The sequence below is a fragment of the Rodentibacter sp. JRC1 genome (assembly GCF_020521555.1).
GTDB lineage: Bacteria > Pseudomonadota > Gammaproteobacteria > Enterobacterales > Pasteurellaceae > Rodentibacter > Rodentibacter abscessus.
The window spans coordinates 115344-346029 of record NZ_BPWA01000001.1; the positions used below are offsets into that span (position 1 = coordinate 115344).

Annotated in this window: 185 protein-coding genes, 1 other RNA gene, 3 pseudogenes and 1 riboswitch (2 of these 190 only partly in view); of the genes and pseudogenes, 107 read left to right on the forward strand and 82 right to left on the reverse strand. The window is 39.6% G+C overall.

The annotated features are described in order from the left end of the window. Positions 1 to 475, reverse strand: the beginning of a protein-coding gene (gene thrS, locus HEMROJRC1_RS00570) for a threonine--tRNA ligase (protein WP_226691142.1). The gene continues 1457 nt to the left of window position 1, outside the view; 475 of the gene's 1932 nt are visible here — the first part of the coding sequence; the start codon lies at positions 473 to 475; its stop codon lies beyond the left edge, outside the window. Positions 476 to 746: 271 nt separating this feature from the next. On the opposite strand from thrS, the gene HEMROJRC1_RS00575 reads away from it, so the two are divergent. From HEMROJRC1_RS00575 to HEMROJRC1_RS00635, 13 genes and pseudogenes are all read left to right on the forward strand, one after another. Further along, a complete protein-coding gene (locus HEMROJRC1_RS00575) occupies positions 747 to 1331 on the forward strand; it encodes an FMN-dependent NADH-azoreductase (protein WP_226691143.1) in 585 nt (194 codons plus the stop codon). Positions 1332 to 1478: 147 nt separating this feature from the next. Further along, complete coding sequence (locus HEMROJRC1_RS00580; protein WP_226691144.1) at positions 1479 to 1781, forward strand: helix-turn-helix domain-containing protein; 303 nt, start codon at positions 1479 to 1481, stop codon at positions 1779 to 1781. Next, complete coding sequence (locus HEMROJRC1_RS00585) at positions 1781 to 3061, forward strand: type II toxin-antitoxin system HipA family toxin (protein ID WP_226691145.1); 1281 nt, start codon at positions 1781 to 1783, stop codon at positions 3059 to 3061. The genes HEMROJRC1_RS00580 and HEMROJRC1_RS00585 overlap by 1 nt, the downstream gene beginning before the upstream one ends. Before the next feature lie 79 nt (positions 3062 to 3140). Further along, entirely contained in the window at positions 3141 to 4688 is a 1548-nt protein-coding gene (trpE, locus tag HEMROJRC1_RS00590; protein ID WP_226691146.1) for an anthranilate synthase component I, read from the forward strand. A 10-nt stretch (positions 4689 to 4698) separates the two neighbouring features. Then, positions 4699 to 5280: an aminodeoxychorismate/anthranilate synthase component II gene (locus HEMROJRC1_RS00595; protein ID WP_226691147.1), complete on the forward strand. Its 582-nt coding sequence runs from the start codon at positions 4699 to 4701 to the stop codon at positions 5278 to 5280. A gap of 58 nt (positions 5281 to 5338) precedes the next feature. After that, the gene (locus HEMROJRC1_RS00600) at positions 5339 to 5725 is read left to right on the forward strand and encodes a tautomerase family protein (RefSeq protein WP_226691148.1); all 387 of its coding nucleotides are present in this window, start codon (positions 5339 to 5341) and stop codon (positions 5723 to 5725) included. A 43-nt stretch (positions 5726 to 5768) separates the two neighbouring features. Then, a complete protein-coding gene (gene trpD / locus HEMROJRC1_RS00605) occupies positions 5769 to 6770 on the forward strand; it encodes an anthranilate phosphoribosyltransferase (protein WP_226691149.1) in 1002 nt (333 codons plus the stop codon). A 57-nt stretch (positions 6771 to 6827) separates the two neighbouring features. Then, positions 6828 to 8258, forward strand: a complete 1431-nt coding sequence (gene trpCF, locus HEMROJRC1_RS00610; protein WP_226691150.1) for a bifunctional indole-3-glycerol-phosphate synthase TrpC/phosphoribosylanthranilate isomerase TrpF — start codon at positions 6828 to 6830, stop codon at positions 8256 to 8258. Between the two features lie 87 nt (positions 8259 to 8345). Further along, entirely contained in the window at positions 8346 to 9104 is a 759-nt protein-coding gene (locus HEMROJRC1_RS00615) for an SDR family oxidoreductase (protein WP_226691151.1), read from the forward strand. An 18-nt stretch (positions 9105 to 9122) separates the two neighbouring features. Then, entirely contained in the window at positions 9123 to 10319 is a 1197-nt protein-coding gene (trpB, locus tag HEMROJRC1_RS00620; RefSeq protein WP_226691152.1) for a tryptophan synthase subunit beta, read from the forward strand. Then, positions 10319 to 11125, forward strand: coding sequence for a tryptophan synthase subunit alpha (gene trpA, locus HEMROJRC1_RS00625; protein ID WP_226692890.1), 807 nt, complete (start codon positions 10319 to 10321; stop codon positions 11123 to 11125). Before trpB ends, trpA begins: the two co-directional genes overlap by 1 nt. A 579-nt stretch (positions 11126 to 11704) precedes the next feature. Then, positions 11705 to 12296, forward strand: a pseudogene (locus HEMROJRC1_RS00630) (PCRF domain-containing protein); the annotation flags it as partial. A 57-nt stretch (positions 12297 to 12353) separates the two neighbouring features. Further along, positions 12354 to 13232 carry a LysR family transcriptional regulator ArgP gene (locus tag HEMROJRC1_RS00635; protein WP_226692891.1) on the forward strand — a complete coding sequence of 293 codons (879 nt, stop codon included), beginning with the start codon at positions 12354 to 12356 and terminating at the stop codon, positions 13230 to 13232. 50 nt (positions 13233 to 13282) lie between these two features. Here HEMROJRC1_RS00635 and HEMROJRC1_RS00640 read toward each other — a convergent pair whose 3' ends face one another. Further along, positions 13283 to 15421, reverse strand: a complete 2139-nt coding sequence (locus HEMROJRC1_RS00640) for a lysine decarboxylase LdcC (protein WP_226691153.1) — start codon at positions 15419 to 15421, stop codon at positions 13283 to 13285. Positions 15422 to 15431: 10 nt separating this feature from the next. Continuing rightward, positions 15432 to 16748, reverse strand: coding sequence for a cadaverine/lysine antiporter (gene cadB, locus HEMROJRC1_RS00645; protein WP_226691154.1), 1317 nt, complete (start codon positions 16746 to 16748; stop codon positions 15432 to 15434). 323 nt (positions 16749 to 17071) lie between these two features. Between cadB and lysS the strand changes: the two genes are divergently transcribed. Both lysS and HEMROJRC1_RS00655 read left to right on the forward strand, forming a co-directional pair. Continuing rightward, a complete protein-coding gene (gene lysS / locus HEMROJRC1_RS00650) occupies positions 17072 to 18580 on the forward strand; it encodes a lysine--tRNA ligase (RefSeq protein WP_226691155.1) in 1509 nt (502 codons plus the stop codon). 580 nt (positions 18581 to 19160) lie between these two features. After that, positions 19161 to 20606: a catalase gene (locus tag HEMROJRC1_RS00655; protein ID WP_226691156.1), complete on the forward strand. Its 1446-nt coding sequence runs from the start codon at positions 19161 to 19163 to the stop codon at positions 20604 to 20606. Positions 20607 to 20702: 96 nt separating this feature from the next. Here the strand turns inward: HEMROJRC1_RS00655 and HEMROJRC1_RS00660 are convergent, their stop codons facing one another. Both HEMROJRC1_RS00660 and iolB read right to left on the reverse strand, forming a co-directional pair. Further along, positions 20703 to 21536 (reverse strand): MurR/RpiR family transcriptional regulator, encoded by an 834-nt coding sequence (locus HEMROJRC1_RS00660; RefSeq protein WP_226691157.1) that lies wholly within the window; start codon positions 21534 to 21536, stop codon positions 20703 to 20705. Positions 21537 to 21875: 339 nt separating this feature from the next. Further along, positions 21876 to 22709 carry a 5-deoxy-glucuronate isomerase gene (gene iolB / locus HEMROJRC1_RS00665; RefSeq protein WP_226691158.1) on the reverse strand — a complete coding sequence of 278 codons (834 nt, stop codon included), beginning with the start codon at positions 22707 to 22709 and terminating at the stop codon, positions 21876 to 21878. A gap of 203 nt (positions 22710 to 22912) precedes the next feature. Between iolB and HEMROJRC1_RS00670 the strand changes: the two genes are divergently transcribed. The 5 genes and pseudogenes from HEMROJRC1_RS00670 (at position 22913) to HEMROJRC1_RS00690 (ending at position 29532) form a co-directional block, all read left to right on the forward strand. Then, on the forward strand, positions 22913 to 24421 hold the full coding sequence (locus tag HEMROJRC1_RS00670) for a CoA-acylating methylmalonate-semialdehyde dehydrogenase (protein WP_226692892.1): 1509 nt from the start codon (positions 22913 to 22915) through the stop codon (positions 24419 to 24421). Between the two features lie 136 nt (positions 24422 to 24557). Continuing rightward, positions 24558 to 25693 (forward strand): annotated as a pseudogene (locus tag HEMROJRC1_RS00675) (Gfo/Idh/MocA family protein). A 282-nt stretch (positions 25694 to 25975) separates the two neighbouring features. After that, the gene (locus HEMROJRC1_RS00680) at positions 25976 to 26914 is read left to right on the forward strand and encodes a substrate-binding domain-containing protein (protein ID WP_226691159.1); all 939 of its coding nucleotides are present in this window, start codon (positions 25976 to 25978) and stop codon (positions 26912 to 26914) included. A 102-nt stretch (positions 26915 to 27016) separates the two neighbouring features. Further along, positions 27017 to 28519 (forward strand): sugar ABC transporter ATP-binding protein, encoded by a 1503-nt coding sequence (locus HEMROJRC1_RS00685; protein WP_226691160.1) that lies wholly within the window; start codon positions 27017 to 27019, stop codon positions 28517 to 28519. A gap of 59 nt (positions 28520 to 28578) precedes the next feature. Then, on the forward strand, positions 28579 to 29532 hold the full coding sequence (locus HEMROJRC1_RS00690; RefSeq protein WP_226691161.1) for an ABC transporter permease: 954 nt from the start codon (positions 28579 to 28581) through the stop codon (positions 29530 to 29532). Between the two features lie 511 nt (positions 29533 to 30043). On the opposite strand, the gene iolC is transcribed toward HEMROJRC1_RS00690, so the two are convergent. After that, positions 30044 to 31957: a 5-dehydro-2-deoxygluconokinase gene (gene iolC / locus HEMROJRC1_RS00695; protein ID WP_226691162.1), complete on the reverse strand. Its 1914-nt coding sequence runs from the start codon at positions 31955 to 31957 to the stop codon at positions 30044 to 30046. 333 nt (positions 31958 to 32290) lie between these two features. On the opposite strand from iolC, the gene iolD reads away from it, so the two are divergent. The 6 genes from iolD (at position 32291) to HEMROJRC1_RS00725 (ending at position 39425) form a co-directional block, all read left to right on the forward strand. Beyond that, on the forward strand, positions 32291 to 34231 hold the full coding sequence (gene iolD, locus HEMROJRC1_RS00700) for a 3D-(3,5/4)-trihydroxycyclohexane-1,2-dione acylhydrolase (decyclizing) (protein ID WP_226691163.1): 1941 nt from the start codon (positions 32291 to 32293) through the stop codon (positions 34229 to 34231). A 32-nt stretch (positions 34232 to 34263) separates the two neighbouring features. Beyond that, a complete protein-coding gene (gene iolE, locus HEMROJRC1_RS00705; protein ID WP_226692893.1) occupies positions 34264 to 35160 on the forward strand; it encodes a myo-inosose-2 dehydratase in 897 nt (298 codons plus the stop codon). A 2-nt stretch (positions 35161 to 35162) separates the two neighbouring features. Next, entirely contained in the window at positions 35163 to 36173 is a 1011-nt protein-coding gene (iolG, locus tag HEMROJRC1_RS00710) for an inositol 2-dehydrogenase (RefSeq protein WP_226691164.1), read from the forward strand. 269 nt (positions 36174 to 36442) lie between these two features. Next, positions 36443 to 36514, forward strand: a complete 72-nt coding sequence (gene tnaC / locus HEMROJRC1_RS10905; protein ID WP_226692894.1) for a tryptophanase leader peptide — start codon at positions 36443 to 36445, stop codon at positions 36512 to 36514. A 174-nt stretch (positions 36515 to 36688) separates the two neighbouring features. Continuing rightward, complete coding sequence (gene tnaA, locus HEMROJRC1_RS00720; RefSeq protein ID WP_226691165.1) at positions 36689 to 38104, forward strand: tryptophanase; 1416 nt, start codon at positions 36689 to 36691, stop codon at positions 38102 to 38104. Between the two features lie 88 nt (positions 38105 to 38192). After that, a complete protein-coding gene (locus HEMROJRC1_RS00725) occupies positions 38193 to 39425 on the forward strand; it encodes an aromatic amino acid transporter (RefSeq protein WP_226691166.1) in 1233 nt (410 codons plus the stop codon). 118 nt (positions 39426 to 39543) lie between these two features. Here the strand turns inward: HEMROJRC1_RS00725 and HEMROJRC1_RS00730 are convergent, their stop codons facing one another. From HEMROJRC1_RS00730 to rplM, 4 genes are all read right to left on the reverse strand, one after another. After that, a complete protein-coding gene (locus tag HEMROJRC1_RS00730; protein ID WP_226691167.1) occupies positions 39544 to 39996 on the reverse strand; it encodes a ClpXP protease specificity-enhancing factor in 453 nt (150 codons plus the stop codon). Then, positions 39996 to 40634 carry a stringent starvation protein SspA gene (sspA, locus tag HEMROJRC1_RS00735; RefSeq protein ID WP_226691168.1) on the reverse strand — a complete coding sequence of 213 codons (639 nt, stop codon included), beginning with the start codon at positions 40632 to 40634 and terminating at the stop codon, positions 39996 to 39998. The genes HEMROJRC1_RS00730 and sspA overlap by 1 nt, the downstream gene beginning before the upstream one ends. 190 nt (positions 40635 to 40824) lie before the next feature. Beyond that, positions 40825 to 41217 (reverse strand): 30S ribosomal protein S9, encoded by a 393-nt coding sequence (rpsI, locus tag HEMROJRC1_RS00740; protein WP_194812087.1) that lies wholly within the window; start codon positions 41215 to 41217, stop codon positions 40825 to 40827. 16 nt (positions 41218 to 41233) lie between these two features. Continuing rightward, positions 41234 to 41662, reverse strand: coding sequence for a 50S ribosomal protein L13 (rplM, locus tag HEMROJRC1_RS00745; RefSeq protein ID WP_194812086.1), 429 nt, complete (start codon positions 41660 to 41662; stop codon positions 41234 to 41236). 301 nt (positions 41663 to 41963) lie between these two features. Between rplM and metF the strand changes: the two genes are divergently transcribed. After that, positions 41964 to 42848, forward strand: coding sequence for a methylenetetrahydrofolate reductase (gene metF, locus HEMROJRC1_RS00750; RefSeq protein WP_226691169.1), 885 nt, complete (start codon positions 41964 to 41966; stop codon positions 42846 to 42848). Positions 42849 to 42990: 142 nt separating this feature from the next. On the opposite strand, the gene HEMROJRC1_RS00755 is transcribed toward metF, so the two are convergent. The 4 genes from HEMROJRC1_RS00755 to pheS are packed head-to-tail and all read right to left on the reverse strand — an operon-like array spanning position 42991 to position 47279. Further along, positions 42991 to 43482 carry a C40 family peptidase gene (locus HEMROJRC1_RS00755; RefSeq protein ID WP_226692895.1) on the reverse strand — a complete coding sequence of 164 codons (492 nt, stop codon included), beginning with the start codon at positions 43480 to 43482 and terminating at the stop codon, positions 42991 to 42993. A 58-nt stretch (positions 43483 to 43540) separates the two neighbouring features. Further along, a complete protein-coding gene (locus HEMROJRC1_RS00760; RefSeq protein ID WP_226691170.1) occupies positions 43541 to 43837 on the reverse strand; it encodes an integration host factor subunit alpha in 297 nt (98 codons plus the stop codon). A gap of 4 nt (positions 43838 to 43841) precedes the next feature. Beyond that, positions 43842 to 46229 carry a phenylalanine--tRNA ligase subunit beta gene (gene pheT, locus HEMROJRC1_RS00765; RefSeq protein ID WP_226691171.1) on the reverse strand — a complete coding sequence of 796 codons (2388 nt, stop codon included), beginning with the start codon at positions 46227 to 46229 and terminating at the stop codon, positions 43842 to 43844. Between the two features lie 60 nt (positions 46230 to 46289). Then, complete coding sequence (gene pheS, locus HEMROJRC1_RS00770; RefSeq protein ID WP_226691172.1) at positions 46290 to 47279, reverse strand: phenylalanine--tRNA ligase subunit alpha; 990 nt, start codon at positions 47277 to 47279, stop codon at positions 46290 to 46292. Positions 47280 to 47485: 206 nt separating this feature from the next. On the opposite strand from pheS, the gene HEMROJRC1_RS00775 reads away from it, so the two are divergent. Then, positions 47486 to 48349, forward strand: a complete 864-nt coding sequence (locus HEMROJRC1_RS00775) for a fructosamine kinase family protein (RefSeq protein WP_226691173.1) — start codon at positions 47486 to 47488, stop codon at positions 48347 to 48349. A gap of 65 nt (positions 48350 to 48414) precedes the next feature. Here HEMROJRC1_RS00775 and HEMROJRC1_RS00780 read toward each other — a convergent pair whose 3' ends face one another. Further along, on the reverse strand, positions 48415 to 49272 hold the full coding sequence (locus HEMROJRC1_RS00780; protein ID WP_226691174.1) for an OmpA family protein: 858 nt from the start codon (positions 49270 to 49272) through the stop codon (positions 48415 to 48417). 203 nt (positions 49273 to 49475) lie between these two features. Beyond that, positions 49476 to 50537: a protease SohB gene (gene sohB, locus HEMROJRC1_RS00785; RefSeq protein ID WP_226691175.1), complete on the reverse strand. Its 1062-nt coding sequence runs from the start codon at positions 50535 to 50537 to the stop codon at positions 49476 to 49478. A gap of 139 nt (positions 50538 to 50676) precedes the next feature. On the opposite strand from sohB, the gene asnS reads away from it, so the two are divergent. Together asnS and can are read left to right on the forward strand one after the other, a co-directional pair. Beyond that, complete coding sequence (gene asnS, locus HEMROJRC1_RS00790; RefSeq protein WP_226691176.1) at positions 50677 to 52080, forward strand: asparagine--tRNA ligase; 1404 nt, start codon at positions 50677 to 50679, stop codon at positions 52078 to 52080. 136 nt (positions 52081 to 52216) lie between these two features. Continuing rightward, positions 52217 to 52903, forward strand: a complete 687-nt coding sequence (gene can, locus HEMROJRC1_RS00795; protein WP_226691177.1) for a carbonate dehydratase — start codon at positions 52217 to 52219, stop codon at positions 52901 to 52903. Between the two features lie 30 nt (positions 52904 to 52933). On the opposite strand, the gene bioD is transcribed toward can, so the two are convergent. The 8 genes from bioD to rlmE all read right to left on the reverse strand — a co-directional run bounded on the left by bioD (position 52934) and on the right by rlmE (position 60438). Further along, positions 52934 to 53659, reverse strand: coding sequence for a dethiobiotin synthase (bioD, locus tag HEMROJRC1_RS00800; RefSeq protein ID WP_226691178.1), 726 nt, complete (start codon positions 53657 to 53659; stop codon positions 52934 to 52936). A gap of 133 nt (positions 53660 to 53792) precedes the next feature. Continuing rightward, positions 53793 to 54059, reverse strand: coding sequence for a YcgL domain-containing protein (locus tag HEMROJRC1_RS00805; RefSeq protein WP_226691179.1), 267 nt, complete (start codon positions 54057 to 54059; stop codon positions 53793 to 53795). Between the two features lie 69 nt (positions 54060 to 54128). Further along, positions 54129 to 54683, reverse strand: coding sequence for a histone (locus HEMROJRC1_RS00810; protein WP_226691180.1), 555 nt, complete (start codon positions 54681 to 54683; stop codon positions 54129 to 54131). 253 nt (positions 54684 to 54936) lie between these two features. Next, on the reverse strand, positions 54937 to 55410 hold the full coding sequence (gene sixA / locus HEMROJRC1_RS00815) for a phosphohistidine phosphatase SixA (protein WP_226691181.1): 474 nt from the start codon (positions 55408 to 55410) through the stop codon (positions 54937 to 54939). A 60-nt stretch (positions 55411 to 55470) separates the two neighbouring features. Then, entirely contained in the window at positions 55471 to 56805 is a 1335-nt protein-coding gene (gene glmM, locus HEMROJRC1_RS00820; RefSeq protein WP_226691182.1) for a phosphoglucosamine mutase, read from the reverse strand. 28 nt (positions 56806 to 56833) lie between these two features. Beyond that, positions 56834 to 57661 carry a dihydropteroate synthase gene (folP, locus tag HEMROJRC1_RS00825; protein WP_226691183.1) on the reverse strand — a complete coding sequence of 276 codons (828 nt, stop codon included), beginning with the start codon at positions 57659 to 57661 and terminating at the stop codon, positions 56834 to 56836. Positions 57662 to 57830: 169 nt separating this feature from the next. Continuing rightward, positions 57831 to 59717: an ATP-dependent zinc metalloprotease FtsH gene (gene ftsH, locus HEMROJRC1_RS00830; protein ID WP_226692896.1), complete on the reverse strand. Its 1887-nt coding sequence runs from the start codon at positions 59715 to 59717 to the stop codon at positions 57831 to 57833. Between the two features lie 91 nt (positions 59718 to 59808). Beyond that, positions 59809 to 60438, reverse strand: coding sequence for a 23S rRNA (uridine(2552)-2'-O)-methyltransferase RlmE (rlmE, locus tag HEMROJRC1_RS00835; protein WP_226691184.1), 630 nt, complete (start codon positions 60436 to 60438; stop codon positions 59809 to 59811). A gap of 154 nt (positions 60439 to 60592) precedes the next feature. Here rlmE and yhbY point away from each other — a divergent pair, with 154 nt between their 5' ends. Further along, positions 60593 to 60892: a ribosome assembly RNA-binding protein YhbY gene (gene yhbY / locus HEMROJRC1_RS00840; RefSeq protein WP_226691185.1), complete on the forward strand. Its 300-nt coding sequence runs from the start codon at positions 60593 to 60595 to the stop codon at positions 60890 to 60892. 59 nt (positions 60893 to 60951) lie between these two features. Here the strand turns inward: yhbY and greA are convergent, their stop codons facing one another. After that, positions 60952 to 61428, reverse strand: coding sequence for a transcription elongation factor GreA (gene greA / locus HEMROJRC1_RS00845; RefSeq protein WP_226691186.1), 477 nt, complete (start codon positions 61426 to 61428; stop codon positions 60952 to 60954). 164 nt (positions 61429 to 61592) lie between these two features. Between greA and dacB the strand changes: the two genes are divergently transcribed. After that, positions 61593 to 63032, forward strand: coding sequence for a serine-type D-Ala-D-Ala carboxypeptidase (gene dacB / locus HEMROJRC1_RS00850; RefSeq protein ID WP_226691187.1), 1440 nt, complete (start codon positions 61593 to 61595; stop codon positions 63030 to 63032). Positions 63033 to 63329: 297 nt separating this feature from the next. Then, positions 63330 to 64298 carry a transposase gene (locus HEMROJRC1_RS00855; RefSeq protein WP_226692897.1) on the forward strand — a complete coding sequence of 323 codons (969 nt, stop codon included), beginning with the start codon at positions 63330 to 63332 and terminating at the stop codon, positions 64296 to 64298. A 112-nt stretch (positions 64299 to 64410) separates the two neighbouring features. Here the strand turns inward: HEMROJRC1_RS00855 and rnpB are convergent. Next, positions 64411 to 64787, reverse strand: an RNA gene (gene rnpB, locus HEMROJRC1_RS00860) — RNase P RNA component class A. A 105-nt stretch (positions 64788 to 64892) separates the two neighbouring features. Between rnpB and HEMROJRC1_RS00865 the strand changes: the two genes are divergently transcribed. The 3 genes from HEMROJRC1_RS00865 to HEMROJRC1_RS10910 are packed head-to-tail and all read left to right on the forward strand — an operon-like array spanning position 64893 to position 66803. Beyond that, positions 64893 to 65828 carry a KpsF/GutQ family sugar isomerase gene (locus HEMROJRC1_RS00865; protein ID WP_226692898.1) on the forward strand — a complete coding sequence of 312 codons (936 nt, stop codon included), beginning with the start codon at positions 64893 to 64895 and terminating at the stop codon, positions 65826 to 65828. A 10-nt stretch (positions 65829 to 65838) separates the two neighbouring features. Further along, positions 65839 to 66381 carry an HAD family hydrolase gene (locus HEMROJRC1_RS00870; RefSeq protein ID WP_226691188.1) on the forward strand — a complete coding sequence of 181 codons (543 nt, stop codon included), beginning with the start codon at positions 65839 to 65841 and terminating at the stop codon, positions 66379 to 66381. Positions 66382 to 66392: 11 nt separating this feature from the next. Beyond that, the gene (locus HEMROJRC1_RS10910; protein WP_226691189.1) at positions 66393 to 66803 is read left to right on the forward strand and encodes a GtrA family protein; all 411 of its coding nucleotides are present in this window, start codon (positions 66393 to 66395) and stop codon (positions 66801 to 66803) included. Here HEMROJRC1_RS10910 and apbC read toward each other — a convergent pair. Then, a complete protein-coding gene (apbC, locus tag HEMROJRC1_RS00880) occupies positions 66717 to 67829 on the reverse strand; it encodes an iron-sulfur cluster carrier protein ApbC (protein ID WP_226691190.1) in 1113 nt (370 codons plus the stop codon). The two genes, HEMROJRC1_RS10910 and apbC, sit on opposite strands and share 87 nt — an antisense overlap. 148 nt (positions 67830 to 67977) lie before the next feature. Here apbC and metG point away from each other — a divergent pair, with 148 nt between their 5' ends. Further along, positions 67978 to 70026: a methionine--tRNA ligase gene (gene metG / locus HEMROJRC1_RS00885; protein ID WP_226691191.1), complete on the forward strand. Its 2049-nt coding sequence runs from the start codon at positions 67978 to 67980 to the stop codon at positions 70024 to 70026. A gap of 117 nt (positions 70027 to 70143) precedes the next feature. Next, the gene (gene tehB, locus HEMROJRC1_RS00890; protein WP_226691192.1) at positions 70144 to 71004 is read left to right on the forward strand and encodes an SAM-dependent methyltransferase TehB; all 861 of its coding nucleotides are present in this window, start codon (positions 70144 to 70146) and stop codon (positions 71002 to 71004) included. Between the two features lie 131 nt (positions 71005 to 71135). Here the strand turns inward: tehB and dapD are convergent, their stop codons facing one another. Next, positions 71136 to 71963 carry a 2,3,4,5-tetrahydropyridine-2,6-dicarboxylate N-succinyltransferase gene (gene dapD, locus HEMROJRC1_RS00895; RefSeq protein ID WP_226691193.1) on the reverse strand — a complete coding sequence of 276 codons (828 nt, stop codon included), beginning with the start codon at positions 71961 to 71963 and terminating at the stop codon, positions 71136 to 71138. Between the two features lie 369 nt (positions 71964 to 72332). Here dapD and purR point away from each other — a divergent pair, with 369 nt between their 5' ends. Both purR and ppc read left to right on the forward strand, forming a co-directional pair. After that, positions 72333 to 73349 (forward strand): HTH-type transcriptional repressor PurR, encoded by a 1017-nt coding sequence (gene purR, locus HEMROJRC1_RS00900; RefSeq protein ID WP_226691194.1) that lies wholly within the window; start codon positions 72333 to 72335, stop codon positions 73347 to 73349. A gap of 177 nt (positions 73350 to 73526) precedes the next feature. Beyond that, positions 73527 to 76166, forward strand: coding sequence for a phosphoenolpyruvate carboxylase (gene ppc, locus HEMROJRC1_RS00905; RefSeq protein ID WP_226691195.1), 2640 nt, complete (start codon positions 73527 to 73529; stop codon positions 76164 to 76166). A 286-nt stretch (positions 76167 to 76452) separates the two neighbouring features. Here the strand turns inward: ppc and rplY are convergent, their stop codons facing one another. Then, complete coding sequence (gene rplY / locus HEMROJRC1_RS00910; protein ID WP_226691196.1) at positions 76453 to 76740, reverse strand: 50S ribosomal protein L25; 288 nt, start codon at positions 76738 to 76740, stop codon at positions 76453 to 76455. A 212-nt stretch (positions 76741 to 76952) separates the two neighbouring features. On the opposite strand from rplY, the gene HEMROJRC1_RS00915 reads away from it, so the two are divergent. Next, complete coding sequence (locus tag HEMROJRC1_RS00915; RefSeq protein ID WP_226691197.1) at positions 76953 to 77564, forward strand: DedA family protein; 612 nt, start codon at positions 76953 to 76955, stop codon at positions 77562 to 77564. A 172-nt stretch (positions 77565 to 77736) separates the two neighbouring features. On the opposite strand, the gene HEMROJRC1_RS00920 is transcribed toward HEMROJRC1_RS00915, so the two are convergent. Further along, complete coding sequence (locus HEMROJRC1_RS00920; RefSeq protein WP_226691198.1) at positions 77737 to 77907, reverse strand: zf-HC2 domain-containing protein; 171 nt, start codon at positions 77905 to 77907, stop codon at positions 77737 to 77739. Positions 77908 to 77915: 8 nt separating this feature from the next. Then, positions 77916 to 78476, reverse strand: coding sequence for a sigma-70 family RNA polymerase sigma factor (locus HEMROJRC1_RS00925; protein WP_226691199.1), 561 nt, complete (start codon positions 78474 to 78476; stop codon positions 77916 to 77918). A gap of 112 nt (positions 78477 to 78588) precedes the next feature. Between HEMROJRC1_RS00925 and HEMROJRC1_RS00930 the strand changes: the two genes are divergently transcribed. Genes HEMROJRC1_RS00930 through HEMROJRC1_RS00940 form a run of 3 tightly spaced genes read left to right on the forward strand, consistent with a single transcriptional unit; the run spans position 78589 to position 80516 of the window. Beyond that, positions 78589 to 78930, forward strand: a complete 342-nt coding sequence (locus tag HEMROJRC1_RS00930; RefSeq protein ID WP_226691200.1) for a DUF4175 domain-containing protein — start codon at positions 78589 to 78591, stop codon at positions 78928 to 78930. Between the two features lie 36 nt (positions 78931 to 78966). Beyond that, positions 78967 to 79920, forward strand: a complete 954-nt coding sequence (gene msrP / locus HEMROJRC1_RS00935; RefSeq protein WP_226691201.1) for a protein-methionine-sulfoxide reductase catalytic subunit MsrP — start codon at positions 78967 to 78969, stop codon at positions 79918 to 79920. Then, positions 79920 to 80516, forward strand: coding sequence for a ferric reductase-like transmembrane domain-containing protein (locus HEMROJRC1_RS00940; protein ID WP_226691202.1), 597 nt, complete (start codon positions 79920 to 79922; stop codon positions 80514 to 80516). The genes msrP and HEMROJRC1_RS00940 overlap by 1 nt, the downstream gene beginning before the upstream one ends. Before the next feature lie 221 nt (positions 80517 to 80737). On the opposite strand, the gene HEMROJRC1_RS00945 is transcribed toward HEMROJRC1_RS00940, so the two are convergent. Beyond that, positions 80738 to 81349, reverse strand: a complete 612-nt coding sequence (locus tag HEMROJRC1_RS00945; protein WP_226691203.1) for a riboflavin synthase subunit alpha — start codon at positions 81347 to 81349, stop codon at positions 80738 to 80740. A gap of 44 nt (positions 81350 to 81393) precedes the next feature. Between HEMROJRC1_RS00945 and HEMROJRC1_RS00950 the strand changes: the two genes are divergently transcribed. The 3 genes from HEMROJRC1_RS00950 to HEMROJRC1_RS00960 all read left to right on the forward strand — a co-directional run bounded on the left by HEMROJRC1_RS00950 (position 81394) and on the right by HEMROJRC1_RS00960 (position 86957). Beyond that, a complete protein-coding gene (locus tag HEMROJRC1_RS00950; protein WP_226691204.1) occupies positions 81394 to 82788 on the forward strand; it encodes an MATE family efflux transporter in 1395 nt (464 codons plus the stop codon). Between the two features lie 189 nt (positions 82789 to 82977). Further along, positions 82978 to 85140, forward strand: a complete 2163-nt coding sequence (locus HEMROJRC1_RS00955; RefSeq protein WP_226691205.1) for a TonB-dependent siderophore receptor — start codon at positions 82978 to 82980, stop codon at positions 85138 to 85140. 56 nt (positions 85141 to 85196) lie between these two features. Next, positions 85197 to 86957, forward strand: coding sequence for an ABC transporter ATP-binding protein/permease (locus HEMROJRC1_RS00960; protein WP_226691206.1), 1761 nt, complete (start codon positions 85197 to 85199; stop codon positions 86955 to 86957). A gap of 241 nt (positions 86958 to 87198) precedes the next feature. Here the strand turns inward: HEMROJRC1_RS00960 and HEMROJRC1_RS00965 are convergent, their stop codons facing one another. Continuing rightward, entirely contained in the window at positions 87199 to 88374 is a 1176-nt protein-coding gene (locus HEMROJRC1_RS00965; RefSeq protein ID WP_226692899.1) for a multidrug effflux MFS transporter, read from the reverse strand. Between the two features lie 177 nt (positions 88375 to 88551). On the opposite strand from HEMROJRC1_RS00965, the gene HEMROJRC1_RS00970 reads away from it, so the two are divergent. Next, positions 88552 to 88992: an ester cyclase gene (locus HEMROJRC1_RS00970; RefSeq protein WP_226691207.1), complete on the forward strand. Its 441-nt coding sequence runs from the start codon at positions 88552 to 88554 to the stop codon at positions 88990 to 88992. Positions 88993 to 89222: 230 nt separating this feature from the next. Here the strand turns inward: HEMROJRC1_RS00970 and HEMROJRC1_RS00975 are convergent, their stop codons facing one another. The 6 genes from HEMROJRC1_RS00975 to HEMROJRC1_RS01000 form a co-directional block, all read right to left on the reverse strand. Then, complete coding sequence (locus tag HEMROJRC1_RS00975) at positions 89223 to 90563, reverse strand: replication-associated recombination protein A (RefSeq protein WP_226691208.1); 1341 nt, start codon at positions 90561 to 90563, stop codon at positions 89223 to 89225. Between the two features lie 61 nt (positions 90564 to 90624). Then, complete coding sequence (lolA, locus tag HEMROJRC1_RS00980; protein WP_226691209.1) at positions 90625 to 91242, reverse strand: outer membrane lipoprotein chaperone LolA; 618 nt, start codon at positions 91240 to 91242, stop codon at positions 90625 to 90627. 24 nt (positions 91243 to 91266) lie between these two features. Next, positions 91267 to 94047 (reverse strand): DNA translocase FtsK, encoded by a 2781-nt coding sequence (locus HEMROJRC1_RS00985; RefSeq protein WP_226691210.1) that lies wholly within the window; start codon positions 94045 to 94047, stop codon positions 91267 to 91269. Beyond that, a complete protein-coding gene (gene lrp, locus HEMROJRC1_RS00990; protein WP_226691211.1) occupies positions 94044 to 94526 on the reverse strand; it encodes a leucine-responsive transcriptional regulator Lrp in 483 nt (160 codons plus the stop codon). Before lrp ends, HEMROJRC1_RS00985 begins: the two co-directional genes overlap by 4 nt. 70 nt (positions 94527 to 94596) lie before the next feature. After that, on the reverse strand, positions 94597 to 95973 hold the full coding sequence (radA, locus tag HEMROJRC1_RS00995) for a DNA repair protein RadA (RefSeq protein WP_226691212.1): 1377 nt from the start codon (positions 95971 to 95973) through the stop codon (positions 94597 to 94599). A 75-nt stretch (positions 95974 to 96048) separates the two neighbouring features. Next, positions 96049 to 97122, reverse strand: a complete 1074-nt coding sequence (locus HEMROJRC1_RS01000; protein WP_226691213.1) for an inorganic triphosphatase — start codon at positions 97120 to 97122, stop codon at positions 96049 to 96051. A 136-nt stretch (positions 97123 to 97258) separates the two neighbouring features. Between HEMROJRC1_RS01000 and HEMROJRC1_RS01005 the strand changes: the two genes are divergently transcribed. The 16 genes from HEMROJRC1_RS01005 (at position 97259) to HEMROJRC1_RS01080 (ending at position 112961) form a co-directional block, all read left to right on the forward strand. Next, the gene (locus HEMROJRC1_RS01005; protein ID WP_226691214.1) at positions 97259 to 97939 is read left to right on the forward strand and encodes a TIGR00153 family protein; all 681 of its coding nucleotides are present in this window, start codon (positions 97259 to 97261) and stop codon (positions 97937 to 97939) included. Positions 97940 to 97966: 27 nt separating this feature from the next. Continuing rightward, positions 97967 to 99229: an inorganic phosphate transporter gene (locus tag HEMROJRC1_RS01010; protein WP_226691215.1), complete on the forward strand. Its 1263-nt coding sequence runs from the start codon at positions 97967 to 97969 to the stop codon at positions 99227 to 99229. 128 nt (positions 99230 to 99357) lie between these two features. Then, positions 99358 to 99969: a TIGR04211 family SH3 domain-containing protein gene (locus HEMROJRC1_RS01015; RefSeq protein WP_226691216.1), complete on the forward strand. Its 612-nt coding sequence runs from the start codon at positions 99358 to 99360 to the stop codon at positions 99967 to 99969. 135 nt (positions 99970 to 100104) lie between these two features. Next, complete coding sequence (locus HEMROJRC1_RS01020) at positions 100105 to 101355, forward strand: multifunctional CCA addition/repair protein (protein ID WP_226691217.1); 1251 nt, start codon at positions 100105 to 100107, stop codon at positions 101353 to 101355. A 67-nt stretch (positions 101356 to 101422) separates the two neighbouring features. Further along, positions 101423 to 102040: a lipoprotein insertase outer membrane protein LolB gene (lolB, locus tag HEMROJRC1_RS01025; protein ID WP_226691218.1), complete on the forward strand. Its 618-nt coding sequence runs from the start codon at positions 101423 to 101425 to the stop codon at positions 102038 to 102040. Continuing rightward, positions 102040 to 102951, forward strand: a complete 912-nt coding sequence (ispE, locus tag HEMROJRC1_RS01030; RefSeq protein WP_226691219.1) for a 4-(cytidine 5'-diphospho)-2-C-methyl-D-erythritol kinase — start codon at positions 102040 to 102042, stop codon at positions 102949 to 102951. Before lolB ends, ispE begins: the two co-directional genes overlap by 1 nt. Before the next feature lie 16 nt (positions 102952 to 102967). Continuing rightward, positions 102968 to 103915: a ribose-phosphate pyrophosphokinase gene (locus HEMROJRC1_RS01035; protein ID WP_226691220.1), complete on the forward strand. Its 948-nt coding sequence runs from the start codon at positions 102968 to 102970 to the stop codon at positions 103913 to 103915. Positions 103916 to 104310: 395 nt separating this feature from the next. Beyond that, entirely contained in the window at positions 104311 to 106203 is a 1893-nt protein-coding gene (locus HEMROJRC1_RS01040; RefSeq protein WP_226691221.1) for an FTR1 family protein, read from the forward strand. A gap of 24 nt (positions 106204 to 106227) precedes the next feature. Beyond that, positions 106228 to 106746, forward strand: a complete 519-nt coding sequence (locus HEMROJRC1_RS01045) for an iron transporter (protein ID WP_226691222.1) — start codon at positions 106228 to 106230, stop codon at positions 106744 to 106746. 170 nt (positions 106747 to 106916) lie between these two features. After that, complete coding sequence (locus tag HEMROJRC1_RS01050) at positions 106917 to 108320, forward strand: Fe-S-containing protein (protein ID WP_226691223.1); 1404 nt, start codon at positions 106917 to 106919, stop codon at positions 108318 to 108320. Between the two features lie 2 nt (positions 108321 to 108322). Further along, on the forward strand, positions 108323 to 109654 hold the full coding sequence (locus tag HEMROJRC1_RS01055; protein WP_226691224.1) for an ABC transporter permease: 1332 nt from the start codon (positions 108323 to 108325) through the stop codon (positions 109652 to 109654). After that, positions 109641 to 110774 (forward strand): ABC transporter permease, encoded by a 1134-nt coding sequence (locus HEMROJRC1_RS01060; RefSeq protein WP_226691225.1) that lies wholly within the window; start codon positions 109641 to 109643, stop codon positions 110772 to 110774. The genes HEMROJRC1_RS01055 and HEMROJRC1_RS01060 overlap by 14 nt, the downstream gene beginning before the upstream one ends. A gap of 21 nt (positions 110775 to 110795) precedes the next feature. Next, positions 110796 to 111467, forward strand: a complete 672-nt coding sequence (locus HEMROJRC1_RS01065; protein ID WP_226691226.1) for an ABC transporter ATP-binding protein — start codon at positions 110796 to 110798, stop codon at positions 111465 to 111467. Further along, complete coding sequence (locus HEMROJRC1_RS01070; protein WP_226691227.1) at positions 111457 to 111939, forward strand: TlpA disulfide reductase family protein; 483 nt, start codon at positions 111457 to 111459, stop codon at positions 111937 to 111939. Before HEMROJRC1_RS01065 ends, HEMROJRC1_RS01070 begins: the two co-directional genes overlap by 11 nt. A gap of 18 nt (positions 111940 to 111957) precedes the next feature. Further along, entirely contained in the window at positions 111958 to 112275 is a 318-nt protein-coding gene (locus HEMROJRC1_RS01075) for a c-type cytochrome (protein WP_226691228.1), read from the forward strand. Between the two features lie 104 nt (positions 112276 to 112379). Then, complete coding sequence (locus HEMROJRC1_RS01080) at positions 112380 to 112961, forward strand: lipoprotein HlpB (protein WP_226691229.1); 582 nt, start codon at positions 112380 to 112382, stop codon at positions 112959 to 112961. A gap of 45 nt (positions 112962 to 113006) precedes the next feature. Here the strand turns inward: HEMROJRC1_RS01080 and HEMROJRC1_RS01085 are convergent, their stop codons facing one another. The 5 genes from HEMROJRC1_RS01085 to HEMROJRC1_RS01105 are packed head-to-tail and all read right to left on the reverse strand — an operon-like array spanning position 113007 to position 117861. Next, entirely contained in the window at positions 113007 to 114113 is a 1107-nt protein-coding gene (locus HEMROJRC1_RS01085; RefSeq protein ID WP_226691230.1) for a lytic transglycosylase domain-containing protein, read from the reverse strand. 60 nt (positions 114114 to 114173) lie between these two features. Continuing rightward, the gene (locus tag HEMROJRC1_RS01090; protein WP_226691231.1) at positions 114174 to 114977 is read right to left on the reverse strand and encodes a glycosyltransferase; all 804 of its coding nucleotides are present in this window, start codon (positions 114975 to 114977) and stop codon (positions 114174 to 114176) included. A gap of 39 nt (positions 114978 to 115016) precedes the next feature. Continuing rightward, entirely contained in the window at positions 115017 to 115898 is an 882-nt protein-coding gene (locus HEMROJRC1_RS01095) for a glycosyltransferase family 2 protein (protein WP_226691232.1), read from the reverse strand. Further along, complete coding sequence (locus HEMROJRC1_RS01100; RefSeq protein ID WP_226691233.1) at positions 115891 to 117090, reverse strand: hypothetical protein; 1200 nt, start codon at positions 117088 to 117090, stop codon at positions 115891 to 115893. Before HEMROJRC1_RS01100 ends, HEMROJRC1_RS01095 begins: the two co-directional genes overlap by 8 nt. Beyond that, the gene (locus tag HEMROJRC1_RS01105; protein ID WP_304621900.1) at positions 117091 to 117861 is read right to left on the reverse strand and encodes a glycosyltransferase family 25 protein; all 771 of its coding nucleotides are present in this window, start codon (positions 117859 to 117861) and stop codon (positions 117091 to 117093) included. Between the two features lie 282 nt (positions 117862 to 118143). Between HEMROJRC1_RS01105 and HEMROJRC1_RS01110 the strand changes: the two genes are divergently transcribed. The 3 genes from HEMROJRC1_RS01110 to HEMROJRC1_RS01120 are packed head-to-tail and all read left to right on the forward strand — an operon-like array spanning position 118144 to position 121363. Beyond that, positions 118144 to 119667: a polysaccharide biosynthesis protein gene (locus tag HEMROJRC1_RS01110; protein ID WP_226691234.1), complete on the forward strand. Its 1524-nt coding sequence runs from the start codon at positions 118144 to 118146 to the stop codon at positions 119665 to 119667. Then, positions 119664 to 120623 (forward strand): polysaccharide pyruvyl transferase family protein, encoded by a 960-nt coding sequence (locus tag HEMROJRC1_RS01115; RefSeq protein WP_226691235.1) that lies wholly within the window; start codon positions 119664 to 119666, stop codon positions 120621 to 120623. Before HEMROJRC1_RS01110 ends, HEMROJRC1_RS01115 begins: the two co-directional genes overlap by 4 nt. Beyond that, complete coding sequence (locus HEMROJRC1_RS01120; protein WP_226691236.1) at positions 120620 to 121363, forward strand: YdcF family protein; 744 nt, start codon at positions 120620 to 120622, stop codon at positions 121361 to 121363. Before HEMROJRC1_RS01115 ends, HEMROJRC1_RS01120 begins: the two co-directional genes overlap by 4 nt. 83 nt (positions 121364 to 121446) lie before the next feature. Here HEMROJRC1_RS01120 and malG read toward each other — a convergent pair whose 3' ends face one another. From malG to malE, 3 genes are all read right to left on the reverse strand, one after another. Beyond that, positions 121447 to 122337, reverse strand: a complete 891-nt coding sequence (gene malG / locus HEMROJRC1_RS01125; protein WP_226691237.1) for a maltose ABC transporter permease MalG — start codon at positions 122335 to 122337, stop codon at positions 121447 to 121449. 10 nt (positions 122338 to 122347) lie between these two features. Beyond that, positions 122348 to 123898, reverse strand: coding sequence for a maltose ABC transporter permease MalF (gene malF, locus HEMROJRC1_RS01130; protein WP_226691238.1), 1551 nt, complete (start codon positions 123896 to 123898; stop codon positions 122348 to 122350). Between the two features lie 153 nt (positions 123899 to 124051). After that, a complete protein-coding gene (gene malE / locus HEMROJRC1_RS01135) occupies positions 124052 to 125236 on the reverse strand; it encodes a maltose/maltodextrin ABC transporter substrate-binding protein MalE (protein WP_226691239.1) in 1185 nt (394 codons plus the stop codon). Positions 125237 to 125629: 393 nt separating this feature from the next. Between malE and malK the strand changes: the two genes are divergently transcribed. The 3 genes from malK to malM all read left to right on the forward strand — a co-directional run bounded on the left by malK (position 125630) and on the right by malM (position 129066). Next, positions 125630 to 126772 (forward strand): maltose/maltodextrin ABC transporter ATP-binding protein MalK, encoded by a 1143-nt coding sequence (malK, locus tag HEMROJRC1_RS01140; RefSeq protein ID WP_226691240.1) that lies wholly within the window; start codon positions 125630 to 125632, stop codon positions 126770 to 126772. 79 nt (positions 126773 to 126851) lie between these two features. Next, complete coding sequence (locus tag HEMROJRC1_RS01145) at positions 126852 to 128123, forward strand: maltoporin (protein WP_226691241.1); 1272 nt, start codon at positions 126852 to 126854, stop codon at positions 128121 to 128123. A gap of 64 nt (positions 128124 to 128187) precedes the next feature. Beyond that, entirely contained in the window at positions 128188 to 129066 is an 879-nt protein-coding gene (malM, locus tag HEMROJRC1_RS01150) for a maltose operon protein MalM (protein WP_226691242.1), read from the forward strand. A gap of 184 nt (positions 129067 to 129250) precedes the next feature. Here malM and malT read toward each other — a convergent pair whose 3' ends face one another. From malT to pepT, 5 genes and pseudogenes are all read right to left on the reverse strand, one after another. Then, positions 129251 to 131947 (reverse strand): HTH-type transcriptional regulator MalT, encoded by a 2697-nt coding sequence (gene malT / locus HEMROJRC1_RS01155; RefSeq protein WP_226691243.1) that lies wholly within the window; start codon positions 131945 to 131947, stop codon positions 129251 to 129253. A gap of 421 nt (positions 131948 to 132368) precedes the next feature. Beyond that, positions 132369 to 134018, reverse strand: coding sequence for a glucose-6-phosphate isomerase (pgi, locus tag HEMROJRC1_RS01160; protein WP_226691244.1), 1650 nt, complete (start codon positions 134016 to 134018; stop codon positions 132369 to 132371). A gap of 29 nt (positions 134019 to 134047) precedes the next feature. Beyond that, entirely contained in the window at positions 134048 to 135130 is a 1083-nt protein-coding gene (alr, locus tag HEMROJRC1_RS01165; RefSeq protein ID WP_226691245.1) for an alanine racemase, read from the reverse strand. Between the two features lie 9 nt (positions 135131 to 135139). Then, positions 135140 to 136546, reverse strand: a complete 1407-nt coding sequence (locus tag HEMROJRC1_RS01170) for a replicative DNA helicase (protein ID WP_226691246.1) — start codon at positions 136544 to 136546, stop codon at positions 135140 to 135142. A 240-nt stretch (positions 136547 to 136786) separates the two neighbouring features. After that, positions 136787 to 138018 (reverse strand): annotated as a pseudogene (pepT, locus tag HEMROJRC1_RS01175) (peptidase T). A 300-nt stretch (positions 138019 to 138318) separates the two neighbouring features. Between pepT and potA the strand changes: the two are divergent. From potA to HEMROJRC1_RS01195, 4 genes are all read left to right on the forward strand, one after another. Further along, positions 138319 to 139437, forward strand: coding sequence for a spermidine/putrescine ABC transporter ATP-binding protein PotA (gene potA, locus HEMROJRC1_RS01180; protein WP_226691247.1), 1119 nt, complete (start codon positions 138319 to 138321; stop codon positions 139435 to 139437). Then, on the forward strand, positions 139421 to 140281 hold the full coding sequence (gene potB / locus HEMROJRC1_RS01185) for a spermidine/putrescine ABC transporter permease PotB (RefSeq protein ID WP_226691248.1): 861 nt from the start codon (positions 139421 to 139423) through the stop codon (positions 140279 to 140281). Before potA ends, potB begins: the two co-directional genes overlap by 17 nt. Further along, positions 140281 to 141051 carry a spermidine/putrescine ABC transporter permease PotC gene (gene potC / locus HEMROJRC1_RS01190; protein ID WP_226691249.1) on the forward strand — a complete coding sequence of 257 codons (771 nt, stop codon included), beginning with the start codon at positions 140281 to 140283 and terminating at the stop codon, positions 141049 to 141051. The genes potB and potC overlap by 1 nt, the downstream gene beginning before the upstream one ends. A 130-nt stretch (positions 141052 to 141181) precedes the next feature. Beyond that, complete coding sequence (locus HEMROJRC1_RS01195) at positions 141182 to 142264, forward strand: extracellular solute-binding protein (protein WP_226691250.1); 1083 nt, start codon at positions 141182 to 141184, stop codon at positions 142262 to 142264. Between the two features lie 102 nt (positions 142265 to 142366). Here HEMROJRC1_RS01195 and tldD read toward each other — a convergent pair whose 3' ends face one another. Both tldD and rsmI read right to left on the reverse strand, forming a co-directional pair. After that, complete coding sequence (tldD, locus tag HEMROJRC1_RS01200) at positions 142367 to 143815, reverse strand: metalloprotease TldD (protein ID WP_226691251.1); 1449 nt, start codon at positions 143813 to 143815, stop codon at positions 142367 to 142369. A gap of 238 nt (positions 143816 to 144053) precedes the next feature. Next, a complete protein-coding gene (gene rsmI, locus HEMROJRC1_RS01205; RefSeq protein ID WP_226691252.1) occupies positions 144054 to 144902 on the reverse strand; it encodes a 16S rRNA (cytidine(1402)-2'-O)-methyltransferase in 849 nt (282 codons plus the stop codon). 77 nt (positions 144903 to 144979) lie between these two features. Here rsmI and HEMROJRC1_RS01210 point away from each other — a divergent pair, with 77 nt between their 5' ends. The 6 genes from HEMROJRC1_RS01210 to nrdB all read left to right on the forward strand — a co-directional run bounded on the left by HEMROJRC1_RS01210 (position 144980) and on the right by nrdB (position 152278). Next, positions 144980 to 146701 carry a penicillin-binding protein activator gene (locus HEMROJRC1_RS01210; protein WP_226691253.1) on the forward strand — a complete coding sequence of 574 codons (1722 nt, stop codon included), beginning with the start codon at positions 144980 to 144982 and terminating at the stop codon, positions 146699 to 146701. A gap of 1 nt (position 146702) precedes the next feature. Continuing rightward, complete coding sequence (locus HEMROJRC1_RS01215; RefSeq protein ID WP_226691254.1) at positions 146703 to 147062, forward strand: YraN family protein; 360 nt, start codon at positions 146703 to 146705, stop codon at positions 147060 to 147062. A 14-nt stretch (positions 147063 to 147076) separates the two neighbouring features. After that, entirely contained in the window at positions 147077 to 147661 is a 585-nt protein-coding gene (locus HEMROJRC1_RS01220) for an SIS domain-containing protein (protein WP_226691255.1), read from the forward strand. A 79-nt stretch (positions 147662 to 147740) separates the two neighbouring features. After that, complete coding sequence (gene dolP / locus HEMROJRC1_RS01225; protein ID WP_226691256.1) at positions 147741 to 148322, forward strand: division/outer membrane stress-associated lipid-binding lipoprotein; 582 nt, start codon at positions 147741 to 147743, stop codon at positions 148320 to 148322. 456 nt (positions 148323 to 148778) lie between these two features. Beyond that, complete coding sequence (nrdA, locus tag HEMROJRC1_RS01230) at positions 148779 to 151049, forward strand: class 1a ribonucleoside-diphosphate reductase subunit alpha (RefSeq protein WP_226691257.1); 2271 nt, start codon at positions 148779 to 148781, stop codon at positions 151047 to 151049. Positions 151050 to 151147: 98 nt separating this feature from the next. Next, positions 151148 to 152278 (forward strand): class Ia ribonucleoside-diphosphate reductase subunit beta, encoded by a 1131-nt coding sequence (gene nrdB, locus HEMROJRC1_RS01235; RefSeq protein WP_194812322.1) that lies wholly within the window; start codon positions 151148 to 151150, stop codon positions 152276 to 152278. A 158-nt stretch (positions 152279 to 152436) separates the two neighbouring features. Here the strand turns inward: nrdB and HEMROJRC1_RS01240 are convergent, their stop codons facing one another. From HEMROJRC1_RS01240 to HEMROJRC1_RS01255, 4 genes are all read right to left on the reverse strand, one after another. Further along, positions 152437 to 152706 (reverse strand): hypothetical protein, encoded by a 270-nt coding sequence (locus HEMROJRC1_RS01240; protein WP_255618235.1) that lies wholly within the window; start codon positions 152704 to 152706, stop codon positions 152437 to 152439. Between the two features lie 427 nt (positions 152707 to 153133). Next, complete coding sequence (locus HEMROJRC1_RS01245) at positions 153134 to 167335, reverse strand: YadA-like family protein (RefSeq protein ID WP_226691259.1); 14202 nt, start codon at positions 167333 to 167335, stop codon at positions 153134 to 153136. 219 nt (positions 167336 to 167554) lie between these two features. After that, the gene (locus HEMROJRC1_RS01250) at positions 167555 to 167719 is read right to left on the reverse strand and encodes a hypothetical protein (RefSeq protein ID WP_226691260.1); all 165 of its coding nucleotides are present in this window, start codon (positions 167717 to 167719) and stop codon (positions 167555 to 167557) included. Between the two features lie 389 nt (positions 167720 to 168108). Beyond that, positions 168109 to 169629, reverse strand: a complete 1521-nt coding sequence (locus HEMROJRC1_RS01255; protein ID WP_226691261.1) for a Na+/H+ antiporter NhaC family protein — start codon at positions 169627 to 169629, stop codon at positions 168109 to 168111. Between the two features lie 55 nt (positions 169630 to 169684). Further along, positions 169685 to 169854, reverse strand: a riboswitch (Lysine riboswitch). Positions 169855 to 170079: 225 nt separating this feature from the next. On the opposite strand from HEMROJRC1_RS01255, the gene HEMROJRC1_RS01260 reads away from it, so the two are divergent. The 3 genes from HEMROJRC1_RS01260 to aroA all read left to right on the forward strand — a co-directional run bounded on the left by HEMROJRC1_RS01260 (position 170080) and on the right by aroA (position 172702). Next, positions 170080 to 170487, forward strand: coding sequence for an H-NS family nucleoid-associated regulatory protein (locus HEMROJRC1_RS01260; protein WP_226691262.1), 408 nt, complete (start codon positions 170080 to 170082; stop codon positions 170485 to 170487). 80 nt (positions 170488 to 170567) lie between these two features. Continuing rightward, complete coding sequence (purU, locus tag HEMROJRC1_RS01265; protein ID WP_226691263.1) at positions 170568 to 171404, forward strand: formyltetrahydrofolate deformylase; 837 nt, start codon at positions 170568 to 170570, stop codon at positions 171402 to 171404. Beyond that, entirely contained in the window at positions 171404 to 172702 is a 1299-nt protein-coding gene (gene aroA, locus HEMROJRC1_RS01270; protein WP_226691264.1) for a 3-phosphoshikimate 1-carboxyvinyltransferase, read from the forward strand. The genes purU and aroA overlap by 1 nt, the downstream gene beginning before the upstream one ends. Before the next feature lie 190 nt (positions 172703 to 172892). On the opposite strand, the gene HEMROJRC1_RS01275 is transcribed toward aroA, so the two are convergent. From HEMROJRC1_RS01275 to HEMROJRC1_RS01285, 3 genes are read right to left on the reverse strand one after another with little or no spacing between them, the layout of a single operon-like run. Beyond that, positions 172893 to 173357: a glycine zipper 2TM domain-containing protein gene (locus HEMROJRC1_RS01275; RefSeq protein ID WP_226691265.1), complete on the reverse strand. Its 465-nt coding sequence runs from the start codon at positions 173355 to 173357 to the stop codon at positions 172893 to 172895. 22 nt (positions 173358 to 173379) lie between these two features. Next, the gene (locus HEMROJRC1_RS01280; RefSeq protein ID WP_226691266.1) at positions 173380 to 173679 is read right to left on the reverse strand and encodes a hypothetical protein; all 300 of its coding nucleotides are present in this window, start codon (positions 173677 to 173679) and stop codon (positions 173380 to 173382) included. Between the two features lie 4 nt (positions 173680 to 173683). Beyond that, positions 173684 to 174253 (reverse strand): VOC family protein, encoded by a 570-nt coding sequence (locus HEMROJRC1_RS01285; RefSeq protein ID WP_226691267.1) that lies wholly within the window; start codon positions 174251 to 174253, stop codon positions 173684 to 173686. 78 nt (positions 174254 to 174331) lie between these two features. Between HEMROJRC1_RS01285 and argS the strand changes: the two genes are divergently transcribed. Beyond that, positions 174332 to 176065, forward strand: a complete 1734-nt coding sequence (gene argS / locus HEMROJRC1_RS01290) for an arginine--tRNA ligase (protein WP_226691268.1) — start codon at positions 174332 to 174334, stop codon at positions 176063 to 176065. Positions 176066 to 176330: 265 nt separating this feature from the next. On the opposite strand, the gene HEMROJRC1_RS01295 is transcribed toward argS, so the two are convergent. Beyond that, a complete protein-coding gene (locus tag HEMROJRC1_RS01295) occupies positions 176331 to 176684 on the reverse strand; it encodes a DUF496 family protein (RefSeq protein ID WP_226691269.1) in 354 nt (117 codons plus the stop codon). A gap of 188 nt (positions 176685 to 176872) precedes the next feature. Here HEMROJRC1_RS01295 and serC point away from each other — a divergent pair, with 188 nt between their 5' ends. From serC to tpx, 3 genes are all read left to right on the forward strand, one after another. Next, positions 176873 to 177958 (forward strand): 3-phosphoserine/phosphohydroxythreonine transaminase, encoded by a 1086-nt coding sequence (serC, locus tag HEMROJRC1_RS01300; protein WP_226691270.1) that lies wholly within the window; start codon positions 176873 to 176875, stop codon positions 177956 to 177958. Positions 177959 to 178054: 96 nt separating this feature from the next. Beyond that, a complete protein-coding gene (gene hisC / locus HEMROJRC1_RS01305) occupies positions 178055 to 179155 on the forward strand; it encodes a histidinol-phosphate transaminase (RefSeq protein ID WP_226691271.1) in 1101 nt (366 codons plus the stop codon). 17 nt (positions 179156 to 179172) lie between these two features. Further along, the gene (tpx, locus tag HEMROJRC1_RS01310; protein WP_226691272.1) at positions 179173 to 179670 is read left to right on the forward strand and encodes a thiol peroxidase; all 498 of its coding nucleotides are present in this window, start codon (positions 179173 to 179175) and stop codon (positions 179668 to 179670) included. Between the two features lie 55 nt (positions 179671 to 179725). Here tpx and serS read toward each other — a convergent pair whose 3' ends face one another. After that, positions 179726 to 181015 carry a serine--tRNA ligase gene (gene serS, locus HEMROJRC1_RS01315; protein WP_226691273.1) on the reverse strand — a complete coding sequence of 430 codons (1290 nt, stop codon included), beginning with the start codon at positions 181013 to 181015 and terminating at the stop codon, positions 179726 to 179728. Positions 181016 to 181255: 240 nt separating this feature from the next. Between serS and HEMROJRC1_RS01320 the strand changes: the two genes are divergently transcribed. Continuing rightward, the gene (locus tag HEMROJRC1_RS01320) at positions 181256 to 181474 is read left to right on the forward strand and encodes a YdcH family protein (protein ID WP_226691274.1); all 219 of its coding nucleotides are present in this window, start codon (positions 181256 to 181258) and stop codon (positions 181472 to 181474) included. A 197-nt stretch (positions 181475 to 181671) separates the two neighbouring features. Here the strand turns inward: HEMROJRC1_RS01320 and HEMROJRC1_RS01325 are convergent, their stop codons facing one another. The 5 genes from HEMROJRC1_RS01325 to proQ all read right to left on the reverse strand — a co-directional run bounded on the left by HEMROJRC1_RS01325 (position 181672) and on the right by proQ (position 187230). Beyond that, entirely contained in the window at positions 181672 to 182298 is a 627-nt protein-coding gene (locus tag HEMROJRC1_RS01325) for an MBL fold metallo-hydrolase (RefSeq protein ID WP_226691275.1), read from the reverse strand. A 57-nt stretch (positions 182299 to 182355) separates the two neighbouring features. Beyond that, positions 182356 to 182916: a YcbK family protein gene (locus HEMROJRC1_RS01330; protein ID WP_226691276.1), complete on the reverse strand. Its 561-nt coding sequence runs from the start codon at positions 182914 to 182916 to the stop codon at positions 182356 to 182358. A 62-nt stretch (positions 182917 to 182978) separates the two neighbouring features. Next, positions 182979 to 184442 (reverse strand): L,D-transpeptidase family protein, encoded by a 1464-nt coding sequence (locus tag HEMROJRC1_RS01335; RefSeq protein ID WP_226691277.1) that lies wholly within the window; start codon positions 184440 to 184442, stop codon positions 182979 to 182981. 62 nt (positions 184443 to 184504) lie between these two features. Continuing rightward, positions 184505 to 186565: a carboxy terminal-processing peptidase gene (prc, locus tag HEMROJRC1_RS01340; protein WP_226691278.1), complete on the reverse strand. Its 2061-nt coding sequence runs from the start codon at positions 186563 to 186565 to the stop codon at positions 184505 to 184507. 26 nt (positions 186566 to 186591) lie between these two features. Next, complete coding sequence (gene proQ / locus HEMROJRC1_RS01345; RefSeq protein ID WP_226691279.1) at positions 186592 to 187230, reverse strand: RNA chaperone ProQ; 639 nt, start codon at positions 187228 to 187230, stop codon at positions 186592 to 186594. 210 nt (positions 187231 to 187440) lie between these two features. On the opposite strand from proQ, the gene HEMROJRC1_RS01350 reads away from it, so the two are divergent. The 3 genes from HEMROJRC1_RS01350 to HEMROJRC1_RS01360 all read left to right on the forward strand — a co-directional run bounded on the left by HEMROJRC1_RS01350 (position 187441) and on the right by HEMROJRC1_RS01360 (position 192089). Beyond that, on the forward strand, positions 187441 to 188703 hold the full coding sequence (locus HEMROJRC1_RS01350) for a paraquat-inducible protein A (protein WP_226691280.1): 1263 nt from the start codon (positions 187441 to 187443) through the stop codon (positions 188701 to 188703). Next, the gene (locus HEMROJRC1_RS01355; RefSeq protein WP_226691281.1) at positions 188678 to 191356 is read left to right on the forward strand and encodes a PqiB family protein; all 2679 of its coding nucleotides are present in this window, start codon (positions 188678 to 188680) and stop codon (positions 191354 to 191356) included. The genes HEMROJRC1_RS01350 and HEMROJRC1_RS01355 overlap by 26 nt, the downstream gene beginning before the upstream one ends. A gap of 388 nt (positions 191357 to 191744) precedes the next feature. Further along, the gene (locus HEMROJRC1_RS01360) at positions 191745 to 192089 is read left to right on the forward strand and encodes a hypothetical protein (protein ID WP_226691282.1); all 345 of its coding nucleotides are present in this window, start codon (positions 191745 to 191747) and stop codon (positions 192087 to 192089) included. A 64-nt stretch (positions 192090 to 192153) separates the two neighbouring features. Here HEMROJRC1_RS01360 and HEMROJRC1_RS01365 read toward each other — a convergent pair whose 3' ends face one another. Further along, on the reverse strand, positions 192154 to 193005 hold the full coding sequence (locus HEMROJRC1_RS01365) for an endonuclease/exonuclease/phosphatase family protein (protein ID WP_226691283.1): 852 nt from the start codon (positions 193003 to 193005) through the stop codon (positions 192154 to 192156). Positions 193006 to 193107: 102 nt separating this feature from the next. On the opposite strand from HEMROJRC1_RS01365, the gene HEMROJRC1_RS01370 reads away from it, so the two are divergent. Beyond that, positions 193108 to 194433, forward strand: coding sequence for a sodium:proton antiporter (locus HEMROJRC1_RS01370; RefSeq protein ID WP_226691284.1), 1326 nt, complete (start codon positions 193108 to 193110; stop codon positions 194431 to 194433). A 73-nt stretch (positions 194434 to 194506) separates the two neighbouring features. On the opposite strand, the gene HEMROJRC1_RS01375 is transcribed toward HEMROJRC1_RS01370, so the two are convergent. Both HEMROJRC1_RS01375 and HEMROJRC1_RS01380 read right to left on the reverse strand, forming a co-directional pair. Continuing rightward, positions 194507 to 195322 (reverse strand): OmpA family protein, encoded by an 816-nt coding sequence (locus tag HEMROJRC1_RS01375; RefSeq protein WP_226692901.1) that lies wholly within the window; start codon positions 195320 to 195322, stop codon positions 194507 to 194509. A gap of 16 nt (positions 195323 to 195338) precedes the next feature. Continuing rightward, positions 195339 to 197678 carry a YadA-like family protein gene (locus HEMROJRC1_RS01380; protein WP_226691285.1) on the reverse strand — a complete coding sequence of 780 codons (2340 nt, stop codon included), beginning with the start codon at positions 197676 to 197678 and terminating at the stop codon, positions 195339 to 195341. A 505-nt stretch (positions 197679 to 198183) separates the two neighbouring features. Here HEMROJRC1_RS01380 and HEMROJRC1_RS01385 point away from each other — a divergent pair. Next, entirely contained in the window at positions 198184 to 198636 is a 453-nt protein-coding gene (locus tag HEMROJRC1_RS01385; RefSeq protein WP_226691286.1) for a DNA-binding protein, read from the forward strand. Positions 198637 to 198760: 124 nt separating this feature from the next. On the opposite strand, the gene HEMROJRC1_RS01390 is transcribed toward HEMROJRC1_RS01385, so the two are convergent. From HEMROJRC1_RS01390 to HEMROJRC1_RS01400, 3 genes are read right to left on the reverse strand one after another with little or no spacing between them, the layout of a single operon-like run. Next, the gene (locus HEMROJRC1_RS01390) at positions 198761 to 200692 is read right to left on the reverse strand and encodes an LTA synthase family protein (RefSeq protein WP_226691287.1); all 1932 of its coding nucleotides are present in this window, start codon (positions 200690 to 200692) and stop codon (positions 198761 to 198763) included. A gap of 53 nt (positions 200693 to 200745) precedes the next feature. After that, positions 200746 to 201408 carry a tetratricopeptide repeat protein gene (locus tag HEMROJRC1_RS01395; protein ID WP_226691288.1) on the reverse strand — a complete coding sequence of 221 codons (663 nt, stop codon included), beginning with the start codon at positions 201406 to 201408 and terminating at the stop codon, positions 200746 to 200748. Positions 201409 to 201418: 10 nt separating this feature from the next. Further along, positions 201419 to 202135 carry a YwiC-like family protein gene (locus HEMROJRC1_RS01400; RefSeq protein WP_226692902.1) on the reverse strand — a complete coding sequence of 239 codons (717 nt, stop codon included), beginning with the start codon at positions 202133 to 202135 and terminating at the stop codon, positions 201419 to 201421. Positions 202136 to 202418: 283 nt separating this feature from the next. On the opposite strand from HEMROJRC1_RS01400, the gene HEMROJRC1_RS01405 reads away from it, so the two are divergent. From HEMROJRC1_RS01405 to gyrA, 4 genes are all read left to right on the forward strand, one after another. After that, on the forward strand, positions 202419 to 202769 hold the full coding sequence (locus tag HEMROJRC1_RS01405; RefSeq protein ID WP_226691289.1) for a RidA family protein: 351 nt from the start codon (positions 202419 to 202421) through the stop codon (positions 202767 to 202769). Positions 202770 to 202856: 87 nt separating this feature from the next. Further along, positions 202857 to 203258 (forward strand): YhcB family protein, encoded by a 402-nt coding sequence (locus tag HEMROJRC1_RS01410; protein ID WP_226691290.1) that lies wholly within the window; start codon positions 202857 to 202859, stop codon positions 203256 to 203258. Between the two features lie 154 nt (positions 203259 to 203412). Then, the gene (locus HEMROJRC1_RS01415; protein ID WP_226691291.1) at positions 203413 to 204804 is read left to right on the forward strand and encodes a DegQ family serine endoprotease; all 1392 of its coding nucleotides are present in this window, start codon (positions 203413 to 203415) and stop codon (positions 204802 to 204804) included. A 269-nt stretch (positions 204805 to 205073) separates the two neighbouring features. Then, positions 205074 to 207707 (forward strand): DNA topoisomerase (ATP-hydrolyzing) subunit A, encoded by a 2634-nt coding sequence (gyrA, locus tag HEMROJRC1_RS01420; RefSeq protein ID WP_226691292.1) that lies wholly within the window; start codon positions 205074 to 205076, stop codon positions 207705 to 207707. 112 nt (positions 207708 to 207819) lie between these two features. Here gyrA and HEMROJRC1_RS01425 read toward each other — a convergent pair whose 3' ends face one another. From HEMROJRC1_RS01425 to HEMROJRC1_RS01445, 5 genes are all read right to left on the reverse strand, one after another. Further along, complete coding sequence (locus HEMROJRC1_RS01425; protein WP_226691293.1) at positions 207820 to 208722, reverse strand: DMT family transporter; 903 nt, start codon at positions 208720 to 208722, stop codon at positions 207820 to 207822. Positions 208723 to 208914: 192 nt separating this feature from the next. Further along, entirely contained in the window at positions 208915 to 212052 is a 3138-nt protein-coding gene (locus HEMROJRC1_RS01430; RefSeq protein WP_226691294.1) for a type I restriction endonuclease subunit R, read from the reverse strand. A gap of 116 nt (positions 212053 to 212168) precedes the next feature. Next, positions 212169 to 213038 carry an FRG domain-containing protein gene (locus HEMROJRC1_RS01435; RefSeq protein ID WP_226691295.1) on the reverse strand — a complete coding sequence of 290 codons (870 nt, stop codon included), beginning with the start codon at positions 213036 to 213038 and terminating at the stop codon, positions 212169 to 212171. Next, positions 213035 to 214423, reverse strand: coding sequence for a restriction endonuclease subunit S (locus tag HEMROJRC1_RS01440; protein ID WP_226691296.1), 1389 nt, complete (start codon positions 214421 to 214423; stop codon positions 213035 to 213037). The genes HEMROJRC1_RS01435 and HEMROJRC1_RS01440 overlap by 4 nt, the downstream gene beginning before the upstream one ends. Then, complete coding sequence (locus HEMROJRC1_RS01445) at positions 214413 to 216095, reverse strand: type I restriction-modification system subunit M (RefSeq protein WP_374707298.1); 1683 nt, start codon at positions 216093 to 216095, stop codon at positions 214413 to 214415. Before HEMROJRC1_RS01445 ends, HEMROJRC1_RS01440 begins: the two co-directional genes overlap by 11 nt. 309 nt (positions 216096 to 216404) lie before the next feature. Here HEMROJRC1_RS01445 and HEMROJRC1_RS01450 point away from each other — a divergent pair, with 309 nt between their 5' ends. From HEMROJRC1_RS01450 to HEMROJRC1_RS01475, 6 genes are all read left to right on the forward strand, one after another. Next, complete coding sequence (locus HEMROJRC1_RS01450; RefSeq protein ID WP_226691297.1) at positions 216405 to 218768, forward strand: TonB-dependent siderophore receptor; 2364 nt, start codon at positions 216405 to 216407, stop codon at positions 218766 to 218768. 274 nt (positions 218769 to 219042) lie between these two features. Further along, the gene (locus HEMROJRC1_RS01455; RefSeq protein WP_226691298.1) at positions 219043 to 221814 is read left to right on the forward strand and encodes a pitrilysin family protein; all 2772 of its coding nucleotides are present in this window, start codon (positions 219043 to 219045) and stop codon (positions 221812 to 221814) included. Between the two features lie 272 nt (positions 221815 to 222086). Then, a complete protein-coding gene (locus tag HEMROJRC1_RS01460) occupies positions 222087 to 222968 on the forward strand; it encodes a metal ABC transporter substrate-binding protein (RefSeq protein ID WP_226691299.1) in 882 nt (293 codons plus the stop codon). Then, entirely contained in the window at positions 222968 to 223891 is a 924-nt protein-coding gene (locus HEMROJRC1_RS01465) for an ATP-binding cassette domain-containing protein (RefSeq protein ID WP_226691300.1), read from the forward strand. Before HEMROJRC1_RS01460 ends, HEMROJRC1_RS01465 begins: the two co-directional genes overlap by 1 nt. Further along, positions 223888 to 224745: a metal ABC transporter permease gene (locus HEMROJRC1_RS01470; RefSeq protein WP_226691301.1), complete on the forward strand. Its 858-nt coding sequence runs from the start codon at positions 223888 to 223890 to the stop codon at positions 224743 to 224745. The genes HEMROJRC1_RS01465 and HEMROJRC1_RS01470 overlap by 4 nt, the downstream gene beginning before the upstream one ends. Beyond that, positions 224738 to 225589 (forward strand): metal ABC transporter permease, encoded by an 852-nt coding sequence (locus HEMROJRC1_RS01475; protein ID WP_226691302.1) that lies wholly within the window; start codon positions 224738 to 224740, stop codon positions 225587 to 225589. Before HEMROJRC1_RS01470 ends, HEMROJRC1_RS01475 begins: the two co-directional genes overlap by 8 nt. A 15-nt stretch (positions 225590 to 225604) precedes the next feature. On the opposite strand, the gene HEMROJRC1_RS01480 is transcribed toward HEMROJRC1_RS01475, so the two are convergent. The 3 genes from HEMROJRC1_RS01480 to pmbA form a co-directional block, all read right to left on the reverse strand. Further along, a complete protein-coding gene (locus HEMROJRC1_RS01480) occupies positions 225605 to 226258 on the reverse strand; it encodes a thiamine diphosphokinase (protein WP_226691303.1) in 654 nt (217 codons plus the stop codon). Positions 226259 to 226382: 124 nt separating this feature from the next. Next, positions 226383 to 226922 (reverse strand): hypoxanthine phosphoribosyltransferase, encoded by a 540-nt coding sequence (hpt, locus tag HEMROJRC1_RS01485; protein WP_226691304.1) that lies wholly within the window; start codon positions 226920 to 226922, stop codon positions 226383 to 226385. A gap of 203 nt (positions 226923 to 227125) precedes the next feature. Continuing rightward, positions 227126 to 228481 (reverse strand): metalloprotease PmbA, encoded by a 1356-nt coding sequence (pmbA, locus tag HEMROJRC1_RS01490; protein WP_226691305.1) that lies wholly within the window; start codon positions 228479 to 228481, stop codon positions 227126 to 227128. Between the two features lie 150 nt (positions 228482 to 228631). Here pmbA and yjgA point away from each other — a divergent pair, with 150 nt between their 5' ends. The 4 genes in view from yjgA to lptB are tightly spaced (at most 59 nt apart) and all read left to right on the forward strand, a layout consistent with a single transcriptional unit that may run on beyond the window. Continuing rightward, positions 228632 to 229165, forward strand: coding sequence for a ribosome biogenesis factor YjgA (yjgA, locus tag HEMROJRC1_RS01495; RefSeq protein ID WP_226691306.1), 534 nt, complete (start codon positions 228632 to 228634; stop codon positions 229163 to 229165). A gap of 59 nt (positions 229166 to 229224) precedes the next feature. After that, positions 229225 to 229833 (forward strand): LPS export ABC transporter periplasmic protein LptC, encoded by a 609-nt coding sequence (gene lptC, locus HEMROJRC1_RS01500; RefSeq protein WP_226691307.1) that lies wholly within the window; start codon positions 229225 to 229227, stop codon positions 229831 to 229833. Next, complete coding sequence (gene lptA / locus HEMROJRC1_RS01505; protein WP_226691308.1) at positions 229814 to 230329, forward strand: lipopolysaccharide transport periplasmic protein LptA; 516 nt, start codon at positions 229814 to 229816, stop codon at positions 230327 to 230329. The genes lptC and lptA overlap by 20 nt, the downstream gene beginning before the upstream one ends. A 3-nt stretch (positions 230330 to 230332) precedes the next feature. Then, positions 230333 to 230686: the 5' portion of an LPS export ABC transporter ATP-binding protein gene (gene lptB / locus HEMROJRC1_RS01510; RefSeq protein WP_226691309.1), read on the forward strand. It continues 372 nt past the right edge of the window; the window shows 354 of its 726 coding nt (coding positions 1–354); its start codon is at positions 230333 to 230335; its stop codon lies beyond the right edge, outside the window.

The following is a 230686-nucleotide window of genomic DNA, read 5'->3' on the forward strand; positions in this document are numbered from 1 at the left end:
TCGCCATTTTGTACGGCTCACCACGTTTTTCAAAAGTATCACGCGCTTCTTGCCAGCTGACTCGTTTTTTCACGACATCATAGTTGGTTTTTGCCAATTCCAACATACGTTTTTCTATCGCATCTAAATCTTCTTGAGTTAAGGAACGATCTAAATCAACATCATAGTAAAAGCCGTTTTCAATCGTTGGACCGATTGCCATTTTCACATTCGGGAATAACTGTTTTATTGCATGACCAAGTAAATGAGCGCAAGAATGGCGAATGATTTCTAAACCGTCCTCGTCTTTTGCGGTAATAATTTCAAGGTTTGCATCTTGATCAATGATATCGCAAGCATCGCGACGCTCACCGTTTACACGACCGGCAATAGTGGCTTTAGCAAGTCCCGCACCAATATCTTGTGCTACTTCAAGCACCGAAACAGGACGATCAAATTGACGTTGAGAACCGTCAGGTAAAGTAATAATTGGCATAATGTTTCCTTATACAGTGGTCACCCATACGAAAGGTGACATGTTCGTTTTAAAAATTCTGTAAAAAATAACCGCACTTGGTTTCATTCCTACCATTGAATGGGCAAAAGTGCGGTCGCGGATTTTATCACTTTATTAGGTGCTTGTTAAATGGAAAACAAAGTCAACCTTTTCTTAAAAGGAAATAATGTTTTTCTCTTTCTCTACTTTATCCTGTAAAAATAAACGATAGAATGCACGCACTTTTATATCGTTTTAAGAAAGGAAAATTATGAGTAATGTATTAGTTTTAAAATCAAGCATTTTGGCAGAAAATTCACAAAGTAATAAATTGGTTGATTATGTCGTTGAACAATTGCAAGGCAACAAAATCATCGTTCGTGATTTAGCTCAAAACCCACTTCCCCACTTTGATGCAACGGCTGCAGTCGCCGTTCGTGGCGAGCCCCAAACAAAAGAAGAAAAACAACTTCTTGCAATTTCCGATGAATTGGTCTCTGAATTAAAAAATGCCGATACGATTGTCATTGGCGCGCCAATGTATAACCTAAACATTCCAACCCAATTAAAAAGCTATTTTGATTTTATTGCTCGCCCTCGTGTCACTTTTCAATATATGGCAAACGGTCCTGAAGGTTTACTGAAAAACAAAAAAGCCATCGTATTATGTGCATTTGGCGGATTATATGATGAGGAAAATCTCGTCACGCAATATATGAAGGCGATTTTAGGCTTTGTAGGCATTACCGATATAAAATTTGTGTATGCGCAAGGCATTGGATTAGGTGCAGAATCTACAGAAAAAGCGTTACATTCCGCAAAAGTAAAAATTAACGATATTTTGACCGCACTTTAATTTTTCTTCTCCGAAAGCCATCTTTAAGGTGGTTTTCTTTTTATCCCATTCAAGGTATAAATATTACACTATCCCACTAAAGGGATATTTCTTGATTTATCCCTCAAGAGGTATAGAATGTAGAATATACTTCATGAGGGATAAAATATGATCATTACAAGCCCAAAAATGCTTTCTCACGTTATTCGTGAATTTCGTTATAAAGATAATATATCTCAGACAGACATTGCCAAGCAGGTCGGAATCAAGCAAGCGACAGTGTCAAACTTTGAAAACTCACCGGAAAGTACAAAAATTGAAACGTTATTCAAAATTCTGGCAGCATTAGAATTAGAATTAGTTGTTCAACCTCGTCCTACATTACTAAAACATTCCTCCCTAGGTGGTCATAATTTTATTGAAGAACCAAATGCAACTTATAACAGTGATGATGACGGAGAAATTTGGTGATGGATAATTCAATACTTAATGTTGCAATGAACGGTATTTTAGTCGGTCAGTGGCGACGTTTAAAAAATGGAGCTACTGAATTTCAATATGCCGAAAAATGGCTTTCGTCTATCCGATCCCGGCCTATTTCGCTTTCATTGCCACTTTCATCAAAAATTTATCGTGGTGATGAAGTATATAATTTTTTTGATAATTTATTACCTGATAACGAACATATTCGCTCTCGTATTCAGCAACGTTTTCAAACCAATACGAAAACACCCTTTGATTTGCTTTCCGCAATCGGGCAAGACTGTGTAGGCGCAATACAACTTTATCAGTACAACACGCATTTTGTAAAAACAGTGTATGCTGAACCATTGTCTAAATTTGATATTGAAAACACACTAAAAAATTACCGCACTTTTCCACTTGGAATGGAACTCCAAGAGGATTTCCGTATATCCATTGCCGGAGCACAAGAAAAAACAGCGTTACTTAATCGTGATGGGCAATGGATGCGTCCTTTGCACACCACTCCAACCAGTCATATCTTTAAATTACCGATAGGAATGGTGGCTCAAAATCAACTCGATCTTTCCAACAGTTGTGAAAATGAATGGCTTTGCCTAAGAATTATGCAAGTTCTCGGATTAAAAGTCCCTTTTTCCGCTATTGAGCATTTTGGGGAAATTAAAACGTTAATTGTCGAACGTTTTGATCGCCGCTGGTCTGAAGATAGAAAATGGCTTATTCGATTGCCACAAGAAGACATGTGCCAAGCATTAAATATAGCCCCAGCCAGAAAGTATGAAAGTGATGGCGGTCCCGGTATTTTACAAATTATGCGATTATTAAGTGGTTCAGCAAATCCGAATGAAGATAGAAAACAATTCTTTAAAGCACAAATTGTCTTTTGGTTGCTTTGTGCTATTGATGGACATGCAAAAAATTTCAGTATTTTTTTAGAGCCCAAAGGACATTATCGTTTGACACCATTTTATGATGTCATATCCGCTTACCCTTTGATTGAAACGAAAGGATTAGCCAAGCAAAAAGTCAAAATGGCAATGGCTTGGTATGGTGAAAATAAACATTACTTGTGGGATAAAATTCAACTTCGTCATATTTTTGCTACTGCTAAATTGGCAGGTTTGGCTAAAACTGTCGTTGAAGATATTCTTCAAGAAATTTTGACTTGTTTACCGAAAATTGATCATATTGTAATCTCTCACCTACCAAATGAGGTGAGTGAACCGATTTTATTCGGTTTAAAAAAACAAGCTCAAAAAATTCAATAAAATATTTGTAAAATCTTTTCTTGACTTATTTGCATTGTACTAGTTTAATAGTGCAAAAGTTCTTACAAAGGATTTCATTATGCAACACAATGCTTTTATTGCCGTTACTACTCAACCCGTACCTTATCACGCAGATACCACTGCTATTTTTAACACGTTATGCCGCCATTCGAATACCCTTCTGCTTGACTCCGCTGAAATCGGCAGCAAAAATAGTTTACAAAGCCTTATATTGATTAATGCGGCGGTGAAAATTACTTGTTTAAGTCACAACGTCACATTTAAAGCATTAAATGCAAATGGTAAACAAGTGCTGGAAGAAATTTATCCGATTTTAACCGCACTTGGCAAAGTAAGTGCGGTCAGTTTTGACGATGAATTTTCGGTGAATTTCGCACCACCAAATAATCAACTTGATGAAGATAGCAAATTGCAATTCCCCACCATTTTTGATGGGCTACGTGTAATTTCCAATCTTTATCGGCACAGTAATACGCCTGTTTTCCTAGGTGGCTTGTTTGCTTATGATTTAGTTGCTAATTTTATTCCGATGAATGGCATTGTGCTTAAAGATGACGAAATTCATTGCCCCGATTACAGTTTCTATCTTGCAGAACACCTTATTACGATTGATCATCAAAACCAGCAAGCCACATTGAAAAGTTTCTGTTTCTCACAAGAAGAGCAAGTAAACGTATCAAAGACGGCACTTTCTATCGCACAAAAATTAAAAAATATTGATAATGTGCTTTCGATTAAACCTGCTGATGATGAAATTAAAACAAACTTTGAAGATCCCGAATTCATCAACATTGTGAAAGCATTAAAACACCATATTAATATCGGAGATGTTTTCCAGATCGTCCCCTCTCGCCGTTTTTCGATTGCTTGTCCGAACGCCCTTGCCGGTTATGCACGACTTAAACAAAATAATCCTAGTCCGTATATGTTCTATATGAATGATGAAGACTTTATTTTGTTTGGGGCATCGCCGGAAAGTGCACTCAAATATACGCCTGAAAATCGTCAGTTAGAAATTTACCCAATTGCCGGTTCACGTCCACGCGGATTTGACGCCCACGGCAATATCGATCCGGAATTAGATGCCCGATTAGAGCTTGAACTTCGTCTTGATCATAAAGAGCAAGCAGAACATTTAATGTTGGTCGATTTGGCTCGGAATGATATCGCTCGTGTTTGCCAAAGCGGCACACGTAAAGTCGCAGAATTAATGCAAGTTGATCGTTATTCTCACATTATGCACTTGGTTTCACGTGTAACGGGTAAACTTCGCCTAGAATTAGATGCGCTACACGCTTATCAAGCCTGTATGAATATGGGAACGCTTACCGGTGCGCCTAAAATCAAAGCAATGCAACTGATTTATCAATTTGAACAAAAAAAACGCCATAGTTACGGCGGTGCGGTGGGTTATCTCACTTCTGACGGAGGTTTTGATACCTGTATCGTTATTCGTTCCGCTTTTGTTCAAAACGGCATAGCCTATGTGCAAGCCGGCTGTGGCGAAGTATTAGATTCCGATCCGCAAATGGAAGCGGATGAAACCCGTCATAAAGCCGCAGCTGTGCTTAAAGCGATTCGACAAACCAACACACAAGCAAAATAAGGAATGTATGATGGCAAATATTCTTTTTTTAGATAATTTCGATTCCTTCACTTACAATTTAGCGGATCAATTCCGAGTGTTGGGACATCAAGTCAAAATTTATCGCAATGATTGCGATTTGAAAGTAGTTGTGGAAGCCGCATTGAATACACCGGAAACGATTCTTGCGCTTTCTCCCGGCCCCGGCTCACCGGCTGAAGCAGGGATTTTATTGCCGTTAATTGAACGTTTGAAAGATCATGTGCCAATTATCGGCATTTGTTTAGGGCACCAAGCCTTAATTCAAGCCTTTGGCGGAAAAGTTGTGCATGCCGGTGAAGTGTTACACGGAAAGGTTTCCAAAATCACTCACGATGGTAAAGCAATGTTTAAAAATTTGGCAAATCCAATGCCGGTCGCACGTTATCATTCTCTAATGGGACAGGATTTACCGGAAGAATTTATCGTCAATGCAGAATATAACGGTATCATTATGGCAATTCGCCACCGCGATTTACCAATCTGTGCATACCAATTCCATCCGGAAAGTATTTTAACCGTTCAAGGTTCACAACTACTACAGCAATCCATTGAATGGTTGTTGAATAGATAAAATTGAAATTTAAACATCAACGGCGAACCGAATTCGCCCATACATTAAGGAAAACAAAATGATCACTGTATTCGGACTTAAATCTAAACTTACCTCACGTCGAGAAATGTTGGCAGAAGTTATTTATAACAGCCTTTACTTAGGTTTAGACATTCCAAAAGGCAAACACGCTATTCGCTTTTTAGGTTTAGAAAAAGAAGATTTTTACTATCCTTTTGACCGTAGCGACGATTACACCGTCATTGAAATCAACTTAATGGCAGGCCGTATGGAAGGCACCAAAAAACGTTTAATAAAAATGTTATTTAGCGAATTGGAATACAAACTGGGTATTCGTGCCCATGATGTGGAAATTACTATCAAAGAGCAACCTGCGCACTGTTGGGGATTCCGAGGAATGACCGGTGATGAAGCACGGGATCTAGACTACGATATTTATGTTTAGCAGAGAAAGCGACGTCCAAAAATAATAAAATAAGGAACGAACTATGCAACACGACCAATTATTAGAACAGCTTTATACCGGAAATCAACTTTCAACTGAAGAAAGTACCGCACTTTTTAATGCCGTCATTCAAGGAAAACTCTCGAATGAGCAAATCGCAGCGATGCTTATCGCCTTAAAAGTACGCGATGCAACCATTGATGAAATTAGCGGAGCCGTAGCAGCTTCATTACAAAATGCCAAAATATTTCCACGCCCAACCTATCCTTTTGCGGATATTGTCGGCACAGGTGGAGACGGACAAAATACCATCAATATTTCCACCGCAAGTTGTATCACTGCGGCAGCAATGGACGTAAAAGTTGCCAAACACGGCAATCGTAGCGTTTCCAGCCAATCCGGTGCAAGTGATGTGTTGAGTGCTTTAGGCGTCAATGTAAATATGTCATCGGAAACCGCCCGCCAAGCTTTAGATGAAATCGGCGTATGTTTTTTGTTTGCACAGCAATATCATTCCGGCTTTCGTCACGTTGCACCGGTTCGAACCGCATTGAAAACACGCACGATCTTTAATATCCTCGGTCCATTAATTAATCCGGCACGTCCAAATTATAGCTTATTAGGTGTTTATGCACCCGAATTGGTGAAAACCTATGCGGATACAGCCCTAGCCCTTGGTCACGAACATACTTTTGTCGTCTATGGTTCGGGATTAGATGAAGTTGCGTTGCATGGTGAGACTCAAGTGGCGGAAGTGAAAAACGGAAGAGTTGATTACTTCACCCTAACACCGGAAGATTTCGGCTTAAAAACACAATCATTAGCAAGCCTACGCGGCGGTGAGCCACAAGAAAATGCCAAAATACTGACCGCACTCTTGCAAGGTAAAGGCAAAACGGAACACGCCAATGCCGTTGCAGCCAATACTGCATTATTATTAAAACTATTCGGACAAGAAGATCTCAAACAAAATACCCAAAATGTATTGGAAACTTTGGCGAGTGGTAAAGCATTTGAGACATTGCAAAAATTAGTGCAGTATTAATCATACAGTATATGGATTTGTAAATTAAAGCATTCCCCACAATTAAAAGGCAACATAATGATTATTCAAGATTTCTCAAAACCCATAGATTCCGCCACGGTGCTACAAAAAATCGTACTCGACAAAGCCATGTGGGTAAAAACGAAAGAAGCGGAATTTCCGTTAAGTGAATTTCAGCAAAACATCTCGAAATCCGACCGCTCTTTTTATGATGCCCTTGCTAAAGGTTCATATAAAAAGCCCGCTTATATTTTGGAATGTAAAAAAGCGTCACCATCAAAAGGCTTAATTCGTTCCGAATTCAATTTAACCGAAATCGCCAACGTATATAAACACTACGCCTCTGCGGTTTCCGTCCTTACCGATGAAAAATATTTTCAGGGCAGTTTTGAATTTCTGCCACAGGTACGCAATATCGTGCAACAACCTGTGTTGTGCAAAGATTTTATGATCAGCGAATATCAGGTTTATCTTGCCCGTTATTATCAGGCAGATGCTATTCTCTTAATGCTTTCCGTCGTAAACGATAATACTTACCAAATGTTGGCAGATCTTGCGCATTCTCTAGGGATGGGCGTACTAACAGAAACTGCAAATGAAAAGGAATTTGAACGAGCACTTGCGCTTGGTGCAAAAATTATCGGTGTAAATAATCGCAATTTGCACGATCTCAGTGTAGATTTGAACTGCATAGTAAAACTCACTGAAAAATATGCGGATCGTATTCCTGCAGACATTCGTATTATTAGCGAATCGGGTATCTATAATCATCATCAGATTCGTCAATTACAAAATGTGGCACACGGTTTTTTAATCGGTAGTAGCCTAATGGGAAACAAAGATCTCAATAACGCGGTTCGCGCCATCATATTCGGCGAAAACAAAGTATGCGGTTTAACACGAACACAAGATGTTAAAAACGCCTACGAAAATGGTGCGCTTTATGGGGGATTAATCTTCGCCGAACATTCAAAACGCTGTGTGAGCTTACGTCAAGCACAGGAATTAGTTACTGCTGCTCCACTTCGTTTTGTCGGTGTTTTTCAAAATCAAGAAATGGAGTTTATTGTAAAAATAGCCCAACAACTACAACTCTATGCGGTGCAATTACATGGTGATGAAAGCGCTGAATTTATCACAGCTCTTCGTACAAAATTGCCCGAATTTACCCAAATTTGGAAAGCGGTTTCAGTGAATTCGGAAGAAAAAAGTGCGGTCAATATTGTCGATGATCCAAATGTTGCGCGTTATATTTTTGACAGTCAAACTGCAAATCAACAAGGTGGCACGGGCAAAACCTTTGATTGGTCTTTAATTCCTGAAAATTTGAAACACAAAATTCTATTGGCTGGTGGCATTTCACCGGAAAATAGTGAACAAGCAATGCAGCAAAATTGCTTAGGCTTAGATCTTAATTCCGGTGTAGAAACCTCACCGGGTATCAAAGATGAAACCAAAGTGCGGTCGGTTTTTGAGAAAATTTTATAAACCAACGGCTAGTGCTTAATCAATCCAACATGTGCGAATGAAAATCTGATGAAATTTGACCGCACTTCACATTCATAAGGAGACAATATGTCTAGAATAGCGTTAGTAACCGGTGCCACAGCCGGCTTTGGAACGGCAATTTGCCGCACATTAATAGATGCAGACTATCGTGTTATTGGCACAGGACGCCGTACGGAACGTTTAGCCCTTCTTCACACCGAACTGGGCGAACAATTTCTTCCTCTCGCCTTTGATGTTTCTGATCGTATCGCAACACAACAAGCGATCCAATCGCTACCAAAGGAATGGCAAAAAATTGATTTACTGGTGAACAATGCAGGGCTTGCGCTGGGTTTGGAAACCGCAGACCAAGCAAATCTTGATGATTGGGAGAAAATGGTTGATACGAATATTAAAGGTTTAATTAATATAACCCGCTTTGTATTGCCTCAGATGGTGGAACGTAACACGGGACATATCATTAACTTAGGTTCAATTGCAGGTACTTACCCTTATCCGGGGGGAAATGTATATGGCGGAACGAAAGCCTTTGTTAAACAATTCAGTTTAAACTTACGGGCAGATCTCGCCGGTAAAAATATTCGTGTTTCCAATATTGAACCGGGACTTTGCGGCGGTACGGAATTTTCAAATGTCCGTTTTAAAGGCGATGATGAACGGGCCGAAAAACTTTATGAAAATGTGTCATACGTTACGCCACAAGATATTGCCAATATTGTGTTATGGCTCAACCAACAACCGGAACACGTAAACATCAATCGTATTGAAGTGATGCCGACCGCACAAACTTTCAATCCATTAAAAGTAACGAAAAACTCAAATTAAAAATAACAAGGAAACACAATGTCAGAGCCCATTCTAAATCCGTATTTCGGTGAATTTGGCGGTATGTATGTGCCGGAAATTCTAATACCGGTATTACAACAACTAGAAAAAGCCTTTGTGGAGGCGCAAGCCGATCCGCAATTTCAACAGGAATTTCAGGATTTGTTAAAAAATTATGCGGGCAGACCAACCGCACTTACTCTTTGCCGTAATCTGACCAAAGGCACGAAAGCAAAAATTTATCTTAAACGTGAAGATCTATTGCACGGCGGTGCCCATAAAACCAATCAAGTGCTTGGGCAAATCTTACTGGCGAAACGTATGGGAAAAACCCGTATTATCGCAGAAACAGGCGCGGGGCAGCACGGTGTAGCAACTGCTCTTGCCTGTGCGATGCTGGATATGCCTTGCCATGTTTATATGGGGGCAAAAGATGTGGAACGTCAATCACCAAATGTATTCCGTATGCGTTTAATGGGCGCAGAAGTCATTCCGGTGCAAAAAGGTTCTTGTTCGCTGAAAGACGCTTGTTGTGAAGCAATGCGTGATTGGTCTGCTAACTATGAAACCACCCACTATTTACTCGGTACGGCAGCAGGTCCTCACCCGTTCCCAACCATTGTTCGTGAATTTCAAAAAATGATTGGTGAAGAAACCAAACGCCAGATTTTGGAATGTGAAGGCCGATTGCCGGATGCGGTGATTGCCGCTGTTGGTGGAGGTTCAAATGCAATCGGTATGTTCACCGATTTTATTGATGAATCCAGCGTACGTTTAATCGGCGTAGAGCCTGCAGGTAAAGGCATTGAAACGGGTGAGCACGGCGCACCGCTAGGTCACGCTAAAGTCGGTATCTATTTCGGAATGAAATCACCACTTATGCAAACGCCGGATGGTCAGGTGGAAGAATCTTATTCTGTTTCTGCGGGTTTGGACTTCCCTTCCGTTGGCCCTCAGCACGCTTATTTACAAAGCATTGGACGTGCCGAATATCCTTCTATCACTGATGATGAAGCCCTAAATGCGTTCCAAGAACTTGCGAAACACGAAGGAATTATTCCGGCTCTTGAAAGCGCTCATGCGCTTGCTCAGGCATTAAAAATGATTCATCAAGAACCCAATAAAGAACAAATTCTTGTTGTGAATTTATCCGGTCGCGGTGATAAAGATATTTTCACCGTAGATAAGATTTTAACTGAAAAAGGAATGAAATGATGAGCCGTTTTGAAACTAAATTTACTTCGCTCCAAGCAAAAAATGAAGGAGCATTCGTTCCTTTTGTCACATTATGTGACCCAACATTCGACCGCTCTTTTGAAATTATTTGCACTTTAGTTGAAAATGGTGCGGATGCCTTAGAACTCGGTTTTCCATTTTCTGATCCGCTTTTAGACGGGCCGGTTATTCAGGCAGCAAACAATCGTGCATTGAATGCAGGTCATAGCACGGAAGATAGCTTTAAATTGATCGAAAAAGTGCGGTCAAAATATCCGGAGATTCCGATTAGTCTTCTTCTCTGTGCTAATCTTATTTTCGCAAAAGGTCTTGATAAGTTTTATCAACGTTGTGCTGAGGTGGGCGTAGATGCCGTACTTGTGGCGGATATTCCCCTGCTAGCAAAAAAGGATTACGTTCAAGCCGCCAAAAAATATGGCATTCGGCCGGTGTTTATTTGCCCTCCGAATGCAGATGAGAAAACAGTTCAAGGTGTGGCAAAAAATAGCGAAGGTTACACATATTTAGTTTCTCGTGCAGGTGTAACAAGTGCCGAAAATCAAGCGCATTCGACAAATTTAGATACGCTTATTGAACAACTGAAAGCGCATAATGCCCCCCCTATCTTGCAAGGATTCGGCATCGCACAACCTGCACAAGTAAAAGAAGCCTTAAAACTTGGAGCAGCGGGCGCAATTTCAGGTTCTGCAACCGTAAAAATTATTGAACGAAATTTGGATAATCATACAAAATGTTTATCTGAACTGGCTGAATTTGTTCAATCAATGAAAGCGGCGACAATCTAACTATCCATAAAAAAACCGCATATAAAACGTGCGGTTTTTCGTTTGATCTATAAAGCTCATCGTATTTAAACTGAGCTTACTTATGCAACCAAATTTCCAATAACAATCGGGTCGGATTTTCTAGGTGCTCTTTAATTGCTACTAAAAATTCAATGGATAATAGTTGTGATAAATAATGTCTTCGCTGCCAATCAATGCATTGACTTCCGAATAACATTTTAAGGCTTCGACCATCGCTTTTATGGAGAAAGAAATAAAGTTCGATCACACATCCTGTTGTTTTCAAATTGTTTGCGTAAATTCATAATTGCATATCTACTTCAAGTCGGGAGCATTACGGTGCTGTTTTGGGGGGCGAGTAACCGTTCGGCAGTGCGTTTGCATAAACGGGTCATCGGTACATGTTTTTCTGCACACGGTAGATAATCGCTAGATCCTTGGTAACCCCTTTGCAGACAACAAAGATAACGAAAATAACCTCAACGCCTTGAATCTACCCAATTCCCTGAAAATAGCATATAATTCACTGCTCATAGTAAGTTTAGGCAACGATTATATTTGAAATCAATCCGATAAAATGTAGATCTGCAAGCGGGTTCAGACAGCACAGAAGCCCAAGATTGGACGGAAATGCTGTTAAACGTGTATTTACATAGAGCGGAAAGTAAAGGCTTTAAAACCTGACGGCGATGTCTCCGGTATTAAATCCGCCACAATTCGAATGTCCGATGAATATGCTTTCGGCTGGTTAAGAACCGAAAACGGCATACACCACTTAATACGGAAGGCCCGTTTGATTCCAACAACCGTCGTCATACCTCTTTTAGCGGCACTTTCGTTTATCCTAAAACTGATGAGGATATTGAGATCAACCCGGCAGATTTACGTATTGACACGTATTTAGCCTCCTTTGTCGATGCTCTGTACATCAGCAAAACCAAAAGTGCGGTCAGAATTGTCCACATTCCGAGCGGTATCATCGTGCAATGCCGAAACGACCGTTCGTAACACAAAAATAAAGAGCAATGGATGAAACAGCCGGAGCAGCAGAATCTGCTTATACGCTTAGGACGGCGGTCGTATCAAAAGCTTACGCACAGACGTTGAAAGCCACAATACACAAGCCGTACCGGACAGTGATCTTGATCGTTTTATTGAAGCAAGTTTAAAAGTTAGGACTATAAGGCGCTTAATTATTCTAATGACACATAAAAACCTAATAAACGTTATGCAACAAATAGATTATAAATCCCTTCGATTACTTGATTTGATTATTAAAGAACAAGGCTTCGAAAAAGCATCAAATAAATTAAATATTACCCAATCTGCCGTATCCCAACGGATTAAACAACTTGAAAATGATTTTGGCGAGCTATTGGTAACTCGTACAGTTCCGCCAAAACCGACCGAATTAGGGAAAAAGTTATTAAAACTGCTTTATCACGTTAATTTATTGGAACACGATATTTTTGATAACGGTGGGTTAAATATTGAGAGTATTCCGCTGTCAATTAATGCCGATTCACTTGCCACTTGGTTTCTACCGGCAATCCAAGACATCTTGACCGATCCAACTTTACGTCTGAATATTAAAATTGAAGACGAAACCAAAACCTTGGATAGTTTAATCTCCGGAGATGTTGTTGCTGCCGTCAGTACTTATTCCAAGCCTATTATCAATGGAAAATGTGATTACATCGGTTCATTAGATTATATTTTGGTTTCTTCGCCAAATTTTGCAGAAAAATATTTTCCTCATGGGGTTAATAAAGAGGCTTTACTTAAAGCTCCGATTGCAACTTTCTCTCAATCTGTTGATCAACATCATATTTTTTTACAGGAATATTTTGGCATTAGCCCGGGCAATTTAGTCAGCCATGTTGTCCCTTCATCTGAAGCTTATATTCAACTTATTTTACAAAATTCTGTTTGTTGTATGATTTCCAAACAACAAATTCGTAATGAATTAGCGAAAGGAAAAATTATCAATTTATTACCTGAATTAGTCCAGCATAAAAAGCTCTATTGGCACCGATATAATTTAGAATCGGAATCCATTAAAAAACTCAGTGTTTGTATTAAAGAAAAAGGAACATTGTTATTATAATAATAGCCCGATTGAATCAAACGTCAATCGGGCTATTCTATTATATTAAACTACATCGATAAGACTTTGACTTTATAACGTCCGTCATCTTGCCGATAAGCACCGTGAATATCCGTTTCAAAGCCCGGATAGTGAGATCCGATTTCACACAACATCATTAAGAAATCTAAAATAGATCGGCTTTCTTCAGTAATCATCTCTCCCGGCATAACTAAAGGAACTCCCGGCGGATACGGAAGAATCATATTTGCATTGACTTTACCAATCATATCCTCCAAATAGCAGTCTTCTATTTTGCCATTTAATTCTAGTTGGAAAGCATTATTTGGCGTCATTACCATTTTTGGCAACACTTCAAACGCATTAAACATCAAATTTGGTAACTGATGTTTACAGATTAATTGATGAATACCCCGTGCTAATTCTTGGATTGACATATTCGCATAAAAATGCGGATCTTGTGCATAAATTTCTGGCAAGACCTTTTTGACACATAAATTAGCATCATACATTTCTTTGAACTCATTTAAGCCTTGTAGTAACCCCATTGCTTTCGTATCGTCAATACCGAAACTGAACAATACTAATAAATTATAAGGACCGGTTTTTTCAACAATAATCCCCCTTGAATCAAGGAATTTTGACACCAATGTTGCCGGAATTCCCGTTTCTTCCAATTCGCCGTTTTGATTCAACCCCGGCGTTAAAAGTGTTACTTTTATCGGATCAAGATACATATGTTGCGGATCAATATTATTAAAGCCATGCCACATACTTTCCGGCTCTAACTCCCAACATTCGATACAATCAATATTTTGAGGTTGCCAAACATCGAAGTACCACGAATCAATCGCCTGTTTATGATTTTTAATTACTTTTCTAAATTTGACTGCTCTTTCTATTGCATCTCGCATTAAATGCTTACCGTTATTCCCTTTCATCATTGCCGCTGCAACTTCAGTTGAAGCAACAATGCCATAATGCGGAGAGGTCGAGGTATGCATCATATAGGCTTCGTTAAAGGTTTCTTCATTTATATCACCTTTAATATGAATCATTGACGCTTGTGAAAACGCTGCCAATAACTTATGAGTTGATTGCGTTTCATAAATCACTTTATCCGGCACACTTATTCCACCCATACCGGTTTTTCCATTGTAAATCGGGCTAAAATTCGTATAAGGAACCCAAGCAGAATCAAAGTGAATCGATTTCACAGCCAAATTTTGCTTGATTTTATCCGTGTTATAAAACAAACCGTCATAAGTCGAATTCGTAATCACAGCATGTACAGGCCATTTAGCCCCTTTTATTTCAGCAATTTTTCGCTCAATTGATTGAGGTTCAAACTCTGATTCCGGAATACCTCCAAGTAATCCGTAAGCATTACGGGTTGGTTTAAGATAAATCGGGATCACATCACTCATCATCAGTAAGTGAGTTAAGGATTTGTGACAATTACGATCAATAAGAACCGTTTCCCCTGAAGGAACAGAATACATACCGACAATTTTATTGGCTGTCGATGTGCCATTCGTCACAATATAACTGCGATCCGCATTAAAAATATCAGCAATATATTTTTCCGCTTCTGCATGGGGACCAGAATGATCCAGTAAAGAACCCAATTCATTTATCGATACGGAAATATCGGATTTAAAACTGTTTTCACCAAAGAAATCATAAAAAATACTGCCTATCGGTGAACGTTGAAATGCTGTACCGCCCATATGACCAGGCGTGCAGAATGTATATTTACTTTCATTTACATAATGAAACAAAGCTTTGGTGAAGGGAGGAGTGATTTGATCAATATAATGCGAAATAGATTTGTCTATTTGTTTGATGACTTCCGTATGACTATACAAATTACTATCGATATATTGCACACAATCATCAATGACATCAAAATCAATTTCTATACCACTTTCGTTTTCCTTGACTACAAAAATCGGTAAATTTTCATTAATTTCAATAATTTTTTTCACCAACTGTTGATTTACAAAATCATCGTAGAAAAAATCTACCGTAAACAGAACCGCTGAAATTCGTGCGTTATTTTTTAATAAGGAAAGTAATTCTCCCTGTCCGGTTGTTTGAATAACGGCATAATGGCTATGTTCAATATGATTGCTAAGTTCATTAAGATATTTTGTTTCTTTATTGTGCCCGATTAAAATTGTTTTCATAATATGCTCCTTAGATTGATTGCGAATTAGATTGTTGATGCCCTAGTTTTTTTGCATAAAATGCAAAAATGGCTAATGAAACCAAAATCGTTGCAGTAATTTGATAATGTTCGGCACCAGCTAAAGCGATAAAACAAAATAAAATCGCCAGAATGGAAGCCAATAAACTTAATGTGCTTTTTGTGGTTACGCCTTCAAAACGAATTAAATTTATTGCGGAATAGAAATAAGGGAACATTGTCAACATAACGGCAATACTTGTTAGCTGAGTAAATAAATCTGCGGCATTCGAGCCGCTTGCACTCATTACCGTGAGTAACAACATAAGAATCGTCATCATTGTTGAAGCGGCAATCAGTCCTTTTCTTGGCACACCGTTACGATCGGTTTCACCAAAAACTTTAGGGAAATTTCCATCATTTGCTGCTCTTAAGCCGGCTTGACCAACCAACATCATCCAAGAACCTAAAGAAGTTAGACACGCAATCGCAGTAAAGGCAGAAACAAAAGGTGATGCCCATTCCCCTATAATTTTTGAAGCACTTAAAGCAAAAGGTGCTCCTGATGAAGCCACTTCCGCATTTGGAAACATACCGGCAATCACTTGAGAAGCCATAACATACACGATACCAGCCAACCCGGTTCCCAATAACGTAGCGAGCGGAACTGTTCTTTGTGGATCTTTTACCAAACCACTACTGACTGAAGCTGATTCAACCCCGACAAACGCCCATAGACATAGTAAAACGGAATTAATCACAGCTTTGGAGGAATCCATTGATCCTTCAGCAATCCAGTTTGCTTGATAAATATCATGATCAAACCACGCCCAACCCAAAATCGCCGTACCAATAACCGGAATCAAAACTAAAATCAGACCAATTGAAGTTAATCGGCTAACCCAAGCTCCTCCCAGCAAATTCACAAATGTGAACAACCAAACTGCAACAATCGCCGCCATTGCTGCGGGGATAGGTTCATTTAATATAGGAAAGAAAACAGATGAATAAGCAACTGCCGTTATCGCAATCGCTAAATTACCAATCCAATTAGCGTGATAATACAAAATTGAAGTTTGATACCCCAACATTGGCGAAACTTCTCCAGCATAAGCAATCGGTCCGCCCTCTTGAGGATTTTTTGTACTCAGTCGCGCAAAAACATAAGCTAAAGCTAATGCTCCCAATGTTGCTATAACCCAACCGAAAATAGATATAGAACCTATTTTCGCTAAACTTGCGGGCAGCAATGCAATCCCGCTCCCCATCATATTACCTGCAACAACCGCTATACAGGTAAAGAGACCTATCTTTTTGGATGGACTCATAAGATCACCTCTTCTAAGAAAAAATTAACCCATTTAGATAATTGGAAATTCAAATTATCTAATAAGATTATTGATCTAATAAGATTAACTTATATTGATCTATATCATAAATTTTATTTATTTTTAATGAAAAATAATTAATTATTCTTATAATCAGAAGTGTAAACATCATGAAAAGGAGATAAATAAACAACGATTAAACTGATTTTCCCCCTACAGAACGCAGGAGATTGATTTATAACCACAAGGCTTCATGCTATTTAGATTGAATTTAGCCTGTGCTTATAATGGTAACCACTAACGGTATTTAAGGAGCAACATCAATGACAGAACAACAAACCCCAGAATTAGATTCTCAAGGAGAAATGGCGGTACGCCGCAAAAAACTCGCTGCATTACGAGCAAAAGGTAATCCATTTCCCAATACTTTTCGCCGCGATGCTTTAGCACAGGATTTACATCAACTCTATGATGACGTTGATGGCGAATCCCTAAAATCCCCTGAAATCAATGTCAAAGTCGCCGGGCGAATTATGACTCGTCGCATTATGGGAAAAGCCACTTTCGTGACGCTGCAAGATGTCAGCGGACGTATTCAACTTTATATCGCCCGTGATAACCTCGCCGAGGGTGAATATGCCGAAAACGTAAGCAACTGGGATTTGGGTGATATTGTCGGTGTAAGCGGTACATTATTTAAAACCCAAACCAACGAATTGAGCGTGCGTTGCAACCAAGTTGAGCTACTGACCAAAGCACTTCGTCCGTTGCCGGAGAAATTCCACGGCTTATCGGATCAGGAAACTCGTTATCGCCAACGTTATCTTGATTTAATTTCCAACGAACAATCCCGTCGTACTTTTATTATTCGTTCTAAAGTCGTTGCCGGTATTCGCGAATATTTTATCGGTAAAGGTTTCTTAGAAGTGGAGACCCCAATGTTACAAGTGATCCCCGGCGGTGCATCTGCATGTCCGTTTGTTACCCACCACAATGCCCTTGATGTGGATATGTATTTGCGTATTGCTCCGGAACTTTATCTTAAACGCCTTGTGGTCGGCGGGTTTGAGCGAGTATTTGAACTTAATCGAAATTTCCGCAATGAAGGGATTTCCATTCGCCACAATCCTGAATTTACGATGTTGGAATATTACCAAGCCTATGCGGATTACCACGATTTAATGGATAACACCGAAGAATTATTGCGTAAATTGGCATTAGATATTTTAGGCACAACCATTGTCCCTTACGGTGAATATGAATTTGACTTCGGCAAACCGTTTGAACGTATTACAATGCACGATGCCATTCTGAAATATGGTGGTGATAAAGGTATTGTCAAAGATGATTTATACGATTTCGAGCGAGCCAAAGTCATTACGGAAAAATTGGGGATTGACGTGCAAAAATCTTGGGGCTTGGGCAACTTAGTCAATGTGATTTTTGAAGAAGTGGCAGAACATCATTTAATTCAGCCGACTTTCTTAATGGCACACCCGGCGGAAATTTCTCCATTGGCACGCCGTAATGATGAAAACCCGGAAGTCACCGATCGATTTGAATTATTTATCGGCGGACGTGAAATCGGTAACGGTTTCTCCGAATTAAATGACGCTGAAGATCAAAATCAACGCTTTGATGATCAAGTTGCTGCTAAAGAAGCCGGCGATGATGAAGCGATGTTTAAAGATGACGATTTTGTTGTGGCACTTGAACATGGTTTACCGCCAACCGCCGGCGAAGGCTTGGGTATCGACCGTTTGGCAATGTTATTCGCCAATGTACCGTCCATTCGAGATGTCATTCTTTTCCCAGCAATGCGAACCAAATAAAAGCGATAAATAACAATCCTCACATAACCCGTGCGGATTGTTATTTTACTTTAAGTAAAAACAGTTTCTCTCAAACTAGAAGCAAAGAAACCTTCATCTACTTGTAATTAAAATATGTTAAAAATTGACCGCACTTTCGTAAGGTTTGGGCGCATCACTTTGATACGGTTAATGCGGTACTCGTGAGGAGATTAGGTAATGTTCTGTCAATATTTATTGTAGATACTACATATCCAGTGTCTTTTAATGATTTTATGTCTTCTAGGTATAAAGCACCAAAATTTTGTCTTTTGGCAAAATTAATAGTTTGTTGATATAAAAGGTTATTTATTTGCATAACATTTTCCCTTAAACCTTTAGTAACAAAATTGTTACATTTAGATTCTATACTAAAATATTCTTAGTTCTTCCTAAAGCTCTAAAAAAATTATAAAAAAACAGACACTCTCAATACTTCCTGCCTATCAAAATTTAATTATTGATAGTTATATATTATCCATTTGATAGATTGCTAAATTTTTAAGCCAAATTATAATCCTAAACGAAATTTACTTACTCTTAACTATTTGGAGAAATGCCTATGTCAGCAAAATGCCCATTTGATCACAAAACCTTAACCACTGCAGCGGGTAGCCCTGTTGTAGATAATGACAACACGATGTCAGCAGGTCCACGTGGTCCTTTATTATTACAAGATGTATGGTTTCAAGAGAAACTTGCCCACTTCGCACGTGAGCGTATTCCTGAGCGTGTAGTTCACGCTAAAGGTTCTGCCGCTTACGGTACTTTCACGGTTACCCAAGACATCACTAAATATACCAAAGCTGCTGTTTTCAAACCGGGTACACAAACTGAAGTATTATTACGTTTTTCAACTGTAGCGGGTGAGCGTGGGGCTGCCGATGCAGAGCGTGATGTGCGTGGTTTCTCATTAAAATTCTATACCTCACAAGGTAACTGGGACTTAGTGGGCAACAATACACCGGTATTCTTCATTCGTGATCCACTAAAATTCCCGGATTTTATTCACACTCAAAAACGTAATCCGCAAACTAACTTGCGTGATGCTAACGCTGCGTGGGATTTCTGGTCTCGCCACCCTGAATCAATGCACCAAATTATGACGTTATTCTCTGACCGTGGTATTCCACAAACATTACGTCATATGAATGGTTACGGTAGCCACACTTATAGCTTTGTCAACGAAGCGAATGAGCGTTTCTGGGTGAAATTCCATTTCAAAACCCAACAAGGCCATAAATTCTATACCAACGAAGAAGCGGCAAAAGTTGTAGGCGAGAACCGTGAGTCTAGTCAACAAGATTTGTTTGAGTCCATTGAGCGTGGTGAATTCCCACGTTGGACAGTACAAGTCCAAATTATGCCGGAAGCCGATGCTCACAAACATAACTATGCATTTGACTTAACCAAAGTATGGCCACACGCTGATTACCCAGTGATCGAAGTGGGTGTGTTAGAATTAAACCGTAATCCGCAAAACTACTTTGCAGAAGTTGAACAAGCTGCCTTTGCACCAAGCAACATCGTACCGGGAATTGGTTTCTCACCGGATCGTATGTTACAAGGACGCTTATTCTCTTACCAAGATGCACAGCGTTACCGCTTAGGTGTGAACCATCACCAAATCCCGGTGAATGCACCAAAATGCCCATACCACACTACACATCGTGATGGAGCAATGCGTGTAGATCACAACGGCGGCACAAACCCTAATTACGCACCAAACCGTTTTGAAACTTATGTGCCAACCCACGATCAAGTTCCACTCCAAATTGAACGTGAAGCGGCTCACTTTAACTTCCGTGAATATGATGAGGATTATTACTCACAGCCGGCTGCGTTATACAATATCTTCACTTGTGAAGAAAAAGACCGCCTAGCGGCTAACTTTGCGGCAGGTCTTTCAGGTGTAACCGTACCGGAAATTGTGGAAAGACAATTAGCGCATTTTGAAAAAGTAAACACAGAATTAGCGAATGCAATTCGTAGCAAATTAGCTAAATAATAAAATTAAATGCCAAGGTATGAAAACCTTGGCATTTTTTATATATCTAATCATAGCTTGTTCAAGCTAAATTCGGATAATAATTTGACCGCACTTTTACACTAGTTTTGTGGATTCTTTTTCTAATCCCAACGTAATCGCCAGTGTTTGCACTAATGTCATTGTCGAGCATTGAGAACGAAATCCCAGCACTTGTGCTTCTTTAATAATAAAAGAAATATCACTAAAAGTAAGCAAAGGGCTAATTTGGCTATCCGTAATCGCAATTTGTCTTACTCCTTTCTTGGCGGCAATGCTGGCAATATTTAAGGTTTCATCCGCATAAGGTGAAAAACTGATAACAACAATAACGTCGCCCTCTTTAACCTGACTAAGCTGTTCATCAAACATTCCCCCTAATCCATCAATCACAAAAGAACGACAATCTAAATGTAGTAGGGCATAATTGAAATAGCAAGCGACACTAAAAGAACGTTTCAATCCAATAACAAAAATATTATTGGCTTGATTTAAAATTTTTGCCGCAGCACGAAGCTGTTGGGTATCGGTATTGGCTGCGAGCTGCTGAAGTGCGAGCCCATTGGCTTGAGAAAAAATAGATAAAATATTTTCAGCCGAGTTATTATGCTGCTTATTAAGTTTGTGGGAAAGTTGTAACCGTTCCGTATAATTGGTGGTTTTTTCCATAAGATTTTCCCGAAAGATCTGTTTCATTTCATTAAAACCGGAAAAACCAAACTCTGCAGCAAAGCGAATAAGGGTTGAAGGTGGGACATTAGCCTTTTCAGAAATAACGGCTACCGTATCAAAAACAATACTATCGCCGTTATCTAAAATATATTGAGCAACCTGCTTCAAACGTTTACTTAAACTATCATAACGTAATCGAATTTTATTTTGCAGATCTTTTAATTGCGTATTTTCTTCCATATTTACCTTTATAACCGATTGAACGGAAAGGACTATCGTCAATAATAAAAAGAAGAGTGATTTTCTACTTTTTTATTCACGACTATGCCGATGTCTCTTAATAATGCCCAAACAATGAGCAACCATTTTATATCAATATATTTTTTTAATAAAATCAAATCGCTGTTTTAATATATTTTTATTCAACACAAAAGACATATCGCATTCTATTTCCGATATTATGCGGTGATTACAGAATTTGTTATTTTTTAGAAACGGACATGACTGCCTAAATCTTCTTATTAATTTAACACCAATGGAGCCTATCAACATACATTCGGCTACATTGGTGTTCTCTGACTATTTTTCAAATTTTTTGGCATATTCAGAGGTATTTATCCAACTATGATCTTTCTCCCAACTAAAACGCCATTGTCTTACGGGCCCTGCCATCACATTTAGATAGTAATTATTATATCCTGCTATTGTTGCAACAGGGTGATAGCCTTTCGAAACTTGCACAACATCACCATCATAAACCGCCATACATTCATCTAAAGATCTATCATCAGTATAAACCCGCTGCAATGCAAAACCTTGTGGCGGATCAAAACGATGATAATAAGTTTCTTCCAAATAAGTTTCCTGATCTGAATTTTTCTGATCGTGTTTATGGCTTGGAAAAGAACTCGTGCAACCTTCATCCGTAAAAACCTCAACAACTAATAACGCATCAGCCGCTTCTGCTTCGGGCAAAATGTTATGGACCAAACGTTTATTATTGCCATACCCTCTTTTTTCAACGCTTATCTGTTCCGGCGTAATTAAACGTACAGGTAAATTCCCTTGGCTTGGTGCCCGACATACGGCAATTTCTGCTTCGGTATCAGCGGTGATATGAATAATTCGGTTATGCGGTACATAAACCGCATAAGGTGGAATTTTTTCGAAAGGTGTCATCCGATTACCGATTTTATGAAATGTTTGCTCTGCAACGGTTACACTGACTTTCCCGGCAATCATCACTAAACAGACTTCGGTTTTTTCAGTATCTAAAACTAAATTTTGCAGGTTTTTTAGATGATACATTTCAAAACCGACATATTCCCATTTAGCACTTTCCGGTGTAATTTTTTGTACTTCACCATTTTCTAAAGGGGCGTTTTTTCTGGATTTTGACAATAAATAACTCATATTTTCTCCTTACTTACTGAATATTCAAAATCATACGCTTTTAAACAAATTGGTCTAGAACATTTTTCCAAAAATTAGATCCAGCTCACAAAATGAAATTTTTATTTCAAAAAATGGTTCTTGATATTGATTTATTGAAATAAATATTTTACTTTGTATAAAGTCAGTATAGCTATTTCACTAATTAAGTTAAGGAGCAAATGATGGAAACCGTGCATAATTTTATTAATGGTAAACAAGTGGAAAGCCAAGGCGAAAGTGTTTGGCCTATTTTTAACCCTGCAACCGGTGAACAAATTCGCCAAGTCCGAATGAGTACGGCAGAAGAAGTAAATGCAGCCACAGAAGCTGCCTATAACGCTTTCCCTGCTTGGGCGGCGACTTCTCCACTCAGACGGGCTAGAATTTTATTTAAATTTAAAGAATTATTACAACGAGACTGGGACACGTTGGCACGCTTAATCACTGAAGAACACGGAAAAGTTTATTCGGATTCCTGCGGAGAACTGACTCGTGGATTAGAAGTAGTAGAATTTGCTTGTGGTATTCCTCATTTATTAAAAGGTGAATTTTCAGAACAAGTCGGCAAAGGGATCGATATTCATTCAAGTATGCAACCTCTAGGAGTAACGGTTGGTATTACGCCTTTTAACTTTCCTGCTATGGTGCCAATGTGGATGTTTCCTATTGCTTTAGCTTGCGGGAATACCTTTATTTTAAAACCGGCAAAAGCCGATCCTTCTTTATCCATTCGTTTAGCGGAATTACTAAAAGAAGCCGGCTTACCTGATGGTGTATTTAATGTTGTCCATGGTGATCGTCAAGATAATGAAATTTTATTACGTGATCCGAGGGTACAAGCCGTCAGCTTTGTTGGTTCAACCACCGCAGCAGCCCATGTACATAAAATCGGTTCGGAACACGGAAAGCGGGTTCAAGCGCTGGGAGCAGCGAAAAATCACGGATTAGTGATGCCTGATGCCGACATTGATACAACGGTAAATGCCATTTTAGGTGCTGCATTTGGTGCAGCCGGTGAACGCTGTATGGCCCTACCTTTAATTGTAACAATTGATGATGAAACGGCAGATAAATTAGTTGCCGCTCTTAAGCCGAAAGTAGAAAATTTACGCTTTGGTCCGGGAATAACACCGGAAGGTGAAAAAGAAATGGATTTCGGCCCCTTAATAACCCAACAACATTTAGACAATGTTACCCGTTACATTGACATAGGGATTGAAGAGGGGGCTACTCTACTTGTTGACGGACGAGGTAAAAAACCGGAGGGATACGAAAAAGGCTATTTTATCGGCGGTACCCTATTTGACAATGTAACACCGGATATGACGATTTATAAAGAAGAAATTTTTGGTCCGGTTTTAGGAGTTGTTCGGGCAAATAGCTTTGAACACGCAATGAAGTTAATTAATGAGCATCCATTTGGCAACGGCACGGCAATCTTTACTGCCGATGGCGGAACTGCTCGCGAATTTGCTTATCATGTACAAGCCGGTATGGTCGGCGTTAATGTACCGATTCCTGTTCCAATGGCATTCCACTGTTTTGGTGGTTGGAAACATTCTGCATACGGAGCATTGAATGTATATGGAACGGACGGCGTGCGTTTTTATACGAAGATGAAAACCGTTACAACACGTTGGCCGAATAAATTCACCTTAGAAAATGCTGCTTTCAGTATGCCTACGCTATAAGTGCGGTCGAAATAAAGGAAGATTTTTAAGTCTTCCTTTTTTCTTATTTCTCGTATTTATTTTCGTAAAATTTATCACTTTAGTTTATTAAATATGATCAATTTATATTGATGATAACTTTAATAAGGAGTTAACGATGGAAACGGTTCGTATCGGTTTAATCGGTACCGGGTATATAGGACGCTGCCATGCTATTGCTTACGCTCAAGCCCCGACAGTATTCGATTTAGAAGCAAAATTAGAGCGGGAATATTTGGCAGAAATTACGCCTGCATTAGCGGCACAAAAAGCAAAGGAATTTGGCTTTAATCGCTCAACGGGAAATTGGTTTGATGTTGTGCAAGATCCGAATGTTGATGTTATTGATATTTGTACGCCTAATTTTCTACATAAAGAAATTGCACTCGCCGCAATGGCACATGGCAAACATATTTACTGTGAAAAACCCCTCGCATTAACCTCAGCTGATGCTAAACAAATGTATGAAGCGGCTGAAAAAGCAGGCGTGAAAACGTTAGTTGGATTTAATTACATTAAAAATCCGACTACACAGCTGGCGCGAGAAATTATAGCGAATGGAGAAATCGGAGAAATCGTGCATTTCTACGGCACGCATAACGAGGACTATCTCGCTAACCCAAACACACCTTTAGATTGGCATTGTCTTACTGCAAAAGCAGGATTAGGCGCATTAGGTGATTTAGGTGCACATATCGTGCAAATGTCACAATATCTATTAGGTAGCGATATTAAAGAGGTAATCGGCGATAAGCAAACCGTTATTCCACAACGCCCTAATTCAAAAAATCTTACGGAATATTTACCTGTAGAGAATGAAGACCAAGCAACGGCAATGCTCCGTTTTGCAAATGGTTGTATGGGAACAATTGAAACATCACGCATTGCCTGCGGTAGGAAAATGGGGCTTAGCTATGTGATTACCGGCACCAAAGGCACAATCAGTTACACACAAGAACGAATGGCGGAATTAAAACTTTACTTGCATGAGGCCCCCCGGCACGTCAAGGTTTTAAAACTATTTTGACCGGGCCCTTACATCCCGATTATAAAAACTTTTGTATCAGTGCGGGTCATGGAATCGGTTTTAATGATCAAAAAACCGTTGAAATTCGAGATCTCATTCTCGGTATTGCCCGCAATAAAACGATGTATCCGGATTTTTATGAGGGATTTAAAGTTTCCCGTGTATTAGATGCGATCGCACTTTCCTGCCGACAAAAACGTTGGGTTATGGTTGATGAATTGGGTTGAGTTTAATTAATTCCGGATTATCTATTCTAAAACGGTAATTCAAAAAATTGCCATTCTTTCATCTTACAACAAGAAAAAATGAAGGTTAATTCAGAAAAAATGAGATCTATTTCACATAATTATAACATCATTGTTGTGTGGTTTTATTTGCTATGCTACATTCAAAAAATGAAATAAAAAATTCATTATTTCATATTTTGAAATTTATATTCGTGAAAAGTGGTCGGTAATATAGCGGTATTTCAATCATCTTATTTTATCTTTTACATCAAGGAGTAATTTATGAAAAAGACATTATTAACGCTATTATGCGCAGGTATATTATTCTCATCACAGAATGCAATAGCCAAAAATCTCGTGATTGGTGCGCCTATGCAATCTTTTGCGGATAAATGGCAAACCTACTTACAAGATGCGATTCGTGATTTTGATGCGCAGCATGATGATGTTGAAATCAAACTTTCTGATGCAAATAGTGATCCTGCCCGTTTATTAAATGATGTCGAAACCTTTATCGATCAAAAAGTCGATGCACTTTTAGTCGTACCAACAGACCCCAACATTGTCAAAGTCATTGCCCGTAAAGCCAAAAAAGCCAATATTCCGCTTATCATCGTTAATCGTAAACCTAATGATGAAGATATGCACTTAATCACCAGTTTTGTAGGCTCTGATGAATTGGAAGGGGGACGTATCCAAGCTGATTTTATTGTTAATCAACTGAATGGAAAACCGGCTGAAAGCATTATTTTACTCGGCATTTTAGGCTTAGATGCAACGACAAAACGTACTCAAGGTAACAAAGAAGTATTTAAAAAGCATAGCAATATTAAAGTGATTGCAGAACAAGAAGGCAAATGGGAGCGCGATCGCGGATTACAAATCGCCGAAAATTTAATTGCCGCAAATAAGAACTTAAACGTGATTGTCAGCAACAATGACGAAATGGCAATCGGTGCGATATTAGCCAGCCGTAAACTCGGATTAAAAGACGATGATGTACTCATTGTCGGGCTTGATGCCACACCGGACGCACTTGAATATCTCGGTAAAGGGCTAGACGCAACGGTTTATCAGTCTGCTATCGGTCAAGGTACAACCGGTGCAGAAATCGCTTATGCAGCGGCTAAGGGTGAACAAGTGCCACATGTTAAATGGGTGCCTTTTGAATTAGTTACTCCGGATAAAAAAGCGGAATATCAAGCAAAATATAAGAAATAACACGGAATATTAAGGTGGTTACACGCCGCCTTAATAAAAAACTACTCAAAAAATTACCGCACTTTATGACAGAAATATTGATCACAAGTGAAGGAGTAACAAATGGATTCAAACCGTTCCCCTTATATCTTAGAAATGCGCCGCGTGTCTAAAACCTTCCCCGGCGTTAAAGCGCTGGATAACATTAATCTAAAAATCAAGTGTGGTACTGTACATGCTCTAATGGGTGAGAATGGTGCAGGAAAATCCACGTTAATGAAAATTCTTTATGGCATTTATATCCCGGATGCCGGCGGCGAATTAATTTTAGACGGAAAGCCCTTCAATCCACACCGACCTATTGATGCCATTCGTAACGGGTTAACCATGGTTCCGCAAGAAATCTCACCGGCTGCCAATTTAACTATTGCAGATAATTTTTATCTAGGACGTGAAATTACCACGAAAAAATTCTTTTTAAACCAAAAAGAAATGGATAAAAGAGCGGCAGAAATTTTGGCTGAGTTAGGCGTACCTATGGATGTTACTGCAAAAATGTCCGATGTTTCCGTTGCAAAAGCACAATTAGTGGCAATTGCTACCGCTGTATCTAATGACGCCAAAGTAATTATTATGGATGAGCCTACTACAGCCTTGACTGAAAATGAGGTAGAGCAACTTTATAAAATCATTGATAAGGTAAAAAGCCGTGGTATTGCCATTATTTTTATCTCTCATAAACTAGACGAAGTTTTTCGTGTGTCAGACGAAATCACCGTGATTCGTGACGGACAATATATTGATACGAAACCGATTACTGATGTAACAAAAGAGCAGCTGATTTCAATGATGGTTGGTCGGGATATGTCAGAAATGTTCCAACGCGAGGATTTACAACCATCAGATGAGGTTGTCATTGAAATTAGAGATCTTTGTCGAAAAGGACATTATCAAAATGTGAATTTTTCTGTCCATAAAGGGGAAATCTTTGGTATTGCCGGTCTTGTTGGGGCAGGACGTTCTGAAATTGTCGAAGGATTATTCGGTTATAAACCGGCAGATAGCGGTGAAATTTATATTCACGGAGAAAAAGCCAATATAAAAACCCCGCTTGATGCAATGAAACACAAAATCGGTTTTGTTACAGAAGATCGCAAATTAACCGGGCTTTTCCTAAATCTAAGCATTACCGACAATATGATTATGCCTGAAATGTCGCCGTATTTAGAACACTTCCTCCTCTCCGACCAAAAAGCACAAAAAACCGCTTACGAACAAAAAGCAAAATTAAAAATTAAAGCACCTAATGTTGATGTGATTACCAATAACTTATCCGGTGGAAATCAGCAAAAAGTCTTATTAGCACGATGGTTATTATTAGAACCGGATATTCTTATTCTCGATGAACCGACAAAAGGGATTGATGTGGGGGCAAAGGCAGAACTCTATAAATTAATGGTGGAATTAGCCAAACAAGGAAAAAGTATCATTATGATTACTTCGGATATGCTTGAATTACTGTCAATGAGTGATCGTGTAATGGTTATGCATGAAGGGAAACAAGTAGGCATTATTCCTCGAACAGAATTAACTCAAGAGCGTGTTTTAGCACTGGCTTCAGGTTGATTATTCCATTGTTAAAGATTCAATTTAATTGCTAAACATTTCAAAATAAGGACGTAATTATGTCAAATCCTACCTTAAAGAAACTGTTAAATACCTACGGAATGGTGCTAATTCTAATTCTATTATTTTTGAGTTTATCAATTTCAATAGATGGTTTTTTCTCTGCGCGTACGATATGGAGTATTATTGAGCAAGTTTCTATGTTTGGAATTATTGCTATTGGCGTAACTTTCATTATTATCACCACAGGAATTGATCTTTCATCAGGTTCTGTTGTGGCACTCACAGCAGTATTATCCGCCTCTATTGTTACGGGCGGCGATTCGGTTACTGCCGCATTAATCGCCTTTGGAGCATCAATCTTACTTGGTGCGGCACTTGGTGCAGTTAACGGAGGTTTAACTGCAATCGGCGGTATTCCGCCATTCATTGCCACATTGGGTATGATGATTATCGCTCGCGGTGCTGCTCAGCTTTATTCTGATGGCCGCCCGATTGATGCTTCATCAGAGGCGTTTACTTGGATTTCGGATGTCAGTATTTTTAGCTTACCGGGTTTGGTATTGCTATATATTATCATTGTTATAGGATCACATATTTTACTTAGTCGCTCGACCTTTGGACGTCACGTCTATGCCGTAGGAGGCAATTTAAATGCGGCGAAAATCTGTGGTATTAATACGACTAAAACGTTAATTTGGGTTTATATACTTGGAGGTGCGTTATCAGGATTAGCCGGGGCGTTATTGGCTGCACGAACTTATGCCGGTAACCCTTCATACGGGCTTTCTTGGGAACTGGACGCAATTGCCGCCGCTGTAATTGGCGGTGTATCGCTCAGTGGTGGTTTCGGTACTATTCCAATGTGTGTGATAGGTGCATTAATTATCGGAACAACGAATAAAGGGCTTAATATGCTCGGCGTAGATCCCTACTGGCAGCAAATTGTAAAAGGCGGAATTATTGTTGTGGCAGTATTATTGGATACTTTAAAACGTCGTAAAAAAAGTTAGCTACTCTATTTCCCCCTTACACTACCTCTATTAAAGCAAATATCCCGATTATTTATTACCGGGATATTTTTTTATTAGGTAACCTTGAATATTCTTACCTAGAATTTAAACTGACCTAAAAATTTATTGTATGAGTAAATTAGCCCCTCTCCCTTAAAAATTAAAAGTGCGGTAGAAAAACTGCAGAATTATGCTGCATTTGCACAAGACATCGTAGATACCATCGATCCCGTAGGGGGCAAATTTTTGCCCACCTTTCTAATTACAATATTTCAATGATGGGCAACCAGTTGCCCCACTACCCTAAGAAATATCAAAGCTCTGTGTACAATTGATACCTAATACCGGAAAAACATTGCAAATTTTGACCGCACTTTAAGATAAATGAAGAGAATCCGAGTATCAAATGATTAGCATATCATTGTAGGCTGTTTATACTCACTTAACTTGGGTTGTCTAGATAAAAAAACATCCTCTCTTTTGAGAAGATGTTCATTGTTTTTTTGAAGTATCAATTTTTACGATTTCGCCATAAATGAATTAAGCGTCGGTAGCGTTCTGAAACCGCCTTGATGAGTTGTTGATCATCAATTTTTTCCGCTAACCAATCTGCCGAAGGCTGTCCGAAAATCGTTCTGCCTACAGCAAACCCTTTCACTAACGGCGCATTTGCAGAATGTTTAAATACTTCTTCAAAATGCGACTCCGGTGCATCTAATCCGAGGATAAGAATGCCACGGCAATAAGGATCATATTTTTCAATAATATGGCTGATAGATTGCCAGGTTTCAGCTGAAACACCCGGTAGCTTCCACCAGTCAGGCTTGATGCCGATTTGATAAAAATGTTCTATCATATCAGCATAATATCGTTCGTTTTGTTCCATATCTGCGGGCAAAATGATTTCTAATAAAAGTTCATGTCCGGTTCTACAGCAGGCTTGGTAAATTTCTTTGAGTTTATCATCTTGCGCGGATTTTAAATCGGTATTATCAGCCGGGTGGTAAAACACAAGGCATTTCACGATATGTTCTAATGGCCATGAAATTAATTGGCTCCCCAAATCACCATGTTCTAATGCCAATGGGCGAGAAGAAGGCAATTCAATAGGACGGCCAATCCACCATTTTTTACCGGTAATTTCATTTAATGCGGCTTGTCCGAATGTCGTATCGGCTAAAATTCCGGATTGATTCGGTGCAAGCCCCTCCTGTTGTGCGGTTTGTTCTGCCGCTTTTAACAACAAATTTTTAAGTTTTGAAATTTGTTTCAAATTCGCACCGCACTTTTCAGCCATTTCAATTAATTGTTTGCGATGATCAAATGCAAAAATACAGAGGTTATCCCATTGGGTTTTACGGGTCGTTACGCGATGTAGATGATTAAGTTTTTCATCTAAATCCGGACGTAATACGGATTCAGCTCGGGATAAATAATCATCCAACTCAATTTTAGTCGGCATAGCCGGCGCACAACCATGACGGGAAACAACCAAGGCTCCACAAGCATTGGCATAACGACAGCATTGTTCCCAGCTTTCACCATTAATGTAACCGCGTAATAAGCCTGACATAAAGGCATCTCCGGCACCGAGCACATTAAGCACTTCAACTCGAACTCCGTAAACATTTAAACCGCCATCTAAATCATCGGAAATTTCGGATTCAAAAACAGAGCACCCCTGTGCCCCACGTTTACATACTAAGACGGCTTTACTTACTTGACGAACGTTTTTCAATGCCGTTAATGTATCGGTTGAGCCGCCGGCAATATGAAACTCTTCTTCCGTACCGACAATCACATCAAAATGATGTAACACTTCCTGTAATGATTTTGTGACAGCGGTGGAATCAATATAACGTGTTTCTCCGTCACCTAATGATGTCAAGCCCCACAGAACCGGGCGATAATCAATATCCAGCAGGCGTTTGGTATGATTACGTCCTGCATATTCCAATGCCGTAAGCACCGCTTCACGTGTATTGGGATGTGATAAATGCGTTCCTGTAATCGCAAGTGCTTTTGCCGAGGCAATATAATCTTCAGTAAAATCTTCTTTAGTAATTGCCATATCGGCACAGTTATCACGATAGAAAATTAACGGAAACGTTTCTTGATCTTTGATACCGAGAATAACTAATGCCGTTAAACGATTTTTATCGGTAATTAAATGGCTGGTATCCACACCGACACGTTGTAACTCTTCACGTAAAAAACGTCCCATATGTTCATCGCCTACACGTGCCAGCATAGAAGATTTTACACCTTGAACCGCAGTACCATAGGCAACATTGCCTGAAGAGCCTCCCAAATATTTTGAAAAAGAGCCGGCATCCTCTAATCGAGCCCCAATTTGCCGGCTATATAAATCGACAGCAACACGACCAAGACAAATTAAATCAAGTGTTTTTTTAACGGTACTCATTGTTTCGTTCCTTATAGATGACTAATTTTTTCTATCCATTATTTCATATTCTACGCAAAATGAAATATAAATTTCATAAAATAATAAAATAAAATTAATATTCGTGATCGAGATCTCAAAAATCAAGTCAATTTTTTGTTTTAGTTATACGTATGTTTGGCAACATACTAATCATATAAGCATTTTCATTAAAATAAATCATTATGGTTTAAAAAATTTGATCGCTGTCACATAAATGAAATTTTCATTCTATTTTGTATTGAATTTGGTTTTGTTGTTCGTTTAAACTCCTGTGAGGAAAAAATCTTGTTTTATTGTTTAAAGGAGGTGGAGATGAAAACCGTTCGATTAACAGTGGCTCAAGCATTAATTAAGTTTTTGGATAATCAATATATTGAGTTTGACGGTAAGGTTACAAAATTTGTGGAAGGTATTTGGGCAATTTTTGGGCACGGAAATGTATTAGGACTAGGGCAAGCCCTAGAACAAGATTGTGGTGAGTTAATTTTACGCCAAGGACGTAACGAGCAAAGCATGGCACATGCAGCCATCGGCTTTGCCAAACAAAAGCACCGTAAGCAAATTTATGCTTGTACTTCTTCAGTAGGGCCCGGTGCAGCAAATATGATTACGGCTGCTGCAACCGCAACTGCCAATCGAATCCCTCTTTTACTGTTACCCGGTGATGTTTTTGCTACCCGCCAGCCTGACCCTGTTTTACAACAGATTGAACAGTCTTATGATCTCACAATAAGTACTAATGATGCATTTCGAGCCGTCAGTAAATACTGGGATCGAATCCAACGCCCGGAGCAACTGATGACCGCTTGTATCAATGCAATGCGGGTATTAACCGATCCCGCGCAAACAGGGGCGGTAACCCTTTGTTTACCTCAAGATGTGCAGGCGGAAGCCTATGATTTCCCGGATTATTTTTTACAAAAACGGATTCATCGTATTGAGAGAATATCGCCAACGGAATCAATGTTAAAAGCCGCATTGCAACTGATTTGCTCAAAGAAAAAACCACTTATTATTTGCGGCGGAGGCGTTCGTTATTCGGAAGCGGCGGAACAACTAAAAATCTTTGCCGAAACTTTCCACATTCCTTTTGGTGAAACACAAGCGGGGAAAAGTGCGGTCGTTTCCGAACATTTTTTTAACGTGGGCGGTATTGGAGAAACAGGTTGCTTATCAGCAAACTTATTAGCCAAAGAAGCGGATTTGATTATTGGTATTGGTACCCGCTATACGGATTTTACCACCTCATCAAAATGGATTTTTCAGCATCCGAATGTATCCTTCCTGAATATCAATATCGCCCGTTTTGATGCTTATAAACTGGACGGCATACAGGTTGTCGCAGATGCCAAAGAAACGTTAGAAAAATTGACCGCACTTTTACAGCAAAAAAATTATCTAGGGCAATGGGGAGAACAAATTGTCGTTGCCAAACAACAATTTGCGCAAGAATTAAATCGACTTAATCAGATTACCTATCAAGGCGAAAATTTTATTCCTGAAATTAACGACAGCCTCAATCAAGAAAAAGTTTTCGCCGAATTTATTGAATTAACCGGCTCTTGTTTAACTCAAAGCCGAGTTCTTGCTATTCTCAACGAACATTTAAGCGAACAAGACATCATTGTCGGTGCGGCCGGCAGTTTACCGGGTGATTTACAGCGAACTTGGCAAACTAAAGGGGAAAATACCTATCATTTGGAATACGGTTACTCTTGTATGGGCTATGAAATCAATGCCGCATTAGGTGTTAAGATCGCCGAACCGCAACGGGAAGTGTTCGCGTTATTAGGAGATGGCTCTTATTTGATGTCTCACTCTGAATTAGTAACTTCTATTCAAGAAAATAAAAAGATCAACGTCATTTTATTCGACAATATGGCAAACGGCTGTATCAATAACTTACAGATCGGACAGGGGATGAAGAGTTTTGGTACGGAATTTCGTTTCCGCAATCCGCACTCTCAGCAACTGGACGGCAACCTTATACCGATAGATTTTGCAATGAATGCGGCTGCCTATGGTTGTAAAACCTATAAAGTAACAACCGAAGATGAACTGCGCACCGCCCTACTTGATGCCAAACAGCAACGGGTTTCTACGCTTATTGATATAAAAGTATTACCTAAAACAATGGTACACGGCTATGGCAGTTGGTGGCACGTTGGTGTTGCCGAAGTTTCTGAGCGTCCTGAAGTTCAACAAGCTTATGAAAATGCGTTACAACAGCGCAAAAAAGCCAGACGTTATTAATGCAAAATTCCACTAAATAATGAGGATCAATGATGAAAGCTGAAAATATCAAATTAGGGATCGCCCCTATTGGTTGGACAAATGATGATTTGCCGGAATTAGGCAGCGAAAACACATTTGAACAATGTATTAGTGAAATGGCACTTGCCGGTTATGTCGGGTGCGAAGTGGGAAATAAATATCCACGTGATATTCCGCTACTTAAGAAAAAGCTTGCCCTTCGCAATATTCAAATTTGTAATGCGTGGTTCAGCACTTTTTTTGTAGATGGTAAGAAACAGCAAACTATCGATGAATTTATTAAACATCGTGATTTTCTCGCTGAAATGGGCGCAAAAGTTATCGGTTGTTCGGAACAAAGCCGAAGTATTCAAGGGACAACTAAATCGGTATTTAAAGAAAAGCCGATTTTTACTAATGAAGACTGGAAGTTACTTGCCGAAGGCTATAACGAATTAGCCAAACTTGCCGCTGAAAAAGGAATGAAAGTTTGCCTTCATCACCATATGGGAACAGGAATTCAAACTCCTGAGGAAATTGATCGTTATATGGAAGTCGTCAATGACGATGTATATTTATTATTTGATTCCGGTCATCTTTATTATTCCGAAGGTTCACAAAAAGCGATGTTGGCGGTGCTGGAAAAATATATTCATCGCATTATTCACGTTCACCTTAAAGACGTTAGAGATGAAATCATTGCAGAAGTAAAAGCGAATGATCTCAGCTTTTTACAAGGGGTGAAAAAAGGCACATTTACCGTACCGGGTGACGGTGTAATTGATTTTAAACCGATTTTTGATGTGCTTGAAAAATACGATTATAAAGGCTGGATGGTAGTTGAAGCGGAACAAGATCCGGCTATTGCCAATCCATTTGAATATGCCTTAAAAGGTCGTCAATACATTAAACAAACAGCGGGGATTTAACCATGCTTAAAATTGGAATTATCGGAGCCGGCCGAATCGGACGAGTACACGCCGAAAGTTTAACGAAATACGTCAAAGGGGCTGAAATCAAAGCCATTTCTGATGTTAATGTCACTGATGAATTAACAACTTGGGCAAAATCAAAAGGTATCCCTCAGGTTTATACTGATTACCACGCTATTTTGCAAGATCCTGAAATTGATGCCGTACTGATTTGTTCTTCAACTAATACCCACGCCCCCATTTCCATTGAAGCCGCTCAAGCCGGTAAACATATCTTCTGTGAAAAACCGATTGATTCGGATATTGAGAAAATTAAGGAAGTATTATCCGAAGTAGAAAAAGCCAACGTGAAATTCCAAGTCGGTTTTAACCGCCGTTTCGATCATAACTTTAAGGCGATTAAAGAGCGCGTTTTGGCAGGCGATATCGGCAAACCGCATATTATTCGGGTAACCTCAAGAGATCCTGATGCCCCACCGATTGAGTATGTTAAAGTATCCGGTGGAATGTTCTTTGATATGACTATTCACGATTTTGATATGATTCGTTATTTATCCGGCAGCGAAGTGACCGAAGTTTATGCCTGTGGCGGAGTGTTGGTGAATCCTGAAATCGGTAAAGCCGGTGATATTGATACCGCAGTCATAACCCTAAAATTAGCAAATGGTGCAATTGGCGTTATTGATAACAGCCGCAAAGCAGTGTATGGCTATGATCAACGTGCGGAAGTCTTCGGTTCTAAAGGTGCGGTACAAACCCGTAATGATACGGATTCAACGGCGATTTATTCTTGTGAACAAGGTGTTATCGCAGAAAAACCGAAGTATTTCTTCTTAGAACGCTATATGCAATCTTTCGCCGATGAAATGCAATGTTTTATTGATGCAATCATTAATGATACCCCAACGCCGGTAAACGGCAATGACGGCTTACAACCTGTCTTAATCGCTATTGCGGCAAAACGTTCCTTAGATGAAGGACGCTCGGTAAAATTAAGTGAAATCGTATAGCGTTTCAAACTAAAAATGTCCCGTAAAAATCTTTCTTTTACGGGATATTAAATCTCTTTACTATTTGGGAGTGGTTTATTCTTTGTTTTTAATTATGGGAAAAATAGATTAATTAAAATTAGTTACCATAAAAATAAAATGTGACGCTCATCACAAATTTAATAAAAATAAAATGACAATACTTAATTATATTGCTACGGTACTGAGGATATATTTTTATATCATCTGGTGGTTGTATCTCTATTGACTATTACAATATAGGTAAATTTATGTTTACTTTAATTCCACTTACACGTTCTTGGTTCATTATCGATCCCAAACTCCGTTTTTATTTCCCATAAAAATTTTCCCTTTCTTATTAACATTCATAGCAAGTCTCTTTCAAAGCTAAATTAATACAAATAATTTAGTAGGATTTTTCTTGCAATGAAATTCCCTTGTATTTATTTAATGCTCACTTTTATTACATAAAAAAAGTGATATGTCTCTTTTTTAGTTAAATTAAGGATTTTATTATGCAAAATTTTAAACATTTACCGGAACCTTTTCGTATTCGTGTCATTGAACCGGTTAAAAGAACAACGACAGAATATCGTGCCCAAGCAATATTAAATGCCGGAATGAATCCATTTTTATTAGATAGCGAAGATGTATTTATTGATTTGTTAACTGATAGCGGTACCGGTGCAATAACACAAGATATGCAGGCTGCAATGCTTAGAGGTGATGAAGCTTATAGCGGTAGTCGCAGTTATTATGCTTTAGCGAATACAGTCAAAGAAATTTTTGGCTATGAATATACAATACCCACTCATCAAGGACGTGGTGCCGAACAAATTTATATCCCTGTATTAATCAAAAAACGGGAACTGGAAAAAGGTTTGGATCGAAAAAAAATGACGGTATTTTCTAACTATTTCTTTGATACAACACAAGGGCATAGCCAAATTAATGGAGCGACAGTTTGTAATACTTATACTAAAGAAGCCTTTGATACGAGCATTAATTACGATTTCAAAGGTAACTTTGATTTGGAAAAATTAGAGCAAGGTATTTTATCAGTGGGTGCTGAAAACGTGCCTTATATTGTTTGTACGATTACCTGTAACTCAGCAGGAGGTCAACCGGTTTCCATTGAAAATATGAGAGGCATGTATGAAATAGCTAAAAAATACGATATCCCGGTTATTATGGATTCAGCCCGTTTTGCCGAGAATGCCTATTTTATTCAGCAACGGGAAAAAGGATATCAAGATTGGAGTATAGAACAGATTACTTATGAATCGTATCGTTATGCTGATGCGTTAGCGATGTCTGCTAAAAAAGATGCGATGGTGCAAATGGGCGGTTTATTGTGCTTTAAAGACAACAGTATGGAAGACGTTTATAACGAATGTAGAACATTATGCGTTGTACAAGAAGGATTTCCGACTTACGGAGGCTTAGAAGGTGGTGCAATGGAACGTTTGGCTGTTGGTCTACGTGATGGTATGCGTCAAGACTGGTTGGCTTATCGCATTAGCCAAATTGAATATTTAGTAAATGGATTAGAAAAAATTGGTGTAGCTTGCCAGCAACCCGGTGGACACGCCGCCTTTGTTGATGCAGGTAAATTATTACCGCATATTCCGGCTGATCAATTTCCTGCACAAGCTCTTTCTTGTGAACTCTATAAAGTGGCAGGAATAAGGGCGGTTGAGATTGGTTCATTTTTATTAGGGCGGGATCCGAAAACAGGATTACAATTGCCTTGTCCAGCAGAATTATTACGCCTAACTGTTCCCCGAGCAACCTATACGCAAACCCATATGGATTTTATTATTGAGGCGTTTGCCAAAGTGAAGGAAAATGCGAAAAATATTAAAGGTTTAACCTTCACTTATGAACCTAAAGTGTTGCGCCATTTTACTGCTCGCTTAAAAGAAATTTAGTCAAAATCAACCGCACTTTTATAAAGTGTGGTTTTTTATTATTCGCAAATATCTAGTATCTATGTTTTAACATAGATAGGGAGTTTCTATGCCGAAAAAACCTTCTATTTTTGGTGGTGCCTGTATTATTGCCAGTGTATGTGTCGGAGCAGGAATGTTAGGACTACCAACCTCCGGAGCAGGATCTTGGACAGTTTGGTCAAGTCTGATTATCATTTTTACAATGAGTATAATGACATTATCTGGGTGGCTTCTATTGGAGGCCTATAAAGACTTTGATCTTCGTGTTTCCTTTAGTTCTGTTACACAGCAAATTTTAGGACAAAAAATTAATATCTTAAATAATCTGGCGGTATATTTTGTTGGAGGAATCCTGCTGTATGCTTATATAACCGCCTCAGGTAGAATTATTGATGAACTCATCACTCAATATATTTCTCTAGGACAATTCAGCAGCAGAATTTGGTCGGTTATTTTTGTTCTTATTTTCTCATTCTTCGTATGGCATTCTACCCGTTTAGTTGACCGTATTTCCGTTATTTTAATCATTTTTATGGGCATTACTTTCATAATCAGCTGCTATGGACTAACGTTAAATATTGATTTAGCTACGCTATTTGATCTACATTCTGAAAATAGTCAATATGCACCTTATGCTATAGCAATGCTGCCTGTTGCATTAACCTCTTTTGGCTATCATCATTCGGTTTCTACAATGCGAGCCTATTACGGTGAAGAACAAAAAGCAAAATATGCGATTCTAGGTGGAACTTTGATCGCTTTAGCTTTCTATTTACTTTGGCTTTTTAGTATTTTTGGTAATTTACCCCGTGATCGATTCGTAGAAATTATAGCGAATGACGGTAATTTGGAAATTCTCTTAAATGCTCTTGGCTCTACAATAGAATCTAACTCAGTAAAACAAGCACTCAATGCCTTCTCTATTTCAGCTATTTTATCTTCTTTTATTGGGGTTGGATTAGGTGTGTTTGATTTTCTGGCTGATTTATTTAAATTTGATAATAGCCGTTACGGTAGAACAAAATCTTGGTTGGTAACATTCCTACCTCCGCTAATATTATCCGTCATATTTCCACTAGGTTTCTTAAAAGCTATTGGCTATGCCGGTGCTATTGCTACTATTTGGGCTTGTATTATTCCTTCCTTATTAGTCTATAAAGTAAGACAAAAAGAAACAAATAATCCCTTTATTGTACGCGGAGGAACTCCTTTGCTGCTTACGATTATTTTGTTTGGAATATTGACCGCACTTTTTCATTTTTTAGTAATGTTTAACTATTTACCTATCTTTACAGGGTAAAAACAACGATCCACACATTTTATGTGCGGATCGTTATTCCTTTAGCTTTATTCAAAAACATCTCTAAAATCAACCGCACTTTTCCAATGCAGGTAACTTACATATGTTTCTTTAAAGCCTAATCAATGATTCTCAAATGTGATGCCGATTTAGTAATCGACTTCTTTTTCACCGATTTTGGTTTATCTACAACTTCTGTAAAATCATTCGGTTGATCCGTATCCGGCACACTATTTAATTCATCATAAATGGCTTCCGGTTCAAACATCACGCCATCACCGTTTTCACGAGCGTAAATGGCAAGCGCTGCTCCCATTGGAATATAAAGTTCGCGAGATACACCTTTAAAACGGGCATTAAATTGAATGAAATCATTTGTTAATTGTAAATTTCCGGTGGCATTGATGGAAAGATTTAATACAATCTGTCCGTCTTTCACATATTCACTCGGTACATTTACTCCTCGGTAGGTCGCATCTACGACGAGATAAGGTGTAAAATCATTATCAACAAGCCAATCATAGTAGGCTCTTAATAAATAAGGTCGCTTTGGAGAGGATTTATATTCCATTACTTATCGTCCATTAAATTTTTAGGTGCAGCCTCACCGACCGATTGCAAAAACGAATCACGACTAAATACACGATCCATATAACCTTTTAATGCTTTACTTCCGGCACCGGTAAATTCAACACCGAATTGTTTTAATTTCCATAATAATGGCGCTACATAACAATCGACTAAACTAAATTCTTCACTCATAAAATAAGGCATTTGTTGGAAAATAGGCGAAATGGCTAGCAATTCTTCTTTTAAATGTTTTAAGATTTCTGCTCGTTCCGTCTCACTACCCTTTTCAGCTTTTAATAATGCCGGATACCAATCTTGCTCAATACGCAACATTAAAAGACGGGTTTTACCACGCGCAATAGGATAAACAGGCATAAGCGGAGGATGAGGAAAACGTTCGTCCAGATATTCCATAATAATACGTGAATTAAACAACACTAAATCACGATCAACTAATGTAGGCAAAGTGCCATAAGGATTTAATTCCATTAAATCTTCTGATAAAGAATGCGGATCAACTTCTTCATTTTCATAAGCTACGCCCTTCTCCGCTAATACGATTTTCACTTGATGGCAGTAAATATCATCTTTATTTGAAAAAAGTGTCATGATAGAACGTTTACTTGATGCATTGGACATTGATTCCTCCGAAGATCCAAATTTAAAATAATAGATGTTGCTAAAAGGCTGATATTTTACCATAAATAGCGCTAAAAAAGCCAAGAAAATATTTTTTTCTCTTTATATTCAGTATGTTATGAATATGTTTGTTTTTTAAACATAAAAAAAGCAGAGACCTTTCTCTGCTTTTTTTGAAATAAAAATAAAATTAACGTTTTGAGTATTGCGGACGACGACGTGCTTTGTGTAAACCCACTTTTTTACGTTCAACACGACGAGCATCACGAGTAACGAAGCCAGCTGCACGAAGTGCCGGGCGTAATGTTTCATCATACTCAATTAATGCACGAGTGATACCATGACGGATTGCACCCGCTTGACCGGAAACACCACCACCTTTAACTGTGATGTACAAGTCTAATTTATCAGTTAATTCAACCAATTCTAACGGTTGACGTACTACCATGCGCGCAGTTTCGCGACCGAAGTAAACGTCTAATTCACGTTGGTTGATAGTGATTTTACCACTGCCCGGTTTGATAAATACACGAGCTGAAGAGCTTTTGCGGCGACCTGTGCCGTAGTTTTGATTCTCTGCCATATTCTGAACCTCGTGATTAAATATCTAAAACTTGTGGTTGTTGTGCAGCGTGTTGATGTTCAGCACCTGCATACACTTTTAATTTACGGAACATTGCACGGCCTAATGGACCTTTTGGCAACATACCTTTAACCGCAATTTCAATCACAGCTTCAGGACGGCGTGCGATCATTTCTTTAAAAGTCGCTTGTTTAATACCGCCTACATAGCCGGTATGCCAGTAGTAAAGTTTGTCTGTTTCTTTACGACCGGTTACTGCCACTTTATCTGCATTGATAACGATGATGTAATCACCGGTATCTACGTGTGGAGTGTACTCAGCCTTGTGTTTACCACGAAGACGACTTGCTAATTCAGTCGCTAAACGACCTAAAGTTTTACCTGTCGCATCTACTACGTACCAGTCGCGTTTAACCGTTTCCGGTTTTGCTACAAAAGTTTTCATTAATTAATTACCAAAAATTAGTTTGATACCCAGTGTTCTTTTGAACACAACCATTAATCTTAATCCCCACCCCTTCGAGTGCGATTTTCGATAAAATAATGCACGATGGGAATTCGTGCATTTACAGGGTCGGGGTATTATACATATTTTCCTAGCAAATGCTAATTTTTTATGCAAAAAAACGCATAATATATTTATGAGTGCAATTAATGTATTTAATGAATTTATTCAAATTGACTAATATATAAAGTTATTTTATTTTGGAGCAACAACATCAATCTATCTCTAATAGGAAGAAAAAATGAGCTATGCAAAAGAAATCAATAATTTGAATCAAAACATTGCAGACTTTAATAAAAAGATCAATGTTTCTTTTGAATTTTTTCCACCAAAAAATGAAAAAATGGAAAATATGCTGTGGGAATCAATTCAACGTTTAAAAGTACTGGAACCTAAATTCGTTTCTGTTACCTATGGTGCAAATTCCGGCGAACGCGATCGTACTCACAGCATTGTAAAAGCCATTAAGCAGGAAACAGGGATAGTCGCCGCCCCCCACCTGACCGGCATTGACGCAACGCCGGAAGAGTTAAAACAAATTGCTAAAGATTATTGGAACAGTGGTATCCGTCATATTGTTGCCTTACGCGGTGATGAGCCGAAGGGTTATGAAAAAAAACCTTTTTATGCTTCAGATTTGGTAGAGCTACTCCGCTCTGTGGCTGATTTTGATATTTCCGTTGCGGCTTATCCGGAAGTCCACCCTGAAGCAAAATCCGCACAGGCGGATTTAATCAACTTGAAACGAAAAATTGATGCCGGTGCAAATCATGTTATCACCCAATTTTTCTTTGATATTGATAGTTATCTACGTTTCCGTGATCGTTGCGCTTCTATTGGTATTGAGGCGGAAATTGTACCGGGTATTTTACCGGTTACAAATTTCAAACAACTTCAAAAAATGGCATCTTTCACAAATGTAAAAATCCCGGCGTGGTTAGCAAAAGCCTATGAAGGATTAGAAGATGATCCCGCCACACGTAATCTTGTTGCGGCAAGCGTAGCAATGGATATGGTTAAAATCTTGTCTAGTGAAGGGGTTACGGATTTCCATTTTTATACGCTAAATCGTAGTGAATTAACCTATGCTATTTGCCATATGTTAGGTGTTCGTCCCAAATGTTAAAATGCAAAGTGCGGTTAATTTCCATTATTATATAGCAATTGTACAAATATTGTTTTTTTAGAGTGGGCAAATTTTGCCCACCGATTCAGACTATTGTGCAATAGCTACATAATCATGTGAATTTCAACCGTACTTTTTATCTCTAAATTCGTCTTACTTGCCAAAAAGTTTTATTCCAAAACGGGGAATTCATTGAAGAATAGATGACCCCACCTTTTGTGGAAGCATGAAGAAATTTATCATCTTTCACATAAATCCCCACATGGTACCCATTTGGTCCTCGTCCCGTTTTAAAGAAGATTAAATCACCGGTCTGAATATCTTCTTTACGAACTAGCTTTCCATATTTAGCCTGATCTTTTGTGGTTCGGGGCAAGGTGATATTAAATCGATCAAAGAACGTTTTTTGAACAAACCCCGAACAATCCACGCCTTTACGGGATTTTCCTCCCAAAACATAGGGTGTTCCCGCCCATTCGTATTGCTGTTCGCTCAGCAAAGTAATTGCCATGATAGGATCATCAATCTGTCCTTTATAATTAATTGCATAATTCTCTTGTTTGAAATTTCCGGAAGAACAAGCAAATAATGTTACTAGACTTGATACAAAAAATAGTATTTTAATTCGTTTCATCTTATTAACAGGGATAAAAAGTGCGGTCAAAAACAACCGCACTTTTTCATTTCCTAACTTATTGACTTACTTTCGTCTTTTCAACACGCGCCCGTAACTTCTGACCCGGTTTAAATGCAACAACCCGGCGCGCTGAAACCGGTATGCTTTCCCCTGTTTTAGGATTACGCCCCGGACGAGAAGATTTATCTCGTAATTCAAAATTACCAAATCCTGATAATTTCACATCGTCACCGGATTCAAGAGATAATCGAATTTCTTCAAAAAAATCATCCACTAGTCTCTTCGCTTCTAATTTCTGTAACCGATATTCTTCAATTAAAAATTCGGTTATATCCATTTTGGTCAGTGTCATAAGTTTAGTCTCTTAATTCAGCATTGAAACGTTGTTTAACTTCATTTAAAACAGCTGAAATAACCCCGTTGATTTCATCATCTTCTAAGGTTTTTTCATTGTCTTGAACGGTTAAACTGATAGCAAGGCTTTTTGCACCGCTTGGCACGCCAATACCTTTATATACATCAAATAAATTCACCTGGGTGAGTTTCTCACCTCCGGCTTTCTTACAAGCTTCAAGGACATCACCTGCTGAAATGTCGTCGGCAACAACCAAGGCTAAATCGCGACGATTAGCAGGGAATTTTGAAATATCCCTAGCTTGTACGACAGTACGATTTGCAATAGGTTTCCATAAAATTTCAAATACCACCACTTTTCCATTTAATCCCAATTTTTGAGAGATTAAGGGGTGAATCGTACCGATAAAGCCAATTTCTTTACCATCTAATTCAATAGCGGCAGATTGTCCCGGGTGTAAAGCATCAAATGTTTTTGCCACAAAACGTACGTTGCCGCTAACACCGGTTAAAGAAAGCAAACTTTCTAGATCACCTTTTAAATCAAAGAAATCGACAGGTTCCGCTTTACTATTCCAACTTTCATTTTTAACTGAACCACTGATCACAGCACTGAGAACAAATTCTTGACGAACACCAAATTCTGCATTTACATCCGGAATGAAACGTAAACCGGTTTCAAATAAACGCACACGGTTTTGTTGACGGTTCTGGTTATACAATACCGCTCCAAGTAGTCCGCTTAGTAATGAGACTCTCATTGCCGACATTTCAATAGAAATCGGATTTGGTAACAGTAATGCTTCTTGATGTGGATGTAATAAAGTTTGAATTTTTGGATCAACAAAGCTATAAGTAATCGCCTCTTGATAATCCGAATCAACAAGTGCGGCTTTAATACGTGCTAAATCTAAATCTGCTTCTTTATGCTCGCGCATACGTAAATGCGCCAAAGGTGCATTGTTTGGAATACTGTTGTAGCCGTAAATACGTGCGACTTCCTCAACGAGATCTTCTTCAATTTCAATATCAAAACGCCAACTTGCAGAAGTTATCGTCCAAACATCATTCTCATACTGTGTGTTAAAACCAAGACGGTTAAAAATATCGGTTACTATTTCGGTTTCAATATGATGACCGAGTAACGCATCTAATTTTTCACGACGAAGTTGAACGTTTTTTACTTTTGGTAAAAATTCTTCATTCACCGCTTCATTAATTTCACCGGCTTCACCGCCACAAATTTCAAGTAATAACGCTGTTGCCCGTTCCATCGCATTATGTGCTAATTCAAAATCAACACCACGTTCAAAACGGTGCGAAGCATCGGTATGCAAACCATATTGTCTTGCACGACCGGCAATCGCCAATGGAGCAAAGAAAGCCGATTCTAAAATGACATCTTTCGTTTCAGCGGTAACACCGCTCGCTTGCCCTCCAAAGATCCCAGCCATTGCGAGCGGACCGTTTTGATCTGCAATCACTAATGTGTTGGCTTGCAATTTTGCCGTTGAACCGTCTAATAAGACGAGGGATTCACCTTCTTTCGCTAAACGAACTTGTACCGGTTGCACAACTTTTGTCGCATCAAAAGCATGCATAGGCTGACCCAGTTCAAGCAAAATATAATTTGTTATATCGACAATCGGATCAATAGAACGAATACCGCAACGACGTAGTTTTTCTTGCATCCAAATCGGTGATTGTGCTTTTACATTCACATTTTTGATAACACGTAATAAATAGCGCGGACAAGCCTCAGGCGCTTTAAGCTCAATTTCAACTTTATCCGAAATGCTTGCAGGAACCGCTTCAAAGTGCGGTCGATTTACCGGCAGTTTATTCACAACGCCAATTTCACGGGCAATACCGGCAATACTTAAACAATCCGCACGGTTTGGAGTTAAACTGATTTCGATAGCCTGATCATTTAAATTTAAATAATCGCGTAAATTTACACCAATCGGTGCATCAAGCGGTAATTCGATAATACCGTCCGCTTCTACATTAATGCCTAATTCGGAAAAAGAACAAAGCATTCCTTCCGAGGGTTGACCGCGTAATTTCGTTTTCTTAATTTTGAAGTTGCCCGGTAACACTGCACCTTCAACAGCGCAAGCGACTTTTAAACCTTGACGGCAATTCGGCGCACCGCATACAATATCCAGTAATTTATCACCACCGACATTCACTTTAGTGACGCGTAATTTATCTGCGTCAGGGTGCTGTGCACATTCAACAACTTCCCCAACTACGACACCGGTAAACTCTCCGGCCACATTCTCTACACCATCAACCTCTAAACCAAGCATGGTAATTTGTTCACATAATTGCTCCGTAGAAATCGCCGGATTAACCCATTCTCTTACCCATTGTTCACTAAATTTCATTATTCTTTATCCTTTAAAATTTATTGCGTTCTCTCATTTGCGAAAATATCCGAAAAATCATTATTTAAATTGTTTTAAAAAACGTAGGTCATTTTCAAAGAATGAACGTAAATCCGTAACGTTGTAGCGTAACATCGTCAAACGCTCAACCCCCATTCCCACGGCAAAACCGGAATATTCATTCGGATCAATTCCCACATTGCGTAATACATTCGGGTGAACCATACCGCAACCTAACACTTCAAGCCACTTGCCGTTTTTCCCCATTACATCCACTTCAGCAGAAGGCTCTGTAAATGGAAAATAGGACGGACGGAAACGAACTTGTAAATCTTCTTCAAAGAAGGCACGTAAGAAATCGTGTAATAACCCTTTCAATTCTGTAAAGTTTGCTTTTTTATCCACATAAAGCAGTTCAATTTGATGGAACATTGGTGTGTGGGTTTGATCGTAGTCATTACGATAAACACGTCCCGGCGCCATAATGCGAATTGGCGGTTGCATTTTTTCCATAGTCCGAATTTGTACGCCTGAAGTTTGTGTACGAAGTAATAATTCCGGGTTAAACCAAAAAGTATCGTGATCAGCGCGTGCCGGGTGATGTTTTGGAATGTTTAACGCATCAAAATTGTAGTAATCGCTTTCTATTTCCGGCCCATTTTCTACTGAAAAACCAAGTTCTGAAAAAAATTGAGTTACGCGATTTATCGTTATCGTTACCGGGTGTAATCCGCCTTTTTCCGTTTTTCTTCCCGGTAAAGTCACATCCACACGTTCTTTTTCTAATTTTGCATTAAGCTCGGCATTCTCCCACTCTGCTTTTTTAGCATTTAAAAACTCAATAGCCGCCTGTTTCGCTTCATTAATTTTAGCCCCTATTGCCGGACGTTCTTCCGCCGCAACATTACGAAGTTCTTGCATTAATTGAGTAAAATGTCCCTTTTTCCCAAAATATTCGACACGAATTTCGTCCAGTGCGGCTAAACTCTTATCTTCGATCGAATCAATCGCCGATTTTGCTTTCTCAACAAGCTCTTTCAGATGTTGCATAGTTTCCTCTGATTATTTCTATTATCTAGTCTAAAATGGGCTTAATGATAATACCAATGCGTTAAAAAATCACGTATTTATTTGTATTCTCTGCATTTTATTAGCTCTTTTCACACCAAGTAAATTTTTAAAATTTTGACCCTCGTCACAGAAATTATTAAAAATTCTTTTAAAATAAATTTAAATATTCTTTCTAGGAGGTGGCTATGTGGAAATCCGTGTCTCAAGTGTTGGCTGAGCAATTCGGTGCTTATTATTCAATTAAGAAAAAAGAATGTATTCACCGAGGAGAAATGCATAAAGCTTGGATAATTAGTGATGGTATTCAACCTGTTTTTGTTAAAGCGAATGAAAAATCCTATCGCTCAATGTTTCGTGCAGAAGCAGATCAATTAGAAATATTGCGAAAAACGACCGCACTTAATGTTCCTATGGTTTATGGGGTGGGTTGCTCGCAAAATCATAGTTTTCTTCTTTTAGAAGCCCTTGATATTCAACGACAATCTTCCCTTACGGAAGAATTTGGTTACCAACTTGCTCAGTTACATCAAATTTCCGGCACAAAATTTTACGGGCTGGATTTTGATACCTGGTTAGGCTCAGTTTATCAACCAAACAAATGGCATAGCAATTGGGCAAAATTTTTCAGTGAACAACGTATCGGTTGGCAATTACAACTATGTAAAGATAAAGGTCTTGATTTTGGTAACATTGACGAGATCGTTCAATCCATTTCTCAAAAACTGGCAAAGCATAATCCTAAGCCTTCGTTATTGCACGGTAATTTATGGATTGAGAATGTTTGCATCGCAAACAATCAAACCTTTACTTATGATCCTGCCTGTTATTGGGGGGATAGAGAATGTGATCTTGCTTTTACAGAGCTTTTCGAGCCGTTCCCCAAAAAATACTATGCGAATTATGACCGCTCTTTTCCTATTGATTGGGATGGCTATCAACAAAGAAAAAATCTTTATCAACTTTACTATTTATTGAATTTTAGTCACCGTTTTTTAGGAAATTATATTCATCTTACCCGAGAAACCTTGAATAAAATTTTAGTAAATTAATGTACAGAAACAAAAATAGCATAACAAACCGTTATGCTATTTTCTTATATTTATTCAGTTAGAAATTATTTTTTATAAAGAGGTGTCGGACCTTGTGTTCCGCCGTTGATTTCCCCGCCATCTTGCAATTTGAGTACGGAACCTGAAGAAGTAATCTCTACACGACGGTTAGGGCGTAAACAATCTTTTTCTTCTTGGCTTGCGTGACGGAAACCTTCACATGCTTTAACTTGCGGATATTTACCGTAACCAACCGCAGTAATGTGAGCCGTTATACCATCTTCAATTAAACGTGCTTTAACACGATTTGCACGGCGTTGAGAAAGATTTAGATTATAAGCATCGGAACCTAAACGGTCAGTATAACCTGCGACCTTAACATCTTTAGCACCGGTTGTTTTTAATTGAGCAGCAACGTTATCAACAACTTCTTTACCACGTGGTGTTAACACATCTTTATCGAAATCAAATAAGAAATCACCACTTAAAGTAAACGCTGCATTACCGTTACATCCATTCGGATACCAGAAGAAACTTTGTGCATTGTGATTTTTGTCAAATAAAATTTTGTACTGACAAATTTTGTGCACACCATTTTCACGATAATTAAATGCATAATCCCACTCTTCTACGCCATATAAACCTTCAGAAAAATGTGGACGACCGATCAAGTTATATAGCTGATCTTTATTCATACCGCGTTCAATCATGCGGACATTATCCCAGTTTGGCCAAGATCCGAATTGACTACCATCGTGATTGAAACCTGCTTTGTCAATTTTCGGCCATACAAGTTGTGGAACTTGAACGCCATCAACATCTTTATATTCAGGCATACCTTCTGCCGTAATTTTGCTTAAATTACCACAAGCCGCAACCGTTGTAACAGCAACAGCGGATAATAAAATACGAGATAATTTCATGTTTTTTACCTTTTGATTATTAAATGTGCCATTCCTAAAAGGAAGGAAGTATACAACTAAACTTTACAAATTCTACTTGAAAACTATAAAAGTTTCGGACGCCTATACTAATCGTAAAACCTGATTTTGTAAATATTAAACTATACCAGAGCTTTTAATTCACAATCATTCTCTATAAATAAATGAGTACAGCCCCTAAAAATTTAACGAATAAAATCCTGTGAATTTTTATTCATATATCTTTGTAAGAGCGACTCTATGCTTTCTTCCGCTTGACGACCTAATTTTTGTAATAACGGTTTCTTTACTTTATAACTGATACCAACGACAGATTTTTTCTCTTTTATTGCTTCAAGTAAAAGATCATCACTGGTCGAAATGCCGTCAACAAGGTGTAAATCAAGCGCCTGTGAACCAAACCAATGCTCACCGGTTGCGATCTTATCAATATCCAAGTGCGGTCGGTTTTGGCTTACAAATTGCTTAAATAATGAGTGCGTTTCCTCAAGTTCTTGTTGAAATTTTTGCTTTCCTTTTTCCGTATTTTCACCCAATACCGTTACCGTACGTTTAAATTCTCCGGCTGTCATCACATCCACATCAACATCATGTTTTTTCAATAAGCGATGAATATTTGGGATTTGAGCGACAACACCAATAGATCCGATGATTGCAAAAGGGGCGGAAATAATTTTATCCGCAACACAAGCCATCATATATCCTCCGCTTGCCGCAACTTTATCAACCGAAACAGTAAGTTTAATTCCTTTTTGCTTAAGACGAGCTAATTGTGAAGCCGCCAAGCCGTAACCATGAACCACTCCGCCCGGACTTTCTAAGCGTAGCAAAACTTCATCATCTGATTTTGCAACATTAATAATTGCTGAAATTTCTTCTCGAAGTGCGGTCGTTTGCGAAGCAGAAATATCGCCCTTAAAATCTAAAACATAGACACAAGGCTTCAATTCTTCAATCTTCTCACCTTTTTTCAGTTTTGCTTTCAAGGCTTTAGCTTTTTGTTTTTCCGCTTTTTTCTCAACTTTTGCTTGCTGTTTCAATTCTTCTTCAGATAAATGGAAATCACGCAAATGTTTCACCGTTTCTTCAAAATGCTCGGATAAATCCGTAATAACAAACTCCCCCTGCATACCCGATTTTTGCTGACGCGCAGAAATAATAAAAGCAACAATTGCAGCAATAATAAGTAATAGGGTTAAAATCTCTAAAATAAAAATACCGTATCCGGTTAAAATGTCTGACCACATAAAATGCTCTCCTCTGTTATAAATCGCACATTCTACTCGACTCTTACTATAAGTCCTAACTTTCTTATGGAAAATTTTGTGATTTAAGGTAAACTAAGCGCGCTTTTTTTCTACCTATTTTTTATGCTTAGAGGTTTATATGTCTAAAATTGCATCTATTGTCGATGTACTACAAGGAAAAGTCGCTATTGGCGAAACCGTTACTGTTCGCGGTTGGGTACGTACCCGCCGAGATTCAAAAGTAGGTTTATCATTTTTAGCCGTGTATGACGGTTCTTGCTTTGATCCGATTCAAGCAATTATCAATAACGATATAGCAAATTACGAAAGTGAAATATTACGCCTAACGACAGGTTGCTCTGTTATTGTAACCGGTAAAGTTGTTGAATCACCGGCGGAAGGTCAAGCCGTTGAATTACAAGCTGAAAAAGTAGAAGTGACAGGGTTTGTAGAAGATCCGGATACTTACCCAATGGCTGCTAAACGCCATTCTATAGAATACTTACGTGAAGTTGCCCACCTACGTCCACGCACAAATATTATCGGTGCGGTAGCCCGTGTTCGCCACTGCTTGGCACAAGCTATTCATCGTTTCTTTCACGAACAAGGTTTCTACTGGGTTGCAACACCGCTTATCACAGCATCCGACACAGAAGGTGCCGGTGAAATGTTCAGAGTATCCACTTTAGACCTTGAAAACCTTCCACGGGACGAAAAAGGTGCGGTCGATTTCACCCAAGATTTCTTCGGTAAAGAATCATTCTTAACCGTATCAGGCCAGTTAAACGGTGAAACTTATGCCTGCGCGCTAAGCAAAATTTATACTTTCGGCCCGACCTTCCGTGCTGAAAATTCTAATACTACCCGCCACTTAGCCGAATTTTGGATGGTAGAACCTGAAGTTGCGTTTGCAACTTTAGCTGATAACGCCAAATTAGCAGAAGATATGTTGAAGTATGTATTCCGTGCAGTGTTGACCGAACGCAAAGACGACTTAAAATTCTTTGAAAAACACGTGGATAAAGAAGTTATCAAACGTTTGGAAAACTTTGTAAATTCTGACTTTGCTCAAATAGATTACACGGATGCCATTGATGTGTTACTCAAATCAGGCAAGAAATTCGAATTCCCGGTATCTTGGGGAATTGACCTCTCTTCCGAGCACGAACGTTATTTGGCGGAAGAATACTTTAAATCACCGGTTGTCGTGAAAAACTACCCGAAAGACATCAAAGCTTTCTATATGCGCTTAAATGATGATGGCAAAACAGTAGCGGCAATGGACGTATTAGCCCCCGGAATCGGTGAAATCATCGGTGGCTCACAACGTGAAGAACGCTTAGAAGTATTAGATAAACGTATGGAAGAAATGGGGCTGAATCCGGAAGATTACTGGTGGTATCGTGATCTTCGCAAATATGGTACAGTGCCTCACTCCGGTTTTGGGCTGGGCTTTGAACGTTTAATTGTATATGTAACCGGAGTACAAAATATCCGTGATGTAATCCCGTTCCCTCGTGCGCCAAGAAATGCGAACTTCTAATTAACGTGAAATTATGATCATTTAAATGATGATTTATAAACTCACTATCACCGAAAAGCAACATTCAAAGATGTCGTTTTTATGACCGCACATAAAAGTGCGGTCAAATTTTTTATATTTTTTTGAGGAAAGTAATATGAAAAAAATTGAACAGCTTTTTGCAAACAATTTAAGCTGGGCACAGCGAATGAAAGAAGAAAACTCCACTTATTTTAAAGAGCTTGCCGATCATCAAACCCCGCATTACCTTTGGATTGGCTGTTCCGATAGCCGTGTACCGGCAGAAAAACTGACTAATTTAGAGCCCGGTGAATTATTTGTTCACCGTAATGTTGCCAATCAAGTGATTCACACCGATCTCAACTGCCTTTCGGTTGTACAGTATGCCGTTGATGTGCTCAATATCGAACATATTATTATCTGCGGACATACCAACTGTGGCGGCATAAAAGCAGCGATGGCAGATAACCAATTGGGACTAATCAATAATTGGCTTCTCCATATTCGTGACATTTGGTTTAAACACAGTCATTTACTTGGCAAACTAACGCCGGAAAAACGCGCCGACATGCTCACAAAAATCAATGTACTCGAACAGGTTTACAACCTTGGGCGTTCTTCCATTGTAAAAAGTGCTTGGGAACGAGGACAAAAACTCTCTCTCCACGGCTGGGTTTACGATGTCAATGATGGTTTCCTTGTGGATCAAGGTGTGGTAGCGACAAGCCGAGAAACCTTAGAAATAACTTATCGTAATGCAATCGCACGTTTATCAACACTGGATGAAGAGAATATTCTAAAGAAAGAACAAACAAATGAATAGCTAAAGTGCGGTTAAATTTAACCGCATTTTTTACTTTACCTGTTTCGTTTGAACATACATCAAACGATCAATATTGGTGAGGTAATGACCTAACTCCTGAGTTTCAGGTTTATGCACATAAGGAATTTTTCCGAGTAACGGCGCATTGATGTTGCTCTCTAAAAAATCAACAATTTCAGCATAATGGCTTAAGAGCGGGTTAACCCGATTCGCCACCCACCCAAGCAGAGGCACACCTAAACTGCGAATAGCCTGAACAGTTAACAAGGCGTGATTAATGCAGCCGTCTTTTATTCCTACGACGAGTACAACCGGCATATTTCTATCTTTTACCCAATCTCCGAAACTCTTTCCCTCTGCCATTGGGGTTAATAAGCCGAATGCCCCTTCCACAGCAACGGATTGATATTTTTGGTTGAGTTTTTCAAGCGTTTTGTTGATTTTATCAAGCTTTATCCTTTCTTTTGCCTCAACCAGCATTGGCAACGTATGATTAAAAGTGTAGCTATTGATCTCTTCATAAAGTACATCTTGTGCTGTTGAATTCATCAATGTGACAACATCACTATTTTCTTTATTATCATAATCAGACAAAAACTCTTGTCCTACGGGATAAGCACTTGGTTCAGCGTTACAAGCAATAGGTTTAAAACCTACAATATCGATACCGCTATCTTGTAGTGCTTGAATAATTGCACGGCAAGCTGTTGTTTTACCAACATTTGTATCAGTCCCTGCAATAAAAAAACTACTCATTCTATCTCCTTAAAATTCAATTTAATAGGCATAAAAACGACAGCACTAAAAGTGCGGTAGATTTTAAAGGAGTTTTTAAATAAAAAATTTGCGCTAACGCAAAATTTATTATTTTTAGGAGAAAATAAAACAATTATTTGATCTCACTCAAACTATTAAATAAACCATCATCTTGCTTTGGTATTTGTAAATAAAAGCCTTGTGATTCAATTTTCTCTCGAACCTCATTTTTATCGGCATTATGTAGCGGCTTATTACCTGCCAGATTAAACATCATCACAAGTTCAGGTTTACCAAAATGTGTTAATAAAGCTTCTGGTACAACTGAAAAATCATCACGTTTTTGAATATAAAGATAACTCCCCGGTTTTTTCTTGCTTCTATAAATCGTACATAACATTATTTTTATCCTTAAAAAAGAAAATCCCTACAGGATAGTACCGGTAGGGATTATCAGATTTTAATCTGATTATTTGGTCGCTTCTTTTACCGCATCCATCGCTTCTGAAGCTTTCTCAGTCGCTTTATCTTTCATTGAAGACATAGCTTCTTTTGCCGCATCTACTTTTTCTGCCGCCGCTTCTTTCATTTCGGTCGCTTTATTTGTCGCAGCCTCTTTCATATCTGCCATGGTGCCTTTCATTTCTTCTACTTTAGACACTGCAGCATCTTTTGCTTCTTCAACTTTTGCTTTCGCAGCTTCTTTCGCTTCTTCAACTTTTTCTACCGCTGCATCTTTCATTTCAGCCGCTTTTTCCATCGCTTTATTTTTAGCATCTTCAGCCGCAGATTTTGCTGAATCCATTGCATTCACAGCTGCTTCTTTCACATCTGATGCAGCTTGTTTTGCCGAATCTTTCACATCTGCCGCTGCATTTGCTGCCGCATCTTTTACATCAGCAGCCGCGTTAGTTACCGCATCTTTTGCGGCTTCAACCTTTTGAGAGGTTTCCTGTTTATCAAAACAGCCTGTTACCGCTAAGCTTGCACCTAGTACTAATGCTGCTAATACTGATTTTTTCATTTTTTATCTCCTATAAAGGGTTAAATAGATTTCCAAAGCTTATCTGCTTTGCACACAATAGTTTACGAAAAAAAATCTAAAAGAAAATACCTTACAACAAAATTTACATTTTATGAAAAAGTAAATTTCATCATTATAAAGTTAATTTATTGCCAACCCATTGAAATTACATAACTTTTAAAAAGTTCCCTATTTAAAATTTATTTTTTTGTAAAGGTGAAAAATCAAGCTAAAGATTATATCTTAACCAAAATTAAAGCATTTCCGGGGGATAATGATGACTAATAATTTCCCCTTTTCCCTCTTTCCATTCCACCTGAGCGATCGTTGCAGGGTAAAAATTAATCGGATTTCGTTTGCCATAAAGTTCGGCGACAATTTCACCCACTAAGGGCAAATGTGAAACAATCAATACGGATTCAACATCTTCACTTTCTAGTACGGAAAGATAGTCTGTAACCAGTTCGGCAGAACCATAGGGTGTAATTCCCTCCCAAATTTCAAGATTTGAATTTAACTCCCCATCAAAAGCCAAATTTACTTGCTCAAAAGTTTCCAACGCACGGGTATAAGGGCTCACCAAAATGCGCTGAAATGAGCTTGCAAATGATTTTAACCAGTTACCTTGTGCAAAAGCCTGTTTCTTACCATACGGGGTGAGATGACGGTCTTTATCTGTTTTTGCCATCACTTCCGATTCGCCGTGACGCATAATGAAAATTCTCATATTGCTTTCCTAAGTTACAATAAAAACGACCACTCTTGAAAAAGAGCGGTCAAAAGTAGGTTAATTTTTCTTTACAGCCTCAGCAATTTCTTCCGCATATTGCTGTGCAAGTTCAGCATCTTGACATTCCACCATAACCCGAATTAACGGCTCTGTGCCTGATTTGCGTAATAAAATACGCCCCTTGCCTACTAAACGTTTCTCCACTTCTGCCGCTACAGCTTTGACTCCATCACTTTCTAATGGATTTTCACCACCGGCAAAGCGTACGTTAATTAAAACTTGGGGGAATAGTTGTACCGCTCCTGCAAGTTCGTTTAAAGAAAGTTTATGCTGAACCATCGCCGCTAATACCGCTAAGGAGGCAATAATGCCATCACCAGTGGTATTTTTATCGGAAATAATAATATGACCGGAATTTTCACCGCCAAGTGTCCAACCGTGTTCAACCATTTTTTCTAGTACGTAACGGTCGCCCACATTTGCCCGCACAAAAGGAACGCCTAACATTTTTAACGAAACTTCAAGGCTCATATTGCTCATTAATGTGCCGACCACACCACCTTTTAACTGACCTGAACGTAATGCTTCACGGGCAATAATAAAGAGGATTTGGTCGCCATCAACTTTATTTCCAAGATGATCCACCATCATAATACGATCGCCATCACCATCATAGGCTAAACCGACATCGGCATTTACCTCCAACACCTTTTCTTGCAATGCACGCACATCCGTTGCGCCACATTTATCATTGATATTCAACCCATTCGGATTCGTGCCGATCTCAACCACTTCAGCACCCAATTCACGCAAGACATTCGGCGCGATATGGTAAGTTGCGCCATTTGCACAATCGACAACAATTTTATAACCTTCTAAACCAAGATGTGCCGGAAATGTGCTTTTACAAAATTCAATATAACGACCGGCTGCATCATTAATACGGCTGGCTTTCCCCAACTCAGCGGATTCAACACAATCCATCGGTTGCTCAAGCATTGATTCAATGGCTTCCTCAATCTCATCAGGCAATTTTGTGCCTTGCGCAGAGAAAAATTTAATCCCGTTATCGTAATAAGGATTATGAGAGGCGGAAATCACAATTCCCGCTTCAGCTCGGAAAGTTCGGGTTAAATAAGCAATTGCCGGGGTCGGCATCGGGCCGGTAAATGCAGCAGATAGTCCTGCTGCGGCTAAACCTGCCTCTAATGCGGATTCCAGCATATAACCGGAGATGCGCGTATCCTTGCCGATTAACACGATTTTTGAACCTTGTGAAGCTAATACCTTGCCCGCAGCCCAACCTAATTTTAATGCAAAGTCAGGTGTAATCGGGTAAGTTCCCACTTTTCCGCGCACGCCGTCCGTACCAAAATATTTACGATCTGCCATAATAAAAATTCCTTTAATTTTCGATTAATTAAGCGTTTTGCATTGCCTGCCAAATTTTAAGAACATCAGATGTTGCCGCCACATCATGTACACGCAAAATTTTTGCCCCGTTCTGAGCCGCAATTAATGCCCCGGCGGCACTGCCGACAGTTCTTTCTTCAACAGGCTTATCCAACACCGCCCCAATCATTGATTTGCGTGACATACCGACAAGCACCGGATAGCCTTCTCCACAAAAAACATTTAATTGCTGTAATAATTTGTAGTTATGTTGAACCGTTTTACCAAACCCAAACCCCATATCCCAAATTAAGTTTTCTTTTTTCACACCTTCCGTAATACATTCGTTCGTGCGTTTATGTAAAAAATCAAACACTTCTTGCACCACATTTTCGTAATAGGGATTTGTTTGCATCGTGCGAGGTTGTCCCTGCATATGCATAATACAAACAGGCAACGCTAATTCCACTGCCGTTTGTAACGCATTCGGTTCTTGCAAAGCTCGAATATCATTGATTAAATCCATTCCGACTTTTGCCGCTTCCCGCATCACAACCGCTTTTGAAGAATCCACAGAAATCCAACAATCAAAACGTTGACGCACCGCTTCCACTAAAGGAACAACACGTTGAAGTTCTTCCTGTTCCGATACTTCATCCGCCATAGGGCGTGTGGATTCACCACCGATATCAATAATTGTTGCTCCTTCATTTAGCATTTTTTCTAATTGAAACAATGCCTTATCAAGATTAAAAAATTGTCCGCTATCAGAAAAAGAATCCGGTGTAAAATTTAAAATTCCCATAATTTGGGGCGTTGATAAGTCAAGACATTTGTTATTTGCGTAAAGTTTCATAAAGTGCGGTTAATTTTTAAGATGAATTTAAGCCGACAAATTATAGCGGAATCCGCTAGAGAAAAGAATAATAAGTCAGCAAATCACTGATAATTGTTTTTAAATACTTTCTATCATCCGTTAAAAAGCCTTCCTCATCAGGAAGGCTTCCGTTTTATAAGTCAAAATCTTACGATTTTTCGACCGTACTTTCCGGCTTATTCTCCGTACTATTTGAATAAGCGGCTTGTGACATTTTCGGTTCTTCCCAACCTGAAGGCGGAGTAACCGGTTCTCGATTCATTAATTGTTTAATTTGTACTTCTTCGATCGTTTCATACTTCACTAACGCATCTTTCATTGCGTGTAAAATATCCATATTGTCGATAAGGATCTGTCTTGCACGTTCATAGTTACGTGTAACGATCTCACGAACCTCTTCATCAATGACATGTGCGGTTTCATCCGACATATGTTTTGCTTTCGCCATGGAGCGACCTAAGAACACTTCACCTTCATCTTCAGAATAGAGGATCGGACCAAGCTTATCCGAGAAGCCCCACTGTGTCACCATATTACGCGCAATATTGGTTGCCACTTTTATATCATTTGATGCACCGGTAGAGATATTTTCTTCACCGTAAATCAAATCTTCAGCCAAACGCCCTGCATAAAGGGTTGAAAGTTTACTTTCTAATTGTTTTTGGCTGATGCTAACTTGGTCACCTTCCGGCAAGAAGAAAGTAACACCTAATGCCCGACCACGAGGAATAATCGTCACTTTATGTACAGGATCATGCTCAGGAACTAAATACCCTACAATCGCGTGACCTGCCTCATGGTAAGCGGTAGATTCTTTTTGTTTCTCCGTCATAATCATCGTGCGACGTTCAGGCCCCATATTGATTTTATCTTTCGCTTTTTCAAACTCAAGCATAGAAACGGTGCGCTTATTATTGCGAGCTGCAAACAACGCCGCTTCATTGACTAAGTTTGCTAAATCCGCCCCTGAATACCCCGGTGTACCGCGCGCCAAAGTCATTGCATCGACATCATCAGCTAATGGTACTTTACGCATATGCACCCGTAAAATTTGTTCACGACCTTTAACATCCGGAAGCCCTACCACGACTTGACGGTCAAAACGCCCCGGACGTGTTAACGCCGGATCTAACACATCCGGACGGTTAGTCGCCGCAATGACAATCACGCCGTCATTGCCACCGAAACCATCCATTTCAACAAGCATTTGATTAAGAGTTTGCTCACGTTCATCATGGCCGCCGCCTAAACCAGCACCACGCTGACGACCTACCGCATCGATTTCATCGATAAAAATCAAGCAAGGTGCATTTTTCTTCGCTTGCTCAAACATATCACGAACACGAGAAGCACCTACACCGACAAACATTTCCACAAAGTCAGAACCTGAAATGGTAAAAAACGGTACTTTTGCTTCACCCGCTATCGCTTTTGCTAGCAAGGTTTTACCGGTGCCCGGCGGGCCTACCATCAAAATACCTTTAGGAATTTTACCGCCTAAGTTTTGGAATTTACTTGGATCACGCAAGAAATCAACGATTTCACCCACTTCTTCTTTGGCTTCATCGCAGCCTGCCACATCGGCAAAAGTTACCTTGATTTGATCTTGATTTAGCATTTTTGCCCGACTTTTCCCGAAGCTCATGGCTTTACCGCCACCACCTTGCATTTGACGCATAAAGAAAATCCACACGCCCACAAGGAATAACATCGGGAACCAAGAGATCAAAATTTGTGAAAGAAAGCTACGCTTTTCAAACGGCGTACCTTCTACTTTCACTTTTTTACTCAATAAATCATCAAGTAATTTCTTGTCTTCTAATGGCGGCATCACGGTCATATATTTTGAGCCGTCATTTTTTGTTACCGTAATTTCATTGGTATCAAAACGTGCCTCTTTCACTTGACCGTTACTTACATCATAAACAAAGGTAGTGTAATCGGTTGAGTTTTCCACCGAAGAAGAGTTGAAGCTCTGATAAGCTGTCATCATAACAACCGCCACTACAATCCAGAGCACCAAATTTTTGACCATATCGTTCAAAGCTTAACCTGCCTTTTTCTAAGTTAATAAAAATCGTCACAAGATACTATATATTGCTAATGATGAAAAGCTATCAAAGCAATTAGCCTTTATAGCCTGTCGCAACAATATAAACCTCACGTGAACGCCCACGTGAAGCCTCCGGTTTACGCACTTTTACAACATTAAAAAGAGAACGAATCTCTTTTAAATATTCATCAAAGCCTTCACCTTGGAATACCTTCACCACAAAACCGCCTTTCGCTGCCAACACTTGTTTGCACATATCTAAGGCGAGCTCTACCAAATACATTGCACGTGGAATATCCACCGAAGGCATTCCGCTGAAATTCGGCGCCATATCGGACATCACCACATCTACTTTATCTTCACCCACACGTGCCAAAAGTGCGTTTAGCACATTCTCATCACGAAAATCACCTTGTAAAAAATCAACGCCGACAATCGGTGCCATTTCTAAAATATCGCAAGCAATAACACGCCCCTTACCACCGATTTGGCTCACCGCATATTGTGACCAACCGCCCGGTGCTGCGCCAAGATCAACGATCGTCATACCGGGTTTGAATAATCTATCCGTTTGTTGAATTTCATCCAATTTAAAATAAGCGCGAGAACGTAATTTTTGCTTATGCGCTTTCTGTACAAACGGATCTTTAAAATGTTCGTTTAACCAACGAGAAGAACTCGCCGAACGTTTTTTCTTTCCCATAATCTCTATCTTTTATGTTATTTTTGTAGGCGTTTCGCCTATATTTGGGTACAATCTGCCGAATTCAAGACTTGTAGCGTCTAAAAAACATCAAAAACTTCGTTTTTTCTGCCGCTCTTTTTACTATTCGCATTTATTTTTTATAGGATTTCTTATGACAACCTTATCAACCAAACAAAAACAATTTTTAAAAGGTCTTGCACATCATCTAAACCCGGTGGTTATGCTTGGCGGTAACGGCTTAACCGAAGGAGTGTTAGCCGAGATCGAAAACGCCCTTGATCATCACGAACTTATTAAAGTAAAAATCGCAGGCGCCGATCGTGAAACCAAACAATTAATTATTGATGCTATTGTACGCGAAACCAACGCGGCTCAAGTTCAAACTATCGGTCATATTTTAGTGCTTTACCGCCCGAGCGAAGAAGCAAAAATCCAACTTCCCCGTAAGTAATTTGAAAAGTGCGGTTAAAATTCGGAAAGGTTTTAACCGCACTTTTTCTTAATCATTCACTAAATATAATTTACTTCAATAATTTCAAACTCAACCGTCCCACCCGGCGTTGTAATATTTACCGTATCGTCTAATTCTTTACCGATCAAACCGCGTGCAATCGGTGAATTAACGGAAATCAAACCGGATTTAATATCCGCTTCATCATCCCCTACAATCTGATAAGTGACTTCTTCTTCCGTATCGACATTCACTAAAACCACCGTCGCCCCAAAAATAACTTTTCCGTTATTCGGCATTTTGGTGACATCGATAATCTGGCAATTCGCTAATTTCCCTTCAATTTCCTGAATACGTCCTTCACAGAAACCTTGCTGCTCACGAGCGGCATGATATTCCGCATTTTCTTTTAGATCGCCATGCTCGCGTGCTTCCGCAATCGCCTTAATAATTTCCGGGCGGCGTACATTTTTTAAAAAATCTAATTCTTCTCTTAACTGTTCTGAACCGCGAACCGTCATTGGGATTTGTTTCATAGAATGTTTTCCTCAAAATTTAGTCAAAAGAAAACCACGGCAAGATCTGAGATTTTGCCGCAGTCAAATAAAATAGATTGAAATGAGAAAAATGATTTACTCTCACTTAGTCGATGGCTATTATTGTTCGTCTGAAAAAAAATAGCAACCGATAACCTGAAAATATGGCAAAATTATCTTCAATTTCAACCGCACTTCGTACTCTTTTTCTCTCTTTTAGTCTTTCAATTCCTGCTGTTGCAGAAGTGGATATTGCTTCTTTGATCCGGTTATTACCGGAAGGAGCAAGTGCCTCTGTTATTGCCAAAAACTTAAATCAAAATAACATCATTGCCGATTATCGTGGTGATATATTTATGCTTCCCGCAAGTACGCAAAAAGTGTTCACTGCCGTTGCGGCAAAATTGGTTTTGGGCGATGAATTCAAATTTGAAACCGCCCTTTTAACGAACGGCAAAATTCAGAATAATGTTTTAGACGGCAATTTGATTATACGCTTTACCGGTGATCCTAATCTCACCAGCGGTCAACTTTATGGCTTATTGGCAGAACTAAAAAAACAAGGTATTAATAAAATTAACGGCAATTTGGTATTAGATACCTCCGTTTTCTCAAGTCACGATCGCGGTTTAGGTTGGATTTGGAATGATTTAACCATGTGCTTCAATTCCCCTCCCTCCGCCGCTAATATCGACAACAACTGCTTTTATGCAGAATTGGATGCCAATCAAACACCGGGAGAAATGGTAAAAATCAATGTGCCGGCACAATTCCCGATTCAAGTGTTCGGGCAAGTTTATGTCGCAGACGCAAAAGAAGCTCCATATTGTCAATTGGATGTCGTGGTGCATGATAACAATCGCTACCAAGTAAAAGGCTGTCTTGCACGTCAAGCCAAACCTTTCGGTTTAAGTTTTGCCGTGCAAGATCCTGATGCCTATGCCGCAGCTATCGTGCAACGTCAATTAAAACGTCTAGGTATTGAATTTAACGGTAAAGTATTACAACCTCAAAAACCACAACAAGGAGAATTGCTCGCAAAGCATTTCTCCAAATCTTTACCTGATTTATTGAAAAAAATGATGAAAAAATCCGACAATCAAATTGCCGATGCTTTATTCCGTGCCATCGCCTATCATTATTACAAACGCCCGGCCTCCTTCCAGCTTGGCACATTAGCGGTAAAATCCGTATTGCAAAAACAAGGTATTAAATTCGGTAACAGCATTTTAGCCGATGGTTCAGGGCTTTCACGCCATAACTTAGTCGCCCCCAAAACAATGCTTTCCGTATTGGAATATATTGCTAAAAATGAGGATAAATTACAGTTAACGGAAACCTTTCCCATCGCCGGTGTAGACGGCACGATTAGCGGGCGTGGCGGTTTAATCAATCCCCCTTTGGTAAAAAATGTCATCGCCAAAACCGGGTCATTAAAAGGCGTTTATAACCTAGCCGGCTTTATGACCAACGCACGCGGTGAAAAAGTCGCTTTCGTCCAATTTATTAACGGCTACTCTACCGGCGATCTCGAAAGTAAAACCAAACGCGCGCCGTTAGTGCAATTTGAAAGCGGTTTGTATAATGAAATCTACAAAGATTAATGAAGAAAAATCACAATAAAAAACGACCGCACTTTAATTCATTTTCGGTATTATGTAGCAGTTGCACAAAGAGAATTCATCATTAAACCCTCTATCGGTGCGTTACGGCTTCGCCTAACGGCACCCTTGTATATTAAAACTCTGATAAACTCGCAACAAACAACACAATGTTATCCACAGCTTGGTGCACCCTAGAGTAAAAACTCGTTTCGTAGCGTAGGCGTGGATAACCATCATCAGGAAAACCGAACAGTTGACTATGTTGAACTTCAAACCCGAATACAAGGCAGGTTAATGATGAACACTATCCCTCTTTATTGCGGCATTGATGTGGCTAAAAAATCCCTTGTCATTGGACTTTCCAATCACAAGAAAACCAAAACGGAAACCAATAATCCCAAAGGCATTGCCCATTTATTGGATTATCTGAGCCGTTTTGATATTGCATTGGTGACACTTGAAGCAACCGGTGGTTTAGAAATCCCCGTGGCTAAAGCCCTCGCGCGAGCAGGCTATCGGGTATTGGTCGCCAATCCGCAAAAAGCCGCACAATATGCCCGTTCGCAAAGTGCGGCGAAAACCGATGCCAAGGATGCGATTAACCTCGCTTTTTACGGTCAAAACCTTGATATCAAAGGCGAAGCGGAGAAATTACTTTACACCCCGCTCACCGAAGCGGAAGAACGGCTTGAAGCCCTTGTGGTACGCCGCCGTCAGCTTGTCGATATGCGGGTTGCGGAATTGAATCGCTTACAGCAAAGCCACGAAACACAGCAGAAAAATATTTCACAACATATTGAAATGTTGGACAAAATGATTGCCGAACTCGACCAAGATATTGACGATAATACCCGACATTTTAAGGATAAAGCCGAGCTTATCACTGACATCAAAGGCATCGGCAAAAACTGTGTAGCCGTCTTGATGTCCCAATTGCCCGAGCTTGGTAAATTGTCCTCAAAACGCATTGCCTCGCTCGTTGGCGTGATACCCCATGTCAGAGAAAGCGGACAATGGAAAGGCAAATCCTTTTGCCAAGGAGGTCGTGCGATAGTACGCAATGCCTTATATATGGCGGCGTTATCCGCCGTACGGCACGAACCCGTATTTAAAGCTTTTTATAACCGATTGGTTGCACGAGGTAAAGCCAAAAAATTGGCTCTCACGGCTTGTATGCGTAAGTTGTTGACCATTATGAATGCGTTAGTTAAACGTCATGAAAAATGGGATGCGTCTTACCATTTGTCCACTGTTAAGGTGGATTAAACAAGGTCTAATTTTTTATGTTAGACACAGTTGCTACGGTGATTTGTGCAAGTGCTACATAATGCCGTTCATTTTTCAATACGAACTAAAGTGCGGTCATTTCTAAAAAAGTTTTGTGAGTCGGTCGATAAGCCGAGTTCTGTCTTGGACAATCATTCATCTAGGCGACGGATTACTCCGCCGCTCAAGCAACCTACCCGAACTCTGAACGGGCCATTCATTGAGTTCCTATTTGGTCTTGCTACGAGTGGAGTTTACCCTGCTGCCAATCGTTACCGATGGCACGGTGCGCTCTTACCGCACCCTTTCACCCTTACCGTTTACACGGCGGTCTGCTCTCTGTTGCACTGGTCGTAGGCTCACGCCTCCCGGACGTTATCCGGCACTCTGCCCTGTGTAGCTCGGACTTTCCTCTCGTTTACTTGTCCCACTAGGTCGTATTACTACGGTTAAGGGCTTCAATAAACCAGCGATTGTCTAACCGACTCGGCGCGTAGTATAGGGATTAATGAAAGTGCGGTCAAATTTTCATTCGTTTTTTTCTTTCCTTCCGCTAAAATAGGCACAATTTCAACCGCACTTTAGGTATAAATGATGAATTATTTACAAATCGCCCGCGATACCCTTTCTGTTGAAAGCCACGCCTTAACACAATTAAGCCAACGTTTAGATGAAGACTTCAACAAGGTGGTAGAACTTATTTTAGCTTGCCAAGGCCGTGTTGTTATCGGCGGAATCGGAAAATCGGGCTTAATCGGAAAGAAAATAGTCGCCACCTTGGCTTCTACCGGCACACCAAGTTTCTTTTTACATCCCACAGAAGCCTTCCATGGCGATCTCGGAATGCTAAAACCGATAGATATTGTAGTGTTGATTTCTTACAGTGGCGAAACCGATGATGTCAATAAACTTATCCCAAGTCTCAAAAACTTCGGTAACAAAATCATTGCCGTTACCAGCAATAAAAATTCAACCCTCGGTCGCCACGCAGACTATGTGTTAGATATTACCGTTGAACGTGAAGTTTGTCCGAATAATCTTGCCCCGACCACATCAGCTCTTGTGACCCTCGCACTTGGCGATGCACTTGCGGTTGCATTAATCACCGCTAGAGATTTCCAACCGGCAGACTTTGCCAAATTCCACCCGGGTGGTAGCCTTGGTCGTCGTTTATTGTGCAGAGTAAAAGATCAAATGCAAACCCGCTTACCTATCATTCAACCGACAACCGGCTTCACGGATTGCTTAAGTGTAATGAATGAAGGAAGAATGGGGGTCGCATTGGTGATGGAAAATCAACAACTCAAAGGCATCATCACCGATGGCGATATTCGCCGGGCTTTAACCGCCAATGGAGCAGAAACATTAAATAAAACGGCACAAGATTTTATGACCAAATCACCAAAAACCATTCATCAAAATGAATTTTTAGCGAAAGCGGAAGACTTTATGAAATCCCAAAAAATCCATTCCCTTGTAGTCGTGAATGATGAAAATCACGTCGTAGGTTTAGTGGAATTTTCAAGCTAAGGAACAAATAATGCAACAAAAACTCGAAAATATTAAATTCGTTATCACCGATGTGGACGGCGTGCTAACAGACGGCTTACTCCACTATAATGCCAATGGAGAAACGATGAAAAGTTTTCACGTTCGCGATGGGTTAGGCATAAAAATGCTCATTGATGCCGGTATTCAAGTCGCCGTGCTTTCCGGCAGAGATTCCGATATTTTACGTCGTCGAATTGCAGATCTCGGTATTAAATTGTTTTTTCTCGGGAAACTCGAAAAAGAAACCGCCTGTTTTGACTTAATAAAACAAGCCGATGTCTCACCGGAACAAACCGCTTATATTGGCGATGATAGCGTAGATCTTCCCGCATTTGCCGTATGCGGACTTTCTTTCGCCGTAGCAGATGCGCCTCTTTATGTAAAAAATGCAGCAGATTATGTCCTTTCTTTAGGCGGAGGAAAAGGCGCATTCCGTGAAATGTCCGATATGATTCTAACCGCACAAGGGAAATCCGCCGTATTTAACAGCGCACAGGGATTTTTAAAATCAGTGAAGAATATGGGGCAATAAAGCTAAGTCATATGTTTTCACGATATGTTCTCGTTGGAATCTGCAATACGCTGCTAACAACAATTATCATATTCGGACTAACTGCAAGTCAGTTTAATCTGTATATTGCCAATGCTATTGGCTATGCGGCGGGGATCTTATGTAGCTTTCTACTTAACTCGATATTTACATTCTCCCGCCCTGCAAATGCAGCAAACTTTTCCCGATTTTTAGTCGTATCATTGATTTGCTATATTCTTAATGTGAAGGTGATCTACATTGATGTAGTGAAAGTGCGGTTAAATTTCTCAACGTTTTTTCTATCAAAAAAGGCTGTAAACACAGCCTTTCTCATATCATTTCACTTCTCTAAACAAAATCTCGCTTGGAATCACAGAACCTTGCCAATAAAGTTCGGTAGAAACTTTTTCTGCAAGTTGTAAGAAAGCTTGGGCGATTTCGCTTTCCGGTGCGGCAATGGTGGTTGGATTACCGTTATCCAGATCTTCTCGAATGCGAATGTGCAATGGCAAATGCGCCAGCACTTTTACGTTATATTTTTCCGCCATTTTTTCCGCACCGCCTGTGCCGAAAATCGCTTCGTGATGACCACAGTTGCTGCAAATATGCATTGACATATTTTCTACAATGCCAAGCACAGGTACGGAAACACGTTCAAACATAGAGATGCCTTTTACTGCATCAAGCAAGGCAATATCCTGCGGTGTTGTTACCACAATAGCGCCCGTTACCGGAATTTGTTGGGATAAGGTAAGTTGAATGTCGCCTGTCCCCGGGGGCATATCAATGACCAAATAATCTAAACTATCCCACAATGTCTCGTTAAGCAATTGACTTAACGCACTGCTCGCCATTGGTCCTCGCCAAATGGTCGCATTTTCTTCATCCATTAAAAAACCGATGGAATTGGCTGATAAGCCGTGCGCTTTAATAGGGGTAATGTGTTGATTATCCGGTGATGTAGGGCGTTGGTGTGGCGCACCCAACATATGCGGAATAGAAGGGCCATAAATATCGGCATCCAAAATCCCTACTCGTGCCCCCTGAGCCTGAAGTGCCAGTGCAAGGTTTACCGAAACACTGGATTTGCCCACACCGCCTTTACCGGAAGTCACGGCGATAATATTTTTTACCCCTTTTACTGCCGGTTGATTATTCGCCCGTTTCAACGTGGCGATTTGATAATTCACCAACCATTTAATTGATTTACAATCCGCTGCTGTTAATAAGTTATCGGATAAGGTTTGTTTTAGCAGCTCAACACCGCTATTCCAAGCAAAAGGTAATTGCAATTCAATGCGCAGGGTTTCACCGCCCTTCTCCACTTTTTTTAATGTGTTGAGCGCAATCAAATCTTTTTGCAGGCTCGGATGTTGAAATTGTTGAATGATTTGTTGAATTTGATTTTGTTGTTCCGCACTAAGATTGTCGGAAAAATAAGTTGCCATAAGATCTTCCAATAAGTAGAGTAAATTTGTCGGGCATATTTAAACACGGAAAGTGCGGTCTGTTAAGCTAAAGTTTTTCAAACTAGAAAAAATCCCCTTTATCAGGTAAGATACGGGCAATTTTTTGTGTGATAAAAAGAGATTAACAATGTCGAATCAAGCCCGTAAAATTTTAGTAACTTGCGCCCTTCCTTATGCCAATGGTGCAATCCATTTAGGCCATATGTTAGAACACATTCAAGCGGATATTTGGGTGCGTTTTCAACGTATGCGCGGTAATAAAGTTTATTTTGTTTGTGCTGATGACGCACACGGCACGCCGATTATGTTAAACGCCGATAAATTAGGCATTACACCGGAAGAACTTATCGCCCGAGCAAAAGCCGATCACGTGCGCGATTTCGCCGGCTTCAATATCAGCTTTGATAACTATCATTCCACTCACAGCGAGGAAAACAAACAAATCACCGCTGAAATTTATAATAAATTAAAAACGAACGGTTTTATTAAAAGAAAAGTGATTTCTCAACTCTACGATCCGGAAAAAAATATGTTTTTACCGGATCGCTTCGTAAAGGGCACTTGCCCGAAATGTAAAGCGGAAGATCAATATGGCGATAACTGCGAAGTCTGCGCTTCCACTTATAGCCCAATGGATTTAATCAACCCTCGCTCCGCCGTTTCAGGTGCGACACCGATCGTTAAAGAATCCGAGCATTTTTTCTTCGATTTACCTGCATTTGAAAATATGTTGCAAGAATGGACGCGTTCCGGTTCGCTGCAACCAGAAATCGCAAACAAAATGCAAGAATGGTTTGAAAGCGGTTTACAACAATGGGATATTTCTCGGGATGCGCCGTATTTTGGTTTCGAAATTCCGGATGCAAAAGACAAATTTTTCTATGTATGGTTGGATGCGCCGATTGGTTATATGGCGTCATTCAAAAATCTTTGCGATCGTGAGGGTGTAGATTTTAATGAATTTTGGGCTGAAGGCAGTGAAGCGGAACTTTATCACTTTATCGGTAAAGATATTGTGTATTTCCACAGTCTATTTTGGCCTGCGATGTTGGAAGGCAGTGGCTATCGCAAACCGACCAATGTATTTGCTCACGGTTATGTAACGGTGGACGGTGCGAAAATGTCAAAATCACGCGGTACGTTCATTCAAGCAAACACTTATTTAAACCACATTGATCCGGAATGTTTGCGTTATTACTATGCGGCAAAAATCAACAATCGAATTGAAGATCTTGATTTCAATTTAGAAGATTTCATTCAACGGGTGAACACGGATATTGTGAACAAACTCGTAAACTTAGCTTCTCGCAATGCGGGTTTTATCGCAAAACGCTTTGATGGCAAATTAGCGGATAAATTGGAAGATGAAGCTTTATTTGCTGAATTTGCCTCTCAAGCGGCACAAATTGCAAATTTGTATGAAACTCGCGAATTTAGCAAAGCCATCCGCGAAATTATGGCATTAACCGATAAAGCCAATAAATATATTGATGATAAAGCACCTTGGGTGATCGCAAAAGAAGAAGGAAAAGAGGCGCAATTACAAGCAGTATGTTCAATGGGTATCGAATTATTCCGTGTGTTAATAACATACCTCAAACCGGTTCTCCCTAAACTGGCCGAACGGGCTGAAGCCTTCTTACAAACCGAATTACGTTGGGATAATATCGATCAACCTTTATTAGACCGTACTCTTTCGCCATTTAAAACTCTGTTTTCCCGTTTAGATAAAAAACAAATTGATGCCGTAGTGGACGAAACAAAAGCCTTATTCGCCAAAGCGAATGAAACGGCAGAAAAAACAGCGACAAAATCGACCGCACTTTCTAACATCGAACCCATCGCAGATACCATCACCATTGATGATTTTGCCAAACTCGATATGCGCGTAGCAAAAGTATTAAAATGCGAAGCGGTTCCTGAATCAAATAAACTTCTCCGCTTTGAATTGGATCTCGGTGATCACCGCCGCCAAGTTTTCTCCGGCATTAAGGCGGCTTACAATAAGCCTGAAGAATTAGAGGGGCGGTTTGTAATTATGGTAGCAAACCTTGCGCCACGTAAAATGAAGTTCGGCATATCGGAAGGGATGATTCTATCTGCCGGCACGGGCGGAAGTGATTTATTCTTGCTTTCCGCCGATAGCGGTGTTACAGCCGGTATGCAGGTGAAATAATCAAGCGAATTGATGTTTACAAAAAGCGACTTCGGTCGCTTTTTTGGTTTTTTAGTTGAAAGAAAGTGATTTATAACCTACCATATCACTCAACTATTTATCAATTTGGAGAAAACTATGAAAAACGAATTAATCTGCTACAAACAAATGCCGGTTTGGACAAAAGACAAACTGCCTCAAATGTTTCAAGAAAAACACAATACAAAAGTCGGCACTTGGGGCAAGTTGAGCATTCTCAAAGGGAAACTAAAATTTTACGAATTAACGGAAGAAGGGGATGTCATTGCCGAGCATATTTTCACACCGGAAAGCGAAATTCCGTTTGTCGAACCACAAGCTTGGCACCGCGTAGAAGCCTTAACGGAGGATTTAGAATGCACGCTTGGCTTTTATTGCAAAAAAGAAGATTACTTCAGTAAAAAATATAATATGACCGCAACACATTCAGAGGTAAAAGCGGCAGCTAAATCCATTAAACCTTGCAAAACACTCGATCTCGGCAGTGGGCAAGGGCGAAATTCACTCTTTTTGAGCTTATTGGGCTTTGATGTAACCTCTTGGGATCATAATGAAAACAGCCTTACTTTCTTGAATGAAACCAAAACGAAAGAAAATCTCTCAATTTCGACCGCACTTTACGACATCAACAGTGCAAACATTCAAGAAAACTACGACTTTATTCTCTCCACCGTGGTGTTTATGTTCTTAGATCCTGAACGTGTGCCTGCCATTATTAAAAATATGCAAGAACACACCAATATAGGCGGCTATAACTTAATCGTAGCGGCAATGTCCACAGATGATATTCCTTGCCCTCTTCCGTTTTCCTTCACCTTTAAAGAAAACGAATTAAAATCCTATTATCAAGGCTGGGAGTTTGTAAAATACAACGAAGAAATGGGTGAATTACATAAAACCGATGAAAACGGTAATCGTATTAAAATGAAATTTGTGACAATGCTGGCGAAAAAGAAATAGCCTACCGCGATTTTAATTCATTATAAAAAAATTGACCGCACATTGTGATACAAAGTGCGGTCAAAAAATCTTTAGATTTTGAATGTTGGCTCCGCTAACGGTGCCGCAAGGCATAGAAATCGCCTTTTTAACTATTCTTCAATCGAACGTAATAATTCGTTGATACCTACTTTGCCTAGGGTTTTCGCATCAACTTTTTTCACGATAACAGCACAGTAAAGGCTATATTTACCGCATTTTGACGGAAGACTACCGGAAACGACAACAGATCCTGCCGGTACACGGCCATAGTAAATCTCGCCGGTTTCACGATCGTAGATTTTGGTGGATTGACCGATAAATACCCCCATAGAGATCACACAACCGTCCTCAACGATTACCCCCTCAACGACTTCGGAACGTGCGCCGATAAAGCAGTTATCACCGATAATGGTCGGATTGGCTTGTAATGGTTCTAATACGCCACCAATGCCCACACCACCCGATAAGTGAACATTTTTACCAATTTGCGCACAAGACCCCACGGTCGCCCAAGTATCCACCATAGTACCTTCACCCACGTATGCACCGATATTCACATAAGACGGCATTAACACGCAGTTTTTAGAAATGTATGCGCCCTTACGAACGGTTGCGGACGGAACGACTCGGAAACCTTCTTGCCGGAAACGTTCTTCCGTGTAATCTGCAAATTTTAGTGCGACTTTGTCGTAATATTTTGTTTCTGCACCGTCAATGATTTCGTTATCATTGATACGGAATGAAAGCAACACCGCTTTTTTTAGCCATTGATGTGTTACCCATTCACCACCAATTTTTTCTGCCACACGATACTTACCGCTATCCAAACCCTCGATAACTTCTTCAATCGCAGCCCGAGTTTCCGCATCCACGTTTTTTGGCGTAATATCTGCGCGTTTTTCAAAGGCAGCTTCAATAATTGCTTGTAAGTTTGACATTGTACTTCCTATGTTAGTTAAGTGAATAAAACGATGTTAGTTTTACCATATTTTTAGTGCTCAAGCAAAAAACACCTAAAAAAATCACCGCACTTTGTTTAAAACAAAATGCGGTGATTGAACAAACTATCTTATTGATTAAAAGATAGCAAGTGCTAAACCCACAATAAAAGCCATACTAAATACCACAGCAATCATTGCATAACCGAAATCACTCATGTTCACTCCTTATTATTGATGTTAAAACGTCCTCATTCTAGCAAGAAAAATAAAAAAAACGACCTTTTTTTAAAAAATATTTATTCAATATTTAACTTATTTCAAAGCAGTCTTTATAATAGGAAAAATTTATTCTGAGAAAACCGAATTATGGCAACAATTAAAGATGTGGCAAAAATGGCGGGAGTATCCACGACCACCGTTTCCCACGTAATTAATAAAACCCGATTTGTGGCAAAAGAAACGGAAGAAGCCGTTCAATATGCAATTAAAACCTTAAAATATTCTCCAAGTGCGGTCGCCAGAAGTTTGAAAGTGAATACCACAAAATCTATCGGTATGATCGTCACTACCAGTGAAGCGCCTTATTTTGCAGAGATCATTCATGCGGTTGAAGAACACTGCTATCGCCAAGGCTACTCCCTCTTTTTATGTAACACTCAAAATGATCCTGAAAAAATCAAAAATCATTTAGATATGCTGGCTCAAAAGCGGGTAGATGGGCTGTTGGTTATGTGTTCGGAATACACCCAAAGCTCTCTTGATTTGCTTTCCAATTCTTCAACCGTTCCAATGGTTGTGATGGATTGGGGGCCAAATAGCAATACGGATATTATTGAAGATAACAGCTTTGCCGGTGGCTATCTTGCGACAAAGCATCTGATTGATTGCGGCCATAAAAAAATCGGTATTATTGCGGGTGAACTAAGTAAAACAACGGCCAAAAACCGTTATGACGGCTTTGAAAAAGCCATGCAGGACGCCAATCTCACGATTAACAAAAACTGGGTGATGGAAGGCTACTTTGAACCGGAAGACGGTTATGAATGTATGAATAAAATCCTTATCCAAGCGGAATTACCAACCGCCGTGTTCTGTTGTAACGATGTAATGGCGCTCGGTGCAATTTCAGCCATCACCGAAAAAGGTTTACGAGTGCCGGAAGATATTTCCGTGATTGGTTACGATAACATCCATTCCTCACGTTTTTATGCACCGCCGCTCACCACCATTCACCAATCAAAATCCAGATTAGGTGCGCAAGCGGTGAATTTACTCTTTGAACGCATTGCACAAAAAGACAAGGAAAATACCCCTCAAGTTCGTAGCCGGATTGATATTCACCCTGAATTAGTTCCAAGAAAATCCGTTAAAACTATTTTATAAAACTTCCCGAAATTTAACCGCACTTTTAAATAAAGTACAGAAAGTGCGGTCAATTTTTAAAGAAAATTGATTTTTCTTGCTTTTTATCAATCTTTTCTATCATAGAGTTTGACCCTCCACCTATTTTTAGTTATATCTACACCCAGTTTTATTTTGTCTTACTTTTTAGGAGTTTGTATGACACAAGAATACGCAACCTTACGTAATAATATCAATATGTTAGGTCGTTTTCTCGGGGAAACCATTAGCGATGCCCAAGGTTCGGATATTCTCGAATTAATCGAAAATATCCGCAAATTATCACGAGATTCACGCGCAGGTGACGATAAAGCCCGTCAAGAATTGCTCACCACCCTCGCAAATATTTCGACCGACAATATTATTCCGGTAGCACGGGCATTCAGCCAATTTCTAAATCTCACCAATATTGCCGAACAATACCAAACGATTTCTCGCGAACATTCCACAAAAGCGCCTTCCGAGCGTTCTTTACACAGTTTATTTACCCGCCTGAAAGCGGAAAACGCTTCAAAAGAAACCGTTTATGCCACCATTGAAAAACTGTTGATCGAACTAGTTTTAACGGCACACCCAACAGAAACCACACGCCGTTCTCTCATTCATAAACACGTTGAAATCAATAAATGTTTAAGCAAATTAGAACATAATGATCTCACACCAAAAGAACGTGGCATTATTGAACGTTTACTGCTCCGTTTAATCGCAGAAGCGTGGCACACTAACGAGATTCGTACCGTTCGCCCAACGCCTTTTGACGAAGCGAAATGGGGATTTGCGATGTTGGAAAACAGCCTCTGGCAAGCCGTACCGGAATTTTTACGCCAACTGAACGAAAACGCCCGTGAATTTTTAGGCTACGATTTACCTGTTGGCTTAAAGCCGGTGCGCATTTCCTCTTGGATGGGCGGAGATCGGGACGGCAACCCATTTGTAACCGCAAAAATTACACGTAAAGTGCTTCACTTCGCACGTTGGAAAGCAGCGGATTTATTCTTAAAAGACATCGGCGAACTAGTTGATGAACTTTCGATGGTGAAATGTACAGAGGAATTTCGTGCTAAATACGGTGACCATTTAGAGCCTTATCGTGTCGTGGTGAAGGGCTTACGCACAAAACTTAATGCCACCCTTGCCTACTTTGATGATTTACTGGCAAATCGTATGCCTCGTGTTTCAGAATGTGACATTATTTTAAAAGACGAACAACTTTGGGAGCCGCTTTACGATTGCTATCAATCCTTAATGGCGTGCGGTATGCGCATTATTGCGAACGGTTCACTTTTAGATATTCTACATCGTATTCGTTGCTTTGGGGTCACCCTGTCACAAATGGATATTCGCCAAGAAAGTACCCGTCATACCGATGCTATTGCGGAAATCACACGCTACATCGGATTAGGCGATTATTCCCAATGGACGGAAGACGACAAGCAAGCTTTCTTAATTCGTGAATTAAGCTCACGTCGTCCGCTTATTCCGCAAAATTGGCAGCCTTCCGCAGAAACACAAGAAATTCTGGATACCTGCAAAGTGATTGCCGAACAAAAACAAGGTGTTATTGCGTGTTATATCATTTCGATGGCACGTACCGCTTCAGATGTGCTTGCTGTACATTTATTATTAAAAGAAGCAGGCGTGCCTTACCATATTCCGGTGGTACCGCTTTTTGAAACGCTAGATGACTTAGATGCGGCGGAAGAAGTGATGAACCAATTATTCAATATAGGCTGGTATCGCGGTGTAATTAATAATCGTCAAATGGTGATGATCGGCTATTCGGATTCCGCCAAAGATGCGGGTATGATGGCAGCGTCTTGGGCGCAATATCGTGCGCAAGAAGCGTTGGTAAATTTATCGGAAAGACTTGGCATTGAATTAACCTTATTCCACGGTCGTGGCGGTACAATCGGTCGAGGTGGCGCACCGGCTCACGCGGCATTACTTTCTCAACCGCCTCGTTCATTGAAAAACGGCTTGCGTGTAACGGAGCAAGGTGAAATGATCCGATTTAAACTCGGTTTACCTGCCGTTGCGGTCGAAACCTTTGATCTCTATGCCAGTGCAATCTTAGAAGCGAATCTCTTACCTCCGCCGGAACCTAAACCTGAATGGCGTGCAGTAATGGATGAACTTTCCGCCATTTCTTGCGAAATTTATCGCAATGTAGTGCGCGGAGACAAAGATTTCGTGCCTTATTTTCGCAGTGCGACACCGGAGCAGGAACTCTCGAAACTGCCGCTCGGCTCACGCCCTGCAAAACGTAACCCGAATGGCGGCGTAGAAAGTCTTCGTGCGATCCCTTGGATCTTTGCTTGGATGCAAAACCGCTTAATGCTTCCTGCTTGGTTAGGTGCCGGCGCATCCGTTCGTCAAGTGATTGAAAACGGCAAAGGCGATATTATCCAAGAAATGTGTCAAACCTGGCCGTTCTTTTCCACCCGAATCGGTATGTTGGAAATGGTATTCAGTAAATCTGACGTATGGCTTTCTCAACAATACGATCAGCGTTTAGTAAAAAAAGAGCTTTGGTATTTAGGCGAAAACCTACGTCAACAGCTACAGGCGGATATTCAAACCGTGCTTTCACTTTCTCATCGTAATGAGCTAATGTCCGATTTACCTTGGATCGCCGAATCCATTGCATTACGCAATATCTACACCGATCCACTCAACTTATTGCAAGTCGAGCTTCTCCACCGCTTCCGTGAAAACCCGGATCACCCTAATCCGGATATAGAGCAAGCCTTGATGATTAGTATCACCGGCATTGCTGCGGGAATGCGTAATACGGGCTAAAAATGCAATCATAATAAAGGGCATCGATCTTTTTGATCTACCCCAAAAAGTTAGACAATTTAGCAAAGGGTTTGAGTTCGATATTGTACCGAGCTCAAACCCTTTAATTACAGCTTAAACATTCGTCTAGTTATAATAATAAAGCTCATTGTTTTACCAATGAGCTTTATGTCACAAATACATTCCGAAACTATTTTTAGCGTTATTGATTTTATTAATATTTTTTCACACAAAATCAAAAGTTATTTCGGAAATAAAATCAACTTAAACCCGCGTCAATACCAGATTATTGACGTTTAAAGTCAATGTGAACCAATTTCGGTTTGAATGGGTGGCGTTGCATTGCTTGAACTTTTACAGCCACTTCTTTACCATCAATCACTAATGTAATTACATCAGAATAGAAAGCATCGTGAACTTGTGCATTGTTTAATTCATCGTGATTTAAGATGATTGAAACCGGTGCTTCATTGCCACCGTAAACGATAGCAGGAATTTGACCATTATGACGCAGGCGGCGGCTCGCACCCTTACCTTGCTCAGAACGAACTTCAGCGTTAAATTTAAATGCCATATTAATGTTCTCTTTAATTGAGTTAAAATTAAAAAACTGCAGGCGACCCAGCAATTTTCCTAAATTGACCCAAAGCATTGCTTTGAGGGCGCAGATTATAAAAGATTCCAATTGCTGACGCAAATTTTTTCTAGGCAATTTGGTATTAAGCGATTAGAATAGCCCCCAATTTTTGACAACTAATTTATGAATAACAATATATCGGGAACAGAATGGAATTTCTTATTAGCTTTTTCACTGATTACGGTTACTGGGCTGTACTTTTTGTCTTAATTATCTGCGGTTTTGGCGTGCCGATCCCTGAAGATATCACTCTTGTTTCCGGTGGGGTTATTGCCGGACTTTATCCTGAAAGTGTTAATTCTCATTTAATGTTGTTGGTGAGTATGATTGGTGTACTTGCCGGTGATTCTTGTATGTACTGGCTTGGGCGTATTTATGGTACAAAAATTTTGCGTTTCCGACTTATGCGTAAAATCGTAACCTTACAGCGTTTAAAAATGGTACGTGAGAAATTCGCCCGATACGGTAATCGTGTATTATTTGTGGCTCGTTTTCTTCCGGGCTTACGCGCTCCGATTTATATGGTTTCCGGTATTACACGCCGTGTAAGCTATACACGTTTCGTATTCATTGATTTCTGTGCTGCCATTATTTCCGTACCAATTTGGGTTTATCTAGGTGAATTCGGTGCTAAAAACTTAGATTGGTTACATGCGCAAATTCAAAAAGGGCAAATAGTTATTTATATTCTTGTCACCATTCTTGCCGTTTTCCTATTTTGGAAATGGAAAAAATCGAAAAAAGCGAAGAAAAATCAATAAGTAAAAAAGCGGTAAAAAAAGCAGTGTTATGCAACTGTTGCATAACACTTAAAAACATTGCTTTTCAATTAAAAAATTAAAGCATGTAAATATCTAGTTACTACGCCTTGAGATCTATAACTTTAATGGAAACCCAAAATACCCAAAACTTTTTAAAATCTGACCGCACTTTTTATTTTGCTCTAAATTGTTTTATCAAATGACTTAAACTTGCACAATTTCGTTGAAAATTACGGCAATGCGGGCAGATAAGAAGATGTGATTTTACACCAATTTGTTCTTTTAACGTCAAACGGCGTTCCTGTGATTCTGATAATTTCTGTGTAGTCTGCAAACAATTCATCGTTAATATTATTCTCCCTCAAGCTTATTTGATAAACAATACTGTAATTGCAATCTTGCACGATAAAGTGAGGTATGTAAATTCGATACACTGATTGCGGCTTCCTTACAAATTTCGTCTGTCGATAACTCCAAATATTCACGCATCATAAATACTCTTGCTTGCCTTGCCGGTAAATGATTTAAACAAATTTCAAAGATCCGCCAAAATTCATCACAATACACTTCATTTTCATTTTGTTGTAAATCTTTCGGTTCATATTCACTTTTCCAATGTCCTTGTTCATCAAAAAATGAATTGTTCTTTTCGTCAATTAAATCACTTTCAAGAACAAAACGTTCTTTTATGCGCAAATAATCCAGAATTTTGTTTTTTAAAATAGCAAAAATCCATGTTTTTAGCGCAGATTGCCCTCTAAATACATTAATATTTTTTAATGCACTAACGAAAGCTTCTTGCACAAGATCTTCAGCTAAAAGAGGATCCCTTAATTGCAATTGGGCAAAACTTAACATTTGAGTGCGAATATCAAGCATCTCTTTTGATGAAATAAGTTGTTCTATTTCCATAAAATAAAAAAGTTTAAAAATTTTGTAAGAATTTCAGCTCTCAACCGACTAATGTAACGAAAGATATTCTTTCTGTAAATTCACATTTAACAAAACACTCTAGGAGTAACATATGAAAACATTAAAATTTACAACACAAACTTTATTCGCCCTTTGTTTTGCCGGCAGTACCTACGCCGCTGATATGATGAAAGATTGTGATCAAACTATGGACGGGAATTGTATGAAAAAAATGGAACAGATGAAAGAAAATATGAAATCTGACAGTATGAAAAAAATGGAGCGGATGGAAGAAAATATGAAATCTGACAAGATGAAAAAAATGGAGCAGATGGAAGAAAATATGAAATCTGACAGTATGAAAAAAATGGAGCGGATGGAAGAAAATATGAAATCTAACAAGATGAAAAATATGCCGTCTGATAATTCAATGAAAAAAGATAAAATGATGTAATAACACCAAAGCAGCAGGGATGGATAGGAGTTAAAAATGAAAAAATTAACCGAAAACGATATTACCCCAGAAAATCTTTTCTATCAACGTAGAAAAATCATTCAATCAATGGGAGTTCTCAGTGCCGCTGCTGCTTTTCCTTCCATCGGATTGAGCAAAACACACGACTCACGCACGGCATTATCCTTTAAAAAGGATAAAAACGATCAATTAACGCTTACCCCTGAAAATAAGGTAACAACCTATAACAATTTTTATGAGTTTGGCGTACCAAAAGAATCCCCTTCCCATTATGCGGATAGCTTAAAAATCGAGCCTTGGAAAGTAGAAATTACAGGTGAAGTCGAAAAGCCAATCGTATTAGATATGAATGATTTACTCACTCGTTTCCCTTTAGAAGAACGAATTTACCGTTTCCGTTGTGTTGAAGCATGGTCAATGGTGATCCCTTGGATTGGCTTTGAATTAAATAAACTCTTGGCCATCGTTAAACCAACGAGCCGGGCAAAATTCGTAGAATTTGAAACGATTTATGATCCTGACAATATCCCGGGGCAAAAAAATAGCTTTTTTGGCGGGGGGTTAGAATATCCTTATAGAGAAGGTCTAACCCTTGCCGAAGCCATGCATCCTTTGACGCTGTTATCTGTCGGGTTATATGGCAAAACGCTATTGCCTCAAAACGGCGCGCCGGTGCGTTTGGTTGTGCCTTGGAAGTATGGTTTTAAAAGTATCAAATCCATTGCAAAAATCAAGCTCACATCGCAAATGCCACATACTACTTGGAACAAACTCGCGCCATACGAATATGGTTTCTATGCTAATGTAAATCCTCAAGTAGATCATCCTCGTTGGTCACAAGCCAGTGAACGGGTGATTGGTTCAGGCGGTTTATTTAATGTGAAACGTCAGCCGACATTACTTTTTAATGGTTACGCTGAACAAGTCGCGCATTTATATGATGGCTTAGATTTAAGGAAGAATTATTAATGCGATATTTATTATTACGCTTTTTTACACACATTATTTGTGCCTCACCATTGATTTGGTTAAGTTGGCTCATTCTATCAGGTGATGAAACACAGTTGGGTGCAGAACCGAGTAAAACTATTCAACATTTTTTGGGATTTACTGCAATTACTCTGCTGCTTGGCGTTTTTCTTTTTCGATTCGTGATTGAATTTACAAAATTAAATCAATTAAGAATCTTACATCGCACACTTGGACTATGGGCGATATTTTACCTCTTTTTGCATATTCTCTCTTATTTTATATTAGAATTGGGGTATGATATTTCACTCTTTTATAGTGAACTTACTCAACGATATTATTTAATACTAGGAGCCTTAAGTTTATTTATTTTATGTTTTATTACAATAAGTTACCTTCCATTTATCCGACATAAAATGAAAGCTCACTGGTTAACTTTACATAAACTGGCTTATCTTGCTCTTTTATTAGCCTGTATTCATTATCTTCTTTCAACAAAGAATATTGAAATTACAGCTATTATTTACTTGCTTCTCTGTTTAGGTACATTATTGATTATATGTTACCGAAAATATGTGGCCTTAAATAAAAAATAAAAGTAAGAATTAAATAAATTTACCGAAAATTCTCAGTATGAGAAGAGAGGTAAAAAATTCAAGCCATTGAAATAATTAAAATCCTTATCAATATAAATAAATAGATAAGGATTTTTTATGTTTGAAAAATTAATATAACGTTCTAAATAAACAAGAATTCTCTATTCACAGAACTCGGCACACGAAAACATCGTCGATTTTAACCGCACTTTTTATTTAGTTTAACTTTTTGCCGCTAAATAACGTTCCACCGTATCCACGATTGCTTGGGTTTGCGGGTCGATTTCAATATTCACTATATCACCTTCCTTGCGCTGTCCCATAAGGGTTCGTTGTAAGGTTTCAGGAATCAAATTCACACAAAATTGATTTTCTCTCACTCCACCGATAGTTAAACTAATACCGTCCACTGCAACGAAACCTTTTTTCAGAATGTATTTCATTACATCGGAATTCGGCAATTCAAACCAAATTTGACGATTATTTTCCGTTGAAATTATTTCAGAAATCGTTGCAGTACAATACACATGACCGGACAGAATGTGTCCGCCGATTTCTGCCCCCATTTGCATAGCTCGTTCAATATTCACAAAATCACCGGCTTTTAATGCGCCAAGATTGGTAATCCGTAAGGTTTCCTGCATTAAATCAAAACTGACCAAATCATCATTAATTTCCGTTACGGTTAAGCACACGCCGTTATTTGCTACGGAAGCACCAATTTCTAGCCCTTTAAGCATTTCCGGTGGCAATTTTACAACCTGTGTTCTAAAATACGCTTTTTCTGTAATTGAATGAATGGGAGCAATGCCCTGAACAATTCCGGTAAACATCGATTTTTCCTCAATAAAAAATTTTTGCACAGTATATCAAATTTATGAATTTTCGTCTTTTATCCTCATATCACGCCGATATAAAAAAATTGATTAAAATCGCCTTTCCTATTTTACTTGCACAAATCGCCCAGAATTCTATGGGACTTGTGGACACCATTATGGCCGGGCGTGTCAGTTCCACAGATATGGCAGCGATTTCGATCGGCGCATCAATTTGGCTCCCTTTAGTGTTATTCGGTCATGGTTTATTACTTGCCCTGCCTCCCACTATTTCTTATTTAAACGGTTCAGGACAGCATCACCGTATTGCACATCAAATTCGTCAAGGAATTTGGATTGCCTTTTTAAGTAGCATTCCGCTCGGGTTGTTTATTTATTACAGCGATTTTGTGTTGCAATTTATGGAAATGGAACCTCGTATGGCACAAATCGCCCGCGATTATTTACATGCGATGCTTTGGGGATTACCTGCTTATTTACTGCTCATCAATTTTCGCTGTTTAAATGATGGTATTGCCAAGACCAAGCCTGCAATGGTCATTACCTTTATCGGTTTAATGATAAATATTCCGCTGAACTATATTTTTATTTACGGCAAACTCGGTATTCCGGCATTTGGTGCGGTGGGGTGTGGTATTGCAACGGCAATCGTCAACTGGTCTATGTGTCTGATGATGATTGCTTATTCTTATTTTAATCGTCAAGAACGTCAATTAAAGGTATTCAGTAAACTTATTGAAAAACCTAATGGCGCAACGCTGAAAAAACTCTTTCAACTCGGTTTACCCATTGCCATCGCAATTTGCTGTGAAGTCGCACTTTTCGCTGTAACAGCTTTGCTCCTTTCGCCACTTGGTGCAACCATTGTGGCAAGTCATCAAATTGCATTGAACACTAGTTCCTTTATTTTTATGTTTCCGATGTCTATCGGTATGGCTACCACTATTCTGGTCGGGCAAGCATTGGGCTCAGGTTCGCCACCAAAAGCGAAGAATATGGCATATGCAGCATTAATGCTTGGATTAAGCATTACAGTCATCACCGCATTTATTACAATTTTCTTTCGATATGAAATCGCAGGCATCTTTGTGACAGATAAAACCGTGATTAGTATGGCTGCCGGTTTACTACTCCTTGCGGCGATTTACCAATTTTCCGACACAATTCAAGTTGTGGTAGGAGGTGTGTTACGTGGTTATAAAGATACCAAAACGATTCTTTATATTACACTCTTTGCTTACTGGGTTATCGGTGTTCCGCTGGGTTATACCTTAGCACGAACCGATCTGCTAATGCCAAGCATCGGAGCAAAAGGCTTTTGGATTGCTTTTGTGGTTTCACTTACCTTTGCCGCAATATTATTATTTTACCGAATGAGAAAAAACCAAAATTTGAGTGATGAAGTCTTAATGGCACGATTAGAAAAGCTCAAATAAACTATTAGCATTATTTTCTTACAAGAGCGCATATTATCTCTATGCGCTTTTTCTTTTAAATTGAAGGTAAAGTGCGGTCGTTTTTACTCCACTTTTAAGATTAATGCGAATTATTCCTATTGAGTAACGCTTTCATTTTCGTGTATACTTGCGCGTCTTTTTTACTATCGTAAATTTTGGAGAGCAATTATGACGTTCAAACACAGCGTTATTTATACCGTACTTTTTACCGGTATTTCTATTCCTGCATTAGCAGAAACCGGCACAGATTCTGAAGTGGTACTGGATCAGGTTAATGTTGTCGCTGAATTAGAAAAAGCGAAGGCTGTCGGCGAAAAACAAAAAGAAATCGTGAACTTAAGTTTACTTGGTCGTCAAACGGCGTTCACCTCTCCTATCTCTGTCGTAAACTACGATGAAAAAGCCTTTGAAAATAAATCGCCTCGCAATGTTGTTGATGCCCTTTCCAAAACCGATGCTTCAGTAATGAATTTCGGCGGTGAAACCAACACGCTTTCAGGTCTGTATGTAAGAAATTTACAACTTGATATGCGTCAAGTCAGCGTTAATGGGTTAGCAGGATTATATTCGACTTATAATTCACCGACTACCGCAGTTTCATCCGCCCAATTAATCAAAGGCGCATCCACTGCAACAACAGGAATGGATCCTGAAGGTTCAGCCGGAGCTTCAATGAATATCGAAACAAAACGAGCAACCGATGAACCTATTAATAAATTAGGTTTCGGCTGGTATAGCAACAATCGTTTAGAAGAAACCTTTGATTTTGGACGCCGTTTTGGTAAAAACAAAGAATGGGGTATTCGAATCAACGGTAAATATCGTGACGGTGATACGGCACGTGAAAATTATGATGAACTTAATAAGGAATTCGCTATTGGCGCAGATTATCGTGGTGATAAATTACGTGTAGGCATAGATTATATGTACACCAAACGAGCTACCCATGGTGGGCGTGCACGTTTACAAGATATACAAAATCTCGGTTTCAGCGTACCGAAAGCACCTAATGGTAAAATGAATTTAAACCCTCGTTGGATTGGTCAAACAACTGAAGATCAAACTCTTATGGGGACATTTGAATACGATCTTCCTTACAATATGATGCTATCGGGCGGTATAGGTCATATGGAATCCAAGTATTCCGGTTCATTCGGTCAAATAACTAAACTTAAATCCAATGGAGATTTCAATATTACCGGGATTCGCGGTATTGATTTTCGCTCTCGCACAACAAGCGGCAACTTAACATTACAAGGTGAATTTGAAACAGGTGCTCTATTACATAACTGGAATTTAGCCTTTGATAAGGTTGTTCGCCAACGTGACCATGATCAAAGTTCAAAAGCAAACGGACAACTAACCGGTGGCTCGATTTATCACCCTAGCTTTGGTGCGTTATCACCAAGTAATTTTGACTTAACCCCGAATAAACAAGGGGTGGATAACAAACTTACGGCTCGCAGTTTAGCCTTTGCTGACACGGTTGGTATTTTTGATAATACCCTTCGTTTAACATTAGGTGGACGTTTCCAATGGATTAAACAATTAAATAAAACAACCGGAAAAGAAGTAAGTGCGGATCGCGTTAGTCCAATGGTAGCATTAGCTTACGTTCCCAACCCGAATTTAGTCTTCTATGGTAACTATTTAGAAGATCTTGAACCGGGTAATGTCGATCCCGATAGCGGTGAAATGAATAGCCCACGTGTAAGCCGCCAACTTGAATTAGGTGTTCGCAAAAACTGGGGCGAGCAATTCACAACCACATTAAGCGTTTATGAAATTCGCCGTCCCGGAATTATTCGCGGTAGAGAGAACACAGCCTTAGCGGCAAGAGCCGGTAAAGAACAGGGCAAAGAACGTAATCGCGGTATTGAATTTAACGCTTATGCAAATCTTCTTGACGGGACGCTACGTCCATCACTGGGTTTTACTTATAATCAAGCAAAAGTTTTTGACTTCCCGACTTATGCCGATACGATCGTAAACGGTGTTCAAGTCACCAGCCCTCGCTGGATTGCTAAAGCCGCAATTGAGTGGGATACGCCTTTTGTTCAAGGTTTAACATTAAATAGTGCAGTTCAATACTATGGAAAAAGCTATCAAGATACCGGGGCGAATTACCGTTTACCCTCCTATACAACGGTTGATTTTGGTGCGAAATATGGCGTGAAATTAGATGAGAAACAAACGATCACTTTCCGTGCAGGCATAGAAAATGCCTTTAATAAACACTACTGGCAAGTTCAACGAGGAATGTATGATCGCAGCTTTGCCGTGTTAGGTATGCCTCGTACTTATTGGGTAAAAGCGGAATATTCATTTTAATCGCTTAGATTTATTAGGGCGAAAATGCTTTCGCCCTTTTTCATTTATGTAAATTTATGAATTGGCAAACCGAACTCAATAACAGTTTAAGCTGGATTTTGACCGCACTTTTCTGGGTGGTATTCGGCTTTATTCTTATCCTAACCGTATTAAAGCAAACCGCTTTCGGCAAAAAGTTTTGGCAAATTGCTTCCCCCTCCGTAACAAAGCAAAACCGCATCAAGATCGTCGGCATACTGCTGTTACTATTTCTTATGATTTTGCTTGAAGTGAGATTTAGCGTGCTTAACTCTTTCTTTTACAACGGACTGTACAGTTCGATGCAAGAATTGAACGCCGATAAATTTTGGTTTTTTGCTAAACTCAACGCATTTTTAGTGCTTGTACAGGTCATTCATTCCATTGCCGATTATTTTCTGCGCCAAGTATTTGAAATTCGCTGGTTAGAAAGTCTTAATGCAATATTGGTAAAACGCTGGTTAGAAAATAAAAAATACTATCGCCTAAAATACGAACGGGATTTGCCCGATAATATCGATCAGCGCATTGAACAAGATGCCCGTGAATTTATTACCAGCACAATACAGATCATTCGCGGAATGATCAATTCCGTTCTAACCACCATTGAATTTACCATTATTCTTTGGTCGCTTTCGGGAATGTTGAGTTTGTTCGGCATAAATATAGAAAAAGGTGTTGTATTCTTTATTTATGCATTTATTATTTCCGCCACACTAATGTCCGTTTGGATCGGACATCCCTTGATTAAATTGAATTTTAATAAAGAAAAACTCAACGGCGACTACCGTTATTCTTTAATTCGGGTGCGTGATAATGCGGAAAGTATCGCTTTTTATCATGGCGAGCCGAAGGAACAGAAGTTACTGAAAAATAAATTTTCTCAAATTATTCATAACCGCTGGGCAATCGTTTTGAAAATGCTCGGATTAGACGGCTTTAATAACGGAGTAACCCGGGTTGCCAAACTACTACCTTTAATGCTACAAGCACCGCGATTTTTCACAGGGCAAATAAAGCTGGGTGATATGCACCAAACCGTGCAGGCGTTCAACCGACTAATGACCGCCCTTTCTTTCTTCCGTTTATTTTATGAAGAATTTACTCTCTACCAAGCACGATTAAATCGTCTTTACGGATTTATAACAAAATTAAACGAATTGGATAATTCAGAAATCAGCCAACCTTACAAATGTTCCAATCGTGTTGCATTGAAAGATTTTGGTGTGAAAGATGAACAAGGACGCATTTTGTTAAATAACATCAATATCGTACTTGAACGAGGGGATGCCCTACTTATTCAAGGTGCATCCGGCACGGGAAAAACCACATTACTAAAAGCCATTGCCGGCATTTATCCCTTTGAAACCATCGGCATTGCCGAACACCCTTGTATGGGTTGTTTATTCTTGCCTCAACGCCCTTATATGCCACAAGGCACATTACGTGAAGCCATTTGTTATCCGGATATCAATCCTCACCATCCGGAACTCGAACAAATCATTCGTGATTGTTGCTTGGAAAAATATCTCCACGCACTTGATAGCGAAAATGACTGGCAAGCGATTTTATCGCCGGGCGAACTGCAACGGGTTGCCTTTATCCGCATTTTGCTAACCGGACCGGATGTTGTTTTCCTTGATGAAACCACTTCCGCACTGGACGAGGCAAGCGAACATTTTCTATATCAAATCATCAAAGAACGGTTACCAAGTATGATCATCCTCAGTATTGGACATCGCAATACTCTCCATCAATTTCACAATAAACAACTGAAATTAGAAGTTTGTATTGTTTAAAAGTGCGGTCAGTTTTAAGATTGTTTTTGAGGTGTCAGTACCGATTAATAAGGTTTAATAATGAAATGGTACGTAGCTGTGGATAACATTGTGTTGTTTGTTGCGAGTTTATCAGAGTTTTAATATACAAGGGTGCGGTTAGGCGAAGCCGTAACGCACCGTAATGAAATTTATTGAATGACGGAAAGGTGCGTTACGCCTACGGCTAACACACCCTACTCCTAAACACAACAGATTTACCTTATTCCACCAATTCCGTGATATTTTTCCGAATCATCAAATAAAGTCCCACTCCCAGTAAACCGCAGACGAAAATAACAACCGCTGTCGAGTAAAAAATATCACCGATTCCCACTAAAGGTGAAACCACACCGCCTAAAAAGAAAGGGGCAAAACCTAATAAGGCAGAAGCGCTGCCGGCATATTGGCGTTCACTTTCCATCGCAAGAGAAGAAATTGCCGGGAAGGTTAATCCCATTAAGAGCAGCATCAAAAAGAATCCTACTTCCACAAAAAGCCAATAAGGTTGGCTCAATAATACGGCGATGGTATAAATCGCTGCAGCAAAAAAACCGAATACACCGATAGAAAGTGCGGTTTGATTTGAGAGTTTTCCTCCCACATTCGCCCCCAATACCAATGCAGCACCATTCGCACCAAAACAGAGGCTGAAGGCAAAAGCACTCAATCCATAAAAACTTTGTAAAACAAAGGGAGAGGCGGCAATATAAGCGAACATTGCACCAAGTAAAAAGCTTTCAATACCGACATAGCTCATAAATAAGCGATTTTTGATAATAATGCCAAAGGTAGAGAAAGTGGAAAGGATGGAACCCGTTAAGCGATTTTCTTCTTTTAAACTTTCTTTCAAACGGAAACAAAAAACAAGTACAACCACACCGATTAATGCAAGGAAAATAAATACGCCTTTCCAACTAATATATTCAAGTAAAAGACTTCCCAAAATCGGCGAAACAATCGGCGCCATACCGTTAATTGTCATTAATAAGCCGAAAAAACGTGTCATTTCTCGTCCGCGATAAAGATCCGTTGCTACCGCACGGGAAATCACTACACTCCCCGCTGAAGACAATCCCTGAATAATACGGAGGGCAATCATTGTTTCAATATTAGGTGAAAATATAATCAAAACCGTGCTGATAATATAAACAATCAAAGAAATAATAAGCGGTTTTTTACGCCCGAATTTATCGCTAATCGGGCCTAACACCAGCTGCCCTACCGCCAAACCAATCATTGCGGTGGTAAGGGTTAATTGTGTCATTGCTGCCGTTGTTTCAAAAAAAGTTGCTAATTGCGGTAAAGAAGGCAAGTAGAGATCTACCACGAAAGGACCAAATGCCGAAAGTACGCCGAGTAAAACAACTAAAAAAGCTTTTAAATTTGTTTTTGTCATCATATTTATTCCAAAGAAAACAAGCCGACTAATTATACGGATCAATTCAATCCCTTCAATCAATTTCAGCCTATTATTATTTCATAATAAGAAAAAGTCCGTTTCCAATTTGCGCCTAGTATTGAGATATTATTTTGTTATAATCCCTGCGTTTTTACCTCATATAAAGGAAATTTTATGAAAAAAGTCATTTTAGCGACCGCACTTTTCGCTCTTTCAAAAAGTATTTTTGCAACAACTCCCGAACAAAATAAGGCTGTGGCACTTGATTTTTACGAGATGGTATTCAATCAACATAAATTGCAAGAAGCGAGTGATAAGTACATTGGTAAAGAATATCTTCAACATAATCCAACCGTAGCTGACGGCAAACAAGCCTTTATTGATGCTTTTGCACCTTTCTTAAAAGCGCATCCGAAATCAAAAGCAACGGTAAAACGTGTGTTGGCTGAGGGCGATTTGGTAGCTTTGCACGTACACAGTCAATTAGATGATAAAGATCGTGGTGAGGCTGTCGTCGATATTTTCCGTTTTGATAAAGATGGGAAAATCGTAGAACACTGGGATGTCATTCAAAGCGTACCGGAAAAAACAGAAAGCGGACGTAGTATGTTCTAACAAAAATGCGTGGCAATTCCCACGCATTTTTGTATTATTATGTAGCAGTTGCACAAAGAGAATTTTATATCCAATATTTAATTTGGGTAGGGTGCGTTAGCTTTGCGTAACGCACCATTTCACCTATCGGTGCGTTACGGCTTCGCCTAACAGCACCGTACAACTGATGCATATTTATTATACAGACAGATTTTGTCTCATTATCCCTTGCTTGCAAGATAAATTTACGGCTATTCATAGCGTTTTTTAACCGCACTTTTGTCTTGTTCCCGCAAACGCTCCAACTTTTCTTTAATCTGAATCTCCATTCCCCGATTGGTTGGAAAATAATATTGCGTATTTTTTAATTCTTCCGGGAAATAATTTTCACCGGCTGCATAGGCATTCGGCTCATCATGCGCATAGCGATATTCCGAACCATAGCCCAATTCTTTCATCAGACTGGTCGGTGCATTACGTAAATGTAAGGGAACATCATAATCCGGTAAAGATTTTGCCTGCTGTTTTGCGGTATTGAAAGCGGTATAAACGGCATTGCTTTTTGGTGCAACCGCAAGATAAATTATCGCTTGCGCAATGGCTCGCTCTCCCTCGTATGCCCCTACTCGGGTAAAACAATCCCAAGCAGCAAGTGCCACCTGCATTGCTCGTGGATCGGCGTTTCCCACATCTTCAGAAGCAATAGCTAAAAGTCGTCTTGCTACATAAAGCGGATCACCGCCTGCCGTTAAAATACGTGCATACCAATATAATGCGGCATCCGGTGCAGACCCACGTACGGATTTATGTAATGCAGAAATGAGATCATAGAAACGATCACCTTGTTTATCAAAACGGGCTTGGCGTTCTCCTAACACTTCTTTTAATAAAGTGCGGTCAATTTTTTTTCCGTTTTCCGTCTCATCAGCCATATCTGTCATCAATTCAAGGCAATTCAAAGCAAGCCGTGCATCACCATTCACATATTCTGCCAATACCCTTAATAAATCCTCTTCTAAAATCAACCGCTCTTTGCCTAAACCCCGTTCAGAATCTTGAATAGCCTGCTGTAAAATCCGTTCAATTTCTTCAATCGTAAGGGATTTCAACACATAAACACGGGCACGTGAAAGTAGCGCATTATTGAGTTCAAAGGAAGGATTTTCTGTGGTTGCGCCAATAAAAATAATTGTGCCGTCCTCAATGTGAGGTAAAAAAGCATCTTGCTGACTTTTGTTGAAACGATGTACTTCATCAATAAATAAAATCGTTTTACGACCCGCAAGACGATTTTGTTTTGCCCGTTCTATCGCTTCACGGATTTCTTTAATTCCCCCCGTTACTGCAGAAATACGTTCAACATCGGCATTGATACGATTTGCGATAATTTCGGCTAAGGTCGTTTTTCCCGTTCCCGGCGGACCCCAGAAAATCATAGAATGAATATGACCGATTTGAATAGCCTTACGTAACGGTTTTCCTTCACCGACAAGATGAGATTGTCCGAAATATTGATCAAGATTTGTCGGACGCATTCTTGCGGCAAGCGGTTGAAAATCATTCTCTGAAAAATCAAAATCAAGGTTAGCCATTCTTCATTTCCTATAAAATTCAAGGGAAAAAATTGAGGGCGTAATCGCTACGCCCTTATCATTATTTTTTACGTTGGTCATCCAACTCCACGCCTTTTGGTACGGTAAATTTAAATAAGCTATTTTCTAATCCTTGATTGGTGATATTACGCAAGACATACAGATTGGTTTGTCCGTCTTTTTCGGTGGTGCTAAAGTTTCTCAATACGCCGTTTGAATCCACACGAATATCAAATTGTCTAATATTGCTTTTATCCGATTTGGGTTTGAGGATAAAAGTATCTGCCTGCTGTGTTACCGAATATTGATTCCAATGGCTTTTATCATCACTAGTTAATAATACAAAAGGCGTATTATTAACCGCATCTTTCACCCATTGTGCCGTCACTTGTTGTACGAAAGGATCGTAATACCAAAGGGTTTTGCCATCGGCGATAATCTGTGTTTCTTGCGGTGATTTTGTATCCATTCGAAATAAGTTCGGGCGTTTGATTTGAATTTTACCACTGCCCTGTTGCACATTTTGCCCATCGCCCGAAGTAACGGTTTGGGAAAAATCCGCACTTAGTACGTTCACTTGGCTTAAACGGGTTTGTAATTCACTCGCTGCATCTGCAAGCACTATATTGCTAAACCCCATCAACGCAAGTGCGGTCAATTTTAAGTATGTTTTTTTCATTCACTTTCCTTTTTTGAGTAAAAACTAATAATCGGGACGGCGTGCAAGAATTTCACGTTTGTTATTTTGCATTGCACTTACAACCCCCTGCTCTTCCATTTGATCCATAATTCGTGCGGCACGATTAAAGCCCACACTGAATTTACGTTGAATTGAGGAAACTGAGGTTGTGCCGGTTGCAAGAATAAACTCCATCACTTCATCAAAAAGGGGATCAAGCTCACCGCTGCCACCTGCCGCTTTATCCGTTTGTTCTTCATCATCGGCACTCTCTAAAATGCCATCAATATAATCCGGTTTGCCACGTGCCCGCCAATCATCTGCAATACGCACGACTTCGCTATCACTCATAAACGCACCATGCACGCGAATAAGATCGGACGAGCCTTGTCCGGAATATAACATATCACCGCGACCGAGTAATGCTTCCGCACCACCTTGATCTAAAATAGTGCGTGAGTCAATTTTACTTGCTACGGTAAAAGCAATACGGCTCGGTACGTTTGCTTTAATTAAGCCGGTAATAACATCAACGGAAGGACGTTGTGTCGCCAAAATCAAATGAATACCGATGGCACGGGCTTTTTGTGCAAGGCGTGCAATTAATTCTTCAATTTGTTTACCTGCAACCATCATCAGATCGGCAAATTCATCGACGATCACCACGATATAATTTAATTTTTTCAATGGTGGAGCCATTTGATCCATCGTATCGCCCGGCTTCCAAATAGGATTCGGAATCGGTTTTCCCATACCTTCCCATTCATCGATTTTCTCATTAAAACCTTCAATATTGCGCACTCGAAGAGCAGAAAGTAATTGATAGCGGCGTTCCATTTCATCTACGCACCAACGTAGCGCATTCGCCGCTTTCTTCATATCCGTAACAACCGGTGTTAGCAAATGCGGAATGTCGTTATAGACGGAAAGTTCCACCACTTTCGGATCAATCATAATGAATTTCACTTCTTCCGGTTGAACACGGAAAAGCAAACTCAAAATCATCGTATTAACCCCCACGGATTTACCGGAACCCGTTGAACCGGCAACCAATAAGTGCGGCATTTTAGCGAGATCCACTACAATTGGCTTACCGCTGATATCTTTTCCTAGCGCCATCGGTAAAATGGCTTTAGATTCACGAAACTCTTTACAATCTAACACATCACGCAACGGTACTATTTGACGATGCGCATTCGGGGTTTCGATACCGATATAAGGTTTACCGGGAATAACTTCGGCGACCCGAATAGAACGAAACATGAGTGCGCGTGCCAAATCCGTATCAATTCCCGTTACCTTTGACGCTTTAATTCCCGGCTGTAACTCAAGCTCATAACGAGTCACCACCGGTCCTATAAGCACATCTTTTACGGTGGCTTTCACATTAAAATTACGTAACTGTTGTTCGATACGACGCGAGGTTTCCTCAACTTCTTCCCGCGTAATATTTTGCGCTTGTGTCGGACGGTGTTCCAGCAAATCCAAACTTGGCAATGGTGTGTTTGGTTTTTCACGTTTTTGGGTAGGCATTTGAAGTGCCGGGTGAATTAAAGAATCACCATAAGGTTTGTAAACCGATGCCGTATTTTGAAGCCTTTCTTGAACTTGAAGTTCAGGTTCTGCCAATGTTACTTTTAACGCACTTTCATTTGCGTTCACTTCCTTTTCTGCAGAAGTTGCAAATTGGCTCATTAGGCTGTTTCGTCCTTTATCGGTATTTTCTATATCATGACCGAGTGAAAGTGCGGTCGTTTTTGAGGCAGAACTAATTCCTGTCGGGGCAAGTGATACCTTCGGCATTTCAGGTTCATCTAATGAAGAAACAGGTACAAAATCAACCGCACTTTGTGATTCTTCTTGTACGGCCTCTTTTGACCAAATCGGTGTAAAACTCGCTTGCTGCGGCAAATCACCTTGAGTTGAAATACTCACTTTCGGCAATTCGTCTAAGTCGTCCGTTTTAAAACCATCAAAAGTTTCATTAAACGGCGACGTTTTTTCCTTATCGGCGGAAGAAATATTCACGGTTGGAGATAATCCGCTGATATTGATCAATTTTTCCGGTTGAATCAATGGGTTTTCTGCATTTATTTCCGTATTTCCAGCAATATTATTTTCACTTGGTTCATCTGAGCCTTCATTCTTTTTATCAAATAAACCCGCCGGTTTTTGAATTACAATCTGTTCTAATTCTTCAATCGAAGCTGATTGTTCTACGATTTCTTTCTCATCATTTTTCATTGTCAGCCAATGATAAAAACGCACGATAAGACGGATTAGTGAAGCACCGGAACAGAAAATAAACCCGATGACGGCAGATACAAAACCTGCGAAAATGCAACCGAACTTACCGAGTGTAGGATAAAGGGAGACCACAAGACTACCGCCCAATACGCCGCCGGACAAGTAATAATTCGTGTTAGAAAGCAATAAAGTTGCCATTACCGTTAAACCGATAAACAACATAATAAAACCGAAACCACGTAACACGACTTTTGTTAAAGAGAGTGAACGAACGGCTTTGGCTTTTAATAAAAACAGCGGCACAAGAAAAAGCAAAAACGGGATCAAATTCCCGACATAGCCGAAAAAGACAAAACAGGCATCAACCACCCAAGCACCAAAAGCACCGGCTTTGTTGATGGTTTCCTGTTGAAAACTGGCCGTTGACCAAGAGTTATCCAACGGCGTATAACTTGACCAAGCGATGATCAAATATAAGCCGAAAAGTGCGGTCAACCCAAAGAGCAATTCTCCAAAATATTGCTTTGGAGTAAAACGTTCGGTAATTCTTTTAATCATTTTTCTTTTAAAACAAGATAATTGGTTTGTTTAACTTCTTCCATCACCACATAAGTGCGCGTGTCATTCACACCGGGTAAGCGTAGTAGCGTTGTGCCTAATAATTTTCGATAAGCCGCCATATCCGCCACACGTGTTTTCAGTAGATAATCAAAATCTCCCGACACGAGATGACATTCTTGAATTTCATCAAGCGCCTGAATAGCGGCGTTAAATTCCTCAAACACATCCGGTTTTCCCCGCACCAATGTGATCTCCACAATCACCAACAGCGGGGCATCAAGCAATTCCGGGTTCAGTAAAGCACGATAGCCCATAATAACCCCTTGTTTTTCTAAACGTTTCACACGTTCTAGACAAGGTGTAGGTGATAATCCGACTTTTTTAGAAAGATCAATATTAGAAATTTTACCGTTGTGTTGCAATTCATTGAGAATCTTTATATCAATCGCATCCAATGCTTTTAATTTTTTTTCCATTTTCGTTTATCCGTTTTTTACTCGCTATTTTAGCGGATTTCCACTAAGTTTTCAGTATGACAATTAGTTTCTAAAAATTATCCAGCACGTCTAATGCATCCGATAATTTCTTTACCGTGAAAACCTGCATATTTTCGACCGCACTTTTCGGCTTATTTCCGAAAGGTACGATCGCACGTTTGAAACCGTGCTTTGCCGCTTCACTAATTCGTTCTTGCCCGCTCGGTACCGGACGAATTTCACCGGCAAGCCCCACTTCACCGAAAATCACCAGATCTTGCGGTAAAGGACGATTACGGAAGCTGGATATAAGAGCAAGTAGTAGCGCAAGATCCGCACCGGTTTCAGTGACTTTCACCCCTCCGACGACGTTTACAAAAACATCTTGATCCGCCATTTGCAATCCTCCGTGCCGGTGCAACACGGCAAGCAACAACGCTAAACGATTTTGTTCCAACCCTACGGCAACACGCCGTGGATTAGCCAACATAGAATGATCTGCTAAGGCTTGAATTTCGACTAACAACGGCCGTGTTCCTTCCCACAGCACCATCACCGAACTCCCGGAAGTTTGCTCATCTCCACGGCTCAAAAAGATGGCGGAAGGATTTTTCACTTCACGCAATCCCTGTTCCGTCATACCGAACACACCCAATTCGTTTACCGCACCAAAACGGTTTTTATGGCTACGTAACGTGCGATAGCGGGAATCGGACTCCCCCTCTAACAGCAAAGAACAGTCGATGGCGTGTTCTAACACTTTCGGCCCTGCAAGCGTACCGTCTTTCGTTACATGTCCCACCATAATAATGGCCACTTGACGTGTTTTGGCATAACGCGTCAAGAAAGAAGCACATTCCCGCACTTGCGCCACGCTCCCCGGGGAAGATTGAATATCGGCTAAATGCATGACTTGAATGGAATCAATGACGATAATTTGCGGTTTAAGCTGATCGGCAAGATTGCAAATCTGCTCCACCGAGGTTTCCGAAAGCATATTGAGTTTATCATTCGGTAACCCTAATCGATTGGCACGCATTGCGACTTGCTGTAAAGATTCTTCCCCTGTAACATAAAGTGCGGTCATTTTTTGTGCCAATCCGCACATCACCTGTAGCAAAAGTGTACTTTTTCCTGCGCCGGGATGACCGCCAATCAAAATCGCACTTCCCGGTACAATACCACCGCCGAGAACACGATCCAGTTCTTTAAATCCACTGGTAAAGCGAGGTGTCTCCTGCAAGCTGATTTCAGAAAGCGTTTGGATTTTCGCTTGGGTTTCACCGGCATAACCGCTGAAACGATCATTTTTTGATTTTGAGGCTGAAATTAACCGCACTTCGCTGATTGTATTCCAAGCTTTACAGGCGGAACACTGCCCTTGCCAGCGGGAAAATTCCGCACCGCAATCATTACACACATAAGCTGTTTTCGGGGCTTTCGCCATGCTATTTCTCCATCAAATGAAGTTTGTCTTAATTACAGGATAGATGCTGCACGCACCCGAGGTTTAACCCATAAGTTAGTGATGAACCGCCGATTCGCTTGAAGTTGCCAAACGCATTAATTTTAACATTCGTTTAAAATACGAACCTGTTTTAAAAAGTGCGGTCAATTTTTCAATGGTTTTTTTATTATCTTTGGTTTCACTGTGGAAACGAATGAGGTTTTGAATTTCACTCAAAAAGTATTGATTGCTTTCTAACAGAATGCCAAGTAAACCTTCGTCTATTAACGTATCACTTTTATTTGACACCACCGTTTCCAACAATTTTTTATTTTCGTCATAATAATGATACAGATTAAAGAATGCCCCCACTCGTTCTACCGTTTTCATAAAATCTCGGTTGAATAGTTCACTTGGCGATGAAAGCGTTTCTTCGACTAAATCTTGCTCCATTTTTAACAGCGCATTAAATTTTGTCTCAAAATTTACCACTCTTTCTTCTCTTTCCGTTTTCAAAAAATCACGCCATTTATTTAACCAATCAGTTAAAACCACAGGCTGACCGAGCTGATAACCGCGTTTTGCCTTGCTGACACTACTGAAATAAATATCCGTTAAAAACGGTAATTCCTCAACAAAATGGAAAAGATCGCTTATTTTTCCTTTTTTTAATTCAAACTCAATTTCACAAATCGGTTGTGAATAGGGCTCGCGTATAATCTTCCCTAAATCAAAGGATACCTCTATTTTAGAATCACGAAATTCGATCAACCAAAAAGTGCGGTCAAAATCAGTAGAGAAAATAGGTTGTAAGGGGGTATTGGGCAATTGTTCAAAAGTATATAGCTTACGTAACAATTCATTTGTGGGGCTAATTTTTTCTTTTAACGGCAAATTATATTCGGGACGACTATGTAACCCGCCCATTACTTGACCGTTCGTTTTTAATGTGAGCGTAACTTCTTGATTTTTTCGACGAACACGCAACCCCATCTTTTGTTTGGCGAGAAAACAATCAGGATAATCATAATAGGTATTCCCTAAAAAAATACTTTTATGTTCCGGCGAATTAAATTGTTGAAGGTGCTGAGCCAATAAATGGAATGTTTCCGGCGAAACGATAAGTTTGAGTTCGATTTCGTTAATCATGATGAATCCTTATGAATTTAACTGTTTAAATATACAAGTAAACTTAAAGAAATCAAGATCTTTTTTCGTGTAATTTCTAACGAAATCAGGTAATATGCGCACGAATTTTTCACCCCTGATATGGAGTAAATGAGATATGGCAATGAATAATATTCTTGGATTATTTGCCCACTCGCCCTTAAAACCGTTGCAGAAACATTCCAACAAAGTAACCGAATGCTGTGATCTCTTAATTCCCTTTTTTGAGAAAACCTTTTCAAAAGATTGGGAAAATGCGGAGAACATTCGTATGGAGATTTCTCAACTCGAACGTGAAGCAGATACCCTCAAGCGTGAAATTCGTTTGAAATTACCACGCGGTTTATTCTTACCTATCAATCGTACCGATTTATTGGAATTGGTCACTCAACAAGACAAACTTGCCAACTTCGCCAAAGATATTGCCGGCAGAATGATTGGTCGCCAGCTTGGCATTCCGGAAGAAATGCAAGAAGAATTTTTAAGTTATGTTCGCCGCAGTTTAGATTCCATTCATCAAGCACATCTCGTTATTGAAGAAATGGACGAATTGCTTGAAACCGGTTTTAAAGGTCGTGAGTTAACACTCGTGAATAATATGATTCAAGAACTCGATACCATTGAAGACGACACGGATCAGATGCAAATAAAATTGCGCAAAATGCTTTATGGCATCGAAACCCATTACAATCCGATCGATGTAATGTTCTTATATAAAATCATTGAATGGGTCGGCGTACTTGCCGACCAAGCGCAACGTGTCGGTTCACGCATTGAATTAATGTTGGCCCGTTCGTAAAAAATAGACAAACATAGGGAAAACACTATGGAAATTATTAATCAATACGGTACATGGCTGGTGTTTATTACGGCAGCGTTTGGTTTTTTTATGGCATTCGGTATTGGTGCCAATGATGTTTCCAACTCAATGGGAACCTCCGTGGGGTCCGGCACAATCACTGCAAAACAAGCCATTATTATCGCGCTTATTTTTGAATCAGCCGGTGCTTATCTTGCCGGTGGTGAAGTTACCGAAACTATTAAAAGCGGCGTAATTGATCCTATGCAATTTGCGGATACGCCGGATATTTTGGCATTAGGTATGCTTTCCGCCCTCTTTGCCTCCGGTGCTTGGTTGTGTATCGCAACCAAAATGGGTTGGCCGGTTTCCGGCACACATACGATTATCGGTGCAATTATCGGCTTTGCCTGTGTAACTATCGGACCGGGATCAGTAGATTGGTCAAACATTGGTAGCATTGTCGGAAGTTGGTTCGTGACCCCTTTTGTTGCCGGTATTTTAGCTTATGCTATTTTTGCCAGTACCCAAAAATTAATTTTCGATACGGATCAACCACTTAAAAACGCCCAAAAATTCGGTCCTTACTATATGGGGATAACGGTATTTGTGCTTTGTATCGTCACTATGACCAAAGGGTTAAAACACGTAGGCTTAAACCTTTCTAACAGTGAGACACTTGTAATTTCATCAGTAATCAGCTTTATCGGCATAATTTTTTGTCATTTCTATTTCCGCAGTAAAGCCTTTAGTAAAGTCGCGACAAAAGGTAGCTTTGGTGCGGTTGAAAAGATCTTTAGTATCTTAATGCTGTTAACTGCTTGCGCAATGGCTTTCGCTCACGGCTCCAACGATGTGGCGAATGCTATCGGCCCGCTTTCAGCCGTCGTTACCATCGTAAATGAAGGCGGTACAATCGTTTCAAAAGCACCTCTTGCATGGTGGATCTTACCGCTTGGGGCATTAGGTATTGCGGTGGGTTTAATCACTATGGGACAAAAAGTGATGGCAACCGTAGGCTCGGGTATCACCGATTTAACCCCAAGCCGTGGTTTTGCCGCACAATTTGCAACCGCAATGACCGTTGTTGTCGCCTCCGGTACAGGCCTACCGATCTCTACGACACAAACCCTTGTCGGTGCGATTTTAGGTATCGGTTTTGCTCGCGGTATTGCGGCATTAAACTTAACGGTTATTCGTAATATCATTAGTTCATGGGTGGTTACATTGCCTGCCGGAGCGTTCTTTTCAATCGTTATTTTTTATATTTTACGAGCGATCTTTCATTAATCAAAAGTGCGGTTAAATCGAGTATCAAATTTTCAATAGCGATAAATAATCTAGAAAATTTAACCGCACTTTCTTTGTGAAAAAAAGTCTGTTAATACGACGTATATTTACAGAATTAAGGGAGAATTATGTCAACACTGACTAAACTTTTACTTTCTAGTGTGTTACTCGGTTCGGCAGTAAGCTCCGCCTATGCGGAAACACAATATGTAACGGAAAATCTCAATACCTATCTTCGTCGCGGTGCGGGGGATCAATTTAAGATCGCAGGTGCAATCCAATCCGGCGAACAAGTGAATGTATTGGAACGACAAGGAAAATACAGTCTTATCCGTGATAGCAAAAACCGTGAGGCTTGGATTTTAACTTCAGAACTGAGCAGCAACCCAAGCAGTAAATTGGAAAACCCGAAGCTAAAAGCGCAAATTCAGGAATTGACATTAAAACTCAATCATTTAGACAGCGACTGGCAACAACGTACCGTTGAAATGCAGCGTCGTACTAAACAATCAGAGCAACAAAGCAGTGAATTACTTGAACAAAACTCTCAGCTTAAACGTGAACTAGAAATCATCAAAAACAAAAACCGTGATTTGGAAGCGTTACTTGATGCCGGTAAACGGGAAATTGCCATTCAATGGTTTATTTACGGCGGCTCAGTGTTGGGTGTCGGTTTACTACTCGGCTTAATCATCCCGCATATTTTACCAAGACGTAAACGTCGCGATAGCTGGGGTTAAATATTGTAGTGAACTAAATTAAAACGGATACAAAGCCACAGCCCGAAAACAGTTCGGCAAGGCACAGAAATGCAATAGATATTTTTAAATTTAATTCACTATAAACGCCGAGCGTTCTATTTTTAAGGAAAATCAATGGAAATCTACTTAGTGGGCGGTGCAGTTCGAGATCAACTATTGGGCTTACCTGTAAAAGATCGCGATTGGGTTGTCGTGGGGGCGACACCGGAAATCCTGTTATCACAGGGTTATCAACAAGTAGGCAAAGATTTTCCTGTTTTTCTCAATCCTAAAACAAAAGAAGAATATGCACTGGCTCGAACAGAACGTAAATCCGGTAGCGGCTATAAAGGATTTATCTGTGATTTTTCACCGGAAATTACATTAGCGCAGGATCTGATTCGCCGAGACCTCACAATCAACGCAATGGCGCAAGATGCACAGGGCAATATCTACGATCCTTATCAAGGCAAAACAGATTTAGAGAACCGCATTTTACGCCATATCTCCCCTGCTTTTGCCGAAGATCCATTACGTGTTTTGCGTGTTGCGCGTTTTGCGGCTCGTTTTCATCATTTAGGTTTCCAAATTGCAAAGGAAACCTTTCAGCTAATGAAACAACTCACACAAAGCGGTGAACTGTCATATTTAACGGCGGAACGTGTTTGGCAAGAAACCGAGAAAGCCTTAACGGAAAAACACCCTGAAATTTATTTTGAGACACTACGTAAAATCGGCGCATTGAACGTGCTTTTTCCTGAGCTTGATGCGCTTTATGGTATCCCCAACCCTGTACAACATCATCCTGAAATTGATAGTTTTGTGCATACAATGTTGGTATTGCAACAAGCGGTTAAACTCACTCAAAATCAACCCAAACATTATCAAAGTGCGGTTCGTTTTTCAGCAGTTTGTCATGATCTCGGCAAAGCCCTTACGCCCAAAGAAATGCTTCCCCATCACTATGGACATGAAAAGGCAGGTATTAATCCTACCCGTGCATTCTGTAAACGTTTTAAAGTGCCCACCGATTATCAAGAACTCGCCGAACTGAGTTGTGAATATCACACACACATTCACAAAGCCTTTGAACTTCGCCCCGAAACCATCATAAAATTATTCAATCGTTTTGATGTTTGGCGTAAACCGCAACGTTTTCAAGCCTTTCTTCTGGTTTGTCTTGCCGATACCCGTGGAAGAACCGGTTTTGAAGAGCGGGAATATCCGCAAATTGACTATATCAATACGCTGTTAAATATTGCAGCCAATGTTGATGTTCAACAGGTAATTGCCGATGGATTTGAAAAAGAAGGGATTCGGGATGAACTCAATCGCCGTCGGATAAAAGCGGTTAAAGAGACTCAAAAAGCCTATCAACTCCCTTAAAAACAGACTTTACTAAGCAGAATTAACCTCTTAAAATACCCACAATTTTTTTGGCTTTTTGTAATCTATGAAATCACTTAAATTTTTGACCGCACTTTTTATCACCACAACGCTGGCGGCTTGTACATTAGATGCGGAGCGTCCGACAAACGTACAATATCTTGAGAAAACCGATGCCGTATGGCAGCAACATTTACAAAAAATCGAGAAAATTCAACAGTATCGAGCTAAAGGACAAATCGGCTATATTAGCCCGAAAGAACGCTTTTCCAGCCGTTTTGAATGGCAATATAAAAATCCTAAATCCTACAAACTGAAACTCTATTCTTTAATCAGTAAATCTACCCTAATAATCGAAATGCACCAACAGGGAATGACCATTTCGGATAACAACGGTAATCAACAATCCGCACGCAATGCAAAATTACTTTTGCAAGAAATGCTCGGAATGGACGTACCGTTAGAACACCTAGCCTACTGGTTAAAAGGTCAGCCTACCGGTTCAGATTACAAAGTAGGGTTAAATCACTTTCTCGGTGCTTTTAGTTTTCCGATTGAAAACGCGACTTGGACGGCTGATTATTTAAATTACCACGCAGAAAATGCGATGCCGGAAAATATCTTATTAAAAAATAAAAGCACTTCTCAAACCTTAAAAATCCGTGTGGATGAATGGGCTTTTTAATGAAAACACATCAATTTTCTACCGCACTTTCATCACAACTTGGAAAGCCTAATCGCTTTCCAAGTCCGGCGAAACTGAATTTATTTCTTTATATTAACGGCAAATTGCCCAACGGTTATCACGAACTCCAAACACTTTTCCAATTTCTTGATTTCGGCGACTGGCTTGAAATTGATGTTCGTGAACAAGATAACCGAATTCTTATCACTCCCGAAATCCCAAATCTTAAAACCGAAGAGAATTTAATCTATCGTGCCGCAAAATTGTTACAAGAAAAAGCGAATATTTCAAAAGGTGCAAACATTCATTTGGAGAAAATCCTGCCGATAGGCGGCGGTGTGGGTGGCGGATCTTCTAACGCAGCAACAACATTGGTTGCCCTAAATCATCTTTGGAATGCCGATTTATCTCTCATTGAATTGACGAAACTGGGATTAACGCTCGGTGCGGACGTACCGATTTTTATACACGGACACGCTGCTTTCGCAGAAGGGGTGGGAGAAAAAATGACATATTGTGAGCCGGCTGAAAAATGGTTCGTTGTATTAAAGCCGGAAAGCGCAATTTCTACTGCCGCTATTTTTAATGATCCGAACTTACCACGTAACACACCAAAACATTCTTTAGAGGAACTACTTGATTTTCCTTATAAAAACGATTGTGAAAAAGTTGTGATAAATCTCTATCCGGACGTTGAAAAAGCCCTAAGCTGGTTGCTACAATACGCACCGGCAAGATTGACCGGAACCGGTGCCTGCGTATTCGCCGAATTTGATCATGAAGCCGACGCACAAGTATGCTTTCAACGAAAACCACCTGAGTTATTCGGTTTTATTGCGAAAGGACTCAATGTATCACCGTTACATCAATGGTTAAAACAACACAATCTTTCTAATTCATCTACAACCTAACCTGAGGTCATAAAAAATGCCAGACATTAAACTCTTTGCGGGTAATGCAACACCTGAACTTGCCAAACGTATTTCCGAACGTTTATACATTTCCCTTGGCGATGCGACAGTGGGTCGTTTCAGCGATGGTGAAATTCAAGTTCAAATTAATGAAAACGTGCGTGGTGCGGATGTTTTTATCATCCAATCAACTTGTGCCCCAACTAACGATAATTTAATGGAATTAATCGTGATGGTGGATGCCTTACGCCGTGCCTCCGCCGGTCGAATCACTGCCGTTATTCCTTATTTCGGTTATGCACGCCAAGATCGCCGCGTGCGTTCCGCCCGTGTGCCAATCACCGCTAAAGTCGTAGCGGATATGCTTTCCACCGTAGGTATCGACCGCGTATTAACTTGCGATTTACACGCAGAACAGATCCAAGGTTTCTTTGATGTACCGGTCGATAACGTGTTCGGTTCACCGGTATTAATTCACGACATTTTGAAAAAAACGGATCTTGAAAACCCAATCGTGGTTTCTCCGGATATCGGTGGTGTCGTACGCGCCCGCGCGGTCGCAAAACTGTTAAACGATACCGATATGGCGATTATTGACAAACGCCGCCCGCACGCGAATGTGGCACAAGTTATGCACATAATCGGTGATGTTGCAGGGCGTGATTGTATTCTTGTGGATGATATGATTGACACCGGCGGCACATTATGTAAAGCGGCGGAAGCACTAAAAGAACGCGGAGCCAAACGCGTATTTGCCTATGCGACTCACGCGGTATTTTCCGGTTCGGCTGCGAAAAATCTTTCAAGCGGTGCAATTGATGAAATCGTGGTAACCGACACAATCCCGCTTTCATCGGAAATAAAAAGTATCGGCAAAGTACGCGTTCTTACCCTCTCTTCTATGCTTGCTGAAGCGATCCGCCGTATCAGTAACGAAGAATCCATCTCAGCAATGTTTAGCTAATTTTCTTAAAAGTGTGCAGCGTTATATAGCCGTTGCACAAAGAGCTTTGATATTTCTGGGGGCAGGGTGGGCAAATTTTTTGTCCACCGTTGAAGAAATATCGTAAGTAATTAGAAAGGTGGGCAAAAATTTGCCCCCTACGGGATCGATGGGTATCTACGATGTTTTGCGCAACTGCTGCAGAATACCGAAAGCAAATGCTACATAATAATGTAATTATCTTAAAAGTGCGGTTAAATTTGACCGCACTTTTTGACCGCGCTTTGTTTTCTATCTTTGCTCCACTTTTCGCAAAATTTGACTAATATCACAAAATTGAAACTTCACTATTGAGATTTTTTTCCTATCAATGCATAATACTAATAAATAAGAACCAATCTCATTTAAGGATTCCAATGTTACGTATTATACGCTATACGTTACTGCTCATATTTTTCTTTTCTCAACCGATTTTGGCACAAGATAATTATCAACAATGGGTATCGGATATTACCGCCCGCCTAGACAGAACCACGGCACTACTTCAACAAAACAATCCTGATGATGCACGTACGGAAGTACAAATGGCATATTTTGAAGTATTTGAGAATTTGGAAGGACCGATTCGGATTAATTTCTCCGCTCAAAAAAGTTACCAAATGGAGGCAACCTTCGGTGAAATTCGCAAAATGATCGGCGAAGGCAAGCCCTTTGATGAAATTCAAGCTAAAATTGATGGACTAAAACTAGCGTTACAACAAGTGTTACCTGCTCTCATTGACGGACATCAACTCAATGCTGACGGACAACATAACGTATATCAGAACGATCAAATCCTACCCTATTGGCAACAAAGTTTTAAAACTATTGATGATTTAGTTGCTCAGGCAATTGAAACGTATGAACGAGGCGATTTTGCCAAGGCAAAACAATTATTTCAACAAGCTCAATACGATGGTTACAAAAATTCAGAAATGGAAATGGCGATTCGTACTAACCGTTCCTCCGAACAATCAGCCGCTATCAATCAACAATTCTATCATTTAATTCGCTTGAGCGAACAAGCCGATCAAATGACGGAAATTGCTTATCAGAGTACTAATCTTCTGCAAGATATTGAAGATCAGCTACCTAACCTGCCAACCACAAGAGAAGAGCAAAATATACAAAATGATACGACACAATCAACGGAAGGCTCGGAACAAGATTGGCAAAAAATTGCCGACCAAGTGAATCAAGGTATTCAACAAGCCATCGCACTTTATGAAAAAGGCGAACAGAAAAAAGCGATGCTTACTACACAAGACATCTATTTTGATGTGTTTGAAAACAGTGGAATGGAAAATAAAATCGGTTCCCGAGACAGTGATTTCAAAGCTGAAATCGAAGGCTATTTCACGCGAATAGTCAGCCTAATGAAAGCAAATCAAGGTGATAAATTACAGGCACAAGCGGAAGGCTTAGCCCAAAACTTAGCAAAAGCCGTCAATATGTTACAGGGTGGGGAACAAAGCGATTGGTCGCTATTCCTATATAGCTTATTGATTATCTTACGTGAAGGTTTGGAAGCCCTGTTAATTGTTGCCGCCATTATCGCCTACTTGGTAAAAAACAATCATCAAGACAAACTGCCGACTATTCGCCAATCCGTTTATGTAGCGCTTATCGCCAGTGTCGTCACGGCATTTATCTTCCAACTTATCTTTGAAAATTCCGGTCAACATCGTGAATTATTGGAAGGTTTCACCATGATTATTGCCGTTGTTATGCTTTTTATGATGAGTTACTGGCTTCTTTCGAAAGTGGAAGCGCAAAACTGGAAACGTTATTTGGAAGGTAAACTTTCCACCGCATTAACGGCAGGATCTTTAGCCGGATTATGGCTTACCAGCTTTTTAGCGGTTTATCGTGAAGGTGCAGAAACCGTCCTGTTTTACTATGCCCTTGCCGGTGATGCCAAAAGTGCGGTCGGTTTCATCTATCTTTTCGCCGGTTTCCTTGTAGGCGCATTGCTACTGACAATTTGTTACTTCGTTATGCGCTACACAGTAGTGAAACTCCCCCTTAAACCTTTCTTTATGTTCACAGGCATATTTATGTATGTGATGGCATTCGTGTTTGCCGGTAAATCGGTATTAGAACTGATTGAAGGCAAATTATTCGAGCCTACACTTATTAACAATGCACCGGAAATTTCGTGGCTGGGCATCTACCCTTATGTCGAAACCTTAGTTCCGCAAGTTATTTTAATCATCGCTGCACTTTTTGCCTTAGTAGTAATGAAATATCAAAGTAAAAAGTCAGTATAACCTTTAAATCTAGGAGATTTTAATATGAAAAAAGCACTCATTGCGACCGCACTTAGCGCAGGTTTATTCGCTGCAAGCGCTCAAGCATTTACTGAATACCCAATCGGTGAAGCCGTTACGATGAACGGTATGGAAATCGCTGCCGTTTATTTAAAACCGATCGATATGGAACCACGCGGTATGGGCTTACCCGCAGCGAAATCCGACATTCATTTAGAAGCGGATATCCATTCGGTGAAAGGCAATAAAAACGGATTTGGTGACGGCGAATGGATGCCGTATCTCACCATTAACTATACTTTAGTCAATACCGATACCGGCGAAAAACAAGAAGGTACCTTTATGCCGATGGTTGCCGGCGATGGCCCTCACTATGGCGCAAACGTGAAAATGATGGGCGTGGGTAACTATAAATTAACTTATCATATTGATCCGCCGTCAAAAGCAGGTATGCACCGTCATACCGATGAAGAAACCGGTGTAGGTCGTTGGTGGAAACCTTTTGATGTAAATTATGAATTTAAATTTACCGGATTGAAATAATTTTTCACCACATATCCGAATATCTCCTCTCTCGGCTACAAACGGGAGAGGATAGCGAAAAAAGGGAAATTCAATTATTGTTTTCCCTTTTTCCAGTAAAATTGCCGTGTGTAATTTCCGCCTTTCTTGTTGGAATTTAGGCAAAAATGTAATATCTATTTTCGTTGTTTATGACCTACTTTTTCGTCTTTCTACTACAATCCTTATTGCCGATTTCTCTTTTACTCGGAGCGTCTTGGGCAATAAAACAAAATGTGATTTCCCCAAAACGTCTCATTTGGTTGAGCCTTTTAGGATTGGGCTGCGGCATTTTGCTACGCCTTAATTTGCCCACCGGACAAATACCAAATCTAATCCTCACCATCGGCTTTTTAATTGCCTTCTTACTTTTTGCGCTAAGTCAATGGATAAGCTCCACCGCAATTACCGCCTTTTGGCAATTTACCTTAATGCTCATTGCCGGCGCAATTTGGGCGAAAGATCCCAACATTACTGTTCTCACAAACACTGATATCATTAATACCGATTTTATTTTGAATCTAAGTGCGGTCATTTTCGGCGTGATTTTATGTTTTGCCGTCTCTGTGTGGAACTTCCTCTTACTCAAACAACAAAAAACAGAGAAAAAATCCACCGCACTTTTCGCCCTTAATTTTCTGCTTTGGTTCGCCTTAGTGATTCCATTATCGGGAGAATTACTGCTCATTTTGATGAAATTACAGATTGTTGAACTCACTAAAGAGCGGCTAAGTTTTGCGGCAAAATCAGGCAACCTGACAACTTGGTTAAATGTAATCTGCGTAATAATAATGCTTGTTACCTTAGTAATATTTACATTTAAAACACATTTTACACGCAAGGCACAAGCTAAGTCCGTATCGGATCCGATTGAAAAACGTAAAAAATTGGCTTTAGTGCAAACTTCAAAACGAATTATTTCTTGGGGATTATTTGCCGCTATTTTAATTGCGACAAGCCAACTTTATTGGCAACAGGTGGCTTCTCGTCCACCGCAACTTTCCGAAGCAATCCCCGTAAAGCTTGATCAAGCACAGCAAGTACATATTCCGATTGAACAAGTAAAAGACGGTAAACTTCACCGCTTTGTATGGATTGCAGATGATGGAAAAGCCGTGCGGTTTTTTATTATTAATCGTCAGCCGAACAAACTCAGCCTTGCCGCCGTATTTGACGCTTGCTTATTATGCGGTGACCAAGGCTACGTGATGCAAGGCAATCAGGTTGTGTGCGTAGGTTGCGGCGTGCATATGTTTATTCCGTCTATCGGTAAACCGGGCGGGTGTAATCCTGTTCCGATTGAAGATTGGCAACAAACGGAAAATGAAATTGTCATCAAACGCACTTCATTGGAAGACGGGCTAAATTTATTCAGTACCATTGTGGAAATTGAGGTGCAAGATCCAATTAGCGGTGCAAAATTAAAAAATACTCAAACGGAACATAAATATAGTTATGAAAATCATACTTACTTCTTTGAAAATGAAAAAAATCTTGAGTTGTTCCGCGATGATCCTGAAAAATATTTAGGCAACAAAAATGGAAAAGAGGAATAACAATGTTAACCAGAATGTTATTTCAATCTTGGCGTTTTGGCATTAAGCGTAAATTATTAGCCATTATCACCCTGTTTTTAGCTGCCGGTTTAGTATCGGCACTGCTTGCGGTATCTATTGATATCGGCGATAAAATGGCAAAAGAGTTGAAATCTTACGGTGCGAATATTTTGATCGAACCGGCAAGCAATGCGGCACTACCGAATGAATTTAATACCGGCACGACACTTGCAAGCCAAGATTTTATTGATGAAAAAGAGCTGCCGAATATCAAAGATATTTTTTGGCGCAATAATATCGTGGGCTTTGCTCCGCAATTAAGCGCGATGGTGAACGCAGAAAAAACATCGGAAAAATCAACCGCACTTTTTGAACGCGTATCTATTCTTGGTACGTTTTTCGATCACAACATTGCCATTCCTGATGAAGAAGATTATCACACCGGACAACGTATTATCAGCCCTTATTGGCAAGTGCAGGGTAATTGGGTAGATGATGCCGAAGATAATTTCGGCGGGCAAGTTCCCGTGCTTATCGGTGTACAACTTTCCGAACGCTACGGCTGGAAAATTGGCGATTCGTTGAATTTGAGTTATCAAGAAAATGATTTTAACCGCCAAAGTGCGGTTAAAATTCAGGGTATTTTAACTACCGGCGGAGCGGAAGATAATCAAATCGTGATGCCGTTGAGTGCTGCACAAACTCTACTCGGTTTAGAAGGCAAAATACAATCGGTAAAAGTCTCTGCACTTACAGTGCCGGAAAATTCACTCTCACGTAAAGCGCGGGCAAATACGGATGCTTTGGATGCGGAAGAATATGATCGTTGGTATTGCACCGCTTACGTCTCTTCGATTTCTCACCAATTAGAGGAAGCGGTTTCCGGTGCGATCGTTCGCCCGATTTGGCAGGTTGCGGCATCAGAAGGTGTCGTTATCGGCAAAATTCAATTATTGCTTGCTGTAGTCACTATCGCGGCTTTAGTTGCCGCCGCAATGGGTATAGCTTCATTAATGAGTTCCTCAATTATTGAACGGGCAAAAGAAATCGGCTTAATGAAAGCCTTGGGAGCATACCAATGGCAAATTGTCTTACTATTTTATTGCGAGGCAATTCTCAGTGCTCTTATCGGTGGTTCACTCGGTTGTATTGCCGGCTGGGGATTGGCAAAATTTATCGGCTCCGCATTGTTCGGCGCACCACTTGATTTTGCTTGGATCGTTATTCCCTGCGTATTGGTACTTTCCATTTTAATTGCACTGATTGGCACTTGGTTTCCGGCACATCGCATTGCCAAACTCTACCCGATTGAGGTACTTTATGGCAGACAATAGAAGTATGTTTTGGCGGTTGATTTTCCACTCGCTTCGCCTACGTTTACAACGCGTCCTGATTATTTTCACCGCCTTAACGGTTGGTGCGGGGATCGTAACCGCTATGGCTGCCGTGTATTTCGACATTAATACAAAAATGAGCCAAGAACTACGCACTTTCGGTGCTAATTTTTATATCGGTTCTGCAAACGGTGAAATGATAGAAGTCAATCAACTTGATAATATTATTCGGCATGCACCACATGATCTCATCACCACGGCAAGCCCTTATCTTTATGGCGTGGCACGTAGTGAGCTGGAAAAAATCGTCATTATGGGCGTGCGTTTTGAGGGAATAAAGGCCCTAGCCCCTTATTGGCAAATTAACGGTTCTGCAATTAATGTAAGCTTTGATGATCGTAATGCGATGATTGGCAAAAACCTTGCGGAAAGGCTCCACTTAAAACTTGGCGATAAATTACAGTTATCAAAAAATGCCGTAGAAAAACATCAATTTACCATTAAAGCCATTGTGGAAGCCGGTGATGCCACGGATAATATGTTAATCGTTAATTTGGAATTTGCACAAAACTGGCTGGAAAAAGAAGGGCTTGCGAATAATGCCCTACTCAACGTGAAAAATGAATCCGGCCAAGTAGAACAATTTGCGGATAACATAATGCAGCATTATAAAGATCTTGTGGCTCGCCCTATCCGTAAGGTATCCGCTTCAGAGGGGCAAATTTTAGATAAAATCAAAGGGGTGATGGGATTGATTTCTTTCGTCATTTTAGTGCTTGCCACCCTCTGTGTGAACACCACATTAATTGCTATTGTAGGGGAACGAGCCAAAGAATTTGCTCTGCAAAAAGCACTGGGTGCAAAGAGATCCGACATTATTAAACAAATTTGTACCGAAATCCTCATTATCGCCTGTGCAGCGATCGTGGTGGGGTTAGGGTTAGGTTATTTACTCGCACAGATTTTAGGTTTAACCGTATTTAAATCCTATATTGATATGCGATTACCCGTGCTCCCGATTACCATTACACTTTCCCTATTCGTTGCATTTATTGCCGTGATTATTCCGACACGTAGCGCACTGAATATTCAAATGGCAAATGTATTAAAAGGTGAATAAAAGAAAAAATCAGAGAAAACTATGACCCAATTTGTGATCGAAACTCAACATTTATACAAACGCTTCGGGCAAGTTACAGCCCTTGAAGACATTAATATTCAAATTAAGCAAGGGGAATTTGTTGCTATTATGGGGGCATCCGGTTCCGGAAAAACAACTTTGATGAACATACTCACCGGATTAGATACCGCCAGCGAAGGGAAAGTGATCTTAGACGGTGTGGATGCCGCACAGCTAGATGAAATCGGTCGTCAGCGTTTTCGTGCGGAAAAAATCGGTTTAGTATTCCAACAATTCCATCTTATTCCTTACTTAACCGCGCTTGAGAATGTAATGCTGTCTCAGCATTACCACAGCGTAATTGATGAAGCGGCAGCCAAAGCCGTACTGGAACAAGTGGGGTTAGGACATCGTATTGATCATCGCCCCAGCCAGTTGTCCGGAGGAGAGCAACAGCGCGTATGTATCGCACGCGCCTTAGTGAACCAACCACCGGTTATTTTTGCCGATGAACCCACCGGTAATTTAGATGAAAAAAATGAAGCTTTAGTGTTGGATCTATTACAACAATTAAATCATCAAGGCAGAACCATTGTGATGGTTACTCACAATCCGGAACTCGGTGAACTCACCAATCGCACCATTTATCTTCAACACGGTAAATTTTTACGGGAACAACAAAATGAACATTAATTTATTATTCAAATCCTTATTCTTAAGTGCGGTCGTTTTCGGCACGGTTTCTTGCAAAGAGGAAACAGCAGCTCTCGGTAAACACGCACCGGAGATTGCCGCCTATGATTTACAAGGTAAACAAGTGAATTTGCAGGATTGGCAAGGCACTCGCTTACTCACTTTTTGGTCGGAAACTTGCGGCCACTGCATTGTTGAACTTAAAGAATTTGAAAAACTTGCAACATTGTATCCAAATAAAGTGCAGCTTATTGCAATTAATGTGGACGGTGAAAAGATGGATACGAAAGCAATAGTCGCCAAACACCAACTCACTCAAACAGTGATTAAAGATCAAATGAAAATCACTGCCGAGCGCTATCAATTAGTCGGTACCCCCACTTCATTCATTATTGACGAAAAAGGCAATATTCAAGCAAAATTTGAAGGAAAAATCCCTCAACAAGAACTGGATAAATTATTCAAAGGATAAAGATTTAAAGCAAAAAATATGAAACGATTTTACTTAATTATCAGCACACTATTCGGGATTGCTTTTTTTGCGCAAGCAGAAGTACCAACAAATACTGATTTCAGCAAAGCAGAAAAAATTTATAAACGTTCCTGTGCGACCTGCCACGGAAAACGTGGTGAAAAACCTGCAATGGGCGAATCAAAAATCATCAATCAATTAAAAACAGAAACGATTTCGACCGCACTTTTAGAACGCAAAAACGGAAAAATTATCGGAGCCGGAAATCCGGCAAAACAGCGTTTAAGCGAGGAGGAAATTAAAGCTTTGTCTGAATTTATTCCGACATTAAAATAAATGTCTTGAAATTTTTTTAAACTAATATCAGAATATGGGGTCTCAAAGGAGATTGGCATTTATCGCCAAGAAATTATTCTTAATTTTAATGTAAAGGATTATTTATGAACAAATTTACTAAAATTAGTGCAACAGCATTATTCGCTTTATTTTTAACCGCTTGTGAAAAACCGGCAGACAAAGCGGCTGAAACGGCAAAACCGGAAACAGCACAAACAGTAGAGACGGCTAAACCGGCAATGAGTGCGGAAGAGCAAGAAAAAGCAGACTACGAAAAATTAATTGCATGGAACCAAGCTGAAGGCGCGATGCAAGCTCAAAACACACAAAAACTACAGCAAGAATTAAATGCTGCCGCTGAAGCTAAAGATGAAAACAAAGTGAAAGCGGCAATTGAAGAATATAACAAAACCGTTCAAGCAACTATCGCAAGTTTAGACGGTGTTGATATTAAATCCGAGTCAATCAACGCGGCAAAAGCGAAAACAAAAGAGGTTTTAACTCTTGCAAGTCAATTATTGGTTGATCAAGTAAATGTAAAAACTGAAGCTGATAAAAAAGCTTATGCTGAAAAAGCGGCTAAATTACAAACTGAAATGAAGGCTTTAGCACAACTTAGCGCACAAATTGAAGCAAAATTCAACCCTGCTCCGGCTCAAACACCGGCAGCACCGGCAGCAAAATAGTTTATCTTTAAACTAAAAACAGCGGTCAAATTGGCCGCTGTTTTTTTATAGCCCAAGCCTCTCTTTAATACGATCTGCAAACATTCCGATACTTACTGCAAAATAGTTCGATCTGTTCCAATCTAAGATAGTACGGAAATTGTTTGAAACCAAAAACGCTCGTCCTACTTTCTTATCCGGACGAACAAGCCAAAGATCCGTATGAGAAAGCGCGCTTAATTTTACTTGTTCTTGCGCACTAAAGCCAATCGGAATTACACCGAGTGATTGCCATGAACTAAGCGAACGGGCTTTATTTTTCTCAATTCCTGTAAGGGATAAATCAATCGGTTGATTCAATGTTACTTCCATCCCCCAAGGCAATTTATCGTTCCAACCTACCGAATGCAAATAGTTTGCAATAGAAGCAAAGGTATCAAATTGATTTGTCCAAATATCTTTCACTCCGTCATCATTACCATCCGCCGCATAATTTAAAAAAGCACTCGGCATAAATTGGGTTTGCCCCATTGCCCCCGCCCATGATCCCAACATTCTATGACGTTGAATATGATCACGCTCTAACATTTTCATCGCATTCACAAATTCTTTACTAAACAATGTTTCACGTCTGCCGTCAAAAGCTAATGTCGCCAAAACGGAAAGAACATCATAACTGCCTTGATAATGCCCGAAGCTGCTTTCCATACCCCATAATGCCAGCAAATATTCTTGCTGCACACCATAACGTCGGCTTGCCCGTTGCAATGGTACTTGCACTTCCCAATAGCGTTCTTCTGCCACATCTACTTTATTATTGGTTAGCACTTTATTGAGATAATTTGTCGTGCCATTTGGATTTAATACCGGTGCTTGACTTGGAGCACGCTTTATAGCTCTTCCTGCTTGAGCACGATCCAATCCCACTGCTTTTTCGATGTATTGAATATTATTTTGCGCATTTAATACCGATCCCGATACCCCTTCAACCGCGGCTTTACCTTTTAAGAATTGAACATAATCGTTAAAGTTATCAGGGGTTCGAGGTTTATTGTAAACAGAATGACTGCTAACCATTGGAATTTTTGTTGTAGAAGAATTTTGCGTATTAGCGGAACACCCCACAATGAAACAAGATAAAAGTGCGGTCGATATTAGCGAAATTTTTTTCATTCGATTTCCTTTAATCATTAAAATACAAATAGGCTTCCCTTTAATAAAAAGAGAAAATTTTTATTTTCTCAAAAACTTATGATAAACCGTCTTCAATAATGACGTCGGCAATAAACGCGAACCGAAACGTAAAGCAAAGGTAACCAAACCGGATATCAAGCCTTGAACCCCCAAACGATATTTTAATTTAAACAAACGCCATTCAGCCTTGGCTTGCTCCAGACCACGGCGACGCCCTACCATACCATTTCCTACGCGTGCATAAACCAAAATATCCGGTAAATTCGCCACAGGCTTGCCTTGTGCTACCAGTTTTATCCACAAATAATAATCTTCTTGCAAATCTTCATAACCGCCACAATGAATGACCGCACTTTTTTGATATGCCACCGTCATATGATTAAACGGACAACGTTTTTGGGTAAAACTGACAATATCCTGCATCTGTGTCGGTACGTTGCGATAAGCCACAATATCCTTCACATTCTCACCAAATTCGGCAATTTGCCCGCCGAAAATAATAGTTTCAGGATTTCGTTCAATAAATGCGGCTTGTTTTTCAAAACGATGCGGTACACAAATATCATCCGTATCCATACGAAAAACCCAATTATGTGAACAATGTCTTAATCCCTCATTTAAAGCTTTGCCCAATCCCAGATTTTGTGGCAATTTCACTAATTTTAACGGCAATTTCGATTCAAATTCCGATACAACGGCCTCTAATTCCGTTGTTACCCCACCATCAAACACTAAAACGATTTCATCGGCTTGATGAGTTTGTATTACCAAACTTTCAAAACATTCTCTTAAATATTGCGGTTTTTCCTTAATATATAAGGACATTAAAACTGAAAATTTCATCACTACCCTTTCACTATCGAATTTCTATAATGACAACGCTTATACAAAACGCTTCAAATGAATTGCCAATTTTGGAGAAATCAATACCACCAATGCAATGATCAACGGTTTAATACTTTTTGTTTGCTTGAAGATCTCAAAATAATATTTCGCAGCTTTTCTTGATAAATTCATCACCTGCGGATATGCCAACATATATTGGGCATTAATGGCAAAATTGCGCGCTTGTTCCTCTGTTTCAATATAATGCGTTTGAATGTAATCAATGGCTTTTTGCGTATGAGTGGTATCCGTTGAAACACTAGAACGTTTTGTATGGAATGTACAATGGGTTAGCGGTTCATCTACTTTATAAGGTTTGAAAGCCGGCTCTTTTATTAATTTCAACAAAAAATCATAATCTTCCAGTGAACGAAGTGCGGTCGATAATCCGCCTATTTTTAAGAAAAGATCTTTCTTCACGGTAATCATCGGCATTCCACCTATTTTGTTGGCAAGTAAAAGGCGTTCAATGTTAATCTCTTTCGGTTCAATCGGGTGTGTCACATAACTAAAGCCTTCATTTATCATTTCACATTTTGCCGGATGATAAATAAAGTTAATATCAGGGTGAGCAGTAATAACTTTCTCCAAATCTTCACATTTGTGATGAACAAAACGATCATCATCATCCAAAAATAGCAACCATTCAGCCTTTGCCATACGTGCGCCGATATTACGGCTTTCAGCCGCTCCTTGATTGGTTTCATTACGAATAATGCGTACCTCAAAAGGATAAGTTTTGTTTAGCACGACAGGTAATTTTGAACAATCATCCACAATTACTACTTCAAAATTCCGAATGCTTTGCTGTTCCAAACTTTCCAGCAATGCCGGAATGTCTTCTTCTCGATTATAAGATGGCACAATAATGCTAAACATACTTTGCCTCCTTTTGTTTTAAGAAAATCCATTGTTTGCCGTGCGAACCGAATAACGACAAAAACATCAACATAATAAACATAATCCCCGGAAAGGCAAAAGTATCGGCTTTTATGTTGCAAGCTGTGAGAATAACAAATGTGGAAAGAATAAATTTCCAACTACCGTCAAACCAATTCAATGCAACTTTTCGCACAAAATAAAATGTAACGAAAAAACACACCAAAGCATAAAATACGCCGCCATATAAAATTTGGCGTAGAAAACCGGAATCCGTATTGCCATAATAACGCCCCACTTCCGACTGCCCTGTCATGTACATTCCATCACCCGTGATAAATTGCTTCAAGGTTGGTAAAAATAAGTGATTTTTCATTAAAGTGTCTGTGGAAGAACTCACCAAACCTGCGCCATGAAGCAGATTGATAACCGGCTCTAGCGCGTGCGCTACATAAGGATTGTAAGGAACGAAATAAGCCAATCCAAGCACCAATACGGCAAAAATACTCAAAGGCAGAACATATCGCCACTTAAAATACACGGCGATACTCACCACGGAAAGTAATAAAAAAGTTCTGCCTGAAATCAACCCGATACACAATATCAAAAACACGAAAACGCTCGGAATAACATTATGTTTTGCATTGTAAGCCAGTAAAAAATGGAACAAAACGAGGTAAAACAAACTTAATTGAAAAAATGCCGTAGCAGTTAGGTTATACAAACGATATTCCTGTTCTGAACCATAAAAACGTGCCGGTAAAACCGCATTGGTAGAAAGCAGGAAATCCACTAAAAATGAAACACCAAACAAGGCGGCAACACCTAGCACAAACTGTATAATCACACCGATTTGAAGATCCCGTACCATACGTTTCTGCCCGTTAGGCATCGCATAAAACGCGTTATAAAGTCCAATACCAAAGATAAATAGAATCAGCCCTTTCAAATACATCATAATGACGGAAAAATCTCTCGTACCGTTTATCAATAATGGAATTACACTCAGCACAATCAACCCGACAAGTACCGCAAGACTATCCAAGGGAATAATAATCCCTTGTCTACATTGCTTTTTCATATAACGATACGCCAACAGAATAACAGCCGCTAAACCTGCCACAACCGACATACGCACTACGTGAAAAAACCAAGGATCATAAATATAAAAAAAGTTAAAAAGTGCGGTCATTTATTTTCCTAAATTTTTCTGAATCGCCATTAATTTTTTCAGCGGATATTTAATCAATTTTTTCACTAAATTATTTGCTTGAGAACCGCGAATCGCTTCCAAATTGCTCGTTAACTGTGGATTTTCAATCACCATTAAAGGACGCACCACTTGGTTTTGTAAAGCAAACTCTGTTTCAAATAATAAAAAATCATCGGCAAGCCAAAAAGGTTTAACTTGTTCAAGTCGCGTCAAAAAAGTACGGGCTGCCGATTTTTTAATTAAATACCCCACTGTACCGGCAAAATAACTTTTATAAGGGTAAGCATAAGTTATACCTCCTGCTTTATGACGAAGAAAAGAGAAGGTTGTGGGATAATTAATTTCTAATTCCGAATCATCAAAAGTCGCAATTTTTGATTGTCCGATCAAGACAATGGGCATTTCATTTTTTTGCGATAAAAGTGCGGTCAAATTTTGCTGAAAATTTGGCGCAAACAGCGCATCATCTTCACATACAAGTACATAATCATCTTCGGCGACGTTTTCATCCGCTACAATCAAACGATACACCTCTAGATGGCTTAGGGTACAGCCAATCTCACCTTTAGTGACTTTACGCCCGTAATGCCGTTCAAATTCGTTTAAATCGAATTTTTCGTCCAGCTCGTCCCACTCAAGCTGCATCGTATTCAACGCAGAAAAAATGCGAAAATCCGCTGTATCCGGTTGCAAGAAAAAAAGCTCACGACGCTGCACATCTTTATCAAGGGAAATCAAATATTTATTCATAATTATCTCGATTAATTTATACCGCCTATTTGATTAGAAAAATTTCAAATAGTTGCATAAAAGGCTGCTGATTATACTAAAAGATAAGTAAAATTGGCATTGGGTTAAAAAAAGAAGTACGGTTAAAAATACAAGTATTTTCAACCGCACTTGAATTTCCTAAAATCTCATGAAAAACACTTCCTTAATTTCGCTAAAAAGCAAAGACTAAATTTCTGCCTACACTTGTCCATAACGGCGAAGAAAACTATAATCCCCCAAAATTTCAACTCATAAACCATCATGTCAAACAAAACCATTGCTAAAAATACCCTCTTTCTCTACATTCGTATGCTCTTTAATATGGGAGCAATGCTTTATATTTCACGTGTCGTATTACATGTGTTGGGCGTAGAAGATTTCGGTATTTATAATATCGTGATGGGGGTGGTGATTCTATTTTCGTTTTTTAACGGCACAATGACGGCGACGACACAACGCTTTATCAATGTGGAAAAAGCTTCAAATGATGTCGAACGCATCAATAAAGTCTTTAATATAAGTCTTCTCAACCATTTATTTATTATGCTCATTGTTGCGGTGCTGGCGGAAACAGTGGGGCTTTGGTTTCTAAACCATAAATTAAATATTCCCGTCGCTCGAATACAAGCCGCAAATGTAGTGTATCAAATTGCATTATTAATCGCCTTAATTGAAATTATTAAAGTGCCGTTTAATGCAATGATTGTGGCACACGAGCGTATGTCTTTTTATGCTTGGTTGGGCTTGGGAGAAACGGCGTTTAAACTCTCCGCTATTTTTATTTTAATGCAAATTGAACAGTACGATAAATTGATCGCTTATAGCTTGCTTTTACTCTGTGTGAGCGTACTTGTTTTCTCACTTTATTTTAATTTCACACGCCGTACTTTTTATATGGAAACCCGATTTCGTTTTCAAAAAGACTTGAATAAAACTAAAGAAATGGCAGGTTTCTCCGGTTGGATGTTGCTCGGACAAACAGCTTATATCGCCTCTACTCAAGGCTTAAATATGGTGATAAACCTCTTTTTCGGGGTCACCGTTAATGCCGCAGTAGGCATTGCCACACAGGTGGATACGGCTGTTTATAGCTTTGTGAACAATTTCCAAGTGGCATTTAATCCGCAACTTGTGCAGTCTTATGCGACAAAAGATTATGAACGCAATAAAAAATTGATTCTCGGTACATCAAAATATTCCTTTTATCTGATTGCGATTTTATCTGCCCCCGTGCTTTATTTCACTCACACGTTACTCACGCTTTGGCTAGGGGATCATTTACCCATGTATGCGGTTCAATTGGTACAGGCCACACTGCTATGTTCACTCATTAGTGCAATGTCCGGCTCATTTTGGATGACTGCACTCGCCATCGGTTCAAACAGTATTAAGCAATACAATATTATTTTATCCCTGATCGATCTTTGCACCGTCCCACTCGCCTATTATTTATTCACCCTTGGTTATAATCCGGTATATGCGTTTATCGGTCGATTTTCGACCGCACTTTTTATGCAAATTTATCGTATCTACTTTATTAACAAAAAAATTAAATTTAATCGAAAAGAGTTTGTCACATACTTGCTGAATATCGGTATGGTTTTCTCCCTATTAATCGGACTAATTTATTTGTCAGATACGCAACGCCTCTATTCTTTCTTTGAATTTTTGAGTGAAGCGGTATTATTGGAAAGCGTCCTAATTATCGTTATTTTGCTCTTTGGTTTAAATCAAGCGGAAAAAGCATTCCTATTTAGTTATATTTTGAAAAAGGTAAAAAAATGAACTCAACATTAATTTCTCTAAAGCAAAAACTTGCGCCGATTGCGGATTTAATCAAAGATAAAAACGATGTGTTTTACCTTGATTATCCATTGCATTTAAATGTCGGCGATTTATTGATTTATCACGGAACAGAACAATTTTTTAAAGATCATCATATTAATATCACCTTAAAACGTTGCGAATTTGATGTGGATCTTAATGAGATAAAACGAAAAATTACCCCGAATACGACCATCTTGTTACACGGCGGCGGTAATTTTGGCGATCTTTACCCTCAACACCAAAAAATTCGCGAAACAATGGTTCAACATTTCCCGAATAATCGCATTATCGTGCTGCCACAAACGTTATATTTTAAAGATCAAAAAAATCTGGAAAAATCAGCCGCACTTTTCCGCCGACATAATGATTGCTACTTACTCGCACGTGATGAACGTACCGAAGAAACCTTCAAACAATTTTCGCAAAAAGTTTCCTTATCGCCGGATATGGCACACGAACTCTATGGAATATTACCGACCAAGAAAAATTCCACCGATAAGCAACTTTATTTCTTACGGAAAGATATTGAAGCCAGTAATGTAGAAAAAACGATTCTTGCCACACTGCCTCCTAACGCCAATGTGAAAGACTGGGATGATATTCTTTCCCGCGTAGATGATGTTGTGTTAGCGTTTAGCTGGCGTATTAATAAATTTGCCAATAAACAAAATTGGGGGTGGCTGAAAGATCTTTTTCATCAATTTTGGTTTGCTTATACCAAACGCATTGTTAATCGCGTGGCAAAAATCTTCTTACAAAACGATTCGATAACGACAACACGTTTACACGGCCATATTTTTTCATGCTTACTTGAAATTCCGAATCGGGTTTGCGACAACGCCTATGGCAAAAATTCCGGCTACGCCAATTTATGGACAAAAGAAATTGATTTTGTGGAAATTGATAAAAAATGATGGAACTCAAAAAACTCATTACCGCTATCATTCTGCCGCCATCTAATGTTTTAATTCTATGGCTGTTGGCGTTAATTCTCGCAAAGTTAAAGTTCAAAAAATTAAGCCGAATTTTGACCGCACTTGGTATCGGTTCACTTTACATATTAAGCATTCCCTTTACGGCTCAAACCTTAAAAGACAGCTTAATTACGGAGGATCACTTAACCCTTGAGGATTATAAACAGGCGCAAGCCATTGTGTTATTAGGCGGAGGATTGCGTGATAGTAAAGAACTCTACTCACCGCTCGCCTCCACCGCAATTCAATTAGAACGCCTGCGTTACGCCGCTTATTTACAAAAAGAAACCGCTTTGCCGTTGTTAATCACCGGAGCCAGTCCAACCGGAGCCATCGAAGCAAAAGTTGCCGCTGAAGAATTATTGTATTTCTTTAATGTGCCGACAAAATGGATTGAATCCCGAGCCTTAACAACAAAAGAAAACGCACTGTTTACGAAGGAAATGTTGGCGAAAAATCACATCGACAAAATCGTTCTTGTCACCAATGAGTGGCATATGCAGCGTGCAAAATTGCTCTTTCAAAAACAAGGGTTTGAAGTCTTGCCAGCCGGCGTCGGCGAAGGCATCACACCGGAAAATTACGGATTAAATCTAATGCACTTCGTCCCTCAAGGCGGCGCGTTAGCGAAAAATACACAGTTATTGAAAGAATGGTTGGGCTATTGGAAAGAAAAGTAATCAAGATTCAAATCTATGATTAATAAATCAAACACAAACTCCCCTAAAAGGGGAGTTTTTACGTTTATAGTTTGCGGAGTTCCTTATCCTTTCACACCGCCTGCAGTTAATCCCCCTACTAACCAACGTTGTGCGATTAGAAATACCGCTGTAATAGGAATTGCAGATAATACTGCGGCAGCGGCAAAATCCCCCCAAAGATAATTTTGAGCATAGAGATATTGTTGCATTCCCACGGCAAGTGTATAGCTATTGACATCACGTAAAAGTAATGACGCAACAGGCACTTCTGTAATAGCTGCAATAAAAGAAAGAATGAATACTACCGCTAAAATCGGTACGGACAATGGAAGTAAAATGAGTCTGAATGCCTGCCACGGCGTTGCTCCATCTAAAGAAGCGGCTTCCTCTAAAGAACTATCAATGGTTTCAAAATAACCCTTGATAGTCCAAACATGTAAAGCAATTCCTCCCAAGTAGGCAAATATCACTCCGGCGTGAGTGTTTAGCCCAAGAAATGGAACGTATTGTCCTAAGCGATCAAATAATGCATAAAGTGCCACTAAAGATAATACAGCCGGAAACATTTGGAAAATCAACATTCCTTGTAATAGTGTTTTTTTACCTTTAAATTTCATTCTGGCAAAGGCATAAGCACAGGTAGTAGAAAGTGCAACAATGCCTACCGCAGTGATCGTAGCGACTTTTACCGAATTCCATAACCATAGTAGTACAGGAAATGGCGGCGGTGTAACAGAGCCATCGGGATGAATAACATCAAAGCCTAAGGCAAGTTTCCAGTGTTCCCAAGAAATCTCACGTGGAATAAGATCACCAAGTGCCAAATTCCCGGGTCGTAACGAAATGCCAATCACCATCAGTAATGGAAACATAATAAGTGAAATAAATAGAATTAGTACGGCATGAGTTGCCCAGAGTCGATAACGCATAGATTTTGGTTGTACGATAGCCATAATAATTCTCCTAGTCTAATTTCATTTTGGTTGCTTTGATATTTAATAATGCCAAACCGCCCACCAATAAGAAGATAATCGTTGCGATAGCTGCTGCCAAACCGAAATCTTGAGAACCGCTACCTTCAAAAGCAATACGATAAGTGTAGCTTACCAATAAATCTGTATAACCCGCTGGTGTCGTCGTACCAATCATATCCGGACGGCCATTAGTTAATAACTGAATCAAGACAAAATTATTAAAATTAAAGGCGAAACTTGCAATCATCAGCGGTGTTAATGGCTTTAACAACAGTGGAAAGGTAATTTTGGTAAAGTTTTGCCACGTTGAAGCACCATCCATCGCAGAAGCCTCATAGAGTTCCTGTGGAATCGCTTTGAGTAACCCCATACATAAAATCATCATATAAGGATAACCCAGCCAAGTATTTACGATTAAAATCATTACCTTTGCAAGAAACGGATCATTAAACCATTCCGGTCTGATGCCAAAAAAATGATTTAAAATCATATTGATCTCACCAAAACTTTGGTTAAATAATCCCTTGAATACTAAGATGGAAATAAAAGCGGGAACAGCATAAGGTAAAATAAGTAATAAGCGATAAACACTTTTCCCTTGTAATGCTTCCCATTGCACTATACAAGCAAGGACCATTCCAATAATAACGGTAAATACAACCGTTAAAACCGAAAATACAATTGTCCAAATAAAGATTTGTATAAATGGTTTTTGGATACCTTCATCGGTAAAAATTTTAACAAAATTATGAAATCCCGTCGCTACGGTATAACCCGGCTCAAGTGTTTCATTTTCCCACCCGCCACTGTCATTAATCGCTTGGAAAAAACCTTTATCATCGTTAGCACGGTAACGTTTCATTGTTTCATTATTCGTTAAAATTTTTGTATTTTCATCATAAGTGTAACGCATTTTTTGTTCTGAAAATTGACGCAGAGAACTCATCGTCAATTCATTTCCATCAGGCAAAATCACAGTCATTGCCTGCAATGCAGCACGATTTTGCGTAACAACTTTTAACGGTGAGCTTTCACCGTTCGGTATCGTTTTTTCTACAACATTTACCGGAGTGTCCGTCAATAAAATATCATCGGAAACAAAAATTTGATCGGTATTTTTATTGTGTATAGCTAATTTAAAGCGTTTATCCGCTTGCGGATACAATTTGAAGTCGTATTTGCTACCGGAAAAATAATGTTGTTGTGTCAATACGCTCAACGCCCGTTCAAAAGAAAGTTGATTCGTACCACTATAATTGGTAAAGGCGATAGCAATGGTCGCAACAAGCGGAAATAAAATGAAAATTACCATTCCCATCATACCGGGAAAAACATAACGCCACGAATAAGCTTTTTGACTACCGAAAATATATAAGCCGGATGTTAAAATTACTAAAGTTAGAAGTGCAAATAAATATTCCCCACTAGAGTACATCAGCGTAACCAAATAAAAATCGATCAGAAAAACCGTTCCGATTAATAGCTTTTTTAAGTAGTTAGCGGAGAATTTCGATGGAGCAGAATCAATATTTTTTAGCATAATACACCTCGAAATGCTGAGAAATTAATTATTACATTAATATGAGATGGCAAGATAAATAACTCGAAAAAATATAGATAAATTTTGACCGCACTTTTAGCTAATTATCTATACGATGGAATAAGCGGGTTACTCACCCGCCGGAAAAAGTTATTATTTTTGAATTCTCGCCCGAGCATCATCCAATGCGGCTTTTACTTCTTGCCGTCCGGATACTGCATTAATAATCGCACTACGTTCTGCATACCAAAATGCTGACATTTGCGGAATATTCGGCATAATTTCACCATTTTTTGCATTTTCCATAGTTGCCGCAATACGAGAATCTTTAGCCAATTTTTCTTGATAGGACTTCAAGGCTACGGCACCAAGTGGCTTATCCGCATTAACCACAGCCAATCCTTCATCGGTAAGTAAGTAATTTTCTAAAAATTCTTTAGCCAAATCTTTATTCGGACTTGCTGCATTTACAGCTGCACTTAATACTCCGACAAACGGCTTGGATGCTTTGCCATTCAAGGTAGGAAGAACGGCAACACCATAGTTAATTTTGCTTTTCTCAATATTGCCCCATGCCCAAGGGCCATTAATTGTTAATGCACTTTCTCCTTTATTAAAACTTGCCTCGGCAACAGCATAATCCATATCAGCATTAATGACTTTATTTTTAACCATATCGACTACGAACTGTAACCCTTTTTGAGCCCCTTGATTGTTAACACCAATATCACTTACATCATAGCTACCATTGACGAATTTAAAAGCGTAACCACCGTTTGAAGCTACCACCGGCCAAGTAAAATAAGGCTCGGCTAAATTCCACATAATGGCATTTTTGCCTTCTTTTTTAAGCTTTTTATCAAGTTCTAAAATTTCTTCCCAAGATTTAGGCGCCTCAGGTGTTAAATCTTTATTATAGATAAGTGATAACGCTTCAATTGCAACAGGATAACCAATAATCTTGCCATTGTAAGTTTCCGCATTCCAAGAGAAATCTACAAATTTATCTTTAAACTCTTGGCTTGGTTGTAGCTCGGCTAATAAACCTGCTTGAGCATATCCTCCAAAACGGTCGTGCGCCCAAAAAATAATATCCGGACCATCTCCGGTAGAGGCGACTTGTGGAAATTTTTCTTCTAATTTATCCGGGTGTTCAACTAAAACGGATACGCCCGTGTCAGTCTCAAATTTTTTACCCACTTCGGCAAGCCCGTTATAACCTTTGTCACCATTAATCCAAATGACTAATTTTCCTTCCGTCATCTTCGCCATTACAGATGAAGATAAGACTAATCCCGCCATTGTCGTTAAAGTAAATTTCAATAATTTTTTACTCATAGCACACTCCTTACGTGTTGATAAATAAAGCATTAAACCTGAGGGATAATCCCATTTAGTTTAATTAAATTATCAATAAATATTTCCTTTTTGTATCATCCTTTGTTCTACGCCCCCTAAGAATTATCTCACTTTATTTTTGATAAGTTCTATTTTGTGAAGTAGATCACATTTGTTAAATTAAAAAATGTGATCTGCTTCAAAAATTTGATTCCCAAAGTCATTTTTATTAAAAAAATAATTCAAAAAAATAAAAAATAGATACTTTTTCATTCTAATCCTTAAAAAAGTAGAAAAAGGATGATTTTTTATCTATTGAGATAAGCAATGATACTTTCCCAAAAAGAAGAATATAGTTTGTTGTAAAAACTTAATGTTGTATGAGGTTTTGTTATGGCCAATGTATCACTGCGTAATGTTAATAAATCCTATGGGAATATCCACATCTCAAAAAATGTTAATTTAGAAATAAATGAAGGTGAGTTTGTTGTATTTGTCGGACCATCAGGCTGTGGTAAATCAACGTTATTAAGAATGATCGCCGGACTAGAAGATATTACTTCCGGTGATTTATATATTGGTGAAAAACGAATGAATGATGTTGAACCAGCCAAACGCGGTATCGGAATGGTTTTCCAATCCTATGCTTTATACCCGCATTTAAATGTGGCGGACAATATGTCTTTCGGTTTGAAACTGGCCGGTGTAAACAAGCAGGAACGTGAACAGCGGGTAAACCAAGTAGCGGAAGTGCTCCAACTTGCTCATTTATTAGACCGAAAACCCAAAGCGTTATCAGGCGGCCAACGTCAGCGGGTGGCAATTGGTAGAACGCTTGTTTCTCAACCTGAAGTGTTTCTGTTAGATGAACCTCTTTCAAACCTTGATGCAGGATTACGTGTACAAATGCGGGTTGAAATATCCAAATTACATAAAAAATTGGGTCGTACGATGATTTATGTTACTCACGATCAAGTTGAAGCGATGACTTTAGCGGATAAGATTGTTGTTTTACAGGCCTTAGGCAACAATCAGAACATACTTACCAATGTTGCACAAATAGGAAAACCGTTAGAACTTTATCACTATCCGGCAAATCGTTTTGTTGCAGGTTTCATCGGATCACCAAAAATGAATTTCTTACCGGTACGCGTAACGTCGGTCGAATCGGAACGGGTTCAAGTGGAATTACCCGATGCGAACCACCATAACTTTTGGGTACCCGTTGAAGGCAAGGATGTAAATGAAGGGGAAATGTTGTCTTTGGGTATCCGACCGGAGCATGTTATCCCTGTTTCACAAACAAAAGTTCGATTACATGGCATTGTTCAAGTTGTTGAATTATTAGGTCACGAAACGCAAATACACGTTGAAATACCGGAAATTCATCATCCTGTGTTTGTTTACCGCCAAAATGACATCGTCTTAGTTAATGAAGGGGATGAAATTGAAATTGGTATTGCGCCGGAACGCTGCCATTTATTTAAAGAGGACGGTACGGCTTGCAAACGTCTCTTTAAAGAAATAGGGGTATAAGATTTTATACGAATAAATAATGATGCTTTCCTTGACGACTATTTATCCTAAATTAACCAATAACAAAGAGAGATTGATTATGAATAATAAAAAAACACTACTAGCAACAGCCATTACCGGCATATCAATGGTTACATCCGCAAGTGCGGTTGATTTTCACGGTTATGCCCGTTCCGGCATCGGCTGGACATCAGGTGGAGGTGAACAAACCGCATTTACCGTTAATGGCGGTGGTTCCAAATATCGTTTAGGTAATGAAGCCGAAACCTACGCGGAATTTAAACTGGGACAAGAACTCTACAAAGAAGGGAATAAATCTTTCTATTTAGACTCTAACGTTGCCTATAGTGTCAATCAACAAGGCGATTGGGAGGATACAAGCCCTGCATTACGTGAAATCAACGTCCAATTTAAAAATTTCTCTGAATATTTCCCTAATGCCACATTATGGGCCGGTAAACGTTTCTACCAACGTCACGATGTACATATGAATGACTTCTACTACTGGGATATTTCCGGTCCGGGGGCAGGTGTTGAAAATATTGATTTAGGCTTTGGTAAATTATCCGTTGCCATCACTCGTAACACTGAACGCGATGGTGCTTACGGATGGGATTATAACCCTTTAACCAAAAAATGGGATTCTAGTCGGAAAAAAAATCAAAATGTTTATAACGATGTCTTTGATATTCGTTTAGCAGATTTAAAAGTAAGTAAAAACGGTCGTTTAGAAATAGGTTTCGATTACGGTAATTCCCATACCAAGAACCACGCGTCTCGTGAACAAGGAGCAAGCAAAAATGGTTATATGGTTACCTTAGAACATACCCAAGGCGAATTCTTTGGAGGTTTCAACAAATTTACCGCACAATACGCAACGGATTCAATGACATCTTGGAATAGCGGACATTCTCAGGGCGGCTTAGTCGATAATAAAGGCCATATGATTCGATTAATTAACCAAGGTGTTGTTGCCGCTAGCGATAAGATCGAATTGATGTATGCACTGATTTATGAAAAAACCGACCTAGATAACAAGAAAGGAAAAACTTGGTATTCGGCAGGGATACGCCCAATGTATAAATGGACGGATACGATGAGCTCATTAATAGAGGTTGGGTATGATCGCATTAAAAATCAAGCTACCGGTCAAAAAAATGACCTCACTAAGGTTACCTTAGCCCAACAATGGCAAGCCGGTTCAAGCATTTGGGCACGTCCGGCAATCCGTCTATTCGGTACTTACGCTCACTGGAATGATAAATTTAATACAGATGTCAGAACCGCTGCGGGTTACAAAGCGAAAGACAGTGAATTTATCGCCGGCGTTCAGTTTGAGGCTTGGTGGTAATACTTAAAATATAATACGGGGGACAATCATTCTTCCCCCTTCTTTCAAATATTATGAGGTTAATATGAAAAAAGCACTTTTTTCCACCGCACTTTTATTGGCTAATATGTTAGTTGTTTTGCCAAGCACTGCAACACCAAATCATATTAACTCCACAGTGTTATCACAATTAGATTGGCAAGATGTTTCCTTCTCCGAAACGTTAACAACCACGTTAAATACACAACAAAAAGAAGATTTTATTATTCCCTTTGCCGGAATAGAAAGCCCTGTTGCGGCATACCGAATCCCTGCAAACCAAGGAGCATTGGAAATTAATATTGCCAGCCCGGTTATAAAAGATCAGGTATTTGTACCCAGCGCTATTGTTTTAGATAGTCAATTTAAGATTGCTGCTAACTATTCTTCCTCTGATTTTAAATTTGAGGAAGAAAGAGGGTTTCAACCTAATCGTTTTGTCGCCAAGTTGAATTTAACCCCAACACCAAATCAGGATTACATTTATTTATTGGTTTACACTACAGCCAAGGATGTACAAAAAACAACACAAATACTCCATCCTGCTAAAAGTTTTGCTAAAGCCACAGGCAAACAACCTCCGGCAATTGCAGACATTGAAGTGAAACACAGTCTTTATGGCGAAATCAGCGTTAATGTAACCGCAGCCGGAGGGACACGCTTTATCGGTATTCCAACAGATATTTTCACCGGTAAGAAACCGAGTTCTGACCGAACAGTCGGTCAATCGATACAACAATTGACACAAAAAAATAAATCTGTTGTTGCCGTAGATACGGAAACAGAGGCTTATTTCAAGCAAGCCGTCACCAAGGCTTTAAAACAAAATGATGTAAATCGTGCATTAAATTTAGTTAACGAAGCGGAAAAATTAGGTTTAACATCACCACGAAAAATTTTTTTACAACAGGTTTCTACTAAATAATATTTGCTGCTTAATTTTGCCACCTTTAATAAGGTGGCTTTTTTTCGGGTTAATATTTTAGATACTTATACCATTAATCTAAAAATAATTAATCGTTTATTAAACCACCACCTTTTTAATTTGCTTTACTATATTACCAAAGTGAGGTCATTTTTTAGATAAATTATATTTTGATACAAGAAAATTAATCATAGCCCATTAATTGCAATAATTCTCTTGTGTAAACAATCGCCTCTTGACGATTTGACACACCGATTTTTTGATATAAATTGCGAATATGACTTTTGATCGTACTATTTGCTACTTGCAATTCATCTGAAATTTGCTCATTACTGTATCCCGAATAAATAAGCCCTAATACTTGCCATTCACGTTGTGTTAAAGGGCTAATTTTTAATAACTCAGGCACTTTAGGGTTCGAAATAAGATTATTGACAAATTGTTCATCAAAATGTGCAAACTTATGTCGATAGTATTGATTAATATTACGCAAAATAAATTGTGCTTTATGTGCAACTAATTCATCCAACATATTAGCCTGCAATAATTGGCGAATTTGCAGTGCCATACTTTCACCTTCAATTACAAAAATACTAATAAAATTTGTTTGACGGGTAAGTTGTAATGCCTGAATTAAATCTTGCTGTGCTTGTTCTTTTTTACCGCAGAGAAAATATAATCGATTACGCAAAACAAGCGCACGATTCAGATCACTTGTTAACTTTAATCGTGTAGCACTTTGAATGATTCGGTTTAATATTTTCTCCGCCTCAGGATATTTTTCTAATAAAATTAATGCTCTGGCAATATTTCTCCATTGTATTTGATTAAAGTGATTACTGTCGTTTATAGGTTGATGAGTTTGAGACAACCAAACTTCAGTAGATTTAATATCTCCTAACATCTGCCATAACACAATTTTGACCTGATTAGCGTTTGCATTCCAATCTTGATGATAATGATAGTTTTTTTGTAAAGCGATAATTTGCTTCAAAAGTCGGGAGGCATTATCCAAATCTCCACGTACAATTGATATTTTGCATAATAAAGCTAAACATTGCAGACGCTCCTCATCTTTATTTAGTACCTCAATTCCGGCATTTGCCATTGCTTCCGCCTTATCCAAATTATACCAATCCCATAAAATTTGACCTTTCAAGCGTAGTAAAAATTCATACATAGGAATTTTTTGTAAATGATGTTCTTTTACAAAAGTAGTGGCTTTATCCAAAATATCGTAACCGGCTTGAGTAAAACCTTGTGCAATAAAAATTTCTGACTGTTGTAATAACGCCCATAAGACATTGTGGGGCATATTATATTTCCATGCCATTTTTTCGACTTTTTGGAGTATTTCTAACGATTCACCGAGCCGACCATAGCAATGGTATGCCTCTCCAATAATTGATGTTGCAACAACTTTAGCATAATTAGCACTTAACGGTAGGCATTCCAGTGCTTTAGAGGCTAAAGACAGCGCCGTTTCTTCATCACCTTGGTTAATCGCAACCTGGGCTCGTAATACATCAAATTCAAATTGAATATCTTGGCTTAGTTGGACTTTTTGGTTCATAAGTACCCACTCGAAATGTTCCCAAATCACATTTACTTCAATATTACGGTGCTGACTTTGAGCTAACCAAGCTTTTAATAAAATTAAATGAGGAAATTGAATAAAACTTATGTCATCTAGATAATTAAGGTGTTGCTCAAGTAATTTTAACTCACCTTGATGAAACAATTTCCAACCTTGTTCCGATAAAATATTCAATAAAATACTACGATCATCTAGTTGAACGGCATGATACAGTGCTTCCGTTGTATAACCTAATTTCAGCCATGCCATTGCCGCTTTGCTATGAAGCTGATCCAATTCATCAAAAAGCTCGGATTGACGATAATGATTTAAAAATGAAGCAAATAACGGATGAAATCGCCACCAGTTATCCTCTCCTTCCATTTGTTGTAGAAAGAGCCCTTGTTTTTCAATTACTTCTAATCTATTTCGACTATTGAGTTCTCCTGTAACCTGCTGCACCAAGGTCTCATTCATCGAACGTAAAATCGAGCAGCGCAATATAAATAGTCTTGTATCATCATCAATCTGCACCAGCACTTCATAGTTAAGATAATCATTGATATGAAAATTATTAAGTTTGATTAAACGTTTAGCAGCATCCTCTATTGATATTTTTTTCTGTTTAGCCGATAAACTAATAAGTTGAAGTGCCGTCGGCCAGCCTTCAACTTCATCACAAAGTTCAATAATTTTCTGTGGGGTAATATCCTGTGCTAAACGTGATTGAAAAAACTCAATGCTTTCTTGATGATTAAAAGAAAGTTGATGGGCGGTAATTTCCAATACCTGCTCTTGAACATACAAACCCGCAATTCCAAGAGGAGGAACGGATCGGGAAACTAAAATCAATGTCATGCAAGGCGGTTGATGACGAATCCAATATCTTAATGCTTCGTGAATCTCTTCATTATCAATGATGTGATAATCATCAATAATTAAGTAAAAATGTTCTCTAGTTGTCGAAATTTGCGCAAGTTGTTGAGTAAAAAGCGTTTGTAAATTCTTGGGAATATTCAACAACTCATCTGTTTCCATTTCTACCTGTAAAGCACTTTGTAACGCCGCAAAAAAATAAGTAGCAAACCTCTCAGGTTGATTATCACTTTCATCTAAAGAATACCATCCTACATTTTTTCGTTGATTCGCCCATTGAGAAATTAACGTCGTTTTTCCATATCCGGCAGGCGCATGAATTAATATAAGAGGGTAATTACTTGATTTATCAAGGTATTGCAATAATGAGGTACGTGGTATACAGTTCTGTAAACGATAGTTACAAATTAATTTTGCAGGAATTAACATCTAACCTTTTCTCTCCAAATAATAAATTCAAAACCTAAAACTAAAAAATAAATAACAGGATAAACTACTTTACGATGCTTATGATGAACAAATTATAACAAAAAAACGCCATTTTTGTTTATTTAACCATGTTCTTTATCAGGTAAATAAGAGAAATTAGCAGCTAAATTTAGTATCAGGTTATTTTTCTAATCTAAGTTTTTTCCTTTAGAAATCCGTGTTAGATGAACATTTTTTATTAAATATTAGAAGAATATTGTTAAAGACAAGTTATATTTTGATTACATAATAATTAAGCAAATCCTAAAAAATCATACTGTTTCTGCTTTATGTAATTGTTATATAAAATCAAAAATTAGGAAAAATAAAATAGATTCAACGAAAAGTGCGGTCAAATTTGACCGCACTTTTTACATTAAAATTACCGCCACAATTTGAATTGATTAATCAATCCATTAGTCGAGCTATCATGGCTTGAAACAGTCTCATTATCTGTCAATTCGGGAAGAATACGATTAGCCAGTTGTTTACCTAACTCCACGCCCCATTGATCAAAGCTAAAGATATTAAAAATAACACCTTGAACAAAGATTTTATGTTCATACATCGCAATCAATGCCCCCAAAGTAAAAGGTGTGATTTTTTGAACCAAAATAGAGTTGGTCGGTTTATTACCGGTAAACACTTTAAAAGGTACAATCTCTTTTACTTCATCTAACGATTTACCTGCTTTCACAAATTCCGCTTCCACTTCCTCTTTTGTTTTGCCGAAAGCTAAGGCTTCTGTTTGAGCAAAAAAGTTGGAAAGTAATTTGTTATGATGATCCGATAATGGATTGTGTGTTTGTGCCGGTGCAATAAAATCGCAAGGAATTAAAGTTGTGCCTTGGTGAATTAATTGATAGAACGCATGTTGGCCATTCGTTCCCGGCTCCCCCCAAATGATTGGACCGGTTTGATAATCATTAATTGCATTGCCGTTACGATCTACATACTTACCGTTTGATTCCATATTACCCTGTTGGAAATAGGCTGCGAAACGGTGTAGGTATTGATCATAAGGTAAAATCGCTTCGGTTTGTGCGCCGAGGAAATTGGTGTTCCATAACCCCACTAATGCCAAGGTTGTCGGAATATTTTGTTCAATAGGTGCGTTTCGGAAATGTTTATCCATTTCGTGTGCGCCGGTTAGCAATTGCTCAAAATTATCAAAACCAATAGAAAGTGCGATAGATAAGCCGATAGCAGACCATAGTGAATAACGACCACCTACCCAATCCCAGAATTCAAACATATTGTTGGTATCAATACCAAAATCTGCCACCGCTTTCGCATTTGTGGAAAGTGCTGCGAAGTGTTTTGCCACGGCATTGCTGTCTTTAGCAGTAGCCAATAACCAATCACGCGCACTTTGGGCGTTAGTCATCGTTTCTTGTGTTGTAAAGGTTTTTGATGCTACTAAGAAAAGCGTAGTTTCCGGATTGACCTTTTTCAAGGTTTCCGCAATATGCGTGCCATCGACATTAGACACAAAGTGCATGGTTAAATGGTTTTTATACGGGCGTAATGCCTCTGTTACCATATAAGGTCCAAGATCCGATCCGCCGATACCGATATTCACTACATCAGTTATCGACTTTCCGGTATAACCTTTCCATTCGCCTGAAATAATATTTCTACAGAAATCTTTCATTTTTGCGAGAACCGCATTGACTTCCGGCATTACATCTTTACCATCAACCATCACCGCTGCATTAGAACGGTTACGAAGTACGGTGTGCAATACGGCACGATTTTCGGTGCGGTTAATTTTCTCACCGCTGAACATAGCTTCTTTTGCACTATCTAATGAGCATTCTTGAGCCAGTTGGCGAAGAAGAGAAAGTGTTTCTTTATTGATATTATTTTTAGAAAAATCTACTAAGATTTGCTCATTAAAAGTTAAAGAATAATCGTTAAAGCGATCTTTTTCCCTTTGGAACAAATCCTGAATGGTTAGGTTGGATAATTCGGCTTGATGACTTTTTAATGCTTTCCACGCATTTGTATTGGTTGGATTAATATTTTTCATAGTTTTTCCTTCTATTATTAATTTGAAATTTAATCGACATATTCCGTGATCACTCGCGGTGTTAATTTTGTAATCAATTCATAACTTAAAATACCGGTAAACTTCGCAACGGTTTCAATAGGCAACTCTTTTCCCCACAAAATGACTTCATCACCGACCTGATCTTGGCTGTTTATACCTAAATCGACAGTCAGCATATCCATTGATACACGCCCCACAATCGGCACAATTCGTCCATTTAAATATACCGGTGTATTTTCCGGCACATCTCGTGGATAACCGTCCCCATAACCAATCGCCACCACGCCGATTTTGGTATCTTTTGGACTTTTCCAAACACCGCCGTATCCTATCGGCTCACCTTTTTTATGATGACGCACGGCAATCAAAGAGGAGGTTAAATTCATCACCGGTGTTAAACCAAATTCTGCTCCCACCGTATCTGTTGGTGAAATACCATACATAATAATACCCGGACGAATCCAATCTAAATGAGATGCTTGCCAAAATAAGATTCCGCCGGATGCCGCAATACTGCGTTCACCCTGTTTATCCTGAATTGCGCTAAGGAAGCGATTGATTTGAAGGGAAGTATAATCGGACTCAAGTTCATCGGCACGACTGAAATGGCTAACAAACCCTAAGTGCGGTTGAATTTGCGGGAGTTTTTTAAGCGCTTGATAAAATTCATCGACTTCATCAAGGGCTACCCCTAATCGGTGCATACCGGTATCAATTTTAAGCCATACTTTAATTGGGCTTGGTACGGCGGCCCGTTTTAATGCGTCAAGCTGTTCCCGATTATGCACAACGGTTTCGATATTATTTACCGCAAGAACAGGGAGATCCTTTTCGTCAAAAAAACCTTCAAGCAACAAAATCGGTTTGATAATGCCATTTGAACGTAAAGCAAGGGCTTCTTCCAAGCGGGCAACGCCAAAACAATCGACATTTTTTTCTAATGTGGATGCCACAAACACAACGCCGTGTCCATAAGCATTGGCTTTTACCACGGCAATAATTTTACTGTTCGGGGCTTTTTGCTTAATCACATCTAAATTATGTTTTAATGCACGCGAACTAATCTTTGCTGTCGCCGGCTTTACGTTCATCTTATATCCTTAATAATCATCATGATATTCTCGTTGTTCGGCAAGATTATCAAAACGCGAGAATTGCCCGTTAAATTTTAAACGTACCCGACCAATCGGACCGTTACGCTGTTTGCCGATAATGATTTCGGCAACGCCTTTATCTTCAGAATTATCGTGATAAACTTCATCACGATAAATAAACATAATTAAGTCCGCATCCTGCTCAATAGAGCCGGATTCACGTAAATCGGAGTTTACCGGACGCTTATCGGCACGTTGTTCCAAGGTACGATTTAGCTGTGAAAGCGCAATGACCGGTACTTCCAGCTCTTTTGCCAATGCTTTTAATGAACGGGAAATTTCTGCAATCTCTAGAGTTCGGTTATCGGAAAATGCCGGTGCGCGCATAAGCTGTAAATAATCCACCATAATCAAACTCAGTCCGCCGTTTTCACGATAAACTCGGCGCGCACGAGAACGCAATTCCGTAGGTGTTAATCCGGAAGAATCATCAATGTAAAGATTATTTTTCTGTTTAAACATACCGAATACACTGCTGATTTTATTCCACTCAATTTCATCTAAACCTTGCCCGGTTCGAATTTTGGTTTGATCCACCCGTGCAAGTGAGGCAATCATACGCATCATAATTTGTTCTGCCGGCATCTCTAAACTAAATACCAACACGGGTTTATCGCTTGCCATTGCCGCATTTTCACAAAGATTCATCGCAAATGTGGTTTTCCCCATAGAAGGACGTGCGGCAACAATGATTAAATCCGAAGGCTGCAACCCTGCGGTTTTCCGATCGAGATCGGTAAAGCCTGTTGTTACGCCGGTTACACCGGAATGATTATCCAATTTACTTAGGGAATCAATGCGCTCGATCGTATTTTGCAATACGGTGATAACATTTTGCGGCCCTTCACTTGAAGTGCTACGTTTTTCTGCAATAGCAAATACTTCACGTTCGGCTTCATCTAAAATGAGTTTAATATCCTGCCCTTTTGGTGAATAACTGTTTTCCGCAATACGATTCCCGACAGAAATCAGCTCACGTAAAATCGCTTTTTCCCGCACGATATCCGCATAGGCTAAAATATTAATCGCATTCGGCGTATTGTTAGAAAGCTCGGCAAGATAAGCAAAACCGCCCACTTCTTCATTAATACCTTTATTTTTTAAGGCTTGATCCAAAGTGATCAAATCAATGGGCGATTGATTAAGTATTAAATCTTCCATAGCTTGAAAAATCGCACGATGGGCAAAGGTATAGAAATCATCGGCAATCACACGTTCGGCAATACCGTCCCAATATTGATTACTTAGCATAATCCCGCCTAATACGGCTTGTTCCGCTTCAAGAGAATGAGGAGGGATGCTGACTTGTGCAGTTTGTTTGTCGGAGGATTTAATTTGTGGTTGAGATGCCATAGAAACATTGAGATACAAAAAAACTGGCGTTTATGATACCGCAATTGGGAGGGAGATTTAAGAGAAAAGTGCGGTCGATTTTAAGATCATAAATTTAATCCATAAAAAAAGCCCCTGATCTCTCAGGGGGGTAAAAAGGAATTTATGAATAAAATCTCTAAAGTTTAGCTTTATCAAAAGGAACCTCGATAAAACACTGATGATTATATTTACATTCATTTACAAACTCAAGAAAAAAATTTACATTTTTTTGAATTTTGTGATTTCTATAATTACTTCAACCGCTTTTTCCATTCCTTCCAGCGAGATTAATTCATGTTTGCTATGGAAATTATACCCTCCGGTAAAAATGTTCGGGCAAGGCAAACCTCTCTCGGATAAAAATGCACCGTCGGTACCACCACGAATAGGTTTATGAATAGCCTTAATACCACAAAAATCCATCGCTTTTTCTGCAATAGTAATGGCTTGCGGCACTTTCTGAACGGCTTCATACATATTTTTGTAACTATCCTGAATCACACATTCAATCGGTTTTTTCAATCTTTTTTCTAGGTTAAATTTTGCCGTCCAATTTTCCACGAAGCGTTTACGTTGCTCAAAAGATTGCAGATCAAAATCACGTATCAAATAGTGTAGCTCCGCTTTTTCAATATCGCCTGAAAAATGATTCAAATGAAAAAATCCTTCTTTCCCACTCGTTTTCTCCGGCACGTCATCTTTTGAAAAACCTTGATGAAAATCACAAGCCAATGCCAACGCATTGATCATTTTTTCCTTTGCATAACCGGTGTGCATACTTCTTCCGGTAAAATAAATTTTTGCGGTTGCCGCATTAAAGTTTTCGTATTCCAGCTCGCCGACTTCTCCGCCATCAATAGTGTATGCCCAATCACAAGGAAAATCATCCATTGGAAAATATTGCATACCCAAACCGATTTCTTCATCCGGCGTAAAAGCGATTCGTAAATTGCAATGGGGTAAATTTTCTTTTTGAATTATCTCAAGTGCGGTCATAATTTCCGCTATTCCGGCTTTATTATCCGCACCGAGTAACGTATTGCCGTCCGTCACAATTAAGGTTTTGCCAATTAATTGGTGCATAAACGGATAATAAACCGGACTGATAAATTCTTCACCGATACCAAGCGCAATGTCTCCGCCCCGATAATTTTCAATCACTTCCGCTTTTACATTTTTGCCGCTACATTCGGGGAAGTATCCAAATGTGCAATAAAGCCGATAGTATGAGACAACTCGGTTCTGTTTGAAGGTAAATAAGCGGTTACGATGGCGTGCCTATCTACATTTACTTCTTGTAAACCCAATTCAATTAACTCTTTTTGCAGATATTGCGCCAACTTTATTTGTCCGGCGGAACTTGGGGAATGCTTCGCATTGGGTTTTGCTTGCGTATCAAAAGAAACATAATGCAAAAAGCGGTTCAACAAATTTTCTTTATAATTATTCATTTCCGTCACCTTGTATAACTTGCTTTTTTTACTTTAACTTGAATTTGGCAATAGATTCTTGATATATAACAAACATTCACTAATTAGCTGAAAATAAAGAAAACCATATAAAGTGCGGTCATTTTTCTTCTTACTTTTTTAAAGGGGAACTTTTTTCTTCCAATGGACATTAAATCCTTGGCATTATTGACAATTCGCTATATTATACCCACCTGTTTTATGTCGTTCCTGCATTCTTGCAGGTTTTTGTTTCTACTCAGTACCAAATCATTGGTGAAATTAGGGAGAAAACCAAAGCTAGTGGAAAATTCGGTTCAAAATAAGCCTATTATTGAGCTTCGTTCTATCAAAAAATCCTACGGTTCCAACACCATTATTAACGATTTTAATTTAACCATTAATAACGGTGAATTTGTTACGATTCTTGGCCCTTCCGGTTGTGGTAAAACCACGGTGTTACGCTTGTTGGCGGGTTTAGAAGAATTAGATTCAGGCCATATCATTTTAGATGGTGAAGACATCACCGATATACCGGCGGAAAAACGTCATATTAATACGGTCTTCCAAAGTTATGCCCTGTTTCCACATATGACCATTTTTGAAAACGTGGCTTTTGGTTTACGCATGCAGAAAGTGCCTGAGGCAGAAATTAAACCTCGTGTATTGGAAGCATTACGTATGGTGCAACTGGAAGAAATGGCAGATCGTAAACCGACGCAATTATCAGGCGGCCAACAACAACGTATCGCAATTGCCCGTGCAGTGGTAAATAAACCCAAAGTGTTGTTGCTGGATGAGTCTTTATCTGCATTGGACTACAAATTGCGTAAACAAATGCAATACGAGCTTAAAGTCTTGCAACGTCAATTAGGTATCACCTTTATTTTCGTAACTCACGATCAAGAAGAAGCGATCACGATGTCTGATCGAATCGTATTGTTACGTAAAGGAAAAATTGCACAAGACGGCTCTCCACGTGAAATTTATGAAGAACCTGCAAACTTGTTCGTAGCACGTTTTATCGGTGAGATTAATGTATTTGAAGCAACCGTGATCGAGCGTAAATCCGAAAATGTGGTTCTTGCCAATGTAGAAGGCCGCGTATGTGATATTTACACCGATATGGCTGTGGAAAAAGATCAAAAACTTCAGGTGCTACTTCGCCCTGAAGATATCGTGATCGAAGAGTTAGATGAAAACGAGCAGTCCAAAGCAATTATAGGTCATATCATTGATCGTACCTATAAAGGTATGACATTAGAATCAACGGTAGAATTTGATCACAATGGAATGCGTGTTTTGGTAAGCGAATTCTTCAATGAAGATGATCCGCATATGGATCACAGTGTAGGACAGCGTGTAGGCATTACATGGCATGAAGGTTGGGAGGTTGTACTCAACGATGAAGATAATCAATAATAAATTTCAAAAAATTACTGTTGCGATTATCTTCGGTTGGCTTATCTTCTTTGTGCTGATTCCAAATTTATTGGTTTTAGCCGTAAGTTTTTTAACCCGAGATGGTAGCAACTTTTATTCATTCCCGATTACGATTGAAAACTACGCCAATTTATTTAACCCGCTTTATGCGCAAGTGGTGTGGAATTCTTTATATATGTCGGGTATTGCCACCATTATTTGCTTGCTGATCGGCTACCCGTTCGCCTTTATGATGAGCAAAATAAACCCGAAATACCGACCGCTCTTATTGTTCCTTGTGGTTCTACCTTTCTGGACAAACTCGTTGATTCGTATTTACGGGCTAAAAGTGTTCCTTGGTGTAAAAGGGGTATTGAATACAATGCTGATGGATATGGGCATTTTGACTGAACCTATTCGTATTTTAAACACGGAAGTCGCAGTGATTATCGGTTTGGTTTACTTATTGTTGCCATTTATGATTCTGCCTCTTTATTCCGCAATTGAAAAATTAGACGGTCGCTTATTGGAAGCTGCAAAAGACTTAGGCGCAAATGCAATTCAGCGTTTCTTCCGAGTCATTCTGCCGCTCACAATGCCGGGTATTGTTGCAGGCTGTCTATTGGTATTGTTGCCTGCAATGGGAATGTTCTATGTCGCAGACTTACTTGGCGGTGCAAAAGTATTACTTGTGGGTAACGTTATTAAGAGTGAATTCTTAATTTCCCGTAACTGGCCGTTCGGTTCTGCAATTAGCATCGGCTTAACCATTTTAATGGCATTGTTAATTTTCGTTTACTATCGTGCTAATAAGCTATTGAATAAAAAAGTGGAGTTAGAATAATGAGCCGTTTACTACGTAATATCTTTATGTTTGTGGTATACGCTTATTTGTATATCCCAATTGTTATTTTAGTGACGAATTCCTTTAATGCCGATCGCTACGGGTTAAGTTGGAAAGGCTTTAGCTGGAACTGGTATGAACGTTTATTTAACAACGACACCCTAATCCAAGCAGCAATCCACTCTGTAACCATTGCGTTTTTTGCGGCAACCTTGGCCACAATAATCGGCGGCTTGACTGCTATTGCGCTTTATCGTTATCGTTTCCGCGGTAAACAAGCTGTAAGCGGAATGCTATTTATCGTAATGATGTCGCCGGATATCGTGATGGCGGTTTCTTTACTCGCACTATTTATGGTAGTAGGAATTTCATTAGGTTTCTGGTCGTTATTATTGGCACACGTTACTTTTTGTCTGCCTTATGTAACGGTAACCATCTTCTCGCGCTTGAACGGTTTTGATTCAAGAATGTTAGAAGCTGCAAAAGATTTGGGTGCAAGCGAATTAACCATTTTACGTAAAATTATTCTTCCGCTTGCTTTGCCGGCGGTCGTTTCAGGTTGGTTGCTAAGTTTTACCATTTCACTAGATGATGTTGTGGTTTCCTCTTTTGTAAGCGGTGTGAGTTACGAGATTTTACCGTTGCGTATCTTCTCCTTAGTGAAAACCGGTGTAACGCCTGAAGTGAATGCCCTTGCAACGATTATGATCGTTCTTTCACTGGCATTGGTGATTCTAAGCCAGTTAATCGCACGTAAAAATAATCACTAAGGGATATAAAAAGTTTCACAAACCCTTGAATATCAAATAGAATACGCCTTGACGCACAATCAAGGCGTTTTTTATGCCTGCCACTCGGCAGGTGGTTTTTTACGATACTCTTTACGGAGAACAAACAAAAATGAAAAAATTTGCAGGTTTAATTACCGCCGGTTTAGTGGCTGCAACGCTAACCGCTTGTAACGATAAAGAAAACAAGTCTGGAACCGCCAATGCGCCGGCTACTGCTAATGATACTGTGTATCTCTATACTTGGACGGAATACGTGCCGGACGGTCTTTTAGATGAATTTACGAAAGAAACCGGTATTAAAGTTATCGTTTCAAGTCTTGAATCAAATGAAACGATGTATGCAAAACTCAAAACCCAAGGCAAAGCCGGCGGTTACGATGTTATTGCTCCTTCTAACTACTTTGTGTCTAAAATGGCACGTGAAGGTATGTTAAAAGAACTTGATCACAGCAAATTACCTGTAATTAAAGAATTAGATCCTGATTGGCTAAATAAACCTTACGACAAAGGCAACAAATACTCATTGCCACAATTATTGGGGGCACCGGGTATTGCATTTAATACCGGAACTTACAAAGGTTCGGAATTTACCTCTTGGGGCGATTTGTGGAAACCTGAATTTGCGAACAAAGTTCAATTATTAGATGATGCCCGTGAAGTATTCAACATTGCGTTATTAAAAATCGGCCAAGATCCAAACACGCAAGATCCTGCGGTTATCAAACAAGCCTATGAGGAATTATTGAAATTACGTCCGAACGTACTTTCCTTTAATTCTGACAATCCGGCAAACTCTTTCATTTCAGGTGAAGTCGAATTAGGTCAATTATGGAATGGTTCCGTGCGTATTGCGAAGAAAGAAAAAGCACCATTAAATATGGTATTCCCGAAAGAAGGCCCGGTGCTTTGGGTTGATACGCTCGCAATCCCGGCAACCTCTAAAAACCCTGATGGTGCGCACAAACTTATCAACTATATGTTAGGTGCAAAAGCGGCAGAGAAACTAACTTTGGCTATCGGCTACCCGACGGCAAATCTTGAAGCCAAAAAGGTGTTGCCAAAAGAAATTACCGAAGATCCTTCAATCTACCCAACCACCGAAGTGTTAAAAAACAGCTACTGGCAAGATGACGTAGGTGATGCAATTCAATACTACGAACAATACTACCAAGAGTTAAAAGCGGCTAAATAATCCGATTTAACTCCAAATCATAAGAGCGGTCAAAAATACTTGTGATTTTGACCGCTCTTTATTCATTTAATCTTGTGGTAAACAAACGCTTTTATTGAGAAATTAATTCGTACCACCCACTGTAATTTCATCAATTTTCAACGCAGGTTGTCCCACGCCGACAGGTACGCTTTGCCCGTCTTTACCGCAAACGCCGATGCCTAAATCCAATTCGCTTTTATCGGCTACCATAGAAATCTTCTGCATCACTTCAATTCCGCTGCCAATCAATGTTGCGCCTTTTACCGGTTTGGTAATTTTCCCTTTTTCAATAAGATAAGCCTCTGAAGTTGAAAATACGAATTTACCGGAAGTAATATCTACCTGTCCGCCACCGAAGTGCGGTGCGTAAATACCACGATCTACCGAGTTAAGCAAATCATCAAAGTTACTTTGCCCTGCCAACATATAAGTATTTGTCATACGTGGCATTGGTAAATGGGCGTAGGATTCACGTCTGCCGTTACCTGTCGGTTTCACGCCCATAAGGCGGGCGTTCATCTTATCTTGCATATAACCTTGCAAAATACCGTCCTTAATTAATACATTACATTGGCTAGGCACGCCCTCATCATCAATAGTGAGAGAACCTCGGCGATGAGCAATAGTGCCATCATCAACAATAGTACAAAGTGGCGAAGTCACCAACTCGCCCACTTTACCGGTGAAAAGCGAGCTTTCCTTACGGTTAAAATCCCCCTCTAATCCATGCCCAACGGCCTCGTGCAATAATACCCCCGGCCAACCGGCTCCAAGTATAACGGGCATCAATCCCGCAGGTGCAGCAACAGCATTTAGATTGACTAAGGCTTGTCGAACGGCTTCTTTAGCGAAATTCACCGCTCGAATATCACCGTCAATAACTTCAAAAAACCAATCCAAACCAAAACGGCCGCCGGAACCGCAACTACCACGCTCGCGCTTGCCGTCTTCTTCCACCAACACTGAAATAGATAAACGCACAAGCGGACGAATATCCGCAGCTAAAGTTCCGTCCGTTGCCATAATCAGCACTTCTTCATAAACCGAACTTAACCCGGCAGAAACCCGGGTAACACGTTTATCCTCCGCACGAGCGGTACGATCAACCAGATGTAATAATTCTATTTTTTTCTCTTTAGAGAGACTTTCCAAAGGGTTAATCGCTGCATAGCGGCTAGTCGGAGTTATCTCATTGAATGCTTTCGGCACAATGATATTACCTTGTTGAGGCTGTGCAATTCCTTTTGCGGCATTGGCACATTGTTGTAGCGAAACAAGATTAATTTGATCCGAATAGGCAAAACCGGTTTTTTCACCGGACACCGCACGTACGCCTACCCCACGATCGATATGAAATCCCCCCTCTTTAATAATGCCGTCTTCCAACACCCAATTTTCGTCCTGACTAAGTTGAAAATATAAATCCGCATAATCGATGTTGCGATGCGACATTAAATCAAAAATATTGAGTAACTCTTTAGTAGATAAATTACTTGGGGTAAGTAAAGTATTTGAAACTTGATTTAACATTTGTTCTCCGAAATTATATCCAATATTTATCGAGGGTACTGTGCGTTAAGCTTTGCGTAACGCACCATTTCATCATTAACCCCTCTATATGGTTGCGTTACGGCTTCGCCTAACGGCACCCCACGATGATTTGCATAAGTGCTACATAATACCTAAATTTTTCGATATTTTATTGTAAGTGCATAAAACTGAAATAATATAATCCTGCTTTCATGCGAACCGAACGGAATGAAAAATATTATTTAAAATTATCCAATCCAAACCGGTATAAAGCGTTCCTTTTATAACCATACACTTCCGCTACGATTGCCGCCGCTTTTTTAAGCGGTAATTCTTGCGAAATTAATCTTAAGGCTTTAATGGCTTGCGGTGAAAATTCTTCCTCTTGCTGGGATTTTGCTTTTCCTTCCACAACCAACACCATTTCACCTTTTGTGCGGTTAGGATCTTCAACAAGCCATTCTCGTAAATTTTTAATCCTGTCGCCGTGGATCGTTTCCCAAGTTTTCGTGATTTCACGTGCCAATACCACGTACCGATCTTCACCGAGAACTTCTTGCATATCCGCAAGGGTCTCCAAAATTCGATGAGTCGATTCATAAAAAATCAACGTACGCTCTTCTTCCGCTACGTTTTCCAATTTATCTTTACGTGCCTTTGTCTTCGCCGGTAAAAATCCCTCGAAACAAAAGCGATCAGAAGCGATTCCTGAAGCACAAAGTGCGGTAATGGCGGCACAAGCCCCCGGCAAAGGCACGACATAAACGCCAGCCTCGCGACATCGGCGAACCAAATGAAAACCGGGATCACTAATTAAAGGCGTGCCCGCATCGGAAATCAAGGCGATATTTATCCCCTGTTTAAGTTTTTCGACCAAAATATGGGCTTTTTCTTGTTCATTATGATCATGTAAAGCAAAAAACGGCTTTTTGATTCCATAGTGACTTAATAATAAACCGCTATGCCGCGTGTCTTCCGCCGCAATTAAATCCACTTGTGAAAAGGTATCCAAAGCCCGTTGGGTAATATCTTGCAAATTGCCGATGGGGGTCGCTACGATATATAAAATTCCGGTTAAATCATTCATTTTTGTTTGCTTTTAAGATTCGAGATAAGTAAGATCGCCCTCATTATTGACTCATTCATAACGGAGCAAAAGCGAATATGTCTATTCTATTACAAGGCAGCCGTTTTAAAAAACGTTTAATGCCGATTTTGTTATCTGTAGCATTAGCCGGTTGTTCAAATTTATTTGGTAGCAGCTTCACTGAAACCTTACAACGTGATGCCAATGCCAGTTCTGAATTTTATATGAATAAATTAGAACAAACCCAAAATACAGAAGACAGAGAAACCTATAAATTGCTTGCCGCACGAGCATTCATTTCAGAAAATAAAGTAGCGCAATCCGAAGCGATTTTATCGGAACTCGGGGAATTAAACGATGCGCAAAAACTTGACCGCACTTTAATTGAAGCCCGTCTTTCGGCAGCCAAAGGGGCAAATGAAGTAGCCCAAAGCCAATTACGCTTAATTGATTTGAATAAGCTCAGCCCGTCACAAAAGGCACGCTATTATGAGACACAGGCAATCGTGGCGGAAAATCGTAAAGATGTGATTGGAGCTGTAAAAGCGCGTATCAAAATGGATAAAAATCTTACCGATGTGCAACGCCGTCAAGAAAACGTAGATAAAAGCTGGGCATTATTACGTTCGGCAAATACCGGTGTCATCAATAATACATCGGATGAAGGTGATGCGGCATTAGGCGGTTGGCTCACCTTAATCAAAGCATATAATGATAATATCCGCCAGCCTGTACAACTAAGCCAAGCATTACAAAATTGGAAAGTTGCCTATCCAAATCACGCTGCGGCGACTCTTTTTCCAAAGGAATTACAAAGTTTATTAAATTTCCAACAAACCAATTTAGCTCAAATCGGTTTGGTATTACCGGTTAGCGGGGACGGTCAAATTTTAGGGAATACGATTCTCTCCGGTTTTAATGATGCCAAAGGCAACTCATCTATTCCGGTGCAGATTTTTGACTCTTCCACACATTCTATTGATGAGATTATTGCACAAGCGAAACAATCGGGGATCAAAGCACTGGTGGGGCCGCTACTTAAGCAAAATGTGGATGCCGTCATCGCCAATCCTGCTTCCGTACAAGGCATTGATGTATTAGCGCTAAATGCAACACCAAATGCACGTGCAATTAATCAAATGTGTTACTACGGCTTATCACCGGAAGATGAAGCGGAATCCGCAGCAAACAAAATGTGGAATGACGGCGTGCGTAACCCTGTCGTGGCAATGCCGCAAAGTGAATTAGGTCAGCGTGTCGGTAATGCTTTTAATGTTCGTTGGCAGCAATTAGCTTCAAGAGATGCAAACATCCGTTATTATAATTTAGCGGCAGATGTGCCTTATTTCTTCCAAGAAAACGGTGCAAATTCAACCGCACTTTATGTGGTCGCCAACCCTGATGAATTAGCCGAAATAAAAGGTTATCTTGCTAACAGTACGTCAAATGTAAAAATCTATGCAAGCTCACGTTCTAATGCGGCGAGCAATTCAGCCGAATATATTGCACAAATGAACGGTGTACAATTTAGTGATATTCCCTTCTTTAAAGAATCCACCTCCGAACAATATCAAAAAGTAGCAGGTTCAACCGGTGGCGAATATCAATTAATGCGTTTATATGCAATGGGTGCTGATGCGTGGTTATTAATCAATCATTTCAATGAATTACGCCAAGTTCCGGGGTATCAATTAAGCGGTTTAACCGGTGTATTAAGTGCAGGGCCGAACTGTAATGTAGAACGGGATATGACGTGGTTCCAATATCAAGATGGTAACATCGTCCCTATCAGCAACTAATATGTTTTCTTTAAAACGTCAACAAGGCGCGGGCTTTGAGCATCAGGCTCGCCTTTTTTTGGAGTCAAAAGGCTTGCGTTTTATTGCGGCAAATCAAAATTTCAAATGTGGCGAACTTGATCTTGTTATGCAAGACAACCAAACCATTGTATTTGTAGAAGTTCGCCAACGTTCTCATTCAAGTTTCGGATCTGCAGTGGATAGCGTAGATTGGCGAAAGCAGCAAAAATGGCTTGATGCAGCCAATCTTTGGCTTGCCGAACGCGATCTGAGTTTAGAAGATGCAGATTGTCGTTTTGATCTCATTGCTTTCGGCAAAAATGCACAAGATATCCAATGGATTCCTAATTTTCTTGATTAATTTTACTTTCAACTATGTTACAAAACGTTAAAGATATTTACAGCGAAAGCATTCAAATCCAAATTTCCGCTTCCAGTTTACTCACAGAAAATATTGCCAATGCCAGCCAAAAAGTCATTCAATGCTTACTCGGGGGCAATAAAGTGATTGCTTGCGGCATTAAACGTTCTTATGCGAACGCACAATTCTTAGTATCCAATTTACTTAATCGCTATGATATTGAACGTCCGAGCTTTCCTTCCGTGTTATTAAGTCTAGAAAGTGCGGTCGGATCTTCATTAGTTTTTGATCATTTAGCGGAAAATCTTTATCTGCATCAATTTAATGCTATTGCCAAACCGGGCGATTTACTCCTCGCCTTTGCCCCGCTCGGCTCAGAAAAAGCCGTGCTAAACACGATTGCCAATGCGGTAAGTAAAGAAATCGGCGTCATTGTTCTAACCGGTTCAAATAATGATACGATTCAGGGATTATTGGCAGAAAATGATCTCGAAATTTCCATTCCAACTAATAAAGAAAGCCGTATTTTAGAAAATCATTTATTTGTGATTAATGCGATTTGCGAACTCATTGATCAGACTCTATTTCCAAGAGCTTGACAGAATGCCGATTCACCGCCAAACTATTTTGCAAATTCTTTGACTAAGTGACTAATTCATTTACATAAAGGAGATGACGATGAAATTAACCCCATTCAAAAAACTGGCATTTGTATTAGGCACTACGATTATGTTGCAAGGCTGTGTTGCCGCTGTACTTGGCGGTGCGGCAGCCGGCACTAAAGTGGCAACAGACCCTCGCACAATGGGTACGCAACTAGATGATGAAACCCTTGAAATAAAAGTAGAAAATGCCGTTGATAAAGATGAACAAATTGATGCCGAAGGTCGAGTAAATGCGGTTTCTTACAGCGGACGCATATTATTAATCGGTCAAGTTCCAAGTGAAAGCGCGAAAGAGACCGCAACCGCTCTGGCAAAAGGTGTGGAAGGCGTTGTTGATGTTTACAATGAATTACGCACAGGTGCAAAAATCTCTATCGGTCAAATTACTAAAGACAGTTGGATCACGACACAAGTGAAATCCAAAATGCTGATTGATGATCGTGTAAAAACTACTGATGTGAAAGTTATCACTGAAAACGGTGAAGTCTTTTTATTAGGCAACGTTACCCAATCGCAAGCTGATGCGGCGGCAGACATCGCCAGCAGAATTAGTGGGGTACAGAAAGTAGTTAAAGTATTCAAATATTTGAATTAATTTTTTCTAAAACCAGCGATTTTACCTATCAAAGTGCGGTTGAAAATCTCTTGGTATTATATATCAGTCTCACAAAGAGAATTTTATATTCAATATTTTAAGGTAGGGTGTGTTAGCCACAGGCGTAACGCACCTTTTTGTTGTCAATAAATTTCATTTTGGTGCATTACGGCTTCGCCTAACGCCACCCTACGATGATTTGTGCAACTGCTACATAATACCGAAAAAATCTCCTGTATTTTCGACCGCACTTTTTGCATTTTTTCAAGCAAAAAATTCATAAATTTACAATTTTCTAAAAAGTATTTGTTTTTAAATAACTTACCTTTTGTCAATAATTCAAGGAAAAAATTTATCACTTGATCAGGTCAGAAAAACACATTATCTTGTGTGTCATTCTTTTCCAAACACAATATCTTGTGTTTAAACTTTATCCTAACAACAAGGCTACGGACTATGAATAAAAGCTTAATGGTAACCAAGCGTGACGGCACGCAAGAACAAATCAACCTCGATAAAATTCATCGTGTAATTACTTGGGCGGCAGAAGGATTGGATAACGTTTCCGTTTCACAAGTAGAATTACGTTCACATATTCAATTTTATGAAGGTATTCGAACTTCCGATATTCACGAAACGATCATTAAAGCCGCAGCGGATTTGATCAGTAAAGATTCACCGGATTATCAGTATCTTGCCGCCCGTTTGGCGATTTTCCATTTGCGTAAAAAAGCCTATGGTCATTTTGATCCGCCTCGTTTATATGATCACGTGAAAAAGCTCGTGCGTATGGGAAAATACGATCACGCACTTTTAGACGATTACACTCGAGAAGAATGGGATGAAATGGACGGTTTTATTGATCACTGGCGTGATATGACGTTCTCTTATGCCGCCGTGAAACAACTCGAAGGGAAATACCTCGTCCAAAACCGTGTAACGGGCGAAATCTATGAGTCTGCACAATTTCTCTATTTATTAGTCGCAGCAAGCTTATTCTCAAAATATCCGGCTGAAACCCGTTTAGATTACGTAAAACGCTTTTATGATGCCACTTCCACCTTTAAAATTTCGCTTCCAACGCCAATTATGGCGGGCGTTCGCACCCCTACCCGTCAATTCAGCTCTTGTGTATTAATCGAGTGTGGCGATAGCTTAGATTCTATCAATGCGACGGCTTCGGCAATTGTGAAATATGTCTCACAACGGGCGGGAATCGGTATCAATGCCGGTGCTATTCGTGCCTTAGGCAGTGAAATCCGTGGCGGAGAAGCTTTCCATACCGGCTGCATTCCGTTCTACAAATACTTCCAAACGGCAGTAAAATCTTGTTCACAAGGCGGTGTGCGCGGTGGTGCGGCAACGGTTTATTATCCGTTATGGCATTTAGAATCCGAAAGCCTACTTGTATTGAAAAACAATCGTGGTGTGGAGGACAACCGCGTTCGCCATATGGATTATGGGGTACAATTAAATAAATTAATGTATCAACGCTTAATTAAAGGCGGAGATATTACCTTATTCAGCCCATCAGACGTACCGGGACTTTATGAAGCATTCTTTGCGGATCAAAACAAATTTGAAGAACTTTACATAAAATACGAACAAGATCCGAACATTCGCAAGCGCAGCGTAAAAGCGGTGGAGCTTTTCTCATTGTTAATGCAAGAACGTGCTTCAACAGGTCGTATTTATATTCAAAACGTAGATCACTGTAACACACATTCTCCGTTCGATCCGATGGTCGCACCGATTCGTCAATCTAACTTATGTTTAGAAATCGCCTTACCGACCAAGCCATTAACCCATATTCACGATGAAAACGGTGAAATCGCGCTTTGTACGCTTTCGGCGTTCAACTTAGGCAAAATTGAAAATCTTGATGAATTGGAAGAACTATCAGATCTTGCAGTACGTGCATTAGATGCGCTTTTAGATTACCAAGACTACCCTATTCTTGCCGCTAAACGTAGTTCGCTCGCCCGCCGCTCATTAGGTATTGGTGTGATTAACTATGCCTACTATTTAGCAAAACATGGCGTGCGTTATTCCGATGGCAGTGCAAACGATTTAACTCACCGCACTTTTGAAGCAATTCAGTACTATCTATTGAAAGCCTCAATGAATTTGGCGAAAGAACAGGGAGCATGTGAATACTTCAATCAAACTACCTATGCTCAGGGTATCTTACCAATTGATACCTATAAAAAAGATATTGATGGGCTCACACAAGAACCTTTGCATTATGATTGGGAAACCTTACGTAAAGACATTCAAGAGTTCGGCTTACGTAACTCAACCCTTACCGCATTAATGCCGTCAGAAACTTCCTCACAGATTTCTAACGCTACAAACGGCATTGAACCACCACGTGGTCATGTTAGCGTGAAAGCTTCTAAAGACGGCATCTTAAAACAAGTGGTACCGGAATATGAAAACTTGAGTGATAGCTACGAATTACTTTGGGATATTCCAAACAATGACGGTTACTTACACTTAGTAGGCATTATGCAAAAATTCGTGGATCAAGCCATTTCAGCCAACACCAACTATGATCCGAAACGTTTTGAAGACGGTAAAGTACCGATGAAAGTGTTGCTGAAAGATTTATTAACCGCTTACAAATACGGCTTAAAAACCCTTTACTATCAAAACACCCGTGACGGAGCAGAAGACGCCCAAGAAGATCTTGATGACGGCTGTGCCGGTGGGGCTTGTAAGATTTAAAAAATTTACGTTTTTATCTTCGGACGTATTATATACGCCCTTAAAATACCAATAGTAATGAGCGTACTGGATATGCTCCACATGTAAGGAGACGAGATATGGCATACACCACTTTCTCACAAACCAAAAACGACCAATTAAAAGAACCGATGTTCTTTGGTCAGAACGTTAATGTTGCACGTTACGATCAACAAAAATATGAGACCTTTGAAAAGCTCATTGAAAAACAACTTTCCTTCTTCTGGCGTCCGGAAGAAGTAGATGTGTCGCAAGATCGTATCGACTACGCCGCATTGCCTGAACACGAAAAACATATTTTCATCAGCAACTTAAAATATCAAACCTTACTAGATTCCATTCAAGGAAGAAGCCCGAACGTGGCATTGTTGCCACTGGTTTCCATTCCTGAATTGGAAACTTGGATCGAAACTTGGACGTTCTCTGAAACCATTCACAGTCGTTCTTACACGCACATTATCCGTAATATCGTGAATGATCCTTCTATCGTGTTTGATGACATCGTTACAAACGAAGAAATTATTAAACGTGCAAAAGATATTTCTTCCTATTACGATGACCTAATCCGCGATAGCCAACTTTACGGTTTATACGGCGAAGGCACTTACACTGTAGATGGAAAAGAATGTGTCGTTACTTTACGTAATCTGAAAAAACAGCTTTACCTTTGCTTAATGAGCGTAAACGCTTTAGAAGCTATTCGTTTCTATGTATCTTTTGCTTGCTCCTTCGCCTTTGCGGAACGCCAATTAATGGAAGGTAATGCGAAGATTATTAAATTTATCGCACGTGATGAAGCCCTACATTTAACCGGTACTCAGCATATTTTAAATATTATGGCTGCCGGTCAAGATGACCCTGAAATGGCGGAAATTGCCGAAGAATGCAAACAAGAAGCCTATGATTTATTCGTTGCCGCGGCAGAACAGGAAAAAGAATGGGCGGATTATCTTTTTAAAGACGGTTCGATGATCGGATTGAATAAAGATATTTTGGTGCAATACGTAGAATATATCACCAATATCCGTATGCAAGCGGTTGGCTTACCACTGCCATTCCAAGCCCGTTCAAACCCGATTCCTTGGATCAACGCTTGGCTTGTATCCGATAATGTACAAGTTGCTCCGCAAGAAGTAGAAGTCAGTTCTTATCTTGTCGGTCAAATTGATTCTAAAGTGGATACCAATGATTTCGGCGACTTTGATCTGTAAGAACTATCCCTTTTAAAGGGCTAAAATAAAAAGTGCGGTCATTTTTCTTTTTGTATTAAAAAAACATCAGAAACAAACGACCGCACTTTTGCCACATCTTCATTCAGCCCATTTAAAATATTGGCTGATACGCACTTCTTGCTTCTCATTGTATTTTTTTATTGGAGTTCGGTTTCAAGTGAGTACTCGGTGGAAAGGTGTTTTCCTCTTACTAAACCTTTCTCTATCGCCTGCCAAACAATCTTCGTGAAAATGTGTTCAAATACGTCCGTCCCGTTAAAACGGCGAAGGCAGTTTTGGTTTAAGGTGCTGGCATCAATCACTTTTTCGGTTAACGACATCCCAAAAACCGGCGGTAAGCCACATTCACCTCGATTTCTTTCCAATTGATGCTCGCTTTTTATGCCGAAGAGATAGCACAATAACATGATTTTAAACAGACGAATCGGGCTGACTACGGATGACAATCAAAGGGGCAGGCTCTATGCCTGCCCGAGGTTATTATCGACAATGGAGATAAATCAACGATATTTACCACAACATAAAACAATTTCGTTTACGGTATTATGCAGCAGTTGCATAAAAAGAATTTCTATCCGGAATTTATTTTGGGACGTAGGGTGCGTTAGCCGTAGGCGTAACGCACCTTTTTATCAATAAATTTCATTACGGTGCGTTACGGCTTCGCCTAACCGCACCCTTGTATATTAAAACTCTGATAAACTCGCAACAAACAACACAATGTTATCCACAGCTTGGTGCACCCTAGAGTAAAAACTCGTTTCGTAGCAACTGATACATAATACCGAAAAAAAATGCAACCGCTGAGGGTTGCATTTTTCATTTACTTAAAGATTACCACTGATAACCTACACCTACACCACCGGAGTAATGTCCTGCGGAGTTAGCCGTACCGGTTAATTTCAGAATAACCTTACCGTTATCGCTGGCTCTTGAGTAACCCACCGCAATAGCAGATGCACCGCTATATCCGCCGGCTGCCGCCGCAACCATCGATTTACCCGGCATATAAACCTGAGGTAAGGAAGAGGCCGCTGCAGCGTTCGCACCGATACCGCGTACACGTTTATCTAAGTTATCAACGCGATTATTGACATTATAGATATCTCCTCGTACTTGGTCGAGCTGCCCTTTGTTAACCGCATCGGTCGGTTTCACACCCGGTGCAACATTGCTAATCACTTTATTGCCCGCGCTGATGCCTTTATCGGTAACGCTTACGGTATCCGTGCCTTTCGGATCGCTACCTTTAATTACTAACCCGTTATTATTGACGGTGGTATTGCCGATAGCTACGCTACCCTCTTTTCCAAGATCAATATCTTTCGCCAATTTCACGGTTAATTTACCTTTACCATCAGAAACGACACCGATATTCGCCGCCGAAGAGAGTTTAGATTCATCAGCCTGTCCACCGACAACATTGACTCGTGAATTGAGTTTCTGTTTAGAGACCGTACCGGAATCGCCCATAAACTCTAAACCGTCATTTAAGGTTGCAACCTGTTCCTTACTGCCATCTTGTTTCGTGTACTCAATTCGGGTTTTGCTTTCACCGTCTTTTCCGTCATTACCGTCTAAGCCTTTTTGGCCGTCAATAACGCGAATTGTGGCTGTGGCGTTCTTACCATCTGCGCCTTTCGGTCCGGTTAAGCCGATTGAACCGTCTTTACCGTTAATCACGACAGAGGAGCCGTCTTTACCGTTGACTCCAATCGTACCGTCAACACCGTCTTTGCCCGGCTCGCCTTTTTCGCCGATAATAAAGTTGTTGGCGGTTGACACTTCATAACCGTTATCAATTTGTTTCACAACGATATTTTTGCCTTGATTTAAGGTAAAGGTTTCATTGTTATTGATACGTTTATCCGTGCCGATAACTTCGCCGTTGGTTGCAAGGTTAAAGCCGCTATTGGCGATCGAGGTATAGAGCTGACTACCGTTGATCGCGTCTTTGCTATTCGGACTAATATCACCGTCAGCGACATTGGTGACTTTCTTATTACCGGCATTAATACCTTCATTTGTAATAGACGGGCCGTTTTTAATCGCTAATCCGTCATTATTCAATGTGGTATTACCAACAGTTACATTGCCGTCCGTCAAGCTTGTGCCGCCAATGGTTACGCTACCGTCTTTGGTTAAGTTCAAGTCTTTGTTCAAACTTACATCAAAGTTTTTACCGCCGGATGCATTCGTTCCGTTAGCCACCACTTTAATGTTGCTATCTCCTGCCGTAACCGATTCTTCTTTCCCGATTTGTTTTTTCATTTCGTCAGAAAGATCGATATTGTAAGAAGTTGTAAAGTTTGCTTTATCAACGGTTGTGGTTACATTGACTGCATTAGAGCCGGTAACAACGGATTTCTCTGCGTTCACGGTATAAATGGTATGGCCGTCTGCTGCAGTTGTATTTGTTACAACAACGTTTTTACCTTGTTGAACTTCAGTCTTAGCCGCAGCGGTTGATGCATTTAATTGAGATAAATTAACCGCATCCGTTGCATTCGTACCGTTAGCAACATTGGTGATCACTTTATTGCCCGCATCAATGCCTTTATTGGTAATTGACGGGCCGTCTTTAATGGTTAAGCCGTCGTTGTTAATCGTCACGTTACCCATTGTGAAGTTGCCGTCTTTCAACGTTGTATTACCCAGGGTAATGCTACCGTCTTTGGTCAAGTTCAAGTCTTTATTTAACTTCACTTCCATTGTGCCGTTAGCGTGTCCGATAACGCCGATATTGTTCGCCGTTAAGTTCGCTTCTTGCGCTCCGCCGACAATATTTAATTGGCTGTTTAAAGTGCGGTTAATAACTTGATCGTTATCACCTTTGAATTTCAAGCCGTCATTGAGGTTTGCAACGTTTTCGGTTGTGCCATTGACAACATATTGAATACGCGTTGTGGTTTCACCGTCTTTACCGTTTACACCGGCAGGACCTTGTCCGCCTTTAATGGTTAAACCGTTTGCACCGTCTTTACCATTCAAGCCGATGGAGCCGTCCTTGCCGTTGATCACGACAGCCGAACCGTCTTTGCCGTTTACGCCGATAGTACCGTCAACGCCATCTTTGCCATCTTTACCTGCCGCACCAACTGTAATGTTATTACTTGTCGCAACTTCATAACCGTTCGCAATCTGTTTGATCACGATGTTATTACCCGCATTCAAATTGAAGGTTTCATTGTTGGTTAGCCGTTTATCCGCTTCGGTTAAGCCGTCTTGTTCGGAAACCGCACCATTAGAACCGGCAACGATCGCAGATTTAAGGTTAAATCCGACCGCACTTAGCGTATCTTTCGTGATGTTTTGGGTTGCATTTTTCAAATCGCCTGCATTCACCACATTATTTAAAGCATCACCTGTCAAGTTATTCAAGTATTCGTTGAAGGTAACATTCGTCGGCAATGATGTACCTTGTGGTAACACACCGCTATCAACATTGGTAATTAACACCGGGGCTGAGTTATTCGCACCGATGAATTTCACTTTGTTGCTTGGTGTATTGGTTAACGCACCGTTTTCATCAATGTAACTGTTGGTTGTGTTAAAGGTAATATTTGTCGCACCGGTTGTTGCGTTATAAACCGCATTCACCGCGACACCCGTGCCATTGTTAAAGTTCACCGTATTACCGTGAGTCACAAAATCAACGGCATTACCATTTGCTTGCAAGTTCCAACCCGCATTTAACACATCACCAACGGTTGCAGCATTATTGGTAATATTTTCATATTTATTACCTGTTTGATCAGGGTTAGAGGTTGTGGTGTTATCCACTTTATCTAAGTTACCGTTCAAATTCGTAATGGTGGTATTACCTAAATCGATACCGCCGCTACTGATGCTCACGTTGCCAATCGTCACGCTACCTTTATCGGTTAAGTTCAGATCTTTGCTTAATTTAACGGTTAAATTGCCGTCTTTGTTAACCACGCCGATATTGTTATCCGTTAACTTATCGGCTTCAGTTACGCCACCGGTGATATTTAAGGTTTCACCGAGTTTTTTCTTAATGGCTTTACCGTTATCACCTTTGAATACCAAGCCGTCATCTTTGGTTGCGATTTCACGGGTTGTCACTGAACCGTCTTTATTAGTTGTATTGTAAACAATACGTTCAATGCCATCACCGCCTTTACCGTTTTCATCAAGAGTACCGGTACCGTTAGCCACCGTGATATTCGCCGAGGCTGATTTACCATCTGCACCTTTCGGTCCGGTTAAACCGATTGAACCGTCTTTACCGTTAAGTACTACTGATGCCCCGTCTTTACCGTTCACCCCAATCGTGCCGTCAATACCGTTTTGTCCGTCTTTACCAACGGTTACATTAGCAAAGTTCGGCGTATCGGAAGTAGAGATACTGATTGTGCCGTTGGTTTGGGTGATATTGATATTATTACCCGCATCAAGGGTTACCGTATCGCCCATTCTCACGTTGTGTAAGCTTGTGCCGTTTGCATTACCGCTGGTGGTAATGTTCCAACCTTTCGCGACATCATTGGTTACGTTGGTGATGTTCTGATTAGTCGCATATAACTGGCTTCCATTCACCGCATCTTTACTATCCTCAGCTAAAGTACCTTCTGTCACGTTGGTAACTTTCTTATCACCTGCGTTAATGCCGTCTTTGGTGATTGATGGTCCATTCGTGATAGTTAGGCCTGTGCTGTTTAATACAGTGCCACCAAGATTTACACTGCCTTTATCAGTGAGATTCAAGTCTTTGTTTAACTTGATAGTCATCGTGCCATTCGCATCACCAATCACACCAATGTTGTTGTCCGTTAAATCCGCTTCCTTCGCACCGCCAACAATCTCTAATTGGCTGTTTAAAGTGCGGTTGATTTTCGTGTCATTATCACCTTTGAACACTAAACCGTCTTTTAACGTTGCGACTTCTTCTTTGGTGCCATCCGGTTTCACATACTCAATACGGGTTTTGCTTTCGCCATCTTTACCGTCATTGCCGTCTAAACCTTTCGTGCCGTTGACAACCTGTAACGTTGCAGAAGCACCGTCTTTACCATCTTGACCTTTCGGTCCGGTTAAGCCGATTGAACCGTCTTTACCGTTGATAACAACTGATGCGCCGTCTTTACCGTTCACGCCGATTGTACCATCAACACCCGGTTTACCGTCTTTACCTGCCGCACCTACGGTAATGTTGTTGCCGGTTGCAATCTCATAACCGTTGGCGATTTGTTTGATAACGAGGTTGTTACCCGCATCTAACGTAAAGGTTTCATTCGTGGCAATGCGTTTGTCATCATCACTTAAGCCATCTGCACTCACTTGACCGTTGCTATCCGCTACCGCTTTCGTGGTTAAGTTAAAGCCGCTATTTGTGATCGCTGTGTAAAGCTGCCCGCCGTTAATCGCCTCTTTGCTGCCATTAGAAACATTACCATCCGCAACATTCGTGATTTTCTTATCACCCGCATTGATGCCGTCTTTATTAATGCTCGGTCCGCCGTTGATGGTTAAACCGCCATTGCTTAAGTTAACATCACCAATCGTAATGGTGCCTTTATCGGTTAAGTTCAGATCTTTGCTTAATTTAACGGTTAAGTTGCCATCTTTATTAATGATGCCAATATTGTTATCCGTTAATTTGCTTTCTTCCGTTACACCACCGGTGATATTTAAGGTTTCACCGAGTTTTTTCTTAATGGCTTTACCGTTATCACCTTGGAATACCAAGCCGTCATCTTTGGTTGCGATTTCACGGGTGGTTGTCGTACCGTCTGCATTGGTAGTGTTGTAAACGATACGGGTAATGCCGTCGCCGCCCTTACCGTTTTCATCAAGAGTACCGGTACCATTCGCTACGGAGATATTCGCCGAGGCTGATTTACCATCTGCACCTTTCGGTCCGGTTAAACCGATTGAACCGTCTTTACCGTTAAGTACTACTGATGCACCGTCTTTACCGTTCACTCCGATTCGACCGTCAACACCATCTTTGCCATCTTTACCGATAGTCATATTGCTTGAAGTCGCAATTTGGTAACCGTTGGCAATTTGTTTGATAACGAGGTTGTTACCCGCATCTAACGTAAAGGTTTCGTTGTTCGCAATACGTTTGTCGTCATCGCTCAAGTTAGCATCTTCACTCTCCTCCCCGTTGCTACCCGCTACCGCTTTCGTGGTTAAGTTAAAGCCGCTATTTGTGATCGCTGTGTAAAGCTGTCCGCCGTTAATCGCCTCTTTGCTGCCATTAGAAACATTACCATCCGCAACATTCGTGATTTTCTTATCACCCGCATTGATGCCGTCTTTATTAATGCTCGGTCCGCCGTTGATGGTTAAACCGCCATTGCTTAAGTTAACATCACCAATCGTAATGGTGCCTTTATCGGTTAAGTTCAGATCTTTGCTTAATTTAACGGTTAAATTGCCGTCTTTGCTAACAACACCAATATTATTATCCGTTAATTTGTTTTCTTCCGTTACACCACCGGTGATATTTAAGGTTTGACCTAATTTTTTCTTAATCACGTCGCCGTTATCACCTTGGAATACCAAGCCGTCATCTTTGGTTGCGACTTCGCGTGTTGTTACTGAACCGTCTGCATTGGTAGTGTTGTAAACGATACGGGTAATGCCGTCGCCACCTTTACCGTTTTCATCAAGAGTACCGGTACCGTTAGCCACCGTGATATTAGCTGATGCACCGTCTTTACCATCTTGACCTTTCGGTCCGGTTAAACCGATTGAACCGTCTTTACCGTTAAGTACTACTGATGCACCATCTTTACCGTTCACACCGATTGTGCCGTCTTTACCATCTTTTCCTACCGTAATGTTGGTGAAGGTCACGTTTTCTGCAGTAGCAACTTCATAACCGTCTTTGATTTGTTTGATGACGATATTATTGCCTGCGTCTAAGTTAAAGGTTTCGTTGGTGACAACACGTTTATCTGCATCCGCAAGATTCGCATCTACACTGCTTACACCATTTGTGCCGGTAACTTGTTTGCTCGCAAGATTAAATCCGGTATCTGCTATCACAGAATATAACTGTCCGCCGTTTACCGCATCTTTGCTATCTTTACTGATATCACCTGCAGCTACGTTGGTGATTTTCTTATCACCGGCATTAATACCATCGATCTTAATGCTTGGTCCACCGTTGATAGTTAAACCACCGTCATTTAAGGTGCTGTTACCAATCACAACGCTACCGTCTTTGGTGAGATTGAGGTTTTTATTTAACTTCAAGACTAAATCACCGTTAGCATTACCCACTACGCCGATGTTGTTATCCGTTAAATTAGCCGTATCTGCTCCACCCGTGATGTTTAACTGGCTACCTAAAGTGCGGTTGATAACGGTGTCGTTATCGCCTTTAAACTTCAAGCCGTCATCTAGGGTTGCTACTTCACGGGTTACTGTATTACCATCTTTATCTGTGGTGTTGTACACAATACGGGTAATGTTTTGACCTTTGTCTTTCGGATTAACCGTGGTTTGACCTTCCGCTACCGTTAAAGTGGCGTTAACGCCGTTTTTACCGTTGATGCCAATTGTTCCGTCTTTACCGTTTAACACGACACCCGTACCATCTTTGCCATTTGCACCGATAGTGCCGTCTTTACCATTGATAACAACCGATGTACCGTCTTTACCGTCTTTCACCGTAATATTGGAGAAGGTCGGCGTATCTGATGTTGAAATACTGATCGTGCCGTTGGTTTGCGTGATATTGATATTGTTACCCGCATCAAGGGTTACCGTTTCACCCATTTTTACGTTGTGAAGCGTGCTGTTTACTGCATTACCCGAACCTGATTTGCTCGTGGTGAGATTCCAGCCTTTACCCACTTCGTTAGTGATATTGGTGACGTTTTGGTTAGTAGCGTAAAGCTGGCTACCATTCACCGCATCTTTACTATTCGCATCGACCGTACCGTTAGTTACATTGGTGATTTTCTTATCACCTGCATCGATACCGTCTTTATTAATGCTCGGCCCACCGTTAATGCTTAAACCGCCATTGCTTAAGTTGACATCGCCAATCGTAACGCTGCCGTCTTTGGTTAAGTTCAGATCTTTATTCAATTTAACGGTTAAATTGCCATCTTTGCTAACAACACCAATATTATTATCCGTTAATTTGTTTTCTTCCGTTACGCCACCGGTGATATTTAAGGTTTGACCTAATTTTTTCTTAATCACGTCGCCGTTATCACCTTGGAATACCAAGCCGTCATCTTTGGTTGCGACTTCGCGTGTTGTTACCGAACCGTCTTCATTAGTGGTGTTGTAAACAATACGGGTAATACCTTTGCCACCTTTGTCATCCGCATCTAGCGTACCAGAACCGTTAGCTACAGTAATATTCGCTGACACGCCGTCTTTACCGTTGATACCGATTACACCGTCTTTACCGTTTAACACGACACCTGTGCCATCTTTACCATTCACGCCGATCGTGCCGTCTTTACCATCTTTTCCTACCGTAATGTTGGTGAAGGTCACGTTTTCTGCAGTAGCAACTTCATAACCGTCTTTGATTTGTTTGATGACGATATTATTGCCTGCGTCTAAATTAAAGGTTTCATTAGTCAGAATACGTTTACCCGCTTCATCTAACCCAGTAGTTTCACTCACCGTGCCGGTAGTATTTTCTACCGCTTTGCTCGCAAGATTAAAGCCGGTGTTGGCAATCACAGAATATAACTGTCCGCCGTTGATGGCATCTTTACTATCTTTGCTAACATTGCCGTCGGCAACATTGGTAATTTTCTTATTACCCGCATCAATACCACCTTGTGTAATATTCGGTCCACCGTTAATGGTTAAACCCTCATTATTTAAGGTTGTGTTGCCAATGCTAATGCTACCTTTGTCGGTTAAGTTCAAGTCTTTGTTTAACTTCACTTCCATTGTGCCGTTAGCATGGCCTATCACCCCGATATTATTCGCGGTTAGATTTGCTTCCTTCGCACCACCAACAATATCTAATCGGCTGTTTAAAGTGCGGTTAATTTTCGTGTCATTATCACCTTTGAACACTAAACCGTCTTTTAAGGTTGCAATTTCCTCTTTATTGCCGTCCGGTTTAACGTATTCAATACGTGTTTTGCTTTCGCCATTTACACCGTCATTGCCATCTAACCCTTTCGTACCGTTCACAACTTGGATTGTCGCTGATGTACCATTTGAGCCATCCGCACCTTTAGGTCCGGTTAAGCCGATGGAGCCGTCTTTACCGTTGATGACGACTGACGCGCCGTCTTTACCGTCTTTGCCATCTTTCACTGTGATATTGGCAAAAGTCGGGGTGTCAGAGGTTGAGATACTGATCGTGCCGTTGGTTTGCGTGATATTGATATTGTTACCCGCATCAAGGGTTACCGTTTCACCCATTTTTACGTTGTGAAGCGTGCTGTTTACTGCATTACCCGAACCTGATTTGCTCGTGGTGAGATTCCAGCCTTTACCTACTTCGTTAGTGATATTGGTGACGTTTTGGTTAGTAGCGTAAAGCTGGCTACCATTCACCGCATCTTTACTATTCGCATCGACCGTACCGTTAGTTACATTGGTGATTTTCTTATCACCGGCATCGATACCATCTTTCGTCACTTTTGGACCGTTGGTAATCGTTAAGCCTGTGCTGTTCAACACGGTATCACCAAGATTCACACTGCCATTTTCAGTGAGGTTCAAGTCTTTGTTTAACTTGATGGTCATTGTGCCATTCGCATTACCAATTACACCGATGTTGTTGTCCGTTAAGTTCGCTTCTTTCGCACCGCCAACAATGTCTAATTGGCTGTTTAAAGTGCGGTTGATTACAGCGTCATTGTCACCTTTGAACACTAAACCGTCTTTTAACGTTGCAACTTCTTCTTTATCACCATTTGGTTTAGTGTATTCAATACGGGTTTTGCTTTCACCGTCTTTACCGTCATTGCCGTCTAAACCTTTCGTGCCATTCACAACTTGTAATGTGGCTGACGCGCCGTCTTTACCGTCAGCACCTTTCGGTCCGGTTAAGCCGATGGAGCCATCTTTACCATTGATAACAACTGATGCGCCGTCTTTACCGTTCACGCCGATTGTACCATCAACACCCGGTTTACCATCTTTACCTGCTGCACCAACAGTGATGTTGTTGCTCGTCGCAATTTCATAACCGTTAGCGATTTGTTTAATAACTATGTTGTTACCTGCACCTAAGGTGAAGGTTTCATTCGTGGCAATGCGTTTGTCATCATCACTTAAGCCATCTGCACTCGCTTGACCGTTGCTATCCGCTACCGCTTTCGTGGTTAGGTTAAAGCCGCTGTTGGTGATCGCCGTGTAAAGCTGTCCGCCGTTCACTGCATCTGTGCTGTTCTCAGATACATTACCTGCTGATACATTAGTGATTTTCTTATCACCTGCGTTAATGCCGCCTTGGGTAATTGATGGACCACCTGTGATGTTCAAGCCATCATTATTCAACGTAGTGTTACCAATGGTGACACTGCCATCTTTAGTCAGGTTCAAGTCTTTGTTCAATTTAACAGTTAAGTTGCCATCTTTATTAATGATGCCAATATTGTTATCCGTTAACTGATTCTCATCCGTTACACCACCGGTGATATTTAAGGTTTCACCGAGTTTTTTCTTAATGGCTTTACCGTTATCACCTTGGAATATCAAGCCGTCATCTTTAGTCGCCACTTCTCGGGTTGTGGTTGAGCCATCCGAGTTTGTCGTGTTGTAAACAATACGTGTGATGCCATCCCCACCTTTACTTGAGTCATCAAGCGTACCTGAGCCATTAGCCACCGTAATGTTGGCTGACGCACCGTCTTTACCGTTAATACCGATTTGACCATCTTTACCGTCTTTGCCCACGGTAATGTTACTGAAGTTCGGCGTATCTGACGTAGAGATACTGATGTTACTACCGTTTTGGGTAATGTTGATATTATTACCCGCATCAAGAGTTACCGTTTCACCCATTTTTACGTTGTGAAGCGTGCTGTTTACTGCATTACCCGAACCTGATTGGCTCGTGGTGAGGTTCCAGCCTTTACCCACTTCGTTAGTGATATTGGTGACGTTTTGGTTGGTTGCGTAGAGCTGGCTACCGTTTACCGCATCTTTACTAGTTGCGCTTAAGTCACCATCGGTTACGTTAGTGATTTTTTTATCACCCGCATCAATACCGCCTTGAGTAATACTTGGTCCGCCGGTAATGGTTAAGCCCCCGTCATTTAAGGTGCTGTTACCAATCACAACGCTACCGTCTTTGGTGAGATTGAGGTTTTTATTTAACTTCAATACTAAATCACCGCTAGCATTACCCACTACGCCGATGTTGTTATCCGTTAAATTAGCCGTATCTGCTCCACCCGTGATGTTTAACTGGCTACCTAAAGTGCGGTTGATAACGGTGTCGTTATCGCCTTTAAACTTCAAGCCGTCATCTAGGGTTGCTACTTCACGGGTTACCGTATTACCACTAGCATCTGTGGTGTTGTACACAATGCGGGTGATATTTTGACCGTTGTCTTTCGGATTAACCGTGGTTTGACCTTCCGCTACCGTTAAGGTGGCGTTAACGCCGTTTTTACCGTTGATGCCAATTGTTCCGTCTTTACCGTTTAACACGACACCCGTACCATCTTTGCCATTTGCACCGATAGTGCCGTCTTTACCGTTGATGACGACTGACGCGCCGTCTTTACCGTCTTTGCCATCTTTCACTGTGATATTGGCAAAAGTCGGGGTGTCAGAGGTTGAAATACTGATCGTGCCGTTGGTTTGCGTGATATTGATATTGTTACCCGCATCAAGGGTTACCGTTTCACCCATTTTTACGTTGTGAAGCGTGCTGTTTACTGCATTACCCGAACCTGATTTGCTCGTGGTGAGATTCCAGCCTTTACCTACTTCGTTAGTGATATTGGTGACGTTTTGGTTAGTAGCGTAAAGCTGGCTACCATTCACCGCATCTTTACTATTCGCATCGACCGTACCGTTAGATACATTCGTGATTTTCTTATCACCTGCATCGATTCCATCTTTGGTTACATTAGGTCCACCGGTGATCGTTAAACCGTTATTGTCTAACTTAGTATCACCAATAGTTACGCTACCGTCTTTGGTGAGATTTAACGTGTTGTTTAAGCGAACGATATAGTCATTTCCACCAGTGGCGTTTTTCGTTGCATTGACACTCACGTTTAAGTTGGAGCTATCCGTACTGACGCTTTCTTCTTTAGCGAGCTGATCTTTCGCCTCTTTTGAAAGATCTACACTGTAGTCCGTAATGCCCGTAGTGGCATTATACGTACCGTTTACGATAATTTTATCCGAGCCTTTGCTTACACTTGAGCTGTTGGCGTGAACAGTGTAAATCGTATGCCCATCAGCGTCCTTCGTGCTATTTACAACAACATTGTTGCCTTGTTTAACTTCGGTTTTCGCTGCCGCAGTTGAGGCGTTTAATTGGGATAGGTTAACCGCATCAGTCGCATTTGTTCCATTCGCAACATTGGTGATTGCTTTATTACCTGCATTAATGCCTTGATTATTGATAACGACATCGCCCACAGTAACATTGCTAAAACTTACATTATCTTTTGTAGAATAGGTGATTTTGCCACTTTCTTGTTTTACTTTCAGATTTTTACCTGCTTGATATGTCAATACATCACCCGGATTAATTAATTCGGATTCAATACTTGTTGCATCACGTTCACCATCATTAACACCGGCAACTTTTGCAGTCCAACCGCTCTTATTAATAGCATCAGCAACCTGTTTTGCCGTAGCAAAACCATCTGGATGAGTTGCGCTATTCGTAGCATTAACGCTAACTTCTCCGGTTGTTACATTAACATTTAAATCTTGTAACACCGGTGTAATAGAAACATTGGCACCATTATCATTCGATTCAATGGTTACCATCGTATAGGCATTTTCTTTAAAGTTAACCTTATTACCATTTTTAATCTCTTTAGATTCAAGGTTTTTGCCATCAACAGCAATGCCGCCAACAGTGAAACTCTGCATAGCATTGTTAATTTTATTTTTAGTGCTGTCGGTTAAATCAAAGGCAACTTCACCATTACTTGCTTTAGTCGTAATATAATCTGAACCTTTGAAATTCACACGATTAGACAACGAATTTTCGCCGGAGGTATTATTGTCACCAGAATACTTTAATTTAACGTCATTAGCGACTTTCGTCATATTAACGGATAAATCATAGTTCTTCGGATTTGTTCCGGTTCCATTTACGCTAACACTTTTATCGCTAGAATTAACGGTTGTTCTACCATCATCCACATATTTTTTGTTTGCTGCGTCAGTGTCGGAAACCGGTGCAGCCACGTTGTGTAAAACGTTACCGCCAAAATCAACATTACCCTTCGGACGAAGAGTTAAGTTTTGCGTATTTACGCCGGTAAAATTCGGCGTATCTGAAGTCGCAATACTGATTTTTCCATTGCTTTGAGTGATATTGATATTTTTACCCGCATCAATAGTGACCGTATCACCCATTTTGACGTTATGCTCTTTGCTAGAGGAAACATTACCACCCTCACTTGCTGTGGTATTGATATTCCAACCTTTATTTACGGTTGCATTAACGTTATTGACCGTATTATTTAAATTGGTAACGTTATTATTGGTCGCATTTAATTGTGAGAAATTCACCGCATCATTCGGATCCGTACCATTTGATACATTAGTGATCTTTTTACTGCCCGCATCAATACCGTTTTTGGTTACGCTTGGTCCGCCTGAAATGGTTAAACCGCTGTTATTTAATGTGGTATCGCCTGTTTTTACGCTGCCGGCATTAGACAAATCAAGGCTGTTATTTAAATTAACTTGCACTTTGCCATTTTTTACGGTGGTGTTGATGTTTGAATTACCACCCACCACTTCAATAGCCTCGCCTAACTTATGTGTAACAGTTTGCCCGTCCGCTGCTTTTAAGCCGAAACCTTTGGCAATATCTTGCGCATTTTTAGTGATATTTTTCGTATTATTGGTAATATTTTGAGCATTATTTGAAATATTCTGCTTGTTATTCTCCACTTGATCGATGGCTTCTTTAGCCGAAGCATTAAGATCAATTTCAACACTCGTGCCGTTAACTTTGGTGGTGAGATATTTTTCATCTGCGCTTATCACATCAAAGCGATTGGCATCTTTTGTAACATTAATACCTGCTGCAGTATGATTTTTATCCGCACCAACTGTGAAATTTGCTAACCCGCCTCCTGAATTCGCATTAAGCCCGTCTATCGCTCGAACAACAGCATAAAGTTGAGAACCGTTAATGGCATCGGTTGAGCTTTCCTCAACTCGTCCTGCTGAAACATTGATAATTTGACGTGTACTATAATTTCCGCTACCAGAACCTACCGATAAAACAGCATTTTTAGTCTTATTATTCTTAGCTACGCCTGCATATTCATATTTTTGCCCATTAATCGTTATAGACTGGGCTGTAGCATTCGTATAGGCACCACCTTTTACAGAAGAATTTGCACCTAATGCTATACTTCCTTCGGCAGTAATTCCACCATTGTTCTGTACTCGCGTATTGGTACCAAATGCTATTGCATCACGAACACCACTTGAGTTAGAACCTTTATAACCGATTCCGGCATTTCCCCCAATAGCAATAGAACCATAATAGTCTCCACTTGCTGCATCATTTTCGTCTCCACGGTCTCCACCATAGGCAAAAGCACCTCGACCAGTCTTATCCCCCACATCGCCAATTACTATCGTCCCATACATACCTGAATCATATCTGTTACCAGCGTAACTTGTGGCAGCATTAGCTTGACCAGAAATCACCCCGCCGATGACGAATGCGGTTAAAGAAACAGCAGACAGTTTGAAATAACCATTTTCTTTAGAAACACGATTTTCTTGAGAATAAGCCGTTGAGGAAACCACCGAACGGCTACTTGATTTCACATATCCCTTTGCTAATTCGGATACCGCAACCCAAGCCCCTAGAGCTTGGTTAAATATAACTTTGAATATTTTATTCATAATATGATAAACCTTAATCTTGTGTTGTTTCTTAATACAATACTTATTCCCTTTGTTATTTGTATAACGCTACAAAATTTCAAAGGAAATTCGCATAAACGAAAAATAGGAAAAATTTCAATAACTTGAGCTTAATAAAAACGAAAAAACCCAAGCCTAACTATTTTTATTTCTTAAAAATAGTTAGGCTTGGGTTTTCGAATTAAATGAAAACCAGACTTACTCTGTGCTGTGCTGTGCTGTGCTGTGCTGTGCTGTGCTGTGCTGTGCTGTGCTGTGCTGTGCTGTGCTGTGCTGTGCTGTGCTGTGCTGTGCTGTGCTGTGCTGTGCTGTGCTGTGCTGTGCTGTGCTGTGCTGTGCTGTGCTGTTCAGTATATGTTTCATACTCTAAAAAGAAAAGAAAAAGTTTTATTACACCTTCAAATAAAATCTTAATTCACCTTTCAGTTTTTAAGACTTTGTACCTAAAAAATTCTGCGTATTCTACAATTTTTTTGTAGAAAAAAACATTTTTTTTTGTAAGCGAAATGTAAAGAAAAATTCAAATGAGCTATATAAAAATTGAAAATCCTCTTGTTCTTTTCGGTAATAATGGCGAAAACACACATTATTCGCAGATGAAATACTAGGAAAGGGAATGAAAATATAATATTTGAATGTTACAAAAAAACCGCACAAAAGTGCGGTCAAAAGCGACCGCACTTTTTTAGCTGTTGAACACACATCTTCATGCAAACAATGTTCAACGTTATACGCTTAATACATATCGCCTTTTAGCGTTTTTTTACCATAAAAATAAGCAACACAAGAGAAATCGCGGTGGCAATAAACCCTGCTATACCCGATTCGGTAAAGCCTACCACAATATAACCCACACAGGTTGCTGCGGCAACCGTTAAGGCATAAGGCAACTGTGTTGTAACATGATCCATATGGTTGCATTTAGCCCCGGTGGAAGAAAGAATTGTTGTGTCGGAAACAGGTGAACAATGATCTCCGCATACCGCACCTGCCATTACGGCAGAAAGGCAAGGTAACATTAATTCCGGTGCGGCATTGGTTGCCATTGCCGCTGCAATCGGTAACATAATACCGAAGGTTCCCCAACTTGTTCCCGTTGAAAACGCCATGGCTGAACCTAAGATAAATAAGATAACCGGTAGAAATTGAACCGGAATATTGCCGGAAACCAAAGAGGATAAATATTTACCGGTTTGCATATCCCCTACGATTTTATTAATTGTCCAAGCAAAAAATAAAATCGCAATCGCACCGAGCATAGATTTAATTCCGAGTCCCCATGAACGCACGTATTCCGATAAACTCACTTGGCGACCGAATGCAATTAAAATCGTTGAAATAATAACCGCACTTGTTCCCCCCACAACAAGGGAAACGCCCACATTCGTATTTTCAAATGCGCCTAATACGGAGAATGGAGCTTTTGCTTCGGCAAGTGCTTGCCCTCCGGTGAACATCATCATTGAAACCGTTACGATAATCAGCACTAAAATCGGTAATACTAAATTCCGAACTTTGCCTTGAACGCCTAACTCTTCCGTTTGAGTTTTGACCTCTCTTTCCATCGCCGCTCTTTCATGGCGTGCCATTGAACCGATGTCAAAAGAAAAACAAGCGACAAAAAACACCATCAATAAGGCGAAGATCGCATAGAAATTCATTAAGCTCATTGCCACAAAAGCCCCCATCGGCGTATATTCCGTGATGGAATAAGTGGTCAATAAACCTGCAACAAGGGTAATAATGTAAGCTCCCCAACTTGAAACCGGCATCATTACACACATTGGTGCAGCGGTAGAATCCAAAATATAAGCTAATTTCGCACGAGATACTTTGAAACGATCCGTAACCGGTCTGGCAATCGCTCCCACTGCAAGACTATGAAAATAATCATCAATAAAAGTAACAAATACCAATGATGCCGCAAGTAATTTCGCACCTCGACGATCTTTAATTCGCTTCTGAGCCCATTCCGCAAAGGCACGATTGCTACCGGAAACGGTCAAAAGTGCGGTCAAAATACCAAGCAAAATTAAAAATAGGACAATATTCATATTTGAATTAATTTCACCATCGCTATAAAACAATGCGGAAATATTGTCTTTTAAGTAAGTTAATGTAGGTAAAATTGATGCGCCATTAAGCATTAACGCACCGATTAAAATACCGGCACTTAAAGAAAGAAGCACTCGGCGTGTCGCAATCGCTAAAATAATCGCCAACAACGCAGGTACGATAGACCAAATTGAAGAAGAATAATCGATAAGTTCCATTAAGTTATACCTAAAATAATGGAGGAACGGCAGAAAATGAACCTGAAATGGTCAGCCTAACCGTAGCGCTCCATAGTTAACACTATGACAGTAACGTTCCTTTCAGATACGCTACCAACCAGTCAAAACGACTTTTAACTGATTTCGGCAACCACTCCTTTCATTTTTCGTCATCGCTATCCGCTCGGAAAAAGTACTTATAGTGATCGCACCTCTACTTTTTATAGGGAATTTGAAGTTACAGGAAAATATAAAAAAAATCTAGTAAATTCTGTTTCTTTTTCAATTCAAACTTAATTTAACGATAAAATAAACCTTACAATACTATTCGAAACTTTGTTTATTTGAGCATCCATATCATTTTATTTAAAATTAAGGTTTACGTTATAGATTTATTTCGTTACTATAGTTGAAACTGGATTTATATTGCAACACCACATGGAGTTTATTATGACTAATCTAATTAAAGTATTTACCAATCTTCGCAGTATCCGTTCTGTTGTAAATGATTTAACTTTAGAACAAGCGGAAAGTTCATTAAAAAAATTTGAGGAAGCAGTTGCCGAAAAACGCGCCCAAATGGAAGAAATTCGACAAGCTGAAATTGAGCGTCGAGCACGTATTGAGAAGTATAAAGAATTAATGAAACAAGAAGGGATCACTCCGGAAGAATTAAAAGCGATTATTGATGTTGTTGCCCCTTCCGTAATGCGTAAAAAACGTAAACCGCTTCCTGCTAAATATAGATATACCGATGTTAACGGTGAACAAAAAACTTGGACCGGCCAAGGTCGTACGCCAAGCGTGATTCAAAATGCTTTAGACGCAGGTAAGTCTTTGTCTGACTTCGAAATTTAATTTATCTTATTTTCCGGAACCCATAGTATAAATATGGGTTCTCTTTTTTTATCTATAATAAAAAGCACAATTTTAATACTATGATTGAAAAAAAAATTCTTCTTACCGATTGTCCGGATGATAAAGGTCTAATTGCAAAAATTACAAACATTTGTTACAAACATCAACTTAATATTCTACACAATAATGAATTTGTAGATTTTGAAACGAAACATTTCTTTATGCGTACCGAACTTGAAGGAATTTTTAATGAAACAACCCTTCTTGAAGATCTAAAATATAGCTTACCCGCCGGTACAAATTGTCGATTAATTGGTACACAACGTAAACGTATCGTTATTTTAGTAACAAAAGAAGCACACTGTCTTGGTGATATTTTGATGAAAAATTATTATGGTGCATTAAATGTGGAAATTGCCGCCGTCATTGGCAATCATAATAATTTATGCGAATTGGTCGAACGTTTTGATATTCCATTCCACTGCATCAGCCATGAGGGGTTAACCCGAGTGGAACATGATCAACTCCTTGCGGAAAAAATTGATGAATACGCGCCTGATTATATTGTTCTTGCGAAATATATGCGTGTATTAAATCCTCAATTCGTAGAACGTTACCCTAACAGAGTGATCAATATTCATCATTCTTTCTTACCTGCATTTATCGGAGCAAAACCCTATCAACAAGCCTACGAGCGTGGTGTAAAAATTATCGGTGCAACGGCACATTTCATTAACAATGAATTAGATCAAGGCCCGATTATTATGCAAAATGTCATTAACGTGGATCACACTTATAGTGCAGATGCAATGATGCGGGCAGGGCGAGATGTAGAAAAAACCGTATTAAGTCGCGCATTAGATCTCGCCTTACACGACAGAATTTTCGTTTATAAAAATAAAACGGTGGTACTGTAATGGAAAAAATCACACTTGCCCCTATCAGGGCGGTTGAGGGGACGGTTAACTTACCCGGTTCAAAAAGTTTATCAAATCGCGCCCTACTTCTTTCCGCTCTCGCCAAAGGAACAACTAAAGTTACAAACTTACTCGATAGCGATGACGTTCGCCATATGTTAAACGCACTGAAAGCATTGGGCGTCGGTTATCAACTTTCCGACGATAAAACAATTTGTGAAATCGAAGGTTTAGCCGGTGCATTTAATCTTCAAGACGGACTTTCACTTTTCCTTGGTAATGCCGGCACTGCAATGCGCCCGTTAACCGCAGCACTTTGTCTAAAAGGGAAAACAACCGGAGAAGTTATTCTTACCGGTGAACCACGAATGAAAGAACGTCCGATTCTTCATTTAGTTGATGCACTCCGCCAAGCCGGTGCAGATGTACGTTATTTGGAAAACGAGGGCTATCCGCCTCTTGCTATTCGCAATACGGGGATTAAAGGCGGAAAAATTCAAATTGACGGTTCAATTTCGTCCCAGTTTTTGACCGCACTTTTAATGGCCGCACCGCTTGCTGAAAATGATACGGAAATCGAAATTGTGGGTGATTTAGTTTCTAAGCCCTATATTGATATCACTCTTGCGATGATGAAAGATTTTGGTGTAAGTGTGGAAAATCAGGCTTATCAAGTATTCTGCATCAAAGGTAATCAATCTTATACTTCACCGGGTAAATATTTGGTTGAAGGTGATGCCTCTTCAGCTTCTTACTTCTTAGCCGCCGGTGCAATTAAAGGCAAAGTGATCGTTACCGGAATCGGTAAAAACTCCATTCAAGGCGATCGCTTATTTGCAGATGTACTCGAAAAAATGGGAGCTCGTATCACTTGGGGAGAAGATTTCATTCAAGCGGAGCATGATAAACTTCAGGGGATTGATATGGATATGAACCACATTCCCGATGCGGCAATGACGATTGCGACAACAGCTCTTTTTGCCGAAGGCGAAACCATTATTCGCAATATTTACAACTGGCGGGTAAAAGAAACTGACCGCTTATCTGCAATGGCAACCGAATTGCGTAAAGTTGGTGCGGAAGTCGAAGAGGGTGAAGATTTTATTCGTATTCAACCGCTTCCACTGGAAAAATTCCAACATGCAGATATTGCAACCTATAATGATCACCGTATGGCAATGTGTTTTGCATTGGTAGCACTTTCCAACACACCGGTTAATATTCTCGATCCCAAATGTACGGCTAAAACCTTTCCGACATTCTTTGAAAAATTTGAAGAAATTTGTGTAAGAAACTAAAAGTGCGGTTGATTTTGACAGTGTTTTTATATCCTGTAGTGTGCACAAGATGTTTTTTTGAGATAAGAATAGGAATGCAATACCATTCGTTCAAATGCAATTACTACATAACATCAAATTTTGACCGCACTTTGAAACAAAAAAGCGAACATTACGTTCGCCTTTTTTATAAAACAAAATGAAAAACCGATTAATTAATCACTGACACATTCAATGAAGAACCGCCCACGATTTGTACGCGCTTACCGGCTATAAATTTAGGATCAGATTTTTGTACTACAACAATGCTTTTGCCATCATCTTTTTTAATGACAAGCTCAGCACCGTTAACTTGGCCGGCTTTTTCTTCAATTTTGCTACCTACTATGGCGCCTGCAATCGCTCCCACAGCAGTCGCAATGGCTTGACCACGACCGCCGCCAATCGTACTACCTGCAATACCACCTATCGCACCACCACCAACAGAACCAATCACGCCCGGGTTATCCGCTTGAATTTTCACAGGACGAACCGAAACTAACGTCCCATAGCTAATTGAGCGCGCTTCCTTTGCTTGATCCGCCGAATAAACATCACCGCTAAAAATATCGGTATTTGCGCAACCGGTTACACTTAAGGCAGCCGCAAGTACTAACGCAACCGTCACTTTTTTCATAATGATTAGTCCACCTTAAAAATTAAATTGGGTTTCTTGGAGACCAGGTAGAGATATTTTTTAAACCTTTGCCATCATCTGATACTTTCACACAAGCCCCTACAACTAAAGTTGAATCATATTTGTGGGTAACTGTTTCGGTTTCACCTTCTACTTTGTATGAACAGTTATTTTTACGGATGGTTAATTGAAGATTTTCACCTTGCATTTCGCTAAAAATTACTTGGCCTTTATAAGCGTTTTCATCTTTTTGATTATTTGATGAGCAAGCGACTAAACCTAAGCTTAATAAAGCGGTAAATGCTAACGTTACTTTTTTCATTGTGCTAAACCTCGAGTATTTTTTTCAGAGAATAAGGGTGAACTTTAATGCAAGTATGATTTGTCGTTTTATCTACAAAACTCACTGCAATAGAAGGATTAGGTAAACGCTCGCCTTCTACTTTGGGTTCACTCACTTTAATTGTTAGTTGGCTTACACGTTGCCATAAAAAATGATTGTAAATCCTTTCTATCCAATCTTTCGTCGATTCATTTGAGAGAAAAGGAATCACAATCTCAATATGTTCCCAAGTTTCTTGAGGATATTGTTTCTTTTTAGGAAACGGCAATTCAATAACATCAACAAGTTGCCCTGCAAAGGCAAGGGGCTTTTCTAATTGAATTAAATAGATAGGCCGCCCATTGACGATATTATCGGACAAAATTCTACCGCACTTTAATAAAAGTGTCAGCCGATTTTTTGCATTTTGCTCACTATTCACACGTAACGCAAGATGATCGATCTCATAATCGGACAAATTCACTTTCATCACCTTTGCCAACGCTTGAATTTTGTTTTCAAAATCCTCTAATTCTTGCTTAAGTGCGGTCAAATTTTCATTTATTTTTATCATTTTGTCTCTTTGATAAATCAGCAAAGAACGGTATCATAGCCGATTATTTTTAGAATTCAATTTTGAATGAGGAAAACCTTGAATATTCAATCTATTTTAGCCGATAAAATCAAACAAGCGATGATTACAGCCGGTGCGGATCAATCTTGTGATGCCCTTGTTCGTCAATCAGGTAAACCCCAATTTGGCGATTATCAAGCGAATGGCATTATGGCGGCAGCAAAAAAACTGGGCTTAAATCCACGTGAGTTTGCACAACAAGTATTAGAACAAGCGAATCTTTCCGATATTGCGGAAAAACTGGAAATTGCCGGTCCCGGTTTTATCAATATATTCTTAAGTCCTACTTGGCTTGCAGAACAAGCCTCATCAGCACTTACTCAGCCCCATTTGGGTATTAAAACAACAGATAAACAAACCGTTGTCGTTGATTATTCTTCACCAAACGTTGCCAAAGAAATGCATGTAGGACATTTACGTTCTACGATTATCGGCGATGCCGTTGTTCGTACACTTGAGTTTTTAGGTCATCACGTAATCCGAGCAAATCACGTGGGGGACTGGGGAACTCAATTTGGTATGCTGATTGCCTATCTTGAAAAAGTGCAAAATGAACACGCCAATGAAATGGAACTCCACGATCTGGAAGCTTTCTATCGTGAAGCCAAAAAACATTATGATGAAGATGAAATTTTTGCAGAAAAAGCCCGTAATTATGTTGTGAAATTACAAAGCGGCGATGAATATTGCCGTGCAATGTGGAAGCGTTTAGTCGATATTACTATGCAACAAAACCAACATAATTATGATCGTCTAAACGTAACTTTAACGGAAAAAGATGTAATGGGCGAAAGTCTTTATAATCCAATGTTACCAAGCATTGTTGAAGATCTGAAAAAGCAAGGTTTAGCCGTAGAAGACGAAGGTGCGTTGGTTGTTTATTTGGACGAATTTAAAAATAAAGAAGGCGAGCCGATGGGTGTTATCGTGCAGAAAAAAGACGGCGGTTTCCTTTACACTACAACGGATATTGCGGCAGCAAAATATCGCTACGAGACATTAAAAGCGGATCGTGCCTTAGTTTTTTCCGATACCCGCCAAAGCCAACATATGCAACAAGCTTGGCTAATTACCCGTAAAGCAGGTTATGTACCGGACAGTTTCTCTCTTGAGCATAAAAACTTCGGTATGATGCTGGGCAAGGATGGAAAACCTTTTAAAACCCGTACCGGCGGTACAGTAAAATTAGCTGATTTATTGGACGAAGCCATTGAGCGTGCAACCGCCCTCATCAATGAAAAAAACAATAATTTATCCGAAACTGAAAAATCTGCGGTGATTGAAGCTGTGGGAATCGGTTCTGTGAAATATGCGGATCTTTCTAAAAATCGCACGACAGACTATGTGTTTGATTGGGACAATATGCTAAGTTTTGAGGGCAACACCGCACCTTATATGCAATATGCCTACACACGTATTCGCTCTATTTTCAACAAAACAGAGATAAATTTAACCGCACTTTATAATGCGCCATTGCGATTAATCGATGAAAAAGAACGGGCACTTACGCTCAAACTTCTACAATTTGAAGAAGCGGTACAAACTGTCGGAAAAGAAGGTACGCCACACGTGCTTTGTGCTTATTTGTACGAATTAGCGGGTATCTTTTCTTCATTCTACGAGCATTGCCCGATTTTAAATGCTGAAGATGAAACGGTGAAATCAAGCCGTTTAAAACTTGCTTTACTCACGGAAAAAACATTAAAACAAGGTTTAGATTTACTTGGAATCAAAACCGTTGAAAAAATGTAAAAATGAGCGAAGAACGAAGGCACTAAAAGTGCCTCCTAGACTACTGCCCCCTAGACATTCCTCTAGGGGGGTGATCTAATATGCCTATCAAAAATAAGGGTGTAATGGACATATTTAAACGCATTTTCACGAAGATTGTTTGATAAACAATAAAGAAGGGGTTAGTAGGAGAAAAAAGTAGAGAAATCGTTAGACAGATTTGTCAGCAGTCTGAAATAACCGCACTTTTAATCTTATAAAAGTGCGGTCAATTTTGTTCGAGTTTTTATGCTGTAATCTTATTGGATTTTTTCAATAAGTCGGCGTGAGCCTTTTTCTGTTCTTTCATTTTTGCACTGGTTTCACGACGTTGGGTTGAAAGCTCGGCGCTACGGATCGTATAATCATCAATCCGAGCCTCATAGTCATCACGCATGCTTTCAATAATCGCACGCACATCTTCAATATCCATATCGTCACGAATATACTGATTCAAATTATCAAGCAATAATACACGTTTTTGGTTATCACGGATTTTACGATTAATGTCTTCAATATCGCGTTTTAACTTGTTTTTTAAACGATACATACGGACGTACTCCAATACTTCTTGAAACGATTGTTTGTTTACTTTTTCCATAGTTGCTCTCTCAATAGCCAAAATAGTGGCTGTAATGTAACTTTTTTTGTCTTATTCGTCAAAACCTTAAATTTAAATTTTATGGTCTATATCAAAAAAAATCGCTATTTTACTAAAAACCGTTGATTCCACACTTTTCTAGTGATAAAACGTACCTCATTATTCTTTCTAAAAAACAAGGAAACACAATGTCAAAAGTCTTCAATTTTAGTGCCGGCCCGGCAATGATTTTCCCTGAAGTATTGCACAAAGCCCAAAGTGAACTGACCAATTGGTTGAATCAAGGCGTGTCTGTGATGGAAGTAAGTCACCGAGGTAAATATTTTATGGAACTCATCACTGAGGCAGAAAAAGATCTGCGTGAAATCTATCATATTCCGGATAACTACCAAGTGCTTTTCTTACAAGGCGGGGCTCGCGGTCAATTTGCCGCCTTACCAATGAACTTAATCGGTAAAAAAGGCAAAGCCCTTTATTTAAATAGCGGACATTGGTCGGCAACAGCGGCAAAAGAGGCTCGTAATTTCGCAGAAATTGATGAAATTAACATTGTTGAAAATAATGACAACACTCGGATTACCCGTTTAGACTTCAGTGATATTGCCGATCAATACGATTACGTCCACTACTGCCCTAACGAAACAATCAGCGGCGTAGAAATCTTTGATGTACCAAATGTGGGTGAAGCGGTACTGGTGGCGGATATGTCTTCCAATATTCTCTCTCGTCAAATTGACATCAATAAATTTGGAGTGATTTATGCCGGTGCGCAAAAAAATCTTGGCCCTGCCGGTATTACTCTTGTCATTATTCGTGATGATTTAATCGGTAATGCCCGCAAAGAAACTCCGTCTATTTGGAATTATGCAGTGCAACGTGATGCGGATTCAATGATCAATACGCCTCCGACTTTTGCTTGGTATTTATGCTCGCTTGTCTTTAAGCACATCAAGGCTATCGGTGGTGTGGATACCATCGCAAAACATAACGCCTTAAAAGCTCAAACACTTTATGATTATATTGATTCCAGCAAACTTTATCGCAACGTAGTCGCTAAAGAAAACCGCTCAACAATGAATGTCACTTTTGTAACAGGTCAACCCGAATTAGATGCGAAATTTGTAGCGGAATCTACTGCAGCAGGTCTGCAAGCATTAAAAGGACATAAGGTGCTTGGCGGAATGCGTGCCTCAATCTACAATGCAATGCCTTTAGAAGGTGTGGAAGCCTTAATCGAGTTTATGAAAAAATTTGAAGCGGAAAATTTATCTTAATCGCTACAGAAAGCCGAAATCATTAAATCTGCCAATGATGATTTCAATATTGTTTTAGGGGCATTGTGCCCCTCTCACCATTCAATATAAAAAATTATGCAGTATATCGACATAGCCAATCAAGGCGTAAAATCTCTTTCCCCTTATCAAGCGGGCAAGCCCATTGAAGAACTGGAACGCGAATTGGGCATTTCTAATATCGTCAAACTTGCGTCTAATGAAAATCCCTTCGGTTTTCCGGAAAGCGCCAAACAAGCGATACAAAAACAACTGGACAGCCTAACCCGCTACCCTGATGCCAATGGTTTTGAACTCAAACAAACCATCGCGAAAAAATTTAACCTACAACCCGATCAAATCACTTTGGGTAACGGCTCAAATGATCTGCTTGAATTATTTGCCCATACCTTTGCAAGTGAAGGAGATGAAATCATTTATTCACAATATGCTTTCATTGTTTACCCACTAGTTACTAAAGCGATTAATGCAGTAGCAAAAGAAATTCCGGCAAAAAATTGGGGGCATAATTTAAACGAATTTTTGACCGCACTTTCCGATAAAACAAAATTAATTTTTATTGCCAATCCGAATAACCCAACGGGTAATTTCTTAACGGAACAAGAAATTGACGACTTTTTATCCAAAGTACCGGAAAATATCATTGTAGTATTAGATGAAGCCTATACGGAATTTACTTTACCTTCGGAACGAGTGAATTCTTTCGATTTATTGAAAAAATACCAAAATCTCATTGTTTCCCGATCACTTTCTAAAGCCTATGGTTTAGCCGGTTTACGTATCGGCTATGCCGTATCCAACCCTGAAATCGCCGATTTACTAAATCGGGTTCGCCAACCTTTTAACTGCAACAGCCTAGCGCTTGCCTCTGCCATTGTGGTAATGAATGATGAGGCTTTTATCACGAAAGTAGCGGAAAACAATCGTATAGAAATGGCGCGTTATGAAGCATTTTGTCAAAAACATCAGTTAGAATATATTCCCTCTAAAGGCAATTTCATTACCATTGATTTTAAACAACCTGCTGAACCGATTTATAATGCCCTGTTGTGCGAAGGGGTTATTGTTCGACCTATCGCAGGCTACGGTATGCCGAATCATTTACGTATCAGTATTGGTTTACCTCAAGAAAATGACACATTTTTTACCGCACTTTCTAAAGTGTTGAATTTAACATAAGCAAAATAGGAGCTTTTATGGCAACCGTAACGATGATGGGTAATCCCATCGAAGTAAAAGGCAATTTTCCGCAAAAAGGCGACAAAATTGAAAATCTGATTTTAACCGACAAAGACTTGGCGGATATCGGTTTGGACACTTTTGCCGGTAAACGCAAAGTGTTAAATATTTTCCCAAGCATTGATACCGGTGTCTGTGCAATGTCCGTTCGGGTGTTTAATCAACGTGCGGCAAATTTGGAAAATACCGTAGTACTGTGTGTTTCTGCCGATTTACCTTTCGCTCAAGCACGTTTCTGCGGTGCGGAGGGCATTGAAAACGTACAAACGCTTTCTACATTCCGCCATAAAGAATCACATGAAAATCTAGGCGTAAATATTGTGACCGGACCGATTTCCGGTTTAACCGCACGTTCCGTGATTGTGTTAGATGAAAGCAACAATGTGTTACACAGTGAACTGGTTTCTGAAATTAAAAATGAACCGGATTATGACGCAGCATTAGCCGTATTATAAGCAAACAAAAAAGTGCGGTTGAAATTGACCGCACTTTTTCATCTTGCTCTTTATACTATTTCCCGATCACTTCTAATCCGCCCATATAGGGTCTTAACACTTCCGGTACGGTAATTGAGCCGTCAGCATTTTGATAGTTTTCGAGCACTGCCACCAACGTGCGCCCAACAGCTAATCCTGAACCATTTAGAGTATGTACCAAACGGGTTTTCTTATCACCTTTCGCTTTACAACGGGCTTGCATACGACGGGCTTGGAAATCCCACATATTTGAACAAGAAGAAATTTCACGGTATGTATCCTGTGCCGGAACCCACACTTCTAAATCGTAGGTCTTGCAAGAACCAAAGCCCATATCACCGGTACAAAGCAACACTTTTCGATATGGCAGATTCAATAATTGCAAGACTTTTTCCGCATGAGAGGTTAATTCTTCTAGGGCTTCCATTGATTTATCCGGATCCACAATTTGTACCATTTCAACTTTATCAAATTGATGCATACGAATTAAACCGCGGGTATCCCGCCCGTAAGAACCGGCTTCAGAACGGAAACATGGCGTATGTGCCGTCATTTTTATCGGTAATTCAGCTTCATCAATAATCACATCACGCACTAAATTCGTTACCGGCACTTCCGCAGTTGGAATTAATGCATAAGGTTGTTCACCTTCCAATGCGTTGGTATGGAACAAATCTTCACCGAATTTCGGTAATTGTCCTGTGCCATAAAGGGTCGTATGATTTACTAGATAAGGCACATAAGTTTCTAAATAACCGTGTTGCTCGGTATGAAGATCCAACATAAATTGGGCTAACGCACGGTGCATTTTCGCAATTTGTCCCTTCATCACGGCAAAACGTGCACCGGCTAATTTCGCACCGGCGGCAAAATCCAATCCGTCCGCTTGTTCGCCCAAAGTTACATGATCTTTAATTTCAAAATCAAAGGTACGCGGTGTCCCCCAGCGTAAAATTTCAAGGTTTTCGCTATCGTCTTTACCAAGTGGCACTTCATCAGACGGAAGATTCGGTATAGTTAATGCAATTTGATTGATTTCCGCAAGTACCCCATCAAGTTGTGCTTTCGCTTCATTTAACTGCTCGCCCATATTATCCACTTCAGCCAATAACGGGGCAATATCTTCGCCACGGGCTTTCGCTGCGCCAATGGCTTTTGAGCGTGTATTACGCTCCGCCTGCAAGCTTTCGGTTTTCACTTGAAGTGCTTTGCGTTGTTCTTCCAACGCAGTCAATTTTTCCGTATCAAGAATGAAATTACGTTTAATTTTTAATTTTTCAGCCGTTTCCGCCAAATTATTGCGGAGTAAATTTGGATCGATCATTGGATTTCCTTCGTTTTCGTTAAAATGAAAAATGTTTCTATTCTAGCGTGATTTCATAAAATAAACCAGTTAAAAGCCTATAGAAACAAGGATTTTATAAAATTTTCGACCGCACTTTTAACCATATCAAAACCTCAATTTTATTTTGTGATCCGGTTCAAATTTTTGTGTTTCACTTCTATTAATTTTTTGTAAAAAGAGTAAAGTAAAGACAGTTTTAATAACCACAGGAGTCTGTTTATGTTTCCCGAATTTAGAGAATTAATCACCAAACTTAAAAGTAATGATGCCTACTTTGATCGTTTATTTGAAAAACATAATGAATTAGATCATGATATTCAGAATAAAGAGCAAAACATTCAGCTTGCGACCCACACTGAAATCGAGATCTTAAAAAAAGAGAAATTACGAATTAAAGACGAACTTTACGCTTATTTAAAAAAGAAAGCGAGTGAATAGAAAATGTAGAATTATGTAACAAGCAAAACTGAAATAATATGATTTTACTCGTTCTAAATTGGTATAAAATCAAAAGATATCAATGAGGTACGATGTTTTGTGACTGATACATAATACCGATTTCTTCAAAAATAAACCCACCTAATTAAAAGTGGGTTTATTGACGGTTTGAGGCACTAACACTAAAAAATGCCTTTTTACTTCAAGAAAGGATTATTGATTTTTTCGCGTTCAATCGTTGTATAAGGCCCATGACCGGCAATGATGATCATATCATCATTCAATTTGAACAGTTTCTCACGGATTGAAGCAATCAGCTGCTCATAATTTCCACGCGGAAAATCCGTTCGCCCAATTCCTCCCTGAAACAGCACATCACCGGTAAAAGCGACTTTCTTCTCTTGCTCAATAAATCCGATATGTCCCGGTGTATGTCCCGGTAAATGTAGAATATCGAATTTAAAATCACCGATTGTTAAAATTTCTCCCTCATTTAACCAACGATCAGGTAAAAATGCCTCAATATGAGGTAATCCGAAACGTTTTGCCTGTTCAGGAAGCGTTTCAAAAAGAAAACGATCTTCTTCTTGAGCACCCCAAATTTCTACATTGAAATGTTTCTTTAACCGCATTGCAGCACCAACATGATCAAGATGAGCGTGAGTAAGCAAAATTACTTTTAGATTTAAACCCAACGCTTCAATACGCTGAATCAATCTTTCATCTTCGCCACCCGGATCAACGATGATTGCATTTTTTTTATCATCCCAAATTAAAGAACAATTTTGCTGAAATGCCGTTACGGGGATAATCTCAATATTCATCTTTTCTTCCTCATAAACAAAAACCGCACCAAAGTGCGGTCAATTTTTCAATCGTTTTTACACCCCACGCCAAGTTCTCACCGGGCCGGTATCAATATGAACAAAATTACTACGTGGGTAAAATCCTACCCCCCCATTGTTCAGTCTTTCTGCCGTTTGTTTAATTCTGGCAAGTGGCGTACCATCAATGCGAAAATCAATAGCCCGCCCCTTTACATGATAGCTATTACTCGCTACACCACGGCTTTGACGATGACGCATTGCATTTGTCGCGGCAGAACGATAACCGCAAATAATTTGGATCTCTGCGGTTTGTAATCCTAAATTACCCTGAATACGATAAAATTTCATAAATAAATTAGGATCCATACGATGAACTTGATTCGTTCGCTTATCACGCATGAAATAATCAAGCTTTTTTAATATAGAAGCGTTAAAACCGACATTGGGTGAAAATGCGGCACTTAAACGTTCACCGGTATTAACATTACGAAATGCCAAAATACGGGGTTTCGGCGTAGAAACCATTGCGAGTACGGAATTAGGCAACATACTCGCCCCTAATACGATACCACCTAGAGAAAGCCATTTTCGGCGTTCATAATTAATCTTACTCATTACTTTTTTCTCTGTTGTCAGTTTATTTCAACTAAAAATAGTGAATTAAAATCTTTTCAAGATTACAAATATTTTTTCACCGTGTTCCAATTAATATCAACGTTGCCAATAACATTGTCATATTTGTAAATATCCGGCAATACTTTGGTTTGGCCATTGTCAACCCAAGCTGTTACATAGTATAAAAACACCGGATTGTCTGAACGAATACCTGCTGATGTTGTTTTCTTACTTGCTAACACATTTTTCTTACGTTCTTCCGACCAACCAGCTTCTTTTAACAAAATACCCGCAAGTTGGGAAGATTTCTCTACTCGTACACAACCGGAGCTTAATGCACGATCCTTACGAGAAAAAAGGCTACGATTAGGCGTATCATGCAAATAGATCGCATCGGAGCTTGGCATATTAAATTTATAATTACCTAGCGCACTATCCCCTGCCGCTTGACGAATACGGTATGGGAAATTTTTACCAATAGCATTCCAATCAATAGAGTAAGGATCGATTTTGTTCCCTTTACTATCTAAAATACTGTAATTATGTGCTGCAGCATAACCCGGATCACGTTTTAATTTCGGAACAATATCTTCGTTAACCAAGCGGGTTGGTGCGTTCCAAGGCGGATTCACCACAACATTACTCAATTTACTATACATCACCGGAGTACGGCGCTTGTCTTTCCCTACAATGACACGAGATTCCAACTCAAGACGACCATCGCGATAATATTGCAGCTGATAACTTGGGATATTCACGAAAATGCCATTATAGAAATCAGGAATAACGCGTAAACGTTGGGCATTAATCGCTAATTTTTTCCCGGTAGGCGTTAAACCCGAAGCTGAAATCATTGAAGGTAACGCTTGGATCGTTTGACGATAATGTGAATTATTGGTAGATAAACCTTTTACGTAATTCAAAACGTCATTATTTTTAACCGCACTTAACCATTGTTGAATCTGTTCATTGCTCGGAGCTTGCGGTTTATAAGAACCCGACCCGTACAACCAACGTTGCGCTTGTTGATTGACATTCGTACTGTAATAAACATAATCCAAAAAAGCATCGCTTAAAAGCACATCATAAGTTAAACCGCCAGTTTGCTCTGCCTGACTTAAATTTTCCAAAGATTGCGCAGAAACTTTAGAAATACCGCTTGCCACCATCGCAGCATATTCACTGAGAAATTGTTTCTCTGCCGATTTATCCTGCCAGAATAATTCATATTTATTATCGGCATAAAGTTTTGCCAAAACCGCCTTAAATTGTAAATGATGTTCGCCGATTTCATGAGTGAGTGACATTTCAAGCATTGCTTGTTTTTCTTCGGCTAAACGCGCTTGATCTTCTTTAATCTCAGCTTCTAATTTCGCCCGTTCCTCTGGTGAAAGTTTTGACATATCAATCGTCGGGGCAGCTGACGCAGTAGAGCTTTGTTTTGCCCAATCCGCCAAAGCGCAGCCCGACGTTATCATTGATAAGGGTAATGCCAATACACTTAATTTGATACAACCTTTCAACATAAAAGTTCCTTTAAAGATTTATAGAAAAGATCGTGTTTTATTCAAACACGATCAAAAAATTATTATTTTTTATTCGATTGCTGAAGATTTGTCTCTGTTTTTTCTTGTTTTACACTCAGTTTTATCAAATCTGCAGCCATTTTCTCCGCTTCTTTCAAGAAGAAATCCGGCGCTTCATAATCTTTCGGCAATTTATCAATATCTTTAAGCGGCTTTTTGCCTTCACGTTTAAAACGTTCATTGATATCTCTCAAACGTCTTGCTTCATCTTGATCATTTTCCGCTTTACGTTCCTGATAATTTAAGGAAAGAAATTTACGATCACGGCGTTCATCGCGGATTTTTAATTCCTCATTTAAGGCAATAAATTCCGGATCTTTCGCAATCCGCGCCAAATGATTTTTATTTAATTCTGAAATATATTGATGAACATTACCTGTTTCAGAATAAGTAGCCGCAGGAATTTTATCCCAAGGAAGCGCATTATCTTCTTTTTCTTCCCCATTTTCTTTCGCATCAATAATTTCAGGGAACTTAATATCGGCGGCAACACCTTTTAATTGTGTTGAACCTCCGTTAATACGATAGAATTTTTGGATTGTATATTGTAAAACGCCTAGTGGCGTTTGATCCAAGTCATAAACGAAATTCAAAGAACGACTTTGTTGAACCGTCCCCTTACCAAAAGTATTTTGCCCCACCACAATTCCGCGGTTGTAATCTTGCATTGCCGCAGCAAAAATCTCTGAAGCCGATGCGCTAAAACGGTTAATCATCACAATCAACGGACCTTTATATTGCTCTGCCCGATCATCATCTTCGTGAACACGAATACGTTGATAAGCATCACGAACTTGCACCACCGGACCATCAGTAATAAACAAACCGCTCAATGCGACAGCTTCGGTTAACGCACCGCCACCATTTTCACGTAAATCAACAATTAAACCTTTAACCTGTTTTTTCTCTGCTTTCACTAATAATTTTTTTACGTCTTCCGTTAAGCCGATGTAAAAACTTGGGATTTTAATAACACCGACATTTTCACCTTTTACTTTTTCAACGGTCAATTTCGCAGCTTGATCTTCAATACGCACCTTATCACGAACTAAAGTGATAATCCGTGATTTGCCACCTTTTGCAGGTTCAATCTCTAAGCGAACTTTAGTACCTTTTTTACCTTTGATTTTGTCAACAATATCTTCTAGACGCCATCCGATGATGTCTTCTATTTCCCCCTTTCCTTGACCTACACCAACAATTTTATCGCCTGCTTGGATTTTTTTACTGCGTGCCGCCGGTGCTCCGGGTACAAGAGATTTAATAATGGTTTCATCATCTTCCGATTGCAAAGTTGCACCAATTCCTTCTAAAGAAAGGTTCATACTTTCGTTAAAACTTTTTGCCGTACGTGGTGCAAGATAGCTTGTATGCGGATCGATCTCACGGGCAAAAGCATTTAAATAAACCTGAACAATATCATCTGCTTTGGTTTGTGTGAGACGGCGGATAGCCAAATTATAGCGTTTGGTGAGTTTATCTTTAATTTCAGACCATTTTTTATCTTTTAATTTCAGGTTAATCACATCATTTTTAACACGCTCTTCCCAAAGACGATTCGCCTCTTCCTCTGTTTTTGGAAAATTCGCTTTTTCACGATCGATCTCAATTTGATCCTGACCATCCAAGCGAGGTTCTTTATCCAATAATGAAAGGGCGTAGGCATAACGTTCATAACGACGTTTCATCATCAAATCATAAATAGCGAAAGCAGCGGAAAGATCACCTTGATTTAATTGATCATCCAATTGCGAGCCGTATTTCTGGCGTAATGTATCAATATCCGATTGCAAAAAGGTGTTACGGCTATAATCTAAGCTTTTAATGTAACGATCAAAAATCTTTTCAGAAAAGGCGTCATCAAGTTGAAATTTACGATAGTGAGATTGTGTTAAACGTGTTGTAGCACGCTTAGTTGCAAGTTGGTTTTCTTCTGTTGCAGAAGGAATATTTATATCACTTGGTTTCAGCTTTGGAGCCACAGCAAAGCTTGTACTTGAATGAAAAAGCAACGCACTTAATACCGCCGTTGCCAAAATATTTTTGGTCATTATCAATTTCATTTACCCTTTCCGATAAGAAAATAACATTATGCGAATAAACGATCAGCCGTAATATTCATCACTAAACCGTTTTCAAGCTCAACACGTGCCGATTCTTTTAGAACTTCAACAACCGTTGCTTTTTTAGCGTGCTCGCCCACTTTCACTTTAACGATCGAACCTTTAGAAAGTGTGGAAAAATCAACCGCACTTAATTCAATTTTCGGTTTACGTGGCGCTTTTGGATTATTTGGACGGCGTGGTTGACGCTTTTGTTGCGCTTTTTTCGCCGCCAATTCCGCTTTACGTTTTTCCGCAAATTTTGCTTTTGCTTCAGCGAGTTGCGCCGCTGCATGTGCAACGTGTTCCGCCTCCAATACGCCAGCCGGATTACCGTACAAATCTACTCGTTCCGCACCTTCACGACAACCATGTAAATAACGCCAGTTTGATGTATATTGACGAAGGGCATGGCGCAATTGGGTTTTACTCACACGTTCATCATCTTTTAACGCTTCGGCTAAATCTTGAAATAAACCGATTTTTAACGGTTTGGCTTCACCTTCCAAAATAAAACAAAGTGGAAATTTTTCTGCTAAATAGGCAATGATTTCTTTATTATTCGTTAGCTTTTGAACATCTAACGATGTTTCCGAAATTTGAGCATCGAGTTGAGAATCTGTCATCTGTTGTCCTAGGATTGAAAATAAAAACCCACGCATTTTATCGCACTTTTATGAGAATTGACAATGATCCGAACAGGCTTGGGTATTAAGTTTTTCTCCATAAAAGCCAATTTTAATAAACCTTCACGCATTTAACTTCACAAATAGGGAGAGTTCAGACTAAAATACGACTTTTTCCAACCGCACTTTTATTTGTAGAAAGAGACAATAATGACGACGATTCCGAATTTTGCCAATGCTAACTATAAAATTACCCGTTGTGGGGAATGTGATGAAACCGTCTCTATTGTTTATCCTTTGCCAAAGAACGAACACGCGGAATGCCCGCGCTGCCATCATATATTAACCACAACGAACCGTTGGTCATTACATCGTTGTGCGATGATTGCATTATCGATTCTTATTTTAATGCCTTTTGCATTAAGTTTTCCTTTGTTAAGTATCGATTTACTCGGTGTAAAAGTCGATGCCTCGGTGTGGAAAGGCATTTGGAAAATGGCAACGGCAGGCTATGAATACACCGCCTTTTTAGTTTTTATTTGTGCCGTATTAATGCCGATTTCCTTTGCAATCTTAGTCTTAATGTTATGGTTCTCAAAATTACTTGGGGTTCGCCCACGCAATGTTCTACTTTTTTTAAGTTATATTAAACCTTGGGTTATGTTTGATGTATATCTCGTAGCACTGGGTGTTTCTATGTTTAAAGTCCGCGAATATGCAGCACTGGAAATCGATATTTATTTAATTGCTTTCGTATTTACGGCACTTTTAACAACATTATTATTTATCAAAATAAATTTAAACGAACTCTGGAATGACTTTTATCCCGAACATAACAAAACATATTCAAATCTTGAAAGTATTGAACTATGCGCTTCTTGCAATTATTCTTTTCCCCATTCGGCAATAAAGCGTCAGCATGGACATTCAACTTGCCCTCGCTGCGATTCTCGTTTAGATTTACCCGAGTCCATAAAGTTGCAGCGTGTTTGGGCGACACTTATCGCCGGCGTCGTTATGCTTTTCCCGGCTAATCTTCTACCGATTTCCGGTGTCTATTTAACCGGAGTATTATCAGAAGATACGCTTATGTCGGGTGTAATATCATTTATCGAGATGAAAAGCTATTTTGTTGCCTTTGTCGTTTTTTTCGCTAGTATTTTTGTACCGATTAGCAAAATTTTAATTATGCTTTATCTGCTTGCTTGTGTTCATTTTAATTGGCGACACTCCATAAAATGGCAAATGCGTTTATTACATATCGTGCATTTTGTCGGACGTTGGTCAATGCTTGATTTATTTGTTCTTGCATTAATGATGTCGCTTGTTACACGCGGACAAATTATTAATTTTACTGTAGGCCCGGCGGCTTTTTATTTTGGTGCAGCCGTTTTTTTAACTATGATTTCAACCTCACAATTCGATAGTCGATTTATTTGGAAAATTTATGACCGAAAAACAACAAACGAATAAAGAAGCCTCAAACTCGCTTTCAAACATTGATTCGCAATACAAAGCCGTTAAAGCGGTTTTACGTAAAAATAGAAAAGTATCGCCATTTTGGCTCTTGCCCTTTATTGCTCTTTGTATCGGAGCAATTTTATTTTTTCAAATCGTGGAAGAACAAGGCAAGAGTATAAAAATCACCTTCACTAACGGTGCCGGTTTAGTTGCGGATAAAACGCCAATTCGCTATCAAGGTTTACAAATCGGTGTGGTGAAGAAAGTGAATTTTACCGACAATATGCAAAAAGTGGAGGTGATTGCGAATATTTATCCGGAAGCAACCGGCGTTCTACGTGAAAATACAAAATTTTGGGTGGTACAACCAAGCGTTTCCCTTGCCGGTATTTCAGGATTAGACTCCCTTGTTTCCGGAAACTATATTACGCTACAACCGGGTGACGGCGATAGTGAAGATACCTTTATTGCACAAGAAAAAGGGCCTATTGCACAAGTTACCCCCGGCGATCTACTTATTCATTTAACCTCTGATGATCTAGGTTCAATTTCTATCGGCGCATCGGTTTATTTTAAAAAATTACCGGTGGGTAAAATTTATGATTATCGAATCAATGAAAACAACAAAGTAGAAATTGATGTAGTTGTTGATAAAGAATATGCCCATTTTGTGAAAAAAGATTCACGTTTTTGGAACATTAGCGGTGTAACGGCCAATATTAGCCCTGCCGGTTTAAATTTTAGTATGGAAAGCATTAATGCGATTGTGCAAGGCGCGATTTCCTTTGATTCCCCTGTAAATAGCCCGAAAGCGGAAGAAAACACCACCTATACGCTTTATGCCAACTTACAGGCGGCGAAACGCGGTATTGAAGTTGACGTTACCATTCCAACTTTAAGCGGGTTAGAAGCCGAGCAGACGGGTGTGTACTATCAGGATCATAAAATCGGCATTCTTTCCTCTCTTACTACGGTGGAAAACAATGAAGATACACTGAAAGGCACATTATTAATCGATCCTAATCAAGCCAATTTATTAAAAACCAATTCACATATTATTTTACGTAATAGAAAGCCAAATCTTGGTGATTTAACAAACCCACAACGTTTTTTCCGCGGCGACTATTTAGAAATTATTCCCGGTGATGGCCAAGAAAAACGACAATTTAACGTTATTAAAGAAAATGAATTGCTGTTAAAAGAACCGAATACACTTGTGGTGAAACTTACCGCACCGGAAAGCTACGGCGTGTCCGAAGGGCAAAATGTGTATTACAACAATATCGCTATCGGTGAAATTGTTAAACAAAAAATTGATGTAGATGGTGTGGAATATGAAATTGCGATTGCGGCGGCATATCGTAATTTAATAAATCCTAACACCCTTTTCGTGGCGGCATCAAACTTTGATGTCAGTCTCGGCGTGGACGGAATTCGCTTTGAATCCGCCCATCCGGAAAAATGGTTGCAGGGTGGAATTCGAATTATTGCAAAAAAAGGCTTGGGACAAGCGCTTAATAGTTATCCGCTTTATAAAGATGTACGAAATGCAGAATCCGGTATTACAGGCAAACTGGTTGAACCGAGTATCACCTTAAAAACACCAACTTTGCCAAGCATCGATAAAGGCTCTATCGTGCTTTATCGACAATATGAAGTGGGAAAAATCACAAACATTCAGCCACAAACCAACCATTTTAATGTGGATGTTTATATTTATCCGCCTTACAAGCATTTACTAACAGACAAAAGCCTATTCTGGGTAGAAAGCGCCGCACAAATAGACATTACGCCAAAAGGGATTAGCATTCAAGCAACCCCGATTGCCCGTTCATTAAAAGGTGCGATTAGTTTTGATAATAGCGGAACAGGAAAAAACAAAACCCTTTATCCGAACGAGTTACGAGCAAAATCAGCCGGACAATCGCTCACCCTTATCACTGATGATGCAGGCAATCTTAGCAAAGGAATGAATTTACGCTATCTAGGCTTATCCATTGGTGAAATTGAAAGTATTACGCTGGATTCAAAATCACATAAAATCATCGCTAAAGCACTCATCAACCCTACTTATATGGGGATGATTGCAAAAGAAGGCTCAACATTTAAGATTATTTCACCGCAAATTTCAGCCGGTGCAATAGAAAACTTAGATAGCCTTTTACAGCCTTATATTGATGTCGAGATAGGAAAAGGAAAAGCTCAAACGCAATTTAACCTCACACAAACATCGGCAAGCCGCAGTAAATACAACAACGGCATACCTTTTATTCTTGAAACAAACGATGCGCTGAACCTTACCGAAGGTTCACCGGTACTTTACCGTGGCGTTGAAGTCGGGACGATTCGAAAATTCGACCTAAACAAATTAGGCGATCGCGTGCTAATTCATATTGTCATTATGCCGAAATACCAACATCTCGTACGTAAAAATTCCGAGTTTTGGATATCATCGGGCTATGATTTCAGTTTAGGCTGGAAAGGTGCGGAATTTAATACCGGTAGTGTGCAACAATTGCTAAAAGGCGGGATTTCATTCTCAACGCCATCAAGTAATATTGTTCAACCACAAGCTTCTGCAAACCAACGTTTCTTATTACAAATTAAACGTCCGGCAGAATCACCGATATGGAATAGCGGCGCATTGCCTTCTTCAAATCCATAAGGATTTCTGACCGCACTTTAATCAGCGTCAAAATTTAAGAGGATAAATAAACTTAAAGTTTGAGTCCGATAAATTCGGCTCAAACTTTTCCCTTTAGTTTCAATCAAAAAACCACACATAATTTTGATGATTTTTATAAGCTTTAGTGTTAATCTACCGTCCTTTTTTTCTGCGTAAAAATAGAAAAAACGTCATTTGTCAAATATAGGCGCTCGAGAGATTAGATGACGCACACTTTTACATTATTATGTAGCAATTGTTGCACATTCAAAAAGGGAGGTTCAATGCCGGGCAACAAGTTGCACCACCCTGCTTTTCACCTTGTGCAACAACTACATAATGGTTCACTTTTACGCGAATATGACCATTAACAAATAGAGAGAAAATAATGAAAAAAACAGCTATTTTTCTGACCGCACTTTTACTGGTCGGTTGTACGGTTTCCAACGGAACGTCCACCAACTCACGCAAACCTTTTAATATCAACGGTTATGAAAAACGTTTAAATATCGCCGCTTGTAATGATATAGACGATTGGTATTTAGACGGTTTCGGTGTCGGGCAAAAACACGCTGCCTACAAACAAAAAATCTTAGCCCAACGAATCGCTTATTGTGGAGAAACCAACAAAGCTGCGATTCAGGCGTGGGAAGACGGCTTTAAAAAAGGCACGGTAACAACGGTCAAAAAAACCAAACGAACCGCCCCAAAAAACCGTAAGCGCAAGCGTTAGTGATCTAAACATAAAAGCTCAAACCAATTTTGATTTGAGCTTTTATGTTTATCAATACAACTTCTCACTCTTTCTGAATATCCACCTCAAACTCTCCCCAAATAGGAGAATGATCGGAAGAAGTTACTCTTTCTGTTTTTGATGAAAGTATTTTCATCCCTCGTACAAAGATATAATCAAGCGGATTTCCTAAGAAGCGCACACGTTCGTCTTGCGAAAAAGAAACCTCATTTAAACCGAATTCTTGGATAAATTCATTTAAGATTGCTTTCCGCTCTTTATTCCAAGCATTAAAATCACCCGCCAAAATGACCGCACTTTTAGGATTATCAAGCAATGAGAAAATCTTTTTTAACTGTGAGCGATAAGCTTCCGGTTGCCATTCAAAATTAATCAAATGGACATTCACCACCCATAATTCACCACCATTTTTAAGCGAATATCGTGCTGCATTTGCCACTTTGGGAATATGAATCCAAGGTTCAGGCTGTGAAATGCCGCAATAGCGTTTAGGAATCGCTTTTGAAAATGTTTTCACGCCATAGGGTATTCCCTGATAAGCAAAGCTTGAAACAAAAAGTGCGGTTGAAAATGAAGGTAAATTTTGCTGTGGAGTCGCTTCTTGTAACAGAACAAAATCCTGATTTTGTGCAAAACTTGCTAAATCTTGCTGCCATCCTCTATCCGCACCTTTATGTATGTTCCAACTTAACAAGCGAATATGTGTTTTTTCTAAAGGTTGATTTTGCTCCGCATTGGTAAAACACGATATATTTATCTGATTGAAATGCTTTTGCGGGGTGCTTTCCAGCATAATTTGAAGAGATTCGAAAATATGAACCTCACTAACTCTATAAATTCCAACTGCAATACCCACTAAGAGTAAAAATGCAAAAATTTTATTAATCTTTTTCATTATTTTATTTCTCCCAAAGCAATCTTTATAAATAATAACAGTTTACTTATACTAGGCAACCGCCGAATTTTCGTCAGATAATCCTTTATTTAGGAATAATATATGAACATTTACACATATCTCTGTTTTCTCACTGCCATCGCGATTTTAATCAGTTTTGTCACCAGAAAGATAAATGACAACGTTCAGTATACGATTGCCATTACTGCAACATCAATGGTCGGCTCGCTAATATTGGTCTTATTAGGCTATTTGAATTGGTTTAATTTGGACGATATTGCAACTAAAGTGATTGAGCGAATTGATTTTAAAGAGTTTTTACTTAACGGTATCTTAGGTTTTTTATTATTTGCCGGCGCCTTGGGGATTAAATTACCGGTGCTAAAAAATCAAAAATGGGAAATTACCACTTTTGCTCTCTTTTCCACCTTTGCCTCAACCTTTTTTATCGGCTTTTTATTCTACGGCGTAGCACAACTATTCGGCTGGCATGTTGATTTAATCTATTGTATTTTATTCGGCGCGTTGATCTCACCTGATGACCCCATCGCCGTACTTGCCATTATAAAAAACTTGAAAGCACCGAAACGTTTATCGATGCAGGTGGAAGGAGAATCTTTATTTAATGATGGTATCGGCTTAGTCATTTTCACCACCGTTTTTGCCGTTGCATTTGGCGGGCAAGAACCAACAGCCGGTGGCATATTACATCTTTTCTTTAAAGAAGCACTAGGCGGTATCGTATTCGGCTTTGTCATCGGTTTAATTGCACATTATTTGATTTCCGCCACTGATGATGGCTCGTTGGAAATTTTGTTAACTTTAACCATTCCTACAGCGGGTTTTATGCTGGCAAATCTGCTCCATGTTTCCGGCGCACTTGCGATGGTGGTCTCCGGCATCTTAATCGGTAACTGGACACGTTATACCGGCTTTTCAAAACAAAGCCAACGCTACTTCGATCATTTTTGGGAAATGATCGACCACTTTCTTAACTCTTTATTATTTATCCTAATCGGTTTGGCGATTTTACTTATTCACGTTTCATGGCAAGGATTAATTTTAATTATTCTGGCTATTCCTATTTGCTTGGTTTGTCGTTATGCCAGCGTATGGCTACCATTCCAAATAATGAAACGCTACCGTAAATATAACCCTTACACCTTGCAGGTTCTCACATGGGGAGCTTTACGTGGGGGGCTTGCCCTTGCTATGGCACTTTCTATTCCGATGGGAAAATTCTATATTGAGGGATTAAATATGGATATTCGTGATCTCATTTTAGGGATGACATACGCTGTGGTTACCTTTTCTATCCTTATCCAAGGTACAACCATTGAAAGTATGATCCGCAAATCCAAAGAAGTGATTATGCGTGAGCGTGGTTATAATGGAGTAGGATTAGCAAAGGATCAGCGTAAAGAATAAATCATAAAAAAAGCCAACAATTTCGTTGGCTTTTTGGTTTAAGTAGAGGATGATGCTTATGTCAGCTACTACTTTATTCTTGATATAACAGTGCCGGCCCTTGATTTTCCGAACCGTTTAACATACCGAAACTGGTTACTCCATCAACAACGACTTCCACCCGTCGGTTTGGCGCTAAACAATCTCTAAGCGCTTGTCCGGAACCTTGACAAATCTTAACTTGCTGCGCTTTCCCATAACCTTTCGCTAAAATCGGACCTCTCACACCACTGCTTTCCAAACGTTTTTTTACTTCTTCCGCCCGCTTTTGCGATAAATTCAAATTATAGACATCTGAACCCAGTCGGTCGGTAAAACCACTTACCTTAATCTCTTTGATCTCGGTTTCTTTCCCATTGAGTTGCTCTGCTAACAGATCAATAGTACTCTTTCCTTGCTCTGTTAGTATCGCCTTGTCAAATTCAAACAAAGATTCGCCACTTAAGCTAATCGCTGATTTGCTACCGCAACCGCTAGGATTCCATAGAAAAGTTTGTGCATTCATTTGTTTATCAAATAAGATTTTGTATTGACATACTTTATGAACACCATCTTCTCGATAATTAAACACATAATTCCATTCACGCACGCCCCACAATCCTTCGGAAAAATGCGGACGACCAAGCAAATTGTAAAGCTGATCTTTATTCATTCCGGCTTCAACCATACGTAAATTTTGCCAGTTAGGCCAAGAACCGAACTGATCGCCATCGTGATTAAAACTTGAATTTTCAATCTTAGGCCAAACGATTTTTTCCGCTTTACCTTGAGCCGTTACTTTGCTTAAATTACCACAAGCAGTTAAACCAACTAACGAAGAAAACAAAAATAATACGGATAACTTTTTCATCATTTTTCCTTGTTGCTTACCATTCATAACCGGCTCCCGAACCAATAATAGTATTACCTCTCGTATCAATACTTCCCGATAATGAAATAGTCCAGTGACCATTATCCGATGCGGTGGAGAATTTCAATGCAGTTGCTGATTCACCACGATAAGTCGCAGCACCGATAGCCAACATTGATTTACCGTTACGTCTCACTTGTGGAGTAGAAGCAATAGCAGCACTACCTGCAATTCCCGCTCGAGCATAACGATCGTTTTGATGAACTTTACTCTCTAATTTTTTCACCATATTAGTATTATTACTGTTCATCGCTTTTAACTGCGCAACATTCACTGCATCCGTATCATTTACGCCAGGAGCAACATTAGTTACCCTTTGGTTATTCGCATTAATACCATTTCCATTAATATAGGTTTTATTACCAACCTTATATTCATTTGAACTGATACTATTCACACTAAGATCATCTGCAGTTGCAACATTATAGATATTTTGCCCATTCGCCCCTGTTGATCTCATCACTTTGATATTTTTACCGGCCGTCACTTCTTCTTGAGAAGCTAAAAGTGCCTCATGGATAGTATTTTTGCCGGTATTACCCAAATTACTTGTGACAATTTGACCATTTTGGAGTGACGTAGCACCACCGAATGCTTTTGCCGTACTAGCTGCAATATTATGAAGTTGGGCACCGTTGACACCATCGGTCGAAGTACTTGAAATATCACCGGCAGCCACATTAGTGACCTTATTTCCGCCATTATTCAGTCCGGTTTTTGATAATACGGTATTACCTGCCGTTACGGAATTCACATTAAGATCGTCTGTAGTTGCAACTTCATAAACAGACTGCCCGTTCGTACCTACTGAGTGAGTAATTTTAATATTTTTGCCTTCCTTCACTTCCGTTTTGGCTGCACTCACATTTTTATTAATCTCATTTTTCACTCGGTAAAGTTGAGAACCGTTCACCGCATCTTTCGATGTTTCACTGACCTTACCGTCCGCTACATTAGTGATTTTCTGATTATTGGCATTAATACCATCTTTATTAATATAAGTTTTATCACCAACCTTATATTCATTTGAAATCACAGAGTTCACCTTCAAATCCTCCACCACGGACAAATGATAATTTTTCGTTCCATCTTTATTATCCGTTGTCTTTAACTTAAGGTTTTTTCCTACTGTTACGGTACTTTGGGTATTTTTATTGCTCTCTTTGATAGACTTAATCGCATCGTGAATATTATCTTTCCCCGTATCACCGATATTTGTCATAGATAATGTACCGTTATCGGCAATCGCCACATTACCACCCAATATATTTTTGGTACTTTGAACTACATTATCAACAACCCGATTAGTCGCATATAGCTGACTACCGTTAACGGCATCCGTAGAATCTTTCGTAATACGCCCTGCTGAAACATTTTGAATTTGGCGGGTGTGTTTTCCGGCGATACCAACAGAGACAGAACCAACTGATGTTTTACCTGCAAAATGACCATAAATTAAATTACCCACAGTTGCGCTCTTAGTATCAACCGCCTCATCGGTTTCTGACAACGCACCTAATGCAACAGAATTTTCATGTGTTGCTTTAGCATGAGCGCCTAGTGCAACAGAATTTTCACCGGAAGCATCTGTCATTCGCCCAATTGCAATTGAATGTTTACCGCTCGCACGGGTTCTACTACCGATACTCACAGTATTTTTATTTGAAGCCGATGCATTACTACCAATGGAAAGGGATGTGTTACCGGAAACATTATTATTACTACCAATAGCTAACGAATTATCAACCGAAACTTTATTTTTTACCCCAACGGCAACAGAGTTAGCCTTTTCGACATTATTTTCATGTCCTACCGCAGTGCTTTGCGAACCAAACACTTTATTTCCGGAACCAAAAATGTTACTTGAATTAATCGATGTACAAGGACTACAATCATTCACTTCACCAAGATTATTATTCACACCGAAAGCGGAAGATTGATTGCCGTTAACACGGTTATTATCGCCAAAAGCCTGAGCTTGTTCCCCTTTTGCAGTATTTCCATCGCCAAAGGCGTTCGCATCTTTTCCATCAACTTCATTCTGATTACCGACAGCAGATGAAGAACCTTTTTTAGATTTAATCACATTATCCTGACCTGCTGCAAAATTGCCCGGTCCATCGACTAGAGTTTTTTCAGCGGAATTTTTGAAGTGTCCATTCCCGATATCATCAGTAGGATTCACTATAAAAGGAGATTGAGGGGTTTCCACGGCTTGAACGGAACTTAATGATAGGGCGGGGAAACAAAGAAATAATAGATGACGTTTATATTGAGAAAAATTGTTAATTAACATAGATTACACACTTTTATTAAATGAGTAAAAGCAACCTTTTACTCCACAAATAAAAAGTTACTTTACACCTTTATTGTTATAATACTCACAGTAGAAAACACACTACTTGATCGACTCCGAAATTCTTCTTAACTGCTTGAAGAAAATCCCTAAAGTAGTTACTCAAGAATAAATAAACATCTAGTGAAGCAAAAACGCATAGAGAACACAAAATATGCGTTATATTGCAAACCGCTCACAATTACGCATCAACAGCCTAAATAATGAGAAAAAAACAGATAGGCATTCTTTTAATTTCTCTACATCATATGCTATGCTTGCCACTTATCGAAAAAATGCTTGATTTACCCTGTGAGTAACTGAAAGGAACTATATATCAATTTCAAAAGGAACTCAATAGTTCCTTTCAAAAAATTTAATTATTTTTGTATTAATCTTTGATTCAAACAAATCTTTAAATTCTCACGAATATAAAAAACAAATAGAGTTCCTTATTAAAGAATTTATGAAGAACTTTAAGGAATGGTTTTCTATAAAAGAACTAGTAGACAAGAACTTACCGAATCTCCCCTCCTCCGATAAAGGTATCGTAAAAAAAGCCAATAGAGAGGGATGGAAGAAACGACAAAGAGTCGGTGTAAAAGGTCGGACATTTGAATATTATATCGGCGATATGCCCGGAGAGGTACAACAAGCTTTGGGCGTAAATTTGCCGAATAAACCCCAAACGGGGATTTCAATTTTAGAGCCAACAGGAGAATCTATCGAACAATACATTGAATCTATCAAACAAGAACTGGATTCAATCAAAGCACTTTGGTATAACCGAATCTCATCGGTATCAAAACAAGCGATTAGTGAAGAGGAATTTGAACTGATTAAAAACTACCGTGAATGCAAAAGTGAAACGCAATCTGCCATAAAAATCTTAGCAGAAACAATGGCATTAAAAAAATAATGTCTATATTTAAGATTCGATAAAACCACGCCCCTAAAAGATAATTGCCTAAATATCGGCGGAAAAAATGAATATTATCGATAAAAAAGTGCGGTCAAAACGACCGCACTTTACTCTCTATAAATTAATATTTCTTTTCGTCTCCGGATTGATATAGGCGATTTTTATACAAATAGCTCCCCAATAAAGCATAAGCCAAGGCTTCTTTTTTCATTGCTTCAGGTACTTCTTTTTCTGTTAGGGTTTCCGTTGTTTTATTATAAAAATAGCCTTGTGCCGCCTTATTTGGAATTTGGATTACAACATCGTTGTTTCCTTTCATTAAGGCTTGGGTTTGATCAAATTGCATAATTGCGCGATCAGGTTTGACATCTTGTGTCAGATCAAACCCTATCATCGGGTAATTTCCGCTCACACCGGCTAAAGACAGTAAGGTGGTAGGAATATCAATTTGGCTTACCAGACGTTCATCACGGCGTGGTTCAATACCATTTCCCAAAATCAATGCAGGGATGTGGAAATGTTTAATCGGCATTAATGATGCGCCGGCAACCCGTGAATCGTGATCAGCAATAATTAAGAAAAGGGTATCATTCCAATAGTTTGATTTTTTCGCCAAATCAAAAAAATGTCCGATGGCATAATCTGCATATTTTGAACTATTATTCCGAGTGGCTTTAGGCTGTTCATAAAGCTCAATTTTACCGTCCGGAAATTCGAAAGGATCGTGATTGCTTGAGCTAAATACAAGGCTAAAAAACGATTTTCCTTCATTTTGTAAATTTGTGAACGTTTCGTGTGCTTTGTCGAACAAATCCTCATCACTTACCCCCCAAGTTGCCGTGAATTTTGGATTGCGATAATCTTGTTGATCAATAATGGTTTTAAAACCGTTGCCATAAAAAAAACCTGCCATATTGTCAAAATGTTTTTCGCCGCCATAAATAAAGGAAGTATCATAGCCTTGTTTACTCAATATTTCCGCCAGCGTAAAAAAGCTATTTTGTGCGTTATTGAGCTTCACCACCGCACGTGCCGGTGTTGGCGTAAAACCTGTGGTTACGGCTTCAATACCCCGTACCGAACGTGTGCCGGTTGCATAAAGATTTTCAAATAACCACCCTTCTTGCGCCAATTTATCAATATTCGGTGAAAGCGGTTTTCCACCCAAAGTGCCGATAAACTGTGCACCAAGACTCTCCTGTAACAAAATGACGATATTTTTCGGCTTACCTTGATAAGTCGCCGTATTTTTTGTGAGCGTCGGAAATTTATCGGAAATATAATCACTATCCGGTCTACCCCGCACCGCTTTTACGATACGTAACATTTCATCGGTATCCATTTTTCCATATAGTTCCGAGGATTTCTCTTCATCTTTAAATTGCTGAGCCGCATAAATCACTGAATAGCCGGAATTTAGAACAAGAGAATTGATCAAAGCATCGGAGGAAAATGCGACCATTGCAGGATTAATTCCACGGTGCTGAAAAGTGGAACGGGCCCCAATAAAACTTATCGCAATAATGAACAACGCAACAACGGAACGTAATTTCCAACTCATCGTACGCAAATTCCTCACCGCCCAACCGGAAAGTTTCCAATAAACCATTACTGCCGAAACGGTAAAAATAAGGCTAAAAATGACCGCACTTAAATGCCCGTTAACAAGCATAGAAAAGACTTCTTTCGGATAAATTAAATATTCAATAAATAACCGATTCGGTCGATAATCATAGGTTTCAATAAATGCCGGCGTGGCAATTTCCATAAAAAGAATGAATACGCTACCGGCAGTTAACCAAATACGTAAAATTTTCTTCCAAAGGGAGGAGGTATGAAATAATGCGGTGAAAAGTGCAGGTATGCCGAACAAATAGCATAATGCAACAATATCAATTCGGATACCCTGTAAAAATAATTCCCCCCAGCCATTAACGGCGGAAACACGTTCTGCTTGCCATAAAGATAAACCTAAGCGTGATAAAGAAAAAATAAAAAGATTGAGCAGGACAAAAATAAAGATGGGAAATAAAGGAAAACGGCTGTTTTTCATAAATGACCTTTTTAATAGTTTTTTAATAGAGATATTTTGAACTTATGTAACGATTAATGAAGACGAGATAACCGTTGTTCTACAACATTTTTAAGGCTATCCGATATTTTATTTGAGCTTAAAATCTCTTGATAAATCAATATCGCAAGGTGTTTATTCGGCGAGGTTCCAATACCTTCCTCATAGTAAATACCTAAACGTAACTTTGCGTTGGGATTTTCTAAATCGGCGGCTTTTTTCACCCATTCAAAAGATTTCGGCGCATCTTTTTGCGCTAAATAAATATCCGCTAACATCATCATCGCATCTAAATCTTTTGCTCTCGCTGTGGTTTTAAATAGTTTAATGGCTTGTGGAATATCTTTTTTTACATAACTGCCGTTGTAATACATCACGGCTAAATTATTAATCGCACGAATGTTGCCCCGTTCAGCCGCCTCACTAAACCACCAATAAGCTTTTTCTTTATCTTGCGGCACACCGCGACCGAGGTTATACATCATTCCCAAATTTCCCTGAGCCTGTATATTTCCTTCTAACGCAAGCGGTTGCATAATCTCAAAAACCGATTTCCAATCTTGTTTATTGGCAAACCCCTGTGCCATATCCAAACGCTGTTGATCTGTCAAATTCAAGGTATTCGGTGATTCTCCGGCATAACCGGGTCGGCTTAAAAAAACCAAAAGTGCGGTTAAAATCAGAAATATTTTTTTCATAAAAAATCCACTATAAAGTCTCGAATAAAAGAAAAATAAAGAAAACGGCTGTAATAACCAACTCGGTTAGACCTACTTGTTTTACGGAAAGTTTCTTACGAGGTAAAAAAACCGCACGAATCAGGCTTACAAAAAACGCAAGTGCCAAATAAAATTGCCCGATAAAGACGAAATACAACACCAATAAAGAATGAAAAATAATAGAAACCCATAAATATTTCGGATTTTTTCTCTCCCGCATCACCGATTTTACATAAAGTGTCGTACCGATAAAGAAAAGGCTCGGATAAATCGCAACCCACCAAATTTTGGCATCAAAGATACGGTCGGGAAAATAATAAGATCCCATTCCGGCAAGGGCAAAAATCGCAATACCGGCAAAATCATTTAATAAATTTCGTTCATCTTTTTGCTTGGTGAAATAAATAGTGACAAAAACAAAAGGCAACATTGCCACCATAAAATACAAAACTTGCCAATTGTAAAATAAAGCGGGCACGGCAAAAATTAAAGTTATAGCGGCATAAATCATCGTCCATTTTCTATATTCCGCCCCATTTTTACCTTTAAACAAATTCAAGAAAGGATATGTCATCAAATAAAGGGAAAACCACGCAGCCAATAAAAAAGTATGTTCCCACACAGGCTGTGCAAGTAACATTCCGTAAATAAAAGGCAATAATGCCATCACCATAGCGCCATGTTGATTGGAAATCAGCAATTTCATTTTTAATTTCATCTTTGCTTCTAAGTGAGAACAATTCTCGCTATTCTACCCTGACAAACTTGAATTTACAAAGATTCAGCCCCGTTTTAAAATAGAAAAAATTCGGCATTATGTATCAGTTGCACAAAACAGAGTAGGGTGTGTTAGCCAAAGGCGTAACGCACCGTTAAACCCGAGTTTGGTGCGTTACGGCAAGCCTAACGCACCCTACATTTGAATTAAAAACAGCCTTTTATGCAAGTGATGCATAACACCGAAAAAATTCAATTTGAAAGGAGTTATTATGTCTATTCAACGCATTCAGCCAAGCCAACGTTTTTGTGAAGTATCTATCCATAATGGTGTAGCCTACTTTGCCGGACAAGTACCGGATACCACTCTCGAAAAAAATGCCTATGAACAAACAAAAGAAGTATTAGCATTGATTGATAAATTATTAGCAGAGATCGGATCACACAAAAGTAATATTTTGAATGCACAAATTTTTCTTGCGGATATGCAAGATTATACCTTGCTAAACCAAGCCTGGGATGAATGGGTCGATAGTGAAAACCCACCGAGCCGAGCGACTGTCGAAGCCAAATTAGCCGTACCGGAATGGAAGGTAGAAATCGTGATCACTGCCGCCGTATAAATGTTAAATTTGTGATCCTCCGCAAAGAAATTTTGTTTCATTTCCTTTACAATTCAGTCTTCTAACAAACACAATAAGGAGTAAATTATGCAAATTTGGGCAACTGAAATGTGGCTGGCTGCCGGTATTGGTTTAGTCGTTGGCGTGATTCTTGGTTACTTAATTTTACGTTTCACCAAAGGTTCTGTGAAACAGCAAGTACAAAAAGAAAGCGAGCTCAAAGCAGTAAAAGCACAACTTGAAGCTCAAAACGAGCAACTCGAAAAACATTTTTCCGAAAGCGCGGAATTATTTAAAACCCTTATCGGCGATTATCAAAAACTCTATCGTCACTATGCAAATTCTTCCGACACTTTGCTTGGTAAAAACCCAAAAGGTTTATTCACCCAACAACTGATTACAGCTGCGGATAAACCGAATGAAGAAGCACCGAAAGATTATTCGGAAGGCTCTTCGGGATTATTAAAGACAGATAAAGAAAATCATTAAATCTTTTCAAAGTGCGGTCAGAAAAAACAATTTCAATTCTGACCGCACTTTTTTAATCTTTTTATAATACGCTCTTGTTTTTCTTGAACATTCGCCCCATTTTTTTGTCTCATGAAACGCTCATTTAGCAAGATATTTTTTACTTGGAGATTTTATGAAAAAAAGACATTTTATATTAAGTAGTATTGCGTTAGGTTTAAGTGTTTTAGGCACCTCTATCAGTACACAGGCAAGTCTGCCGAGTTTTATCACCGAGCAAAACAGCCTAGCACCAATGCTTGAAAAAGTGCAGCCGGCAGTAGTAACCATTTCTGTGGAAGGCAAAGCAAAAACAAGCAACCGTTCTCCAATATATGATGATATTCCGGAGGAATTTAAATTCTTCTTTGGAGATCAATTCGCAGAACAATTTGGCAAACGGGGCGGATCACGTAATTTCCGCGGACTAGGTTCCGGTGTCATCATTAATGCCGATAAAGGTTATGTATTGACCAATAACCACGTTATTAATGATGCGGATAAAATTAATGTAACCTTACAAGACGGGCGCGAATTTAAAGCGAAGTTAATCGGCAAAGACGAACAATCCGATATTGCATTGGTTCAAATAGAAAAACCGTCAAATTTGACCGCACTTAAATTTGCAGACTCCGACAAATTACGAGTGGGAGATTTTACCGTAGCAATAGGAAACCCATTCGGTTTAGGACAAACCGTTACCTCAGGGATCGTTTCGGCTTTAGGACGTTCAACCGGTTCTGACAGCGGTGCTTATGAAAATTATATTCAAACGGATGCGGCGGTAAACCGAGGCAACTCAGGGGGAGCTTTAGTCAATTTAAACGGTGAGTTAATCGGGATTAATACCGCGATTATTTCTCCAAGCGGTGGTAATGCAGGAATCGCTTTTGCCATTCCAAGTAATCAAGCAAATAACATTGTTCAACAAATTTTAGAATTTGGTGAGGTTCGTCGAGGTTTACTGGGAATTAAAGGCGGTGAATTAAATGCCGATTTGGCAAAAGTATTCAACGTGAATGCCCAACAAGGTGCTTTTGTGAGCGAAGTGTTACCGAATTCCGCCGCAGAAAAAGCCGGAATCAAAGCCGGTGACGTTATCACCGCAATGAATGGACAAAAAATCTCAAGCTTTGCGGAAATGCGCGCTAAAATCGCCACTTCCGGTGCCGGTAAAGAAATTGAATTAACTTATTTGCGGGATGGCAAATCACAAAATGTGAAAGTTAAATTACAAGCGGATGACGGTAAAGGACAACATAGCGGTAACATTGAATTACAAGCCTTAGATGGAGCAGAATTAAGCAACTACAATGCCAAAGGCATAAAAGGAATTGAGATAACGAAAATTCAGCCTAACTCGCTTGCTGCACAACGGGGTTTGAAAGTCGGTGACATTATTATTGGAATGAACCGTCAAATGGTGGAATCAACGCAAGATTTACGTAAAGCGCTTGAAGAAAAACCTTCGGCAGTCGCATTAAATATTTTGCGTGGCAATAGCAATTTCTATTTGTTGGTACAATAAAAGAAAAAGTGTGTCCTTTGTAGGGTGCGTTAGCCATAAGGCGTAACGCACCGTAAAATACCAATGAATTGTGGTGCGTTACGGCTTCGCCTAACACACCCTACCGCGCCGGTACAATAAGCTAAAAAGTGCGGTTAGTTTTAACCTTGTTTTTAAACAAACGGTGTTTCATCAAAAATGAGACGCCGTTTTTTCATGGGAAAAACTAGGGAAAAACCCTCTCTTATGCTACAATTCAGGCAATTTTTTTGATCGAAAAAGGAATACCCATGACGGATTCAATCCATTCCTCTATTACCCCTGTCAATATTGAAGAAGAACTGAAATCTTCTTATCTCGACTATGCGATGTCGGTCATTGTCGGGCGTGCCTTACCTGACGTTCGTGACGGTTTAAAACCGGTACACCGTCGCGTCTTATTCTCGATGGATCGCGAAGGCAACACAGCGAATAAAAAATATGTAAAGTCGGCCCGTGTGGTGGGTGATGTAATCGGTAAATACCACCCTCACGGCGATTCTGCCGTATATGCAACCATTGTACGTATGGCGCAACCTTTCTCCCTTCGTTATATGTTAGTGGATGGTCAAGGTAATTTCGGTTCGATTGACGGCGATGCGCCGGCGGCAATGCGTTATACCGAAGTACGTATGCAAAAAATTACGCAAGCCTTACTCACCGATTTAGATAAAGAAACTGTAAATTTCTCACCAAACTATGACGGCGAATTGATGATTCCGGATGTTTTGCCAACCAGAATTCCCGCCCTTCTTGCAAACGGTTCTTCCGGTATTGCGGTAGGTATGGCGACCAATATTCCGCCGCACAACTTAAATGAAGTGTTAAACGGCTGTTTGGCTTATATTGATAACAATGAAATCACGATCGATGAATTAATGCAGCATATTCCGGGTCCGGATTTCCCAACCGCCGCATTGATTAATGGTCGTAAAGGGATTGAAGACGCCTATCGCACCGGTTGTGGTAAAATCTATGTTCGTGCCCGTGCAGCGGTTGAAACCAATGAAAAAGGTCGTGAGCAAATCATCGTATCCGAATTGCCTTATCAAGTGAATAAGGCGAAACTGGTAGAAAAAATTGCCGAGCTTATTCGTGAGAAGAAAATCGAGGGTATCAGCAATATCACCGATCTTTCCAACAAAGAAGGGATTCGTGTTGAAATTGATATCAAACGGGATGCCGTAGGTGAAGTGGTGCTAAACCACTTGTACTCACTGACACAAATGCAAGTTACTTTCGGTATCAATATGGTGGCATTGGATCATGGTCAGCCACGCTTGTTCAACCTGAAAGAAATCATTGAATCCTTTGTACTTCACCGCCGTGAAGTGGTAACCCGCCGTTCGATTTTTGAATTACGCAAAGCACGCGAACGCACCCATATTTTAGAAGGTTTAGCGGTTGCACGTTCTAATATTGATGAAATGATCGGTATTATTCGTCATTCTAAAAACCGTGAAGAGGCAGCAGCAGCCCTTAGCTCCCGTTCTTGGACGTTACATAGCGATATTATTAATTTACTTGATATTAATGCCCGTCCTGATGATCTTGAAGAACATTTAGGCATTCAAGGCGAACAATATTATTTATCTCCCGCACAGGTTAATGCGATTTTAGAACTTCGTTTGCACCGTTTAACCGGTATTGCATTTGAAGAAGTGGTAAAAGAATATCAGGAATTATTGGTAAAAATTGCCGATCTTCTTCATATTCTCAATAGTGCGGAACGATTAATGGAAGTGATTCGTGAAGAATTGGAAGAGGTGAAAGCACAATTCGGTGATGAGCGTTTAACCGAAATCACCACAGCTTCCGGCGATATTGATTTAGAAGATCTCATTGCGCAAGAAGATGTTGTTGTAACCCTTTCTCACGAGGGATATGTGAAATATCAGCCGCTTACCGATTATGAAGCGCAACGCCGAGGCGGTAAGGGTAAATCGGCAACAAAAATGAAAGAAGAAGATTTCATTGAAAAATTATTAGTCGCCAATACACATGATACGATTCTCTGCTTCTCAAGTCGCGGGCGTTTATATTGGTTGAAAGTGTATCAGCTTCCGCAAGCAGGCCGTGGCGCACGTGGTCGCCCGATTGTGAATATTCTTCCGTTGCAAGAAAACGAACGTATTACGGCGATCTTACCGGTATCCGCTTATGAAGAAGATAAATTTGTGGTGATGGCGACTGCCGGCGGTATCGTGAAAAAAATTGCACTCACCGAATTTAGCCGCCCACGTTCAAACGGTATTATCGCCTTGAACTTACGTGATGAAGACGAATTAATCGGCGTGGATATTACTAACGGTAACAATGAAATTATGTTGTTCTCTTCTCAAGGCCGTGTCGTACGTTTCGCTGAAAGTGCGGTGCGTGCAATGGGACGTTTGGCAACCGGTGTCCGCGGTATAAAACTTGCCTTAACAAATGAGTTGTCCGATGATGAAAGTGCGGTCGAAATTGAAGAAGTTTCTGATGAAAACTCGGAAGAAACCTTAGATCTCAATATTGATAAAGTGATTTCGTTAGTCATTCCAAAAGGGGAAGGGGCAATCTTAACCGCAACACAAAATGGTTACGGTAAACGTACACAATTATCAGAATATCCAACCAAATCACGTAATACTAAAGGTGTGATATCCATCAAAGTGAGCGAGCGTAACGGTAAAGTTGTTGCTGCAACCCAAGTGGAAGAAACCGATCAAATTATGTTGATTACCGATGCGGGTACACTGGTTCGCACACGTGTAAGTGAAATAGGGATTGTTGGTCGTAACACTCAAGGTGTTCGCCTAATCCGTACCGCAGAAGACGAACACGTGGTAAGCCTTGAACGTGTTTGCGATGTAGATGATGAAACATCAGATGATTTAAATGAGTAAAGGTAATTCTAAAACTCACTAAATTAACCTGCACCCTAAAATTGGATTAAATATTAACTGATAAGGGTGCAGTTTTTTTTATAGAAAGATATTCATTTACAAATTTAATTCATCATTTCAGAACAGAGTCTTTTTTCAAAATAATGACACAACCTAAAATCACCATTAAACCGCTGATTGCTTGTGCCAAATTAATAGTTTCTCCTAAACTGAAATATCCAACAATAGCGGTTGAAATCGGGATAACCAGTTGTAATGTATTAAAAACCAGTATGCCTTGTTTCTTCACAATATAAAATGCCATTAACATTCCCGTAAGCATTCCATACATTCCGGCTAAAACTAACCCGCCTAATAAAATATAACTAACATTATATAATTGACTAAATGAATTTGTATGTAATGAAAAACATAAAAATATCATACCTGATAAAATTGCTGTAAATGTACTAATTACTATCGTATTTAATTCTTTTGAAACATATTTAACAAGTAAATTTTGAATAGATTGAATAAAGATCGCAATACCAAGTAATAATGCTCCGTAGCCAAAACTATTTTCTCCAGATAAATTCTCGCCTGAAAAAACAAAATAAAGAGATCCCATAATCGCAATAATTGCCCCAAGATAAAATCGGATATTTTTAATTTTATTTCGTTCATCTTGGTAAAAAACGGCAGCCATAAAGATTGCTGACGGCATTGCTAAAATACCAAACACACTTCCGGCTACAGCAGATGTATATCTTAAACCTGTAATGAAAAAATACATATTACTTGTCATAAATACGGCTAACAATAAAAGCAATATAATTAATTTAGGTTTTTGAATAATTCCATATACTTCATTTCTAAACCGAATCGCACAGATAATTAAAAATAATATACCACCGGATAAAAACCTTACTGCATTATTATTAATTGTTTCAAAATGAAGGCTCATATATCTCATAATAGGAAAACCAATACCCATTAAAATAATATAAGAAATTCTTGCCAATAACTCGTGCTTCATATTTTTATTCTATATATCCGTTCGATCATCATTGCTATAGGCAGGTGATTATATATTATGATCCTAATGAACCAATAGAACTATTGAACAAATGTCAGCTATAAAAATCTGCGCCTTAATCGGTTAGTTATTAATCTAACTTTTTAAAGGCGGCAGATCAAACCAAGCACATTTTCTCTCAAAATACCGAGGCTATTGCTTGTTCCATTCCTCCCCAATCACTTCCGCTTGTTGAATCACAAACTCAATGGCTTCACGTTGCAGATCGGGTGGATATTTGTATTGTCTTAATAAGCGTTGGATAAAAATTCGCATTCTTGCCCGCACGGCATCTTTATATTGCCAATCAATCGTTACGGATCGGCGGATTAAATCGGTGAGTTCTTTGGCAAGTTGCACCAACACCACATCGCCCAATAAATTGACCGCACTTTCATTTTGAGCCAAAGCATCATAAAAGGCTAATTCCGTTTGACTTAAACCTAGCATTTCGCCCTGTGCCTGTTTTTGTTGGAAATCTTTGGCGAGCTGAACAAGTTCCTCTAAAATTTCAATTACCGACAATTGCTGATTATGATAGCGGTTCATCGCTTCTTTTAGCCGTTGTTCAAAAGTTTTTTGAGTGGCAAGATTGGCGATGCTACGTTCCCGAATTTCCGCTTTTAAGTATTTTTCCACCGCACTGAGCCATAAATTGGGGATTGCACTTTGTTTTACCGTGCTTAAAAATTCATCGGAAAGTAGGCTGATATTGGGGCGATCTTTATGCAATAAGTCAAACAAATCAACCACGCCATCGGAGGTAATCGCACGGTTAAGCCACTCGGTGAGTTTAAGCTGTTTATCACTCTTGCCTGTGGTGCTTTCTTTAGTCGTACTATTTTTCACAATCGTGGCTCGCACCGCATCATAAAACGCCAACTCGGCTTTATAAGGTTCGGTTTCAGGCAATGCCCCACACAAAGAAAGCCCTTTTTTCGCTAGCCGAACCGTCTCTAAAAACGCATTTTTGCGGGGTGTTTTGCCCTCCGGATTATGCTGATCGAGTGCCAAAATATGGTTTGCCGCCTGTAAAATGCCATTGAGCAACGCATTGGGATCGCTTAATTGCAAAATGCCAGAAATTTCGACCGCTCTTCCCTGCACAGGCGTGGCAAATTGCCCCCGAATAATGCTGATATGCTCTCGCAATTTGGCAAATACCGCTTCCACATCGTGCTTCACATCCGAGCCTTTACCGCCTGCGTTGGTATATTGGCGTTTCGCCTCTTTCAACTCTTCCGTCAGCCCAATATAATCCACAATCAAGCCGCCATTTTCACGGCTTTTATTATGAAACACCCGATTCACCCGAGCAATCGCCTGCATTAAATTATGCCCTTTCATCGGCTTGTCAATGTACATCGTATGACAGCACGGAGCGTCAAAGCCCGTCAGCCACATATCCCGCACAATCACAATTTTGAGCGGATCATCAGGATCTTTAAAACGGCGTTCGAGGGTTTTCTTATCTTGATTATGTCTCTGCCAACTCTGCTCATCATTTGCACTGCTGGTCATCACAATCTTAATCGCCCCTTGTGTAACCTCATCACTTGCCCAATCAGGACGTAAAGCGGTTATTTTTTCAAATAATTTGACCGCTATCGCCCGACTCATTGCCACAATCATCACCTTGCCGTCCACCACCGCAAGGCGTTGTTCAAAGTGATACACAAAATCTGCCGCTAAACGTTCCAAGCGTTGATCGTTGCCCACCAATTCCTCATAAATACGGAACTTGTACCCCTGCTCATTTTCATCGATCTGCTCCGCTTCTCGCACCACCTCGTCAAATTCGTGGCTTTCGCCTAAACTAATTTGGCGAGCCTCATAGAAAATCGGCACCGTTGCCCCATCAATCACCGCATCTTCAAAATCATAAATCGACACATAACGCCCAAACACCGCTTGCGTGTCTTTATCCTCCGCCTCAATCGGCGTGCCGGTAAAGCCAATAAAAGACGCATTCGGCAAGGCGTGGCGGAGATATTGAGCATAGCCCGTGCGATATTCCCCTTTGGCGTTAAGTTTTTGGCTAAATCCGTACTGGCTGCGGTGAGCCTCATCGGAAATCACGATGATATTTTCACGGATATTTAACACAGGGTGGCGATCCTCTCCGTCTAATAAGCCAAATTTCTGAATGGTGGTAAAAATCACCCCACCGGCTTCTCGGCTGTTTAACGCTTGGCGTAACGCCTCTCGCCCGTCTGCCTGCACAGGCGTTTGTTTCAACACCGCAAAGCCCGCACAAAAGGTTTGATAAAGCTGACCGTCTAAATCATTACGATCCGTCACCACCACAATAGTCGGATTTTTCAAAGCTTTTTGGGCTAATAATTTCCCTGCATAAAACAGCATTGAAAGGGATTTACCCGAGCCTTGCGTGTGCCACATCACACCAATTTTGCGATCGCCCTGCTCGCCACTTGCAATCAGCGTGCAATCAAGGGCTTCATTCACCCCATAATATTGATGATAAGCGGCAGATTTTTTGATAATTTTGCCCTTTTCATTGCTTTCAAACACAACAAAATTCTGCACATAATCTAATAACACCTCCGGCAACAGCACGCCATTGATGACCGCATCAAGCTCCTGTTCAAAGGGAATCCGCAGGCTGTTTTGCTTTTCATCCACCACACGCCAAGGGGTAAACCGCTCAAAGGGGGCAGAGAGTGAACCAATCCGAGCGGTTATACCATCAGAAATCACCAAAAGCTGATTAAAAATAAACAGATCAGCGATTTCTTCTTTATAGGTCTGCAACTGCCGCCACGCCATCGTTAAATCCGCCTCAATATTGAGCGGATTTTTCAGCTCACACACCATTAACGGCAAGCCATTCACATAACCGATCAAATCAGGAATCCGTTTGCCTTTCGAGCCTTGAATATCAAGCTGATTAACCAGCAAAAAATGGTTATTTTCCACCGCTTGAAAATCAAGCAACAACGCCACATCGTGTTTTTGTTCTCCATTTTGCTGATACACCACCGGCACGCCATTGCGTAAAAAATCGTAGACGGTTTGGTTTTTTTCCAACAAATCCCGCCCCTCAATTTGGCGAACTTTGCTTAACACCTGATCGACCGCCAACATTGGCAACTGCGGATTTAACCGCTCCACCGCTTGACGCAAAATCGGCTCAAAAATGACCGCACTTGTACGCTCCCGCCACGGATTATACAAGCCCTCTAAAATCGTTTTGCCGTGAACATACTGCCAACCCACCGCCTGCAATTTCTCAATCGCACTCTGCTCTAACACCGCTTCGTTGATTTGCATATTTTTCCTTACCATATTTTGCCCATAGGGTGCTTTAGCCGTCAGGCGTAACGCACCAATTTCCAATATTTTGTCGTTTTTATAGTGCGTTACGGCTTTGCCTAACGCACCCTAGATTACTTCATATTTTCTAACATATACGATAATTCATCATTTGCTAAGGATATTGCCCCCATTAAATCAGGATATATTGTTGAATGGTCAATTCCTATATGTTTTAAATGTGAAATAACATCATCTCTTAAAGAATTGGCAATATAAAACTTAGTGGCTAACTTATTTTTATGACGTTCATATTGTTCTTTTTTCTGCAAATCAGCATTATTCTCTATGTATTTTTCTAATGCATTTAGTTTTTCTGTTATCCTAGAATCAAATCCCCACTCAGTAAAAACTCCTTGTTGAGCTGTAAGCCTTCTATAATAATCAGTTTTAGGTATAATCAATTCATCATCTTTAAATAAATGATGACTGAAACTATATACCGCTCTATACTTTACATTAGTATCAAATTTTTCAAAGGCAAAAAATAATGCATTGTAAAAATTTCTAGTCCAATCAATATAAGGTGTTTTTAAACCTAAATGTTGTCCTATCGCCCAAAGCTCACGTTCATCATTTACTAAATTTTGATCTTTTAACCAAATTTTTCCATTTTCCTTAAATTTTTCTAAATGATCATTTCTTATTTTATTATAACGTTCTTGATCTACAACTATTTTAACCTTTTTATATATTTCCCTTTCTAAACTACTTGTTAATCGCCAATTTGAATCTCTATGACCTCGATAGAAAAACTGAACTGTTTTATTTTCTTCCTGCTTAAATATATACTCAAAAAGCTCTTTTAATTGTTCAGGTTCTTCTATTTTTATACAATAAATTTCACCTTTATATTTATCTGAATAAATTTCTTTTTCAAATTTAAGAGTATTTTTATTCCAAACTGGTATATTATCTATATTTATTACCTTTATATCATTCATACACCAACCTCCCCACTCAACAACTTAGGTAATAATTCATCTCTAGCTTTTTCTAAAACCTCGTTTTCAAAAGTATTATTTTTTATCATTTCAAAAATAGGAGTTACTTTTTCTTGAAAAAAATCAATAACTTCTTTATTTGGCAATAAAACTAAAATATCCTTAACCATTTTTGAATTAACTGCTGTTGCAATAGATGATGTACTACCTAAACTATTAAAATCATATGTTTTTAAATAAAGATATAAAAACTCACTAGTTAAATTAGATTTATTTGAACATTTAAAATGTGCTATTGCTTCATTCGTTGTTGTCTCTGATGTTGTAATAGAAACCCTCCCTACTGTTAATTTAAAACTTAAAATTACAGTATTATTAGGAATACGTTTTACATTGAATTTATTTACTGCTTCATTTGTTAAATATTCACTACTTTTAGTAATGAATACTCCAGATGCTCCCATATCTTTAATTGAAATCCATTGAACATTTTTAGGCTCTTCTGAAAACCATTCAGGCTCTTTTCTAGGAGGAGTTTTACCTATCGCCACATCAAAAAGATCATCAGCTCGAAAATACTCCCACCCCACTGGCACGCCATTTTCCCCAATCTCACTCGGCATTGCTTTGGCGAGTTGGTGGAGGGTTTGGTATTGGGTTGGGGGAAGTGCGGTCAGTTCTTCGGTAGTTTTGCCCGAGATCGCTTGCATTACGGCAAGGGTGATGTCGGGTTCGGTTTTGCCCTCGGCAATAGCTTGCGCTTTGGCTTTAACTGGGTCAAAGTCAATAAACCAACTTTTAAAAATCGCTTGGGCGATTTGTTCTAGGGTTTGGTTGGTTTGGGTGTTGAGTTCTATTTTTTTATAAAAATTTCTTGCTAGCTTTACAATACTATTTAATACATTCTCATTAGGAAGAGGAATTACTGCATCTTCAATTTCTTTTGAATTAAATGCAGGGTAAGCAGCTCCATCAGCAATCTGAATTAAATAATTTGTAAATATTTCTGATGTAATTAAGGAATATAAATACCAAGCTAAATTTTCATTATTAGCTCTAATAACACAAAAACCAGTTGAAGCAATCCAATTATCTTCGACCCCAGTTAATAAAGCATATTGTTTTAAATTTGGTCTTACAGTAGAAATAATTATGTCATTATTTTTTAATTTTCTTTTAGCTCTACTTGGTGCATCATTTATAGATATTAACTTTGGTTTTTCGTAAAAATGACTTGATACTGAAGATATATCTATGTAACAAATTTCTTTAAAATTATCTTTCTTTGTCAATGTATCAGGATTCACCTTAGCTAAATCAGATAATTTAACTAAAGACCAATTATCAGGAATATTAAAATTTATTTCGGTAATATTAAATGCCATACCCCAACCCTCCTAAACTTTCTTTAATTTTCGCTTCCAATTCCGCACTTTGTTTAAACTGTTCGTTTAAAAGAGCGGTCAGATTTTGCATTTTTTCTGCAAAGGGGATTCCGTCATCTTCGATTTCTTCGGTGCCGACATATCTGCCGGGGGTGAGGACAAACTCATTTTGGGCGATTTCCTCTAGGCTTGCCGAATAACAAAAGGCAGCTTGGTTTTGGTAGCCTTGATTACTTTGCCATTGGTGGTAGCAATCGGCGATTTGAGCAATATCTTCAGGGGTGAAATCCCGCAAGACTTTGTCTTTCATATAGCCGATTTTGCGTGCGTCAATAAATAACACTTCGCCTTTGCGTTTTTTGGCTTTGTTTAAAATCCAGATACAGGCTGGAATCGTTACGTTGGTAAAGAGTTGGCTTGGCAAGGCGACCATCGCTTCCACTAAATCCGCCTGCACAATGGCTTTGCGGATTTCGCCTTCGTTATTGGTTTGACTGCTCATTGAGCCGTTGGCAAGCACCAAGCCCATTCTGCCTTTTTCGCTTAGGCTGTAAAGCATATGCTGTATCCACGCAAAGTTGGCATTGCCTTTCGGCGGTGTGCCGAATTGCCAGCGTGGGTCGTTGGCAATGCTTTCATCCCACCAATCTTTCTTATTAAATGGCGGATTTGCCATAATGACATCCATTTTTTTGTCGATATGCTTAGGGTGTTGCAAGGTATCATCATTAGCAAAATCAAACTCCAACCCTCGAATAGCCATATTCATCACAGCGAGTTTATAGGTAGTTGAATTAAATTCTTGTCCATAAATAGAAACATTATATTTATTCCGTTGATGACTATGAATAAATCGGTCTGCCTGCACAAAAAATCCGCCACTACCCATTGCAGGGTCATATATTCGCCCTGTATAAGGCTCTAGCATTTCAACCATCAGGGTTACGATAGATTTAGGGGTAAAATATTCCCCTCCTTTTTTCCCTTCTACACTTGCAAATTCACCTAAAAAATATTCATAAACGTGTCCGAGAATATCTTTGGAAGCTAAATGTATAGGCTCACCATTAAAATTAGGCTCGCTAAAGTTAGTATTAGAAAAAAGATTGATTAAACCTATTAATGATTTTTCAGACGCATTGAAACGTGCTACACGTTGTAAAACCCCTTTGAGTTTTGGGTTTTCTTGTTCAATGGCTTCAAAGGCATCGTCTATAAGACTAGTTACGCTTTTAAATTTTCCGCCCCAAGGCAATTCTGCTCCGCTGTTAAATGAAGCGACATTTTTCAGATTTTCCCAACGGGCTTGCTCCGGCACATAGAAGATATTTTCAGCGATGTAATAATTCCGGTCGTTGAGTTCCGCTTGGAAACGTTCTTCAAATTCATCCGCTAGATAAAAACTTGGATCAAAATAAAATTCGTGGTTGGGATCGTTGAATTGTTGGTGAAGTGTCTTTTGTCGGAGAGTAAAACTGTCAGAAATATATTTAAGAAAAATAAATCCTAGTACAACGTGCTTATAATCAGAAGCCGTCACCGACCCTTGTAATTTATTGGCGGCTGCCCATAATTTATTATCTAAATCCTTTAAAAAGGCTTGACTTAGATCGCTATTTAGGCAAGGTTCGGTTCGGTTCGGTTCGGTTCGGTTCGGTTCGGTCAGGATTATGTTGGATTAAATTTTCGTTTGCCATAAAAAACACCTCTTTTTTGTATAAATTTCTTGTGATAAAAATCGAGAAAATTGTAGTTGAATAAAAGCGGAAAAACAATCCGAGAGTTGAATAATAAGCGGGCAATAACATCTTTATAAAAATTTCGGCAAATCACTAAATCTAAAAACGGCTTTTCAGTTAATCATTGAATGCCTTTTAAATCACAAATAAAAACAATTATCATTAAATTAGAAATAAAGTTATAATGAAAATCAATTTTTTATTCGATTAATTATTGCACAATATAAAAGGAGCTAATTAAAATGAAGCTATCTTATCTTCATTGCTTTGTTGCTTGTAGTCTTTCTGCGCTCGCAACTTATTCATTCGCCGTTGAAAAAACGCCTAAGGAGAAAAATCAACTTGAAGAAATCGTGGTTTATGCAAACCAAACGCAGGAACTCTCTTCTTCACAAACCATTTCTAAAGAAAAAATAAAAAATATGCCGAATTCTAACGGCAATATTACCGATTATCTGAAAACCAATCCTCACGTACGTTTTGAGCAAAGCGACCAAAATGGCACACAGCGCGGTGAAATCAAACCTGAAAATATTTCCATTAATGGTGCTGAGCCTAACCAAACCGCTTTTTTTGTGGATAATGTGAATGTGAATAATGATTTAATGGCGGATAGCGAAGTGTTTGACGGGGCAATGCAAGTCGTTCCCGGGCTTGGACACACCCAAGCTTATTTCTTTGATGCCAATATGCTCTCTTCTATTGTTGTTCACGATAGCAATATCTCTGCCAGCCTTGGAGGGTTTACCGGTGGCGCTGTTGTTGCAAAAACCCGCCAATATAGCGGTAAAAATGGGGTTAAACTGAATTACCGAACAACAAGATCTTCATGGGCTAAATTACACGCCGATACAGATTTACAGGATAAATTAAACAGCATTTTACCTGATGCCACGCTGCAAGCTACTTACCAGCCTAAATATAAAAAACAATTCTTTAATGTCGTTGCCGAACAAGCATTAACGGATAATCTCGGTGTCGTTATCGGGCTGAGTCGCCGAGGGTCAAATATTCAACAAAGTAAATTAGTCTCAAAAGAAGGTAAACGTGATAATCAATTCTATCGCTTTCAGTCAGACAATGGTTTAATCAATTTCAACTGGACACCTAATGCTGATGATCGTTTCGAATTAGGATTACGCTATTCTAATTATCGTGAAAGTAAATTCTATTCACATACGTTAAACAATAACGTGAAAGACTATCACCAAGCTTATGGTGCGACACTCGCTTGGATTCACGCTTTCAATTCGGGAATACTTACAACCACATTGGCTTATGATCAAATGACAGATAAACGTGATTCCGAATCCGCCGATGTAGAAACGCTCATTATTCCCGGTCTTGATGATTCTATTGAAATCGGTGGTTACGGTGATAGCCAATTAAGACAGCGTAACCTGTCGATTTCCACGGAATATGCCTTGAATGCTTTTGATTGGGGGAATGTAAATCATAATATTTCCGTTGGTACGACTTACCAATTTACCCAATATAAATTTAATCGGGATCAAGATGTTACCGGAAAAATCACTTTTTTTGATCCTACTCTTTCGCCGGATTTAGTGCCTGATAGCCCTAAAGAATTGAAAGCAAAAAGAGGAAAAGCCAATAGTCAGTACCAAAACTTTGCACTTTACGCAGAAGATTTGATGAAATGGCGTAACTTTGAATTTCGTATGGGTTTACGTGCCGAACGTGATGATTATCTAAAAAATACGAATATAGCACCACGTTTGGTCGCCAAATGGAAACCTTTTGAAGATACCGGATTAAGTGTCGGTTATAACCGTTATTACGGACGTTCATTCGCTTCTTTAAAACTCACGGATAAAATTCTCAAATTAAACGAAAACGAAACCCGTCGTTATAATAAACTCAAATCACTGAAAACGCCTTATGCCAATGAATTAAGCCTAGGTTTAGAACAAAACTGGGGCAATTTCGCCTTTAATCTCAAATATATTTATCGCCAAAATCGCCAACGTATCATATTGGATCGTTACGAAGATAATGAAGGTAATAAAGTATCCGAATATAAAAACGGTAAGCCTTATAATGTGAATGTCTATACTTTCCAAGTTAATAATATTGAACCTTGGAAATTAGGGAACACCTATTGGAATACCGGCTTCGCTTTTGACTGGCTTGATACAAAACTTAGTGATGTCTATTCCGATATAAACGGTAAAGAATTAGTCGTTTTAGACGGAAAAGTGATGACTCGTGAAGAAATGCGCCGTAAAATAAATGCCAGCACTGAAGATTGGACACTTCGTTACAACCTTGATATGGTAATCCCCGATTATGGGATCACTTGGTCAAATTATCTTTGGGTGAAAGCACCGATTCGAGGCTATAAAGAAGTAGATGAACAATCGGAAAAACCAATCTACCGCACGTTCAATTACGGCCGTCATACACAATGGGATATGCGTTTACGTTGGCAACCAACGATTGCCGAACAGCACAAACCTTATATTCAAGTGGATGTGCTAAATGTCTTAAATAAAACCCGTAAAATTATGAAACGTAGCGGTTCGGAAAACTTCGGTGAATATACCCCGGGTCGAGAATTCTGGTTAGAAATAGGCTACGAATTTTAATCTGGTATTATGTAAGCGGTGCGTTACGGCAAGCCTAACGCACCCTACAGCCACCACCTGAAATATCAGGGGGGGGGGAAATGGTGGGCAAAAAATTTGTCCACCTATCACTTTACATCAATCACGGTAGGGTTCGGTTAAGCAAGACCCCGGTTTCAATCCCGATATTTTAAGATCGGTAGGGTGCGTTAGGCTTGCCGTAACGCACCAAAATAATGTTTTAATCAACTGATAAGGGCGTACAAAACGCCCTTTCTTTCCTCTATCAAAAATTATGAAAAAACTGACCGCACTTTTATTTTTATTTATGACTTTAGTAAGCTGTACACAAACCACATCAGAGAATCAGAATACGTTGCCTTTTCACCCTGACCTTTTGCAGGGTAAATTAGCCAACGGCTTACGTTATTACATATTAGAAAATGATGACCCTAAAGATCGCGTGTATCTCCGTCTTGTGGTTAACGCCGGTTCTATGAATGAAGATGAGGATCAAAAAGGCGTGGCTCATATCGTTGAGCATATGGCATTTAACGGTTCGCAAAAGTATCCGGGCAATCAGATCATCAATGCCCTAGAAAAATTAGGTATGACATTTGCTCGTGATATTAACGCATTTACCGATTTTGAAAATACCGTCTATACCCTTAATCTCTCCAATAACGATGAACAAAAACTCTCTCTTGCCTTAGAAGTGATAGACGAATGGATGAATCATTTAACCATTTTACCGCAAGACTTAGATGCCGAACGAGGCGTTGTATTGGAGGAATGGCGGGCACGCCTTAGCCCTGTGCTGCGCCTTGGTGATAAAAAAAGTGCAATTGAAATGGCGAATTCCCGTTATATCCAACGAGACCCGATTGGTGATGTGAGTATCATTAAAAACGTATCACCACAACGTGTAAAAGATTTTTATCGTAAATGGTATCGTCCGGACAATATGTCTTTAGTGATCGTCGGCGATATTCATAAAACTAAAATTCAGTCATTAATTAAACAAAAATTCGCTCACGCCAAAACACCGGCTACGCCATTAGAAAAAATTGATTTTCATATTCCATTAATCAATCACTTGCGTTTTGCAACTGTGGCAGAAAAAGAAACTGATTATCGCAGTATTGAATTCAGCTTGTTTGAACCATTCCAAGAAACGAATACTGAAGCCGGTTACAAACAGGATTTAATTCGTGCAGTTATGGGAGGTCTGCTCAATACCCGATTACAAGAATGGGAAAAGCGACATCCGAAGTTGATTGATTCCGCCGCTTTTTACGATTCTCTGCTAGGACGAGAAACACAACAGCATTTGTTTAGCTTACAGCTCAATAATACGGACTATCAGCAAGGGGTAAAATTGTTGTTCCAATTTATGGCAGAAATTAAACAACATGGTTTTAGCCAAACGGAATTCAAACAAGAAATTGAACGGTTACAAGCGTTAAATCAACGTCGATTGGATTTAAAAGAAGGAAGTTTGCGTATCGCCACCCAATTACTCGCAACAAGTGTGATGAAAAATCCTGTGTTTTTAAGTAAATCGCAAAAATATCGACTTAAATCCCGTTTATTGAAAAATATTACACAGCAAGAAGTGGAACAAGAATTTGCCCGTATTATGGCATTATCGTCAAAATTAATGTTGGTGACTTTACCTGACCCACAACATAAATTGACATTAAATCAATCAGAAGTGGAAAATCTTTGGCAAATCAGTTTTAACCGCTCCCAACCGAACTGGCAAAATCAACAGACCAAACAAACGCTACCACCGCTTAATTTAACGGAAGGCGACATCGTTCAAGAAATACGGAAAGATCAGGGGGATATTTATGAATTTCAACTCGGTAACGGTAGTAAATTAATTTATTTATATAGCGATAAAACACCAAAACAGGTGTATTTCAAAGCCATGACCGCAGGCGGTGTACGTTCCGTACCCGAACATGACTTTCATCTGTTGCGTTCTGCGGCGAAAGTGGTGGATGAAAGCGGTATCGGCGAAATATCCCGACAAGATTTTCTTCATCTATTCCGCAAAACACCGCTTGGTTTATCAACGGTTTTAGATGATTATTACCAAGGTTTTATTGGCGCAAGTAAAACCGACGATTTTGAAAATGTGTTAAAACTGTTTCGCTTAAAATTACAATCCGCCCCAGTGGATCCGGATGTTTTAGAGAAGTATAAAAAAGACGGATTGGAATATTTGCATAAAAAAGATAAAGAAACCGAATTTGCACGCAAGGTAGCAAAACTACGCCACCCTAATGTAGAAACCGTTTATAGCCAAACAGCGCAAAATCTGACCGCACTTTCAGCCTCTAAATTAAGCCGAATTTACCAACATTATTTGGCTGAAAAAACCGACTTTATCTACTTTATCGTGGGCGATATTGCCGTATCCGAAGTAAGAAAACTCGCTAAACATTATTTAGCGAACTTGGAGGTAAAAGAACAATTGCGTCCAAGCTACGCCGTTAAAGTAGCAATACCTGAGAAACGATTGGTTGTTAGTGGTTTTTCAGAGCCACGAGCAGAAGTAGAGATATATTTTGTCGCAAATAATCCATGGCAGGCGGAAAATGCTTATCTATTCGATGTCTTAGCGGATATTTTGCAAGAAAAACTACGTCTATTACTGCGAGAACAAGAATCAAGTATTTATTCGGTCAATGTTTCTATTTTCCAAGAGCCGCAACTTCCTCAAGCTGAAGGTAGAATCACTTTTAGTGCGGCACCTCATCGGGTTAATCACTTACTACAGCTCACACGGCAAGTGATGGATGAAATCATACAACAAGGCGTTGAACCGGAATTATTAGCCAAAAAACTCGTGGAGAAACAAATTCAAATCAAACAAAACTTTGATAGTTTAGTCTTTGTATTAAACCAAGTCGAACAAAGTTACTTACTGACTCAAAGCCCTGATTTAATCTATTTGTACCAACAATTAGAACGGGATATTACCTTGGAAAAGGTCAATGCTATGGCAAAAAAACTCCTCGACCGACAAACAAGATTCGAAGCCATATTAACTAAATAAAATAGACTATATCAGATAATAAGTGCGGTCAAAAATATCGATATTTTTCGGTATTATGCATCACTTGCACAAAAGGCTGTTTTTAATTCAAATGTAGGGTGCGTTACGGCTTCGCTTAACGACACCCTACCCCAAGAAATATTGGATATAAAATTCTCTTTTTGCGACTGATAGATAATGTCAAAAAACCAAATTTGATAATCATTTGCATTTACAGGTATGTTTTTTTATTTTATAATCTCGGTGCATTAATTAAAAAAGGAGAAAATTAAATGCGTTTAATTCTTTCAATTTGCCTAATTTTAGGCTCACTTTTTAGCTTACCAAGTTATGCTAAATTTAAAGTCATTACCACTTTCACGATTATTCAAGATATTGCGCAAAATGTTGCCGGAGAAGCGGCGATTGTGGAGTCTATCACCAAACCGGGGGCAGAAATTCACGATTACGAACCAACGCCGAAAGATATTGTAAAAGCACAATCGGCAGATTTAATTTTATGGAATGGATTGAATCTTGAACGTTGGTTCGAACGATTCTTTCAAAACCTCGATAAAAATACTCCCTCTGTTGTCGTTACCGAAAATATCCAACCAATGTCTATTTTTGAAGGGCCTTACCAAGGGTTACCTAATCCTCACGCTTGGATGTCCCCGTCTAATGCACTAATTTATGTTGAGAACATCAAACAAGCATTAATCAAATATGACCCGCAAAATGCGGATGCCTATCGCCAAAATGCGGCAGCTTATATCAAAAAAATCAAAGCATTAGATCAACCTTTACGGGAAAAATTATCTAAAATCCCTGAAAATCAACGCTGGTTGGCAACAAGTGAAGGTGCATTCAGTTATTTGGCGAAAGATTATGGTTTTAAAGAAGTCTATTTATGGCCGATTAATGCCGAGCAACAAGGAACACCGCAACAGGTTCGCAATATGATTAATTTAGTTCGTGAACACAAAATTCCTGTCGTATTCAGTGAAAGCACGATCTCTCCAAAACCGGCTCAACAAGTAGCGAAAGAAAGCGGTGCAAAATATGGTGGCGTGCTTTACGTTGATTCCCTTTCTACGGCAAAAGGACCGGTTCCGACATACATTGATTTACTCAATGCCACTGTATCAACTATCGCAAAAGGATTTGAAAAATAATGAACATAGCCCCACAAACTTCTATACAGGTTGACAATATTACCGTTCGTTATAACAACGGACATACTGCGATTTATGATGTTTCATTTGATTTACAAGGCGGTACGACTTGTGCTTTAGTCGGCGTAAATGGTAGCGGTAAATCTACCTTGTTTAAAAGTTTGATGGGGTTAGTCACCCCTCAGCAAGGGCATATTCAGCTTTGCGGACTACCAATTAAACGCGCACTCAAACAAAACTTGATTGCTTATGTGCCGCAAACCGAAGATGTCGATTGGCAATTTCCCGTTTCCGTTTATGACGTTGTGATGATGGGACGCTACGGTTATATGAATTTTTTAAGAAGACCAAAACCGGAGGATAAGCAACAAGTTCAGCAAGCGATGAAAAGGGTTTCAATAGAACATCTTGCCGAACGACAAATCGGCGAACTGTCAGGCGGACAAAAAAAACGTGTTTTTTTAGCACGTGCACTAGCACAACAAAGTAAAATCATCTTATTAGACGAGCCTTTTACCGGCGTGGATATTAAAACTGAAAATGCAATTATGAATTTATTGTCCGAACTACGCAGTGAAGGACATTTAATCCTTGTTTCAACCCACAATTTAGGTTCAATTCCCGATTATTGCGATCAGGTTGTTATGATTAATCGCACAGTCCTCGCAGTGGGGGAAACAAGAACAACCTTTACCCAACAAAATTTAGAGCTTGCCTTTGGCGGTGTATTACGTCATATCAAATTACTCAGTGATGATTTACATGATGATGAAGATACACGCTCCGTTACCGTCATCACCGATGATGAATTACCTGCGGTCTTCTACGGTCAAACTAAAAATGATCCGCCTGCTCCGACAATCAAACCTTGTAGCAACGAAAATAATAGTGAAAATACCGAGCAACGGGATAGAAACTTATGATGGAATTATTACTCGAACCTTTCAGTTATGATTATATGCTGAAAGCATTGTTGCTTAGTGCGGCTGTCGGTGGAATTTGTGCGTTTTTATCTTCTTATCTTATGCTTAAAGGATGGTCGCTTATCGGTGATGCGCTTTCCCATTCGGTTGTACCCGGCGTTGCTATTGCGTATTCCTTTTCCCTACCTTATGCCTTAGGCGCATTTTTTTCCGGTATTTTGGCGGCACTTTCCATACTTTGGATAAAATCTATCTCCAAATTACGTGAAGATGCGATTATCGGCTTTATTTTCACCACATTTTTTGCCCTAGGTTTGTTGATTATCTCCTTAAACCCGACAGCAATTAATGTACAAGAAATCATCTTAGGTAATATTTTAGGTATCGCTGATGAGGATATTATTCAAATGGGGATCATCATTCTCGTTTGCTTAATATTTATGCTGTGTTTTTGGAAAGATTTACTATTGGTCTTTTTTGATGAAATCCTCGCCGTATCCGTAGGCTTACGCCCTATTTACTATAAAGTATTGTTTTTTACTTTACTCAGTGCTTGTGTGGTCGCTGCGTTGCAAACCGTCGGTGCAATTCTCGTTATCGCAATGGTGATTACCCCCGGTGCAACCGCCTATTTATTAACGGATCGTTTTAAAACCTTAGCACTCATTGCGGTTTCACTTGGTATAACGACTAGTGTATTAGGGGTTTATCTCAGCTACTATTTGGATGGTGCAACAGGCGGAATTATTGTCTGTTTTCAGACCGCACTTTTCCTAATGGCTTTCTTCTTTTCACCAAAATACGGTGTCATTACACAAAAATTATCCCGTAAAAAGGAGCAAACGAATGAATAATTTCCTAAATTGGTTTGCGGAACCCTTCCAATATCCTTTTATGCAAAACGCATTGGCAACCGCACTTATCGTCGCCATTATTTGCGCTATTTTATCTTGCTATTTGATTCTAAAAGGCTGGGCATTAATGGGCGATGCGATCTCTCATGCCGTTCTTCCCGGTATTGTCGTCGCCTTTCTATTAGGAATCCCTTTAACTATCGGCGCATTTGTTGCAGGATTAATTTGCTCGCTTGGTGTCGGTTATTTAAAAGAAAACAGTCGAATAAAAGAAGATACTGCAATGGGGATTGTTTTTTCAGGAATGTTTGCACTAGGTATTGTGATGTTTACCAAGATAGAAACGGATCAGCATCTTTCTCACATTTTGTTCGGTAATTTATTAGGTGTTAGCCTAGCCGAAGTTGTGCAAACCTTGCTTGTTTCCGTGGTTATTTTCGCTATCGTGATATCAAAAAGGAAGGATTTCTTGCTTTATTGCTTTGATCCAAGCCATACGCGGGTTGTCGGGCTTTCACCTAAAGTACTACATTACGGATTATTGATTTTATTAGCGATGACAATTATCAGTGCAATGCAGGTCGTAGGGGTTATTCTTGTCGTCGCAATGCTAATCTCACCGGGTATAACCGCTTATACGCTAAGCAAACGCTTTGATAGAATGTTACTCATTGCAATAGCGGTATCCGTTACAACAAGTGTTCTAGGGACAATAATTAGCTATCATATTGATGCCTCAACCGGTCCTTGTATCATCTTGTTACAAGCTGGGGCTTTTATCTTAGCGTTGACATATAAGCAAATTAGATACGGCAGCAGATCGCAAATAAGCAAAACGGCATAAAAAACGACCGCACTTTTATCGATCTTTGCTATAAATAACTAAAACATATCCGCTCTCTAATTCGATTTCAATTTCGTCCCTGATAAATTCGTTACTTCCGTAACAAGGTTTTATAAAGTAATTGGTTTCATTGAGCGGATATTTAGCATAACGAATCATTAACCTTCCACTTTGCATTGGCATAAAACCGATATAGTTCATTTGAGAAATAGGCGAAAGAAGATGCTTTCCCGCAGGGCGAAATAAAATATGGTTTTGTGAATCAATGAGCTCAATTTGCGACATAAAGGGAGCAATTTCAGGGTTCGCCACCAAAAAAAGATTACTCATTTGATGATCGAGTCGCCCTCCCAAAGCACCAAAAATTTGTACTTTTGCTTGGGGATAGCAATGGAAAATCGCGCTAATCGCAAGTTCTAAGTCGGTGTCATTTTTCTCTGTAGAAGCCCGAATGAGTTTTTCCGCCTGTTGCAAAACACCTTCAAATTCCGCCGCACTTACGGAGTCAAAATCTCCCACTGCCATATTCAGCGGCAAACTTTGTTGCAATAAAAACAAAGCCCCTCGATCTACACCGACAAAATAATCAAATTGAGCAGAAAGTGCGGTACAAAATGGGGAAGGATTTTGCCCTGCAATAACGGCGATATTCATTTTGATTTTTTCCAAAAAATACGCGTTGTTCAAAGGAATAAATTATAGAGTTATTGCATACTATCAGTCTTTCACATACCTTTGAGATAGATGTAAATTAGTAATACCTTAATTACAAATTATGTATCGCTATTTAAGTTTACTCTTCTAAAACTACTTTCCCGATATAACCTAAGTTACGATGGCGCTGAGCATAATCGATACCATAGCCCACGACAAATTCATCAGGAATTTTAAATCCCACCCATTCCACGGGTACTGTAACTTCGCGGCGCGATGGTTTATCAAGTAAAGTACAAATTGCTAGACTTGCCGGTTCGCGCAATTTCAAAATCTCGCGTACTTTTTCAAGGGTGTAGCCGGTATCAATAATATCTTCAACGATAAGTACGTGTTCACCACGAATATCACCATCCAAATCTTTTGTTATTTTCACATCGTGATTTGTCGTCATACCGCTGCCGTAACTTGCGGTGGTCATAAATTCAATTTCTACCGGAAGATTTAATTTGCGTACTAAATCAGCCATAAACATAAACGAACCACGCAATAAACCGACAACAATAAGTTTATCCACCTGCTTGGCTTTATAAAAATCCGTAATCTCGCTCCCTAATGATTCAATCCGGGACATCACATCGCTTTCAGAGATGAGTACATCAACATGATGTTTTTTCATTTTGTTTCCTTTTCGATAATGCGGCTAATAATTCGCGCCATTCTACAAAAAAAAGGCTGAAGTTGAAACCTTCAGCCTTTTTAGCCCTAACGAATTTACTTTCTACTCTACCTGTTGGAGCAACCTGCAATCGCTGCTAAACAGATGTGCGTATCCTATCAGAATTAAAAACATTGTCAATAAGAATTATTATCAATTACAAATTAATTCCCCGAAACTTTCATTTTATCCAATAGAATCGATCCCGTTTGAATATTGGAACGATGCTCAACATCATCGGCAACGGCAACTATATTTTTCAGCATATGAGGAAGCTGCCCCGCAATCGTGATTTCCGCCACAGGATACTGAATTTCACCGTTTTCCACCCAGAAACCTGATGCGCCGCGGGAATAATCACCGGTAACGAGATTCACGCCTTGCCCCATAACATCCGTCACTAATAAACCGGTACCCATCTCACGCAAAAGTGCGGTCAATCCACCGCTTAAATTAGGCTGAACAAGCCAGTTATGAATTCCCCCCGCATGACCGGTGCTCTGCATACCCATTTTTTTGCCGCTGTAATAGGTCAACAAATAAGTTTGTAATACACCATTTTGCACAATTTCTAAATTTTGCGTGCGCACGCCTTCGCTATCAAAAGGCGTTGAGGCTAAACGGCGTAATAAATGCGGACGTTCACTAATATTGAACCACTCCGGCAGAACCTGTTTGCCTAAGTGATCGAGTAAAAAACTTGATTTCCGGTATAAACTACCACCGCTGATCGCCGCCGCAAAATGTGAAATGATGCCTGTTGCCACATCATTTAAGAAAATTACCGGCACCTCGCGTGTCGTTAATTTTTGCGGGTTCAAGCGGGCGATCACTTTTTCCGCACAATGCTCTCCCACCCATTTGGCTGGGGACAATTTGTCAAATTCACGCGAAACCGTGTATTCGTAATCATTTTCCAATGCATTTTCTACGCCACCGATAACAGAACAAGATAAGGAGTAACGGCTTGATAAATAACTTTGTAACATTCCATGGCTATTGCCATACACCCGCACGCCGGTATGTGCGTTGAAACTTGCGCCATTGCTATTGACAATATGCGGGTCAAAATCTAACGCCGACTTTTCCGCCTCCAGTGCTAATTTTGTGGCATTTTCAACATCTATGTCCGCTGCGTGATAAAGTTCAAGATCCGGCGCTTCAAACGCCATTAATTCTTTTTCGGCTACCCCTGAACAATCATCGGGGGAAGTATATTTTGCTATTGCCAATGCGGCTTCAACCGCATTTTTAATTGCCTTTTCACTTAAATCCGAGGTGGAAGCATTGCCTTTTTGTTGCCCTAAATAAACAGAAATACCTAATGCGCCGTCATTGGTAAATTCGACATTTTCCATTTCTTGCAAGCGTATTGAAACGGATAAACCACTTGATTTCGTCACTCCGACTTCTGCAGTAGCACCGGCTTTTTTTGCCGTATCAATTGCAAAACTTACGGCTTGGCGTAACTCCTGTTCTTGTGTTTTTAAAAGTGCGGTCTGATTTTCAGTTGTTTTCATCTCTTTTTCCTATTCAAAATTTGGTACATTTTATCCCATTTAGAAACTATTGATAACTCATTTCATTCCCCATAAAAGCACAAAAATGAATGTCAACAGATGCTAAACTTTGTGCTAAAATGCACGCCGTATTTTATTAAAGGACACAAAATGGCAAGACGTAAAAAAGAAGCCTTCGATTGGGAAGATGAAGATCAAGAAGAAATTATTTGGGTAAGTAAAAGTGAAATCAAGCGTGACGCGGAAGCACTCAAACAACTTGGCGAGAAACTCGTGAACTTAACCAAAGCAAATCTGACTAAAATCCCGCTTGATGATGCTTTGCTTGAGGCCGTTGAATTAGCGCAACGCTTACAAAAAGAAGCACGCCGCCGTCAATTGCAATATATCGGAAAGCTTTTACGTGGTGCTGATGCCGAACCTATTCAAGAAGCCTTGGATAAAATTGAGAATAAACACAATCAACAACAAGCTATGTTGCATAAAATCGAAAATGTGCGTGACGAACTGGTTGAAAACGGCGACTTAGCCTTAACATCATTATTAAATGAATATCCAAATGCTGATCGCCAACAATTACGCAATTTAATTCGGGGTGCACAAAAGGAAAAGACACAAAATAAACCCTCAAAAGCTTATCGTGAACTTTATCAAATGTTGAAAGGGCTTATGTTAGAAGAATAAAACATCGCGCTTTTCAACCGCACTTTATTCAAAACGCTTAACAGGAAATAACATTATTTATGAATATTCGTTTGAATATTATTTTAGGTGTAATTGCACTGGGATTATTAGGTTGGTTTTATACTCTAAATCAAGATAATACCGACTTGGAAAACCTCATCAAAAAACCGAATTCACCCGAATACATTGGCACAAAAATGGCAACGACCGTATTTTCTCCGGAAGGAAAAAAACAATACTTCGCTATTTCTGAGAAAGTGGAACACTACAATCAAGAGGAGCGTACCGATTTTATCTCACCGTTAGTGTACCTTTTCGATGTATCGTTAAATTCGGATAAAGAAAAGGCTAATTCAGAGAACATCAAACTTAATAAACAGAATTGGAAGTTAAGTGCGCAAAATGCCAAATTAATGAAAAATGAAATGCTTTATTTAGAAGGTAATGTGGTTGCAGAAAGTTTAGATCCGCTTTCAAAATTACAACGCGTAGAAACCGAATCGGCAGCAATCAACTTAAAAACACAGGACATTATCTCTGACACTCAAGTAAAAATTAACGGACTTAATTTTCATTCGACCGGATTAAAATTAGTCGGTAATTTACGCCAACAAACGGCAACCTTAAAAGAACAGGTAAAAACGTACTATGAAATCAGTAAACCGTAAGTTTATTCTCATCACTACCCTAATGATGACTTCCCTTTCCGCATTTGCGTTGAAAGATGATACCAACCAACCGATTAACATTGTTTCCGATAACCAGTCTTTGGATATGGAAAACAGTATCGTTACTTTCACGGATAATGTGGTAATAACACAGGGTTCAATTCTGATTAAAGCGAATAAGGTCGTCATCACCCGTCCGCCTGAAAATTCGGGCAAAAAAGAAACTGTGGAAGCATTCGGTTCACCGGTAACTTTTCATCAATTACTCGATGACGGTAAACCGGTAGATGGCAAAGCAAATAGAGTGCATTATGATTTAGGTGCTGAATTTTTAACCCTTACCGGCAATGCTCAATTAAAGCAACTTGATAGCAAAATCGATGGTGAACGCATTACTTACGATGTGAAAAAGCAACAATTAAAAGCCAATGGCGGTAAATCACGGGTACAAACCGTATTGATCCCAACACAATTGCAACAAAAGGGAAAAAAATAACCGATGTCTGTATTACACGCTGAATTTCTCGCCAAAAGTTATAAAAATCGTAAGGTTGTCTCTGATGTCAGCCTTACCGTCAACTCAAATGAAATTGTCGGTTTACTCGGGCCAAACGGTGCCGGTAAAACAACCACCTTTTATATGGTGGTAGGTTTGGTTCGCCAAGATCAAGGGAAAATCATTATTGATGACGAAGACATTAGCCTGTTGCCGATGCACAGCCGGGCACAACGAGGAATCGGTTACCTCCCGCAAGAAGCCTCTATTTTTCGTCGTTTGAGCGTATATGAAAACTTAATGGCGGTATTAGAAATTCGTAAAGATTTAACACCTGAACAACGCAGTGAAAGAGCA

Coding starts and splice junctions, on each gene's coding strand:
- HEMROJRC1_RS00575 (WP_226691143.1), top strand. CDS start 747: ATGAGTAATGTATTAGTTTTAAAATCAAGCATTTTGGCAGAAAATTCA.
- HEMROJRC1_RS00580 (WP_226691144.1), top strand. CDS start 1,479: ATGATCATTACAAGCCCAAAAATGCTTTCTCACGTTATTCGTGAATTT.
- HEMROJRC1_RS00585 (WP_226691145.1), top strand. CDS start 1,781: ATGGATAATTCAATACTTAATGTTGCAATGAACGGTATTTTAGTCGGT.
- trpE (WP_226691146.1), top strand. CDS start 3,141: ATGCAACACAATGCTTTTATTGCCGTTACTACTCAACCCGTACCTTAT.
- HEMROJRC1_RS00595 (WP_226691147.1), top strand. CDS start 4,699: ATGGCAAATATTCTTTTTTTAGATAATTTCGATTCCTTCACTTACAAT.
- HEMROJRC1_RS00600 (WP_226691148.1), top strand. CDS start 5,339: ATGATCACTGTATTCGGACTTAAATCTAAACTTACCTCACGTCGAGAA.
- trpD (WP_226691149.1), top strand. CDS start 5,769: ATGCAACACGACCAATTATTAGAACAGCTTTATACCGGAAATCAACTT.
- trpCF (WP_226691150.1), top strand. CDS start 6,828: ATGATTATTCAAGATTTCTCAAAACCCATAGATTCCGCCACGGTGCTA.
- HEMROJRC1_RS00615 (WP_226691151.1), top strand. CDS start 8,346: ATGTCTAGAATAGCGTTAGTAACCGGTGCCACAGCCGGCTTTGGAACG.
- trpB (WP_226691152.1), top strand. CDS start 9,123: ATGTCAGAGCCCATTCTAAATCCGTATTTCGGTGAATTTGGCGGTATG.
- trpA (WP_226692890.1), top strand. CDS start 10,319: ATGAGCCGTTTTGAAACTAAATTTACTTCGCTCCAAGCAAAAAATGAA.
- HEMROJRC1_RS00635 (WP_226692891.1), top strand. CDS start 12,354: ATGCAACAAATAGATTATAAATCCCTTCGATTACTTGATTTGATTATT.
- HEMROJRC1_RS00640 (WP_226691153.1), bottom strand. CDS start 15,421: ATGAAAACAATTTTAATCGGGCACAATAAAGAAACAAAATATCTTAAT.
- cadB (WP_226691154.1), bottom strand. CDS start 16,748: ATGAGTCCATCCAAAAAGATAGGTCTCTTTACCTGTATAGCGGTTGTT.
- lysS (WP_226691155.1), top strand. CDS start 17,072: ATGACAGAACAACAAACCCCAGAATTAGATTCTCAAGGAGAAATGGCG.
- HEMROJRC1_RS00655 (WP_226691156.1), top strand. CDS start 19,161: ATGTCAGCAAAATGCCCATTTGATCACAAAACCTTAACCACTGCAGCG.
- HEMROJRC1_RS00660 (WP_226691157.1), bottom strand. CDS start 21,536: ATGGAAGAAAATACGCAATTAAAAGATCTGCAAAATAAAATTCGATTA.
- iolB (WP_226691158.1), bottom strand. CDS start 22,709: ATGAGTTATTTATTGTCAAAATCCAGAAAAAACGCCCCTTTAGAAAAT.
- HEMROJRC1_RS00670 (WP_226692892.1), top strand. CDS start 22,913: ATGGAAACCGTGCATAATTTTATTAATGGTAAACAAGTGGAAAGCCAA.
- HEMROJRC1_RS00680 (WP_226691159.1), top strand. CDS start 25,976: ATGAAAAAGACATTATTAACGCTATTATGCGCAGGTATATTATTCTCA.
- HEMROJRC1_RS00685 (WP_226691160.1), top strand. CDS start 27,017: ATGGATTCAAACCGTTCCCCTTATATCTTAGAAATGCGCCGCGTGTCT.
- HEMROJRC1_RS00690 (WP_226691161.1), top strand. CDS start 28,579: ATGTCAAATCCTACCTTAAAGAAACTGTTAAATACCTACGGAATGGTG.
- iolC (WP_226691162.1), bottom strand. CDS start 31,957: ATGAGTACCGTTAAAAAAACACTTGATTTAATTTGTCTTGGTCGTGTT.
- iolD (WP_226691163.1), top strand. CDS start 32,291: ATGAAAACCGTTCGATTAACAGTGGCTCAAGCATTAATTAAGTTTTTG.
- iolE (WP_226692893.1), top strand. CDS start 34,264: ATGAAAGCTGAAAATATCAAATTAGGGATCGCCCCTATTGGTTGGACA.
- iolG (WP_226691164.1), top strand. CDS start 35,163: ATGCTTAAAATTGGAATTATCGGAGCCGGCCGAATCGGACGAGTACAC.
- tnaA (WP_226691165.1), top strand. CDS start 36,689: ATGCAAAATTTTAAACATTTACCGGAACCTTTTCGTATTCGTGTCATT.
- HEMROJRC1_RS00725 (WP_226691166.1), top strand. CDS start 38,193: ATGCCGAAAAAACCTTCTATTTTTGGTGGTGCCTGTATTATTGCCAGT.
- HEMROJRC1_RS00730 (WP_226691167.1), bottom strand. CDS start 39,996: ATGGAATATAAATCCTCTCCAAAGCGACCTTATTTATTAAGAGCCTAC.
- sspA (WP_226691168.1), bottom strand. CDS start 40,634: ATGTCCAATGCATCAAGTAAACGTTCTATCATGACACTTTTTTCAAAT.
- rpsI (WP_194812087.1), bottom strand. CDS start 41,217: ATGGCAGAGAATCAAAACTACGGCACAGGTCGCCGCAAAAGCTCTTCA.
- rplM (WP_194812086.1), bottom strand. CDS start 41,662: ATGAAAACTTTTGTAGCAAAACCGGAAACGGTTAAACGCGACTGGTAC.
- metF (WP_226691169.1), top strand. CDS start 41,964: ATGAGCTATGCAAAAGAAATCAATAATTTGAATCAAAACATTGCAGAC.
- HEMROJRC1_RS00755 (WP_226692895.1), bottom strand. CDS start 43,482: ATGAAACGAATTAAAATACTATTTTTTGTATCAAGTCTAGTAACATTA.
- HEMROJRC1_RS00760 (WP_226691170.1), bottom strand. CDS start 43,837: ATGACACTGACCAAAATGGATATAACCGAATTTTTAATTGAAGAATAT.
- pheT (WP_226691171.1), bottom strand. CDS start 46,229: ATGAAATTTAGTGAACAATGGGTAAGAGAATGGGTTAATCCGGCGATT.
- pheS (WP_226691172.1), bottom strand. CDS start 47,279: ATGCAACATCTGAAAGAGCTTGTTGAGAAAGCAAAATCGGCGATTGAT.
- HEMROJRC1_RS00775 (WP_226691173.1), top strand. CDS start 47,486: ATGTGGAAATCCGTGTCTCAAGTGTTGGCTGAGCAATTCGGTGCTTAT.
- HEMROJRC1_RS00780 (WP_226691174.1), bottom strand. CDS start 49,272: ATGAAATTATCTCGTATTTTATTATCCGCTGTTGCTGTTACAACGGTT.
- sohB (WP_226691175.1), bottom strand. CDS start 50,537: ATGTGGTCAGACATTTTAACCGGATACGGTATTTTTATTTTAGAGATT.
- asnS (WP_226691176.1), top strand. CDS start 50,677: ATGTCTAAAATTGCATCTATTGTCGATGTACTACAAGGAAAAGTCGCT.
- can (WP_226691177.1), top strand. CDS start 52,217: ATGAAAAAAATTGAACAGCTTTTTGCAAACAATTTAAGCTGGGCACAG.
- bioD (WP_226691178.1), bottom strand. CDS start 53,659: ATGAGTAGTTTTTTTATTGCAGGGACTGATACAAATGTTGGTAAAACA.
- HEMROJRC1_RS00805 (WP_226691179.1), bottom strand. CDS start 54,059: ATGTTATGTACGATTTATAGAAGCAAGAAAAAACCGGGGAGTTATCTT.
- HEMROJRC1_RS00810 (WP_226691180.1), bottom strand. CDS start 54,683: ATGAAAAAATCAGTATTAGCAGCATTAGTACTAGGTGCAAGCTTAGCG.
- sixA (WP_226691181.1), bottom strand. CDS start 55,410: ATGAGAATTTTCATTATGCGTCACGGCGAATCGGAAGTGATGGCAAAA.
- glmM (WP_226691182.1), bottom strand. CDS start 56,805: ATGGCAGATCGTAAATATTTTGGTACGGACGGCGTGCGCGGAAAAGTG.
- folP (WP_226691183.1), bottom strand. CDS start 57,661: ATGAAACTTTACGCAAATAACAAATGTCTTGACTTATCAACGCCCCAA.
- ftsH (WP_226692896.1), bottom strand. CDS start 59,717: ATGGTCAAAAATTTGGTGCTCTGGATTGTAGTGGCGGTTGTTATGATG.
- rlmE (WP_226691184.1), bottom strand. CDS start 60,438: ATGGGAAAGAAAAAACGTTCGGCGAGTTCTTCTCGTTGGTTAAACGAA.
- yhbY (WP_226691185.1), top strand. CDS start 60,593: ATGACAACCTTATCAACCAAACAAAAACAATTTTTAAAAGGTCTTGCA.
- greA (WP_226691186.1), bottom strand. CDS start 61,428: ATGAAACAAATCCCAATGACGGTTCGCGGTTCAGAACAGTTAAGAGAA.
- dacB (WP_226691187.1), top strand. CDS start 61,593: ATGGCAAAATTATCTTCAATTTCAACCGCACTTCGTACTCTTTTTCTC.
- HEMROJRC1_RS00855 (WP_226692897.1), top strand. CDS start 63,330: ATGAACACTATCCCTCTTTATTGCGGCATTGATGTGGCTAAAAAATCC.
- HEMROJRC1_RS00865 (WP_226692898.1), top strand. CDS start 64,893: ATGAATTATTTACAAATCGCCCGCGATACCCTTTCTGTTGAAAGCCAC.
- HEMROJRC1_RS00870 (WP_226691188.1), top strand. CDS start 65,839: ATGCAACAAAAACTCGAAAATATTAAATTCGTTATCACCGATGTGGAC.
- HEMROJRC1_RS10910 (WP_226691189.1), top strand. CDS start 66,393: ATGTTTTCACGATATGTTCTCGTTGGAATCTGCAATACGCTGCTAACA.
- apbC (WP_226691190.1), bottom strand. CDS start 67,829: ATGGCAACTTATTTTTCCGACAATCTTAGTGCGGAACAACAAAATCAA.
- metG (WP_226691191.1), top strand. CDS start 67,978: ATGTCGAATCAAGCCCGTAAAATTTTAGTAACTTGCGCCCTTCCTTAT.
- tehB (WP_226691192.1), top strand. CDS start 70,144: ATGAAAAACGAATTAATCTGCTACAAACAAATGCCGGTTTGGACAAAA.
- dapD (WP_226691193.1), bottom strand. CDS start 71,963: ATGTCAAACTTACAAGCAATTATTGAAGCTGCCTTTGAAAAACGCGCA.
- purR (WP_226691194.1), top strand. CDS start 72,333: ATGGCAACAATTAAAGATGTGGCAAAAATGGCGGGAGTATCCACGACC.
- ppc (WP_226691195.1), top strand. CDS start 73,527: ATGACACAAGAATACGCAACCTTACGTAATAATATCAATATGTTAGGT.
- rplY (WP_226691196.1), bottom strand. CDS start 76,740: ATGGCATTTAAATTTAACGCTGAAGTTCGTTCTGAGCAAGGTAAGGGT.
- HEMROJRC1_RS00915 (WP_226691197.1), top strand. CDS start 76,953: ATGGAATTTCTTATTAGCTTTTTCACTGATTACGGTTACTGGGCTGTA.
- HEMROJRC1_RS00920 (WP_226691198.1), bottom strand. CDS start 77,907: ATGAATTGTTTGCAGACTACACAGAAATTATCAGAATCACAGGAACGC.
- HEMROJRC1_RS00925 (WP_226691199.1), bottom strand. CDS start 78,476: ATGGAAATAGAACAACTTATTTCATCAAAAGAGATGCTTGATATTCGC.
- HEMROJRC1_RS00930 (WP_226691200.1), top strand. CDS start 78,589: ATGAAAACATTAAAATTTACAACACAAACTTTATTCGCCCTTTGTTTT.
- msrP (WP_226691201.1), top strand. CDS start 78,967: ATGAAAAAATTAACCGAAAACGATATTACCCCAGAAAATCTTTTCTAT.
- HEMROJRC1_RS00940 (WP_226691202.1), top strand. CDS start 79,920: ATGCGATATTTATTATTACGCTTTTTTACACACATTATTTGTGCCTCA.
- HEMROJRC1_RS00945 (WP_226691203.1), bottom strand. CDS start 81,349: ATGTTTACCGGAATTGTTCAGGGCATTGCTCCCATTCATTCAATTACA.
- HEMROJRC1_RS00950 (WP_226691204.1), top strand. CDS start 81,394: ATGAATTTTCGTCTTTTATCCTCATATCACGCCGATATAAAAAAATTG.
- HEMROJRC1_RS00955 (WP_226691205.1), top strand. CDS start 82,978: ATGACGTTCAAACACAGCGTTATTTATACCGTACTTTTTACCGGTATT.
- HEMROJRC1_RS00960 (WP_226691206.1), top strand. CDS start 85,197: ATGAATTGGCAAACCGAACTCAATAACAGTTTAAGCTGGATTTTGACC.
- HEMROJRC1_RS00965 (WP_226692899.1), bottom strand. CDS start 88,374: ATGACAAAAACAAATTTAAAAGCTTTTTTAGTTGTTTTACTCGGCGTA.
- HEMROJRC1_RS00970 (WP_226691207.1), top strand. CDS start 88,552: ATGAAAAAAGTCATTTTAGCGACCGCACTTTTCGCTCTTTCAAAAAGT.
- HEMROJRC1_RS00975 (WP_226691208.1), bottom strand. CDS start 90,563: ATGGCTAACCTTGATTTTGATTTTTCAGAGAATGATTTTCAACCGCTT.
- lolA (WP_226691209.1), bottom strand. CDS start 91,242: ATGAAAAAAACATACTTAAAATTGACCGCACTTGCGTTGATGGGGTTT.
- HEMROJRC1_RS00985 (WP_226691210.1), bottom strand. CDS start 94,047: ATGATTAAAAGAATTACCGAACGTTTTACTCCAAAGCAATATTTTGGA.
- lrp (WP_226691211.1), bottom strand. CDS start 94,526: ATGGAAAAAAAATTAAAAGCATTGGATGCGATTGATATAAAGATTCTC.
- radA (WP_226691212.1), bottom strand. CDS start 95,973: ATGGCGAAAGCCCCGAAAACAGCTTATGTGTGTAATGATTGCGGTGCG.
- HEMROJRC1_RS01000 (WP_226691213.1), bottom strand. CDS start 97,122: ATGATTAACGAAATCGAACTCAAACTTATCGTTTCGCCGGAAACATTC.
- HEMROJRC1_RS01005 (WP_226691214.1), top strand. CDS start 97,259: ATGGCAATGAATAATATTCTTGGATTATTTGCCCACTCGCCCTTAAAA.
- HEMROJRC1_RS01010 (WP_226691215.1), top strand. CDS start 97,967: ATGGAAATTATTAATCAATACGGTACATGGCTGGTGTTTATTACGGCA.
- HEMROJRC1_RS01015 (WP_226691216.1), top strand. CDS start 99,358: ATGTCAACACTGACTAAACTTTTACTTTCTAGTGTGTTACTCGGTTCG.
- HEMROJRC1_RS01020 (WP_226691217.1), top strand. CDS start 100,105: ATGGAAATCTACTTAGTGGGCGGTGCAGTTCGAGATCAACTATTGGGC.
- lolB (WP_226691218.1), top strand. CDS start 101,423: ATGAAATCACTTAAATTTTTGACCGCACTTTTTATCACCACAACGCTG.
- ispE (WP_226691219.1), top strand. CDS start 102,040: ATGAAAACACATCAATTTTCTACCGCACTTTCATCACAACTTGGAAAG.
- HEMROJRC1_RS01035 (WP_226691220.1), top strand. CDS start 102,968: ATGCCAGACATTAAACTCTTTGCGGGTAATGCAACACCTGAACTTGCC.
- HEMROJRC1_RS01040 (WP_226691221.1), top strand. CDS start 104,311: ATGTTACGTATTATACGCTATACGTTACTGCTCATATTTTTCTTTTCT.
- HEMROJRC1_RS01045 (WP_226691222.1), top strand. CDS start 106,228: ATGAAAAAAGCACTCATTGCGACCGCACTTAGCGCAGGTTTATTCGCT.
- HEMROJRC1_RS01050 (WP_226691223.1), top strand. CDS start 106,917: ATGACCTACTTTTTCGTCTTTCTACTACAATCCTTATTGCCGATTTCT.
- HEMROJRC1_RS01055 (WP_226691224.1), top strand. CDS start 108,323: ATGTTAACCAGAATGTTATTTCAATCTTGGCGTTTTGGCATTAAGCGT.
- HEMROJRC1_RS01060 (WP_226691225.1), top strand. CDS start 109,641: ATGGCAGACAATAGAAGTATGTTTTGGCGGTTGATTTTCCACTCGCTT.
- HEMROJRC1_RS01065 (WP_226691226.1), top strand. CDS start 110,796: ATGACCCAATTTGTGATCGAAACTCAACATTTATACAAACGCTTCGGG.
- HEMROJRC1_RS01070 (WP_226691227.1), top strand. CDS start 111,457: ATGAACATTAATTTATTATTCAAATCCTTATTCTTAAGTGCGGTCGTT.
- HEMROJRC1_RS01075 (WP_226691228.1), top strand. CDS start 111,958: ATGAAACGATTTTACTTAATTATCAGCACACTATTCGGGATTGCTTTT.
- HEMROJRC1_RS01080 (WP_226691229.1), top strand. CDS start 112,380: ATGAACAAATTTACTAAAATTAGTGCAACAGCATTATTCGCTTTATTT.
- HEMROJRC1_RS01085 (WP_226691230.1), bottom strand. CDS start 114,113: ATGAAAAAAATTTCGCTAATATCGACCGCACTTTTATCTTGTTTCATT.
- HEMROJRC1_RS01090 (WP_226691231.1), bottom strand. CDS start 114,977: ATGAAATTTTCAGTTTTAATGTCCTTATATATTAAGGAAAAACCGCAA.
- HEMROJRC1_RS01095 (WP_226691232.1), bottom strand. CDS start 115,898: ATGTTTAGCATTATTGTGCCATCTTATAATCGAGAAGAAGACATTCCG.
- HEMROJRC1_RS01100 (WP_226691233.1), bottom strand. CDS start 117,090: ATGACCGCACTTTTTAACTTTTTTTATATTTATGATCCTTGGTTTTTT.
- HEMROJRC1_RS01105 (WP_304621900.1), bottom strand. CDS start 117,861: ATGAATAAATATTTGATTTCCCTTGATAAAGATGTGCAGCGTCGTGAG.
- HEMROJRC1_RS01110 (WP_226691234.1), top strand. CDS start 118,144: ATGTCAAACAAAACCATTGCTAAAAATACCCTCTTTCTCTACATTCGT.
- HEMROJRC1_RS01115 (WP_226691235.1), top strand. CDS start 119,664: ATGAACTCAACATTAATTTCTCTAAAGCAAAAACTTGCGCCGATTGCG.
- HEMROJRC1_RS01120 (WP_226691236.1), top strand. CDS start 120,620: ATGATGGAACTCAAAAAACTCATTACCGCTATCATTCTGCCGCCATCT.
- malG (WP_226691237.1), bottom strand. CDS start 122,337: ATGGCTATCGTACAACCAAAATCTATGCGTTATCGACTCTGGGCAACT.
- malF (WP_226691238.1), bottom strand. CDS start 123,898: ATGCTAAAAAATATTGATTCTGCTCCATCGAAATTCTCCGCTAACTAC.
- malE (WP_226691239.1), bottom strand. CDS start 125,236: ATGAGTAAAAAATTATTGAAATTTACTTTAACGACAATGGCGGGATTA.
- malK (WP_226691240.1), top strand. CDS start 125,630: ATGGCCAATGTATCACTGCGTAATGTTAATAAATCCTATGGGAATATC.
- HEMROJRC1_RS01145 (WP_226691241.1), top strand. CDS start 126,852: ATGAATAATAAAAAAACACTACTAGCAACAGCCATTACCGGCATATCA.
- malM (WP_226691242.1), top strand. CDS start 128,188: ATGAAAAAAGCACTTTTTTCCACCGCACTTTTATTGGCTAATATGTTA.
- malT (WP_226691243.1), bottom strand. CDS start 131,947: ATGTTAATTCCTGCAAAATTAATTTGTAACTATCGTTTACAGAACTGT.
- pgi (WP_226691244.1), bottom strand. CDS start 134,018: ATGAAAAATATTAATCCAACCAATACAAATGCGTGGAAAGCATTAAAA.
- alr (WP_226691245.1), bottom strand. CDS start 135,130: ATGAACGTAAAGCCGGCGACAGCAAAGATTAGTTCGCGTGCATTAAAA.
- HEMROJRC1_RS01170 (WP_226691246.1), bottom strand. CDS start 136,546: ATGGCATCTCAACCACAAATTAAATCCTCCGACAAACAAACTGCACAA.
- potB (WP_226691248.1), top strand. CDS start 139,421: ATGAAGATAATCAATAATAAATTTCAAAAAATTACTGTTGCGATTATC.
- potC (WP_226691249.1), top strand. CDS start 140,281: ATGAGCCGTTTACTACGTAATATCTTTATGTTTGTGGTATACGCTTAT.
- HEMROJRC1_RS01195 (WP_226691250.1), top strand. CDS start 141,182: ATGAAAAAATTTGCAGGTTTAATTACCGCCGGTTTAGTGGCTGCAACG.
- tldD (WP_226691251.1), bottom strand. CDS start 143,815: ATGTTAAATCAAGTTTCAAATACTTTACTTACCCCAAGTAATTTATCT.
- rsmI (WP_226691252.1), bottom strand. CDS start 144,902: ATGAATGATTTAACCGGAATTTTATATATCGTAGCGACCCCCATCGGC.
- HEMROJRC1_RS01210 (WP_226691253.1), top strand. CDS start 144,980: ATGTCTATTCTATTACAAGGCAGCCGTTTTAAAAAACGTTTAATGCCG.
- HEMROJRC1_RS01215 (WP_226691254.1), top strand. CDS start 146,703: ATGTTTTCTTTAAAACGTCAACAAGGCGCGGGCTTTGAGCATCAGGCT.
- HEMROJRC1_RS01220 (WP_226691255.1), top strand. CDS start 147,077: ATGTTACAAAACGTTAAAGATATTTACAGCGAAAGCATTCAAATCCAA.
- dolP (WP_226691256.1), top strand. CDS start 147,741: ATGAAATTAACCCCATTCAAAAAACTGGCATTTGTATTAGGCACTACG.
- nrdA (WP_226691257.1), top strand. CDS start 148,779: ATGAATAAAAGCTTAATGGTAACCAAGCGTGACGGCACGCAAGAACAA.
- nrdB (WP_194812322.1), top strand. CDS start 151,148: ATGGCATACACCACTTTCTCACAAACCAAAAACGACCAATTAAAAGAA.
- HEMROJRC1_RS01240 (WP_255618235.1), bottom strand. CDS start 152,706: ATGTTATTGTGCTATCTCTTCGGCATAAAAAGCGAGCATCAATTGGAA.
- HEMROJRC1_RS01245 (WP_226691259.1), bottom strand. CDS start 167,335: ATGAATAAAATATTCAAAGTTATATTTAACCAAGCTCTAGGGGCTTGG.
- HEMROJRC1_RS01250 (WP_226691260.1), bottom strand. CDS start 167,719: ATGAAACATATACTGAACAGCACAGCACAGCACAGCACAGCACAGCAC.
- HEMROJRC1_RS01255 (WP_226691261.1), bottom strand. CDS start 169,629: ATGGAACTTATCGATTATTCTTCTTCAATTTGGTCTATCGTACCTGCG.
- HEMROJRC1_RS01260 (WP_226691262.1), top strand. CDS start 170,080: ATGACTAATCTAATTAAAGTATTTACCAATCTTCGCAGTATCCGTTCT.
- purU (WP_226691263.1), top strand. CDS start 170,568: ATGATTGAAAAAAAAATTCTTCTTACCGATTGTCCGGATGATAAAGGT.
- aroA (WP_226691264.1), top strand. CDS start 171,404: ATGGAAAAAATCACACTTGCCCCTATCAGGGCGGTTGAGGGGACGGTT.
- HEMROJRC1_RS01275 (WP_226691265.1), bottom strand. CDS start 173,357: ATGAAAAAAGTGACGGTTGCGTTAGTACTTGCGGCTGCCTTAAGTGTA.
- HEMROJRC1_RS01280 (WP_226691266.1), bottom strand. CDS start 173,679: ATGAAAAAAGTAACGTTAGCATTTACCGCTTTATTAAGCTTAGGTTTA.
- HEMROJRC1_RS01285 (WP_226691267.1), bottom strand. CDS start 174,253: ATGATAAAAATAAATGAAAATTTGACCGCACTTAAGCAAGAATTAGAG.
- HEMROJRC1_RS01295 (WP_226691269.1), bottom strand. CDS start 176,684: ATGGAAAAAGTAAACAAACAATCGTTTCAAGAAGTATTGGAGTACGTC.
- serC (WP_226691270.1), top strand. CDS start 176,873: ATGTCAAAAGTCTTCAATTTTAGTGCCGGCCCGGCAATGATTTTCCCT.
- hisC (WP_226691271.1), top strand. CDS start 178,055: ATGCAGTATATCGACATAGCCAATCAAGGCGTAAAATCTCTTTCCCCT.
- tpx (WP_226691272.1), top strand. CDS start 179,173: ATGGCAACCGTAACGATGATGGGTAATCCCATCGAAGTAAAAGGCAAT.
- serS (WP_226691273.1), bottom strand. CDS start 181,015: ATGATCGATCCAAATTTACTCCGCAATAATTTGGCGGAAACGGCTGAA.
- HEMROJRC1_RS01320 (WP_226691274.1), top strand. CDS start 181,256: ATGTTTCCCGAATTTAGAGAATTAATCACCAAACTTAAAAGTAATGAT.
- HEMROJRC1_RS01325 (WP_226691275.1), bottom strand. CDS start 182,298: ATGAATATTGAGATTATCCCCGTAACGGCATTTCAGCAAAATTGTTCT.
- HEMROJRC1_RS01330 (WP_226691276.1), bottom strand. CDS start 182,916: ATGAGTAAGATTAATTATGAACGCCGAAAATGGCTTTCTCTAGGTGGT.
- HEMROJRC1_RS01335 (WP_226691277.1), bottom strand. CDS start 184,442: ATGTTGAAAGGTTGTATCAAATTAAGTGTATTGGCATTACCCTTATCA.
- prc (WP_226691278.1), bottom strand. CDS start 186,565: ATGAAATTGATAATGACCAAAAATATTTTGGCAACGGCGGTATTAAGT.
- proQ (WP_226691279.1), bottom strand. CDS start 187,230: ATGACAGATTCTCAACTCGATGCTCAAATTTCGGAAACATCGTTAGAT.
- HEMROJRC1_RS01350 (WP_226691280.1), top strand. CDS start 187,441: ATGACGACGATTCCGAATTTTGCCAATGCTAACTATAAAATTACCCGT.
- HEMROJRC1_RS01355 (WP_226691281.1), top strand. CDS start 188,678: ATGACCGAAAAACAACAAACGAATAAAGAAGCCTCAAACTCGCTTTCA.
- HEMROJRC1_RS01360 (WP_226691282.1), top strand. CDS start 191,745: ATGAAAAAAACAGCTATTTTTCTGACCGCACTTTTACTGGTCGGTTGT.
- HEMROJRC1_RS01365 (WP_226691283.1), bottom strand. CDS start 193,005: ATGAAAAAGATTAATAAAATTTTTGCATTTTTACTCTTAGTGGGTATT.
- HEMROJRC1_RS01370 (WP_226691284.1), top strand. CDS start 193,108: ATGAACATTTACACATATCTCTGTTTTCTCACTGCCATCGCGATTTTA.
- HEMROJRC1_RS01375 (WP_226692901.1), bottom strand. CDS start 195,322: ATGAAAAAGTTATCCGTATTATTTTTGTTTTCTTCGTTAGTTGGTTTA.
- HEMROJRC1_RS01380 (WP_226691285.1), bottom strand. CDS start 197,678: ATGTTAATTAACAATTTTTCTCAATATAAACGTCATCTATTATTTCTT.
- HEMROJRC1_RS01385 (WP_226691286.1), top strand. CDS start 198,184: ATGAAGAACTTTAAGGAATGGTTTTCTATAAAAGAACTAGTAGACAAG.
- HEMROJRC1_RS01390 (WP_226691287.1), bottom strand. CDS start 200,692: ATGAAAAACAGCCGTTTTCCTTTATTTCCCATCTTTATTTTTGTCCTG.
- HEMROJRC1_RS01395 (WP_226691288.1), bottom strand. CDS start 201,408: ATGAAAAAAATATTTCTGATTTTAACCGCACTTTTGGTTTTTTTAAGC.
- HEMROJRC1_RS01400 (WP_226692902.1), bottom strand. CDS start 202,135: ATGAAATTGCTGATTTCCAATCAACATGGCGCTATGGTGATGGCATTA.
- HEMROJRC1_RS01405 (WP_226691289.1), top strand. CDS start 202,419: ATGTCTATTCAACGCATTCAGCCAAGCCAACGTTTTTGTGAAGTATCT.
- HEMROJRC1_RS01410 (WP_226691290.1), top strand. CDS start 202,857: ATGCAAATTTGGGCAACTGAAATGTGGCTGGCTGCCGGTATTGGTTTA.
- HEMROJRC1_RS01415 (WP_226691291.1), top strand. CDS start 203,413: ATGAAAAAAAGACATTTTATATTAAGTAGTATTGCGTTAGGTTTAAGT.
- gyrA (WP_226691292.1), top strand. CDS start 205,074: ATGACGGATTCAATCCATTCCTCTATTACCCCTGTCAATATTGAAGAA.
- HEMROJRC1_RS01425 (WP_226691293.1), bottom strand. CDS start 208,722: ATGAAGCACGAGTTATTGGCAAGAATTTCTTATATTATTTTAATGGGT.
- HEMROJRC1_RS01430 (WP_226691294.1), bottom strand. CDS start 212,052: ATGCAAATCAACGAAGCGGTGTTAGAGCAGAGTGCGATTGAGAAATTG.
- HEMROJRC1_RS01435 (WP_226691295.1), bottom strand. CDS start 213,038: ATGAATGATATAAAGGTAATAAATATAGATAATATACCAGTTTGGAAT.
- HEMROJRC1_RS01440 (WP_226691296.1), bottom strand. CDS start 214,423: ATGGCATTTAATATTACCGAAATAAATTTTAATATTCCTGATAATTGG.
- HEMROJRC1_RS01450 (WP_226691297.1), top strand. CDS start 216,405: ATGAAGCTATCTTATCTTCATTGCTTTGTTGCTTGTAGTCTTTCTGCG.
- HEMROJRC1_RS01455 (WP_226691298.1), top strand. CDS start 219,043: ATGAAAAAACTGACCGCACTTTTATTTTTATTTATGACTTTAGTAAGC.
- HEMROJRC1_RS01460 (WP_226691299.1), top strand. CDS start 222,087: ATGCGTTTAATTCTTTCAATTTGCCTAATTTTAGGCTCACTTTTTAGC.
- HEMROJRC1_RS01465 (WP_226691300.1), top strand. CDS start 222,968: ATGAACATAGCCCCACAAACTTCTATACAGGTTGACAATATTACCGTT.
- HEMROJRC1_RS01470 (WP_226691301.1), top strand. CDS start 223,888: ATGATGGAATTATTACTCGAACCTTTCAGTTATGATTATATGCTGAAA.
- HEMROJRC1_RS01475 (WP_226691302.1), top strand. CDS start 224,738: ATGAATAATTTCCTAAATTGGTTTGCGGAACCCTTCCAATATCCTTTT.
- hpt (WP_226691304.1), bottom strand. CDS start 226,922: ATGAAAAAACATCATGTTGATGTACTCATCTCTGAAAGCGATGTGATG.
- pmbA (WP_226691305.1), bottom strand. CDS start 228,481: ATGAAAACAACTGAAAATCAGACCGCACTTTTAAAAACACAAGAACAG.
- yjgA (WP_226691306.1), top strand. CDS start 228,632: ATGGCAAGACGTAAAAAAGAAGCCTTCGATTGGGAAGATGAAGATCAA.
- lptC (WP_226691307.1), top strand. CDS start 229,225: ATGAATATTCGTTTGAATATTATTTTAGGTGTAATTGCACTGGGATTA.
- lptA (WP_226691308.1), top strand. CDS start 229,814: ATGAAATCAGTAAACCGTAAGTTTATTCTCATCACTACCCTAATGATG.